Origin of the sequence: Actinoallomurus oryzae (assembly GCF_039541955.1) — a bacterium.
In the GTDB taxonomy this organism is placed as follows: Bacteria; Actinomycetota; Actinomycetes; order Streptosporangiales; family Streptosporangiaceae; genus Actinoallomurus; species Actinoallomurus oryzae.
Window position 1 is genome coordinate 630,636 of the sequence record NZ_BAABHF010000019.1, and the last position, 227,104, is coordinate 857,739.

The following is a 227,104-nucleotide window of genomic DNA, read 5'->3' on the forward strand; positions in this document are numbered from 1 at the left end:
CGCTCCCGTCTCGGTGAGAACCTCGGCCCGCACGTGGAAGGTCCAGGTGTCGACGGCGGCGGCGAGGTGCCCGAGACGGCGGTGCCCGAGGCCGGCGAGGTGCCGGGTGATCGCCCGCATGCCGCCGGCGACGTCGAAGTTGACCGAGGGCGCCGGGTCGGCCGGGTCGTTGTCCAGGACGACGATCGGCACGTCGCCGAAGCCCGCGACGCCCCCGCCGAGCGAGGAGGCGAGCACGCCGTCGATGGCCTCGATGTCGACCGGGCTGCGCGCCGGGGTCGCGTCGTCGTCCCACGGGTGGACGACGATGCCGAACCCGCGGTCCCTGGCGACCCGGGCGGCGCCCGTGTAGACGGCGCCGAAGATCGGGCTGACCAGCGTGGGGACCACGAACAGCACCGTACGCGTGCGGCCGAGCCGCAGGTTGCGCGCGGCGAGGTTGGGCCGGTAGCCCAGCCGGCGCGCCGCCTCGCGCACCGCCTGTCCGGTCTCCGGTTTGACCCGGCCCTCGGCCTTGCCGGCGAGCACGAGTGACACGGTCGACTGCGACACGCCCGCGACACGTGCCACGTCGCGGCTGGTCGGTCTCTTGGACACCTGTCAACAGTAGAGCCAAGGCGCCCGCCGTGATACGTATGACGTCAACGCCTTCGTAATACGTATGACGGGAACCCATGCGCGCCTATCTCGACTTCCTGCGGCGGCCGTACGCCGCCCGCCTGCTCGGCGGCACGCTCCTCGGCCGGCTGCCCAACGGCATGGGCGCGCTGGCGATCGTGCTGTTCGCCCGCGCGCACGGCGGCGACTACACGCTCGCAGGCGCCCTGTCGGCGCTGTACGGGCTGGCGATGGCGGCGGGCCAGCCGGTGATCGGCCGGGCGATGGACCGGTTCGGCCAGCCGCTCATCCTGACGGCGAGCGCGGTGGCGGCCGCCGCCGGGTTCGCGTCGCTCGCCGTGGCCGGGCTGCGCCCGCTGCCGGTCGCGATCGCCGGGGTGCTGGTGGCCGGATTCTTCACGCCACCGCTGGAGGCCGGGCTGCGCGCGCTGTGGCCGTCGGTGCTGCCCGGAGAGACGGAGGTCCAGGCGGCGTACGCGCTGGACGCCGCCTCGCAGGAACTGCTGTTCACCTGCGGGCCGCTCATCGTCATCGCCGCCGCCACGCTCTCCGAGGAGGCGGCGGTGCTGCTCACCGGCCTGCTGGGCGTGGCCGGCACGCTCGTCGTGACCTCCTCCCGGCCCTCCCGCGCCTGGCGCGGCGAGGGCGGCGGCGGACACTGGGCGGGGCCGCTGCGCTCCCCCGGCATCCGGGTGCTCATCGCCGCGCTGACCTTCGTCGGCGTCGCCCTCGGCGTGATCAGCGTCGCCGTCGTGACGTACGCGGACGCGCGCCACGTCTCGTACGCCTCGGGACTGCTGCTCGCGCTGATGGCGGGCGGCGCGTTCGCCGGCGGGGTGACGTACGGGGTGCGGCCCCGGTCCGGCCCGGCGTACCGGCGGCTCGTCCTGCTGATGACGGGCCTGGCGGCCGGCTATCTGCCGCTGATGTGGGCGCCGCCGCTGCCGCTCATGGTGGTGCTGACCCCGCTCAGCGGCGTCTTCCTCGCCCCCGTGCTGGCGTGCACGTTCACGCTGGTGGACGGGCTCGCGCCGCGCGGCACGGTGACCGAGGCGTTCGCGTGGCTGGTGACGGCGTTCGGGGTGGGCAGCGCGGCGGGCTCGGCTCTCGCGGGCCTGGCGGGCGACGCGGCGGGGGTGCACGGGGCGTTCGCGGTCGCGGGCGCGGGCGGCGTCCTGGGTCTGCTGACCCTGATCACCGGCGGCCCGATCCGCCCGGACCCGTACCCGGCCGGCTCGACGGAATCCGCCCCCTGACGCGCCGGCGAATCCGGGTTATGTTGGACGGCGACAGCGGGAGCCCGGGCGGACCGGGCTGAGAGTGCGGCTGTTCGCCCGATGCGGGCGACGCGCCGCAGACCGAAGAACCTGACCCGGGTAATGCCGGCGTAGGGAGTGGTCCTTCATCGTGGACGGTTCTGTTTCGCACGCCCGCAAGACGTACCTGACCTCGGACAGCGGGCTCAAGGTGCCGATGCGGGCGATCTCACTGACCAATGGCGGATCGGTGCGGCTGTACGACACCTCCGGCCCGTACACCGACCCCTCGTACGAGGTCGACGTCGAGCGCGGGCTGCCCGCGCTGCGTTCCGCCTGGATCGCCCGGCGCGGCGACACGGCGGCCTACGAGGGACGGGCCGTACGCCCCGAGGACGACGGCCGCGCCGCCGGCCCGGCCCGTATGCCGTCCCGTGCTCCGGCACGGTCACCGCGGCGGGCCACCGGCGGTGCGGTCACCCAGCGGGCGTACGCACGACGGGGGGAGATCACCGCCGAGATGGAGTTCGTCGCGCTGCGCGAGGGGGTGGAGGCGTCCTTCGTCCGGGACGAGATCGCCGCCGGGCGGGCCGTGCTGCCCGCCAACGTCAACCACCCCGAGACGGAGCCGATGATCATCGGCCGGAACTTCCTGGTCAAGGTCAACGCCAACATCGGCAACTCCGCCGTCGGCTCTTCTTCCCGGCCGGCCGGCCCCGACCGGCCCGACCTCCCCGCCTCCATCGCCGATGAGGTCGAGAAGATGACCTGGGCGACCCGGTGGGGCGCGGACACGATCATGGACCTGTCGACCGGACCGGACATCCACACCACCCGGGAGTGGATCCTACGCAACTCCCCCGTCCCGGTCGGTACCGTCCCGATCTACCAGGCGTTGGAGAAGGTCGGGGGCGACCCGGCCGAGCTCACCTACGAGCTGTTCCGCGACACGGTCATCGAGCAGGCCGAACAGGGCGTCGACTACATGACGGTCCACGCGGCGGTGCTGCTGTCGTACGTGCCGCTGACCACGCGGCGCAGGACCGGAATCGTCTCCCGTGGGGGCTCCATCATGGCCGCGTGGTGTCTGGCCCACCATCGGGAGAACTTCCTCTACACCAACTTCCGCGAGCTCTGCGAGATCTTCGCCGCGTACGACATCACCTGGTCGCTCGGCGACGGATTGCGACCGGGCTCCATCTCCGACGCCAATGACGAAGCCCAGTTCGCCGAGCTGAGGACCCAGGGAGAGCTCACGAAGATCGCCGCCTCGTACGACAACCAGGTGATGAACGAGGGGCCGGGGCATGTGCCGATGCACAAGATCAAGGCGAACGTCGACCTGCAACGGGAGCTCTGCGACGACGCGCCCTTCTACACTCTGGGCCCCCTGACCACCGACATCGCCCCCGGCTACGACCACATCACCTCGGCCGTCGGCGCCGCGATGATCGGCTGGTACGGCACGGCGATGCTCTGCTACGTCACGCCCAAGGAGCACCTCGGCCTGCCGGACCGGGACGACGTCAAGGCCGGGCTGATCGCCTACAAGATCGCCGCGCACGCGGCCGACCTGGCCAAGGGACACCCGGGCGCGCAGGCATGGGACGACGCCCTGTCCGACGCGCGCTTCGAGTTCCGCTGGGAGGACCAGTTCAACCTGGCTCTGGACCCGGACACGGCGCGGGCCTTCCACGACGAGACCCTTCCCGCGGCTCCCGCCAAGACCGCCCACTTCTGCTCGATGTGCGGCCCCAAGTTCTGCGCCATGAAGATCAGCCAGGACGTGCGGCGCTACGCCGAGGAGCGCGGGCTCACCCAGGACGAGGCCCTGACCGCGGGGATGAGGGAGAAGTCGGACGAGTTCCACGCCGCCGGAGGCCGCATCTACCTGCCCATCCATCCCGACTAGACCGCTCCGGGAGGGGTCCCCGGTTTCGGGGTTACGGTGCCTGCCACGGCGCGGCCGTACGACCGGGCCGCGCCGCCCTACCCGGCCCGAGGAGGCGCCCCGGTGAGCGAGACCGCTCGGATCCCTGACGGCAGGCCGCAGCGCATGCCCGCGAAGGTCAAGTTGGCGGCTGCGGGCCTGTGGTTCGAAACGGCTCTCTTCGTGGTCGCGGTGGCCGGCATGTTCATGGCCGCCCATGACCGGAGTTCCCACGGCCAGAGCGGCGCCGGGCAGATGGTCCTGGCCGGGCTGTTCCTCGTGCCGATCGCCGGATTCTGGGGCGGGTGTGCCCTCGCCTCGGTGCTCCGCGCGTACTGGGTGCGGGTGGTGACGGTCTGCCTTCAGGCCTGCTTCGTATTCGGCGGGCTCGTCGTGCTGGCCGTCGCCCTCGCGGTTCAGGACGCCGCCGGGATCGTGGTCGCGTTCGTCTTCCTCGCCGTACCGGCCGCCGTCATCGGACTGTCGTTCACATCGGACGCACGGGAGTGGTTCCGCCGCTGACACCAGCCGCGGTCGGCGGCGTCGGCGGCCCTCGTCCCGGCCGCGGGAAGCCTGACGCGGCGAAACCCCCCCCGGTCCGGCTCTGCGGTTCGGCGGCTACGTCAACGGGGCGGTTCGATCTCGGCCGGGACCGGTCAGCCTCATCGCCAGGAGATCAACCGGGATGGTAGGACGACAACGTTGTCATGATCTCCTGACTCCGGCGGTGAGCGATGAGAGCCTCCATCCCCTTCACACGCAGAGCGTTCCTCGGCACCCTGACGGCGGCCGGTGGCCTGGCGGTCGCGGGTCTCCCGGCCGGTCCGGCGAGGGCGGCCGGGCACCACAACTGGCACAAGGTCGCCGACGACGTACGGGCCGAGCTGCGGCACGCCTGGACCTCCTACCGGCGGTACGCGTGGGGCCACGACCAGTTGCTTCCGGTGAGCGGCGGGCACAGCGAGTTCTTCGACGCCGGGCATCCGGTCGGGCTGAGCATCGTCGAGGCGCTCGGCACGCTCTACTTCATGGGCCTGGACGACGAGCTCGCCGACGGGGTGCGATGGGTGGGCGACCACCTGGACTTCGCCGGGGTCAACGCCGACGTCCAGGTCTTCGAGACCAACATCCGCATGGTCGGCGGGCTGCTGTCGGGCTACCTGTGCACGGGAGAGCGGGTCCTGCTCGAGCAGGCGCGGACGATCGCCGACATCCTCCTGCCCTGTTTCACCGAGTCGCCCACCGGCCTGCCGTACCGCCGGGTCAACCCGTCGACGGGGCACATCACCGGGAACGTCAACGTGCTCGCCGAGGTGGGCACGATCATCGCCGAGTTCGGCACGCTGTCGCGGCTGGTGCACGACTCCCGCTACTTCGACGCGGCGAAGAAGGCGCTGCGCGCGGTGTACGACCGGCGCTCCCCGCTCGACCTGGTCGGCACGGAGATCAACATCGAGACGGGGGCGTGGACGGACTCCAGCGCCCGCGTCGACCCGCCGGTGGACTCGTTCTTCGAGTACCTCTGGGACGGCTGGGACCTGTTCCGCGATCGCGACATCAAGCACTGGTACGACACGCTGACCAGGGCCGTACTGCGGCACGAGGAGGAGCGCCTCGGCGGTGAGCTGTGGTTCCACCGGGCCGACATGACGACCGGCGCGGCCCTCGGGCGCGAGACGTCGGAGCTGACGAGCTTCTACGCCGGCCTCCTGGGCCAGAGCGGCCACCTGCGCGAGGGCGAGGCGTACCACTCGGCGTGGGCGTCGGTGCTGTCGTCGTACACGCTGCTGCCCGAGGGGTACGACTACGGCACGGGCAAGGCGACCGACCCGGGCAACCAGCTCCGGCCGGAGTACGTGGACGCGGCGTTCAACCTGTGGCTGCTGACCGGCAAGGAGCTCTACCGGGAGCGGGCGTACGACTACTACCTCCGGCAGAAGCGCGCCTCGCGGGTGGCGAACGGCTGGACGATCGCCACGGACGTCACCGCCTCACCGGTCAAGCTCGGCGATCTGACTCCCGGGTACTGGTGGGCGGAGCAGATGAAGTACTGGTATCTGATGTTCGCCGACAGCCGGCGGTTCGACTACGAGGACAACTACCTGTCGACGGAGGGCGCGGTGCTACGCGGCGTCATCCGGCACTGAACGGCCGGAGACCCGTGACCGAACCGCTCGAGCCACCGAGGCTGGTCCGGCCGACGCCGGCCGTACGCGAGTCGTTCCTGGCCGGTGAACGCGCCGACTGCCTGCTGGAAGGAAGATCCACCGAGTGGCTCGACGCGGCCGGCGACGACTTCGACGCCTTCGTCGCGGAGCGGCGCGGAGTCCAGATCCGCTGGGCCGTACCGTGCACGACCTTCTGGTACGTCTCAGGAGAGCAGTACCTCGGCACGCTCATCGTCCGACATCGCCTGACGCCGGAACTGGCCGAGGTAGGCGGCCACGTCGGCTATCGCGTCGTCGCGCCGTGGCGGCGACGAGGTCACGCGACGAGGATGCTCGCGGCCGGGCTGGTGGAGTGTGCGCGCCTCGGCATCAGCCGGGCCCTCCTCACCTGTGCCCGTCACAATGAGGCGTCACGCCGGGTGATCCTCGCCAACGGCGGGGTGCCCGACCGTCCGGCCCGCGGCGAGGATCGCTTCTGGATCGCCCTCGACGGCCGTTCCGGCGCCGGTGAAGCGGAAGACGGGCGAGGCGGCGCGCCCGAACGATGATCGGAACAGGCTTCCACCCAACCCGGGCCGTACCGCGGCGCGGATGGTGGAGCGTGCACGGCTCACGGTCCTGATCTCGCGGCAGGGCCGTGGGCCGGGTACGGCCCGAGCGTCCGACAGGGCCCCCGGCCGCCGGGAGGTCGCTCCCGGCGGAGGCTCGGGCCGATTCCTCGCACTGCTGAGCGGGCACCTCGGGTCATGTTGTGCCCGCCATGCGCCGGCGGGTGCGGGCGGGTGCGGAGGAGGGTAGCGCGGCGAGGATGTCGGCGAGCGAGGTCGCGGCGAGGCTGCGCCGCCAGGCTTCATGGGCCTCGCCCATCTTCTCGGCGAGGATGCAGGTGTTCCGGCAGTCCTCGGGGGGTAGCGCCCCTCGCCCCTGCTGGCGGATCTCGCGGCACTCGTAGGGCGAGGACGCGCCGTCGACCGCCTCGACCATCTGCAGGAGCGTGATCTCGGCGGCAGGACGGGCCAGCCGGAACCCGCCCCGGGGGCCCGTCGTCGCCGTCAGCACGCCACTCCTGACGAGCGCCTGGAGTTGCTTGGCCAGGTAGGCCGCCGGCAGGTCGAAGTACTGCGCGAGCTGGGCTGCCGACGCGGTGGCGCCCGGGTCGAGCTGTGCCAGCGTCGTGGCGCAGTGCAGGAGCCATTCGGTGCTCACGGGCAGCTTCATGATCCCGATCCTATCGCAGATATTGCGGATCCTTTTAGTCCGAGATAGCGTCGGACCTCCTACGAGAGACGAGGAGATTCATCATGCGGATCGCCGTCGCCGGCGCGACCGGGAACATCGGAACCCTCACCATCGCCGCCCTCCAGCGGGACGGCCACGACGTCGTACGCATCAGCCGCTCGCTCGGCGTCGACCTGGTGACCGGCGACGGCCTCGACGCGGCCCTGGCCGGCGTCGAGGCCGTCATCGACGTCACGAGCTCCAACGCGACCGACCCCGCCGAGACGGTGGCCTTCTTCGGCGGCGCCACGCGGAACCTGCTCGCCGCCGAGGAGCGCGCCGGGGTGAGTCACCACGTCCTGCTGTCGATCGCCGGGCTCCACCGCGTCAAGGGAAACGCGCACTACTTCGGCAAGCGCGAGCAGGAACGCCTGGTCGCCGCGGGGCCGGTGCCGTGGACGATCGTTCCGGCCACGCAGTTCCACGACTTCGCCGCGATGGTGGCGAGCTGGACCGAGCAGGACGGCGTGACCACGATCCCGCCGCTGCTCATCCAGCCGATCGCGCCCGCGGACGTCGCCGACATCCTCGCCGAGGTCGCCACGGGCACTCCGCAGGGGAGTCATCGCGACGTCGCCGGGCCCGAGCCCCAGGACCTGGTGGACATGGCCCGGCGCACCTACCAGGCGCGCGGCCGTACGGTGAAGGTCGTGCCGACCTGGTCCGGGCTGTTCGGCCCGGACATGGCGGGCGACGCTCTCCTGGCCGGAGAGGACGCCCGCATCGCGCCGACCACCTTCGACGAGTGGCTCGCGACACTCTGACCAGGACAGACGCCGGGGGTACGACCGCAGGCCGTGCGCTGGCGCGCCTACATCCTCGCTCTTGGTGAGTCCGCGATGCGTCCCGGTTCGGCCAGAACGTATCGCTCGCCATGACGTTCGGACATGCTCAGGAAGTGGCCGAACACAGACCGAAGGCGGTCGGGGTCATGTGCGTCGCACTGCTCACGGCCGCTGCCGGCTGCGGCGGCGGTGCGAAGGACCATCCGGGCCAGGTGCGCGCGGTCTGCGGGAAATATGTGAAGGATCGGGTGAAGCCACCGGTGACTTTCTCGTACGAGAAGGTGGCGATCGGGGCTGTGCGCTCGCGAGCCACGTTGCACGGCATCGCCGAAATGGCGATCGCATCGCCGGCGCCGGGCGGACTTGGACCAACGCGGATTCGCCGGTCGTTCACGTGCTCGGTGCGGCGGAACCATGGCCGGTGGCGGCTGGTGGCGTTGACCGGTCTGAACAGCTGACAGAACTACGGCGTCGGCCTCGGTCGGCGGAACGCGGGCCGGGCCCACTCGATCGCCGCAGCGAGCCGGCGGTCAGCCGAACGCGGGCAGGGTCACACGCGCTCCGCCCGACGACGCGGTGGCGTGGACCTCGATGGCCGCCGACGCCACGCGTTTCGGTACGTCGAACACCAGGATGAGCGACCCGGTGGCACCCGTCCTCCCCGGCAGGGAGAGCGCCGCCGTGTCGCCGGCGTTGACGGTGGCGTCGTGGTCGACCGCGTACCTCTTGCCGCCGGCGCGGAGGAACTGATCGGCCGGGTCCACGTGCCGTGGCCGGCCGGCGCGGTTGGTGACGCTCACGCGAACGTTCACGAACTTGCCGGTCGGGACCGTCTCCCCCGCCACGCCCTGGGAGTTGGCGGTGGTGTCGACGTAGGCCACGCGGAACGCCAGGTCGCCGTCGGTCACGGTCGTCCCGGCCGGCCGTGTCGGCGGGGCCGCGGTCCACCGGTGGATCGCCGTCCAGCCGACGCCGACGAGGACGGCGGCCATTGCCAGCCCCAGCAGGATGAGGAACGCGACCAACAGCGGATTCGCCCGCCGCGTCGGCGTGTCGAAGGCCTGGGAAATCATTGGCGTCTCCAGAGTGGGGCGGGCGCCCGGGGGGACGACCCGACGCGCGGCCATGCGAGCGCCAGCATAGAAGGCGACAGGTGGCCGCAGACGGAACTCCGCCTCACCGACGAAACGGCAACCGGGAATGTGGTTCCGGGAGAAGTCCCGGGCCGATCCCAGGTATCCGCGCTTTTGAAGAAGCCCCGCGCCCTAAGATGCAGCATCCTCGTGGGGGTCCGCCGAACCGCCAGGTGTGAGCAACCCGTTCTCCGCGAACGCCTCCCGTGCTCCCGGAACATCCAGGACTCCTGCGCCTTCGAACAGCCTGAGGCTGTGACGACAAGCACGCCGCATCCTGATCAGTACTTCCTCCGCTGGATAAGACGCCTCGATCACACGCTCCACCACCGGGGCGGAAAGGCCGGCAAGACGAAGAGACGTGCGTACGGGTGCTGTCTGTGGCCAGAGGCACGCCCTTATCAACTCCGGCAGGCACCGCCCGACCCGCGCCTTGAGGCCGCTGTCGAGCTGGTACCAGAGTTGATCGAACAGGGCCGCGAAGAAGGCGTGGTGGCGACCCTCGTCACGCGCATGGTCGCGGATGGTGTCGCGGACCAGGGGCACGAACGCTGCGGTCGCCTGGAACCTCACTCAGAATCGCTGTTATCAGAGTCTCGAAGACGACCACCTGCAGCGTCCGCGCGAGCACCGGAAGATCAGCCAGTGCCCGATCGCCGATCTCGTCCAGATGATCGATGAACGGCTGAATGTTGAAATTATGGAAGGGAACTCCGGTCGCACTTTCCACTTGTTTTATGACATCAAAGCCATAAAGTGCATGATAGCCCTCATCACAGTAGATCTGATAGGCCTCTAATCTCTGCTCCGCAGAAACGGCGAAGCCGACTGGCTTTCGCCGATGATCGCGTCTGGAGCTCTGTCGTGCCGTTGGGCAGCGGTCTACTCCTTTGCGGTCGGCGCCGATCCAGCAATGAATAAGGAGATCGTCATGCACATCAACGTTGTCGAATCGTTGGCTCAGCCGGTCGGCGAGCTTTGGCGCGACCTGCAGGCGAAAGAAACGAAGGACGGCTTCTTCTCGGTCGCCGCGCCCCTCTCCAGCACTCCCCGTCCCATCTACCGCTGGATAGTCGACAATGCTTCCATGTTCGAGAGATGGAAAGCCGTCCGGTTCGTTCTCATGGACGAGCAGATCGAGGGTTCGAGCGTTCCGTTTCGCTATATATCACCGGAAGACCCCGCAAGCTACGAGAGGTTCGCCATGCAGAACCTGTTGATTCCACTTGAGGGCAAGACCGGCACGGCAGTGCGGCTGGAAAAGCCGGATCTGGATCGGTTGGAAACATTTTCTCCGAAAATAAATCTGTTGATGGTCGCGCTCGGGGTTCGCGGCAACTACGCCAACGTGATGCCAGGAACAGACATCAATACCGGCTGGCATGTGACACGACTCATTGAAGAGTTTCGTCAGGTGCACACCCAGGCGTCGAGCGATTCGTATGCCGGCGCGGCATTCCGGGAATTCGGCATGTCTCTCGGGCCGCAGCAAGTCCTGGAGGCCGACAACGTCGTCGTCATCATCAGCGGTAGCAAGAAGCGGGCGCTCGCCGAAGAGCTCCTCTCCTACAAAGCCTTCACGCCCGAATTTCCGCTCTCGATCATCCACGAGCCCTCCGTGCGTCAGCGGGTGCAGATCTTCGCCACTCCGGATACCGGAATTCGACTCTGACCTGCGCGTAAAAGGCGCGCGAGCCTATAGCTCGCGTGGGCGTGCCGCCGGCCGCGAATACGCGGCCAGACACCGGCGGGTGACGGATGGCCGGTGACGAGCGACGAGCGACGAGCGACGAGCGACGAGCGACGAGCGACGAGCGACGAGCGACGAGCGACGGTAGCACCCTCGCCGCCGACCGGATCCAGCCGGTACGAACGGAGCCGAGCTACGGCCAGCCGCGCGCTGGAGGTGGCGCGCTGCCGACTCGGTGATCCCCCGGCGGTGCGCTACCGCGCGACGTCATCCGGCACTGAGCCTCCCGGATCGGCCTGCCCACGGAACACCACCGCACGACGCCACCCGACACTGAACCTCCCAGGTCGGCCTGCCCACGGAACGGCGGTTGGGGCCGTGGCCCGGTCAGGTCGTGACGGTCAGGGTGGAGCCGGTGCGGGTCTTGGCGACGCGGAGCTGGGCCGGGATGCGGGTGCGGAGTTCGGCGACGTGGCTGACGATGCCGACCACACGGCCGTCGTCGTCGCGGAGGCCGTCGAGGACCCCCATGACCTCGTCCAGGGTGTCCTCGTCCAGGGTGCCGAAGCCCTCGTCGACGAACAGGGTGCCGATCTCGGTGCCGCCCGCCTCGGCGGTGACCACGTCCGCCAGGCCCAGGGCCAGGGACAGGGACGTGATGAACGTCTCGCCGCCCGACAGGGTGCCCGGCTCGCGGTGGCGGCCGGTCCAGCCGTCGATGACGCGCAGGCCCAGGCCGCCGGTGCCGTGGCCCCGGGAGCCGGCGGCCTTGTCGACCGTGTGCTCCAGGGAGTAGCGCGCGCCCGACATGCGGGCGAGGCGTTCGTTCGCGGCGGCGACGACCTGTTCGAGCCTGGCGGCCAGGACGTAGGCCGACAGTCGCATGCGGGTGCGGTTCGCGGTCGGGTCGCCGGACGTCAGGGCGGCGACGCGTGCGGCCAGGGCGTGGTGTTCGGCGGCCGGGCGCCATTCGGCGGCGCGAGCGTGCAGCTCGCCGGCCAGCGTCACCAGCCGGGATCGGCGGTCCGCGAAACGGTCGCGGGCCGAGGCGACGGACTGGTGGTGCTCCTCCGCCGTGCGAAGCGCGGCCTCCAGGGCGGCCAGGTCGGGCGGTGGCTCCGCCGCGGCGGCGCGCAGCGACGGGTCGTCGAGCAGCGCGGCGACCCGTGCCTCCTCGTCGTCGTAGGCCTTCACCCGACGTGCCAGCTCCTGGCGGGCGGGGTCGTCCAGGGCGGCGGCGCGGGCGGACTCGGCGGAGTCGAAGCCCTCGACCGCCGCGGCCGCCGACGCCTCGTCGGACGCCGTCTCGGCCTCCTCGGCGGCGGCGCGGAGCTGTTCGGTGGCGGCGGCCGTGTCACGCAGCAGGGCGGCCTCGTGGTCGAGCCGCCGGATGCGCGCCTCCAGCGTCGGGTCGTCGCCGCGCGCCGCGTCGATGCGGGCGCGCAGGCGGCCGGCCTCCGCGGTGAGCGTGGTGCGCTGCGTCTGGAGTGCGGCCAGCGCGGTCTGGACCTCGCCGTGCCGGTCGCGGGCCTCGTCGAACTCGGCGTCGACGTGCCGCAGCTCATCTTCGATGCGGGCGATGTCGGCCTCGGCGCCCGCCAGCCCGGTCAGGTCGTCCTCGGCCGCCGCCAGCGCGCTCGCCAGCTCCGGCTCGGGCGAGGAGCCGGCCCTGTCGCGGGCGGCGTCCAGCTCGGCGGCCAGCCGTGTCACCGTGTTGCCGGTCTCCTCGCGCCGGGCCAGCGCCGCGTCGTACGCGGCGGCGGCCTCCGCCTCGGCCTTCTCGCCGGGCCCGTCGGCCTCGGCGTGGGCCGGTGACGGGTGCGACGCGGATCCGCAGACCCGGCACGGCTCGCCCTCCGCCAGCTCCTTGGCCAGGGACGCCGCCATGCCCTCCAGCCGGGCCTGCCGGATCTCCTGGACGACGTCGCGGGCGGTCTGGGCCTCGTCGACGGCCGCGCGGTGGGCGGCCTCGGCCTCGGCGAGCGAGGCCGCGAGGGCGTCGCGCCGCCGCGCGGCCTCGAGCCGCGCGGTGGCCTCGGCGACCGCCGCGTCGGCCGCGGGCAGGGCGGCGGCGCGGGTGCGGGCCTGGTCGAGCTGGGCGCGCAGGAGGTCACGGTGGGCCGGCGAGTCGGTCAGGAACAGCGCCAGCTCCGCCTCGCGGGTCTCCAGGTCGTCGGCCTCGTCGGCGAGCGTGCGCAGCTCGGCGCCGATCGCGGTCAGCCGGGTCTCGTCCTCGCGCCGCTGGGCCAGCTCGACCAGCTCGTCGCGGCGGGCGCGTTCTTCCTTGCGCATGAGGTCGGCGTCGGCGTCGTCGGGCAGCAGTCCGCCGAGCGCGGCGCGGCGGCGGTTGACGACGGCCGCGACCTCGTCGCGCCGGGCGGCGCGCGCGGCGGCGGTCTGGAGCCGCGGCAGCACCCGTCCGGCACGCTCGGCCGCCCGCATGCGGCCGGTCAGTCCGGTGCGCTCGTCCGCCCGCGCGGCCAGCTCGGCCGAGCGCCGGAGCGCGTCGGCGTGCCGCTCCTGCCGGTCGGCGACGGCGCGGGCGTCGTCCAGGAGCGTACGGGCGGCGTCGCGCGCGGCACCGGCCTCGGCGGCCCCGGCCGCCGTCGCCGAGGCGAAGTCGGCGGCGTGGCCCGACAGCTCGATCACCCAGGCCGCCAGGGCGGGCGGCGTCAGCTCGGGGCGTGCGGCACCGGCCGCCTCGGCGGCCCGGTCGGCGACCGACTCGGCCGCCAGGCGCAGCTCGTCGGCCGCGCGCCCGCTCTCGCGGCGGCGCTCGGTCAGCCACGTCTCGACCTGGGCGAACACCTCGGTGGCGAACAGCTTTTCCAGCACGGCCCGGCGGTCTTCGGCCCCGGCGCGAAGGAACGCCGCGAAGTCGCCCTGGGGCAGCAGCACCACCTGGCAGAACTGCTCCGCCGACATGCCCAGCAGGTCGGTGACGAGCTGGCCGGCCTCGTCGAACCGGGTCGACCAGGTCTCCCAGGCGCCGCCACGCCACTCCTGGAGCAGGACCTTGGCCTTCTCCTCGGTGGTGCCCTGGCCGCGGCGTTTCGGGCGTTCCCACTTGGGCGACCGGGTGACCTTGAAGCGCCGCCCGCGGATGGTCACGTCGAGGACGACCTCGGGCGCCCGGTCGGGCGGGGCGTGCTGGCTGCGCAGGTCCTTGGCGTCGTTGCGGACGCTCGGCACCCGGCCGTACAGGGCGAAGCAGACCGCGTCGAGCACGCTCGTCTTGCCCGCGCCGGTCGGGCCGTTGATCAGGAACAGCCCGGCGTCCGACAGCGCTTCGAAGTCGACCGTCTCGGTGCCCGCGTACGGGCCGAAGGCGGTGATGGTCAGCGCGTGCAGTCTCATCGCGCCGCCTCCGCCCGCCGGCAGCACTCGAACGCCTCGCCGAGCAGGTCGCGCTCGGCGTCGTCGGCGGGCGCGCCGCGCACCTCGCGGACGAAGTCGTAGGCGATGTCGAGGTCGGAACGGTCGCGGATGCGCTCGGCCCACGGGCGGCCGTCGTCGGCCGGGCCGCCCTCGGGCTCGAAGGCCAGCGCCAGCGTGTGCGGGAACCGCCGCCGCAGCCGCTCCATCGCCCCGGCGGGCCGGCCGGGGTCGGTCAGGGTGATCTGGAGCCAGTGGTCTTCGTACGGCGCCCAACGCTCGCCCGACAGCAGGTCGTCGATCCGCCCGCTGATGCGCGCGGCCCGGCGCGGCACGGGCGCCTCCACGAACTCGGCGGTCACCGTGGAGCCGAGATCGACCAGCCAGGCGCCCTTGACGTGGTGCTCCTCGGAGAAGGAGTAGGCCAGCGGCGAGCCGGAGTAGCGCACGGTGTCGGACATGCGCTGGCGTCCGTGCAGGTGGCCGAGGGCGACGTAGTCGACGCCCTCGAACACGCTCAGCGGCACGCTCGCGACGCCGCCGACGGAGATGTCGCGCTCGCTGTCGCTGGCCTCTCCCCCGGTGACGAACGCGTGCGCGAGCACCACGGAGCGGCCGTCGCGTGTCGCGAGGTCGGCGCGGACGCGCCGCATCGCCTCGGTCAGCGCGGCGGTGTGGCCGCGCTCGGGCAGGTCCCACGCGCTGCGGACGACCTCGGGCTCGAGGTAGGGGATGCCGTAGACGGCCGTGCCGTCGGCGAGCAGCACCGGCTCGCCGACCCGCCGCGGATCGGCGAGCACGTGGACGCCGGAAGCGGACATCAGCCCGGCGCCGAACCCGAGCCGCTGGGCGGAGTCGTGGTTGCCGCTGATGACGATGACCCGCACCTTCTCGGCCGCCAGCCGCTTCAGCGCCTCGTCGCACAGGGCGACGGCGTCGACGGGCGGCAGCGCGCGGTCGTACAGGTCGCCCGACATCAGGACGGCGTCGACGCCCTCCGCGCGCACGGTCTCGACCAGGTGGTCGACGAACCGCGCCTGGGCGCCCAGCATGTCCTCCCGGTGGAAGGACCGGCCCAGGTGCCAGTCGGAGGTGTGCAGCAACCGCATGAGGCCGGAAGCTAACAGGCCCCACCGACAACATCGCTCTCACACGCCGCCTGATACCGCTTTGACATCTTTCGCGGTCGCCGAGGACGCCGCCCGCGCGCGGCGCGCCGTACGGCCGGTGGCCACGAGGGCGACGGCCACGGCCAGCGCGAGCGTGCCGGACACGGCGATCTGCACCCGGTAGTCGAGGACGGCCACCATCGCGGTGCCCAGGAGGAGCGCGAGGCCGGTCGGCGCGTACATGAGCGTGTTCGCACCGGCCGCGACCCGGCCGAGCAGCGCGCCCGGCACCTCCCGCTGCACCGCGGTCAGCGCCGCGATCAGCGGGCAGGGCAGGCCCAGGCCGATCAGCAGGCTGCCGCCGAGCACGACCGGAAGGTACGGAACCACGCGGGCGAGCACGCCGGCCGCGAAGAGCGCGAGCCCCGCCGCCGCGAAGGCGCGCTCGGAGGAGCGGCGCATCAGCGCCCCGGCCGACAGCCCGCCGATGACCGAACCCGCCCCCTGCACCGACGTGAGCACGCCCGCGACGGCCGGGGGGCGGTGGAGCCCCACGTCGAGCAGTGCGTACGTGGCCGTGCTGCTCAGCCCCGACAGCACGAGGGCGGCACCGCCCGCGAGCGGCAGCGCGCGCAGGGTCGGATGCCGCCACAGGTGACAGACGCCCTCCACGGTCTCGGCGACCCACGACCCCCGCGGGCCGGGCGCGCTCTCGCGCACCCGGAGCAGCCGGAACGCCACGGCGGCCAGTACGAAGGTGACCGCGTCGACCAGCGCCACCACGGGCCCGCCGAACGCGGCGAACAGGCCCGCCCCGGCCAGCGGCGCGACCAGCTTCATGCTCTCGATCGCCGTCCTCACCAGGCCGTTGAAGTCGCCGCGCAACTCGGCCGGCAGCGCCGCCGCCATCAGCGCCGTCTCGGCCGCGTCGATGAGCACGGCGCCCACGCCGACCACGGTCAGCACGGCGAACAGCAGCCAGATCCGCCCGGCCGAACGCACGGCGAGCGGCGCGGTCATGACGACGGCCAGGGTCAGGTTCACGGCGACCAGCAGCGTGCGGCGGCGCACCCGGTCCGCCAGCGTGCCGATCGCGGGTCCGGCGAAGGCGGGCAGCCACATACAGAACCCGACGAGCGCGGCGAGAGCGTTCGAGCCGGTGAGCGTCCTCACCCAGATGCCGGCGGCCAGCGACATGGCCGAGTCGCCGAACCCCGAGACGATCACGCCGCCCAGGTACAGGCCCGCGTTGCGGTCCCGCAGCACCCGTGCCGTGCCCCAGCCCATGCCTCTCCCCTGTGTCCGCCCGACAACCTACCCCCAATCATTCGATTGGCGGTAGTGTCACGCTTTACTGGCCGGTGTGACCGAAGTCGATCCGGTACTCCGCGCGCTCGCCCACCCGCTGCGGCTGCGGATGCTGTCGCTGATGTGGCCCGGGCCGATGTCCGCCGCCGAACTCGCCCGTGAGCTGGACGTCTCCCACGCTCTCGCCAGCCAGCACCTGCGCCGCCTCGACGCGGCCGGCCTGGTGGAACTGGCCGAGGAGCGCATGCGTCGCGGCGGCCGGGAGCGCCGCTACCGTACGGTCCGCGGCGCGCCGCTGTCCGAGCACGGCCCGCTGCTCGCCGAGACGCTGGCGCACACGTTGCGCGAACGCATCGGCCGCCGGGCCGACGACGGCGAGAAGGTGATCGTCGACGCCGAGCTGTGGGTCGACCCGCGGACGTGGCAGGACTTCCTCGCGCGGCTCGCCGAGCTCACCGCCGGGCTGCACGACGCCGCCCGGCCGCCGCACTCGCCGGGCACGACGCCGGTCGGCGTCAGCGTGATGGCCTTCGCCCTGCAGGAGACGGCGCCGGACCGTACGGACGACGAGGACCGCTCCCGACCGGAGGCCGGGGACGGCGGCGCTACATCGGGTGGAGGCGCAGCGCCGCGGTCAGCGTCCTGAGCTCGGTGATGCGCAGTGCGCGGGCGATGAGGGCGTAGAGCCCCCCGCCGGCGGCGGCCGCGGCGACGACGGTGAGGAGCGAGGCCGTCCAGGCGGTACCGGTCGCCGAGCCGATGGCCCATGCCGTACCGGCGGCGACGGGAGCGGCGAGGGCCGCTGCGACGAGCATCCGGACGTGGGCGTTCAGCAGGCGGTGCCCGTCGAGGCGGCCGATCCTGCGGCGGAGCAGGTACGCGGTGAGGAGCAGCCCGGCCGTGTACGCGACCGCGGAGCACGCCGCGAGCGCGACGACCAGGTGCGGACCGTGGTCGAGCCGGGCGGCGGCCAGGCAGGTGCCGGCCGTGACGGCGGAGACCACCACGCTGAGCAGCGCCGGGGTCCGCGTGTCGCCAAGGGCGTAGAAGACGCGCAGCATGATCTGGTACGCGGCGAACGGGACCAGCGCGAGCCCGTACGCGGCCAGGACCAGGCCGGTGAGGTGGGCCGCGGCGGGCGACGCGTTGCCGTGCGCGAACAGCACGGTGGTCAGGCGCGGGCCGAGCGTGATGAGGGCGGCCGCGACGGGCACCAGGACGACGCCGGTCAGCCGCAGGCTCTGGGACAGATCGGCGATGACGCGGCCGAGGTCGCGGTCGGCGGCGGCCCGGCTGAGCCGGGGCAGCACCCCGGTGATGACGGTGACCGCGATGACGGCGTAGGGCAGCTGGAACAGGGTGCCCGCGTTCGAGTAGACGGCGACCGCGCCCTGCCCGGCGTGGGAGGCGAGCCCGGTGATCACGATGAACACCGCCTGCGCGGCGGTCACCGACGCGATCGTCCAGCCGGACATGGCGGCGATCCTGCGGACTCCGATGCCGCGGGGGTCGGCGTGCAGCCTCAGCCGGAAACCGGCCCGGCGGCCGGACAGCAGGAGCACGGCCATCTGGGCGGCGACCCCGGCGCTCGTACCGATCGACAGCAGCAGCGTCTGGCCCTGGGTGAGGGACTCCAGCTTCCCGGTGCCGCCGATCAGCAGGAACGCCACGGCGGTGATGATCACGACGACGTTGTTGGCCACCGGCGCCCACATCGGCGCGGCGAAACGGCCCCGCGCGTTGAGCACCGCGGACAGGGTGGCGCTCACCCCGTAGAAGAGGATCTGGGGCATGAAGTACCGGGTGAACACCACGGCGAGATGGCGCTGCGCGGGCGAGAACCCGGGCACGTAGAGGCCCACGATGAACGGCGCCGCGACGATCGTCACGATCACCACGATCGAGAGGCCGTAGACCACCAGGGACAGCAGCCGCTGGGCGAACAGGTCGCCGTCGACGCTCTCGTCGGCGGCCGTACGGACCAGGAGCGGCACCAGCACGCTGGCCAGGGCCCCGCCCATCACCAGCTCATAGATCGTGTTGGGGGTGACGTTCGCCGCCGTGTAGGCGTCCAGCAGCCGGGTGCCCAGGCCCAGCGCGGCCACCAGCGCCAAGGTGCGCAGGAACCCGGTGAGTCGCGAGACGGCGGTGGCCACGGCCATCGCCCGGCCGGCCTGCACCAGCCGCGGTTGCTCTGGCACGCGCTTCCTCTCCTTCGGCCGGGAAGGGCCCTTTTCAGGCACGTGGAACCCAGCGTACGAGCCGGGCGGACCGGGCCCGGCTGTTTCGGCGAGGCCCGCCCGGTCGCACGGCCCGGTTCCGGCGGGCGGTGGACAAGACACGGGACGGCGGCGAAGATGCCAAGCAAGCACTCGGTTACATTCCTCCCGCCTCCGGAGGTACGTATGCGGCAGCACGATCGGCTCTACATCGGCGGCGAGTGGGTCGCTCCCGCCGGCACCGGCACCATCGACGTCGTCTCGCCGCACACCGAGGAGGTCATCGGGCGCGTCCCCGAGGCGACACCCGCCGACATCGACCGGGCGGTGGCCGCCGCGCGGGAGGCGTTCGACAACGGACCATGGCCGCGCATGGAGCCGGCCGAGCGCCGCGCCGTCGTCGGGCGGCTCGCCGCGCTGTTCGGTGAGCGGATCCAGGACATGGCCGAGCTGATCACCGAGGAGATGGGCTCGCCGATCTCCTTCTCCCAGCTCGGCCAGACCGGGCAGGCGCACGCCGTGTACGGCTACTTCGGCGAGCTGGACGTGCCCTGGGAGGAGGAGCGCGCGGGCATGCTGGGGCCGGTCACCGTACGCCGCGAGCCGGTCGGCGTCGTGGCCGCGATCGTGCCGTGGAACGTCCCGCAGTTCATCATCGCGCTCAAGCTCGCCCCGGCCCTCGTCGCCGGCTGCACCATCGTGATCAAGCCGGCTCCGGAGACGCCCCTCGACGCGTACCCGCTCGCGGAGATGCTCACCGAGGCGGGCGTGCCCAAGGGCGTGGTCAGCATCGTCGCGGCCGGCCGCGAGACCGGCGAGTACCTCGTACGGCACCCGGGCGTGGACAAGGTGGCGTTCACCGGCTCGACGGCGGCGGGCCGCCGGATCGGCGCCATCTGCGGCGAACAGCTCAAGCGCTGCACCCTCGAGCTGGGCGGCAAGTCGGCGGCGATCATCTGCGACGACGCCGACCTGGACGCGACGATGGGCTGGCTCAAGCTCGCGTCGCTGATGAACAACGGGCAGGCCTGCATCGCGCAGACCCGCATCCTGGCCTCGCGCGGCCGGTACGACGAGGTCGTGGGCGCGCTGACCGAGACCGTACGCGGCATGCGGGTGGGCGACCCGGCCGACCCGGCGACCGAGATCGGCCCGCTCGTGGCCGCCCGCCAGCGCGAACGCGTGGAGAACTACATCCGCATCGGCCAGGACGAGGGAGCGAAGGTCGCGCTCGGCGGGGCGGGGCGCCCCTTCGACCGCGGCTGGTACGTCACGCCGACCGTCTTCGCGGGCGTCTCGAACGACATGCGGATCGCCCGCGAGGAGATCTTCGGCCCGGTGCTCGCGGTCATCCCGTACGAGGACGAGGACGACGCCGTACGCATCGCCAACGACAGCGACTACGGCCTGGCCGGCACCGTCTGGACCGCCGACGCCGAGCACGGCCTCGACATCGCCCGCCGCGTACGCACCGGGACGTACGGCGTCAACACGTACATGATCGAGTCCTCGTCGCCGTTCGGCGGCTACAAGTCCAGCGGCGTCGGCCGCGAACTCGGCCCCGAGGGTCTTTCCGCCTACCTGGAGTACAAGTCCATCGCCCGGCTCGCCTGAACCCTCCTCCGGCGGCCAGGTTCATCCGCGGGCGTCCTCGACGGTGACGGCGACCTCGGTGACGGCCGGCATGTGCAGCAACTCGTCGCGGAGCCGGTCGACCTGGCCGACCAGTTCGTGTGCCGGTGCGGCGCACGCCGCGGGCACCGGTGCTACACGCACGATGACCAAGAGTTGTCCCGGCCCTACGAAGATGACCTCCAGGGCCGGCACATGGGCGATCCAGCCGTGCCGGACGATGGCCTCCCGGATCGGCCGCACCACGTCCTCGGGCGCCGCCTCGTCGATGAGCAAGGACTTCGACCGGCGCGCGAGCCGGAGTGCCACCGTGATCAACAGCAGCCCGATGCAGACGCTCGCCAGGCCGTCCGACGCTCGCCAGCCGGTGAGCAGTTGCAGGACCAGCGCGGCGAGCGCGAGCGCGATGCCGACGAGCGCGGCGGAGTCCTCCAGATAGACCGTGGACGTGGCGGGGTCGGACCCCCTGGCCAGATGCTCGAGGATCGTCCGGTCCAGTTCGCGCGCACGGGTGAGCACCTGTCTGCGCGCCACGCGCCACGAATATCCCTCGAAACACGCCGCCGCGACGAGGACGACGACGCCGATCCACGGCGAGACGAGCGGCTCCGGCCGCAAGAGGCTACGCACTCCCTCGCCGATCGACAGCACCCCGCCGAGCACGAAGATCCCCAGCGCGGCCAGGAGCGCCCAGAAATAGCGCTCTTGACCGTAGCCGAACGGATGCCGGGGATCCTCTTTCTTCTTCGACCTGTGCACGCCGATGAAGAGCAGGACCTCGTTGCCGGTGTCGGCGATCGAGTGCAGCGTCTCCGCCCACAGGGCGGCGGATCCGGTGATGAGCGCGGCCACGCCCTTGGCCAGCGCGACGAGAAGGTTGGCCACGACGGCCGTCACCACCGTACGGAGCGTCGCGCCTGCCTGATCGTCGCGCCCGTTCTGCGGCTGCCTCATGAGCTTTCCCCGACCCGCCGGTGATCGGTGGGGCGGCGCTGTCGCCGCCCTTCCCGGGCCTCTCCGGCTGTGAACTCGGCGCCGGCTCGGGCCTGCCCGCCGACGCCCGGCGGCACATGGTTTCGATCACAGAGGGTAGCTGCAAGGTTGAGCGAGCGTATCCGGCCGACAGGGAGATCAGATGCCTTGGTCCGAGCACAGCGGATCCCTGCCTCGTCTCGGCGCGGACCTGCTGCGGACGGCGCTGGCGGGCATCGTGGTGGCGGCGGTCTCGTCCTGCGGGCAGGGAGGTGCCGGAAAATGGTTCCCCAACCGCGCCGCGAACGGACACGTCGGAAAGATGTTGCTGCGCAACGTCTTCATCCTCGTGCCCTCCGCGAGCCCGGCGCCCCGCACGACGGGTGGTGCCAGTGCCGCCGGCTCGGCACCGCTGTACTTCAGCCTGGTCAACGAGGCGCGGAGTGCCGATCGACTGGTCTCGGTGAGCGCCTCCGGAGTCGCGACGTCCGTCCGGATCGTCGGCGGGCCGATCGTGGTGCCCCCGAGAAAGGCGGTCTTCGGCTCCGAGTTCCCGCAGGCGACGCTCGAGGGCCTCAGCTCGCCACTACGGCCACCGCACCGGGTCCAGGTCCGGTTCGTCTTCGAACACGCCGGCACGGCGACGATGAACGTGCCGATCAAACTGCACGCCAACACGCCCTGGTCCACCTTCTCGCTGACCCCGTCCCCGGCGCCGCCTGGCCGCCCGACCCCGTCCGTCACTTCGCCGCGCTGATCGGGATGGCGATCGGCACCGTCCGCAGGATTACGCGTAGTGACGGCCTACTTGCAGTTCCGAATCCGTCGCCCGGCTCGCCTGGACCGTGACGACCTCCACGCACTGACCACCCGTGTTACCGCTTCTGCTGCTCTTACGCCACTGGTCACTCATAGGTTCTCCAACGTCGTACGGAGCAATTTCAGGGTCTGGTCGGCGGACAGCGCCGCTCCCCTGATCAAGTCGTGGCGTAGCGCGTACTCGCGAACGATCGGTGCGTCGGTTATGAGCTGACCACCTATGTGCTCGATGTATACGAGGTCGGGGCCGTCACAGAAACCCAGAATCGTGAACGCTCCTATTAGCCCGGCATAGGAGCCCACACCTTTTGGAACGACCTGAAGCGTGATGTTGTGGCGTTCCGCCAGGTCGATGAGGTGCTCGATCTGCGCCTGCATCACGCTGCGGCCACCGAGCACCCGCCGAAGAGCCGTCTCTTCGAAGATCGCGGCGATGCGTGGTGGCTGCTTCCGGCCGAGAATCTGCTGCCGTTCCACACGCTTGCCGACGAGCTGCTCGGCCTTCTCACGATCGCGACCGGACTTCATCACCTCGTAGGCGCTACTTTGGACATTCCGGTTTGCATGCGCCAGGCCACTAATTCGCCGGCGAAGGCGAGAATCGCGGGGAACTCGTACGGCTCTTTCTGCGCGACCATGACGGACCTCGAGGGGAGTCGGATCGGGGGCTACCTGCAACGATCGCCACCAAGAATAGCCACACTCACGCACCGGGAGTGAAATGAACGAGAAAAGCGATGCGCAGATCCGCGCAAATTGGAATTTCCCGCTACCGGGTCATTCCCCTCTCTTAGTCCCTCGGGTCGTGGTACTGGTACCGGCACACGGCGTTCGTGTCGAGATCGGTGTCTTCGCCGTTCGACGTGCGGCAGTGCCAGCTGTCAACGTTATCGGCGGCGAGCACGAGATCACCTTGGCCCACGTGCCGGCACCAGGCCGTAAGGTCCAGGCCCGCGAGGCGGCTGACCGGTCGGCCGGGTCCTTGGCCCAAGGGCGGTTGTGCGGGCGAACCGCGAGTGGGTACTACCAGAGCTCACAACGCCGCGCGATCCCCAACAGCCACAGCCGCGCCCGCGGTCACAGCCCGGGCGGGGACATGCGCCTAATGGCGAATCCTCGTGCACGAATCGGCGAGCCGGGATCGGTTAAGCCGCTTACGCTTTTTCAACCTTCGACGCTCCAGGCGAGAACCAGCCCGCGAGAACGCCCGAGCGCCCCAGCCCAAGGCCTGATCCGTCAGGCGACACCTAAGGTTGAGGGTAAATGGCACCGAACTCGTACGACGACTCCTACACTCGACCCAGCACCTGGCCCTGGGGAGACTCCAAAGATGGAGAGATCGAATTCCACCCGGGCCCGGTACAGACCGTCATCAACGCCCTGAAGGCCGACCGAGCACGCCACGACAAAGGAGCCGGGAATATCGGAGACCTTCAAGGCAGGGGTGACATCAGCGACCCCAACACGGTCGGTGGCGGCCTCGACAACAAGACCGGATACCCGGCAGGCAGGATACTCCTGGGGTACTTCCAAAACGCCCAAGCGAATATTGCCCCAAAAGGCGGATCCGGGTATTACGCGAATTTTCTGCAGTCCTACGATGCAGTGATCAAAACCCTCAGCGATTCCCTCGCCAACTACAACGAGGCCGAGGACGCCAGCCTGATAAGCGTGAGCACCGGCGACGGCACCACGGGTCAGACGATGAACCTTGGATCCGGCGTGACGCCGACCGATGCTTCGTTTTACGTCGCCAACGACGTACCCGTGCATCCCACGAAGAAGTGGGACGGAGATCTGAAGGACTTCAGGGATCTCGCGAAGAGCGTTGATCCAAAAGCCGTGCTGGAGGCGAGTAAGGCCTGGCTCGGCACGCAATCGAAGCTCATGGACTCGTGGGAGGTCCTCTACGACCAGGGGTACGCGCTCGCCGACGCGTGGAAGGGCAAAGCCGGCAACGCGATGCAGCAGAGCCTGAAGAACCTCTACTTCAGCAGTTGCGCACTGGCCGACGCTACAGGTCAGGTGGGGAATGCGGTCGAGGTTCATGCCGGAGATCTCGACAATCTCGTCAAGCAGGCTCACGCGATAAAGCAGGTAGGCCGGGACACGTGGCAGCATTGGCTGGATGACGCGGACTTGGGCGGCGCCGGTGACAGTTGGTACGGCTTCGCAGATCGCACTACCGACTATGATAAACATTACAACAGCGCGAGCAAAAGGGCTCGCGACTATATGAACGCCAGCGGTCATTACGCGAATAACGGGTTGGCGCGCTCAACGATGCAGAACGTCATTCCCGAACTGCCGACGACGGTCAAGTTCACGCTGCCTTACCCTTCGGCCGGCTCCACGGATTCCCCCTACGGCGACGGCCCCGCGGGGCTGGACGGTCAGGGCCTCGACGGCAGTGCGCTCGACAGCGGTCTGCAGTACCCGGACGTGGGGGATCCCGTCGACGGTTCCGGCACCGACCTGTCGGGCGTGAACGGTGACAGTCCCCCGGGCTGGACCGGCGACGGGACCGGTGGCGGGACCGGCACGGACCTGGCGGGGACCGGCAATCCGCTGGATGGTCTCGGCGGCACTCACACCGGCTTTCCCGGCAGCGGCACGCCGTACGGCGCCGGGAGTTCACCCGCCGGGGTGAGTCCGTTCGCCATGCGCAGCGGCCGGTCCGACGGTCTTCCCACCGCCGCGGAGGCCACCGCCCTGCGCGACGCCGCCGCCCGGGGACCGTCGGCCATGCCGTTCCCCGCCGGCACCGGCGGGAAGGATTCGGAGAAGAAGGAGCGCGAGCGCACGATCTGGGTGTACGAGGAGGACAAGATCTGGGGCGCGGACGACGACGACGCCGCACCCCCGCTCATCGGGTGACGCGACACCTCGGATCGGCCGGCGTCATGGAGGTGCGGGCCCGGCCCCGGCTTCCGCCGGGTCTGCGCCATGCCGTGATCGACCGGCGGACGAGGCGCAGAGACCCGGTACCGGGGGTCATTCCTCGATCGTGATGCCCAGGGCCGCCGCCAGAGTGTGCACGAGACCTTGTGCGTCGGCGGCCCGTACGGTCGCGCCGCGCAGGCTTTCGACGCCGCTGAGTCCCCACAGGTCGCAGCCGGAGAACACCGCGCCGCCCGTCATCACGGCCTGGCTGAACCGCACGCCTTCCATACGGCAGTTCTCGAACCGGCAGGCGGTGAACTCCGCGCCCTGGAAGTCGACCTCGGTGAGGTTGCAGTCGCGGAAGACGACATGCCGAAACCGGCTCATCCGGAACCGCGCCAGGTCGGCCCGGCACCCCTCGAACACCACGTCGCGGAACGAGCAGCCGCCCCAGCTCGCGCCGGTCAGGCGGCAGCGTTCGAGGCGTGCGGTGACGACGACGCCGTTGGAGACGTCGAGGTTCGCCAGGTCGCAGCCGACGAACTCCACGTCGGACAGGCTCGCGCGGGGCAGGACCGCGCCGGCGAGCCCCACGGCGTCGAACCGGCAGCCTTCGACGTCGAGGCCGTCCGCCCGGCTCCCCGGCGGAACGCTCCCGCCGAACTCGGCGGACAGGCAGACACCGTCATCGGCGAGGAACATCTCCGAGAGCCGGGCGGAGGTGAGCTGGGCGGGAAGCTTCGGCGGCGCGGGATGGCGCAGCGTACGTCGGGTGGGCACCGGTCGAACCTACCGGCCTCCGAGCGCCCGGTCAGCGACGCGACGGTACGGCGTCCGCGAGCGGCTCGGGCAGTGGCTCGGTGTGCACGACGCGAAGGGCGCTGACGGCGCGGGTGAGGACGACGTACAGCCGGTGCAGGCCACGGGGTTCGGCGCGGACGATGTGGGCGGGCTCGGCCACGACCACCGTCTCGAATTCCAGGCCTTTGGCCAGGAACGCCGGGACGCAGATCAGCCGCTCGGCGTCCATCGCGACGCCGTCGCCGCCCAGGACGGCCGAGCGGAGCCCGGCGTCGGTGACCGCGCGGTGCAGCGCGCGGAGGTCGGCGTCGGCGGCGATGAGCCCGACGGACCCCTCCCCCGCCAGCGCCTCCCGGCACGCCGGCACGGTCGAGGCCGCGAGCCGGCCGGGGGCGCCCTCGGTGACGCGCAGCGCACCGGTGGAGCGGCGGGCCGACGTGGGAACACGAACGCCCGGGGCGATCCGCGAGAGCAGGCGGGCCGCGTAGTCGATGCGGCCGCGACGGCCTGTACCGCCGCGTGCTGACCGCCCTCGCCGACCGGGACGCCTTCGAGCCGGGATCGGCGGAGGAGGAATCGGCCCGCTGGATCACCCTTGCCGGCGGTGACCCGCAGGCGCTCCTCCAGGTCCTCGACACGCTCGTCGCGACGCCCCACGCCGCCCTGCGCCGGATCGCGACTCCCACGTTCGTGGCCGTCGGCGAACAGGACCACGATCACGCCTCCGCCGACGCGCTGGCCGCCGCCCTGCCCAACGCGCGGTTCGCCCGGGTGCCGGGGCACCACTTCACCGCGCTCACCAGCCCGGAACTCACCGGCGCGATCCTGGCCTTCCTCGGCGACCGGCCCCACGAGGCGGACGGGCCTACCGGCCTCCGAGGGCGCCGATCAGCACCATGACGAGGAGAAGCCCGCCGATCAGCCAGGTGACGGGCCGGGCCAGGTTGAGCGTCCAGCCGAACCCGAAGCGCTTGGGCACGAACACGGCCGGGTCGTCGGGGTTGTAGTAGAAGATCCCCAGCCGGTAGAGGCGGTCGTCGTCGCGGTTGACCGTACCCGCGCGGCCGGCCGCCGGGCCGCCGAGCCGCAGGCGGCTGCCGCCCTGCCCGACGCGGATCACGACGACGAGGATCGCGGCGGCGCCGAGGACCGCCGGGACGACGTTCAGCGCGGCGATGACGGGGCCGGGCGCGCTGATCAGGTGCCAGTTCGCCAGCGAGCCGAAGAGGAACGTCACGCTCGTGCAGCCCGCGAGTACGAGCAGCGCCCGCGCGGACGCCGCGACGAAGCGACGGTGCCGCGTGGCCGCCTGCGGGTCCTCCGCGTCGAGTTGGGCGCGGCTGCGCAGCGCGACGCCCGCGATCGCCAGGAGCAGGATCGTCGAGGCGACCTGCGCGAGCACCGGCCCGAACGCCGAGGCGAACGACTTGGCGGCGTAGTGGTCCGGCCGCCCGGCCGGGCCGAAGTGGATCGCCAGGCGCGCGGGCATGCCCGGGTACGCGACGGCGCCGATGATCACGGTGGCCAGCGTGAGCACGGCCGCGGGCGCGGCCCAGAGCCAGGGGTAGCGCTCCGGATCGGTGCGCAGCGAGGTGTCGGCGACCGCCACCTGCCGCCGCCCGCCGAACCAGTCCTCCGCCACCTTGACCTCGGTGATCCGGCGACGGGCGTGCAGGTAGCAGGCCATGCCGGCGAGGAGCTCGACGCCGACGGCGGCCGGGGCGGCCCACGGACGGCCCACGTACAGGGCGCCCACCACGACGACGACCGCCACGACGCCGGTCACCGCGCGGTAGCGGCGCCGCTGCGCGGCCACGACCGGCGCGCCGGCGCGGTCACGCGGCACGCGGACGCCGAACGGGGTGGTCGGCGGCACGAGAGACGGCATCAGCCAGTGCATGACGCCGACGAGCAGGACGGGTACGGCGGTGACCACGGCCAGAGTCATGATCGGCTCCCCACATCCGATCCGGTACGGAAACCATCGAGGATCGCCCGGCAGCGGCGCTCGATCTCGGCCCCGGGCAGCCCCTGGGCGACGGCCTCGGCGAGCAGCGTGCGCGCCCGCGTCTCCCACTCGGTGGCGACGCCGTCGCCGGGCGGCCCCGAGGCCGGGTCACGGACGACGACCGCCCCCGTACGCCGGGCGAGCCGGAGGAGCCCTTCGCGGCGCAGCTGGTCGTAGGCCTTGTTGACCGTGTGCATGTTGATCCCGAGGTCGGCGGCGAGCTGCCGGGTCGGGGGCAGCGAGTCGCCGGCGCGCAGTTCGCCGCCGGCGATCGCCTCGACGACGCGGTCGCGAAGCTGCTGGTACAGCGGGACGTCGCTGTCCGCCTCGACGAGCAGGATCATGCCCTCACCCTTCGATGTGTTGCTCTATAACAACTAGAACATTAGAACACGCGGAAAGGGACGAGAACACCCTCCTCCGACACCGACTCTTCCCGGCATTCACCACGAATCGCCTATGCGGGGACGATTCCCCGTACGATGTCCGATCGTGACGATTCGATGGGGGATCCTGGGCACCGGCGGGATCGCGCGCACGTTCACCGAGGACCTGCTCCACGTGGGGCACGAAGTGGTGGCGGTCGGTTCACGCGCCGCGCACACGGCCGAGGCGTTCGCGGACCGTTACGGCATCGCGCGGGCGTACGGGTCGTACGCCGAGCTGGCCGCCGACGACAAGGTGGACGTCGTCTACGTCGCGACCACGCACAACGTGCACCACTCCGCCGCCCGTACGTGCCTGGAGGCGGGCCGCGCGGTGCTCGTGGAGAAGCCGTTCACCACGACGGCGGCCGACGCGCAGGACCTCGTCGCCCTCGCGCGCGAGCGGAACCTGTTCGCGATGGAGGCGATGTGGACGCGGTTCAACCCGCTGGTCGCCCGGGTGCGCGCGCTGGTCACCGACGGCGCGATCGGCGACGTGAAGGCGGTGTACGCCGACTTCTCCGAGAACTTCCCCTTCGACGCCGCCCATCGGCTGTGGGCGCCGGACCTGGCGGGCGGGGCCCTGCTCGACCTGGGCGTGTACCCGGTGTCGTTCGCGTGGATGCTGCTCGGCGAGCCGGCCACCGTGCAGGCGGTGACGACGCCCGCGCCGACCGGCGTGGACTCCAACACCGGCATCCTGTTCGGCTACGAGTCGGGCGCGGTGGCGCTGCTGCACTGCGGGTTCCTGGCCAAGTCGCCGCAGTCCGCGACGGTCACCGGCACGGCGGGCTGGATCGAGGTGGCCGGGCCGTTCTGGCACCCGTCCGCGATGACCCTGCACCGCGACGGCGCGGAACCGGAGACGTTCCGCCTGGACGTCAACGGCCACGGCTACACCTACCAGGCGGAGGAGGTCGCCCGCTGCCTCGACGCCGGCCTCACCGAGTCGCCGGTGATGCCGCTGGACGAGACCGTCGCCATCCTCCGCGCCCTCGACACGATCACCGCCCGGCTGACCGCCGGGTCCTGACGCCGGGTGCGGGCGCCGTGCGCGCCCGGTCCCGGCGCAGGATGTAGACCGCGACGGCGAGACCTGCCGATGTGAGGACGGCGCCCACGAGGGAGATCGATCGCAGTCCCGGGCCGTCGTCGATGATCGTTCCGCCCAGCCAGCCGGCGAGCGCGGCGGCCAGCTGGAAGCCGGAGGCGTTGACCGCCACGGCCAGTGTGGGAGCCGCCTCGGCCGTGGTCAGGACGCGCGTCTGCATGCCCGGGACGATGGCGAACGCGAGCACGCCGAGGACGAAGGTGAGGACCGCCGCGAGCGGCCGGGCACCGCCGAGCAGCCAGAAAAGCGCCAGGGCCACGGTCAACGCGCCGAGCAGGCCGGCCAGGGACGGCATCAGCGCCCGGTCCGCCAGCCGGCCGCCGAGGAGGTTCCCGGCGACCGCGCCGGCGCCGTAGACGACCAGCAGCAGGGGGACGCTGGCGGCGGAGAACCCGCCGACGTCGGTGAGCAGGGGCGCGATGTAGGTGAAGACGGTTACCACTCCGACGTTGCCCACCGCGGTGAGGGCGAGCGCGAGCTGGACGTCCCGCCCCGCGAACACGCGCAACTCTCCCAGAACCGGCCCGGCCGCGGCCCGAGGCCGCGCGGGCACGAACCGCAGCACCAGCAGCAGGGCGGCGACGCTGACCGCAGCGACGGCGGCGAACGTCGCCCGCCAGCCCGCGTGCTGCCCGATGAAGGTGCCGATGGGCGTGCCGAGGACGATGCCCAGGTTCATCCCCACCGCCACCTTCGCCACGGTCGAGGCCTGCCGGCCGGCCGGCGCCATCCCGACCGCGGTGGCGATGGCGACGGCGAAGAAGGTCGCCACGACCGAGCCGGCGAGGAACCGAGCCGGCAGGAGAACGGCGTAGTTCGGGGCGAGCGCCGATCCCAGGTTCCCGACGACGGACACGGTGACGAGGGCGGCGATGAGCGGCTTGCGGGCCAGCCGCGCGGTCAGCACGGTGACCACCGGTCCCCCGACGATCATGCCGAGTGCGTAGGCGGTCACCAACAGCCCGGCCGCGGGAATCGACACCCCCAGGCCGGCGGCCACGTCCGGCTGGATGCCGGAGATGACGAATTCGCCGGTCGTGAGGCTGAAGACCACCAGCATGAGCGCGAAGACGGGAAGCGGCACCGGACACCCCAATCGATTCGAGTCTTTATGATAATGACTAGAACTATCATGACTCGAAGCAGCCGGTATACTCCCTTCCATGGCGAGGCAACCGGACGAGCCCGCGGCCGCAGAGATCGACCGCGATGTGTGCAAGCTGGTCCACCGGTTCGCGCAACGACTCGACGTTCACGTACGGCACGTCGCCGACGAGCTGGGCATCACCGCGACCCAGGTCGTCGCTCTCCGCGAGCTGTCCGACCCGATCACCGCGCGTGAGCTGGCCACCAGGATGGTCTGCGAGCCTTCGAACGTGACGTATGTCCTCGACCGGCTCGAAGGGCAGGGCATGATCGAGCGCAGGCCCCATCCCACGGACCGCCGCGCCAAACAGCTCGTGCTGACACCGGCCGGCCGTGGTTACCGGGCCGACGTGCTCGCGCGCCTGAACGCCCACTCCCCGCTCGCCCCGCTCAGCCCCGCCCAGCAGGAGTCCCTGCGCGAGCTGCTCCAGGCGCTCATCGCGTAACGCGCCGAGAACCGGCACGAGCCCCGCTCTCACCGGAGAACGGGGCTCGTACCGAGAGCGGGGGGCTCAGTCGGCGAGTGCGGGTTCGGCGTCCACCTCGTCGTGGGGCAGTTCGGCGATGATCTCGCGTACACGCCGGCCGGGCAGGCGTACCTTGACCGCGATGACGTAGATCACCACACTCCAGACGGCGTTCACGACGAAGCCCATCACCAGGCCCTTGATGACGCCACGGCCACCGTCGTAGTCGCCCAGATAGCTGATCAGCGCGATGCCGGCCAGCCACGGGATGACCCAGGACGCGCCGGCCTTCCATTCCATCTTGGGCGTGAGCTGGCCGGTCGCCGCGAAGATCGCCATCAGGACGTACCCGAAGAGGACGATGACGAAGAACTTCCAGTTGGTGTTCCAACCGGTCCAGTAGATGATCAGGTTCGCCGAGAAGAAGGCCAGCAGCGGGATCGTGTCGCCGCCCCAGAGCCGGAACGGACGATGCTGGTCGGGCAGCTGACGGCGCAGCGCCGCGTGCGCCAGCGGTCCGGAGCCGAAGGACATGACCGTCGCGGAGGTGACCAGGCCGACGAGCTGCTGCCAACTCGGGAACGGCAGCAGCATGATCGCCGAGACGACGAACGTGATGATCAATGACACCCACGGCACGCCGCGTCTGCTCAGCTTGCCGATGCCCGCGGGCGCACCGCCGTTGCGCGCCATCGTGTAGCCCAGCCGGGACGTGACGGCGGAGTAGACAAGGCCCGTGTCGCCCGGGGAGACCACGGCGTCGATGTACAGGACGGTGGCCAGCCAGCCCAGGCCGATCGCCGTGGAGACCGCGGCGAGCGGGCCGAAGTCGTTCGTGAACGACAGCTTGGACCAGCCGTGTGCCAGGTCACCTCCGGACAGCGCGCCGATGAAGGCGATCTGCAGGAGCACGTAGATGGCCATACAGAGGATGACCGAGCCGATCACCGCGAATGGAACGTTCCGCCGGGGGTTGTCGCTCTCCCCGGCCAGCTCGATGGCCTGACGGAAACCCAGATACGAGAACGTGATGCCCGACGTGGAGATCGCGGTCAGCATGGCCTTGCCGCCGGCCGGGGCGAACCCGTGATCGGAGAAGTTGGCGGCGTGGAACGCGGTGACGAGGAACGCCACCACGACCACCATGATCACGACGAGCTTCCACCAGACCAGCACGTTGTTGATCTGGGCGAAGAACCTCACTCCGATCGCGTTGATCACGCAGAAGGCCGCGAGCAGCAGGAGAGCCACCAGGATGCCGACCGGCGTCAGCGTGTGCACCGGCTCGCCGTCGACCAGGTGCTTGTCGGTGAAGTGGTACCACTTGGTGGCGTACTGCAGCACGCCGGTCGTCTCGATCGCCGGTACGACCGCCGCGGCGACCCAGGTTATCCATCCCATCGAATAGCTGGCGAAGCCGCCGAAGGCGTACATCGGGAAGCGGACGACGCCCCCGGTGACCGGGAACATGGTGCCGAGTTCGGCGAACGACAGGCCGATGAACACGATCATCACGCCGGCGATGGCCCAGGAGAAGATCGCGGCGGGGCCGGCGATGATGCTGGCGTTCATCGCCCCGAACAGCCAGCCCGAACCGATGATCGACCCGACCCCGGTGAAGAGCAGGCCGATACGCCCGATGTCGCGGCGGAGATGCCTGCTCTCCTCGCCTCCGGGTGCTCGTGAAGTATCTGTGGCCGCTGTCATGCAGCTCCTCTCTTGCCAGACCGCGGCTCCGAGGCAGGCCCGTAGCGTTACGGCCTCGCGTGAAAACCCTTGTGCTGCCCAGGGAAATGGGCAGCACATTTACCACGTTGCGGCACGTTACTCCCCATAACCGTCGGAGTTAAGCGCGTCATCGCATTCTCGAGCGCTCTCGAAGCGTCCGCAGCCGCCCCGATGCCGTCGGCCGGTTCGCCGGCCTTCCACCGCATCGCGGCCGAGCACGAGCGGCATGATGGGCGCATGCCAGAGCTTGTGGAGCCCGCGGTGCCGGCCGGGCGGATGGGCGGGCGGCCGCAACCGTGCCTGTCCGTGGACGAACTCACGATCCGTCCCTGGGCGCCGCCGGACGTGCCGGTTCTCGTCGCGGCGTACGCGAACGAGGACATCCGCAGGTGGCACGCCCGCTCCCTGACCGAGGACGAGGCCGTGGAATGGGTGTCCCAGCGGACGGACCGCTGGAGGCGCGAGGCCGGCGCCGACTGGGCGGTCGCCGAGGGCGACACCGTGCTCGGGCGCGTCGGGCTCCGCCGGCTCTCCCTGGCCGAAGGGCTCGGCGAGGCGGCGTACTGGGTGCTGCCGGCGGCACGCGGTCGCGCCGTCGCCGCCCGTGCGCTGACGGCGGTGACCGACTGGATGTTCGCCCTCGGCCTGAACCGCATGGAACTCGCGCACTCCACCCTCAACCGCGCCTCGTGCCGGGCCGCGGAGAAGGCCGGCTACGCGTACGAGGGGACGATGCGCGGCCACAGCCGGCACACCGACGGCTACCACGACATGCACCTGCACGCCCGCCTCGGGGCGGACAAGCCGGGCGCGAAGGGAGCGGCGGTTCGTCGCGCGTGAAAGCGGGCGGGCGCATCGGGTGAGACATGGGTGACCGCCGACGCCATGGAGAGCCCCAGATGAAACGAAGCCCGACGTGACCGCCGCCACCGGGGATCAGGCGACACGCGCGGCATGCGACGCCGCCGTGATCCGGGAGTCACGAGACGTCCCCGAACGCTTCGGCGCGATCTTCGACGCCTACTTCGCCGAGATTCACGCATACGTGGCCCGGCGTATCGGCCCGGAGAACGCCTCCGACGTCACCGCCGAGACGTTCCTCGCCGCGTTCGGCAAGCGGGACCGCTACGACGCCGAGCGCGCCAGCGTACGGACCTGGCTCTACGGGTTCGCCACCAAACTGGTCGGGAAGCATCGGCGCAGCGAGATGCGGGCGCTGTACGCCATGGACCGGATGCCGCCGGAGGCCGAGTCCGAGGAGCTGGAGGAACGCCTCACCGGCCGGATCGCCGCCGAAGGCCTGCGAGGCCGGCTCTCGAGCGCGCTCGCCGAACTGCCCGCCGGGGACCGGGACGTGGTGCTGCTCGTCGCGCTCGCCGGGCTGACCCACGAGCAGGTGGCCACGGCGCTGGACATCCCGTACGGCACGGTCGGATCGCGGCTGAACCGGGCCAGGCGAAAACTACGCGCGGCGCTGGGCGGGACCAATCCACTTCTCGGCCTGGAGGACAACGATGGATGAGCTCCGGATGGTCCGCGACCTCTACGTACCGCCCGAGCCGGCTCCGCCGCAGGAGGTCGCGGCGGCCCGCGCCCGCCTCGACGCGGTGATGCGGACCCGGCGCTCGCGGCCGCGCTGGGCTCTGCGCGGGGCCGCTCTCGGCGCCGCCGCGGCGGGGGTCGCACTCGCCGTGGCGATCTCCGTGACGTCACCGCGTCCCCAGATGACCAGGCCGGCGGGTCCGTCGGCCCGTACGGTCCTGCTCGACGCCGCGCTGAGCGCCGACCGGCAGCCGGTGACGAAAGGCAAGTACTGGTATGTGGACTCGCGTATCCGCTGGCTCCAGAAGGTCAAGGCCGGCGGATACCTGATCCGCAGCACGGCCCAGAGTGAGACCTGGCGGGCGGCCGGCTCGTCGAGTCCCGCGAGCGCCGTGGGCACCACGCACTTCCTCGGAGCGCGTCCGGCGACACCCGCCGACGAGGTCGCCTGGCGGGAGGCGGGTTCGCCCCGCACCTTCCTGACCGTCGAGGGGAAACGGGTCAGCGGCAAGGCCGGGAGCGTGACGGCCGACATGAGGGGTTCGGACCTCGACATGAGCAGCTTCGCGGCGCAGGCGGACCTGGACGAACTCCGCGAGATCCCGGAAACCCCGGACCGGCTCCGGGCCTGGCTGCTCGCGCTGCCGCAGAGCCCGGCCGGGCCGCACCCCGGTCCGACGACGCTGCCCGCACCGGGCAGGCCGAGCCCCTCGCCTCCCGGGCCTCCGACCCGGGCCCAGCTCGACTACTGGCTGTTCGTCCAGGGCGTGAGTCTTCTCCTCTACTCGCCGATAACGCCGAAGGTCCGTGCCGCGGCCTTCCAGATGCTGGCCGAGCTGCCCGGGGTGAAGCTCATCGGCACGGTGCGCGACCCGGACGGGCGTCAGGGCACCGCGGTCGCGATGGACCGGATCGGTCCAGGCGATCGGCCGCTGCGGATCCAGCGCCGTCTGGTCGTCGACACGAAGACGGGACGAGCCCTCGCCGACGAAGAAGTGGTCCTAGGGCCGAACACCGACTACCCGGGGCTGCCTTTCGGAGTCGTCGCGAGCACGACGACCGTCCGGTCGGCCGGATGGACGAACAAGGCCGGCTGGACGCGCGACCACTGATCGGACCGTACGGCCCTGGGACCGGTCCCAGGGCCGTGCGCCGATGTCCTCCCACGCACGACGGCCGCGGCGCCGTCGCCGCGAGCGGTCAGGACTCGTCGGGGTCGTAGGCGAGGTTGGGGCGCAGCCAGCGCTCGACCTCGGCGACGTCCAGGCCGCGACGGCGGGCGTAGTCCTCGATCTGGTCGCGGCCGAGGCGGCCCACGGTGAAGTACCGCGACGACGGGTGAGCGAAGATCAGGCCGCTGACGGCCGCCGCCGGGGTCATCGCGTACGACTCCGTGAGGTCCAGGCCGGCCTTGGTGGCCTCCAGGAGCTCGAACAGGTCGCGCTTCTCGCTGTGGTCCGGGCTCGCCGGGTAGCCGAGGGCCGGGCGGATGCCGCGGAAACGCTCGGCGTGCAGGTCCTCCAGCGACGGCTCGGCGTCCGGCTCGAACCACTCGCGGCGCGCCTTCAGGTGGACCCATTCGGCGAACGCCTCGGCGAGACGGTCGGCGAGCGCCTTGACCATGATCGACCGGTAGTCGTCCTGTTCGGCCTCGTACTCGGCGGCGAGGTCGTCGGCGCCGTGCACGGCCACCGCGAAGCCGCCGAGGTGGTCCCCGGACGGGGCCACGTAGTCGGCCAGGGAACGGTTCGGCCGGCCCTCCGGCTTGGCGGTCTGCTGGCGCAGCATCGGCAGGCGCACCGTGTCGCCGGCGCCGGCCTCGATCACGATGTCGTCGTCGTCGGAGTGTGCGGGCCAGAACCCGTACACGCCCTCCGCGCGCAGCGAACCGGCCGCGATGATCTCATCGAGCAGGGCGTTCCCGTCGTCGTACAGCTCCCGCGCGACCGGCTGGTCCAGGATCGCCGGGTACTTGCCCTTCAGCTCCCAGGCCAGGAAGAAGAACTGCCAGTCGATCATCTCGCGCAGCTCGTTCAGGTCCGGGCGTACGGTGCGCAGGCCGGTGAAGGCGGGCGTCGGCAGGTCGTCGAAGGAGACCTTCTCGCGGTTGGCGCGGGCCTCCTCCACGGTGAGCAGCGGGCGCTGCTTGCGGGCGGCGTGCTGCTCGCGCAGGCGTTCCTGCTCTTCGCGGTTGGCGACGGCGAGCGCCTCGGAGCGCTCCGGGTCGAGCAGGTCCGACAGCACACCGACGACGCGCGAGGCGTCCAGCACGTGCACGGTGGTGGCCTCGTACGCCGGGGCGATCCGCACCGCGGTGTGCTGCCGCGAGGTCGTCGCGCCGCCGATCATCAGCGGCAGCTTCAGGCCGCGGCGCTGCATCTCGTTCGCGACGCCGACCATCTCGTCCAGCGACGGGGTGATCAGCCCGGACAGGCCGACCGCGTCGGCGCCCTCGGCGACCGCCGTGTCGAGGATCTTGGCGGCCGGGACCATGACGCCCAGGTCGACGACCTCGTAGTTGTTGCAGCCGAGGACGACGCCGACGATGTTCTTGCCGATGTCGTGCACGTCGCCCTTGACCGTGGCCAGGACGACCTTGCCGTTGCCGCGGCTGGTGTCGAGACGGCCCTCCCGGCGGGCCTGTTCCTTCTCCTCCTCCATGAACGGCTCGAGGTAGGCGACCGACCGCTTCATCACCCGGGCGCTCTTGACCACCTGCGGCAGGAACATCTTCCCCGAGCCGAACAGGTCGCCGACGACCTTCATGCCGTCCATGAGCGGGCCCTCGATCACGTCGAGGGGACGCGCGGCCTTCCGCCGGGCCTCCTCGGTGTCCTCCACGATGTAGTCGACGATGCCGTGCACGAGCGCGTGCTCCAGCCGCTGCTCGACCGGGCCCTCGCGCCAGGACAGGTCGACGGTGCGCTGCGTGCCCTTGCCGCTGACCGTCCCGGCGAAGGCGACCAGCCGGTCCGTCGCGTCCTCACGCCGGTCGAAGATCACGTCCTCGACGAGTTCGAGCAGGTCGGCCGGGATGTCCTGGTAGACCGCGAGCTGCCCGGCGTTGACGATGCCCATGTCCAGCCCGGCGCGTACGGCGTGGAACAGGAACGCCGAGTGCATCGCCTCGCGCACCACGTCGTTGCCGCGGAAGGAGAACGACAGGTTGGAGATGCCGCCGCTGGTGCGGACGCCGGGGCAGCGCTCCTTGATGAGCGGCAGCGCGTCGATGAACGCCTTGGCGTACCCGTTGTGCTCGGCGATGCCGGTGGCGACGGCGAGGACGTTCGGGTCGAAGATGATGTCCTCGGGCGCGAAGCCCGCCTGCTGCGTGAGCAGGTCGTACGCGCGGCCGCAGATCTCCACCTTGCGCTCGGTGGTGTCGGCCTGCCCCTGCTCGTCGAAGGCCATGACGACGACGCCGGCGCCGTAGTCGCGGATGCGGCGCGCCTGCTGCAGGAAGGCCTCCTCGCCCTCCTTGAGGCTGATGGAGTTGACCACGCCCTTGCCCTGCACACAGCGCAGCCCGGCCTCCAGCACGCTCCAGCGCGAGCTGTCGATCATAATCGGGATGCGGGCGACCTCGGGTTCGGTCGCGATCAGGTTGAGGAACGTGGTCATGGCCTGCTCGCTCTCGAGCAGGTCGGCGTCCATGTTCACGTCGAGGAGGTTCGCGCCGCCGCGCACCTGCTCCAGCGCCACGTCGACGGCGGCCTGGTAGTCGTCGGCCTCGATCAGCCGCCGGAAGCGGGCCGAGCCGGTGACGTTGGTGCGCTCGCCGATCATGACGAAGCCCGTGTCCGGGCCGATCGCGAACGGCTCCAGGCCGCTGAATCGCGTACCCGGCGTGACCTGCGGAACCCGGCGGGGCTCCATGCCCTTCACCGCGTCGGAGATCAGCCCGATGTGCGCCGGGCTCGTGCCGCAGCAGCCGCCGACGATGTTGACCTGCCCGGCGGAGGCGAACTCGCCGACCAGCCGCGCGGTCTCCTCCGGGGTCTGGTCGTACTCGCCGAAGGCGTTGGGCAGGCCGGCGTTCGGGTGGCAGGCGGTGTAGGTGCCGGCCAGCTGGGCCAGCTCCGCGACGTACGGGCGCATCTCCGCGGCGCCCAGGGAGCAGTTCACGCCGACGACGAGCGGCTCGGCGTGCTCGATCGAGCTCCAGAACGCCTCGACGGTCTGGCCGGACAGCGTGCGCCCGCTCTGGTCGACGATCGTCACCGAGATCCACAGCGGCAGGTCCGGCGCGACCTCGCGGGCGGCGGTGATCGCCGCCTTCGCGTTGAGCGTGTCGAAGATCGTCTCGATGAGGAGCAGGTCGACGCCGCCCTCGGCGAGCGCCGCGATCTGCTCGGCGTACGCGGCGCGGACGTCCTCGAAGGAGACCGCGCGGTACGCCGGGTCGTCGACGCGGGGCGACAGCGACAGGGTGACGTTCAGCGGGCCGACCGAGCCGGCCACGAAGCGCCCGCCGGCCTCGTCGGCGGCCTGGCGGGCGAGGTGGGCGGCCGCGAGGTTCATCTCGCGGACGTACTCCTGGAGGCCGTAGTCGGCCTGGCCGATGCTCGTGGCGGTGAAGGTGTTGGTCGTCGTGATGTCCGCGCCGGCGTCGAGGTACTGCCGGTGCACGTCGAGGACGACGTCCGGACGGGTGAGGTTGAGCAGGTCGGGGTCGCCGGTGACGTCGCGCGGATGATCGGTGAAACGATCTCCGCGGTAGTCCTCCGGGGTCAGCTTGGCACCCTGGAGCATGGTGCCCCACGCACCGTCGAGCACCACGACGCGCTCGGCGAGCAACTCCCTCAGCGCACTCGTGGTCTGGCGTTCGTTCTTGTCCACTGGTCCACCCCCCGTTGCGTTGGGAGGCGCCCTTGCGGATCTTCTGCAGGCCGAGCGTGGCGGGCCTTTGCCCGTTGCAGCGCCTCTCGGTCTGATCTCCAACGGTACCCAAGACACGCACGGAGTCCAACGCGACCAACGGAGAGTGGCGCCTGCGCCCATCGGTACAAGGGTTTTGGCCCGATCGGAGAATAAGATCACGGGCGTGCCGACAGTCCCCCGACGACGCAGCGCCATGCGCGGTCACCTCGTCGTCTGCGGCGACACGCCGCTGGCCTTCCGGCTCGCCGACGAGCTGACCAAGCGTTACCTGCAGGATGTCGCCGTCATCCTGCCGTCGAAGAAACGCAACCACGGACCGCAGATCGCCCGGCTCCCCCGCGTGAAGGTGCACGAGGCGCTCGAACTGAACGACGAGGCGTTCCGCGACGTCAACGCCGAGGCGGCGCGGGCGGTCGCGCTCGTCGGCAACAGCGAGGTCGGCAACATCCACGCGGCGTTGCGCGTGCAGGAGCTCAACCCCGGGGCCCGCCTCGTCATCCGGATGTCGAACACCTCGCTGGGCGCGCGGATCCGCACGCTGTTCAACGACTGCGCGGTGCTGTCGGACGGCGCGATGGCGGCGCCGTCGTTCGTGGCCGCCGCGCTCGGCGACCCGGCGCCCAGCCACGTACGCGTCGCCGGCCGCACGCTCTACGTCGCCCGCCGCAGCGACCGGCCGAAGACCATCATCTGCGGGCTGGCCGACACGCGCCGGTCCGAGGGCAATCCGCGCCTGCTGCCGGACCCGCACGAGACCGCCAACCTCGTGCTCGCGGTCGCCGACAAGACCCCGCGCGACCCGCTCAGCGCGCACCGTCCGCGCCACCGGCCGTTCGCCTTCCTGGCGCGTAACCTGCGGCTCGTCCTCAACCGCCGGCTGATGCAGGTCGTGCTGGTGCTGCTGGCCGTCATCGTGATCGGCACGGTGGCGCTGAGCCTGTCCGGCGAGTCCGGCTTCAGCGAGTCGCTCTATCTCGTCCTGCTCGACCTGGCCGGGGCCGCGAACCCCGACCCGTCACTCGGCGGGGCGGCCAAGGCGACCCAGGTGATCGTCACGCTCGCGAGCCTGGCCCTGGTGCCCGCGATCACGGCCGCGGTCGTCGACGCGCTCGTACGCGCCCGGCTCGCCGGTCCGCTCTCGCTGAGCGAGCCGATCAGCGGTCACGTCGTGGTCGTCGGGCTGGGCGGCGTCGGCGTACGCGTCGTCGGGCAGCTCAACGACCTCGGCGTACCGGTCGTCTGCGTGGAGATGAACGAGGACGCCGTCGGGGTGCCGCTGGCACGCCGCGAGGGGCTGCCGATCGTGTTCGGCGACGCGACGCGCAAGGAGACGCTGCGCAGCGCGTGGGTCAGCACGTGCCGCGCGGTCGTGACGGTCACCAGCGACGACATCACCAACCTGGAGGCGGGCCTGAACTCGCGCGACCTGAAGGACAACGTGCGGGTCGTGCTGCGGCTGTTCGACGACGACCTGGCCGCGCGGGTTCACCGCAACTTCCACATCCCGGTGTCGCGCAGCGTGTCCTTCCTGGCCGCGCCCGCCTTCGCGGCGGCCATGATGGAACGCCAGATCATCGGCACGATCCCGGTCGGGCGCGGCGTGATGCTCATCGCCGACGTGCCGATCGCCCAGGGCTCCGAGCTGGAGGGCCGTCCGCTGAGCGACGCCAACCAGCGCGGGGAGTCACGGGTGCTCGCGGTCGGGCGCCGCGGCGGGCAGCACTTCGACTGGGAGCCGCAGGACGGGTACCTGCTCGTCCGCGGGGACCGGCTGATCGTCCTGGCGACGCGGGCGGGCATCGGGCACGTACGCGCGCGGAGCATCGCGCCCGCGCCGGAGGCGCCCTGGCAGCCGAGATAGCCTTTCGGCCGTCCCGCCCCGGCGGGTCACTGGACGATGAGGCCCTCGCGGCCGTTCAGCTTCTGCGCCTTCACGTGGAACGTGCCGGTCAGCGGCCCGGTGTCGAGCTTCAGGCGGTTGTCCGACAGCTTCGACGTCTTGTGCTCCGGGTCGAGCGGGACGATCACGTACTGGTGGCCGTCGATCGCACCCGTCAGCACGGACGCGTCCTTGGCCGTCAGCTGCCCGGAGGTGAACCGGAACGTCCCGTTCAGCCGGGCGAGCATCGCGTACGGCACGTTCTTGGTCGTGTAGTAGCCGCCCGTCTCCAGGTCGCCGGTCGCGGTCTCCAGCGGCACGAGCAGCAGGGCGTCGCTGCTGTTCTTGTACGCCCTGACCAGCGGGTTGAAGCGCGGAATCAGGTCGCTGTTCTGCTTGGCGAGCTCGTCTTGAATCGCCTGGCGCAGGTCGTCCGACGGCTGCTCGGCGACGGGCGTGACACCGTACAGCAGCAGTGCCAGCGGCGTCTGGCCGTTCTGGGTGACCTTCTTCTGCCAGGTCACCGGGTGTGCCTTCTTGTCCTTGTCCTTGTCCTTCTTGCTCTTGTCGGCCTCGTCCAGGAGCAGGCCGGCCAGGGCGCCCAGCGGCGCGGCCTCGCCGTCGACGGTCAGGCGCCGGGGATCCAGGTTCTGGCCGAGCGGCTCGAAAGCGACGCGGTCGCGTATCTCGTCCGGTTTCGTGCGGTCGGCGCCGTCGGCCACGGCGGAGGCGACGGCGTCGAAGTAGCCCGCGGCGCCCTCGGAGGCGTCGGTCGCGGCGGCGTGCTTCGCCTCGTCGGCGTACTCCTTCTGCCACTTCTGGTACCAGTACGCGGCGTTCGCGAGCCGCTGCCGCCGTTGCTTCGGCTCGTGATAGGCGGCGACCACGTCGTTGTACAGCATCGCGCGGTAGAGCCGTGGCGTGACGGCGAGCGGGTACTCGGTGCCGCGCATCGGCCGCTGGTCCGAGGCTTTGCCGCGCTGTTGCCACGAGTGGAACAGCTCGTCGGTCGCCGCGCCGAACAGGATCGCCGACAGGCTGACGTGCTCCTCCTTGGCCTCGTCGGTGTAGGAGGAGTCGGCGCTGTTGATGACGACGGTCGGATGCCCGTCCCAGATGGTGTAGAGCGAGCCGGTCGACGGAATCTCGACCTTGTGCTTGGCGAGGTCGGAGGCGCTGAGGTTCTTGACGTCGTCGACGCTGATGAGCCGCGCCGTGTGACCGTCGCCGATGACGATCCGCCGGTCCTTCAGCACGACGCCGGGCCAGATGTCCCCCGCGTGCGGCCAGACCTTCGCGGCGTAGGCCTGCATCTCGGTGGCGACGGGCGCGACGGCCGTCGCCTTGGACACCGTGGCGGTCTTGTGAGTGTGCTCCGCGCATCCGCCGGCGGCGAGCACCGCGGCCAGCCCACCGACCATCGCCGCCGCACCGCGGCGTCCGGTCCCGATCAACACTGCCTACCCCCCGCTACCGACGACCTGGGCTTCGGGGGGTGCTGCCCAACGCTTGCCCCGGCGATCATTCCCCGTGCTCGCGCGCCATAACGCCAAGGACCGCGAACCCTTCGTCAGCCGGGAGGGACGGGCCGGCCAGCGCACAGACGAACGTCACCACGATCACGACCGCGAACCGGCGGCCAAGCCGGCTCCTGCAGGGACTTTGGACCCTGGCCCTGGCCGGAGGGGACTTGCATCATGACCCGTAAGGGTGCGAGCCGCCCGGTCACCGGCCGGGCCGAACATCGGGGGACCTTATGACAATCGCACGCGACATCATGCATCCCGGAGCCGAGTGCATCGGGGAACACGAGACGCTGGCGTTCGCGGCACAGCGGATGCGCGATCTTGACGTCGGCGCACTACCGGTCTGCGGAGATGACGACCGTTTGCACGGCATCATCACCGATCGTGACATCGTCACCAAGTGCATCGCGGAAGGCGGCGACCCGGCGGCGACCACCGCGGGCTCACTCGCACAGGGCGCTCCCGTCACGATCGGCGCCGACGATGACGCCCGCCAGGTGCTGCGCATGATGGAGGAACACCGGATCCGCCGGCTGCCGGTGATCGACGAACATCGACTCGTCGGCATGATCAGCGAGGCCGACCTGGCCCGGCACCTTCCCGAGGAAGCCGTCGGTCACTTCGTCGAGACCGTCTGCGCCGGCAGCTGATCCACCGCGACGACGCCCGTCCACCGGCCGGCGGCTATGCCAGGTGGTCAACAGGGCGAACGTTGCTTGATGCGGCGCTAGGAGCAGTTTCCCCACTGACAGTTGTGGCGCGAGACCGGAATCCCATGAGCCAGGGCCTCTTTGCACCAAGCACACCTTGACTTACCCGCATCAGTGCATGCACACGCCATCGTGGCCTCCTGTCGTGATTCGTCATCGCTTGCGATGATCGGCGTCTTTCTCTGTCAAAAAAGACTGCCACAGGGGACCCGGGGAGAGAAGATGAAAAATAGATGACAAGTGCCCACAGGCACCGCCGAAAACAAGAGGTGTCTTCCCCGGGTTCGGTGGAACCGCGTTATTGGATCTCATGCCGATCGAATGGCGTCGGCGAGTTCGCCGGAGTCGCCGATCGAGCAGTTCCGCCTGCATCCGTGCCCGCCGGTTTCACCGTCTCGCCGTAACGCGGGCCTCGCCGCCGTCAGCTCGTGCGGCCCTCCCGAGGCGGCCGGGACAACGCGTCCGCCAGAGCGTTGTCGACGCGATGTGCCTCGCGCAGGGTCTTCTTCGCCCGCGAATCCCCCAGGTCCTCGTACACCTCGGCGAGGCTCGCCAAGGCATCGAGCAGCGTCGTGGACGGTCCGGGCAGGTTCTCCCGGCAGTGGCGCACGACGGCCTCAAGGTGGTCGCGGGCGGACTCGAGGTCGCCCGCCGCGCGGCACGCTCTCGCCGTGTTCAGCTCGATCTGGGTCCAGCCGTAGCCGCCGGGACCGACCAGGCGTGACGCCTCGTCGAGCAGGGCGCGGCCCGAACGCAGCCGATCGTCCCTGCCGCGAGCGTCACCGGGCCGGGACGTCAGGAGCATGGCCGCGTGGTCGTTGAGCGCCTTGACGAGGATCCCGCGTACGTAGCTCTCCGGCTCGTCCGCGTAGGCGTTTCGCAGGATCTCCACCGCTCGGGCGTGCGCTTGTTCCGCCGCGTCCAACCGGCCCGCCGAGCCGAGGAACGTGCCGTGGATGTTGAGACTCTCGGCATAGGTCACACTGTTGGTCCCGAGCGTTCCCGCCAGATGGTCCAAAGACCGCTCGGACGCGGCCAGCGCATCCTCGACACGGTTCGCGGCGTGGTGCGCCAGCGCGAGGTTGCCGAGGCAGTCGCCGTGCAGTTCCGCATCGGCGGCACCGAGGTCCGTACTGGTCGCGACCGCGCGTTCGGCCAGGGCGGTGGCCAGATCGGGGTCCTCCATGCCCTCCCGCGCGTAGACCGAGGCGCGGTCGAGAAGGTACGCGACGTCGCCCAGCCGGACCTGCGCCCGCTCGGCGGCCTCGCACACCGCCAGGACGTGCGGGTAGCCGAGCCGCCACTCGTCCCACGAGGCGCTGTGGTGCGTGTCGGGCCGCAGCGCGTGCGTGAGGAACTGCAGGACGGTCGCCGTCCAGTGCGCGTCACGTTCGGGCGTGACCTGGTCGGCGACGTGTCCGCGCACGCTCTCCTGCATGACGACGGAGTCACCGTCGAGGACGAGCAGACCACGGTCGCGCAGCGCCGCACAGGTGGCGCGCAGGGCGGCGGGCTCGGCGCACACGCCGTCCACCGGAGGCGGCAGGCAGTCCCCGCCCTCCCGCAACGCCGCCTGGGGGAAGGGCCGGTCGGCGGCCAGCCGGGCGATCACCTGCAGGAGCCCGCGCCCGGCGGGCATGCGCGTGCCGAGGCGTTCCCACTCGTACGCGAACGTGGTCGCGTCCATGCGCGATCCGTCAGGTAGGTCGGTCGACAGGGCCGTCCGAAGCTCGGCCGCCAGCGTCAGCACACCCGCCAGGGAGTCCTTGTCGCCGCGCGCCCCTCCGGCCCACATCAGGCTCTGGACCCGGCCGCGCCGGGCCAACGGCGTCCTGGCGGGGGTGTCGCTGGGGAGCAGGTCGGGATGCGCGTCGTACAGCTCTGCCGGGGAGAGTCCCTCGTCCACGTACCTCGCCCAGCAGCGGATGGCGCGCCGGGCCGGAGTCCTCGCCTCGCCGGAATCCGTCTCCTCCGTCTCGAGTTCCAGCAGCCGACGGCGGACACGCGCCACCATCCACCGCCCACGGTCGTGCGCCGGGAGATCCGCCGGCCCCAGGCCGGTGAACGCGGGGTGCCCGGCGACCTTCTCCAGCGCCACGCGTTCCTCGGCGCGCGTGCAGCCCCTGCGCTGCTTCCGCACGACGTCGCGTACCGTGACCAGCCCGCTGGCGAGAGTCCGCCACGTCTCCGGGGCGGTGTCACCGACCATGGATCCTCCCGGTCTTCATTCGATCGCCGTTGTTTTCATTCGTTCTCGTTGTTCGAGTGCCGGTCATGGACGACCGCCTCACCTCCGCGCCGGGCGCGACCCGCCGCTCCCACCTCTTCGTCTGCGACGAGTGGTCCGCGACCAAGGGGGGCATCTCCGTGCTCAACCGGAAGCTCGCCGTCACCGTCGCGAGGCAGGGCCACGAGTCGATGTGCCTGGTCCGGTCGGCGACGAACGCCGAACACGAGGACGCCGCGCGCCACGGCGTCCGGCTGTTCACGGCGGAACGGACTCCCGCCGGCCCGGACCTCCACCTGCCGGTGGCGGAGGTACTCGACCGCTCGCCCGACATCGTGATCGGGCACGACCGCGTCTCCGGGCACATCGCCTGGCTGTACGCGCGGAAGTACGGACACGCGCGCCTCGTGCACATCGTGCACACGGCACCGGCCGAGATCGAGCCTTACAAGGGCAGGCTCGACGCCGCCCAGCGCGTCGAGGACCGCGAGGCGTTCACCACGGACATCGCCCGGCACACCGACGTGATCGCCGCGGTCGGTCCCCGCCTGACGCGGTACGTCACGGGCCTGCTGGAGGACGGCTACGGCGACGTGTCGGTCTTCCGGCTCGACCCGTGCCTCGATCTGGACGAGGACGCGGCCGGGCGCCGCCGCCGGATCCCGTCCAGGCCGAACGTCATGGTCCTCGGCCGGACCGGCGACATCGAACTCAAGGGCCTGGACATCGCGAGCGGGGCGGTCGCCGCGCTCACCCCGCGTGCCGGGCAGCCGCCACCCGTCCTCTTCGTACGCGGGGCGCCCGCTCCGGCGTGCGAACAGGTCCGCACGACCCTGGTGGCGGCGAGCGGCCTCGCCCGTGGACGCGTGGACGTGCGGCCCTTCACCGAGAACGCCGCCGCGGTCCGGCGTGACCTGAGGCACGCGGCGCTGTGCGTGATGCCGTCGCGCGCGGAGGGGTTCGGCCTGGTCGCGTGGGAGGCCATCGCGGTGGGCACCCCGGTTCTGGTCAGCTCGCAGAGCGGAGCCGCGGAACTCCTGCGGGAGCGGCTGGGCGCCACGGCGGAGAGGATGGTGGTGGACGTGACCGACACCCTGTCCCAGGACGTACGCGCATGGCATCGGGCGATCAGCCTGGTCCTCGATGACCTCCCCTCCGCCTTCGCGTTCGCGCACGAGGTACGGACGGAGCTGGCCGGGCCCCCGTGGTCCTCCGTGATCGACTCGCTGCACGCCCGTCTGTACGGCGCCCGGCACGCCGAGCCGCGACGCGCGGAGGGTCACGGCGCGGAGCCGAGCTCGGTGAGCAAGGACTCCGCCTCGTTGGCCTCGGCGGCGCCGATCCTGCGATAGATCGCCAAAGCCTCGCGGGTTCGGTCCCGCGCGGTCCGGAGATCGCCCCGAGCCCTGGCCGCCACGCCGATCCCGGCGAGCGCCGCCGCCTCCTCCAGCGGGCTGCCGAACTCGCGAACCAGGCCGAGCGCCCGCTCGTGCGCGACGGCGGACGCCGGAGCGTCGCCGGCGGCGGCCTCCAGCCGACCCAGCGAGTTGTCCGTGGCGACCAGGCCGAGCCGTTCGCCGAGCCGTTCGTACCGGTCCCGCGCCCCGGCCAGGCGCCGCCGGGCCTCCTCGAGCCGCCCCGCCGCCACGAGGAGGTCGGCGAGCTCCTTCAGCGCGCACGCGGTCCCCAGCTCCTCACCGATCTCCTCGTACCGGGCGAGCGACTCGCCGAACGCCCGTTCCGCCTCCTCGTGCTCGCCCAGACGGGTCAGCGCCGCGCCCATGTCGATCAGTATTTCCGCTTCGAGCGACCGGTCGGCGAGCCGCCGCGCCTTCGTCCGCGCGTCGGTCAGGGTCGCGACCGCCTCGCGGTAGCGGCCCATCAGCCGGAGCACGCTGCCGAGCACCGTCTGACACTGGACCTCGGTCAGGTCGATCCCCAGGTCACGTGAGAGCACCATGGCCTCGTGGAGCGCCTGCTGCGCCTTGTCGTACTCGTCCGTGAAGTACCAGGTACAGCCGAGGTTCTTCAGCGCCATCGAGGCGCCGAAGCCGTTGCCCAGCTCACGGTGGATCCGCAGCGCCTCGGTCAGCACCCGCTCCGCGTCGCCGTACTCGTCGAGCAGGTAGTGCAGCGTGCCGATCTCGACGAGCGCGTAGGCCGTCCGCTCCCGGTCACCGATCGTCTCGGCCCGGTCCAGCGCCGCGTGCAGCGCGGTACGGGCGCCGTCGTACCGACCGGTGAGGAAGAGGGCGCTGCCCTGCTCCAGGAGGACCGCGACCTGTCCCTGCTCGTCGCCGGACGCCGTGTAGAGCACCGACGCGGACGCCAGGGTGCGCTCCGCGCGGTCGTACCGGCCGTGCTGGGCCAGGGCGCCACCGAGTTCGAGGAGGGCCGCCGCCTCACGCGCCGGATCCCCGAGCGTACGCGCCGCCGCCACCGCGCGTTCCTGGACGTTCGCGGCGACGTCCCACGGTCCGCTCAGGCGCAGGTAACGGGAGATCGCCCCGGTCAGCGTCACGGTCCGCGACGGTTCGTCGTCCACGGTGTCGAGGCAGGCGAGCAGGTTCGCCCGTTCGGCCGTCATCCATGCCAGGGCGGCGGCACGATCTCCGAGGCTCGGCAACGGTCCGTCGTAGGTCGGCGTGGCGGTGGCGGGGGACGGGATCGGCCGCAGCCGGTCGTCGGAGATCGCGGCGGTGTCCTGGTAGTAGTCGAGCAGACGCCCCAGTGACCTGCGCCGATCGTCGGGGTCGGCGGCCAGGCCGCGCAGGAACTCGGCGATCAGGTCGTGGAGTTCGAACCGCCCGAAGGTGTGCTCGTCGAGCAGGTTCTCGTCGAACAGCGCCTCCAGATGCCGGGCGCTGACGCGGTACGGCGTACCGGCCAGCGCGGCACCCGCGTAGGCGTCGATGTCGGTGCCCGGATGCAGGCTGAGCGCGTGGAAGAAGGACCGGCGGGCCGGGGACAGCGCCTCGTAGGACAGTTCGAACGCGGCCGCCACCCGGTGATGACGGACCCGCATCGCCGCTAATCGGCTGACACCGTCGCGCATCTCCCCGACGAGGTGCTCCACGGTCATCGCCTTCCGGGTACGCAGGCGGCCACCGAGCATGGCGATGGCGAGTGGCAGGTACCCGCAGAGCTCCACGAGTTCGCCGACCGGGCTGCCCGGCGGCAGCGGGCGTCCGGCCACCCGGCGGAACATCAGCGCGGCGTCCTCGGGCGACAACACGTCGAGCGCGATCGTCACCGCGTCCAGGCGCGCCAGCCGACGTCGGCTGGTGATCAGGACGAGGCTCGACGGGGCGTTGGGCAGGAGCGGCCGGACCTGGGACTCCTCCGCCACGTTGTCGAGTACCAGCAGGAAGCGCTGGTCCGCCATGCGGCTTCGCCAGAGCGCCGCGCGGTCGTCCAGCGAGGCGGGCAGCCGCCGTCCGGGGACGCCGACGGCGGACAGCAGCGAAGCCAACGCCTCCAGCGGCGTCAGGGGGCGCCGCCCCGGAGTGTGCCCGTGCAGGTCGATGAAGAGCCGCCCGTCGGGGAACCGCGCCGCGAGGGTGTGGGCGACATGCGTGACGAAGGCGGACTTGCCGACGCCCGGCTTGCCGTCGACGGCGTGCACGGCGATGACGCCGCCCGTACGCGCCTCCGCGACGGCGCGGCGCACCGCGTCGATCTCGGCGGTACGGCCGGTGAAGGACGGGGTGTCCGGCCGTAGTTGGTTGGCCACGGGAACCTGGGCGGCCGGGTCCACGTCCGCGAGGGTGTCGATCGCGGCGTGCAGGGCGAGGACGTCCGCGCGCCGCCGCTCCGCCACCCGCGCCGACGTCGCCGACCGGGACAGGCAGTGGTCGATCCAGAGCTGGACCAACGACCGGTCGGGGGTCTTCTTCCAGTCGCCGCGCTCGATCTCCGAAACCCGGCTGACCGACCTGCCGATCACCCGGGCGACGGCGCCCTGGGTGAGCCTTGCGTCCCTGCGCAGGCGGGCGAGTTCGCGGCCCAGTGCCGCCGTGCCCGAATCCACCATGCCGTGCCTTCCATCGGAAGGAATTCTGGTGCGGGACGGCATACGATACCGGCCTCACCTGGACTCATCCGTGCCGTTTCACCGACATTCCGGAATTCGGGCTGGTGCGTGTGTCAGCGCCGAGGCTGTCGTGCATGAATCGGAGCAGGCGGAGGCCCCCGCGTTTCCTGGCCATCGTCGACGAATGGTCGCCGGCGAAGGGTGGCGTGTCGGCGTTCAACCGGGCGCTGACGACCGCGCTCGTCCGGTGCGGGCATCCCACGGCGTGCCTGGTGGAGCGTGCGACCCCGAGTGAGTTCGCGGACGCCTCGGCACGGGGCGTGACGCTGCTGACCGCCGAAGAACTCCCGGGCGGTCCGTCGTTGCTCGTACCGTCCGCCGGCGCCCTGGAGTTCGGGGCCGACGTCGTCCTCGGACACGACCGGTTCAGCGGCCCGGCGGCATGGGCGTACGCGCACCGCTATCTCGGCGTACGGCTCGCGCACATCATCCACACGGCGCCGGTGGAGATCGAGCGGTACAAGAGCACCGGAGAGGCGACCCGCCGCACCGAGGAGAAGGAGGCCGTGAACCTGCGCGTCGCCGCCGACGCGTACGTCACCGCCGCGGTAGGGCCGCGTCTGGCGCGCTACGCGATGGACCTGCTGGAGGACGGACGCGGGCGACCTCGGGTCGTCCAGCTCGACCCGGGCATCGAGGTGGGGACGGCGGACGTCCGGTGTCCTCCGGTGAAGCCGCGGGTGCTCGTCCTCGGCCGCACCGGCGACGTCGTGCTCAAGGGACTGGACCTGGCGGCCCACGCCGTGAACGGTGTCGGCGCCCCCGGCGGGCCACCCCTGGAACTGCTGGTCCGAGGCGCCCCGGCGGCGGAGTGCGACGCGTTGCACGGCGAGCTCGTCGCCCTGTCCGGGCTCGCCCGCGAGCGGATCGACGTCCGCCCCTACACCACCGACCCGGCAGAGCTCCGGCGGGACATGGCGCGGTCGGCGCTCTGCCTCCTGCCCTCGCGCGTGGAGGGCTTCGGGCTCGTGGCCTTCGAGGCGATCGCGGCGGGGACGCCCGTGCTGGTCAGCGCCAAGAGCGGCGCGGCCGAACTGCTCCGCGCGACGCTCGGGCGCAGCGCCGAGCCGATGGTCGTCGACATCACCGACGACCTCGGGACCGACGTGGCGCGCTGGCGCATGGCCGTCGGCGCGGTGATGGCCGACCCGGCGGCCGCCTTCGCCTACGCGCACGAGATGCGGCACCGCCTCGCGGGCCGGCTCAGCTGGGACGCCACGGCCGCCAGTCTGGTCCGCGCGGTCACCGGGGACACGGCTTCGGCGACTTTCACCAAGCCGATCCCGGACCTGTCCGGTGACGCTGTGCTCCAGTAGGTCAACCGTGTTGTCCGGAAGGGGCACGGGCTTCCTGGACGGCGAGTACGCGGCGGTGGCGGGGACGGTGCGTTCGGCGGACCGGTTCCGCGTCATCGTGCGCGTCCGGTTCATCGCCGCCTACGGCAACCAGGTCGCCGTCCCCGAACGGGCGTTCGCGGACGCGCTGCCGCCGATCGCGTGCCGGGGGCGGATCCGCCGGCCGCGCGCGCTCGGGCGCCGAGAACTCAGCGCGCGGCCCGCGCCGCCTCGGCCACAGGAAGCCGCAGGCGCTCGAACGCCTCGGCGGCTTCTGCGCGGCTGACCCGCGAGCGGCCGGTCTCCCCGACGAGTTCGTACGCGTCGGCGAGGTCGGCCAGGACGTGCGCCTCCCAGAAGCGGTCGTCGAGCCGCTGATTCAGCTCGCGTGCGCGCAGGAGACATCCGATCGCGTCCCGGGGGCGGCCAAGCCGGAGCTCGACCCGGCCGAGCGTGCGCAGCGCGTCCGCCTCCCCCTCGGTGAAGGCGAGACGTTCGTACAGGGCCAGCGCGCGCTTGGCGTGGACGCGCGACCGTTCGTCCAGGCCGAGCAGAAGCTGCTGTCGGGCCAGCGCGTTGAGTCCGTCGGCCCGCGCCAGGAGGTCACCCATGCCCGCGGTCAGCGCCAGCGCCGCCTCGGCGTGCCGCAATGCCTCGTGCCGACCGCCGCGCGCCTCCCACAGGCGGACGAGCGACAGGTGCGCCTGGAAGACGCCACGGGCGTCGCCCAGGGCCCGGCACTCCTCCAACGAGGTCTCCAGCAACTCGTGCGCTTCCTCCACCTCGCCCAGTCGCGTGAGGCCATCGGCCAGGAGGCGTTTACCGACGGCACGGACCAGCGGCGTCCCGGCCCGCTCGGCGGCGGCCAGGCCGATCCGGTGCAGCCGCACCCGCTCGCCGCGTCGGCCGGTCCGGCGGAGGAAGACGGTGACCGCCCACGTGAGCTGCCAGGCGTGAGCGTCGTACCCGTGCGCGGCGGCCTGGGCGATCATCGCCCGCAGCGTGGGCAACTCGGCTGTGAACCAGCTCATCGCGCCGTCGACGGTGGAGGTCGCGGCCATCGGCCACGGGCGTCCCGGGGACGGCAGTTCGTCGGCCCGGTACGGCCGGAGGCGCTGACTGGCGCGGACGGCTCCGTACACGTAGTAATCGAGGACGCGTCGCAGGGCGGCACGTCGCTCCCCGGATGACGCCTCCTCGGCCCGTTGCCGGGCGAACGCCCGCAGCAGGTCGTGCGACCTGAATCGCCCGTCGGCCCGCTCCTCCAGCAGGTTCACGCGGACGAGAACGGCCAGGATCCGCGCGGCCGTCTCCGCAGACACGCCGCCCAGCAGCGCCGCACAGGCATACTCGTCCGTGTCGGGGCCCGGATGCGTGCCGAGCAGCCGGAACAGGCGAGCGGCCGGGTCGGGAAGAAGGGAGTACGACGTCTGGAACACCGTCCGCAGGTCGAGGTCTGGTTCGTCGGAGCCGAGAGCGTCCAGCCGGTGCTGTACGTCGCGCAGCCGATCGACGAGGCAGGTCAGCGGCCTGCGGCCGACGCGGGCGGATGCCACGCTGAGCGCCAGCGGCAGGCGCGAGCAGAGCTCGACCAGCTCGTCCGTCGCCGCCGGCTCCGCACCGACCCGGTGGGCGCCGAGACGGTTCTCCAGCAGTCCTCGCGCATCCCCGGCGGGCAGCACGCCGAGGCTCACGCAGTGCGCGCCCTCCCGGACGGCCAGGCTCTCGAGGCGGTTCCGGCTGGTGATGATCACCAGGCAGGAGGGGCTGCCGGGCAGCAGCGGGCGTACCTGAGCGGCGGTCCGGGCGTTGTCCAGGAAGACCAGCGCGCGGCGACCCGCCATCAGGCTCCGGTAGAGCGCGATCTTGCCGTCCAGGCCGGTGGGGATGGCCTCGGGCGCGGCGCCGAGCGCCTGGAGAAATCCGTGCAGCGCCTGCTCCGGCGGGACCGGCAGTTCCGGGTCGAAGCCGTGCAGGTTCACGTGGAACTGACCGTCCGGATAGCCGCTCGCGAGGCGGTGCGCCCAGTGGAGTCCGAGAGTCGTCTTGCCCACGCCCGCCGTACCGTCGATGGCGGCGATGACGACCGTGTCCGCACCGGCCTCGGCGCGGACGGCGTCCAGCCGGGCGAGCTCCGGGCGGCGGCCGACGAACCCGGCGATCGCGGGGGGAAGCTGGCGCGGCAGGGGAGTCACCACCCGGCCGTGTGGCGCTCCGGGTCCGAAGTCGCGCGCGGTGCGCCGCCCTACCTCGATCTCGTCGCGGACGGTACTCAGCCGGCGTAACTCGAGGTCGGTGGCGCCGAGGGTGTGCAGCAGCCGGTCGAAGACCTCACCGCGCGGCAGCGTCGTGCCGTTGAGGTAGGCGTACAAGCTGCTCCGTGAGACGTTCAGCCGCCGGGCGAGCAGGCCACGGTCGATGGCGTGTCCGCGCCGTCTCTCCGCGCGGAGGATCAGCAGGGAGAGTTCGGCGGCCAACCGTCTCCTGGGATCGGCGGTCTCCTCGGCGGCCCCGCGACTGGTCTCATCGGACATGATCCCCTCCGCGTTGCCGGCGCGTTCGGCCGGACGCGGCGTCCAGGATAGTCGAGGCGGTTCTCGCGGGAGTCCAGCGTTTTCCAGCTTCGAAGGTGGAGGGGGACGGTGCCGTGTTTCGGTGTCCGTGACGACGACGGCGGCGGGCCGGGCACGGGCACGGGGAGCGAGGTGCGCACCGCCGATGAGACGCGAGACGAGGCGGCACCGGCGCCGCTCTCCCCCAGGTCCGGCGCCGGTGCGGTCGTGGTCACCGGACGGTGTGCCCCTGTCGGCGGCGACCGGTGACCCGGACGCGCTCGCCGTCCCACATCCAGCTCACGGGAGGGGAACGTGGACCCGGACAACCGTAGGTAAGGCGGCCCACCGCTGCTCGGCCTCGTAGCGGACACTAAGACGACGATCGTCTATCGGACCGTGTCGAGTGCCCGCCTCCCAGGGTGTGGCGGCAGGCCGAGGGGCCGGCCGGCACGATCACCCCTGACGCGATGACCACCGAGGCTCCTCCCACCACCGGGCGCCGTAGGCCAGGCCGAGTTGGAGCCGTGAGAAGTGGAGGCTGACTTCACCGGCGTCCGCGAGTTCGAGTAGTTCGCGCTCGTCGGTGAAGTCGTCGACCAGACCCCTCGGCAGCGCCGGAACGCGCCACACGGCGGCCGGTGGATGGTCCGGGTCGAACCACACCGTCAGGTCGAAGGAGTGGCACGGCCTGACCGGTTGGTAGGTGTAGTGGGGCGCCATCCGCTCGCCTGCGGGAAAGGTGAAGCGAACGGTGAGCCGGTGCGGGTCGCCCCGCCGAAGAGGGGCGGGCAGGGCGATCCGGTAGCGAAAATAGGTGGGGCCGGGCCGCTCAGCGTCGACGAGCCGCCCGCCGTCGATCAGCTCGAATCCCAGGTCGGAGACCACCGGGTCGTCCGGACGGCGCGGCACGGTCGTCGAGACGATGATCTCCTTGAGCCCATCGGTCGCGGACACGACCTCGCGCTCTTCGGTGATCTGGGGGGCGGGTCCGCGAAGCCGGACCACCGACCGCAGCGCGTTCACGGACCAGCCAAGGGGGGCGTACGGGCTGTCGTCGATGGCTCCGGCCATGGCAGCGATCCGGTTCACCGAACTCGCGACCGCACGCTGCGCGGTGCGGAAGGTACGGTCGATCCTCGCGGCGAGCCAGAGGGTGCGCTCCCGCAGGAACCTGTCCCGGGCCTCCTCGTGCAGTCCGGCGGCGACGAGGAACGCGATCCGAAGGTCACCCGGCAGATCGGTCGCCAGACTCCGGAGCCGGAGTCCGACCTTGTTGATTTTGATCTCTGGCGAGTCGGAATCGCTGATCGCGCAAAGTCGGCCGAGGGCCGAGTCGCTTTCAACCGTCACCGCGTGATCGAGTACGCCACGCCCTCTGATCGCGAGACGTATCTCCTGAGCCAGCGCATCGCTCACAACACCCAGAATAGTGATGATCCGCCTTATTGGTGGCGGCTAGCGAGGTCGTGTCATCTTTTTTTCATCTTCATCTCTCGCGTCCCTTATGGCAGTTTGATTCGTGGCTCGATCGGTCTCGCCCGGTCGGACGGGGGTCATCTTCTTAGCCGATTGAAGGTGTGTCGTGGGAATCTTCATCTTCATCCTCATCGTGGTCTGCGGTCTCGCCGGCGTGACGTTCATGCAGGTCGCCGCCCGGGGAGTGCTCGTCGTCACCGTGCCCTACCCGGCGGAGGTCGCCCGGTCGGTCGTCCGCGAGAGCTTCGGACTGGTGTGGGACAAATTCGCCGAGGGCGACGGCACGGACAACTTCCAGGCCCGGCTCCGGCGACACCCGCCGACCCTGTCGGCCGAGTACGAACCGGCCGAGGACGGCGGCTGTGTCGTCAAGCTGTGGGCGTCACGGTTCGTGAGCTACTACGGGGTCATGGGGCACGCGCAGCTCATCTGGCGCAAGCGCCGGTACGTGGCGCGCAAACTGCAGGGAGCCGTTCCGGCGGACCTGGCCGAGCGGTGAAGGGGAATGGCAATGGGAAACGACCTTTCGGCCTTTAGCAGCCGGGTGAACCGCGCGCTCGCGAGCCACCTGACGGTGCTCGGCGAGCTGCTCACGGGCGGGGAGCGGGTCATCGACGTGGTGGAGACCGGCGTGGCCGCCAACCGGATAGTGCCGAAGCTGGACAGCGTCCTCGCGCTGACGAACCGGAAGCTCGTCATCGTCCACGGCAACATGTTCCTGCGGCCGAAGGGACACACCGCGATCAACCTCGGCGAGATCCTGGACGTCGGATTCGACAAGGGCAGCATGCGCGCGAAGCCCGGACTGCAGAACGTGCTCACGATCAACTCACGGGTGGGCACCTTTCACCTCAACGTGTACGACAAGTCCGGGCCGGCGTGGCCACGGATGATCGCCGATCAGATGCACGGGAGCCAGGCGCCGGCGCCTGGTGACATCGCCGCTCAGCTCAAGCACCTCTCCGAGCTCCGGGAGGCCGGGCACCTCTCCGCCGGTGAGTTCGCCGCCGCCAAGGCCCGGCTGCTGGGCGGCTGACCCCCCGCACGTTCACCCGAGGACCGACCCCGGCGCAGCGAGGAGAGGACGTACGTGTCAGCAGACATCGTCCGAGAGTTCGTCACGGTGGAGAACCCGAAGGAGCTTTCCCTGCTCCGCACGACCGCCGCAGATTTCGGGCTGACCGTGGAGGAGGTTCGTACCCGCGAGATCGGGGTGGTGACCGCGGTCTTCCTCGTCGGGACCATGGTGTTGGTACGCGACGCCCTGCAGTCCTTCGCCGACCGCCGTCAGGGCGGCCAGGTCATCGACCTCCGCCCCGGCCGTACGCTGACGCGCCGCGACCCGAACCTGCTGTACGGCCTCGTGCTCATCGTCGCCGAGGACGGCGAGATCCAGATCCGGGTCTGGGAGCCGAAGGACAACTTCCAGACGGCCGTGACGGAGATCCTCGCCGCGATCACCTCGGCGGGAGCGACGGCGGTGGCCGACGTCTCGAAGGCGACCGCTGAGATCGTCGCGAGCCGTGGCCATACGGTCGACCGGCACGGCGAGGACGGGCGGCCGTGAGGTATCCGTGGCTGGAACCCGTCACCGGCGACACCGCCTCGCCCGGGTGGCGGCTGGCCGGTGCCGACCTGCCGCGGGCGCTCCGGCTCCTCGACGAGGAGGACCTCGCCGAGGGCACCGTACCGAGCGCGGTGCGCGTCGCCGAGGCGCTGCGCCGGGCCGGACGGTGCGAACAGGCCCTCGCGCGGCTGGAGATCGCCGGTGTTCGCGCCACGTCGGCGGCGGACCGGGCACTGCTCGACTTCTGCGTCGGCATGGTGCGGTGGAGTCTGGCCGCACCCGGGCGTGGTGCCGAACTCGCGTTCAGACGTTCTCTGGAGTCGGCCGCCGGTCACGAACCGGCGATGATCGCCGCCCGGCTCGGGATCCTCCGCAGCCGCCGGGTCAACGCGCCGAAAGGGGGCTGGGGCGAAGCCTGCGCCCTCCTCGCCGCGGCGGCCGATGTGGAGGACCCCCACCTTCTGGCCGACGCGCGCCGCGAGACCGCCGCGTGGGCACTCCTGCGCGGTGAACACGACCGCGCGCTGACCCTGGCGGCGGAGGCCCGTCGCACGCACGAGAGCGCCGGTGACCGGTACCTCGCCGGGCTGGCCGACGTCCTGACGGCGCGGGCGCTCAGCGCGAAGGGCCGGAAGGACGCGGCCGTCGGGTCGCTGCGTACGTGCGTCCGCGTCGCCGAGACGATCGGCGCCGTCGACCTGTACCTGGTCGTCGTCGTCTTCCTTGGCCAGTTCCTCCAGCGGGGTGTGGCGCCCGACAGCCCGGACTGGGCCGAGGCCGAGGCCATGCTCCGCCATGCCCTCACCATCTCCTCCGACATGTGGACTGAGGCGGAGGTCCTGCTTCCCCTGGCGCACCTCTGGACAAGCGCCGGGATGGTCACCGAGGCCGAGCGGGCGCTGGAGCGGTACGGCCTGCTCTACCGAGCGCTGGGCGGAAACGTCATCGCGGCCGCGAATCTGGAGAAGGCGAGGGCCCGGCTCCAGCTCGTGAAGGCCGGGCGGCTGCCCTACGGCGGCTTCGACGCCGCGGCCGATCGGACCGGGGTCTTCCGGCTCGCCACCGTACGGCGGACCCTGCGCCGGGCCGAACGCCTGTACCGGCGCGGCGCGCTCCGTACCGGCGCCGACGGGGTGCGCTGGCACCGGGACCTGCTCGACGCGCTGTCCGCGCGAGGCTCAGGCACCGGAGGAGACGGCACGGACGCCGGATCCGAGCCGCTCGACGCCGCACGCGCCGCCCTGCTCAACGGCGAGAAGCTTCGGTCTCGCGGCCGGCTGGCGGCATCCGCGCGGGAGTTCCGCAACGCGCTCGACGGGGCGGTGCGCGCGGGCTCCACCCCGCTGGCCGTCGCCGCCGCGGCTCGCCGGGCCGAAGTCCTGTACGCGTCCGGTGACCTTCCCGGGGCGGCGTCGGCGACCCGTGACGCGATCCACCACGCCGAGTCCATCCGTGGCGCGGTCGACAACGGCCCCGCCCGCGCACATATGGCGCGTTTCCTGCGCGGACACTACGAACGCGCCGCCCTGCTGGCGGCCCGTACGGGCGACGCCGACCTGGCACTGGAGGTCGTCGAGCGGCTGCGCACGGAACGCCTCGCGGGCCTGCTCGGACAGCGCGAACGGATCGTGCTGCCGGATGACGTCGGCGTCCTGCTCGGCGAGTTGGACGGTCTGAACGAGGAGGTGGCCCGGCGGGAGAACGCTGGGGGCACGATCGGCCTCCGCGCCGCCCTCGACCTCGCCGGGCTGGACGCCGGTGAACTCGCCCGGCGCATCGAAGACGTGCGAACACGTCTGACCGAGGTGACCGGCGAGGCGTTCGTGGAGATCTACGACGATCCCCCCGCCGGGATCGGTGAGCTGTGCGCCGACATCGACCACGACGTGCTGGCGGTCGTCCCCGTCAGCGACGCCGACGGCGACCACGTCCTGTCGGTGTGGCGCAGCGCGGACGGACGAACGGCGGTCCGCGTGGTGCCGATGGACGACGAGCTGCGCACCCTCCGCGCGAAACTGACCGACACCGCCGAGAGCAATCGCGTGCCGCTGACGTCGGGCGACCTCGGCGGGGCGAGCGGGACGCTCCCTACCGAGCTGGTGGCCCACCTCCGCGCGGCGCCGGAGCCACGGTCGCTCACCGTCATCCCCGGCGGTTGGCTGTGGGGCCTGCCGTTCTGCGCCCTGCCCCTGGGAACGGGCCTGCTCGTGGACCACGCGGACGTTACCCTGCTTCCCTCCCTGCGCGCCGGGGCGATCCTGCGCCGACGCGGCCCCGGTACCCGGCTCGACGCCGCGGCGTTCTACGCCGACGCGACGATGACGGGGACGGCCGACCTGCGCGCGCTGGCCGGCTTCCCCGGCGGGTGCACGGAGCTCCGCGACCAGTCGGCGGCCCGTGCGGCGGTGACCCGAGGGGCCGACACGTACCGGCTGACCGTGCTCGCCGCGCACGGCGACCGGCAGCCGGGGCTGGCCCAGTCCGTCGTGTCCTCGACGGGAAACGCGATCGTCTCCGCCGCCCACTTCCTGGCCGCCGGAACGCGGCCGCCCCGGCAGCTCTCCTTCGCGACGTGTCACGGTCTGTACCCGGAGAACGACAACCCGCACGAGCCGCTCGGACTGGCGCTCTGCGCCCTCACGGCGGGCACCGAGTCGATGATCTCCGCCCATTTCGAGGTGGACTTCGGCCCGAGCCTGGCCGGCGACATCCTCAGCGCCGTCTACCTCGCGATGGCCGAGGGGGAGCGTCCGTCCTCGGCGCTGGCGCGCGCCCAGCGCGGCGTTCCCGACCGGGCACGGCAGCCGCTCTCGCGGTGGGCGGTGCTGGCGGTGCTGGGCACGCCCTGAGCGACGGCCCGGCCGACCGGATCTGTCGCGCGCGGGTCAGAGCTGATTGTCGTGGAGGAACGCGCGGACGAGTTCGTCGTAGCGGGACGGATCCTCCAGGAACGCCGCGTGGCCCCGGCTTTCCAGGACCGTGGGGGCGCCGCGCCACAGCGCGGCGTACGGAAGGGAGGCGATGTAGTCGTGGTCGATGAACGGATCGTCGCGCCCATCGATGATCGCGAGTGGGACCGGTGACCGCGCGACGAGCGCCTTCTGGTCGGAGTCATGGCCGCCGCTGAAGGAGGCGAACATGATGCGCCGCGCCCGCCCGTCCGTTCGCCGTACGTCCTCCACCACCCATCCCGGGGGCGGGGAGACCGTGATCTGCTCGGCGAACTCCGCCGCCTGGCCGGCCGTGATGTCCTCGGCACCCGCGTATCCGACGGTCGGCTGGAAGCCCTCCATCAGCGTGTCCTTGTTGACCGGTGGCGTACCCGTCACGACGAGCCCCGTGAGGCCGGGGAACCGCGGAATGAGTTCCAGGCCGATGTGCCCGCCGAGCGACCAGCCGACGACGACGGCCCGCTCGACGCCCAGCAGAGCAAGGAACTCGGCGATCGTCGCCGCGTATCCGCGTTGGGTGTAGGCGCGTTCGGGATCCGTGGCGTCGTCGGATTCGCCGTGGCCCAGCAGGTCCAGGGCCAGCAGCCGCCTCGGCCCGAAGTCATCGGCGAGCTGCGCGTGGAAGACCTTGCGCGACGCCGAGTTTCCGTGCACGAACAGCAGCGGCGGCGCGGAGAATGAACCGCCCGGATCGGTGTCCGTATAGGCGACCCGGCCGTATCTGGTTTCGGCGTATCGAGCAGGGCCCGGCAGCGACGATGATTCAAGACCATTTCCCATGCTCGGCATGCTAGTCGCGGAGTTGACGGCATCGACGATTACGAGTTCGTCTCCCCCGACGAGATCACCGGCGAGTGATTTCGCATTAATCACGGGCCGCCCCGTCAGGATCCGGTGCGCAGGAAGCTGACGCGTTCGGCGGTTTCGATCATCTGGACGGCGAAGGCCGCGGAGTCGACGGCGGTTCCGAGGGCCGCGGCCATCTCGGCGGCGAGCGCGGAGATCGGGACGGTGCCGTGGAGGTTCAGCGGCAGCGCCCCGACGGTCGTTCCGTTGCGCAGGGTCTTGCCCACCCCGCCGGTGGCCGGTTCGACGGCGAAGTGCAGCGCTTCGGGCCGCTGGTGCAGGTCGAGGCGGGCGAGCTCCCCCTCGAAGAGGCAGAGCAGCACCGTGTCGGACAGGCGCTGGGCCGGCATCGCCACGAGCTGCGTGGTCCCGGCCGCGTCCGCGTAGCCGTCGACGAGCAGGTCAGGGTAGCCGGCGACCAGGTCGGAACGGATCAGCGCGCCGGTGATCTGGACCAGGTTCACCGACGGCGGGTCGTGCAGGTCCTCGTCGGCGTCGGCACGGGTGATCCGGCCGATGCTGTACGCGCCGTCGATGAGGGCGGCGACCCAGGCGGGGTCGAGCTGCAGGAATCGCACGGTCTCGACCGGCAGCAGCCGGTCGTCGGGCACCAGGTAGCGCAGCGGGACGCCGCGCAGCCGGGCCAGGTCGTCGAAGAGGGCCTGGACGCTCGGCGGAACGTCGGTGTCGATGTGCGGCACCGCGAGCGGCAGCCCCGTCGGGTCGGCGCGTTTGAGGTCCTGCGCACGGCGGCGTTTCCAGCCGTACAGCGCGGTGGCGGCGGCGGTGTGCTGCAGTGTGATGAGCCGTCCGAGCTGCCAGGCCGCGGCGTAGCCGGTGTCGAACATCCCCGCGTCGGTGTAGAAGCGCAGGAGCTGGTCGGGGGTGCGCAGCACGGCCGGCGCGGGCGCGGGCGCCGGTCCCGTGACGAACGGCCCTCGGTACCAGGAGACGGTACGGCCGCCCTGCCGCAGGGCGTGCCGGACCGGAACGTAGCCCTGCCGCAGGAACGCGTCGGCGGCCGGCTCCCCGCTGTCGGGCAGCCGGAACGGACGGCCTTGGTCGGCGAGGGCCTTCGCGAGGTGAGCGAAGGTCTGGTCCTCCGTCACGCAGGCGAACCGCCAGCTCGCGAGGGTGACGAGGCGGACCTTCGCGTCCGGTGTGTCGGGGCCCAGGTCGAAGCCGCCGGGACCGTACCGGCCCTCGACCGAGACGAGGTGGACGGTGCTGGAGGTCCCGGCCGGCGGCAGCCGGGTTCCGATCACCACGGCGGTGTCGGTGCCGGCCCGCCGCACGTGCGCGAGGTAGGCGAGGTCGGCGAGGCCTGGCATCAGGCCGGCGAGCAGCGCGCGCGGCACGTCGATGACGTTGACCTGGTCGCCCGCGGCGTCGTGCGTCTCCAGGACCGGCGCCGGGATGTACGCCGATCCGGTGGCCAGCTCGCCGATCGCGACGGTCGTCCGCTCGGGAATCTCCTCGTCGCTGAACAGCAGCAGCACGAGCCAGGGCCGGGCGACGTCGTCCGGGCCGCCGGGCCGCCGCTCCCAGGGCAGGGACGACCGTTCCAGGATGACGTGCGGCAGCACGCTGGTGTGGTCGCCAAGGCTGCCGTCGGGCGGGAACACCGCGCGGATCTCCGCGGGCGGCAGCGCGAACCGCTCGCCGGCGACGGTGAAGGTACGGTTCGCCGTGAACGCCTCGGTGTCGAGCGACACCTTCTGTTTCGCGCTGATCGAGTAGTCGCCGCTCGGCAGGACCGGCCGCTGGTGGGCGACGAACGTCAGCAGGCCGGGCGCGGTCAGGTCAGACATGGGCGGCCACCTGAGGAGTCAGCAGGAAGTCGGCGGGGGTCAGGCCGTTCAGGTCGACGGCGGCGTCCGGCAGGAGCTTCCCGGCGATGGCGGCGCGCGCGGCGGCGCCCGCGGCCAGATCGAGCGGCTGCTCGCCGGCCTGGTACGGCGCGAGCGGCTGCCAGTCGAACGCGTCCTGCTCGGTGAACAGCGGGGCGCCGGCCCGCAGGTCCGCCAGCGGCACCGACGGCGGGTCGACGGGCTCGTCCGGCGGTACGGGCCGGATGACGTACCCGGTGAGCAGGCCGTCGACGAGCGCCGGATTCTTCAGCGTGGGCACCAGCTCGTCGCCCCACTGCGCCGCGGGCAGGCTCTTGGTCACCGGTTCGAACGTGAAGTACGACTCGGCGGCCACGCCGTCGCGGGTGATGGTCAGCTCATGGCTGGAGGTGAACCCGCCCTGGAGCCCGACCGGCGCGATGCCGAAGTCCGCACCCGCCCCCAGGTCCGTGGTCCCCGCCCGGCCTCCGGTGCTGGGGATGGCCGAGTCGGTGACGATCTCCAGCCGGAGCGGATCGACCTGGCCGAGGTCGGTGCCGTCACCGGAGTGCAGGCCGCCGCCCTGGAGCGCCACCGCGACGACCTTGCCGGCCGGCGGGAGCTGGGCGTCGCGGAACTCGTCCCACTCGACCGGCTTGGCCTTGTCGCCCTCCTTCGCGCCGAAGTCGATCGTGAAGGAGATCACGTCGAGGTCGATGAACGCCGTGCCGCCGAAGTCCGGCCCCCAAAACCGCACGTCCGTGCCGACCTGCACCGTGATCGTGTGCGTGCCGAAGAAGGAGAACGTGTACGAGGCGCCGACACTGAGGTGGAACGCGGCCTGGTAGTGGAACGGCTGCCAGGCGATGAGGAAGTCCAGCGTCGTGTCGAACCAGGCGCGCAGCGACCCGTCCTCGTACGTCGCGCTGAGCGAGCCGCCGGCCATCAGCGCGCCGGGCGTGAGGGCGAAGTAGCCGGTGCCCTTCAGCGCGAGCCGATCGGAGATCTTCCAGTTGAAACCGAGCCGTGGCACGGCGGGGTAGTGCGACGGCACCACGAACTGCGGGTGGTACCCGCCGGCCGTGAGCACGAAGTCGCCCTTGTGCTCGGGGCCGAACCAGATGACGAAGGCGAACCCGCCGGTGAGCTTGCACGCCCGGTCGAGCAGGAAGGAATTCGAGGTGAGCTGGGCGAGCAGCGCGAAGTAGCCGTCGTCCGGCGCGAACGTGGCCTTGAGCGCGAGCTGGATCTCCGCGATCGGGGTGACGCCGGCCTGCTGCGCGCCGGGCGCGGGCAGTACCACGGTGGACAGGCCCAGCACGTTCAGCTCGACCCGGTGCCCGAACCCGATCGTGAGCAGCAGGAACGAGTCGATCATCTCGAACGACGTGAAGTGCACGCCGATCGCCAGGAAGTAGTCGCCGGGAGAGGGCGGGATGGCGTCCTGCAGCCGTGAGAGCTCGCCGGGCAGGTCGCTCGGCTGGACGGTGCCGACGGCCTCGGCGACCAGCGGGAAGTCGGCGATCGCGTCGACCGCGGGTGCGATCAGCCGCCGGTTGTAGCCGAACCCGGCGGCCAGCCCGCGCACGAAGAAGAACGCCGGGCCACCGATCGGGTAGTCGAGGAAGGCGTAAACGAACATCGACGGGCCCGAGTCGAGCTGCACGTAGGAGCCGATCGCGCCGACGGAGAACGCCTTGGTCCGGATGACGGCCTTCCCGCTGTAGGAGGCGTAGTCGCGGCCCTGGAACGTGATCGTGCTCTTCAGGAACGCCCCGCTGATCTCCACCGGGCCTTCGGAGTAGGACAGCCCGAGCCCGGCCAGGTCGAACGTGGGCCCGGCGGCGAGGTCGGACAGCGAGATCCCCGCCGACAGCCCGTCGCACGACAGGGTCAGCCCGCCGACGGAGATCGCGGCGTCGAGTAGCACGGCGAGCGTCGCGGGCTGCCCGGCCGCGTGCCGGTAGGCGACCCCGACCCGGTTGACCTGCACCGGCCCGTACGCGGTCTGCACCTTGTACCAGAGCACGTTGTCGTTGGTCTGCGCCTGCTTCGGCGTGGTGGGCGCGCTCTGCCCGGGAGTGACGGGCAGCGAGACCGGGGCCTCCAGCGGGCCGAGCCGGAGCCGCCCGCCGACCGTGAAGCCCGCCGCGAGGTCCTGCTCGGGCAGCGCGGCGACTCCGTCGGGCAGCAGCCCGTTGACGGCCGTCACTTCGGCGGCGGCGAGCGCGGCACTCGCGGCGATGACCCGCAGCGGGTCGAAGCCCACCACCTGGTCGCCGGTCAGGCGCGGCCCGACCACGGGAAGCTTCGCCAGGTCGAGCGTGGCGGTCAGGTCCACCCCGAAGACGTACGTGCCGCCGTCCACGGCCAGCACCGCATCCTTGAGGCTGACCGTGATGCCGTCCGGGATGTAGGCGGCGGCCGTCGGGGACAGCGCCGCGACCAGGTCTTTGACCGGCGGTATCGGGTCGGCCGTGCCATGGGTGTACGTCACCGCGTACCGCGTGGCCTCGGCCGTCTTGGCGAGGTGCACGTCGAAGTGCAGCTCGACGCCGCCGGCGGTCATCACCACGATCCGCCCGCCGAACGTCTTGGCGCCCGTGTCGATGGCGACGGTGAGGTCGACCTCGGTCGTGTCGATCGGGAACCGCGCCTCGCCGGCCAGCTTGACCTGCGCCTCCTTGGTCTCCAGGGAGGCGGCCAGGTTCTCGATGGTCAACTGCGAGATAGGCGCCGGCAGTGCGAAGTCCCCGTAAGTCTGGGCCAGCTCATCAACGAACGCGCCGATGGGGATTCGCTGTCCGGGCCCGGTCTCGCCGCTGAACATCCAGCCCTTGACCGAGTCGTAGCCGGCCGCGATCGCGATCAGCACGCCGCCGGCGAGGAGAGCGGCCCGTGCGGTGAAGACCGAGTCCGTCCCGTACTCGAGGTCGAAGCCGACGCCGATCAGGGTCACCTGGTCGGAGATGACCCAGTTGCCCGTCAGCGTCAGGGTCGACTGGAAGGTGAACGGGCCCCCACTGGGCATCGCGCCGAAGATCTCGAACTGCTCCACGACCAGGTCGGGGAAGTGACCGGGATCTCGGCCGGTGAGGTCCGTGAACACCTCGCGGATGTTCAGCGGCCCATCGCCCTCGCGCAGCGCTCCGCCGAGCGACCGTGTGCCGAAGTCCGCACTGATCTCCAGGGTGCCGTTCGCCCCCCAGCCGAGCAGCCCGGAGACGACCCCGTTGAGGCGGCGGCCGCTCCCGAACGGATCATCTAGCCGGAAGGTGAGGTCGACGGCGTCCAGGACGAATCCGCCGCCGAGGTCCCACTGCTTGGTGGTCTCCAGGAGCAGCGTCATGCTGCGGACGCCGAGCGGCTGGGCGAGCCGCACGCTCACCGTGGACAGCCGGACCGGACTGTTGCCGACGTCGATGGCGAATGGATTGGCCAGGCCGGCGTCCTGCTGCCGGGCGAACGCGATGACCTCCTCGAAGGCCAGGTCACCGAGCGAGCTCAGGTCGGCCTCCAGGACGATGTCGTCGGTCCAGGTCCCGAGCTCCGCCATCAGACCGACGACCGTCGTGGAGCCGCCGATCGTGACCGGGACGCCGGCGAGTATCGCTAGTCGCCCGGCGACGCCGTAGTCACCCGTCGAGTAGTCGAAACGCGGGATCGCGTACAGCTCGTAGCGCCGTCCGGTGATGCTGAGCAGGCCGAGGTCCAAGGCCGGTGCTTCTGGGCCCTGGAGCAGGATCGATGGCACCCGCGCGAAGGCGAGGGCGGAATCCGGAGGTGGGGGCAGGACGGTGACCCGGCCGCTCAGCTCATGGGTGACGCCGAAGAACAGCAGGTCGAGCGGGGCGAGCAGGGTACTGATGGTCAGCGTCCCGGTGAACGTCATCGGAATCTGGGCGAGCGGGTCGCCGGGGTCCGGCGGGGTCGTGGAGCTCAGCACCAGCCGGGGCGTGTCGTACGTCAGGTCGTTCCACAGCGTGGGTTCAAGCGCGGGAAACGCGGTGACGAAGGTCCAGGTCGAGTCGCCGGTCGCGGTGACGGTCAAGGTGGTGTCGGTGGCGGTCACCGCGAAGTCGGCCACGACGGTCATCCCGGTGAACGGGCCGGCGTCCCCGGTCCCGGTGACCTGGACGCCGGCGGTCGTCTCGTGGCGGTCGGTCACATCGCGGAGCACGAACGTGCCCTCGGGAAGGAAGGGGCCGAAGGCCGCGGTGATCGCGGTGGAGTCCAGGGCTGTCAGCGGCAGGTCGAGCCGCGCGCCGGTGACCCGCACAGCGGTCCTGAGCTGGTCGAGGGTGAGCGTCATGGGATCGTGATGGTCTGTGTGCCGGAGCTTCCGGTCGAGTAGACCGGCTGGTCGGCGGCCAACTCGATGGGGGCGGTCGTCGACTGGGTCAGGTCCCATGTGGAGATCGGGTGGGAGGCCGGGTCGGCGGGCCGCCCGTTGGTCACGAATCGCTGCAGGTAACGCCTGATCACCGGCGCGCGCGGCAGGCTGTAGCCCGACGGACCGACCTTCGTGGTACTGACAATGACACGTTCGACCGGTCTCAGCTGGTTCACCCAATTCTGCGAGGACGAGGTGAGGTCGCTCCCGTGGTGTCCGACCTGGACGACGTCGACGTTCGCGATCCGGGCCGCGCGGGTGGGCCTGCGGAGAAGGAACGCCTCGGTCGCCTTGGTGGCGTCGCCGCTGATGAGGAATTTCTTTCCCGAGACCTCGATGAGCGTCACGATGCTTCCCCGGTTCTTCAGATCCTGAGCGTCGTCGTCCTGCACGTACGCGTGACTCACGCTTGCGGCGAGCAACGTGACTCGAAAGTTCGTCTCCGCCTCCGCCACGACGACGAGTCCAACGTCGGCGTCGAGCCGTTCGTCCATGCTGACGCCTTCCTGCACCGGAAGGATGGGCTGGCCGGCGAGGGTGTTTTCGCCGATGTCGCCGTCCTTGCTGAGGATGACGCTCTTGACGCTGTCCGCGTTGCGCTGGAGCCACCGGTTCGCGCCGCCGTAGTCGCCGATATAGCCGCTGTGGTAGACGGTCGGCAGTGCGAAGCCCTTGAGTATCGTGCTGAGCTGGCCCCAGTGATCCTTGTCGCCGTGGGTAAGGATCACGATGTCGATCGTCGTGGTGTTGCGGAGGTAGGCGGTTGACTGCAACACGCCCTTCACACGGGCGGTGAAGGCGGCCTGGTCCTCCTCGCGGTCGGAGCTGCCGCAGTCGATCATGATGACCTTGCCGCCCGGCGTGCACATGATGGTGCAGTCGCCCTTGCCCATCTGGATGAAGGAGATGCGGAAGACCCCGTCGCCGCGCTCGCCGGGGACCACGCTGGCGGGCGCGGCGTTACGCAGATCTGGGGCCTTCTCCTCGGCTCGGCGCAGCGCCGCCGCGACCTCCTCCTGTTCCAGCAGCCGGCTCTCATCGAGCGAGGACTTGCCCAGCGGCTTCCTGATGCCGTCCGCCTTGTTGAGGGCGTACCCGGCCGATCCCGTCTTCGTCAGCGCCGGCGGCTTTCTCTCGCGGGTTTCCTTTTTCTTCGGCATGCTTCCTCCCTGCCGGTCGAGGGCGATCTGGCGTCAGGCCGGGAAGTCGAGCCGCCAGCGGCCGAAGCCGACGCGGCCCTTCTGCAGGTTGGTGAAGACGTAGCCGCGGGACCCGTCGTAGTTGATGGAGGCGCCGTAGGCGTACACGTCGTGCGCGACGTTGTAGAGGTCGAACTGCAGCTGCCCGGCCGCCAGCTTCCGCAGGATCTGCAGTTCGGCCTCGCCGATGACGGTGTTGCCGATCTTCAGAGCGGTCACCACGGCGGTGTTCGCGTACAGGTCGACCAGCGCGTCGCTGGCCAGGTCGCCGGTCTTGAGCAGGAAGCCCTCCGGCCGGGCTTCGATGCGTTGCCAGAACTTCTGGCTGTGGTGGAACCGGATGCTGGGGAAGGTGAAGTCGGGGCCGGCCGTGGCGTCCTGGTACAGCTCCAGGTACAGGGTCCTGTCACCGGGACCGGCCCCCGCCTCGCGGCGCAGCTGTAGGTGCGGGACGGTCGGGCCGCTCGTGGACGTGCCGAGGGACGCCGTCGTCGCGCCGGTGCCGCCGATCGTGACCGCGGCCAGCGCGGTCGTCGTCGTGTTGACGCCGACGGGGTTGCCGATGGAGTTGATCAACAGCGGCTTGCCGCCGTGCGACTGGATCCACGAGTAGTCCTGGTGGTAGCCGAACCGCAGGTTCGACTGAGACGTGGGTCCGAGGACGAGCGCGCCGCCGGTGGCGTCCTGGTCGGTGTGAATCACCTGGAGCCGTGCCTCGGGCGTCACGGTGTTCACTCCGACGTTCGCGGCCGTGTACAGCAGCGGTGTGCGTTCCGCGGCGACGGTCAGAGTGCCGTCCGCGTATCCCGGGATGTTCTCGTAGTCGACGACGATCGGCGCCTGGCCGGGCGTCGCCAGCGCGTGGATCTCCTCCAGCACGATCTCGAGGTACTCGTCGGCCTTGATCGCCGTGTCGGCGGTCGGGGTGAGCGTCCACTGCACCCGCTGCCCGAGCGCCTCCTCCTGGACCTTCCAGCCGTGCTGGGTGACCTTGAGGGAGACGGCAGGTGCCGCGGCCGCGTCGGTCAGCGCCCACGGGCGGTCCTCGCCCTCGTCCTGCACGTCGAACGACACGACGAACGCCGAGGACGGGGGGCCGGCGGACAGGGTGATGCCGGGGCCGTCGCGGAGCACGTTGGTGAGATGCATGCGCAGCGTGGAGGCCGTCTGCCCGTCGCTGAGCACGCGGTCGCCGCCGACCAGCCGCAGGTCGAGCGGGATGGCCCGGCGGCCGCGGTGGTTGACCACGTCGAGGAACTCCATGCGGGTGCCGGTCAGCTCGGTGTTCTCGTCGGCGTACTGGAGCCTTTGGTAGTCCAGCTCGACCCGGGTGCCATGGGTACCGGCCGCGCCGTCGGCGTTGAAGCCGTCGATCCGCAGTTGGACCGACGCGCCCGGTGCGATCGTGTCCGGCTTCTTCCACAGCAGGTACAGCGCGGTGCCGTCGGCCTCGGCGAGCACGGCCCAGTCGGGGTCGGCGACCTGGAGCGTGAGCCCGGTGGGGAGCGTGCCGGGCCGGAACCGCAGCGTGAAGTGGTGGTCGGTCGCCGACAGGTCGGTCAGCGGCTGCGCCGTGATCGCCGTCCGCGAGGTGTTGGTGAGCCGCAGCGTCATCGGCTGGCCGCCCGGGCCGTCGTCGATGTACAGCACCGGCTGGTCGTCGCCGTTGACGAAGTCGAAGCCGAGCGGGTGCGTGCGGACGAAGGAGTCGAGGGCGGCCTGGTCGTCGGCCATGTCCCGGGCGATCTCCACGGCGGACAGCGCGTCGTCGTAGATCCGCAGGTGCGCCATGCGGCCGGCGAACACGCCGGGGCCGGACGCCGCGACGACCAGTGACGACCGGTCGGCGGCGCGCCCACCGGCGAAGGCGTGCTCGGCGGCCTGCACACCGTCCAGGTGGATCCGGGCGGTCTGGCCGTCGTTGGTGATCGCGACGTGCCGCCAGGTGCCCGCGGGCAGCGCGTTCGCGCCGGTCCGGTGCGAATCGGACCCGGACGCGGTCGCGAAGGAGTGGGTGAGCGAGCCGTCCGCGGCCAGCACAAGGCCGACGTTCGTGCCCTTGCCGAGCAGGCCGACCGGCCGCGGCACGGGCGCCGCATTCACCCAGACCTCCACCGTGTACGCGGTGACCCGCAATTGCGGGGCGTCGGGCAGGTCCACCTGGTCGGTCGCGGTGGCGAACTGCAGGCAGCTGCCGAACTTCGGGTCCGGCTCGTTCGACGGATCGCCCTTCACATCGCCGTTCAGGCGGTTCGGCGAGGTGTCCAGCGCCCGGCTCTCGGCGGTGAGCGCGTCGAGCGGCCAGTGCAGGACCAGCGCGGCGCTCATGCCGACGCCTCGGCCCGCACCGCGCCCAGGCCGACCTGTGGCTGCGCCTGCTGCTGCAGGCCGCCGATCAGCTCGTACACCTCTGCGTAGGGCAACCGGCCGAGGGCGTCGAGGATCTGGTTGACCTCGGGGATCGTCAGCTCGAGCTTGATCTTGGGCGGCGTCACGGCGTACGACCTCTCTCGGGAGTGGGACGCAGGATCAGGTAGCCCTCCCGGAGGGTGGGCGTGTTCGGGAGCCCGGCGTCGGGCCGGGGGTCCTCGATGGGCGTCTCGGTCCAGCCCGCCGGGTCCGGCTCGCGCGCCCGCCAGCTCCACTCCTGGCCCGGCTCGTCCGGCACCGGCACCGCCAAGTGGTCACCGTCGGTGAGGACGGGCGCGACGAAGTAGGCGGGCCGGATGGCGGCCAGGGTGTCGCGGTACTGCTCGGGCGGGATCCCGATCGCCTTGGCCGGCAGGATCCCGGATGTCAGGTGCACCGGGGCGCGCGGGTCGACCAGCATCGTCAGCCGCCGGGCCGGCAGGCCGACGGCGACCTCGAGCACCGGGTGGTCGGTCGTCCAGTGCGGGGCCCCGCCCTCGTCCCAGTACACGACCAGGCCGTCGTCGAGCTGCGCGGCGGTGCCGACGCGGGCCGGGAAGCGCACCAGCGCGGCGTCGTCGGTGTCGCGGCTGGAGCGCCGCATGTCCTGGCGGAAGACGTTCCAGTCCTGGTGGACCGCTGGCAGCCCCATGAGGCGCAGGTCGACTTCGGCGCGGACGACGGCGAGCGGGCGCACGGTCAGCGCACCGTCCGCGTAGTCGGCCGGTTCGATCGTGGCCAGGTCGCTGTCGAGGCGCGCGACGAACTCACCGAGCGCGTCCGGCCCCAGGTCGCGCAGCCGGCCGGCGAGGTCCCGTAGGTAGGGATTGGCGATGCCGGTCACGGCGTCGACCTCGCCGCCGGGCGCGGCACGCCATCGGGCCTTTCCGGGCTCCCGCGGGTCCGGCAGGGCCAGGAGCTGCCCCAGCGATACGCCCGTCTCGTCGTAGAGGGCGAGCCCGTCGTCGAGGTCATCCGCGGCGATCCAGCCGCAGACCGGGGAGGTGGTCGGCACGTCGTTCGTCCGCCGGATGTCGTGGTCGGAGTCGAGCCAGCGGAAGGACAGCTGGGCGGGTTGTGCGAGCCGGGGCGGCATCGCCACCCAGCCGGGACGGCCGGGAATCGCCAGCTGCGCCGTTGTCTCCGGGTGCGCGACGTCGATCGAGAACGGGATGCCGAAGTTGTCGACGACGCGGAGCCGGTGCAGCCGAAGGGCGCCCGCCCGGATCGGGTTGAAGTCGCTGAGCGGGTGCGGCGCGTGCCGCGTCTCCTGCCCGACGGCCGCCGCGACCCGGGCGGCGAACCGCTGGTAGCCAGGAAAGCCGAGCGGGTCGGCGATCGGGAGCTGGCGGGTGAGCCGGCGCATCAGCAGTGCGTCGTTGAAGCCGCCGAGCACCTGGGAGAGGCTGCCGCCCTCGTCACCCGCCAGGTGGCGGTAGAGGGTGATCAGCTTTTTCAGGCGATCATCGGACCCGTTCGCCGCGTACCAGTCCAGCACCGCGTCCGGCGCCTTCTGAAACTCCTCCGGGGCGACCCGCACGGCGGTGGCGGTGTTGTACGGGGTGACGATCCAGCTCGCCAGGTACCGCAGGACGCGGGCGGACAGCACCGGCCGGGCACTGGAGGAGAGCACGACGGTGCCGGTGTAGACGTTCGCGCCCTTGTCCGGGATGTCGCGTCCGGGCCTGGGCCGCAGCTCCACGTCACCGGGGGCCAGGTCGTAGTTGTCCGTGACGTACGCGCCGTCGTACCCGTGGGAACCCGGGTCGAGGTTGTTGCCCCCCGCCGCCGGGAAGAACTCCACCTCCCACTGCATCAGCACCGGATGCCAGGGGTTGTGCTGCCAGCTCACGACGCCCAGGCCGAGCGGCCGGACGCCGCCGAGAAGCCGCTCCGGGTCGTCCGGGTCGTCGACCACGAGCACCTGGCAGGCGAGTCTGCCGCCGGGCTCGCCCGCGCCGTCGTGCCCGTACCGGTCCGACGGGGTGGCGAGATCACCGGTGATCAGCACGACGGGCTCGGACGGCAGGTAGAAGCCCGGGCCCGCCACCCGGTCGAGGACGTACGTCGCCCCGGCCGGCCCGGCGGTGGCGGTGTTGAACGCCGCGAGGGCGGTGTCGAGGGCGCTCTTGGCGGCGGCCAGCTCGGCGGCGATGCCGGTCGCCGGGTCCTCCGTACGGGCCGTCAGGTCCGCGAGCCCGGCCATCCGCCGTTCGAGGTAGTGCCGGACCTCGTCAGGGTCCGGATAGGTGTCCCGGCGCGTGTCGTACGGGTAGGCGCAAAGGAGGTATTTGTACCAGTCGGCGAACAGCTGCTCGCGCAGGCTGAGCAGCTCCCGTTCCGCCTGGTCGTACCGCTCCTGCGCGGTGTTGAGCAGGTCCAGCAGGTCGGCGAGCTCGTGGGTCGGCGAGAGCGCCGAGCGGGCCTGCTGCTGCTCGGGCGTGGCGTCCGCCGCGTCGTCGCGCCGCAGCGTCCACAGCTGCCCCGCCGGGAGTGGCCGGAACGTGGCGGCCTCTCGGGCCTCGGCGAGCTTCGCGCCGACGTCCAGCGGGCCGGCCTCCAGCTCGTCGGCGAACGCGATCGCCTCCAGCAGGTCCTCCACCGTACCGTCGTGCAGCACGGCGCCCAGGTGCGCGGCCAGCGCCTCGGTGGGAGTGCTGCCGACGTACACGCCCGCGTCGCTCTTCCCGCCGGCGGCGGCGAGCAGCACCGGATTGGCCGTCTGCGCGACGGGGACGAACTCCAGCCGGGCGCAGCAGACGGTCCGCGTCGGCCGGGCGGCCCCCTCCGGCGCCGACCAGCCGAGCGCGTCGAGCCGGGCCCGCCAGTCGTCGCCGGTGATCTGGGCCAGGACGTCCTTCGCGGGATCGGAGTACCAGCCGACCAGGTCGTACGCCACGCCGCTGGGCGGCGCGGCCGTAAACTCCCCGTCGTGGAAGCCGAAGACGCTGTGGCAGTTGGGGTAGAACGCGGCGAACGACGGCTCGCCGTGGCCGACCGCCGTGAGCTCTGGTAATCGCTCGCCACCGGCGTCCGGGCGCCAGGCCGCCAGCGGCAGCGTCCGGCCGAGGAGGCGGTACGGAACGGCCTCCGGCACCGGGACGGTGACCCCGCCCCCGGCGTCGCCCGGAGGGGCGAGGTAGTCGCTCTCCACCACCCATTGGCCGTCGACCGTGCCGTTCGCGGTGCGAGTCACCAGCCAGCGGTCGGGCACCGCCGGAATCCGCGTGCCGGAATCGTCGTTCGTCATCCGGGTGAGCGCGTCGGGAAGCGCCCAGTGCAGGTGCACGCCCGCCTTGAGCCGGAAATTCTGATCTTGGAACGGCTCCGAAATAACGGCTTCGCTGAGATAAGGGGTATCCGGCCGAATATCACGGCCGGTGGCGGGATCCACATAGGGTAATTGGCCAAAGTCGGCCAATGGCCCTACCGCATCCGTGTCCGTTCCGAGGTAAAGCGCGTCCAGTCTGACCGGGACCACCAGGAGGTCCGCCATACACACCTCCGGGATCCGTCGGCAATAAAGAAATAACACGCGGCGAGGCCGCTGACCATCCCGGAAGACCACCATTTTCCCAAACCGTTCTCAGGCTGCACCGGAATTCTTCGATGCGTGCGCGGCGGTCGCTTTTCGAACTCGACTCGACACGCGCCGGAGTCGCCGCGGCTCTCCCGGTCTCAGTGGCTGAGTACGCGGCCGAGGAAGGATCGGGTCCGTTCGTGCTTCGGGTCGTCGAACACCTCGGCCGTGATGCCCTCTTCGATGATCTCGCCGTCGGCCATGAAGACCACGCGGTCGGCGACCTCGCGGGCGAAGCCGAGTTCGTGTGTGACGACCACCATCGTCATGCCGCTGAGCGCCAGGTCCTTCATGACCGCCAGGACCTCGCCGACGAGTTCGGGGTCCAGCGCCGACGTCGGCTCGTCGAACAGCACCAGCTTGGGGTCCATCGCCAGCGTACGGGCGATGGCGACGCGTTGCTGCTGGCCGCCGGACAGTTTCGACGGGTACCGGTCGCCGTAGCCGTCCAGGCCGACGCGGTCCAGCAGTTCGTCGGCGCGGGCGGTGGCGGTGGCCCGGTCCGCCCTCCGGACGCGGATCGGGCCGACCGTGATGTTCTCCCGTACGGTCATGTGCGGAAAGAGGTGGAAGTGCTGGAACACCATCCCGATGTCGCGACGCTGCCGCGCGATGTCCCGATCCGGCAGCTCGTACAGCTTCCCGCCCTTGTCCTCGTATCCCATGAGCCGGCCGTCGACCCAGATCAGCCCCGAATCGACGCGTTCCAGGTGGTTGACGCACTGGATGAGGGTCGACTTCCCGGCGCCGGACGGGCCGATGACGCACGTGACCGAACCGGCTTCGACGTCGAGGCTGACCGAACGCAGCACCGTGTGCTCGGCGAAGGACTTCGTGATGTTCTCGATGCGCAGCATCGGCATTCCGGCCGTTGTCGCTGTCATGCCTTCCTCACCGCCGTCCGAACTTCTTCTCCAACCGGCTCTGCAGAACGGTCAGCAGGGTGACCACGACGAGGTACCAGATCGTCGCGACGATCAGCAGCGGGATCGTCTGGTAGTTGCGGGAGTAGATGAGCTGCGCGCTGTACAGCAGGTCCGACAGGGCGAGGACGCTGACCATCGCGGTGTTCTTCACCATGCTGATCACCTCGTTGCCCAGCGCCGGGATGATGATGCGCAGCGCCTGGGGGAACACGACGACGCGGAACACCTGCCACCGGGTCATCCCGATCGCGAGGGCGGCACGGGTCTGACCGGGCTCCACACCGCGGATGCCGGCCCGGATGATCTCCCCGGTGTACGCGCCCTGGCTGAGCATCAGGCCGAAGACCGCGGCGCTGAACGGCGACACCAGGCTGTTGGTGTCGAAGGAGAGCAGCTCCGGGCCGAACGGCACGCCGAGCGCGACGTGCTTGTACAGGGCGCCGAAGTTGAACCAGAACAGCAACTGCACGAGCACCGGCACGGTCCGGAAGAACCACGTGTAGGCCAGCGACGCGCCCGACAGCAGGCGGCTGTCCGCGTCGCGCATCACCGCGAGGACCGTGCCGATCAGCAGCCCGCCGGCCATCGCGATGACCGTCAGCAGCAGCGTCATCCCGAGACCGGCCATGATGGGCCGGGTGAACAGGTAGAGGAAGACGGTGCGCCAGCCGAACGCCTGGTTGGTGATCAGTCCGTGCAGTGCCATGGCGGCGATGAGCAGCACGAACGCCACGCCGACCCACCGCCACGGCCGCCGCCTGGGCACCACGACCTTGCCGGAGGGATCCTGTGCCGCGTGCGAGGCCCGGGTCGTCATCTCGGCCATGTCACATGCTCTTCGTCTTGTTGATCTCGGCGGTACGGATCATGAGCGCCGACTGCCCCCACTTGTCCATGATCTTCGCGTACGTGCCGTCGTCGATCAGCTTCTGCACGGCCTGCCGCCACACGCCGATCAGCGTCGATCCCTTCGGGAAGGCGGTGCCCCAGGGGATCTCGGCCGACGTGTTGTGCCCGGCGACCTTCGCCGCGCCGTGGCTGTTCTGCGCGAAGTAGTTGCCGGCCGTGGCGCCGATCCAGTAGACGTCCACCCGCCCGCTCGTCAGCGCCAGCCCCGCCTGGCTCGACTGGTCGAACGTGCGCAGCTCGATCGGCTTCTTGCCGGCCTTGCGGCATTGGGGATTCTGCGCGTTGGCCAGGTCGACCTCGATGGCACCGCGTACGGTCGAGACCGTCTTCCCGCACAGGTCCGCGACGGTGTGGTAGGCATCGCCGTCCGTGCTCCTGGACACGAAGCTCTGCCCGCCGTTGATGGTCTGCAGCATGTCGATGACCTGCACCCGCGCCGGGGTGATGCCCATCTGGCCGATGGCGAGGTCGTACCGCTTGGCCTGCAGGCCCGGGATCAGTGCGTCGAACGACGTCGCGTGGTAGTCCGGCCGCAGGTCGAGCACCTGGGCGGCGGCGTTCACCAGGTCGACCTCCCAGCCGACCAGCTTGCCGTTCGAGTCACGGAACTCGTCCGGCGCCGACCCTTCGTTCGCGCCCACCCGGACGGCCGACCCCTTCGGGTACTGGGCGGGCAGCTTGGCGATCAGCGCGGCGTCGGGCTTCTCGCTGATCGTCTGGGCCTTCTGTCCGCTCTGCTGCGGTTTGGCGCCGCCGGCCGAGTCGTCCGGTACGGCGCACGCCGCCATCATCGTTCCCGTGCACAGCGCCGCGAGCAGGACGCGGGCCGCTCTACCTCCGTACATAACCCCTCGCTTGCTCTTATTGCTGGCCCGCGTACTGGGCGCGGGGCAGATCCGGGAACGCGGCGGTGGTGGTGTCGAGTAGCCGGTCGGGTTCGAAGCCGGACAGCAGGGGGGAACGCCGGTCCCGCAGGACCTCTTCGGCGACGATCCGGCCGAGCAGTACGGACAGGGTGATGCCGCTGTGGGTGCACACCGCGTACGTGCGGTCGTCGAGGAAGCCGGCGGCGGTGCGGCCGTCGGCCGGCATCGCGCGCTGTCCCACCGCGATGTGGCTGAGCGCCGCGCCGTCGGTGCCCGCCAGGACCCGGTGCAGCCGGTGCAGCATCTCCTGGCCGACGGGGCCGGAACGTTCCACCGCGTACAGCGGATCGGCCCGGTGGTCGAGGTCGAGTGTCTGCAGTACCAGCCGGCCGCCGCCGTCCGGGCGTACGTTGATGCGCGGCGTGGTGAGCACGGCGTTCAGCCGCGTCGGGACCGGTTCGGTGTAGCCGAGGAAGCCGCAGACGACGTCGCCCGGCTCGTTCGGGTCCCGGACCGCCATCGGCCGGCCGGCGAGACCGGTGAGCTCGCCGGTCCAGCGCCCGCCCGCCAGAACGACCCGGTCGCCGGTCCAGGTCTCGCCGGCCGCCGTGCGTACGGTGGCGGTGCTCCCGGCCGTGTCGATGCCGGCCACCTCGTCCGGGCAGCGCAGCCGCGCGCCGTGGTCCCGCGCCTCGCCCCACAGCCGGGCGAGCAGCAGTCCGGGCAGCACGTACCCCTCTTCGGGGTAGCAGACGATCTCGTCGATCCCCGGCGGCACGAGGAGGTCCGGCAGCCGTCGTCGTGCCTGGTCGGCGGTCAGCCGGGTGACCGCGTACCCGCGCTCGGACAGTTCCCTCGTCGACGCGGCGAGCCGCTCGCGGCCCGCGTCGTCGTCGGCCCACTCGTGGTTCCCCGTCGGGAAGAACCAGCGAGCGCCGCCGTCGGGGACCGCCAACTCGCGGTGGGCGGCCATCCCGGCGACGTTCAGGTCGTGGTAGGGGCGTGGATTCTTGTGGTGGGAGTTGACCCAGGCGAACGTACGGCCGCTGGTACCCGTGCCGATCCCGGTCCGGTCGAAGACGGTCACGTCGGCGCCGGCCATGGCGAGGCCGCGGGCGATCGACACCCCGACCACGCCGGCCCCCACGACCGCCACGGTTGCGTTGGACACTGCCCCTCCTATCGCGCGGCTGCCGCGGTCGTCGCCCGGGACGCGGTGAACCGCGACGGATCCAGATACGAGATGTCGAAGCGGGGGTTCGCACCGTCCAGCACCAGCTCGGCGGCGAGCTCTCCGAAGACCGGCGCGAGCTTGTACCCGTGTCCGGAGAACCCGGTGAGCACGAGCGCGTCGTCCTGCCCGGGAATCGGCCCGAGCGCGGCGTTGTGGTCGGGCGTGAAGCCGTCGCTGTAGGTGCCGATCCGGATCGGGTGCGGCACCAGCGCGGGCAGCAGCCGGCGGACCGCTTCCGCCGCCGCCCGGGTGAACTCGGCGTCGCGCGAGCGCGGCAACGCGTCCGGTGTGTCGACCTCAGGGCGCTCCAGATGGTGTGGGATCACCTTCACCGAGACCCCGTCCACGCAGGGGAAGAAGGAGAACCCGGCCTCGACGTGACGCCGGATCCCCACCGGGAACGCCCGCGGCGCCACCGTCTCCGGCTCGCGCGCCGCGAACCAGCAGGCGGTGATGAGCTCGGCGTGTACCGGGATGTCGGCGAGCAGCGGGGTACGGCCCGCCCAGGGGCCGGGCGCGAGCACCAGCCAGTCGGCGTCGAACCACCGCTCGCCCGCGCGCACCCGCCAGCCGCCGGGGTGGCGCTCGACCTCCCGCACCCGGTGGTACGGCAGGATCTCCGCGCCGGCCTCGGCCGCCCGTGCCAGGGCCGCCTGCACGCCGACCTCCGGCCGCAGGACCCCGCCCTGCGGGTCGAGCACGCCGATCTCGTCGTCGTCCACCGCGTGCTGCGGGTAGCGGTCGCGCATCTCTCGCGCGTCGAAGGTCTCGTGCGGCAGCTCGTACTCGGCGGCGCAGTCCAGCACGGCGCGGACATCGGGGTCGTCGGGGCGGCCGACGGTCAGGCAGCCGGTGCCGGTCAGGACGCGCCGGCCCGAGGTGCGTTCCAGCTCGTCCCACAGCTCACGGGCCCGCCGCAGCAGCGGGACGTACTGGCCGCCCTCCTTGTAGATGGTGCGGAAGATGCGGGTCTCGCCGGCGGAGGCGCCGCGGTCGTGGCCCGGTGCGTACATGTCGAAGGCCAGGACGCGGGCGCCGCGCAGGGCCAGCCGCCAGGCGGTCATCGCTCCGATGACGCCGGTCCCCACCACCGCGACCGTGGGTGCCTTCGCCGCCGCGGGTGCTTTCGCTGCCGCGGGTGCTTTCGCTGTCGGATCGGACACTGGGCTTGCTCACCTCATCCGGTGTCGGGGCCTCCTCCGAGACCTTCGACGGTCTGCTCGATGTAGAACTCGTGCAGTCCGGGCTTCATGACGTGCCACATGGCTTCGGCGACCGTGCCGTCGGCGAGCCGCGTCACCCGGCTCAGCCGGAGCACGGCCGCACCGCGCTCCGCCTCCAGCAGGTCGGCGTCGGCGGCGGTCAGATTCACCGCGGAGATGTACATCCGGGACGTCGCGAGCGGGACGCCGCGTCCGCCCAGGTAGTCGAGGACGGTCGTGTGGACGAGATCCTTCTCCAGCAGGTCCGGGGCGTACCGCAGCGGTACGGCACTCTGCTCGATCGCGATGACCGTGTCGGTCAGATCGAACTTCAGCCGCCGCAGCTCCACCACCGGCTCGTCCGCCGGTACGTCCGGCAGGTCCACGCCGCATTCGCGTGCCGTGCTGACGCGTGCCCGCTCGACCTCGTGACGGCCCGGGATCTCCGGTCCCTTGATCTGGGGGTCGACGAGCCGCAGCAGATTGTCGTGTGTCGGCCCGGCCACGAAGCTTCCGATACGTCGATGTCTCACCACCAATCCGACTTGCGCCAGTTCCCGCAGCGCTCGCTGGGCGGTGGCCCTGGACACGCCGTACGCGGCCTGCAGCTCGGCTTCGGTCGGGACCTTGTCGCCCGGCCGAAGGTCACCGCCGCGGATCTGCGCAGCTAGGTGGTTCCGGATACGTATGTACGGTGCGTCCGCCACTAGAGGGAAACCTTCCACTCATTTAATTGGCTAGTCAATAGCTCTGATCATGTTTTTCACCCGACGAGGGGCCACGGCCTGGGCGAGCTGCGGCCCGCCGGCGTACACGATGGGCCGGCCAGGCGTACGAAGGAGGTCGACCAGGCGATACGGCCAGGCGGCGTTCACACGGACGGCGCCGAGCCCCGCACCGCGTGCGCGGTGCGGCTAGGCCGTGCGTCTCTTGCGGACCAGCGCCCAGGCGGCCCTCTGGACCAGCAGCGTCGCCGTGCCGGCGACGACCATCCCGGCCAGGTTGACGCCGAGTTGAACGACCGAGCCCCAGATCTCGCCGTTGTGATCGAGCGCGAGGGCGACCGCGACGTTACCCGCGGCGGGCACCGTGGTCACCGAGATGAAGACGCCGACCAGCGCCGAGGACTTTCCGGCCGTGAGCGACAGCACCCCGGCCGCGCCGGCGAGCACCGCCACGATGAACGACCACCGATCGGGCCGGTAGACGAACCCGGTCTGCGGCCGGTGGGCCGGTAGCTGGTCCACCGCGATGACGCCGGTCCACCGGCCGACCAGCGCGCAGACGAACGTCACCACGATCGCGACCGCGAACCCGGCGGCCAGGACGCCCAGGGCACGCCCGATCCGCCGCAGGTCACCACGGATCAGGCCGTAGGAGATGGCCGCCACCGCACCGAACTCCGGCCCGAGCACCATGGCACCGACGACGAGGATCGAGCTGTCGATGATCGCGGCGATCCCGGCGAGCATCGTCGCCAGCACCAGAAACGCGGCGAACGACCACGTGAACCGGGCCTCCTCCTCCGTCCGCTGGTCGATCTCCTCCCACACGACCGCGTCGTCCCCGTGTCCCGGGGCGTTCTCCTCGGCCGCCTCGGCGACGTGGGAGATCGAGACGTCGATCCGCTCCAGCGCGATCGACCCCTCATCCTCCAGCCCGAGACGCCGCAGCCCATCGATGACCTCGTTGACCGCCTCGCGGGCGACGTCGCACATGACCAGGTCGCCGACCGGTTGCCGAGCCGCGCCGGGCAGCACCACCACGTTCGTCACGCCCAGGCTCTCGCCGAGCAGCCCGCACACGTCGTCCGTCCGGTCCTTGGGCGTGATCGCCCGCAGATGCAACATCGCCGCCCCCGACCGCCTCGCCCGCAACCTGACGGAGAACATCGTGCCCCATCACGGCCGACGATCCGCCCGGTCCCGCGGGTGCATAGGCACGCCGGGTCGCCGGGTTCCCAGACCGGGCGAAAGCGGACGGCCTCACGAGCGGCGCGGCGCCGCCCAGATCGTCCCGAAGACTCAGTGGTGCAGGGCGCTGATCAGGGACCTCAAAACACGACTGGACGCTCCCGACAGCGTCGATGATTCCCGGCTCAGCCCGGGTGTGCTGCCACGGACTTGAACTCCGAGCCCGCGGATTAAGAGTCCGCTGCACACGTGTTAGATCAACACTTTCGGCGTCAGATCATGCCAGTTCGTCCGCGACTTCGGCCGTTTGACTGCCGAACCGTACCGTCGCGTGACGACGTGTACCGCGACATACGAGCACCCACCGAGCACCCACGATTCACGGCATGGTGATCACCGAACGCAGACCGCAGCGTACGGTCCCATGGCCGAAACCTCGGGGGCCTTCATCGCCTGGCCCCGCCGTATGTTCAGCCTGGATTTTCCCTGGCCAGGCGCGGACCGTACGCCGGATCTGGGTGAGAGGCGGTGGCCGTGCGCCACCGCGGTGTTCCCCTTCAGAGCTGGTTCTCGCCGCCGTCGACGTAGATGTTGGTGCCGAGAACGTAGCTGCTCTGGTCCGAAGCGAGGAAGGCCACGACGGCGGCGAACTCTTCCGCGCTTCTCCATATTCGCGCGGCAACAGCCCTCTTCACCGCTCCGCTTGGACCACCTCGTCGCCCATCCGTTCGGGCCCTCGGCCATGTCCCGACCCTATACAGCCAGGATTATCCGACACTGCCACACGCTAAAAATCAACAAGTCGCCGGAGCAACTTAATCTTCTCCCAAAGGATGCTTCCGAAGCCACGCCTCACCCTCGGCGCGTTCTCGATCTGGAGTGCGGGGATTGACATTACGCCGCTTAACATAGTCACGAATGATTTGGATCATATGCGGATTTGGAACCGCCAAGACTCCGATCGAATCTTTCCACGTAGTGCCCCGCAGGATAATATTTCCGTCGACCGAAAGCATGACGAACTCAGGCACCCCGGCCGCTGAGCCCAGGACTCCGGACGCGGCGCCGACGCCCATGACGTCCCAATCGCCCGATAGTCGAACTCTCGCCCAGCGCAGGATCGGCGCCGACTCCTCATCGGCGCAATCGACCCCTACGAGGAATTCTCGATCCTCTCCCATGAATCCGGAGTCGATCGCAAGTCGAAGCCACACAGCGTTGGCCTTCTCGATCAGCTGCGGATCGCCCCTGTTTACCGTTTCGTCCCGTCGCCCATCCTCCCGGCGGCAACTGACGGCGAGCCAAGCAGCAGATACCGGCAATTCTTCGTCAGACACTTCCGCTTGGCACCACAGCAATCCTGCTCTGATGAGCGACGCCGCGATCCTCTCTTCGTTCACGGAGTAGCCCTTTCTCCAAATCTCAAGACGATACGGCAGGCATTACGGCGACACCACTAGCGAGGCGTATACGGATAGATCTTGTTATAGTTATGCTCGTTTATCCAGCCAATATCCCCGTACTTGTTAATCAGCACCCGATAGTTGTTACCGCCACCTGGGATGTCATAGATTGCGGCCCCTCCCCACTTCCGAGCGATACTCGGTGGAGTATTCTTCCGTGCCGTGAAAAAGTCAGGATCACCCTCCGGGGTCAACCGCCGAGGACGCCCGTTGTTCAGGATATCATCAACTCCATCATGGACGACATTTGGAATCTTGGGATTGCCGGCTGGGTTCGACGCCTTCCGCGGACAGTTGTGTACGAGGACGGGTGTGGTGCCTGCTTCTACATAGAAGGTGTGAAGCTTGGCGACCGTCAGGTCCCGCACAGCCGGGTGGCCCGGGTATCGGGCAACGCCGATGATATGGACTGACTTACCGGTTGGCATGCGGAGCATGGTTTTGCGGGCTAGGTGATCGGCCCGGATCCAGGCATGGGTCGCGGCGTCCCAGAATTTGTGGTGTTCAGTGGCGGCAATGACGCCGGTCTTGTGACCGCTTTTGCCGTCGGTGTTGACGGTGATCTTCACGAGATGGTCGTAGTCGGTACCGGCAAAGGAAGCAATAACTCTTTCGAGCTTTGTAGCGCCACTCTGGGGATCGGTCGCTACTACCTTATCGCCCACCTTGATATCTTCGATAGCCTTATGCTTTCCGCCGGCAAGCAGGACTTGAGTGTCTGGAGTGAAGCTATTACCGCAATTTTTCGTTGGTACGATCGGAGCGGAGTCGCCAGTAACCTTGCGCAGTGGACGCCCGTCGAAGCCGACGCCCCCTTCGCGGCCGCCGAATAGCATGCCGCCGGAATGCTGCATCGCATACTGGAATCCGCCCGTATCCGATCCGCTGCATGAAATCCCTGCCTGCGCACAGACGGCGTTGCCGAATTTAACGGTTTCCATAGCGATGAGTCCACCACAATGCGCAGTGTCAACCGAGGTATCTACACAGTCCCAGATTCGGTCCATGATGTCGTGATACTGCGGCAACCGTGAAACTATTTGAATGGCGAGACCGATGATGTCCCAGTTGCGCGCAGTCGCGGTACGGATTCCGAGCGGCATCCGCGGGGGGCGAGGATGATAGGTTCCCCCGCAGGTGTCGAATGCTGAGCAGTTTTTTCCGTATGGAGAGTAGTTCGGGTCATCTTTTCCGTTACTTCCTCCACCCATATTGCCGGTACTCCCACAGCCGCCTGCGCCGTTCGGGCAATCGAGTTGGAGACCGTTCGGATCACTTTCGGTTGTGGGATTGTTGTCGCTATAGGCGTAGCCGTTCCATGATTGCGGGTCCGTGAGGTCAAACAGTGGATCGACAGAGATGAATCGACCGATGTCGGGGTCGTATTGGCGGGCTCCGAGGTTAGTCAGGCCAGATGGGTCGATAGTGCCACCGACAAAGCCTTTATCGGTTGGCCAAATACCGGTGGGTGCGCCGCGAAACTGACCGAAGGGTGTGAACCGGCGTTGGGCGAGTGCCTGGCTCGATCCGTCGATGGATAGTTCGGCGCTGCCGTGCGGATCAGACGACTGGAACTGAATGCCGCTCGCCGTACCGACGGCGACCAAGGTTCCGCCGTGGGAGTAGTAGCGGGTGCCGGAGACTTGGCCTGTTGTCTTGTCCAGGCGAAGTTCCATGTTCGGTAGGTAGACGGTGGTGCTGGTGGGGTCGCGGCGTAGGAGTCGGTTTCCGTCGGCGTCGTAGGCGTAGCTTGTGCTGCCGGTGCTGTCGGTGGTGGTGGCGAGATGGTCTTCGGTGTCCCAGGTCAGTGTTTGGTCGGCGTTGCCGATGTCGCGGGTGGTGGTGTTTCCTGCGGCGTCGTAGTCGTAGTTGTCGGTCCGGTCTCCTGCGGCGCCGGTCTGGGTGACCGAGGACAGGCGGTGCTGGCCCTGTCCCGGGTCCGGGTAGTGGTAGGTGCGGGTCGTGTCGGCTGCCACGGCGCCGACGCCGTGTTGGGTCTCGGTGGTGCGGTTGCCGGTGGAGTCGTAGCCGTAGCTGCTCCAATACGGTGCGGGTCCGCCGAGGAGGGTCTTGTCTGGTCCGTCGCTGCACGCGCCGGTCGGGGTCCAGGCTTCGGTGAGGCGTTGGAGGTAGTCGTAGCGGAAGCACTGGTTGTCGGTGCCGACGCGGGACACGTCGGTGATGTTGGTAACGTCACCGGCATCGTCGTAGGCGTAGGTGGCGTCGCGGTCGACGCCGGCGATGTCTTCGCGTTCGGTGCGTGATTCATGCAGTCGCTGGGTGCCGTACTCATACGAGTAGCTCTGCCAGGTCCGCTTGCCGCCCGAGGACAACTCGAGCTGTTGGAGCTGCCCGATCGCCGAGTACGTGGTGTCGGTGACAAGTTTCGTGTTGCCGGTCGTGGTGATCGGCCGGTTGAGATCGTCGTAGGTTTGGGAGACGGTCTCAACGCCCATGCCGGTGGCTTGGGACACCGCCGGGAAGCTGGTGGACTTGACGCTCTCGTCGAGGTTGTAGCGGGTGACGTACTGATAGCTACCCGCGAGTGCTTCTTCTCCGGCGACCGAGGGGATGGTGTAGGTGGTGCGGAGCGGCTGATTGAGGTTGTCGTAAAGGTTGACCGTGGCGACGTAGGCGGCTCCCTCGATGTAGCGAGTTGTGCTGGCCAACTGGCCCCGGCGGGCGGTGTCGTAGGTCCATTTGGTCAGCAGCGGGCCGGTGAGCGAGTCGGCGTGTTCTTCAGTCTTGCGGCCGATCGGATCATAGACGTAGAAGAGCTTCTTGCCGCGGGCGTCCTCGGTCGAGGTGACCTGGTCCAGATCGTTGAAGGTGGTCTTGCTGGTGCCCTTGTCCGGGTCGTCGGTCTGATATTCGCGGCCGCGCAGGTCATAGGTGTGAGTCCACGTGTTGCCGGCGGCGTCGGTCAGCGTCTTGAGTTTGCCCGCCGGGGTGTAGGTGTATTTGGTCGCGGCGTAGTCACCGGTCGGGGTGTCGGCCTTGTACTCGCGTACTTCGGTGGTCTGCCCGCGGGCGTCGGTGATCGTCGTGGTCGGAGTGCCGCCGGCCGGGGGGTCGACGGTGACACGGTCGCCGGAGTAGCTGGTCGTGGTGTGCCACTTCTCCTGACCGAGTCCGCCGCCGGTCAGGAGGGTCTCGGTGGTGACGCGTCCGAGACCGTCATATTCGTAGGCGGTCTGTGTCTCGACGTTGCCTTGCTTGTCGATGCCGAACAGCGTCGCGGAGGGGTCCCCATCAGCCTGGTAGGTCGCGTACGTGCGGGCGGTCTTGCCTTGGGAGTCGTAGAAGGTGTCGCTGACCAACCGGGTGCCGTCCGGGCCGAGGGCCTGGGTCTGGCGTGGGCGCAGGAACCCGTCGTAGTGCTACCCCACCAAAACCGACACCACCTGCTGGAACCGCTGGAGCGACGCCGTCGTAAAAAACCACGCCTCAACCGGCGACGCCCCCATGTACCTCCTCCACTCCCAAGGCGACTTCGTCCCCTCAACCCACTCCAGTGATCTGTGCACCGCACTGAAGGCCAAAAACGTCTCCTGCACCCTCACCGTCGTCACCGGCAGCGGCCACGCCAGCGCCATCCTCAAAATCGACGGCATCCACACCAAAATCCTCAACTGGCTCCAAACCCACGACTAACCAACCTGGCCACCAGCGCTTTCTTACTTAAGCCGCTACCGCTGACGCGAAGAACGCCTGTGGATTGATAGCCAAGCCGGACGTCACCTTCGCGGAGAAAAGCGGCACAGTCGGGCGCGTCGAGGCCGACCAACGCGCCACCCGGCGTGGGACTTGTCGGCGTACAGGTCCGGTCCAGGGGCTGGGAGGAGTCAGCGATGTTCGCTTGGCCCGCGGTAGCCGATGGCCAGGATATGTGCGCTCGCGGCGATGATTGCTGGGTCGGTTTCCGTGAGACGGGCAGCTGTGGATGCGGAACTGAACAACGGGGAGTCGGTGAGTGAATCTCCGGTGTGGGTCTCGATTCCCTTGAGGACGGGCCAGAGCGGGCCTTCAATGCCGTAGAGGCGGACGTTGGCGAAGCCGGCCTCGGTCATCTCGGAAATGAGCTCTCCGGCCGTGTGGAAGTAGGCGGTGGTGAAACCAAGCGCCGGGTCGTGGTGTCCGCTTTCCAGGATGGCCTGCATCGCTGCGTCCGAGCCGAGTCGGTTGGTGGCAGCGAGATCGAGTAGCGCGGAGTGCCTGCTGATCACGGCAGCAGCCGTCAGGCCGCCAGCGCGAAGGACTCGGCGTGCTTCATGGAGGGCCTGAAGACGGTCGGTCCGGTCAGGCAGGTGGTAGAGCGGGCCGAGCAGGAGAGTTGCGTCGTAGGTCTGATCTGATGCGGTGAGCATGCGGGCGTCACCCACTTCTGTCGTGCATGAGCAGCGTGAGCGCGCCTGCTGAAGGTGACGCTCGACGGGGTCGATCAGGTGGACGGAGTAGCCGTCGGCCATCAGCCATCGGGCGTGGGTGGCGGGGCCGCCTCCGATGTCGAGCACCGAGGCTGGCGCGTCGGGCAGGTGCCGCCGCAGAAGTTCCTGTGTACGGGCGAACTCCAAGACTCCGGAGGCCGCGGAGGACAGGCGGGCGTCCTCGTCATAGCGTGACGTGTAGAACTCGATGATCTCTTTCTTCACCCGAGGTGCTTCCATCGCGAGATCATCACAGCTCAGACCGATCACCGCATCAGCTTTTCAACCCGGATGGCACTCAGCTCTCCATCACAGCGACAAGGGCTGTCAATACACCGCCGCTTAACCCAGCGCCTCACCGACGCCGGCCTCGGCGGGTGGCGTGACTGACGCGGCATGAATTACGGGCTGACTTTACGTCCGTGGCCGATGGCGCGGCAGCTGGAGGTGGGGTTGAGGATGGCGGCGACGTCTTCGGCGGCTTGGCGGGCCAGGTCGGGCAGGACGGAGGTGTAGGTGTCGGCGGCGATGGTGATGGAGGACAGGCCGAGGGTTTCTTGGATCATTTTCCACCTGACTCACCACCACCGGCGTTGCGGACCTGACGGTCAGCTTCGCCCAAGCGGAGACGCTAAGGCTCTTGGCGCTGTCAACGACGGCCCTGAGGTCGCCAGATATCCCGTCGAGCCGTTCAGCCGGACCACCTTGCCGGCCTTGCCCGTGGCGCCGAACATCACCCCGCCGTGCGCCCCCGCCGGATACCCGCCCATCGCGTCCTCAGCCCGAGCCGCGCCCGCCGCCTCATCCAACTTGCAGTACGCCGTCACTCGCGCGACTCGTCACCGAGGTTAGGCGAGGGGACCACTCACCCTGCTCAGGCCGGGTGAGCGGTCCCCTCACACGATGGCCGGCACCGGGCGCGGCGCCGGCCGCCTTCATCTCAGTGGCGCAGGGCGCTGGTCAGGGACTTGGTGTCCGGGGTGCCCATGCGGACGAACAGCGGCAGGGTGCCCAGGTCCGCCGGGTAGGCCTTCAGGTCGCCGTGGACGACCTTGCCGTGGGCCACGTCGTACCAGGCGCCCGGCGGGAGGTGGACGTCGCGGCTCGTGCCCGCCGACAGCAGCGGTGCGGCCAGCAGCGAGTCGCCCAGGAGCCACTCGTCGCCCACCGTGTACGACGCCTGGTCCGACGGGAAGTCGAAGAACAGCGGCTGCATGATCGGGTCACCCGTTCTCAGCGTGCGCTTCACCTGCCGCTGGATGTACGGCGCGAGGCGCTTGTGCACGTCCAGGGCCTTCGTGTACAGCTTCGCCGTGTCCGCGTCGTAGTCGATCCACTTCTTGTTCACGTAGTCGTAGACACGGATCGGTGACGTGGAGGAGTAGACGAGTGGCATCGCGGCGGCCGCCTGCGCCCAGCGGATGAGCACCTCCTTCGACGGCGGAGGCTCACTCTCCGAGCCGCCGACCATGTCCGTCTCCACGAACGGGTAGCCGATGGTGGAGATGGCCAGGTCCTGGTGGACGGCGGCCTGGAGCGACTTCCAGTCGGTGCCCTTGTCGATCTCCCGGGTCACGAAGCCGTACTTCTGCGACCCGGTCCAGTGGATCCGCACGCCGACGCCCTGCTGGTCGAACTCGTCGGTGAGCTGGGCGCCCAGCTTGACGTAGTCGTTCGCGGTGTAGCCGGAGGCGGGGGCGCACGTCTCGTCGTAGAAACGGGTGTCGAACTTGAAGCCGTCCACGCCGTACGTCTGCTGGAGCGCCTTCAGCTGCCCCTCGTACCAGGCGCGGGCGTCGGGATTGCCCAGGTCGACGATGCCCGCCTTGCCGTTCCACCACTGGACCGTGCACGGCTTGGACGGGTCGTCCTTGGACTTCAGCAGGTATCCCTTGTCCGCGGCGACCTTGTAGTTGTCGGCGTCGAGGTTGATCCACAGGGTCACCCAGAGGCCGAACTTGTAGCCCAGCTTGTGCACCTCGTCGGACATGGCCTTCGGGTCGGGGAACTTGCCGTTGAAGGTGAAGTCGCCGTAGTGGCTCATCCAGCCGTCGTCGAGCGACATCGTGTGGCCGGGCACGCCGGCGTCGTGCAGGCGGTGGACGTAGTCCAGGAAGCTCGCCTGGTCCACGTTCGTGTAGAACTGCGCCCAGGAGTTCCACAGCGGGGTCTCGTACTGGTACGGCTCCGCGTCGCTCTTGGCCGGCTTGCCGGTGACGCCGATGTAGTCGTCGTAGACCGCCTTGGGCGTCTTCTCCACGAAGAAGGTGGCGGCGAGGCTCGGCGTCCCGGTCACCTCCATGCCGGCGACGCCGGGCGTGTCCTTGCCGAGGGAGACCTTCATCAGGTCCTGCGTGTCGAACCAGATGCCGGCCGCCGACTGGGTGAACCAGAACGGGTCCACCATCTGGTACGACGCGGGTCCGAACGCGTCGTCGGCGACCTTGCCCGAGTCGAGCGGCCAGGGCTGGTCGGTGTACGGGCCGCCGGCGTCGGTGCTCGCCTCACCGTGCCCGTACCAGTGCCCGGCGGAGCCCATGGCGAAGCGCATGCCGGTGGACTCCGGTGTCACGCCCCGGACCGTGCTGTCCAGCCGGTACCGGTCGGCGGACGGGGTGATCTTCACCGCCAGCGTCGCGGCGGCGTCGGTCGTGCCCACCTGGAGGGTCAGCGCGCCGTGGGACCAGCGCGCCCCGCGCACGTCGGTGGCGGTGACCCGGCCGTCCGGGCCGGAGAAGCCGAGGGCGTCGGTGTTCGTGGTGGCCAGCACCGTACGGCCGGCGCGGCGGGTCGTGATCTGGAACTTCCGCTTGGCCACGACCACCTGGTAGGCGGGCGTGGTCAGCGTGATGGTGCTCGCGCCGTCGCGGTACTTCACGGCGGGCTCGGCGGAGGCCGCACCCGCGGTGAGAGAGGTCGCGACGAGCACGAGGGCGGCGAGAGGAGGGAACAGTCGGCGGGATCTCAGCGCGATCACCTCGCGTGGTCAGGGGAGCCGAATGGAAGCCGGGTCGGCGAGCGGTCCAGCGTGCTCCCCGCCGGACTGCTCATTCTTGCGCACTACTGCGGGATACTGCGCATGAACGAGCGCTACGTCAAGATCTTCCCCATGATGACCCGCCGGCGACCGGCCGGGCCCTGACGTACGGTGGCGCGCCCCTCACCGATCCGTCATGCTGATGGCGGGATCCTCGTGAAGGAGCCGCGATGGCGCACGGGCAGGGTTCCGGGCCGCGACCGGAGCACGAGACATCCACGAACGCGGCCTTACCGGGCGGGACGAACAAGCGCCGCCGATGGCAGCCGGACAAGGCGCAGACGCTGCTCGTCGCGGTGATCGGGGCGATCGCGACGATCGTGGCGGCGCTGATCGGGATCGTGCCCCACGGCGATGACTCCGGGCCGTCCGCACCCGGCGAGACGCCCCGGCCGGCGACCTCCGCCGCGCCCGTACTCGCCATCACGTCCTGGACCGAGGACGAGCTTCCTCCGCACGGAAGGTCGTTCACGTTCGCCGGGACCGTACGCGGCGTCGGGTCCGGCGATTTCGCCGTGTACGTCGTCGCCCAGACCGCGCCGGTGCGCGCCACCGAGCCGGTGCCGGTGCTCTCCTCACCGACGGGTCGCCATCCGTCGCCGCCGGTGGTGTACCAGGAGCACTGGCTCGTGTCACCGCCCGCCCGGCTCGAGTCCGACGGCTCGTGGCGGGTCGAGCGCTGGGACGTGCCCGACCCGCCACGGCACGCCCACTGGCTCGCGGTCGTCCAGCTGACCGGCCGGGTACCGGACAACCGCGACCCGTCCCTGGAGTCGAATGGCCCGGACGCCGGCGGGGTGGTGGCGACCGCCACGCCGCGGCCACACTGACGTGCCGCCCGGCGCTCACCGGCGGGTGTAGTGCGCGATGATCACGCCCTTGGTGGTCGTGACGCTGCCGGTCAGCGCGAACTCGGCCGGCGGGGCGGAGCCGTCGAACAGCCGCTTGCCACCTCCCAGGGTCAGCGGGTGGATCAGCAGCGTGTAGCGATCGATCAGGCCGGCGGCGTGCAGGCTCCGGACCAGCGAGGCGCTGCCGTTGATCGACAGGTCGCCGCCCGGCCGGGCCTTCAGCTCGGCCACCGTCTCGACGGCCTCGCCGCGCAGCAGGATCGAGTTCTGCCAGGCGTCGGCGTTCTCGAGCGTTCTCGACACGACGTACTTCGTGGCCGCGTTCATGTGCGCGGTGAACGGGTTGCCGTCGGTCGCGCGTCCCCACGCGGTGGTGAAGTCCTGCCAGGTCGAGCGCCCGAACAGCATGTCGCCGGGCTTGGCCATGCCCTTGGCCAGCTCGCGGCCCATCACGTCGTCGTTGTACCGCGGGCCCCAGCCCCCGTGGGCGAAGCCGCCGCTGGTGTCCTCATCCGGGCGGCCGAGTCCCTGCACCACTCCGTCGAGGGTGACGAACATCGTGGCGGTGATCGAACGCATCGCACCTGGCCCCTTCGTGCCGCGGGCCGCCCTGCGCGGCCCCATCACCCTGTACACGAACGACCGCCGGCGAATTCGACACCGCCACGAGATCTCGCCGTCGACGGTGCGGTCGCCGCCCTGTCCGGTACGTGACGCGCACCGGCCGGTCACTGGGGGCCGGAGAGCCCGGACGCCCGCGGCGTGGTCGCGACCGCCACGGCGCGGGCACACGGGCTCACGCGTGCCGGTGGGCGCTCCAGCGGCCGACGACGAGGCCGGCCAGGCCGGCGAGCACGGCGGTGACGGCGGGGACCGCGGCGCGGCGCAGCACGGGGACGACCACCGTCGCGGCGAGGTCGAGGCTCTCCCCCGGCCCGTCGGCGACCGGCGCGGGCGCGGCCGTCGTCCCCTCCCGTGCCATCGCCTCAAGCCGGCTCGCGAACTGGGCCATCAGCGCGGCGCTGACCTCGCTGAACAGGCTGCGGCCGAACTGGGCGGCCCGGCCGCTGATCGAGAGTTCGGTGGCGACCTCGACGCGGGTACCGTCGCCGTCCGGATGCAGCGTCGCGGTCACCGTGGCGGCGGCGGTGCCGGCGCCGCGCTCCTCGCGGCCCCGCGCCTCGATGACGCCGCGGTGGCCGACGTCGTCGCGCTCGACGAAGCGGGCGGTCCCCCGGTAGCGGGCCGTGATCGGGCCGATCTTGGTGGACAGGCCACCCCGGTACTCGCCGTCGACGACGTCGTCCAGGTGCGCACCCGGCAGGCAGGGCGCGATCCGGGGCAGGTCGGTCAGCAGCTCCCAGGTCCGCTCGACCGGCAGCGGTACGCGGAAGGTGTTCTCGAGTCTCATCGCCCGCCCTCCGAGCTCACGGTCTCGTGCGGCCAGTACGGCGCGCGGTCCAGCGTGCGGCTGTGCATCTCCGCGACGATCTTTCCGTCCGCCTCGCTCTCCGCCTTCACCCGCTGCCAGTCGGGGTCGGCCTGGAACGCGGCCCACGCCGCGCGCTGGGCGTCGGCGTCCGGGAAGGCCAGCAGGTAGACGACGCGGTCGCGGTCCGCACGGTCGGTCCAGAATCCGGCGACCCGCATCCCGTGCCGGGCGAACAGGCCGAGCGTGTGGTCCGCGAAGCGCGCGTGCAGCGCGTCGGCGCGGCCGGGCACGGCCACGTACTCACGTAGTTCGTAGATCAATTCAGTTCTCCTCGGGTACGGCACGGCGGCAGGCGGCGCTGATGGCGCGGGTCAGCAGGGTGCCGGCCACGTCCCTTCGGTAACCGGCGGTCGCGTGCAGGTCGTCGCTCGGCGTGACGGTGTCGCGGACCGCGTCGGCGGCGCGGGCCAGCTCGGCGGGCTCCGGCGGGCGCCCGCGGAGCAGCTCCTCCGCTTCGGTGGCGCGGTACGGCGTCGGCGCCACGCCGGTCAGGCAGACCCGTACGTCGGCGAGCAGGCCATCGTCCAGGGTGACCTGCGCGGCCACGCCGACCAGCGCGAAGTCGCCGCGCCTGCGCCCCACCTCCTCGAATGCGGCGCCGGTGCGCGGGGCGGCACGTGGGAAGCGGACCGCCACGAGCAGCTCGTCCGCCTCCAGGTCGGTGGTGAGGTGGGTGCGGAAGAAGTCCCGGGCCGCGATCTCGCGTCGCCCGCGCGGCCCGGCGGCGACGAACACCGCGTCGAGCGCCCGGGCGACGGCCGGCAGCTCGGCGGCCGGGTCCGCGTGCGCGAGGCTGCCGCCGACGGTGCCCCGGTTGCGGATCGGCGGATGGGCGATGTTGGGGAACGCCGCGGCGAGCAGCGGGGCGTGCGCCGCGACGGCCGGGGACGCCTCGGCCCGCGCCTGGACGACCATGGCGCCGACCACCAGTTCGTCGCGCGTACGCCGCAGCTCGGCCAGTGCCGCGATCCGCCCGAGGTCGACCAGGTGCTCCGGGCGGGCGAGCCGGAAGTTCAGCAACGGCAGCAGGCTCTGGCCGCCCGCCAGCACCTTGACGTCCGCGGAGTGCTCGGCGAGCAGCGCGACCGCCTCGTCCGTCGTGGCCGGGCGGTGCAGCGTGAAGTCGACCGGCTTCATGACGACAGGAGCCGCGCGACGGCGCCGCCCAGGATCTCGGACCGATCGCCGTCCTTCAGCTCCGCCCGGTCGACCACCTGGCGCGGCGTGAGGTCGCCGATCGGGAAGGGGTAGTCCGAGCCGAGCAGGACGCGCTCGGCACCGACCTTGCCGACGAGGAACTCCAGCGCGGCCGGGTCGAACACGACGCTGTCGAAGTACAGCCGGCCGAACGACTCCAGCGGGTCGGCGGTGCCTTCCGGGTTGATGAGGTGGTTGCGGACCAGCCGGCCGAGAACGTACGGCAGGGCGGCGCCGCCGTGCGCGACGACGATCCGCGCACCCGGGTGCCGCGCCGGGACGCCCGCGTACAGCAGCCGCGCGAGCGTCACGGTGCTGTCCTCCAGGCGGGCCAGCCCGTTGACCAGCCCGAAGTCCTGGTACCGCGCGCTGGCGCCGCCGAAGCCCGGATGCAGCAGGACGACCGCGCCGGTCGCGTCGGCGGCCTCCCAGAACGGGGTGAAGGCCGGGTCGTCGAGTTCACGCCCGCCCGCCCGGGTGGCGATCATGACGCCGGGCAGGCCGGCGGCGCGGCAGGCCGCGAGCGCCTCGGCCGCGCGTCCGGGGTCCTGCAGCGGCACCGTGCCGAGCCCGACGAGCCGGTCGTCGGCGCCGGCCACCTCGCCGATCGCCTCGGTCAGGCAGGTGGACCAGTCGGCGCCCTCGTCGGCGGGCAGGTCGTAGCCGAAGATGTCGAGCCAGCCGCCGACGACCTGGCGGCCGACACCCTGCTCGGTGAGCCAGTTCCGGCGCCGCTCCAGGTCGACGAGGCCGGGTGCGATCGGACGGGTGGGCGTTCCGCCGGCGAAGCTGACGACGTGCGTGGCCTCGTGCGGGCGCACCTCGACATGCGGGAACCGCACGCGGCCCGCGGCCAGATCCTCCAGCAGCCTGCGGGGCACGAGGTGTGCGTGGATATCGGTCACCGGCATATCGGTCATTTCTCTCCTTGTTCTTCGGTCGCCCGCAGCGCCGACCAGACGTCGCTCGGCTTGATGGGCAGTGCGTGGATCGGTGGTGCGCCGCGCGCGGCGAGCGCGTCGTTGACAGCGCCGGCCACGGCGGCGGGAGCGCCCATGTAGCCGGCCTCCCCGGCGCCCTTCTGCCCCAGGCTGGTGAACGGCGACGGGGTGCAGTGCTCGGCGTCGGCGATGTCGGGGACCTCGTGGGCGCTGGGCAGCAGGTAGTCCATGAAGGACGTGGTGAGCGGCTGTCCGTCCGGGCTGAAGGCGAACTGCTCGTACAGCGCGACCCCGATTCCGTGCGCGGTGCCGCCGTACACCATCCCGCGTACGACGTCCGGGTTGATCACGGTGCCGCAGTCGTGCGCGATGAAGTAGCGGTCGAGTTCGACCCGGCCGGTGCCCGGGTCGATCACCGCGAGCACCAGGTGGGCCTCGAACGAGTAGCAGGGGTAGAGCTGCACGGTGCCGTCCGGAGCGGCGAGGGTGCCGGACCGCGGCGTGTGCGCCACGTGGACGACCTCCAGGCCGGGCTGGATCCCCGGCGGCATCCGGTGCTGTTTCCGGTGGGCGATCACGGCGATCTCCCGCCAGCCGAGCCGCCGGTCCGGGTCCGTACGGACGAACACCTCGCCGCCGTCGTACCCGACCTCATCGGGCGACACGCCGAGGTTGTGCGCGCCGATCGCGGCGACCTTGGCCTTCAGCTCGTCGGCGGCGCCGCGGATCGCCTGCCCGAGGACGATCGTCATCCGGCTGCCCACCGGACTCTGGGAGGGCATCCCGGTGAGCGAGTCGGCCCGGATCACCGCGATCGTCCGCGGGTCGCGGCCCAGCTCCTCCCCCACGAGGGTGGAGACCATCGTGTCGTGGCTCTGGCCGGCGGAGGAAATACCGATGACCGCGGTGACCTGGCCGTCGGCGTCGACGCGGAGCCGGCAGCCCTCCGGGAAGGTCGTCTTGTCATTGGACGGGTTCATGACGTTCTCGAAGATGGCGTTGCCGCCGCCGGGCTCCAGGCACGTCGCGACGCCGATGCCGGCCAGGCGCCCGGAGGCGCGGATCTCGTCGCGGCGGGCCTCCAGCGCGGCCAGGTCGGCGAGCGCCTCCGCCTTGTCGAGCACGGCCGGATAGTCCCCGGAGTCGTACTCGGTGCCGCTGGGAATCCGGTACGGGAACTCCTCCGGCTGGATGAAGTTGCGGCGCCGCAGCTCCAGGCGGTCGACGCCCAGGTCACGCGCTGCCGCGTCCACCGCGGCCTCGATCGCGTAGTTCGTCGGCGACTGGCCGAACCCGCGCACCGCCACCTGCCCGGTCTTGTTCGTCACGACGGCGGTGGCGTTGTAGGCGACGCCGCCGATCCGGTACGGGCCGACGATGGCGCCGATCGGCTTGGCGAGCTGGAGCGGCGACCGGCCGGGGTAGGCGCCCTCGTCGTCGATCACGTCGATGCGGATGCCGGTGAAGACGCCGTCGGCGGTGTAGGCGAGCTCGACGTCGAAGATCCGGTCGGGACCGTGGAAGTCGCCGCCGTGCATGTTCTCGGTGCGGTCCTCGATGAGCTTCACCGGCACGCCGAGCATCCGCGACAGGTAGCCGGTGAGCACGCCGTGCTTGATGCCGCGCTTGACGCCGTAGCTGCCGCCGACGTCGACGTCGAAGTGCACGCGCACCTGGTTCGTGGGGATGCGCAGGGCGTGCGCGAGCTGGTCGGGGAACTGCGGCATCTGGATGGAGGCCCAGACGTCGAGCAGGTCGCGCGTCCGGTCCCAGGAGGCGACCACGCCGAAGGTCTCGATCGGCACCGTGGAGTTGCGGTTCCAGCGGCACCGGACGCGGGACGTGCCAGCGGCCTGTTCGAACGCCGCGTCCACCTCGCCCCACCGGAACTCCCGGTGCGCCATGACGTTCGTGCCGTGGGCCGGGTGGACGAGCGGCGCGTCGGGGGCCGCCGCGACCTCGGGGTCGAGCACCGCCTCCAGCGGCTCGTAGTCGACGGAGACGAGCTCGGCCCCGTCCTCGGCGACCGCCCGGGACTCGGCGACCACGGCGGCCACCCACTCCCCGGCGTACCGGGTCTCCTCGACGGCGAGCGGCCGCCACTGGACCTCCGGAACCGCGAGGTACTGGCGCAGTGGATCGGTGTCCTTGGCCAGCTCGGCGCCGGTCAGCACGGCGACTACGCCGTCCAGCGCGAGGGCCTCCGACGCGTCGACGCCGGTGATGCGGGCGTGCGCGTACGGGCTGGTGACCAGGCCGACGTGAAGGGTGCCCGGCGGCGTGATGTCGGCGACGTAGCGTCCCCGGCCCGTGACGAAACGCCGGTCCTCACGGATGTTCCCCGGCCGGGACACCCAACGGTAGGACTCACTCATGCGGCACGGCCTCCTCCGCGAGCGTCCGCGCGGCGCGTTCGACCGCCGCGCGGATCTGTACGTAGCCGGTGCAGCGGCAGATGTTGCCGCCGAGCGCCTCGTCGATCGCCTCGCGGGAGGGGTCGGGGTCGGCGTCCAGCAGCGCCTGCGCGGCCAGCACCATGCCGGAGGTGCAGTAGCCGCACTGCAGGGCGTGGGTCTCGCAGAACGCCTCCTGCACCGGGCTCAGGGCGTCCGGCCCGCCGACGCCCTCGATCGTGGTGACCTCGCGCTCCTCGGCCTGGACCGCCAGCACGATGCAGGAGCGGACCGGCGCGCCGTCGAGCAGCACCGTGCAGGCGCCGCAGACGCCCTGCTCACAGCCCAGATGTGTGCCGGTCAGGCCCAGGGTGTCGCGCAGGAAGTCGGCGAGGCTCGTCCGCGCGGGCGCCGTGCCGCGGCGCTCCTCGCCGTTGACGACCAGGGAGATCTCATGTCGGCTGCCCACGTCAGCTCCTTCCGTCGGCGAAGCAGGCCACCAGGCGCGTGAACTCCGCGGGGTTCTCCAGGTTGGACAGGTGGCCCGCGCCGGGCACCTCGGCGAGCTCGGCGCCCTCGATGCCGGCGGCGATCCGCTCGGACAGCGCGCGCGGCGTCTTGCGGTCCCGGTCGCCCCACAGCACCAGCGTGGGTGCCCGGACCGCGCCGAGCCGGTCCTCCACCCGGGCGCCGAAGCAGGCGCGTGCGGTCGCCGCGTACGCCTCGGCGTCCATGCCGGCGATGGCGGACCGCACCACCTCGGCTCCCGGCGGCAGCGGCGAGACCGTGAAGGTGTCCGCGACGTAGGTGTCGGCGAGCGCGGCGGTGCCCTCCGACAGCGCCTGCCCGGCCAGCCCCTCGGCCTTGGCCGTGGCGACCTCCGGGTCGAGGGCGGCGAAGCTGTCGGCGACGACGAGCGCGGACACCCGGCCGGGGTGCGCGGCGGCGTACGCGATGGCCTGGATGCCGCCGAGGGAGAGCCCGACGAGCACGGCCCGCCGTACGCCGGCGGCGTCCAGAACGCCGTCCAGGTCGGCCACCCAGTCGCCGACGGCCGGCGGGCCGGTCCAGGCGGAGCCGCCGTGCCCGCGGCTGTCCGGCAGGACCACCCGGTGCCGGGTCCCCAGCGCCTCGGCCTGGTCGCGCCACATCCGGTGGTCGGTGCCGAGGCTGTGCAGGAACACCACGGCCGTGTCGCCGTCGGGCCCGGCGCTCACGTGGTTCAGCACCGTCACTCCGCGCCGCCTTCGGGGGTCATGCCGGCCAGCACCCGCGCGCGCAGCGCCTCCAGCGCGGCCGGGTCCGGGTCGGAGGGCACGGCGATGTCGTCGGCGAGGTGTCCGGGTGGGCGCAGCACGAGGATGCGGCTGCCGAGCGTCAGCGCCTCGGCGAGCGAGTGCGTGATGACGACGCCGGTCTTGCCGCCTTCGCGTACCAGGTCGACGAACTCCCGCCGCAGCCCCTGTGCGGTGATCTCGTCGAGCGCGGAGAACGACTCGTCGCACAGGATGATCTCGGGGTCGACGGAGAAGGCGCGCGCCAGCGAGACGCGTTGCCGCTGCCCGCCGGAGAGCTGGTGCGGATAGGCGTTCTCCCGCCCGGCGAGGCCGAGGCGCGCCAGCCAGTCGCGTGCGCGGTCCTGCCACTGGTCCTTGGGGATCCCGGCGAACCGCATCCCGATACAGACGTTCTGCAGGGCGGTACGCCACGGCAGCAGGCGCGCGTCCTGGAACACCACCGCCACACGGCGGCGGAACCAGTCGAACTCCGCGTACGGGTCGTGCCCCGCGACGCGTACCGTGCCCTCGCTGGGCGGGAACAGGCCGAGGATCAGGTTGAACGTGGTCGACTTGCCGCAGCCGGTGACACCGACGACGCTGACCAGCTCGCCCTCTTCGATGCCGAAGGTCAGGTCGTGCACCGCGCGGTGGTCGACGAAGGCCTTCTCGACGCCGGTGAACTCGATGACGGGCATGGCGATCAGCCCTTCTGTGACGGGGTGGTGACGGACGCACGGGTGTGGCCGGCGGCGGACGGCCGGTAGCGCAGCGCCCACGTCTCGACGAGTTCGACGACTCCCTGGACGATCAGCATGCAGACGGCGAGCAACAGGGTCCACGAGACCACCGACGCCATGTCGAACAGCTGCTGCGCGGTCAGGAGCTGCGCGCCCACCCCGACGGTCGCGCCGACCAGCTCGGCGACCAGCACCATCCGGATGCCGAGCCCGAGGTTGACCTTCCACGCGGTGAAGATCCCCGGCGTGATGGCCGGCAGGGTGAGCTCGCGGAACAGCGCCCACCGGCCCGGCCGGAAGGACCGCGCCATGTCGCGCAGCTCGGCGGGCACCGCCCGATAGGAGTCGTACGTCTGCAGCACGAACCCCGGCAGCGTGACGACGAACATCACGAACCAGATCCGGAACTCCACGTTGGCGAACCAGATCACCGCGATGATCACCCAGGACAGGGACGGGATGCCCTGGACGAAGCGGACCGGCGGCAGCAGGTAGCGGGCGGCGAACCGACGGCCGCCCATGAGAAGGCCGAGTGCCAGCCCGACGACGAAGGACGCGGCCAGCCCGGCGAACACGCGCAGCAGCGTCGTGAAGAGGCTGCGCAGCGAGTCGCCGGAGGTGAGGATGTCGCCGAGCTCGCGGGCGACGCTGGAGATGCTCGGCACGTCGTACTCGGGCGTGAAGCGCGACACGATCGCCCACACCGCGAGCAGAACGACGATCAGGATCGGCATGCTCGGGTCGCGGAACCGGCGCCGGGCGGGTCGGGAGTCGGTGGTGGAGGCCGCCTGGGGCGGCGGCGTGACGGTTGAGGTGGCCATCAGAGCCCCCGGTAGACGATTCCGGCAGGTGGATTCTTGGTCAGGTAACCGGTCTGGCGTCCGGCGTCGAACACGGCGCCGATGCCGGCGGTGAGCTGGGCGGCGGGCCGTACGTTGAGGCGCAGGCGTGCGTTGTCCTCGATGAGCGCCTGGATCGTGGCGGGCTTGCCCTTGGGGATCGCGGCGGCGATGGCCTTGGCGGCCTTCGCCGGCTCGCGCCGGGTGAAGGTGGCGGCGTCGGAGTAGATCTTGTAGAGGGTGGCGACGGCGTCCGGGTGGGACCGCGCCCACGCCGAGTGGGCGGCCAGGCCGAGGTAGGGCATCTGGTCGGTGCCGAACGCCCGCTGCCAGTTGGGCAGGCCCAGGTCCAGGGTGCGGATGCCGGGTTTGGCGTGCCGCAGCGAGGAGTAGGCGGGCTCCCAGATCTCGGTGGCGTCGGCCCGTCCCATGAGTGCCATGGTCGACAGGCCGGCGGTGGTCTGGTTGAGCAGCTCGACCTTGTACAGGTCGAGCCCGGCCTGGCGGGCGAACCACTCGAACATCGCGTGGTTCGTCGTGCCGGTCGCCGCGGCGAGGCTGTGGCCGCGCAGGTCCCCCAGGCCGCGGATGGCGGGGTCGGAGGTGACGACCGCGGTGAAGTAGTCGAACAGGTTGAACAGGTAGCTCACGGCGACGCCGCGTTCGGTGCGCAGCGCCTCCGACAGCAGCGCGGCGCTGGCGCCGACCTCGTAGTGCCCGGAGGCGAACTCGGTGTTGTAGTTGTCCGGGGTGGCGTAGGCGTAGGAGACACGCAGGTTGTGCGCGACGTCGATGCCCTGGCTCTTGATCACGGCCGGGAGGAAGGCGCCGAGCGAGGGAGCACGGAACGCCAGGATCCGGATCGAGGCCCGGCCGTCCGAGGCGACGGTCAGGCCCTCGGCCGAGCCGCAGCCGGCCGCGGCGAGCGCCATCGCCGACAGGCCGCCGCCGAGCAGGGTCCGGCGGGTCACGGACGGGTTCCGCGGGGGGATCATCACGGCTCCTCGGGGGTCTCAGGCGTCATGCCGGGCGGCGGTGACCAGCGACGCCGGGCCGCCCAGCGCCCGTGAGACGGCGACGGCCGTGGCGACCGTACGGTCGCGGAGCTCGGGGAAGCGGTCGGAGCCGAAGCGCTGCTCGGGCAGGCAGATGCCGACCGAGGCCACGACCCTCCCGGTGTGGTCGCGGATCGGCGCGGCGACACCGCCGACCCCTTCGCGGTAGCTGCCGTGGTTGACCGCGTGTCCCTCGTCGCGGACGGCCGCCAGGAGATCGGCGAGCGCGGCCGGATCGGTCACCGAGTCGGCGGTGTAGGCCGGCAGGGGGCCGGTCAGGACGCGTTCGATCTCCTCGGCGGGCTCGAAGGCGAGCAGCGCCCGGCCGGTGGCCACGCACGTGGCCGGGCAGCGGCGGCCCACGTAGGACTTGGCCACGACCGGCTGGCGGCTCTCCAGCTTCTCGATGTAGACCACGTCACCGTGGTCGTAGACCGCGAGGTGGATCGTCTCCCCGGTCTCCTCGTTCAGCTGCGCGAGGAGGGGAGCGGCGACGGCGCGCATGTCGAGGTTCTGCACCCACATGCTGCCGAGCTCGAAGCAGCGGACGCCGGCCGAGTAGAGGGACGTCCGCGGCTCCTGGGTGACGTAGCCCCGCGCCTGGAGCGTGGACAGCAGACGGTGGATCGTGGCCTTCGGCCCGCCGACCTCGTCGACGATCTCGGCGAGCCGCCGCGGACCTCCGGAGCGTACGAGCAGCTCAAGGATGTCGAGCGAGCGTTCGAGCTGAGCGCTGCCCATGGAGTTGAACCCTTGTTCCATAAGTAACTTGTAGTTGGAACGCAGGTCCAATGTCAATGGGTGTAACAACACAAAACCGCCCTGCCCGGCACGAACCGGACAGGGCGGGTGGATGGATCGGTCAGTCGGACAAGCCGAGGTCGCGGGCGTCCTCGCGCAGCTCTGGTGCGCCCTCGACGCCCGCGCTCTCCAGCTCGTGCGCGAGCTCCTCCAGCTCCGCGCCGCCCGCCATCTCCGCGGTCAGCTCGGCGAGGGTGATGTCCTCTTTGGTGTGGTATCCGAGGGTACGACCACGCTTGAGCAGCAAAAACCGGTCTCCCACCGGATACGCGTGGTGGGGGTTGTGAGAGATGAAGATGACGCCGAGACCGCGTTCGCGCGCCTGGGCGATGTAGCGGAGCACGACGCCCGCCTGCTTGACGCCGAGCGCGGCGGTCGGCTCGTCCAGGATCAGCACCTTCGCGCCGAAGTACACCGCGCGGGCGATCGCGACGCACTGGCGCTCGCCGCCCGACAGCGTGCCGATCGGCTGGTCGACGTCGCGCAGGTCGATCCCCATGTCGAGGAGTTCCCGCTTGGCCGTCGACCGCATGAACGAGATGTCGAGCCGCTTGAACGGACCGACGCCGGTGCGCTTCTCCGAGCCGAGGAAGAAGTTGCGCCACACCGGCATGAGCGGCACGACGGCCAGGTCCTGGTAGACCGTCGCGATGCCGCGTTCGAGCGCCTCGCGGGGCGAGCCGAACGAAACCCGCTCGCCCTCGACCCGGAACACGCCCTCGTCGTGCCGGTGCAGGCCGGCGACGATCTTGATCAGCGTGGACTTGCCCGCGCCGTTGTCGCCGAGCACGCAGGTGATCTCGCTCGCGCTCACCTCCAGGTCGATGTCGCGCAGCGCGATGATGTTGCCGTACCGCTTACCGACGGCCTCCAGCTCGACCAGCGGCGTACCCGCGCCCACCGCGACGTCCTCGCTCGCTGCGGCGTCCTCGCTCGTGCTCATGATTCGCTCACCCACCTCACTCGCTCCACGGACGGCCTCGTACCTCGACCGGCCGCTCCGCTCGCTGCGGTGTGCTCGCTCATTTCCCTGCCTCCGCCCGGCGACGTACGACCAGGTTGACCACGGTGGCGGCGAGCAGCATCGCGCCGAGGAAGAACTTGAACCAGTCCGGGTTCCACTCGGCGTACACGATGCCGTTGCTCGTCATGCCCCAGATGAAGGCCCCGATGGCCGCGCCGATCGCCGAGCCGTACCCGCCGGTCAGCAGGCAGCCGCCGACCACCGCGCAGATGATGTAGAAGAACTCGTTGCCGACGCCCTCGCCGGACTGCACGGACTTGAAGTTGAACAGGATGTGCATCCCGTAGAACCACGCCGTGAAGGACACGCCCATGAACAGGGCGATCTTCGTCCGGGTGACCGGCACGCCGACCGCGCGGGCGCTGGCGGCCGACCCGCCGACCGCGAAGATCCAGTTGCCCGAGCGGGTGCGCAGCAGCAGCCACGTCGCGATGGCCACGAACACGATCCACCACAGCACGCTGATGTTCACGTGGACGCCGCCGATCGTGAAGTCGCGGGCGAACACGTCGCGGGCCTGAGTGAACCCGTCCATGTCCTCGATCGACGGCGTCGCGACGTTGTGCGTGATCAGCTTGGTGAAGCCCAGGTTGAGGCCGGCCAGCATGAAGAAGGTGCCGAGCGTCACGATGAAGCTCGGCAACCCGGTCTTGACGTACAGCAGGCCGTTGAGGAAGCCGAGCGCCAGGGTCACCACGAGGGAGACCGCCACGCCCACCCAGACGTTCAGCGTGAGCTCGTAGCTGAACATCGACGCGATCAGCGCGGAGGAGGTGACCATCACCCCCGCGGACAGGTCGAACTCCCCGCCGATCATCAGCAGCGACACCGACACGGCCATGATGCCCATCGACGCGCTGGAGTACAGCACGGTCGAGAACGACGAGGCGCGCAGGAACGCGTCGGCGACCAGGGAGAAGAAGACGAACAAGACGATGGCGCCGATGAGGGAGCCGATCTCCGGCCGCCCCAGCAGCTTGCGGAACGACGAGCGTGCCGCGAGGCGCTCGTCCACGGCGGGCGCGGGCGGTGCGATGGTCATGAATCCTCCTTCGTCGGAGGGAGTGACCACAGGGGCGCGCCTTCGATTCCCTCGCTTCGCTCGGTCATGATTCCTCCTTCGTCGGAGGATGTGACCACAGGGCCGCGCCTTCGATTCCCTCGCTTCGCTCGGTCATGTGTACGCGGTCTCCTTATCGGGTGCCTCGGTCCGCGTACGGTGCGACGGCGTCCGCGTTGGACTTGTCGACGATCGCCGGCCCGGTGAGCACCGGCTGGCCGCCGCCGAGGATGTCGCCGTTGCGCTTGTACAGCCACAGCTCGTCGACGGCCTCGTAGCCCTGCAGGTACGGCTGCTGGTCGACGGCGAACTGGATGCGGCCGTCCTTGATCGCCGACACCAGGTCCTTGTTCATGTCGAACGTGGCGACCTTGGCCTTGCTCCCGGCGCCCTTGGCGGCGTCGACGGCGGTCAGCGCGATCTGGGCGTTCAGGGCCAGGATGCCGTCGATGCCCTTGTCGGCCTGGAGCTTGGCGGTCACCGCCGACTTCACCTGCGGCATGTTCGCGCCCTGCACGAAGAGGTTCTGCATCTGGCCGGAGAAGGTCTTCTTCGCGCCGGCGCAGCGGGCCTCGAGGCCGACGTTGCCCTGCTCGTGGATCAGGCAGACGGCCTTCTTGATCCCGGCCTTGTTGAGCTGCTCACCGGCCGCCTGACCGGCGATGCTCTCGTCCTGGCCGAAGTGGGCCAGCGCGCCGAACTTGGCGGACTCCTCCGCGCCGGAGTTGATCGTCACGACCGGGATCTTGGCCGCGACGGCCTTGGCGACGACGTCCTTGAGCGCGTCCGGCTTGGCCAGCGTGACGATGATGCCGTCGACGTGCTGGTCGATGTAGGACTGCACGAGCTGCGCCTGCTTGCCGCCGTCCGGGTCCGCGGCGTACAGGAACTGCACGTTGTCCTTGGCGGACGCCGACTGCGCCCCCTTCTGCACGATGTCCCAGAACGCGTCGCCCTGAGCCGAGTGCGTGACCATGGCGATCTTGAGCCGGGGACCGCCGCTGCCGCTCAGTGCCTTGGTCGCCTGTTCGTCGGCCTTCTTCCCACCCGAACTGCTGCACGCGCTCAGCGCCAGCAGCCCGGCCAGGGCCGCGGCGATCAACGTCCGCTTCATGACTCTCGGTCTCCTCTCGGGGGCACGCATCGACCGCGGCACCGACCGCGTGGGGCGTGCGCCGAGGGTGCGACGCCCCGGGGGGTACGGTCCAGCCGCGGCTGGCGTGAGGGTACCGGCTCCGCCGGGCGCCGGACCAGCGCAGACCGTCTCTGTTCGGTTACGAGGGACTGATCGGATCTAACGAGATAATTCCGCTGGAGGCGATGGGCCATGGAGGATGACGCGAGGCGTCACGACCTGCGCGCCGGTTTCGACCGCGCGGCAGAGGACTACCAGCGCACGAGGCCGGTATGCCCGCCCCGGCTGTTCGACGACCTGATCGACCGCGCCGGGCTCGAGGCGGGCGACCGGGTGGTCGAGATCGGCTGCGGTACGGGGCAGGCGACCGTGCCGCTCGCCCGGCGCGGCCTGGCCGTCACCGCCGTCGAGCCGGGCGGTGAGCTGGCCGTCGTCGCCCGCCGTCGGCTGGCCGGATTCCCCACCGCCGAGGTGGTGACCTGCTTGTTCGAGGACTGGCGGCCGCCGGACGACGCGCCGATCGAGGCGGTGGTGGCCGTGAACTCCCTGCACTGGATCGACCCGGCGCTCCGTTACGCCAAGCCGCACGCGCTGCTGCGCCCCGGGGGCGCCATGGCCGTGGCCGAATGCCGGTGGGCCCGGCCGGCAGACGCCGAACCCTTCTGGACGGAGGTGCAGGAGGACTACCGGGCCGTGGAGTTCGAGGGCAGCCCTCCGCCGCCGCCGGAACGGATCGGTCCGTGGCACTTCCCGCCCGAGGCGCGGGGTCTCTTCGAGGAGACGGCGAGCCTGCGCTACCCCTTCCAGGTCCGCTACAGCGCCGATGACCACCTCACCAACCTGGCGACCCAGTCCGGCGTCCAGGCGCTCGGCGAGGCGCGGCGCGCCGAGTTCCTCGCCCGCGTACGGCACCGGCTGGAGTCGCTCGGCCGGCCGACGCTCACCGCCACGTTCGTCGGCCGCCTGACCGTCGGACGGCGGGCGTGACGCCGGACCCGGAACGCCTCAGCCGTGGGGCAGCGACGCGAAGAGCGCCGACCTCGCGGCGCCTGAGGCGAAGTAGCCCCGCAGGGTTCCGTTGCCGAGGGTTCCGCAGCCGTCGCTGATCGAGGCCACCAGGTCGGGAGCGTCGGTGTATCCGGCGATCAGCGAGGTGTGCCGCATGGTCGCCAGCAGGGGGCACCCGTGATCGCCGGGTTTCAACGGGACTCTCACCCCCTGCACCACACGAGCGATGCCGCGGTGATCGACCGAGAGGCCCGACCGCAGCCTCAGGTTCCATCCGGTGCTCTCCGAGCCCCTGTAGCGACAGATGACGAGGCTCCGCGGGGTTCCGGGAATGAGCTGCTTCGCGTCGGCCGCGCGATATCGGCTCTGCTCTCTCACCCGTCCCTCCGGCAGCGGGGTCCGGGGACAGCCCGCGGCGCCGGAGTGTCCGAGCACGCCGATCGTGACGACGAACCCGGCCGCCACGGTCAGGCACAGCGCGATGACGAGCGTCCGGTTCCGCGGTAAGCGGGGCCGCCTGCGGCGGACGGCGCGCGCCGGGGCGGCGTCCACGCCCCGGTGGACGCCGTCCCGACGGGACTGTTCAGGATCCATGTCCGGAGACTAGAGATAAGGACGCTGTTCCTGCTTGTCCTTCTCATAACGGGCGCGGGCCTCGCGTACGGTGTCCAGGCTCGAGACCTCGGCGACCGGGACGTCCCACCAGGCCTCGCCGTCCGGGGCCGGGCGCAGCGGGTCGGTCTCGACGTGTACGACCGTCGTGCCGGACTCCTCGCGGGCCCGGGCGAGGGCGTCGCGCAGCTCCGGGGCGGTGCGCGCGGTGAACACCCGCGCGCCGAGGCTCGCGGCGTTGGCGGCGAGGTCGACGGGGAGCACCTCGCCGTTCAGGCCCGAGGGGGTGCGGTAGCGGTAACGGGTGCCGAACCGCTGCGCGCCGACCGACTCCGACAGGTTGCCGATCGAGGCGAAGCCGTGGTTCTGCACGAGGACGACGATGAGCTTGACGCCCTCCTGCACGGCCGTGACCAGCTCGCTGGACATCATCAGGTACGACCCGTCACCGATCATGACGAACACCTCGCGGCCGGTGCCGCCGCCCTCGTCGAGGGCCATCTTCACGCCCAGGCCGCCGGCGATCTCGTACCCCATGCACGAGTAGCCGTACTCGACGTGGTATCCCTTCGGGTCCCGAGGCCGCCACAGTTTGTGCAGGTCACCGGGCATCGAACCCGCGGCGCACACCACGACGTCGCGATCCCGCGCCGCCTCGCCCACGAGGCCGAGCACCTCCGACTGGGCGGGCAGGCCGTTCTCCGACGGGCGGAAGGCCTCGTCCACGACGGCGTTCCAGCGGGCGACGCGCTCGCGGGTCTCCTCCCGGTACGCCTCGGGCACCGACCAGCCCTCCAGCGCGCCGCGCAGCGCCGCCAGGCCGGCCGCCGCGTCGGCGACCAGTGAGGTGCCGGCGTGCTTGGCCGCGTCGAACGCGGCCACGTTGAGGTTGACGAACCGGGCCCGCCCGAAGAGGCTGCGCGAGGCCGTCGTGAAGTCGCTGTAGCGGGTGCCGACGCCGATGACCACGTCGGCCTCGCGGGCCAGGGCGTTCGCCGCGGTGGTGCCGGTGGCGCCGATCGCGCCGGCCGCCTGCGGGTGGTCCCACCGCAGCGAGCCCTTGCCGGCCTGGGTCTCCCCCACCGGGACGCCGGTCGCCTCGGCGAAGGCGCGCAGCTCCTCCGTGGCGCGGGAGTAGATCACTCCGCCGCCCGCCACGATCAGCGGCCGCTCGGCGCCGCGGATCAGCTCGGCCGCCCGCGCGAGCGCGGCGGGCTCGGGCACGGGCCGGGCCACGTGCCAGACCCGCTCGGCGAACAGCTCCTCGGGCCAGTCGTACGCCTCGGCCTGCACGTCCTGCGGCAGCGCCAGGGTCACCGCGCCCGTCTCGGCCGGGTCGGTCAGCACGCGCATCGCGGCCAGCAGCGCCGACGGGAGCTGCTCGGGCCGGTTGATCCGGTCCCAGAACCGTGACACCGGCTTGAACGCGTCGTTGACCGACACGTCGTACGAGCGCGGGTCCTCCAGCTCCTGGAGCACGGGATTGGCGACGCGGGTGGCGAAGACGTCGCCGGGCAGGAGCAGTACCGGGATCCGGTTGATCGTCGCCAGCGCGGCGCCGGTCACCATGTTGGTCGCGCCCGGCCCGATCGAGCTGGTGCACGCGAACGCGCGCAGCCGGTCGTGCGCCCGCGCGAAGCCGACGGCCGTGTGCACCATCGCCTGCTCGTTGCGCGCCTGGTAGTAGGGCAGGTCCTTGCCGTACTCCAGCAGCGCCTCGCCGATGCCCGCGACGTTGCCGTGGCCGAAGATGCCGAAGCAGCCGGCGAAGAACCGCTGCCGTACGCCGTCGCGCTCGGTCCACTGGTTCGCCAGGAAACGGACGATCGCCTGTCCGGTGGTGAGCCTCATCGTCACTCGCCCTTCGCCGGGGCCGCCGAGGTCAGGGGAAGGCGGGGGTCGGGTTCCTGCCCCGCCCAGGTCTCACGGATCCACGCGTGCGCGGGATCGTCGCAGATCAGCCACTGCCGCTCCGCTCCCGGACCGGCCATGACGTTCAGGTAGTACAGGTCGTACCCCGGTGTGGCCATCGACGGGCCGTGCCAGCCGTGCGGGATGACCACGACGTCTCCGGTGCGCACCTCGGCCAGCACGTCGATCGGCCGGTCCTCGGTGCCGTACACCCGCTGGTAGGCCATGCCGCCGCCGGCCACCTCGAAGTAGTAGATCTCCTCCAGCTCGCACTCGCCCTCGCGCGCCTCGTCGTGCTTGTGCGGCGGGTAGGAGGACCAGCAGCCGCCCGGCGTGATCACCTCGCAGGCGATCAGCTTGTCCGCGTACGGGAAGGCCTCCGGGGTGCAGAAGTTGTTCACCTGGCGGCTGGCGACGCCCGCGCCCCGCAGCTCCACCGGGACGTCCTCGGCCGGGACGTACCGGGCGGTCAGGCGCCGTTCGCACCGCGCCGACGGCAGCGCGAACCGCCCGCTCCCCCGTACGCGCACGGTGGCCTCGCGCGGCACGTACACGAAGTCGGTGACGCGGGAGAAGACGTCCTCGCGCCCGGCGACCTCGAACGTCACGCCGTCGCACTCGACCGTGCAGCCGCCGTTCAGCGGCAGCACGAGCATCTCCTCCTCCCCCGTCTCGAACACGTGCTCGCCGTCGATCTCCAGCGTCCGCAGCCCGGAAAAGGTCCAGCCCGCCGTCTCCGGCGTGACGACCAGACCGTACGGCGCGGACGCCGTGCTTCCCTGGGGCAGGTAGTACTTCGTCACGGCATGACCTCCACCGCCGCGTCCACTGCGGCCGCGACGTCGTCTCCGGGCGGATACAGCAGAGTGCGGCCGGCCACGATGCCCATCACACCGGGCAGCGCCAGGGCCTTGCGCCAGGTCGCCAGGGCGGCGTCCCGGTCGTCGGTGACCTCACCGCCGAGCAGCAGCGCCGGCAGCGTCGAGGCCGCCATCACGCGCTCCATCTCGTCCACGACCGGCACCTTCAGCCAGGTGTGGGCCGAGGTCGCGCCCAGCCCCGAGGCGATCGCGACGGCCCGCGTCATGGCCTCCGGGGTGAGCACGTTGCGCACCCGGCCGCCCTCGCGCCGGGAGATGAACGGTTCGACCATCGCCATGAGCCCGTGCCGGGCCAGACCGGTCACCGCGTGCGCGCACGACTCCAGCGTGCGGGCGGTCGCCGGATCGTCGTCGTCGATCCGCAGCAGCATCTTGCCGCCGTCCAGTCCCCGTTCGGCGATGGCCGGCACGTCGTAGGCGGTGAACCGGTCGTCGATCTCGAACGACGCCCCGGCCAGCCCGCCGCGGTTCATCGAGCCGATGACGACCTTGTCGTCCAGGACGCCGAGGAGCAGCAGGTCCTCGATCACGTCGGGCGTGCCCAGCACGCCGTCGACGCCGGGCCGCCCCAGCGCCACGCACAGCCGGCGCAGCAGCTCGGCGCGGTCGGCCATGGCCAGCGGCCGGTCGCCGGCGGCGAAGGCGCCACGCGCCGGATGGTCCGCCGCGACGATCATGAGCCTGCCGGCCGGGCCGAGCAGCGACGGCCGTCGTTTCCGGGTGGCCGCCGCCTCGGCGACGGCCTGCGGACGGTGCGCGCGGATCTCGGTCAGCGCGCCGATCCGTTCCGCGAACTCGCCGCAGTGCATGTCGGTTCCCTCGTTCACGGGCCCTCCTTCGTCGGGAGAGTGACCGGGCACACGTGTTGTCCGGTCCGCTGGCTGCGCTCGCTCACGGGGCCTCCGTTCGCTGGGAGAGCAGTTCTTCGACCTCGGCGGTGGTGGGCATCGCCTCCGAGCAGGCGATCCGCGAGGCGACGATCGCGCCGGCCGCGTTCGCGAACCGGATGATCCGGCCGGCGTCCCAGCCGGCCAGCAGGCCGTGGCAGAGAGCGCCGCCGAACGCGTCGCCCGCGCCGAGCCCGTTGACGACGTCGACCGCGACGGGCGGCGCCTCGACCACGCCGTCGTCGTCGGCGGCCAGGACGCCCTTGGGGCCCTGCTTGACGATCGCCAGCCGCACGCCGCGCTCCCGCAGCGCGGCGGCGGCGCGGCGCGGGTCGCTCTCGCCCACCGCCACGGCGCACTCCTCCTGGTTGCCGACCACGACGGTGACGTGGTCGAGGGCCTTGTCCACCCAGTGCCGCGCCTCCTCCGGCGACGGCCAGAGCATCGGCCGGTAGTCCAGGTCGAGCACCGTGGTCCCCGCGTGCGCCTCCAGACCGGTGAGCGTCGCCGTACGGCTCGGCTCGTCGGACAGACCCGTCACCGTCGCCCAGAAGATCGTCGCCGCGCGGATGGCGTCGAGGTCGAGCTCGTCCGCGCGGATCTCCATGTCGGGCGCCTTGGGATAGCGGTAGAAGTACAGCGGGAAGTCATCGGGGGGGAAGATTTCACAGAACACCACCGGCGTGGGCAGTTCGCGCACCGGCGTCACGAAGCGGTCGTCCACGCCGTACCCGCGCAGCGCCCGGTGGATGAAGCGCCCGAACGGGTCGTCGCCGGTCCGTGTGATCACCGCGGTCTTCCGCCCGTGACGGGCTGCGGCGACCGCCACATTGGTCGAGCTGCCGCCGAGGTATTTGCCGAAGGTCTCGACGTCCTCCAGCCGTACGCCGACCTGGAGCGGGTAGACGTCGACGCTCACCCGCCCCATGGTGATCAGGTCAAAGCCCATGGCTGCTCCTCCGCCGGAGTCGGCGACCACCGGGACCGTGCCCGCCGACTCGCTTCGATTCGCTCCGCTCCGTCATGTGGTCTCCATGAACGCCACGCTCGTCCGTACGTCGTCGACCGGGCCCGTGCCGGGAGGCGGCTCGGCGGTCAGGATCGTGTCCTGTTCCATGACATACCAACCGCCATAGCCCGCGGCGGTGAGGGCGTCGACGATTCCGGGGATGTCGATGTCCCCCTTGCCGAGGGGCCGGTAGATCCCCTGCCGTACGGCGTCGGTGTAGAGGAGCTCTCCGGCGCGCACCCGTGCGGCCAGCCGGGCGTCCACGTCCTTCAGGTGAACGTGGGCGATCCGGCCGGACGCGGCGCGGGCCAGCGCGAGCGGGTCGGTGCCGCCGATGAGCAGGTGGCCGGTGTCGAGGCAGAGCGCGATCCGCGACCCGGCCAGTACGCGGTCGACCTCGGCGGGGCCCTCGACGACCGTGCCGACGTGCGGGTGCAGTGTAGCCAGCAGGCCGCGGCCCGCGGCGTGGTCGGCGACCCGGTCGAGGTTGGTCAGGAGGATCCGCCAGTCGTCGTCGGTCAGGGCGGGCCGTTCGTCGTAGCCGTCCAGGCCGGTCGCGGCGGCCAGCACGAGCGTGCGGGCGTCGCCGAAACCGGCGAGCGCGCGCTCGACGTCCGGAAGCGGGTCGTGGCCGGCGTCGTGGAGCACGACCGGGACGAAGCCGCCGACCGCGCCGAGCCCGTACTCCGCCAGCAGCGCGGACCGCTCGCCCGGCTCGGCCGGCAGGAACCCGTCCGGGCCGAACTCCGTCGCGGCCAGCCCGGCGTCCCGCATCTCGGCCAGCACGCGGCCGGGCGCCATCTGGTGACCCCAGCCCGGCACCTCGCACACGCCCCAGGAGATCGGCGCACCGGCGATCCTCATGCGCGGACCTCCTCGACCGGCACGGCGCGCGCCTCCCGCCGGGACCGCTCGCACGCCTCGGCGACGTAGAACGCCTCCAGCGCCTCGTCCGGCGGGCAGGGGCTCTCGGCCTCGCCGGCGACGACCCGCAGGAACGCCCGCATCTCGGCGGTGTACGCCGGGCCGAACCGGTCGAGGAATCCGGTGCAGGGCGCGCCGGCGTGCAGGAGGTCCCCGTCGGCGGTCGCGAGCGGCGTGTGCTCGTTCAGGCCGGCGACCAGGCTGTCCTTGGCTCCCAGCGCCTCCAGCCGCACGTCGTAGCCGGCCGCGTTGTAGCGGGTCTCGCTGATGATCGCGATGGTGCCGTCGTCCAGGGTGAGCAGGGCGGCGCCGGTGTCCACGTCGCCGCTCTCGGCGAAGTAGTCCTCGCCCTTGTTCGCGCCGACCGCCACGACCTGGACGACCTCGCGGCCGGTGACGAAGCGGACGCCGTCGATGTCGTGGACCGCGCAGTCGCGGAAGATGCCGCCGGAGACCGGGATGTAGCCGGGGGGCGGCGGCGCCGGGTCGAGCGTGCAGGACCGTACGGTGTGCAGCCAGCCGAGCCGTCCGGCCGCCACCGCGTCGCGCACGGCGACGTGGCCGGCGTCGAAACGACGCTGGAACCCCATCTGGACCTGGCAGCCGGACCGCCGGACGGCCTCCATGACTTGGAGCGTTCCAACGATGTCCGGCGCGACGGGCTTTTCGCAGAAAACCGGGATGCCGGCATCGGCCGCGCGCGTCACGAGGTCCGCGTGGGCGTCGGTCGCGGCCGCCACGACGATCGCGTCGAGGCCGGAGGAGAACAGGTCGCCGACCGAGTCCGCCGCCCGCGCCCCGTGCTTGCGGGCGAGCGCCCTCGCCCTGTCGGCATCGACATCAGCGATCAGGACCGACTCGACTTCTGGCAGACCGCCCAGGGTTTCGGCGTGCCGGGCCCCGATGCGCCCGGCTCCGGCGAGCCCGATTCTCATAGGGTCCTCCGTGGTAGAACGTGTGCGAGCCGCGTTACGAGCGGGTTAACTCGGTGTTCCCGAGTCTGCTGCCGGATCTCCGGCCATGTCAACGATTTGTCATGACATTAAGAGGTAATACCTAAGTTGGGGAGAGCGGCGCTAAGATCTCGACATTCCGACCCTGAGGATCCGAGGTGCAGCGACCACCACTGACCGTCGACCGGAACAGCCCGGTCCCGCTCTACTTCCAGCTGGCGGAGCAGTTGGAGGCCGCGATCGTGGCGGGGACGCTCGCTCCCGGATCACGCCTGGAGAACGAGATCGAGCTCGCCGACCGGTGCGGCCTCTCCCGGCCGACGGTCCGCCAGGCGATCCAGCACCTGGTCGACAAGGGCCTGCTGGTGCGCAAGCGCGGCGTCGGCACCCAGGTCGTCCAGGCGCAGGTCAAACGCCCCATCGAGCTCACCAGCCTGTACGACGACCTGGCCGCCGCCCAGCGCTCCCCGCGCACGAAGGTGCTCGAACTGGCCACCGTGCCGGCCGGCGACGAGGTCGCCAAGGACCTCGGCGTGTCCCTCGGCACGCCCGTCGTCCGCCTGCGGCGGCTGCGGCTGACCGACAGCGAGCCGCTGGCCCTGCTGACCAACCACCTGCCCCTCGACATCGTCGAGCTGACCGCCGAGCGGCTCGAACGCCACGGGCTGTATGAGATCCTGCGCGCGGCCGGGGTCAACCTGCGGATCGCGAACCAGACCATCGGCGCGCGGGCCGCGACCACGGCGGAGGCCATGCTGCTGGACGAGCGCCGCGGCGTGCCGCTGCTCACCATGACCCGCACGGCCTTCGACGACAAGGGCCGCGCCATCGAGTACGCCACGCACGTGTACCGCGCGAGCCGCTACTCCTTCACCCTCACCCTCGTCGAACGCTGACGCCCGCGCCGGGGGCGGCGTTCGTGGCGAGCGGCCGCGCGGGGAGGGCGTCGGGCCGCTACGGTCGGGCTCGGTGCTGGCCGCCGCTCGCCCGCGGCGCGTGGTCGATGAAGGCCGGCGGCGTCGGCGGGCGCTCGAACAGCCGGCTCCGGATCTCGACGTCCTCGGCGGTGGGACCGGTGATGACGGCCAGCAGCAGGACCGTCAAGACGATGAACGCGACGACGACGACCGGAACCATGAAGCGCACCGGATCGATGCCGTGCACGACGGTCGGGCTCGGGTCCAGGCGCACGCGCAGCGCCGCCATGGCCGTGTAGTGCATGCCGGCGATGCCGAGCCCGGTGAAGATCCCGCCCGCGGCCATCTTCGGCGCGGACGGTTCGCCGTACCCCACGATGAACAGACCACAGGCGACCACGACCATTGCCAGAATGGCACTGGCGAGCGTAAAACCGATCCCGTACCGCACGGTGGAGCCGGTGACGCCGAAGCCGAGCATCGCGGAAAAGTGCATGAGCCAGATTCCCGTGCCGCCGATCGCGACCGCGGCGATCAACAGCCAGCGGACATGCCGCCCCGAACGGCGAAACTGCTGTGCCCGTACGGTGCACAACAGGCCGAGCAGTGACCCGGTGACCGACACGACATAGGCCAGAACAGGCGTGAACCAACCCAGCGCGAAATGATTCAAATGAGCCACGACCATTTTCCCCCAGCGCGAGCTCTCCCGTAGTGCGTGCCAGAATGGCCTCACGGATTAACTAATTCAAGGGTTCTAAACAATAAATTCGCGCGTCCATAATGGATCACTCTCCGTGATCGAAGGTTGACTCAGAAGGTTTCCCGCCGTGAAGTCATCGCGTCCTGGCGGCGGCCTGCGGACGGGGAATAGTCTCGGCGCCTGGCCGGCACCCGCCGGCCCGATTCTTCGCGGTGGTGACCACGTGCTCGAGCCCGGCGACGACCCGGTGAGACGCTCTCCCGAATTCTCCGGTGACGATCCGGGCGAACACTTCCCGGAAACGCCCGGCGACGATCCGGCCGGGCATTCGCCGGGCGTGCCCGGTGAGCGACGGCCGTGGCTCGTCGCCTGCCTCGTCGCCGTCTTCGTCGCGGCGGGCCTCATCATGATCCTCACGTCCGGACAGGACCACCACGGCGAGGCGAGACTCGTCTGCGAACGCTTCGTCAAGGGCCACGTGCCCGGCACGGACGTGCGCTTCTCCGGGGAGAAGGTCCGCGACCTGTCATCGGTCCGGCACACCGTCACCGGGACGGCACTCGTCGCCGGCCGTCCGCCGGCGCCGTACACCTGCACCGTCGACCACGGCGGAACGTCGTGGCGTCTGGTCTCCCTGACCGGAGTCTGACGCCGGGCGAACGCGTACGGGCGGTGCTCGTGTGCTCGATAGGGTGACGGCGTGGCAGGGGGCATCCAGACACCAGAGCCGTACGACGTCGTCATCGTCGGCGCGGGGCCGGCCGGCAGCAGCGCGGCGCTCGCGGCCGCCGAAGCCGGTGCGAACACCCTGGTTCTCGACCGCTCGTCGTTCCCCCGCTACAAGACCTGCGGCGGAGGGCTCATCGGCGTCACGCTCGACTCGCTGCCCGCCGGTCTGGACGTCCCGGTGCGGCAGGAGATCGTGGCGGCGACCTTCAGCGACCGCGGGAAGGACGTCCGGCACCGCAGCTCGCCCACGCGCATCCTGTCGCTCACCGACCGCGCCGACTTCGACCACGCCCTCCTCACCAGAGCCGTCGCCGGGGGCGCGGCGGTACGGCACGGGGTGACGGTCTCCTCGATCACCGAGGCGGACGGCGTGGTGGAGCTGGCCACGAGCGAGGGGCCGGTGCGCGCGCGTTACGTCGTCGGCGCGGACGGCAGCGCCAGCCGTACGGCCCGGCACGTCGGCGTGGAGCTCGGCCAGGTCGACCTCGGCCTGGAGGTCGAGCTCGACGCGGCGGGCGTGAGCGACGCGTGGCGGGGGCGGATCCACATCGACTGGGGGCCGATTCCCGGATCGTACGCGTGGGTGTTCCCCAAGGGCGAGCGCCTCACGGTCGGGGTCATCGCCCGCAAGGGCACGCCCGACCAGACGCGCGCCTACCTCAAGGCGTTCCTGCGCGAGCAGGGGCTGCGGGAGCAGAAGGTCCTCCGCGAGTCCGGCCACCTGACACGCTGCCGCACCCACGGATCGCCGCTGGGCCGCGGACGGGTCCTGCTCTGCGGCGACGCCGCCGGCCTGCTCGAACCCTGGACCCGTGAGGGCATCTCCTTCGCCGTCAGGTCGGGGGCCATGGCGGGCGGCACCGCGGCGCGGGCGGCGCGCGGAGAGCTCACCGACGCGCAGGAGGCGTACGCGGCGCGGATCGACTCGTCGCTGGCGCGCGAGATGCGGGCCGGGGTCCTGTTCCTGACGGCCTTCGAACGCCGCCCGCGGGTGATGCACCGGCTGCTGACCCGCACCCCGTGGGGTTGGCGCCTGTTCTGCCGCATCACCCTCGGCGAGACGACGCTCGCCAGGATCGCACGCCACCGGTCGGCACGGCTGGCACTGCGTCTCCTGGCCGGCGGCCAGGTTCCGGCGCGGTAAACCCCCACCCGTGGCCGACGACACCGCGCGGCAGGCCCCTGGGAATGAGAGACCGCCGGGAGCCTGTCGGTGTCCCGGCGGTCTTCGCGGCGCTCCCTCGCGGGAACCGGCCGCTGGTCGAATCAGTGCTGGTCGAGGACGGCGTGCAGGAAGTCCTGCGTGCGCTGGTTCTCCGGCTCGCTGAAGATCTTCTCCGGCGAGCCCTCCTCGACGATCTGTCCCTTGTCGAACATCAGCACGCGGTCGGAGACATCACGTGCGAAGCCCATCTCGTGGGTCACGCAGAGCATCGTGATGTCGGTTTCGTTCGCGATGTTGCGCAGCACGTCGAGCACGCCCGCCACGAGTTCGGGGTCGAGCGCCGAGGTGACCTCGTCCAGCAGCAGGATCTTCGGCTGCATCGCGAGGGCCCGGGCGATCGCGACGCGCTGCTGCTGGCCACCCGACAGCTGGGCGGGATGAGCGTCGGCCTTGTCGGCCAGGCCGACCAGGTCCAGCAGCTCACGGGCCCGCTCGTTCGCCTCGTCGCGGGACAGCTTCAGGACGTGCACCGGCGCCTCGGTGACGTTGCGCAGCACCGACATGTTCGGGAACAGGTTGAACTGCTGGAACACCATCCCGATGTCGTTGCGCACCCGGTGCAGGTACTTCTCGTCCGCGGGCACGAGGCGCAGTCCCCGCTTCATGTGCGACAGCGGGCGGCCGTTCACCCAGATGACGCCGTCGTCCACCTTCTCCAGCGTCATGAGCAGCCGCAGGATCGTGGTCTTGCCCGAACCGCTCGGCCCGATGAGGGTGACGCGCTCGCCGGGGGCGACGGAGAAGTCCAGCTCGCGCAGGACCACGTTGTCGCCGAAGCGCTTCACGACGCCCTCGAACCGGATGCCGTCGGCGCTGTCCTCCGACGGTGGCAGGGCCTCGGCTGCGGGGTCAGTTGTTGCCATAGCGGAACTCCAGGCGTCGCAGGAGGAGGGAGGACAGGACGCTGACGATGACGAACAGCACGCCGACGATCGTCATCGGCTCCAGGAAGCGCAGCGACTTGGCGCCCACTTCGTACGCGCTGTGCAGCATCTCGGGCACGGTGATCGCCAGCAGCAGCGGCGAGTCCTTGAACATCGCGATGAGGTAGTTGCCCAGGGTCGGGATGACCTTGCGCACGGCCTGCGGGAGGACGACGCCGAACCAGACCCGCCGGCGCGGCAGGTTGAGGGCGGTCGTGGCCTCCCACTGGCCGACGGGCACGTCCGCGATGCCGGCCCGGTACACCTCCGAGGTGTAGGAGGAGTAGTGCACGCCGAGGCCGATCACGCCCGTGACCAATGCGCTGAACGTCAGGCCGATCGAGGGCAGCGCGAAGAACAGGAAGAACAGCTGCACCAGCAGCGGCGTGCTGCGGATGAACTCCACCACCCAGCGGACCACCTGGTTGAGAATCCGGCTGGGCGAGCGGCGCAGCACGGCCCACAGCAGGCCGAGGACCAGCGCGACGGCGTAGCCGAGCAGCGTCGCCTCGATCGTGACGACCAGCCCGCGCAGCAGGTCCGGAAGGATCTTCCCGGCGAAGTGCCAGTCCCAGATCACTTGGCCGCCTCCAGGGTCTCGAGGGCCGAGCGCGTCGCGCGTCCCGGCCGCCGCCCGAGCATGATGTCGGCGCGGCGCTCGAGGTAACGCACGAGCAGCTGGAGCACCTGGGCGATCACGAAGTACATCACCAGGATCACCAGGAAGGCCGAGGTGGTCTGGCCGGTGGACTGGCGCAGCTGCTGTGCCCGGAGCATCAGGTCGGCGATGGAGATCAGCGACACGACGGCGCTGCCCTTCATCAGCTCGATCAGCAGGTTGCCGAACGGCGGCAGCATCAGCGCGATCGCCTGCGGCAGCAGGACCCGCCGCAGGCGTTGCCACGGCCGCATGTTGAGTGCGACCGTGGCCTCGTACTGCGCCTTCGGCACCGCCTTCACCGCGCCGCGCACGACCTCGGCGCCGTACGCGCCGACGTTGAGGCCGAGCGCGAGCACGGCCGCGAACATCGGTGCGAACCTGAAGCCGACCAGCGGCAGCGCGTAGAACAGCCAGTACATGAGCACCAGCGTCGCGGTGCCGCGGAAGAACTCCACGTAGACCCGGCCGACCGCCCGCACCCACACCGACCTGGCGCCGCCCATGAGCCCGAAGACGAAGGCGAGCACGAGCGCGAGCGCGCTGCCGTACACGGTGAGCTGAATGGTGACCCACGCGCCCCGGAGCAGCAGCGGGTAGCTGCTGAGGACGTCCGACACCCCGGATCAGCCCTTGCAGAGCTCGGCGGCGGTGTGGCTGCCGGGCAGCTCGGCCTGGGTGAAGCCGAACGGCTTGATGATCGGCAGAAGCCGGTTGTTCTGCTTGAGCTCCGCGAGCTTGCCGTTGAAGGCGTTGACCAGATCCGTGTCCGCCTTGCGGAACGCGAAGCCGCCGCCGCCGATCTGCTCCTTGCCGTCGATCACCGGCACGAACGCCTCGGTGATCTCGTACGGTGCGCCCGGGTGCTTGGACAGCGTGTCGGCGAGCGAGATGCGGGTCAGGGCGATCGCCTCGATGCGCCCGGCCTTGAGAGCCTCGTACGCGCTGGGCTGGTCGGCGAAGGTCTTGATGTTGCCCTTCTTCACGCCGAGCTTGGACGCGTAGCCCTCCTCGACCGCGCCGGTGAGCACGCCGAGCTTGATGTTCTGCTTGGCGACGTCCTCGAACTTCTTGATGCCCTTCGGGTTCCCCTTGTGCACCATGAACGCGGTCGTCCCGACGAAGTCCGGGTCGGCGAAGGCGACCTGGGCGCAGCGCTCCGGGGTGATGGACATGCCGGCGGCGATGGTGTCGAACCGGCGCGCCTGCAGACCGCCGATGAGCCCACCGAAGTCGACCTGGACGCCCCGCACCTCATTGACGCCGAGTTCCTTGAAGATCACCCGAGCCAGCTCCGGCGCCTCACCGGTCAGCTTGCCGCTCTTGTCCATGTAGTCATACGGCGACTCGTTGGCGAAGCCCACCTGGATATAGCCCTGCTGCTTGATGCGATCCAGGGTGCCACCGCCGGACCGCTCCTTGGCCGGGTCGGTGGTCGAGCACGCCGCCGCGAGAGGCACGGCGCCGGCCAGCACGGCCGCGGTACGGAGGAAGTCACGTCGTGATGAGGTCATGGGGTCTCCAAGGTCCGAGAGCCCGGCGGTGGCCACCCCGGAGATATCCGGGGTGGCCACCGCCGAAGGCTCGGGGGGGTTATCTGCCGCCTACCGGGGTGAAGTCTCGGGAGGCGATGAACTCGGGTCGTCGGGACGGTGCGGCGAAAGGCTCCTCACAGGTGTTCTCGACGCTGTTGAAGACGATGAAGACGTTCGACCGCGGGAACGGTGTGATGTTGCCGTTCGAACCGTGCATGCAATTGCAGTCGAACATCGTCGCCGAGCCCGCGGGCCCGGTGAACAGATCGATGCCGTGCTTGTTGGCCAGGATGGACAGGCTGTCGGGGTCGGGGGTACCGATCTCCTGACCGCGCAGCGACTCTTTGTAGTGATCGTCGGGGGTTTCGCCCACACACGAGACGAATGTCCGATGCGATCCCGGCATGATCATCAAGCCACCATTGTGGACGAAATTCTCGGTGAGCGCGATGGAAATGCTTACAGCGCGCATACGCGGCATTCCGTCTTCGGCGTGCCAGGTCTCGAAGTCCGAGTGCCAGTAGAAGTCCTTGCCCTTGAACCCCGGCTTGTAGTTGACGCGGCTCTGGTGCACGTACACGTCGGAGCCCAGGATCTGGCGGGCCCGGCCGACCACGCGCGGGTCGGTCACCAGCTCGGCGAACACCTCGCTGACCTTGTGCACCTCGAAGACGGACCGGATCTCGTCGGAGCCGCGCTCGGTGACCGTCCGCTCGTCGCGCAGCACGGCCTGGTCCTCGGCCAGCCGGCGCAGCTCGGCGCGGTAGCGTTCGATCTCTTCGGGGACGAGCAGCTCGTCGACCGTCAGGAAACCCTTCTCGTCGAACGAGGCCAGGGTCTCCGGGTCGATGGGCCCGTCGTCCGGGCCGCCGTACACCACGGGGTCGGTGCGGTAGAGCAGGGCGGGCTCGCCGGCCTTACGGGTGGGGTAGAGGTCGTTGGGTCCGGGGTTCGGGTGCTCGATCATGTCAGGCCTCCTCGGTGATCAGTGGATAGACGCCGTTCTCGTCGTGCACCTCCCGTCCGGTGCACGGTGGATTGAAGACGCAGACGGTCCGCAGGTCGGTCTGGGGGCGCACGGTGTGGTGCTCGTGGCCGTCGAGGAGATAGAGCGTGCCGGGCTCGAGGCGGTGCTTCTCGCCGGTGTCATCGTTGACGAGCTCGCCCTCGCCCTCGATGACGTAGACCGCTTCGATGTGGTTGGCGTACCACATGTGCGTCTCGGTGCCGGCGTACATGACGGTCTCGTGCATCGAGAAGCCGACCTTCTCGCTCGCCAGCACGAAGCGGCGGCTCCGCCAGGTGGGTGCCTCCACGTCGCGCTCGGTGCCGCTGATCTCCTTCAGCGAGCGTACGATCAAGATGTCTCCCTTCGTTGTGCCTTGTCTTTCCTGGTCAGGCGAGCACCGCGTCCACGGAGGCCGCGATGATGTCGAGCCCTTCGTCGAGCTCGTCGGGGGTGGTGGTGAGGGGCGGCAGGAGCTTGACGACCTCGCTCTCCGGCCCGGAGGTCTCCATCAGCAGGCGGCGGTCGAACGCCTGGGCGCAGACCTTCGTCGCCGCCGCGGGGTCGGTGAAGGCCAGTCCCTGGGCGAGGCCGCGCCCGCGGACCCCGCTGATCGCCTCGGGGTGGGTCGCGGCGATCCGGCCGAGGCCCTGCTCGACCTGCTCGCTCTTGGCGAGGGTCTCCTTCTCCATCCCCTCGCCGTTCCAGAACTCCAGCGCGGCCGTGGCGGTCACGAACGCCGGGTTCGGCCCGCGGAACGTTCCATTGTGCTCACCTGGCTCCCAGACGTCGAGTTCCGGCTTGAGCAGCGTCACGGCGAACGGCAGGCCGTACCCGCTCAGCGACTTGGACAGGCAGACGATGTCGGGCACGATGCCGGCCTGCTCGAAGCTGAAGAACGGTCCCGTGCGCCCGCAGCCCATCTGGACGTCGTCGACGATGAGCAGCATCTCGTGGCGCCGGCACACGTCGGCCAGGCCGCGGAGCCATTCGGGGGTGGCGGCGTTCAGGCCGCCCTCGCCCTGGACCGTCTCCACGATGACCGCGGCCGGGGCGTCCAGGCCGCTGCCGCTGTCGTCCAGGAGCCGCTCGAACAGCAGGAAGTCCGGCGTCCGCCCGTCGAGGTAGTTGTCGAACGGCATGGGCACGGCGTGGCCCAGCGGGATCCCGGCGCCGCCGCGCTTCATGCCGTTGCCGGTGACGGCGAGCGCACCGAGCGACATGCCGTGGAAGGCGTTGGTGAAGCTGACGATCGTCTCCCGGCCGGTGTACTTGCGGGCGAGCTTCAACGCCGCCTCGACCGCGGTCGTACCCGCCGGGCCGGGGAACTGGACCCGGTAGTCGAGACCGCGCGGCGCCAGCACGACCTCGTGGAAGGTCTCGAGGAAGCGCCGCTTCGCGACGGTGTACATGTCGAGGCTGTGCACAATGTTGTCGTCCGCCAGGTAAGCGAGGAGCTTCTCCTTCAGCAGCGGATGATTGTGGCCGTAGTTGAGGGTGCCCGCTCCGGCGAAGAAGTCGAGAAAGGCGTTGTCCTCCTCGTCGTACAGGCGGCTGCCGGAGGCCTTCTGGAAGACCGCGGGCCATCCCCGGCAGTAGCTGCGGACCTCGGACTCGTGCGACTCGAACACGTCCATGCGTCTCACCTGTCTCCTGACGTGGCTGGTACGTCCAGTGGGCCGATGCGGTAGAGCTCCTCCGGCTCGTGGTCGCCGGGGAACAGGTCCTCGGAGAGGAGCGGAGTGCGGCGCAGTTCGGTGCCGCGATCACGGGCGAAGGCGGTGAAGAGGCGATCCGAGGCGACGTTGTCCGGGGTCACGGTCGCCTCGACGTACCGGTGGCCCCGGTCCGCGAGGTGGCCGAGCATCCGGCCCGCGAGCGAGCGGCCGCGCCAGTCCTCCTCGACCGCGACCTGCCACACGAAGAGCGTCCCGGGCTCCTCGGGGCGGTCGAAGCCGGTCACGAAGCCGCGGATCTCGCCGTCGACCCGGGCGACCACGGAGGTCGCCGCGAAGTCACGGCACCAGAGCACGTAGCTGTAGGGAGAATTGAGGTCGAGGGTCTTTGAATCACGGGCGATGCGCCACAATTGGCGGCCGTCTTCGATTCTGGGAGGCTCCAAGATCTCGGTAGCGGTGGCGGTCGGGGAATGCTGTGCGCTCGGATGTCCTGGCGACATGGGTTACGAATTTAGCGAACCCGAAACCGCGCCTCGGGCCGCTTTTCGATCACGGTGTTTGAGCCCCGTAATTCGGGGGTAGAGAGGCAGGTTTTCCGCTTTTCGGGGCCCGGGACGGTGGTCGCGTGAAAACGATCACGAGGACACATATCCCCCCTGACCAGGGAAAACGCGGACAGATCACCGCCGCGAGGCCCGCCGCCCGTCTCAACATGCGGACACATCCCCCCCGGACCACAGCGCCCGCGCCGCCCGAGATGCGGAGTTCAATATTGAGATCTAGATCACACGTTTTGTTGCAAACCGGTAACGGATATGAGGCGTCTTGGCCCCCGTGCATGACGGCGGATGATCATCGAGTACTACGTTGAAGGTCATGCGGGTACTCGTCACCGGTGCTTCGGGATACGTCGGATCGCACGCGGTGAAGTCGGTCCTCGCCTCCGGCCACCGTCCCCGGCTGCTCGTCCGCGACCCCGGCCGGACGGGCCGCGTCCTCGCCGAGATCGGGGTGGACGCCGGCGACGCCGAGATGTGCCACGGCGACATGCTGGACGAGGAGGCCGTCGGCCGCGCGCTGGACGGCTGCGACGCGGTGATCCACGCCGCGGCCGCGCTCGGCGTCACGGGCCGCCGTACGGACCTGGTCACGGTCAACGTCACCGGCACCCGCAACGTGGTCGGCGGCGCGGTGGCCCGCGGCCTGGACCCGGTGATCCACACGTCGACGATCGCGGTGTTCGTCCCGCCCGCGGGCCCGGTGATCACCTCCGACGCTCCCCTGGCGCGGCCGCGCACGGGGTACGGACGATCCAAGCTGGAGGCCGAGCGGTACGCACGGAGCCTGCAGGACGACGGCGCGCCGGTCACGATCGTCTATCCCGGCGGGGTGCTCGGGCCGTCCCAGCCCCACCTGGACGCGATGCCGGCGGGCCTGGCCGCCGGGCTGGGCATCGCGTGGCCGGTGTCGCCCGGCGGGGTGTCGCTGCTGGACGTGCGCGACCTGGGGGACGCGCTCGCGCGCTGCGTCGAGCCCGGCCGGGGCGGCCGGCGGCTCATCCTGGGCGGGCACTACGTGCGATGGCCGGAGTTCGCCGACCTGTGCGACGCGCTGACCGGCGTCCGCTGCCGCCGGATCCCGTTGCCCGGCGGTCTCATGATCGCGCTCGGCACTCTTCTGGACGCCGCCAAGAAGGTGCACGGGTTCCGGTATCCGCTGACGCGGGACGCGGCCGAGCTGATGGTGACGCTCGTCCCCTCCGACGACACGGTCGCGCTCGACGCTCTCGGCCTGACACTCCGCCCGCTGGAGGAGAGCGTCACCGACACGCTGCGCTGGCTCGTCGCCGCGGGACACCTGCGCCCGGCCCGTGCCGGCCGCCTGGGGCCGGTCTCGAAGTCCCCCTCCGCGGCGCGCCGCGAGGCGGAGCAGGGAGCCGGCCCGGGTCCGGCCGTCGACCGGCGACGCGGGGCGGCGCCGCCCGGGCGCCGTGCAGGAGGACAGCGGGGCCTTGAGACGGGCCCCGGCAGCCACAAGGAGTTCGTGATGCCCGTACGCGCTTTGCAGGGAGTGCTCACGCCGGTCGCCCAGAAGCTGGCGAGCGCACCGTGGTTCGCCCGGATCGGCCCCAAGGTCGTACCGCCGCTCGACCGGGTGCTGCACCGGCTGTCCGGCGGGCGCGTCCTGCTGCCGGCGATCGTGCTGCCGAGCATCGTGCTCACGACGACCGGCCGCAAGACCGGCCTGCCGCGGGAGACGCCGCTGATCTGCCTGCCCGAGGAGGACGGGTCGTTCGTCGTCGTCGGCAGCAACTTCGGCCGTGACCACCACCCGGCGTGGACGGCGAACCTCCTGGCCGACCCGCAGGCCGAGGTCCGCTACCAGGGCCGCCGCATCCCGGTCACGGCCCAGGCGCTGGAGGGCGCCGAACGCGCCGAGGTCTGGCCGCGGCTCGTACGGATCTGGTCGGTCTATGACACCTACGTCGAGCGCGCCGACCAGCGTGAGCTGCGCGTCTTTCGCCTCACTCCGTCCTGACCGGGGTCAGCCGCTCGACTTCGGGGAAGGCACCGGGGCCGGCGTGGCCGGCTGACCCGGCTGCGGCACGCGGCGGTTCGGTCCCCAGCCGTTCGGCGGCGCCCAGTCACGCGGGACGTGGCCGTAGCCGCGGCCCATTATTCCCCCCGGACCGAAACGGACCTGGACCGACCGATCGTGGCCGTGGTCGTCGTCGAACGCGGCCACGATGCCGCCGCCGACCAGTCCGCCGACCAGGCCGGCCACCAGGGTCAGCGCGCCGGCCCGCACCGACCCGTTGGAGGACCACCGGCGCCAGCGGCCCGGCCCGGGCGGCGGCGCGGCGCCGTCCACGTACGGCGGGGTTGTGCGGCCGGACTCCAGGAAGTCCGTCTGCGCGCCGCCCTGAGGCGGCGGCGCGCCCGGGCCGGGCGGCGCCGGCGCGACCGGCCGGTCCGGCGGAGGCGGTGCCTGCCCGCCGCCGGCCGGCGCGGCCGGGGTCTCACCGCCGTCGGCCGGCGCAGCGGATGGGCCGGGTCGTGCGGCCGGCGGCTCCCCGGCCGGTGTGGCGCCCTCGCGGGGATCGTGCTCGTCCTGTTCCGCCATTTTCACTTTTCCTCACGATTCCGTAGGCCTAGCGAATCCGATTGTCGCGCAGAAACCCCTAAGCATGGCGTAAACGGAAAAGGCGGCCCCGCCTCCGCGAGACCGCCCTTCCGGCAGCCATCGGCCGTCAGGCCATTCAGGAAATTGTCAGGCGGCCACCGTCTGCCCGGTCGTCGCCGGCTCCAGCGCCCAGTCGAGCACCTCGCGGACGTCCGAGGCCAGGTGGACGGTCAGCTGCTCCAGCACCTCCGCCGGCACGTCGTCCAGATCGGGCTCGTTGCGCTTGGGGATGAGGACCGTGGTGATCCCCGCCCGGTGCGCGGCGAGCAGCTTCTGCTTGACCCCGCCGATCGGCAGGACGCGCCCGGTCAGCGAGACCTCGCCGGTCATCGCCACGTCGGAGCGTACGAGCCGGCCGGACAGCAGCGACGCGAGCGCGGTCGTCATCGTGACGCCGGCGCTCGGCCCGTCCTTGGGCACGGCCCCGGCCGGCACGTGGACGTGCACGCCGCGGTTCTTCAGGTCGCCGACCGGCAGTTCCATCTCCGCGCCGCGCGAGCGCAGGTACGACAGGGCGATGCGGGCCGACTCCTTCATGACGTCGCCGAGCTGGCCGGTCAGCGTCACGCCGGTCTCGCCGGTCTCCTCGTCGGCCAGCGACGCCTCGATGTAGAGCACGTCGCCGCCCGCGCCGGTGACCGCAAGGCCGGTGGCCACGCCCGGCACCGCCGTACGGCGCTCCTCCTCCTTGAGCGAGGTCTCCGGGGTGAACCGGGGCCGCCCGAGGTAGTCGCGCAGGTCACCCGCGCCGACCGACACCGGCAGGGTCACGGTCTCCAGCGCGACGTTCGCCGCGACCTTGCGGAGCACCCGCGCGATCGACCGCTCCAGGCTCCGTACGCCCGCCTCACGGGTGTACTCCCCCGCCAGCAGCCGCAGGGCGTCCTCGCCGACCGTGACCTCCTCGGCCGTCAGGCCGGCCATGTCGAGCTGACGGGGCAGCAGGTGGTCGCGGGCGATGGTGACCTTCTCGTCCTCGGTGTAGCCGTCGAGCGAGACCAGCTCCATGCGGTCCAGCAGCGGGCCCGGGATCGTCTCCAGGGCGTTGGCCGTCGCCAGGAAGACCACGTCGGACAGGTCGAGCTCCACCTCGAGGTAGTGGTCGCGGAACGTGTGGTTCTGCGCCGGGTCCAGCACCTCCAGCAGGGCGGCCGTCGGGTCGCCGCGGTAGTCGGCGCCGACCTTGTCGATCTCGTCGAGGAGCACGACCGGGTTCATCGATCCCGCCTCGCGGATCGCGCGCACGATCCGGCCGGGCAGCGCCCCGACGTACGTGCGGCGGTGGCCGCGGATCTCCGCCTCGTCCCGTACGCCGCCGAGCGCGACGCGGACGAACTTGCGCCCCATCGCCCGCGCGACCGACTCCCCCAGCGAGGTCTTGCCGACACCGGGCGGGCCGACCAGGGCCAGTACGGCGCCGGAACGCCGTCCGCCGATCACGCCGAGCCCGCGCTCCTCACGCCGCTTGCGCACGGCGAGGTACTCGACGATGCGCTCCTTGACGTCGTCGAGCCCGGTGTGGTCCTCGTCGAGGACCTTCCTGGCACCGACGATGTCGTACGCGTCCTCGGTCCGTTCGTTCCACGGGATGTCGAGGACCGTGTCGAGCCAGGTGCGGATCCAGCCGACCTCGGGCGACTGCTCGGCGGTCCGCTCGAGCTTGTCGACCTCCTTCAGCGCGGCCTCGCGCACCTTCTCCGGCAGGTCGGCGGCCTCCACCCGGGCGCGGTAGTCCTCCTCCTCGCTGGAGGGGTCGCCGCTGAGCTCGCCCAGCTCCTTGCGGATGGCGGCGAGCTGCTGGCGGAGCAGGAACTCCTTCTGCTGCTTCTCCACTCCCTCCTCGACGTCCTTGCGGATCGTCTCGGCGACGTCCAGCTCGGCCAGGTGCTCGCGGGTCCAGCCGATCGCCAGCTCCAGCCGCTCGGTCACGTCGGTGGTCTCGAGGATCCGCACCTTCTGCTCAGCGTCGAGGTAGGACGCGTAGCCGGAGCGGTCGGCCATCACCGACGGGTCCTCGATCTGGCGGATCATGTCGATGACCTGCCAGGCACCGCGCTTCTCCAGCACGCCGACGACCAGGGCCCGGTACTCCTTGGCCAGTTCGCCGGCCCGCGCGCCGAGGCCGGTGTCCTCGGCCACGGTGCCCTCGACCCACAGCGCCTTGCCCGGGCCGGAGGTACCGGTGCCGATGCGCACCCGCGCCACACCGCGTACGACGGCCCCGGGGTCGCCGCCCGGCAGCCGGCCGATCTGCTCGATGACCGCCAGGGTGCCGACGGCCGCATATTTCCCGTTCAGCCGAGGCACGATGAGCACCTGCGGCTTGTCATCCTCGTTGTCCGACGGCGTCCCCGGCGCCGTGGTGCGCGCCGTCTCGATGGCGCCTCGTACCTCATCGTCCGTAAGAGACAACGGCACGACCATCGCGGGCAGCACGACCTCGTCGTCGAGGGGCAGCACCGGCAGGGTGACGGTCTTGCTCATCAGGCCTCCAAAGATTGAGTCACTCACACTCAAGAAAGGAGAGCCGTGATCTATTTCCCGGAGGTCGTTCGCTCTGAGCGAGCACCACCACGCACCCCTACATGGCCCCAACGCCCTTCCCCCGCATGCCGCCCGAAGAACACCGGAGCTCAGGCTCCTCGCCGGCGCGGCTCCGTGCGCAGGCCGTCGCAGATGACGGTCATCATCCGTAGCGCCATCCGCCGGTCACCCTGTTCCCGTTCCGCGGCGGCATGAATGCTGTTCAGCAGGGCACGGACGTCGGCGATGCCGATGTCGGCGCGGACCTGACCGCTGTCCTGGGCTCGCTTCACCAGGCGTTCCAGCGCTCGATCCAGCTGCTCCGTCTCGGCCGCGATCCTGGCCTTCGCGTCGATGCCGACTCCGGCCAGGATCTCGGCCAGCCCCCGGTTCTTCATCCCGCGTTCGACCATGCCGAGGCAGAACCCGAAGAACGCCTCGCCCGGATCCTCGGCCTCGGCCAGGCCGCGCGCCTCATCCGCCGGCTGGGCGATGTGGCTGAGCACGATGGCCTCGAACAGCGACTCCTTGGTCGGAAAATGCCGGTGCATCGTGCCCGCGCCCAGCCCGGCCCGCCGGGCGATCTCATCGACCGGTACGCCCGAACACTTTCGATCAGGAGATCACGCATGTCATCTTCGGCTACTCCCACTCCCCCGCGAGGTTCTCGCGCGAATGCACGAGCTGACCGTCACCGACGAGGCGGCAGCCGTCGACCTCTATGCGGGGAACGCGGTGCACGAGATCCCGTTCGCCCCGGCCGGCGCCCCGGCCCGCGTCGAGGGGCGAGAAGCCCTCCGCCGGCTGATGGACGCTCAAGGCCGATCCCCGGTGAAGTACCAGAGCTTCGAGAACGTGCAGGTGTGGGAGACCACCGACCCTGAAGTGATCATCGGCGCCGTTGCGCTGTTGCTCGCCGTACGGCTGCTGCCACGCGATCCAGACCGTGAAGTCGACGATCGCATCGACGTCACGGGGCCGGCCCTGCTGCCCCCGGGGCTTGCCGCGCTTGTCTACGGCTTGTCCCAGGCCGGCAACGACGACCCGCGGCTGATCGCGGGTACCGCCGCGGGGCTGGCCTTGCTCGCGGCGTTCACGAGCCGCGCGATCCGAATGGCCGGCGGGAACACGCGTCCGTCACGGCTCCTCCCGGGCGCGTGCGTCGCGCAGCCTGAGGATGGAGATCGCGGTAAGCGCGACGGCACGGTCTTCGTCATGTGACAGCTCCGCGAGGGCACGTGACGGCGTGATCCCCGGGATGTCCGCGAGCGCCTCCGTCAGCCGTCGGCGCACAGACGGTGCGTCGGCGCCGCGGGCGAGGCAGTCGACGAGCCTGGTGGCGATCTGATCCGCCAGCGCGGGGTCGGTCGCCAACGCGCTCAGCGCATCGGCCGCATCGGCGTCGTTCGCCTCGTCGACGATCATGTCGATCAGCGTCGGGACCGCGTCGGCCACTCCCCGTGCGCCGAGCGCCAGAGCCGCGCACCTGCGGACCACGATGTCGGAGTCGGTGAGGGCGTCCCGCAGCAGTGCGGTCGCCTCCCCGTCCGGGATCTCGGCGATGGACTGGACGGCGCGTTTCCGTACCTCGGCCGCCGGTGAGCCGAGGCCCTCCGCCAGCCGCGCCAGTCCGCCCCCGCCCGACTGCGCCAGAGCCCATCGGAGGGCTCCGGCGACGTTGGGGTCCGTCTCGCTCAAGGCCGCCTCGGCCAGAGCCTCCGCCGGCAACGGAACCCCTTCGACCGAGGACAGGGCCGCACGCTGGCGCCTCCCCGCGCTCTCCGAACCCAAGCCCTGGAGGAGCGCGACGATCTGGAGGACGCCCTCCCAGCCGGCGGGTTCGGCGGCATCGATCCGATGGAGTCGCGTGAGGAGCTCCGTCTCAGCCGCGATGCGTTCCCGCGTCTGGCGGATGAGGTCGTCGACGAGCTCCGAGGGCGTGAAACCGGGATCATCCAGCGCGCGCCCGACTTCACGCAGCGACAGCCCCAATGACCGCAGGCTCTCGACGTGGAAGATCCGCCGGATGTCCTCGCGGGAGTACTCCCGGTAGCCGGCCGTGGTACGACCCGTCGGCCGCACCAGGCCGAGCGACTCGTAGTGCCTGAGCATGCGGGCGCTGACCCCGGACCGTCGTGCCACCTCACCGATCAACACTGCCCCTCACTCCTCCTGCCCGGTCGTGCCGAGGGCCACGAGGCGCTTCGCCTCCTCGATCGCGAACTCGAATCCGGCATCCGGGTCGCGCCACAGCCGCTCCGTGGCGATCGCGTGCCGACGCACGCGGGGGTCGGGATCCGTCATCGCGGCGCGCAGGGTCGGCATGATCACCTCACCGAGCGCGATCAGCGCCCGGCTGAGGCTCAACTGCGTCTCACGCTCGCCTCGCCCGAGTCGTGTCGCCAGCACGCCGGCCAACTCGGATTCTTCATTCTCGGGCACGAGGACGACGGCTGCTCGCCACGCGGCCCGCGCCACCTCGTCGTCGGCGTCGGTCAGCAGCGCTCGTGTGATCGCCGGCCACGCTCGCCGATCCCCGATCTTGGACAGCGTGTGCAACGCCTGGCTCCGTCCCTGCGCACGCTCGGAGTGGAGTTCGTCGATGAGCCTGGGGACCGTCATCGCTGGTGAGTGGCGGGTGAGTGCCCAGGTCAGCATGTCGCGCACAAAGAATTCAGGCTCGATCGCGCAGCGTTCGACGAGCCGGTCGATGAACCCCGGGTCCGGGGTCGTGCCGGCCGCCATCGCCACCTGCAGCCGCACCGACGAGTCGCCGTTGTCCAGCCCCTGGAGCGCTCGCATCGTGTTCGTGTCCTCTTTCGGCATGGTCGTCGGACCACCTCCCAGGCCGCAGTGAAGGCCTTGTCACCGTGTCAAGGTCAAGCGGGAGGGGCCGTCCGTATCCGGGCGGGCCGGCCGCGTCGGGCGGCTCGCCCCGATAACGGCTGGTGCACCGGAGCCAGAGCTTGCGATCATCACGGCATGACCGCCCCCGACACCGCGATGCTGGACCGCCTCGCCGCCGAGTGCGCTCGGCTGGTCGCCGCCGACCACGGCCGCCGCCTCGACGGTTCGCTCGCCTCCCTCGTCGAACTGGACGAGGTGTGCCTGGCCCTGCTGGCCGACGGGCCGCTCGCCGAGGACCGGCTCCGGCTGTGGTGGCGACTCGTCGGCGCCTATACCGGCCGGGTCCTGGTCCAGGCGTACGGCGGCACGTGGATCGATCACGAAGGAAGCCTCGCCGTCGAGGTCTCCGGGGTGAAGGCGTTCCCCTTCTCCACCGCCCACCGGGTGCTGAGCGGCGAGGAGGGCAAGAGCCTGGCCTCCTTCGGACGGGCTCTGCCCGTCATCATCGATCGGCAGAGTCGCGTCCCAGGGACTCCCGACTAGCGTCCGTACGCAGGCCGCCGCGGTCGGAGGCCTCGCACCCCGGCTCACTCCCGTGCGGTCACCAGGGTGACGGGTCGCCGCCGCGTGGCCGACAGCGTGCTCCACACACTGGCCGCGCCGGTCACCAGGAAGGCCCCGGGGACCAGCAGGAGCAGCGGTGTCCACGGCACCGCGACGAGCGGCACGCCGACCGCGCGGACGCCGGCCGCGGCGATGCCGGCCAGCGCGCCCGCCGCGACGAGGCCGCCGAGCGCCAGCCCGATCGCGGTCACCGCCGACGCCTCGATCAGCGCCATGCGCACGACCTGTGGCCGGCTCAGGCCGGTGACGCGGGCGACCGCGAACTCCGCCGTACGCTCGGCGCCGGCGATGATCACGGCGTTGACGACGGCGACGGCCGCGTACAGGCCGCCGAGCCCCATGAGGACGGCGAAGATCGCCATGTTCCCGCGCTCCTCCGCCGCGGCCCGGTCCCCGGCCCAGCGCGCCACGGTGCGCACCGTGCCGATGCCGGCGGCGCGAAGCCGCCCGGCGACCGCCGCAGGGTCGGTACCGGGGGCGACCTGGACCACGGTCTGTGCCGGTGCCCGGGCCGCGATCGCGTCCGGAACCAGCTCGCGCGGCACCAGGAAGTTGTCGGCGCCGTTCTCCAGGGTCGGCGGCAGCAGGGCGACGATCCGCAGTCGCATCCGCCGCCCGCCGACGCGCGCGGTGACCACGTCGCCGAGACGCCACCCCTCCTCGCTCTGCCCCGGAGCCACGGCGATGGTCCGGCCGTGGAGCCGGTCCAGTGAGCCGGCACGGGCGACCGGCCGGTGCGTTCGCCCGTAGGCCGGCGGGTCCACCGCGACGACTCCCGAGTAGACGGTCCGCCGGTACGCACGGCCGGCCCTCCGGTGCCGGCCCGTCACGGAGACGGGCACCGTGGACTGGACCGACGCGACCGCGACCCCGGGCACCTCCGCGATCCGCGCGGCGGCCGCACCGGTCGAGTCCACGACCAGGTCTCCCGCGACGATGCGCCTCTGCTCTTCGCCGACCATCGTCGCCAGCGAGTCCAGCGTTCCGGTCAGACCGAGGACCAGGGCGACGAGCACGATCAGCGGAGCGGCCGTGGAGGCGCTGCGGCGCACGGCGTCCCGCAGGTTCGCCTGGGCGAGCTCGCCGAGGGTGCTCGGCCGCAGCGCCAGCCCGAACAGCCTGCCGGCGAGCGGCACGACCAGCGGGCTCAACAGGCTCAGCGCCACCGCGCCGAGAACTGAGACGCCCAGCGCGATCACGATCGCCCCCAGGACCTCGGACGCCTGCCCGACCCAGATCATCCAGATCGTGAGGGCCAGGAGGGACGTGCCGAAGAACCAGCGGGACACGGTCATCACCCGCGCGGCGCGTCCGGCGTCGCGCAGGGCCTCCAGCGGGCGTACCGCCGCCGCCCGCCGGGCGGCCGCGAGCACCCCGAGCAGCGCCACCCCGAGCCCGGTGCACGCCGACGCGAGCATGATCCCGCCGTCCAGACGCGGGGAGAACCCGGCCGGCAGGAAGCCGAACGCGACGAGCGACCAGGATTGCGCCCAGGTGGCGGGCACGCCGATCAGCACTCCCGCCGCCGTCCCGGCCGTGCCGAGCAGCGACGCCTCGCACAGCAGCAGGCCGAGGAGTTGCGGGCGGCTTCCCCCGGCCAGGCGCAGCAGCGCGAGTTCCTTACGGCGCTGGGCGACGGTGAAGGCGAAGGTCGAGCTCACGATGAACAACGTCAGGAACGCCGCCAGCAGAACCGTCATCCCGAGCAGCGTCGCGGCGCCCGCGTAGGCGTCCCGCAACCGCTCCCTGGCCTGGCCGGACGGGCTCGAAGGTATCTCCGCGTCGGAGATGGCCGCCATCACCAGCAGCGACGACTGCAGGAGCGCGACGCCCAGGGCCACGGCCACGATGGCGCCGGCGAACAGCCGGCGATGCTCCCGGAAGGTCGTGAGCGACAACCGCAGCACGTTCATCCCTCCAGCCGCGCGAGGCGGTCGGCGACCGCGCCCACGGAGGGCCGGACCAGGCGGTCCACGACCCGGCCGTCGGACAGGAACACCACGGCGTCCGCGCTCGCGGCCGCCGCCGGATCGTGGGTGACCATGACGATCGTCTGGCCTCCCGCGTCGACCAGTCCGCGCATCAGCCCGAGCACCGTACGGGCGGACGCGGAGTCCAGGGCGCCGGTCGGCTCGTCGGCGAACAGGACCTCGGGCCGGGTCACCATCGCACGAGCGATGGCCACCCGCTGCTGCTGGCCGCCCGACAGCTCGCGTGGCCGGTGCCCCAGCCGGTCCCCCAGCCCGACGGCCGCCAGCACGTCCCGAACGTCCTTGCGGGACACCCCGCTCCGGGCCAGTCTCAGCGGCAGGGCGACGTTCTGCTCCGCGGACAGAGACCCGATCAGGTTGAAGCTCTGGAAGACGAAACCGACGGTACGGCGCCGCAACGCGGTGAGGACCCCGTCCGGCGCGGAGGTGATGTCCCGGCCGAGCAGGAAGACCCGCCCGTCGCTCACCTTCTCCAGGCCGGCCGCGCAGTGCATCAGCGTGGACTTTCCCGAGCCCGACGGCCCCATCACCGCCGTCCACGACCCGGCGGGAAACCCGATGTGCACGCCGTCGAGCGCACGGATCCGTGCCTGTCCCGCCCCGTACTCCCTGGTCACGCCGCGCAGTTCCACGACGATCCGGCTCACTCCCGCGGGCCGTTCCGGCCCGGTCCGTCCCACCATCATGAAGTCGATCCCATCGGCGGGCCGGGCCTCCATACATCGGGCCGGGCCACCGAGACACCGAGGCCGCCGTTCGACAGCGGCTCCGCGACGGACGCCACCGGCCGGCCGGCGAACAGGCGGGGCCGCAGGTGGCTGGTCCAGCCGAACTCCTCGCCCCAGTAGAAGGGCGTGAGAGGGATGACCGCCGCCATCAGCAGCAGAGGCGACGCCCATTCCGGCAGGCCGGAGACGCCCAGTGGCGCCAGGTCGGGCTGCCACAGGCCCAGCGCCGCCGCCACCGTGACGGCGGCGGCGACGGCGACGAGCCGTACCAGCGGGTTGACGAGCGAGAGCCCGACCGCCGGCCGGGCGGTGAACAGGTAACCCCAGGACAGGCCGCAGGAGATGAGGAGGTACGCGAGTACCCCTGTGCGCGTTTTCAAAGCCCCGAACGCACCTTTCCGTGTCAGTCGGACGCGTCCGTTCACGGAATCACCGAGCCGGTGGCGCGGCCATCACGGCGGACCACCGGATCCGAGGTAGTGCTGGGCCTACCAGGTCGATGGCTGCGGCCTCATGAGCGGTTCGAACCTAGGCAGTGCTGGGCCTACCAGGTCGAACGCGGCGCCGTCGTGAGCGGCGGGAACCGAGGCCGCCGGTAGCGTGGCGCGTGTGCCCTCCCCCGTGCCGAACACCGCGCTGGAGGCGGTCGCCCGGCGCCGCTTCCTTCTCAGCCGCTGGCCGTGGCGGTCTCTGGGCTACCTGCTGACCGCCGCCGTGCCCGTGTTCGTGGCCGTCCTGCCCCTGGCGCTGCTCACCTCGCCGTGGGCCGTCGCGCTACGCCTGGCGACCCGGGACGGGCGGCCGCCGTACGGCGTGATCACGTCGCTCGTCGCGCTCGGGCTGCTGCTGGTGGTCGGCATCGGCCCGCTGGTGGCCCTGCCCCTGGCGGAGTTGGAGCGGGGACGGCTGCGCCTGGTGGACTCGCGGCCGGTGGCGTCCGCGCACCGCCGCCCGCCGGCCGGCGGGCCGTGGCCGTGGCTGCGCAGCCGCTACACGGAGGCGGCCACCTGGCGGGCCCTCGGCTACACCGCCCTGCTCGTCACCGTGACCGTCGCGCTCTGGCCCGCCGTCCTGCTGCTCCTGCTGCTGATCGGCGGATTGGTCGCGAGTCCGCTCCTGGCGCGGGACGGCCATCCCGTGTCGCTCATCGTCGGCCACGCCGGTACGCCGACGGCGGCCCTGCCGTACGCGATCGCCGGTCTGGTGCTGCTACCGGTCACCGCGTACCTGCTGGCATTGCTCGCCGGTGCGCACGGCGCGATGGCGCGGGCCCTGCTCGCGCGCGGGACCGGCGAGCGGCTGCGCGCGGAGCTGGTCGAGGTGTCGCGCTCGCGCGCCCGGCTCGTCGGCGCCTTCGAGGCCGAACGCCGCCGGATCGAGCGTGACCTGCACGACGGCGCCCAGCAGCGGCTCCTCAGCCTCACCCTGCAACTCGGCCTCGCCCGGCTCGACCTCCCGCCCGAGTCGCCCGCGAGCAGGAGTGTCGCCGACGCGCACGAACAGGCGAAACAGCTCATGGTCGAGTTGCGGGAACTCGTCCGCGGCATTCATCCCCGGGTGCTCACCGACCGGGGACTCCCGGCGGCGATCGGCGAGCTGGCCGACCGGTTCCATCTCCCGGTGACGGTGACCGCCGACCTGCCCGCCCGGCCGCCCCGCCACGTCGAGGGCACGGCCTACTTCGTCGTCGCCGAGGCCCTCACGAACATCACCAAGCACAGCGGGGCGACCGCGGCGAGCGTCACCGTTGGGCACGACGGAGACGTGCTCACCGTGGAGATCCACGACGACGGCGACGGCGGCGCGGACCCACGGCGCGGCACCGGCCTGACCGGCCTGGCCGACCGGGTGGCCGTGACGGACGGGAGAATGCTGCTGTCGAGCCCGGACGGTGGGCCGACGGTCCTACGAGTGGAGCTTCCGTGCAGCCTGAGCGAACCGCGGTCCGAGTAGTCCTCGCCGAGGACGGCGTGCTCCTCCGGGAAGGGCTCGCGGGACTGCTCCACAGGTTCGGGTTCGAGGTCGCCGCCACGGCCGGCGACGCCGCCACGCTCAAGAAGGCCGTCACCGAGCACGCCCCCGACCTGGTGATCACCGACATCCGGATGCCTCCGGAGTACACGGACGAGGGGCTGCGCGCCGCCGTCGAACTCCGCCGCTCCGACCCGAGCCTGGCCGTCGTCGCGCTCAGCCAGTACGTCGAACTGAGTTACGCCTCCGATCTGCTCGACTCCGGCGACGGCAAAGGCGTCGGCTACCTCCTCAAGGACCGGGTGGTCGACGTCGAGGAGTTCGTCGCCACGCTGCGCCAGGTGGCCGGCGGCGGAACCGTGGTCGATCCCCAGGTCGTACGCCAGTTGCTGCGCCGGCAGCGCGACCCGCTGAGCCGCCTGTCCGCACGGGAGCGTGAGGTTCTCGGCCTCATCGCCGAAGGGCACTCGAACACCGCGATCGCCCGGCTGCTCGTCGTCTCCGAGGCCACGGTCGGCAAGCACGTCGGTGGCATCCTCACCAAACTCGACCTCCCTCCGGACGACGACACGAGCCGCCGGGTCCTCGCGGTACTGACCTACCTGCGGAGCGGCTCCGCCCGATGACGCGCACGGCCCGCGCCCGGCTCATCGCCTTCGGCCCGGACGTGACCGCGACCAGCACCGCCGGCCGGGTTCGGCGTTTTCGGCGCGAGACTCCCGAGCGGACGACGGTCAGCGACTGATCACGCGCTGGGCGACGAACACGAACTCCCGCCCCGGGCGGTCCGGGGCCTGCCGTACGTCCAGCACGCGATAGCCGCCGTCGGCCATGCTCCGCTCCAGCTCGTCGCGGTCGCGGAACCTCAGCGTCGAGTCCGAGGTGAGGACCGCGCCGTCCGTCAGGAACCGGTAGATGCAGCGGAAGGAGACCAGGGGGAGGCTGACATCGGTGACCTCGAGACGCCGCTCCACCGGACCGATCCCCGGAACGTCGAGGGTGAGCGGAGCCGTGTCGGCGGCCCACTCCTCCCAGGCGCGGCGCTCGGGACGCCGGGTCTCGAACACGAGGTGACCACCGGGACGAAGCGCGGCGTGAACGCCTCGGAGCGTCCGTGCCCAGTCGTCGTCGGTGAGGAAGACCTGCGCGACGTTCCCGGTCATCACCGCGAGGTCGAAGCCGGACGCCGTGGCGGCGAGCCGAGTAGCGGGTGGGAAGGCGGGCTCGGCCATCAGACGCGCGTCGCCGTGCACCCAGGTGATCCTTCCGGCCGGGTCCTTGGATCGCGCGACGTCGAGCGACGCCTTCGCCGGGTCGACGCCCACGACCGTACGGCCGCTCTCGGCGAGCAGGACCGCCAGGCAGCCCGTCCCACAGCCGACGTCGAGCACCCGGTCCGCGCCCAGCTCGCCGGCGATGGCGACGTAGGCCGCGAGGTCGTCCCGGTCGCCGTCGAAGGCGTCGTAGAGGGGTGCGAGCCGGGGATGGGCGAAGAGCGCGTCGGGCACCAGGCGACCGTACTCGCGGCGGGGCGCTCCGGCGACGGGTTTTCCCGCTGCGCTACGCCTCCGGTGAAACCACGTGTCGCCCGTCCGTCCGGATCGCCAGGATGGCCGACATGAGACTGCTCGTACTGGGAGGAACACACCACGTCGGACGCGCCGTCGTCGAGGCGGCGCTGGCGCGGGGCGATGAGGTCACCACCGTCAACCGGGGACTGAGCCGGGCGCCCGCACCCGGGGTGGAGGCGCTCATCGCCGACCGGACCGACCGTGACGCCCTGCGCCGGGCGGTCGCGGACCGGGAGTGGGACGCGGTGATCGACACCTGGAGCGGACCGCCGCGGATGGTGCGCGACGCGTGCGAGTCGCTCGCCGGCCGGACCGGTCACTACGGGTACGTCTCCAGCCGGTCGGTCTACCGGTGGCCGATCCCGCGCGGCGCCGACGAGAACGCCCCGGTGGTCGACGCCGACCCCGGCGCGGAAAACGACGAGGACTACGCCGCCGCCAAGCGCGGCGGCGAGCTCGCCGCGCTGGAGACGTTCGGCGACCGGGCGCTGCTCGCCCGCGCCGGACTCATCCTGGGCCCGTACGAGAACGTCGGCCGCATGCCGTGGTGGCTGCGCCGGATCGAGCGCGGCGGGCCCGTCCTGGCGCCCGAGCCCGAACGCCCCCTCCAGTACATCGACGCACGCGACCTGGCCCGCTGGATGCTGTCGGCCGCGGACCGCCGGATCTCCGGCGCCTTCAACGCCGTCAGCCCGACCGGGTACTGCACGATGCGCGAACTGCTGGAGACCGCCGTACGGGTGACCGGCGCGGACGCGGAACTCGTCTGGGTCTCCCCCGAGGCGATCGAGGAGGCGGGCATCAGCCCCTGGATCGAACTGCCGATCTGGCTGCCGCAGGACGAGGAGTACGGGGGCATGCACGACTCGGACGTGTCCGCCGCCGTCGGCACCGGCCTCACCTTCCGGCCGATGCCGGAGACGGTCGCCGACACGTGGACCTGGCTCCAGACGGAGGGAGACCCGGAGCCGCAGCACCGGCTCGGACTCGACCCGGACAAGGAGCGGCGCGTCCTGGCGAAGATCAGCACCCGGTGAGCCGGCGACGCGAGCCTTCAGGACGGGGGAAGGTCTTTGAGGTAGCGGACGCCGCGGTCGCCTGAGTCCTCGTAACCGAGGTGCCGGTAGAAGGGGTGGGACCCATCGCGGTGCCGCCCGCCGGTGACCTCCATCCGTACGCAGCCGAGGTCGCCGGCCGGGCGTTCGGCCGCCGCGGCGTCGCCGGGCCGCGCACTCCGGATGACGAGATCCGCGCTCATGAGCCCTCCTTCGTCGGGGGAGTGACCAGGCGCACTGTGCTCGCGTCTCCTTCCCGTCGTGTACGCCGGTCAGCGCAGGCGCGAGGACGAGAGGATCGACGCGACGTGAGCGACGACCATCGCCCAGGTGACGCCCGCGATGGCCATGACGGCCAGCCGGGTCGGTCCCAGACCTCCGGCCGCCGCATCGGCGACCGCGGCGCACAGGAGGACGAGGGACGCCTCGATGCCGTTGGTGATGCGGTGGAGCTTCACCGCCGAGGCCAGCCGCCGGACCGAGGCGAGACCCGCCGCCCGAGGCCGTGCCGCTTCGTCGCCGGCCGGCGCCAGGCCCCGGCGGGCACGCGCGACGTCGACAAGGTCGGTCGAGGCCTTCAGCAGCACGATGCCGAGCGCCGCAGCCAGCCCGACGGACACCCATGCCGCCGACGCGCCGCGGGCCGCCCGGAAGCCCGCTCCCACCATGAGCGCGGCGTCGGCCAGGTACGCGCCGAGCCGGTCGAGGTAGATACCCGTCGCGCTGTTCTGCCCCCGCCACCGGGCGACCTCGCCGTCCACGCAGTCGAACAGCAGGAAGAGCTGGAACAGCAGCGCCGCCGCTACGGCCCCCGCCGGTCCGGGAACGAGCAGGGCCGGGCCCGAGGCCACGCCGCACACCACCATCGACCACGTCAGGGCGTCCGGCGTCACCCGGGTGCGGACGAGGCGGCGGGTGAGGCGCAACGAGATCCGCCGCATGTACAGGCGGCCCGCCCAGTGTTCGCCGTTGCGGCTCCGCAGCTTCGCGCCCGGCTGGCAGACCTCGCGCAGTTCGGCGAGTGTTGGAACGGTGGCCGCGCGGGGCGTTTCGAGCATCCGGTCAGGATAGGGGCTTCGCGGCCGCCGCCACCCGTGGTGCGCCACGACCGAGATCACTGCGCGGGAGGGCATGTGGCGGTCGGATGGACGGGGTTCACCGCCGGGTGAAGGCGCGGATGAGTTCGGCGAGTCTCTCCGGGCGGTCCAGGGGGATGAGCGTGTCGCTGTCGCCGACCTCGGCCAGGTGGGCCTGCGGCAGGAGGGCGGCCAGGCGGCGGCCGTGGTCCAGGGGCATCACGCGGTCCTCGGTCGCCCACACCACCAGGGCCGGGCGGTCGAACCTCGGCAGGCGTTCCGCGGCGGCCAGCAGGATGTCCGGGTCGGCCGCGGCGGCGCGCAGGACGCGTACGGTGTCGCGGCGGATCTCCGGCCGGGTCAACACCGGGCGCATCCATCGCGCGGTGGCCGCGTCGCCTCGCCTCGTCAGGTGGCCGAACGCCAGTGGCAGGCGCCGTACGGGACGGAGCCGCATCTGCTGCATGAACAGGCCGAACAGCCACGGCGACAGCCGGCCCGAACGCACCAGCGTGCGGCCGGTGAGTCCCGGCGGGAAGTTGTCGAAGGCGTCACACGAGACCAGCACCGCCCCGGCCACGCGCGCCCGGTCCTCGCCGATGAGGAGCTGGACGAGCGCGCCGCCCGTGTCGTTGCCGACCAGGGTGACATCGCGCAGGTCGAGGCGGTCGAGGAACTCCGCCACCAGCTTCGCCACGCCCGGGAGCGACAGGTCGGCCCCGGGGTCCATCGCCCGGCGATGGGCGCCCAGGGGCAGCGTCGGCACCACGCACCGATGGTCGGCGGACAGGTCGGCGACCGGGCCGTCCCACAGCGAGGCGTCCATCATCAGGCCGTGCAACAGGACGAGCACCGGGCCGTCACCGGTGTCCTCGTACTCGATGACGCCGCCGGACAGCGTGACCTCTCTCGCGCCGCGGCTCTCTTTCGCTCCGTGTCCCGGCATGGCGGACCTCCGCTCAGGAAATGAACCGTGCGGTTCACATTTCCAAGTGAACCATGTGGTTCGCACATGCTCCACGGTGGGTACGGCTAGACGGCGGCCTCCTCGCGTTCCAGCGTCCGGACCAGGGCCTCGAAGCCCGCGGCGACCCCCGCGTCGTCCTCGCCGATCAGTCGTTCGAGCAGGAAGCCCCGCAGGGTCGCGAGGATCATCTGGGCGACCTGGGCTCTGCGCTCCTCGGTCCAGCCGTCCGGGCACAGGGACCGCAGCACCGGCAGATACTGCCCCGAGGCCTCCCGGCCCAGCTCGGCGTACCGCGCCGGGTCGTACATCGCCAGGCCCATCGCCTGGTCGAGCACCCGCCGCAGCCCCGACTCCTCCTCCATCAGGATCGGCCAGATGGCGCGTACGCCCTCCGCCAGCGTGCCGCCCCGCGCGGCGATCGCGGGCAGCGCGTTGCCGATGCGGCGTTCGCGCAGCTTGAAGACCGCCTGCCGGAGCAGGTCCTCGGCCCCGTCGAAGTGGTAGAGCAGCACCTTGTGCGTGGTGCCGGCCGCACGCGCGGCACGCCGGAGCGAGAAGTCCACGAGCCCGTTCGCCGCCAGATCGTCGGTGACCCGGTCGAGCAGTTCCCGCCGCCTCGCCTCGCCGCGCGGCGACCCCGCCGACCGCCGGTACCCCGCACGTGAGCCGTCATGCGCAGAGGTGTTCATGCCCCCAGCTTCCCAAGCTGGTAGTGCGGGTTCGACTCCCGTCACCCGCTCGCATCACAAAGGCCCAGGTCGGAAGGTTGTCCCGACCCGGGCCTTGATCGTTTCTAGGCACCATGGCGCCCCGTCGTGCAGCCAACGTGCAACGAGGCCACCGGCACCAGCACTTCCGCCGGCCCCTCAACGCCGTCGTCTCGCTGCGCTTTGAGAAGTACGTCGAGGCCCTGGGCGCCCATCCTCCGCATCAGGTCATTGGTCGTCCAAGGTCATTCCGACGCGATCGCCGGGTGACGGTCAACTGGTGCGTTGTCCGGTCACGGTCACGGCATCGCCTGGTCGCTGCTCTCGGCGAAATGGCGATACCACTCTTGGGCCTCCTCTGGCCGGCCCGACTCATCGAGGAGGACGGCCAAGTCGAAGGTCGCCGCCGTATGGCCCGCCTCAACGGCGCGGCGAAGCCACGACTCGGCCTCCGGCCCGCGGTCCCACTGCGCCAGCAGTGCGCCGAGGACGGCCATGGCCTCGACATCGCCGTCCTCGGCCTCGCGGCGGAGACGTTCCTCGGCCTGCGCGGCATGACCCGACTCATGCAACTCGTGTGCGAGGGCGGGGATGAGGTCAGGGTCGTCGGTCCGGGCGGCACGGCGAAACCACTGCTCGGCCTCCTTGCCTCGGTCCAGTGCGAGGAGAACGACACCGAGGGTGCTGATCGAGAAGGTTTCGCCGCTCTCGGCCGCGCGCCGAAGCCAGGGCTCGGCCTCCTCGGCCCGCGCCTCCTTGGCGAGCCGAAACCCGAGCCCGTACATCGCGGTGGTGTTCCCGGCCTGGGCGGACAGCCGGAGCCAATGTTCCGCCTCCTGACCCTCTCCTTGCTCATCGAGCAGACCACCGAGATAGACCATCGCCGTGATGTCCCCGAGCTCGGCGGCACGGCGAAGCCACGGCTCAGCCTTGTCCAACCGATCCGCAATGAGGAGATCGAAACCCAGGGCACGCATCGCGTCGACGTCCCCGCGAGCCGCGGCCAGACGCCGACCCGGCCGCTTGAACGAACTACCGGCGACGAACCGGAAGACGGGCCCCAGCGGGACGATCACGAAGATCACCGTGAGGATCATCATCGCCGCTATCCAGAAACCGGCCATCACCAACGGCCCCCGACGATCGCCACCGTGAGCAATGACCAGAGAACGACCCGTCGTCTCATGAGAACCCCTCCAAACGGGCTCTCGCGCCGCATCGCCGGCGCTCGCAAGTGAGGACGCCCCAACACGGCTCCAGGTTGGCACTGGGCGGGTGCTCCGCTGTCATCGATCACCTTCCGCTCTCGCGTATCAGTGACGGGCCCTGAACGATTCACCGCCGATCCCCTCACGGGCAGAGGGCGGGCGGGTTCGATTCCCGCCACCCGCTCAGACGCCAAGAAGCCCAGGTCGGGACATTGAGCTCGAACGCTGGGGGATTCTCTCGTCACCGGCTCTTACCGTTGGGACCGTGGAACACGACCTCGACCATCAAGACCAGGTCTTCATCAACTTCCGGGACTTCTTCCGGTGTTCGCCGGGGCACGCGTTCCGCTGGGTCGATCTCAAGCGATTCCGCCTGCCCCGGCCGGCGCGAAGCGATTCGCACATCCTGGATGCCCTGATCAGACACGATCACTTCCGGGACGACTACGCAGGGGGCGGGGTCGACCCGGTGGGGACTCGGCACGGCCCTTACTGGCTGGACCGCATCTCCGCCGACGCGTACGAGCCGGTCGATGAGACGACCGCGGCGTACACCTTGGACCTGTGGGCCGGCCAGTACGGCGAGTTGCCCCGGGCGTTGAAGGTGGCCTTGGAGCGGGACGTCCACGCGCTGGTGCGGGGCGCCACAAGCCGATACCGCCTCAAGGACCTGGGCGAAGGCGCGCTGCACGACTGGGGCGGCGTGCACGGTGAGTTCTACGAGCTGGTCGTGATCGACCGCACTACCGGCAGCTTGGCTCTGATCGTCGCCGCCGACGACTGAGACCGCCGCGGAGCGTCTGCGGCGCGCGTACGGGCGATGGCGACGAGGACCTCCCGGCGGCGTTGACCACCGTCGCAATGCCGTGGTAGGTCATACGTCGTGTCGCGTGTCGGGGCGCCAGGTGGACGGCGTCGGCATGGAGGCACCGTGATCAAGGAGACCGCCATGCGTCCACCTCTTCTTTCCTGCTGAGTGACGCCGGGCCGCACCGGCCCGCGCCCAGACGCCTCATCACCGCTCGCCCGGCTGTTCCGGCCGGCGCCGTCTGTTCTCCTTGATCGAAAGTTGATTCATGCCTGCTTCACCTGCCGAATCCGGCCTGCCCTCGTCCGAGCCGTACGTGCACCCGATCGACCAGCCGATCGTCGCGGAGTTCACGCGATGACCGGCGATGAGCAGGGCCCGGTCTCCCCCGACCGGGCACGGGCCCTGGGCCGGCAGCTGATCGAGATGCACCAGTGGCTCCGCGCCGAACTGGCGCGGCTCCGCGAGGAGATCGCCGCCTACGCCGGACGCGGCACCCCGCAGCCCCCGGTCCCGCTTCGGGCGCACTGCACGGCCTTCTGCGAGACCCTGACCCGCCATCACACGAGCGAGGACACCACCGGGTTCCCGGCCCTCGCCGAGCAGTTCCCCGAGCTCAACCCGGTGCTGGAAGAACTGCGGCAGGATCATGTGCTGGTCGCCGACATCCTCCGCAGGCTGCAACGGCTCCTCACGACCCTGTCACCGGACAACGCCGAACCGGCGCGACGGGAGCTCGACGGGCTGACCGCCATTCTCGAATCCCACTTCCGGTGGGAGGAGAGAAGACTCGTGGACGCCTTCGACGCACTCAGGCCGGCGAGAGCGGGTGAGGAGCTGTTCGGAGAAGTGCCGGAGGCCGTCCGAGGAGACGCTCAGCGGTGAGCGGTCAGCGTCCGGAGGTCGTCGGCGATGCCGGGCAGCGGAGAGACGTTGCCGATCAAGGCGAACCAGTCCCACAGTTCGAGAGCGTGGTAGAGGCGATAGAGGCGCACACGGTCGACCCAGTCGTCGGGCAATGGCCCGTACCCGTCCAGCAGGCCGGACAGTTTCGCCTCGTCGTCGTGGACCGAGTAGTACTGCGTCTTGGCCAGGTCCAGCAGTGGATCCGCGGCAACGGCGTTCTCCACGTCGATGAACCCGGTCAGCGCCCAGTCGTCCGCCTCGGGGGCGACCAGGACGTTTCCCTCGTAGAAGTCGTTGTGACACAGCCTCGGTCCCACGGACGCCGCGAACAACTCGGCCTGGTGCGCGACGTGTTCCTCGATCCTGTCGTGGAGCGCGGGATCGCCGCCGTGTTCGGCGAACTCCCGTAGCTTCTTGGCGAACTGGCGGTTCATGTACGCGGTGTTGTCCGGCTCGGGGTGCCGCAGGCGGGTGGTGAGGTAGCCGTAGGCGTCCTGTTCGACGCGGTGAATCGCCGACAGCACCGCGCCCATCTGGCGGTAGACGCCGCGGACCTGGTCGGTGTCGAACTCGTCGATGGCCTCCGACAACGGCCGGCCGCTGAGCCTCGTCATGACGGCGAAGGGCGAGCCGACGAGATCCGTACCGTACTCGGCGTGCAAAATCGTCGGCGCCGGCCGGACGCCCTGGTCGGCGAGGACGCCGTAGACATGCACTTCTTTGGCGAGCTTCCAGCGCCACTGCTCTGCGTAGATCTTCACGATCACCGCGTCCGGCGGCCCCGCGCACCGGATCTCGTACACCGTGCTCAGCTCGCCACCCGTACGAGCGATCACCTCGGTGACGGCGGCTCCGGGCGAGACCAGGCTCAGGATCTCGCGGGCCTGGTGCAGGGTGAGCGCTCCGTCGGACACGCGGAACACTGTAGGAGCGGTCCTGGCGCCGATCGACTGGATTTTCCTCACGCCGGCGAAGACCCATGTCGGCGTATCGCGACGGCACCCGCCCGGCGGCGCGACGTTCAGAGCGAGCGGGGCACTCCCTCGGCGACCCACTGGCGGATCCGCTCGGCCGCCTGGTCGGCGACGGAATGCCCGGGAGGGCGGGTGACGAGGTCGCTGAGCGCGAACATGTCCAGCACGCGCCCCAGGTAGCCCCAGTCCTCCTGCAGTGGCAGGCCGGCGGGGCGGTGGCCGGCGAATCCGGCGCGGAAGCCGTCGAGGAAGGCCGCCGGGTAGTCGTGCCCGAAGCGCGCCATGTTGGCGGCGTCGCCGTACGGGCAGCCGGAGTAGGCGAACTCCCAGTCCAGGACTGCCTCGACACGCCAGCCCGCGCGGGTACGGGCGACCAGGATGTTCTTGGGGTTGACGTCGGCGTGCACGAGCCGCGCGTGGTCGTCGACGGCGGCGAGTGCCGGGGCGTGGGCCTCGCACAGGGCCGCCCAGGCACGCCGCGTGGCCTCGTCCAGCCGGCTCTCGGAGGTGCCGGCCATGCACTTGCCCGCGAACGCGGGAAGCTGCTCGGACCACGGGCGCTCCGGGCCGGCGGTCAGCGACGCGTCGGTGAAGAAGCCCCGGCGTTCGAAGCGCACCGCGGCGATGCCGGCGACGACCCGCCCGACCTCCGCGCCGAGTTCGCGCGTCCGCGCGCCGTCGCCCGTGGCGAGCACCCGGGCGAGCAGCTCGCCCGGCACGTACTCCACGAGCATGACGGGCCGGGTGCGCTCCGTCGCGGGAAGGACGGCCAGGACCTCCGGGACGGGCACGTGGCGGCGTGCGGTCGCCATCACCGCCGCCTCCACGCCCGGGTCGGGGCCGCCGAGCCGGGCCACGACCCGGCCCCCGGCGTACGTGACCAGGCACGTCTCGTGAGAGAAGCCTCCCGCCAGGGTGGATGTGGCCGACACGGCGCCGCCGAGCGCCTCGGCGATCGCCTCCGTCTCCTCCGATCGCATCGGCCCAGTCAACCACTCGTGTGAGAGTGTGGAGGCGTGGAGTTGCGCGAGACGTTCGACCGGGCGGCATCGCTGTACCAGCGGGCCCGCCCGGACTATCCGGACGCGCTGTACGACGACCTGCTCGCCCTGACGGGCGTCGTGCCGCCCGCGCGCCTGCTCGAAGTGGGATGCGGGCCGGGCAAGGCGACGCTGCCGCTCGCCCGCCGGGGGTTCCGCATCACCGCCGTCGAGCTCGGCACGGCCCTCGCGGCGGAGGCCCGGCGCCGTCTCGCCGGGTTCCCGCACGTCGAGGTGGTCAGGTCGTCGTTCGAGGAGTGGGAGCCCCCGGACACACCGTACGACCTCGTGTACGCGGCCACGGCGTGGAAGTGGGTCGATCCGCGCGTCCGGTACGCGAAGGCGGCGGCGCTGCTGCGACCGGGCGGGCGGCTGGCCGTGTGGGACGCCGGGCACGCGTTCCCCGAGGGTTTCGACCCCTTCTTCGCCGAGATCCAGAAGGTGTACGACGCGCTCGGCGAGGGCGGCGACGACGTGTGGCCGCCGCCGCGGCCCGAGGACCTGCCGGACCCGCACGCCGCGGACCTCGCGGCGTCCGGACGGTTCGAGGTCGTGGGCACGCGGCGGCACGTCTGGGCCCGGCGTTACACGGCCGAGGAGTACCTCGCCTTGCTCGACACGTTCTCCGGTCACATCGCGATGGCACCGGAGCGGCGCGACCACCTCTACGCCGAGGTCCGCCGCCGCCTCGCCGCCCGCCCGGACGGGCGGCTCACCCGGCACTGGTCGACCGTGCTCACCGTCGGCCGTCGCGTGTGACCCCAGTGCGGTGACCGCCCGCCGTTCGCCGGGCCGATGACCCGCCGGGGCTGCCCGCTCCGGTCCGCGAACGCCGGCATGCTCTGAGTCGGGCCTACGCGCCGGCGAAGGCGCGCCGGTAGGCCGACGGTGAGGTGCGCATCGCCCGGGTGAAGTGGGACCGGTACGTCACCGGGCTGGTGAAGCCGACCGTACGGGCGATCTCCTCGATCGGCGCCGAGGTCCGTTCGAGGAGCGGCAGGCTCGCCTGGATCCGCTGGTGGATCAGCCAGCGGATCGGGCTGGTCCCCGTACAGCGGGCGAAGTGGCGCAGGTACGTGCGCGGGGACATGTGCGCGCGGCGTGCCAGGGTCTCCACCGTGATCTCCCGCCGGAGGTCCGTCAGGGCCCAGGCCATGGTGCCGGTGATCCGGTCGTCGTCGAGGTCGTGCGGCACGGGCGCCTCGATGAACTGGGCCTGCCCGCCCTCCCGGTGCGGCGGGACGACCAGCCGCCGCGCCACGGCGTTGGCGATGCTCGGGCCGTGGTCCAGGCGCACCAGGTGCAGGCACAGGTCCAGGCCGGCCGCACTGCCGGCGCTGGTCAGCACGTCGCCGCCGTCGATGTAGAGGACGTCGGGATCGACCCGTACGCGGGGGAAGCGGCGGCGCAGCAGGTCCGCGTACTGCCAGTGGGTGGTCGCCCGCCGGCCGTCCAGCAGGCCCGCGGCGGCCAGCGCGAACGCCCCGGAGCAGATCGAGACGACGCGGGCGCCTCGTGCGTGCGCCCGGCGCAGCGCCGCGACCAGCGCGGGTGAGGACCCGGCGCGTACGTCGCTGACGCCGGGCACGATCACCGTCTCGGCGGAGGCGAGCACGTCCAGGCCGTGCCGGGTGTCCAGGGTCGCTCCCCCGATGACGCGCAGCGGGCCGGGCCGCTCCGCGCACACCGTCAGGTCGTACCAGGGGACGTCCAGCTCGGGTCTCGGCAGGCCGAACACCTCGGTCACGATGCCGGTCTCGAACGGCGACATGCCGTCGTAGGCGAGCACCGCGACGGTGCGCCGGCGACGTGGCGGACTGAGCATGGCGGGATCTTAGCGGTGAACGGCGTCAGCGCCACTGGCGGCGGGAGGCCGGGACCGCGAGCATCGTCGGCATGTCCACTGTTCTGTCCACCGCACCCGCGGATCCCGCCGAGGCCGCCGCCCACTTCGCCGCTCGCCTGGCGTTCGAGACCGACGTCTCCGACGTGCACGCCGACCTGGAGGCCGGGGTGCCCGGCCTGGTCGTGGTCGACTCCCGCAGCACCGAGTCCTGGGAGCAGGGCCACCTGCCCGGCGCCGTGCACCTGCCCTCCGGCGAGGTCGCCGAACGGGCGTCCGCCGTCGTGCCGCGTGACGCCACGGTCGTCACCTACTGCTGGGGCCCGGGCTGCAACGGCGCGACCCGTGCCGCGCTGGCGTTCGCGCGCCTCGGCTACCGGGTCAAGGAGATGACCGGCGGTTATGAGTACTGGGTACGCGAGGGCTTCGCGGTACGGACTCCGGCCGGCCGGGTCGTCGAGCCCGCCGACCCGCTCACCGCACCCGTCTCGGCGGCGGCCTGCGGCTGCTGACACCGCCGATGATCCCCTACCGGCCGTTGACCGTGCCAGATGATCTTTTACTCGGAGGAAGGCCCGATCGCATTTCTTGCTTGACCTGGGTTTACGCCCTCATCGACCACGGGTACTCACAGTAACGAGATCGCAACACCATGTGATGAGTCCTGGGCGGGTCCGCCCGAGTCATCGTGTGCGATTCAAGGAGGGCCGATGAGGGTCGTGACGGCGAAACGACGCCGGCGGATGATTCCCCCCATCCGTTTTCCGGCGGCACCCCGCGCCATCCGCCCTTTCCTGTCCTCTCGGCGCCGGCGCCGTACGCCCCCACGGCACCGGGCCGCCACGGCCGGGTCGGCGGTCCCCGATGCCGCCGGCCCGGCGCCCCCCCCGACCGGCGACACCGATCCCCCGGCGACCCGCCGCCGACCCGGGGACCGGACGCCCGCCGGGGGTCCGGACACTCGCCGACGTGGGAGTCAGACGCCCGCTGACTCGATGGCCGGACGCCCGCCGACACGGGGGCCGGACGCCCGGCGACCGCGGGTAACCGGACACCCGCCGACTCGGGCGCCGAACGCTCACCGACCGGGGGTAACGGACGCCCGCCGAGGGCCGGACGCCCGCTGATCGCCGGCGATCGGACGCCCGCCGGCTCGGGGGCCGGGCGTTCACCGACCGGAGGCACCCGGGCGCCCGCTGACCGGGGTGGAAGAGACCGCGCCGGCCCGCGACGGACCATACGCCGCCGCGGGTCGGCGCCCTCGGTCAGGGAGGCTTTATCCTAGTACTAGGATAAAGCCGTGGATGCCGACCTGACGTCCGCCGAGCTGACCTTGCTCGGCCTGCTCGTCGAGAAGCCGCGGCACGGCTACGAGCTCGACGAGGTCATCAGCGCCCGCGGCATGCGGGAGTGGACCGAGATCGGCTTCAGCTCGATCTACTACCTTCTGACCCGGCTCCGCGACCGTGGGCTGATCACCGAGATCGACACGACGCGAGGCGCCCGGGGAAAGGCCCGACGGATCTACGGGCCGACGGCCGAGGGGCGCCGGGCGTGCGCGCGGGCGGCCGAGGCCGCGGTGGCCGAGCTTCGGCCCGTGTTCCCGCCCCTCCTGGTCGGTCTGGCCAACCAGCCGGTCATTCCGCCCGAGCGCCTGCGGGCCGCGCTCGACCGGCGGGCGGCGGCCCTGGCGGAGAGGATCGCCGCCATCGGCGCGGCCCGCGATGCCCAACCCGGCATGCCCGATTTCGTCCGCGCCATCTTCGACTTTTCGCTGAGCCGGCTGGCCGCCGAACAGCAGTGGCTGGCCGCCTACCGTGCGGCCGAACCCGGCGACCGGCCTCCCACCGAGCCCCCCTCCAGGAGTGCGGATGACCACGGCCCGCTATGACGTCAAACGAGAGCTCAAGCAGTGCTACGCGCCGAGGAACACCGACTGGGCGCTGGTCGAGGTGCCCGCGCAGCGGTTCCTCGCCATCGACGGTCACGGCGACCCCAACACCAGCGCCGACTACGCCCGCGCGGTCGAGGCGCTCTACGCCGTCGCCTACACGATCAAGTTCGCCAGCAAGAACGTCCTCGGCCGGGACTTCGTCGTCGGGCCGCTCGAAGGGCTGTGGTGGTCAGACCGCCCGGAGGTGTTCATCACCCGCGATAAGGACGCCTGGCACTGGCGCATGCTCATCAGCCAGCCCGGCTGGATCACCGACGACCTCATCGACGAGTCCAAAGACGCCGCGCTGACCAAGAAGAACCTTCCCGCGATCGCCGAGGTCCGCCGCGAGAGGCTGGAGGAGGGCACGAGCGCCCAGCTCCTGCACGTCGGCCCCTACGACGACGAAGGTCCCGCACTCGCCAGGCTCCACCATGAGTACCTCGCCGCGAACGGCCTGCGCATGTCCGGGCACCACCACGAGATCTACCTCGGTGACCACCGCCGGACCGAGCCCGCCAGGTTCAAGACCGTCCTCCGGCAACCCGTGCGCACGGCGAACTGACGCGGCGGCACCGCCGGGCTCCGTGCGGCGCGAAGGCGTCAGGCGGCGCCGACGTTCGTGGCCGGCTCCGGGCGGGTGCGCAGTTCGTTCACGACCCGGCGTTCGACGTAGAAGGCCAGAAACGGGATCACGCCCGCGAGCACGATCAGCACGACCCTCCCCAGCGGCCAGCGCGCCCGGCGGTAGAGGTCGAAGGTGGCCAGCAGGTACAGCGGGTAGCAGATCACGCCGTGGGGCACACCGACCGCGTTGGACAGGACACCGTTGTGCGCGAAGATCTTCAGCGGGACCGCCACGAAGCACAGCACGATCAGCAGCGTGCCGGTCACGTACGCCATGATGCGGTAACGGGTCACCGCTCCTTGCACGGGATGTCCTTCCGTGAGGCCCGCGCCGTCAGTGGCGCGCGCTCTCGTCGTTCAGCCGGGCGAGACGGCGGTTGTAGGCCGCCAGCTCCTCGTCGTCCTCGTCGTCGATCTCCACTCGCGGCGCGGCGCGCTCGGGCACCACGGTGCCCGGGCCGTCGGTCTTGCCGCGCAACTCGTCGCGCACCATCCGGACCCACATCGCGATCACGAAGATCGCGAACATCGGCCACTCGATGACGTAGGCCCAGCTCTGCAGGTTGCCGTCCTGGGCACGCGTCAGCTGCCACCAGCCGGCCAGCATGAAGATCCCGATCAGCACAATGGCGATCAGGTGGAGCCCCAGCCAGCCGGGAGTGAAGAACCGTCGCACATACGTGAGCGTACCCGCGTCGTCGCGGAACCGTGCCGGACCCCCGCCGCAAGCGACAAGACCGTGGCCGCGGGTCCCGCCCGGGGGGCGGGGCGCGGTGGAAGTGCGGGCCGGAGACGGATCTGACGGGGACTACCGAGACAAGGCCTAACCGACGAGTGACTGGGTGCCCAGGACGGTGAGCAGTTCAAGGCGCTCGGCATCCTCGGTGCCGGGTTCCGCGGTGTAGACCATGATTCGCAGATCGCTGCCCGCCACGCTGAGCACGTCACAGTCGAGTGTCACCGCGCCGACACGAGGGTGGTCGATCGTCTTGCGGGCCGCCTCGTGGTGACCGGTGACACCGGTCTCCCACAGCTCCGTGAACCTGTCGCTGTGCGCACGCAGATCCGCGACCAGCCGCTTGAGCCGCTGGTCGGCCGGGTAGCGCGCGGTGACCGCACGAAGGTCGGCGACCAGCGCGGCCTGCAGGGCGTGCCGTGACTCCGGGGTGAGCCGCGCCCGGTCGTTCAGGCCGAGGAAGTTGCGCCACACCCCGTTGCGCTCGTGGCCGTTCCAGCCCGCCGGATCACCCATGAGGGCGGCGTAGGGCGGGTTGGCCACGAGCAGTGTCCAAGCCGCGTCGAACACCGCGACAGGAGTGCCGGTCAGCCGGTCCAGCAGGCGCTGCACGCTGGGGGTGAGATGGGAGGGCACGCACTCTGGGCGGGGCGGCTGGAGTCCGCCCAGCCGGAACAGGTGTGCGCGCTCGGCGGCCGACAGGCGCAGGGCCCTGGCCAGCGCTTCGATGACCTGCGCCGACGGGTTGGTCGCGCGGCCCTGTTCGAGGCGGGTGACGTAGTCGGCCGAAATGCCCGCCAGCTGGGCGAGCTCCTCGCGGCGCAGCCCCGGGACGCGTCGTTGGCCGCCGGCGGACAGTCCCGCGGCCTCCGGCGAGACCCGGTCGCGCCACCGGTGCACGGCCTGCCCGAATTCCGTCGTCCCCATGACTTCCAGTATGTCCGCACGGTTTCCGCACCGCCTGGTACCGGCATTCCTAGGAAGACCAGGCGTCTGGCTGGTCGCCCCGAGCCGTCACAGCCTTGAGGCATGAACATCGGTCGCGAACGGCCGCCCGTCGGTTTCATCGGCCTGGGCGACCAGGGCCTGCCCATGGCGACGGCCATCGCCGAGGCGGGATTCCCCCTGCACGCCTGGGCGAGGCGGCCCACCTCTCTGGACGGCCTGCGCGGCGTGTCACACGTCCGCCACGACGGCATCCGGGATCTGGCCGCGTCGTGCGACATCGTCGGGTTGTGCGTCAGCACCGACGAAGACGTTCTGCAGTTGGTCACGGGCGGGCTGTTGGACGCCCTGCGTCCCGGTGCGGTCGTGGTGAACCACGGCACCGGCCTTCCCGCCAACGCGGTGCGGCTGACCGAGATCTGCGCGCCGGCCGGGGTCGAGGTCCTGGACGCACCGGTCAGCGGAGGACGGCCGGCCGCAGAGGAACGGCGGCTGACCACCATGGTCGGGGGACCGCGGACGGCCGCGGAGCGCTGCGAGCCCGTGTTCTCGTCGTTCTCCCGCCACGTCGTCCATCTCGGCGGCGCGGGTGCCGGGCAGACCGCGAAGCTGTTCAACAACGCACTGCTGATGATGAACCAGGCCAACATCGCCGAGATCGTCGATCTGGCCATCGAACGGGGCATGGACCCGGCGCGGCTGGTCGGCGTGCTGAAGCTGGGCAGCGCCTCCAGCGCCGCCCTGACCCTGCTGAACACGATGGTCACCCTCGACAACGTCGCGCACCTGTCCAGTGTCGAGGCGCTGGACATGGAACTGTTCGACACCGCGATGCGCGAGGCCGATGTCGACCCCCGCGCGGTGACCGAACGCGGCATGGCGGGCGCACACGGGCTGTCCCGGCTGCTGCACTCGCTGAACCCAGGAGACCCGGCCGCGACGGCCGGCAACGGAAAGGAACAACAATGAGCAGGCTCGCACTCGTCACCGGTGCCACCTCCGGCATCGGCAGGGCTTTCGCCGGACGCCTGGCCGCGGACGGCTACGACCTGGTGCTGGTGGGCCGGCGGAAGGAGCGACTGGACGAGTTCGCCGGCGCGCACCCGGAGGTCAGGGTACGAACCGTCTCCGCCGATCTGTCCACGAGCGACGGAATCGACGAGGTGGCCCGGATCTGCGCGACCGAGCCGCTGACCATGCTGGTGAACAACGCCGGCGTCGCCCACTACATGCCGCTCGCCGAGCTCCCCGCCGACAAGGCCGGCGAACTCGTCGGCGTCAAGGTCCTCGCGCCCACGATGCTCACCCGCGCCGCCGTCGCGGGTATGCGGGAGCGCGGGGAGGGCACGATCATCAACGTCGCCGGCATGATCGCCTTCAGCGGCCCCGCGCCGCACTCGCAGATGCCCCGTCGTGCCGTCTACGGCGGAAGCCTGGCCTACCTCGTCGCGCTGTCCCAGCTCCTGAGCGCGGAACTCGAGGGCACGGGAGTCCGGGTCCAGGTCGTGTGCCCTGGTGTGGTGGCCACCGAGTTCCACGAGCGCCAGGGCATCGACATGAGCGTGGTGCCCCGCATGGCGGCCGACGATGTCGTGACCGCCAGCCTGCGCGGCCTGGAGCTGGGCGAGACCGTCTGCGCCCCGGGTGTCGAGGATGCCGGCCTGCTGGACGCGGTCTTCCAGGCCGACCTCGCCGCCTTCGGCGCACAGAGCCCGGAACTCGCCACGCGCTACCGCGCCGTCTGAACCGAACCGACGTGGCCGCCGCCGGGCCACCGTTCTCCGTCCGGCTGTCAGCGGGTGCCGAGCGCCTCGGCGAGGAAGCCGATCGTCGCGACGGAGGAAGTACCCCTCCGCGGCCGGCGGAAGGTCCCCGCAGGCGAGACGCCCTAACGGGAGCCTGGCCGCTCCGGCGGCGGGCCGGAGTAGACGGCGCGCGGACGCAGTGGCGCGTCATGGGCGTACTCCTCCAGCGCGTGGGCCAGCCAGCCGGCCGTTCGGGCGACGGCGAACACCGCCTCGCCCGCGCCCTGGATCATCCCGGTGACGTACGCGAGGGCGGCGAGCGCGACGTCGAGTGCCGGATCGGGCAGCCGCCGGGCGCGTGCCTCGGCGAGGACCGCCTCGACCACCCGCAGGCGGTCGCGGTCCGGGGCGGTGGCCCGGACGATGTCGAGCAGGCACGTCGCGCGGGCGTCGCCGCCCGCGTACAGCCGGCCGCCGAAGCCCGGGACACGGTCGCCGCGCCGGAGGCGTTCGCCGATGACACGGCCCGCGCGGTCGGGCCTGCCAATCTCGGCGAACAGCGCCTCCGCGCCGAGCGACGCGCCGCCGTGGAGCGTCCCGCCGAGCACGCCGAGGCCCGCGCCGACGGCGGCGTACGGGTCGGCGCGCACCGACGCGGCGACCCGCACGGCCACGGTCGATGCGGCCAGTTCGTGATCGGCCAGCAGCACGAGCGCCGACCGCAGGGCGCCGACCGCCTCCGGGCGCGGCTCCACGGCGGTGAGGCGGGCCCACAGGCGTTCGGGGATCGCGGTCGCGGCCGGGTCGTTCTCGCCCGGGAGCGCGTCGACCATGCCCGCGATGAGGTTGCGGCCGGCGGCGGTCACGGCCGCCGGGTCGAGGTTGAGACGCAGCGGGTCGGCGGTCGCGAGTGCCACGGTGATCACCTGGAGGCGCTCGAGCGGCAGCGTGCCGGCCGCCAGCCCCGACTGGGCCGCGCGGGCGGCGGTCACCGCGTCCGGGTGCGCCCGCCACGGCGTCGTCGCGGCCGGCTCCTCGCCGGTCCACAGCCAGTGCGCGACGTCCTCGAACCGGTGCGTCGCGGCCAGGCGGAGGGCGTCGCGTCCGCGGTAGTAGGGCCGGTCGTCGCCCAGGACGGTCAGCCGCGACTCGATGACCAGCTCATGTCCGCCGCGCCGGGGACGGCCCCGCCGGGCGAGCTCCTCGACCTCGGCCGGGTCGAACAGGCTCCGCCGGCCGTCCGGCGTGCGGGCGCGGCGCAGGATCCCGCGGCTCACGTAGGCGTACAGCGTGGCGGGCTTGACGCCGAGCCGGTCCGCCGCGCTCGCCGCGTCGATCCACCCGCCCGTCTCCGCCACCCGGCCTCCGTTGATTTCCGTCAATGTTGACGCGCATTCTCCGCTCCCTGCGAAGGGCGTCGCAACTCCGCGCTCCGGCCGGACGGTGATGTCGGAAATCCGCGAGCCGCGGACGCGCCCGTGTTGGTAGGAAAGAGGGATGGACGTCGCGATCGAAGCCCTCGACACCCCGCTGGGCACGCTGGCGTACGCCTGCACCCCGATCGGGCTGTCCGGCCTGTCCTTCCGCGACACGCCGCGCGAGCGGGCGCGGCTGCGCGGCGGCCTGCCGCTCGTGACGGCCCCCGAGCGCACCGAGACCGTACGCCGCCGGCTGGCCGCCTACTTCGCCGGCCGGGAGGCCGACTTCGACCTGCCCATCGACTGGCGCCACACGTCGGGCGCGCAGCGCGAGGTGCTGGAGAAGCTCTACGCCGGTGTGCCGTACGGCCGCACCGTGACCTACGGAGAGCTGGCCGGCCTCAGCGGCACCGGCGTCCCGGCACGGGCCATCGGCACGATCATGGGCTCCAACCCGATCCCGATCGTGGTCCCCTGCCACCGCGTGGTCGCCTCGGACGGCCTCGGCGGCTACAGCGGGGGCACCGGCGTCGAGGTGAAGCGCTGGCTGCTCACCCTGGAGGGCGCCATTCCCGCGACTCTCGACTGGGACCCCGCGACCGGGCCGTGACGGGGCGTCACGCCCGCAGCGCGTCGTAGGACACGCCGGTGCGCTCCTCGGAGAGGTGCCACAGGCGGCGGCCCAGCTCCGGATCGGCGGCGCGTGGCAGGGTCGGGACACGACGCGGGGCGCCGCGGCTCTGTCCCGGACCACGCGGGCCGTAGCACCGGCCGCCCTCGACGCCCGGGGCGGTCGCCGCGTACAGCGAGGGCCACGCCCCAGCGACGTCGGACTGGCCGAACAGGGCGTTCAGCAGGCCGTACAGCGCGGCCTTTCTCCGATGGCCGCCCATGAGCGGGCCGGCCTGCTGGAGGTTGGTCGAGGCGTATCCGGGGTGCGCGGCGACGCTGACGAAGGGCGCCCGGCGGTCGAGCTCCTTGGCGAAGACGAGGTTGGCCAGCTTCGACCGGCAGTACGCGGGCCACTTGTGGTAGCCGCGCTCGCCGTCGTCGTCGAAGTCGGCGCGGCCCACCCAGTGCATCATGCTCGTGACGGTGACGACGCGGGCGCCGGGGCGCTCGAGCAGGGCGGGCAGGAGCAGCCCGGTGAGCGCGAAGTGGCCCAGGTGGTTGGTGCCGAACTGCATCTCGAAGCCGTCGGCCGTCGTGCGGTACGGCAGCGCCATCACGCCGGCGTTGTTGACGAGGACGTCGAGCGGCTCGGGATGCGCCTCGGCGAAGGCGCGTACGGACGCCAGGTCGGCCAGGTCGAGCGAGCCGAGGACGATGTCGGCGTCCGGCACTGCTCCGCGGATGGTGGCGACGGCCCGCTCTCCGCGCTCCGCGCTGCGGCAGGCGAGAACGACGGTGGCGCCGTGGCGGGCGAGTTCGAGGGAGGTCCACAGCCCGAGCCCGCTGTTGGCCCCCGTGACGATCACCCGCTTTCCGGCGAGATCGGGTATGTCGTCCGTCGTCCACTTGGGCATCGCTCGCCACCTTTCCCTGGTGGTCATGGTAGAGATTCGACCGAACGGACACCGCGTGGTCGGCGAGTTCCCCGGGTTCCGGCCGGGCCTGCCGAATAATGAGATCATGGTGTCGCAGGTCATCGTCCCGCACCGGCCCGGTCCGCTCGTCGACGTCCCGCAGGACGGCGGTTCGGTCGCCGACGAGCCGCCCTCCCGTCTCATCGGGGCGCCGGAGGCCGTGCTGGCGGCCGGCGGCGGCATCCTGCTCGGCGCGGTGCTCCTCACGGGCCTGCCCGGCTGGCTGACCGTGATCGCCGTCGCCTGCCTCGCCCTCGGGCTGGCGCTGCCCGCCCACGCCGCGCTGCTGACGGCGATGCGCCGCCGCGCCGACCGCCGGCGCCGCGAGGCGCTCGGCCACGGCACCCTGCTCGACGTCTCGGACTCCTCGGTGCGCCGCCTCGTCGCGGCGTACGGGCGGCTGGAGCGTACGGCCGGCGCCGGCATGGGACGGGACGCCGCGCATCTGGCGCTCGCCGAGGTCGCGGGCATGCTGGAGGGCCGGTCGCCCCGCGACGCGGAGCGCGAGTACGTGATCGCCCGCGCGGAGGCGGTGTCGGCGCTGGCCGACCGCCTCGCCGAGGGCCCGGTGATGCCGGTCGAGCTGGCCGGCGCCGACTCGCTGGCCCGCATCAAGGCGTTGCTCGCGGAGAACTGACGCGGTGCCGGGGAACCTCCGCCACGTCGGCGAGGCCCGCGTTTTCGTGTGAGGGTGCCCCTCATCCGGGCCTGGCGTGGTGAGGGGCACCCTCACCACGCCAGGTCCGCCGACGCCGCCCCGGGCCGCGCCCGGGGCGGCGCGGCATCGGATCGCCATCAGGCCGGCTGAGCCGGGGCATCGCGGCAAATCGGCGCGCCACGTCGGTTTGATCGATAACGTGCCGGGATGAGTGAGGCGTTTCCGCGGCATGTGCTGTGTGTGCTCGGTTCCGGGCTGGACCTTTCGGAGATGGAACGGATCGCCGCCGGCTTCGGCGGTTTCGTTCTCGACCGCGAGTACTCCGAGGCCGCACCCGACCCTCGGATGCCGGAGGCGTTCGAGGCCTGCATGGCGGCGGCCTCGTTCGACGAGGCGGACCGGGCCGCGGTCGAATCCCACGACACCGTCGGCTACCTGCTGTCCGCGCCGATGATGCGTGAGCCGGCGGCCGACACCTCGCGGCGGCTGCTGGCGGCGACGGCCGCTCTGCTGCGGTCCGGTGCCACGGCGGTGAAGAACGAGAGCAGTGGGCTCACGCACGGCCGAAACCGCTGGGCGTCGCTGGCCGACCGGGCGGCCGACGCCGAGGGCGAGGAACTCGCCATCGCGCTCGTCGACGCCTGGGTGAAGCGGCCGATCTACGACGGTGACGTGCTCTACAGCTGCGGCATGCATCTGCTCGGCGCCCCCGAGGTGGAGATCGAGGCCGCCGAGGATCAGCTGACCGAGGACGAGCTGCCCCGGCTGCTCATGCACCTCGACACGCTGGCGATCTACCTGCTGACCGACCCGCGCGCGGACGAGATCGAGGACGGCGCCGGCTTCCGGATGACCGAGGACTCCCCCCGCTGGTCGCTGCGCACCGGTACCTGCGACCGCTACGACGAGGACGACCTGTTCTTCAACCCCTACGGATACGTCCGTCTCACTCGGTCCGAGTGACCACCGGGGGAAACACGCCGGGCGCGGAACGGCCGCGCGGACGTTCCGCGAGTGGGCCGCCGACCACGCTTGCGTTCCGCCGGCGTCGAAGGCGTGAAGTGATCGACGGTCACGAGGGCCACAGGCCGGTGAGGGCGACGGCCTCCTCCGGAGAGGCGGCCTCCACCGGGCCCCGCACCGGTTCGCCGTCGGTGTCGTACAGGCGCCAGCCGCCGAGCTGCACGACCGGCACCGTGCCCCGGCGCAGGGCGTGGGCCACCTCGGACAGGGTGCCCCAGGAGCCGCCGACCGCGATGACCGCGTCGGCGGAGCCCACGATCAGCGCGTTGCGCGCCTGGCCCATGCCGGTCGCGACGGCCGCGCTGAGGTCCGGGTGGGCCTCGGCGCGGTCGGCGCCGGAGAGCACGCCCACGACCAGCCCGCCGGCCGAACGGGCGCCCTCGGTCACCGCGCCCATCACGCCTCCGTACCCACCGCAGAGCACGACGGCGCCGCGGGCGGCCAGCAGCCGGCCGACCTCATGCGCCGCACGCCGTTCCGCCTCGGTGCAGTCGGCCGGGCCGCAGACCGCGACCTGGATCAGGGCAGCGCCTTCTCGATGGCCTGGACGACCTCGTCGGTGTCGGGCTCGGCCTGCGGCGCGAAGCGTGCCACGACCGTGCCGTCGGGAGCGATGAGGAACTTCTCGAAGTTCCACCGGATGTCGCCGGTGTGCCCCGAGGCGTCCGGGGTGGTGACGAGCCCGGCGTACAGCGGATGCCGGCCGGGCCCGTTGACCTCGACCTTCTCCGTCATCGGGAAGGTGACGCCGTAGGTCGCCGAGCAGAACTCCGCGATCTCGTCGGCGGTGCCCGGCTCCTGCTGCATGAACTGGTTGCACGGCACGCCGAGCACGGTGAAGCCGCGTTCGCCGTAGGTGTCCTGGAGCCGCTGCAGCCCCTCGTACTGGGGCGTGAGGCCGCACCGGGAGGCGACGTTCACCACGAGCACCGCCGTGCCGCGGTACTGCCCGAGATCCGCCGGTCCGCCCTGCAGGCGTTCGATGTCCACGTCATAGATCGACACGAGGTCGATCCTAACCTTGTGTCATGGGCGACATCCTGGTCGGCACGGCCTCCTGGACCGACAAGACGCTGCTCGCGACGGACTGGTATCCGCCCGAGGTCAAGACGGCCGAGCAGCGCCTGGGCTACTACGCGTCGCGGTTCCCGCTCGTCGAGGTGGACTCCACCTACTACTCGCCACCCGCCGAACGCACGGTCGGCTACTGGCGGGACCGTACGCCGGAGGGGTTCACGTTCAACGTGAAGGCGTTCTCGCTGCTCACCCAGCACCCCACCCGACCGGGCGCGCTGTACAAGGACCTGCGGGAGAAGGTGCCGGACAAGAAGAACCTCTACCCGCGCGACCTGCCGGACGAGGTGACCGACGAGGTCTGGCAGCGGTTCCTGGACGCGCTGTGGCCGCTGCACGAGGCCCGCAAGCTGACCGCGCTGCTGTTCCAGTTCCCCCAGTGGTTCGTCATCGGCAGGCGGAACAAGGAGTACATCCTGGAGGCGAAGCGTCGCTGCGACCCGATGCGGATCTGCGTGGAGTTCCGCAACAGGACCTGGATGAGCGAGGAGAACCGCGAGGAGACGCTGGACTTCCTGACCAGGTACGCCGTCCCGTACGTCAGCGTGGACATGCCGCAGGGTCACACGAGCTCGATCCCGCCGGTCTTCGCCGCGACGTCGGACCTGGCCGTGGTCCGGCTGCACGGTCACTCCGACAAGTGGACGAGCAAGAACATCTACGACCGGTTCGGCTACCTCTATCGGCCCGGCGAACTCAGGGAACTCGCGCCGAAGATCCGCGGCCTGGCGGAGAACGCCGAGACGACGCACGTGCTGTTCAACAACTGCTATCAGGACTATGCGCAGCGGAACGCGACGGACCTGATGAGTTTGCTGGACGGCGACGGGGGTTCCGCCTGAGGAGGGGATCCGCGCACGGCCGGAGCCTCACGGCGGCGGCTCCGCCGGGAGGCGGCGGAGCCGGGCCGGTTCCGGCGGCGACGGTCAGGGTAGATCGCTGACGAAACTCGACAGGGACGTGGCGGCGCCGGTGAGCCCGCCGAGGGCGCCATGCACGACGTTCGCCGCCCTGTGAGGCTGGCTGACCAGGTAGAACGCCAGGAAGGCCAAGCTTCCCCATTTGGCGACCTTCTTCATATTTGGTCACTCCTCGTATCGACCTAGATACGGAGAGTAACTACCCGTTCTGGTGCTGCGACAGTACCGACGCCCCGCAAATCCGCGCTCGCGAACGGCAAAGGATTCGAAAGCGCCCCAGGGCGGGCGCCGCTCAGCCGGCCGGCCGCAGGCTCTTCGGCACCGGCTGGTCCTCGCGGAGGGCGCGGAACAGCTCACCGGCCTTCGTCGTGTCCCAGGTGATGTACGCCCCTGCGCTCGGCGAGTAGCCGTTCCCGCCGAGCGGAACCGTCGTGGTGAGGCCGTCGCCCTTGGTCAGGCCGCGCATCGCCCAGGCGAACCCGGCCAGGTTGTACAGATGGTCGTCCTGGTCCACCGAGAAGTCACTCGTGGAGCGGAGCACGAACGGCACGATGCGGAACGGGTTGAGCAGCGTGCCGGGGCTCGTCGCCTTGTGGGTCAGCGCGGCCAGGAACTTGCGCTGGTTCTGCACCCGCTGCAGGTCCTGGCTGGCGAACGCGTGGCGGGTCCGGACGAAGCCCAGGGCCTCCGGGCCGTTGAGCGTCTGGCAGCCCTTCTTCAGGTTGATGCCCGCGGCCGTGTCCTTGATCGGCTGGGGGATGCACATGTCGACGCCGCCGACCGCGTCGACCATGCCGACGAACCCGCCGAAGCCGATCTCCGCGTAGTGGTCGATGTGGATCTTCGTGGCCTGCTCGACCGTACGGACCAGCAGCTTGGGCCCGCCGAACGCGTACGCGGCGTTGAGCTTGTTGGGGTCGTGCCCCGGAATCGGGACATAGGAGTCGCGCGGGAGGCTGACCAGGGTGTTGCCGTGGTCACCGATGTGCAGCAGCATCATCGAGTCGGTGCGCTTCCCCTCGGCCTTGCCGGTGTGGAGCTTCTTGCGCTGCTCGGCCGACAGGCCCTGCCGGCTGTCGGAGCCGACGATCAGCCAGTTGGTGCCCGGAGTGTCCGCGGGCCGCCCCGTGTAGTCGGTGAAGACGTCGATGCGGTTCAACCGCGAGTCGAGGTAGAAGTACGCACCGATCAGCAGGAGGAGCAGCACCAATATGACGATCAACGTGGTCCGGCCCCAGCGACGCCGCCGTCTGCCGCGCAGGGGCTGCCCGTCACGGTCGTATGCCCGCCCGTCCGCTGCGTACGACGCCGCGCCGCTTTGCCCGTGATCCACCCAATCGCTCATGGCAGACACCGTAGAGGGTCACGTCAAGCCGAGGCGTCAGCTTGGCGAGTGATTCCGGGCCGGGTGGCGTCATTCCCCCGTAGGGCACGGGCCTAGATCGCCGCCGTACCGATGAGGCCCCGGCGGGTGACGCGGGACGCCAGCTCCCCCTCCGGCAGGTCGCCCTCGGGGCGCCGGGGGACCACGAGGTAGCGTGTCTCGGCGCTGGAGTCCCACACGACGATCTCCACGTCGTCCGGCAGCGTCAGCCCGAACTCCTCCAGGACGGCGCGCGGCTCCCGTACGACGCGGGAACGGTAGGCGAAGCTGCGGTACCAGCCCGGCGACGGGCCGAGGAGCGAGATCGGGTAGCAGGAGCACAGCGTGCACACGATCACGTTGTGCACCGCCGGGGTGTTCTCGACCGCGCGCAGGCGGTAGCCGGACGTGCTGAAGCCGAGCTCGGCGGCCGCGGCGTTCGCGTCGGAGCGCAGGGTCTCGCGATAGCCCGGGTCGGTCCACGCCCGGGCGACCATCCGGGCCCCGTTCACCGGTGAGGCGTTCACCAGGAGATCGTCCAGGATCGCGTCCAGCTCGCCGTCGGTGGTCAGACCGGCGGCGATCACCCGCTCCTCCAGCCGGCGTACGCGCGCGGCGACCGGCAGGTCGTCATGGCCCATCGGTGGTGACCTCCTCCAGATAGGACTCCCACAGGTCCACCGTCACCGAGTGCGCGCCGGCGCCCCACAGGTCACGGGCCGGGAACCGCACCGCGTACACCGTCTCGACGCGCGGCGGGGTGATGCCGCGCGCCCGGTCGTCGGGCAGCGGCCACTCGCCCTCGCACTCGACGATCTCCCCCACGTGGCCGCGGACGTAGACCGGCACCCGCGTGTGGTGCGCGGGATCGCCCGGCCGTGCGCGCACGCGCGTGCCCGGGGAGTACGGACTCATGCCAGGCCCTTCTCGTCGAGGATCGTCTCGATCGCGGCCAGCCAGCGCTCGTAGTAGGAGGCGGACAGGTACTCCCGCGGCGGGATGCGCTCGATCGCGTCGCGCATCTCATCCAGGTTGAACACCCCGCCCCGCCTCAGCGCACGGGTCAGGGCGTAGACCCGGGCCTCCCAGTCGGCGTGGAACGGCTCGGCGTCGTCGTCTCCCACCGGCACCGGCCCGAACCCGCTCTGGCCTCCCATGTCGTGCACTCTGCTCACCCTTCCGACGCTAACCGTCCCCGCCCGGCGCGGGAAGCCCCCGGACGTCTGGTTGGCTGGAGGCATGGCGGAAGATCTGGAGAACCTGACGTCGAAAGAGCTGCACGACCGCGCGATCGACCGGGCCGTTCACCACCTCGACGTGGGCTTCCTGTGGCGGCTGACCAGGGCGATCCCGGCGGCCCAGGCGGCGGCCGGGCACACGGACCAGGCCGAGGCCGACGTGTCGCACCTGTCGGCGATCCTCAACGAGCTGGTGCACTCCGGCGGCGGCGCGGTCGCCGACGAGCTCCGGCCGCTCTACATCGAGTACCTGCGCGGCTGAGAGCGCGGGGGGCGCTGAATCACAGGTACTGGCCGAGGTTGTCGTCGGTGCTCGTCGTGCCCTCGGTCTCCGGCAGGTCCTCGACCCGCAGGGTGCCGACGTCGGCCCGTGCCGGGTCGTCCTCGCGGGTGATGCGGCGTGCCTGCAGGGCGATGGCGCGGTCCAGGTGGTTGCGCATGAGCCGGGCGTTGCCGAACGACTCGCCGCGGGCGGCGGTGCGCAGGTGGCGGCGTACGGCGTCGAGCACGCCCCCGCCCAGGCTGAAGCCCGCGTCCGCGGCCATCACCTCGAAGATCGCCACCAGCTCGTCGTCGGTGTAGTCGGGGAAGCGCAGCACCAGGGGGAAGCGCGAGGCGAGGCCGGGGTTGAAGTCGAGGAACCGCAGCATCGGGCCCTCGTAGCCGGCCACGATGACGACGATGTCCGCGCGGTGCTCCTCCATGAGCTTGAGCAGCTCGGCGATGGCCTCGTGCCCGTAGTCGCGGCCGGAGTCGGCGGGGGTCAGGGCGTACGCCTCGTCGATGAACAGCACACCGCCGAGCGCGCGCTCGACCGCGGCGCGCACCTTGGGCGCGGTCTGCCCGATGTACTCCCCCACCAGGTCGGCGCGGGAGACCTCGACCAGGTGCCCGGACGACAGCAGGCCCAGCTTGGCGTAGACGGCCGCGAGCAGGCGGGCCATGGTCGTCTTGGCGGTGCCGGGGTTGCCGGTGAAGACCATGTGGCGGGTGGGCGGGGCGATCGGGATGCCCGCGTCGCGGCGCAGCTGCTCGGCCCGCGCCTCGGCGACGAGCAGGTGCACCTCGTGCTTGACGGTGTCGAGGCCGATGAGCTTCTCGATCTCGGCGAGCGGGTCGCCGGGCAGGTCGACGTGGCCGCTCGCGACGAGCGTGCCCGGGATGTCGTCCGCGAAGATCTCGTCCAGGGACTCGTCGTCGGTGAGCACCCCGTCGTCGAGGACCCGCCGCGACTGCATCGCGATGGCGCGGTCCAGCAGGTTGATCATGGCGCGGGCGTTGCCGACGTTGCTGTCGCGGGTGCTGCCGTGGACCAGTTCGCGTACCTTGTCCAGCACGCCCTCGCGCAGCGCGAAGCCGGCGTCAACGGCCTTGGCCTTGAAGATCTCGATGAGCTCGTCCTCGGTCAGGCCGGGGAAGCGCAGCCGCTTGGGGAAGTAGGCGGACAGCTCCGAGTCGCTCTTCAGCAGGCTGTTGATCGGCCCCTCGGGTCCGCACAGCACGACGACGAGGTCCTCGGTCTGCGCCTGGACGCAGGCGAGGAGCACGTCGACGGCCTCGCGGTTGCGCGGCGACTCGCCGGGCATCAGGTTGTGGGCGTCGTTGACGGCCAGGATGCCGCCCTGCGCCCGCTCGACCGCGCGGCGCACCCGCGGCCCGCTCTCGCTGACGTACTCCCCCACGAGGTCGGAGCGGTCGACCTCGACGAGGTGGCCCGAGGAGAGCACGCCCAGGTCGGCGTAGATGCGTCCGAGGATGCGGGCGACCTTGGACTTGCCCGTGCCCGCGCCGCCGCTGAAGACGATGTGCTTGGGCCGCATCGCCACCGGCATGCCGGCCTCGCGGCGCATCCGCGCCGCCTCCGCCTCGGCGACGAGCAGGCGGACCTCGTTCTTGACCGACTCCAGGCCGACGCAGGACTCCAGCTCGGCCATCGGGTCGGAGTGCTCGGCGCCGCCGGCGATGACCCGCTGCGGCAGATCGGCCGGCGCGACCTCGGTCTCACCGCGCGCCACCGCCGCCGTGACGCACTGCTCGGCGAGGTACTCCACGAGGCGCGCGCCGCGGAGGTTCAGCAGTGGCGGGGTGCGGGTGAGCAGCACGCCGGCGGTGGCCGCCGCCTCACGCGCGACGGTCAGGTCGCGCCGGGCGACGGCGCGGCGGAACAGCTCGGCGTAGGCGTCCTCGCCGAACTCCTGCGTGCGCGCGACGCGGAAGTGCTGGTGCAGCGCCGGGTTGACGTCGAAGACCCGCCGGTCGCCGCCCACCCGGCACAGGACCACGACGTTCAGCTTCTGGTGGCGTTCGAGCGCGCGGCGCAGCTCCTCGGCGAACGCGATGCCGCAGTTGTCGAACGCGAGGATGCGGTCCAGCCCATCGATGACCAGGAGGCGGCCCTCCAGGCACTCGCGCACCCGGGCGAGGAAGTACAGGATCGTGTCGCTGACGTGGAGGTTGGCGAAGACCTGGTCCGACACCCACACCGTCTCTCGGACGTCGCCGCGTGCCATCAGGGCGCTCTCCAGCGCGCGTACGGCGGTGCCCTTGCCGGTGGCGTCCGGGCCGCTGACGAGCAGCCGCACCGGGCGGGACGCGTCGGCGCGCAGCACGTCGGTGACGGCGGTGACCAGATCGGGCTGGCCGACGATGTCGTCCGCGACCTCGTCGGCCGCCGCCGAGGCGCGCGACTCCTCGGCCGGCGCGGGACCGGCGAACGCGGCGGCGAGGGGGTTGACGACCGTCGGCGCCTGGAAGAGCCGGCGCAGGTCCATCTGGAAGCCGCGTACGGGCACGCGGCACTTGGGGCTGACGGCGGTGTCGGGCAGCCCCTGCACGCAGCCGGTGATGCGCAGGGCCATGTCGAGCCAGGCGCGGCAGACGTCCGCCTCACCGGCGACGAGCCCGCGCGCCAGCCAGGACCGCACCTCGGCCTGCCAGGAGTCGACGCGGAAGCCCTCCCGGAGCCGCTGGACGTGCTCCTGGACGTTCTCGTAGCGCTCGACGCCGACGGCGAAGGCCATCTCCGCGGGCACCGCCTTGACCTCGGCCTGCAACAGCAGCCGGGCGAGCGCGACGTCGAGCGGGTCGTGGCCGGGCACCGCCGACGTCAGGCGCTCGTGCGCGGCGACCCAGCCCGAGCACGCCCAGCCGAGGTAGCCGACCGGCCCGGCGAGCTCGGGCAGCACGGCCAGGGTCTCCTCGGGCAGACCGGCCGCCCAGAGGCGTTCGAGCTCGCCCTGCGGGACGCTCAGGTCGGCGGCGTGCGTCTCCGGGTCCGCGGCGCGCCGGTCGTACAGCGCGATCATCGCCTGCCGGCGCTTCTCGATCGGCTCGATGCCCGTGAGCACGTCGAGGGCCTCCCGGGCGAGCGTGTACATCGTCGCGCGCCGGTCGGGGTCGTCGCCGACGTTCTCCACGAGCCACAGGCCGGGCGGGCGCAGCCGGCCGCCCTGGCTGAACCAGGCGTACGGGTCGCGCACCGGGGCCTCGGGCTTGGCGAGGAAGCCGGCGAACAGCTCGTAGTCGATGTCGCCGCGCGAGCCCGCGCGGATCGCCGAGGCGCCGAGCAGGAAGGTGAGCAGCGACCACAGCTCGGCGCCCGCCGCCGAGGTCTCAGGGCCGTAGAAGTCGCTGAGCCCGCTGGTCAGCTCCTTCGCCCGATCGTCGCGGTCGAACTTCACCGCGCGCTCGCGCACCTCGTCGTACAGCCCGTCGGGAACTCTCCACGGACCGTGGGAGTAGAGGTCGAGCACGGGCTCGTCGGTCAGGAGCAGGCCGAGGTGTTCGGGTAGGCGTGGGGCGCTCACGGGTAGACCTTACGACCCACGCACGGTGGGCCGCAGCCGCGCGCGCATCGGCCCTGGTGACGGTAACGCGCTCAGCGCGGGCGCCTCCGGTCGCGGTGCTCGGCGGCGATGCGCAGCGGCCCGGACGGGCGCTCGGGGCGCTCGCGCGGCTCGGGCTTGGACTCGGGCTCGGGCTGCGGGGCGAAGGTGAACCCGATCTCGGCCGGTGGGCGTTCGAGCGCCTCCAGGTCGTCGACGGGGACGAGCGCGGCGAGGGCCTTGCCGTGGCGGGTCAGCAGGATCCGCTCTCCGCTGTAGCCGACGCGGCTGACGAGTTCCGCCAGCTCGGCGCGGGCCTGGGTCACGGGCACCTCTCGTGTCATGAATCGATTCTAGCATTCTGTACAGTTTTGCTATTCTGTACAGAACTCAAGGAGGTGCAGTCCATGGACATTCCGACGTACCAGCCACGCGCGCGGGTGACCGAGTTGCCGGAGGCGAACGTCACCGACCAGGTGTTCCAGCGTCTGCTCGGGCAGCGCATCGTCTTCATCGGCTCGGAGATCGACGACGACCTGGCCAACCGGGTCTGCTCGCAGCTCCTGCTCCTCGCGGCGCAGGACGGCCAGCGCGACATCAAGCTCTTCATCAACTCGCCGGGCGGATCGATGGACGCGATGTTCGCCATGTACGACGTGATGAAGTACCTGCCGAACGACGTGTCGACCGTCGCGCTCGGCATGGCGGCCTCGGCGGGGCAGTTCCTGCTCACCGCGGGGACACCGGGCAAGCGCTACGCGCTGCGGAACACGCGGATCATGATGCACCAGCCCCTGGGCGGCATCCGCGGCACCGCATCCGACATCCGCATCCAGGCCGAGCAGTCGCTGCACCTGAAGCAGCGCTTCCTGGAGCTGATCGCCGAGCACACGGGACGGCCGTTCGAGCAGGTCGAGCACGACGCCGACCGCGACCGCTACTTCACCCCCGTGGAGGCCCGCGAGTACGGCCTGATCGACCACGTCGTGACGAGCGCGCTGGAGGCGGGAGGCGTCGCACCGTGAGGATCCACGAGCCGATGGGCATCGAGGCCCGGTACATCCTGCCGTCCTACGTCGAGCGCACCTCGTACGGGATGAAGGAGAGCAACCCGTACAACAAGCTGTTCGAGGAGCGGATCGTCTTCGTCGGTGCGCCGATCGACGACACGCTCGCCAACGACGTGATCGCCCAGCTCATCGCGCTGGAGGGGATGGACACCGACCGGACGATCAGCCTGTACATCAACTCCCCCGGCGGCTCGCTCACCGCGATGACGGCGATCTACGACACGATGCAGTTCGTCAAGCCGGACATCGAGACGACCTGCGTCGGGCAGGCCGCCTCGGCGGCGGCGACGCTCCTGGCGGCCGGCTCACCGGGCAAGCGCGCCGCGCTGCCGCACGCGCGCATCCTCATCCACCAGCCGCACACCGAGGGCGGGTACGGCCAGACCAGCGACCTGGAGATCCAGGCGAAGGAGATCATCCGCCAGCGCGAGGAGCTGGAGGAGATGCTGTCCCGGCACTCCGGCCGCCCGGTCGAACAGGTACGCGCCGACATCGAGCGCGACCGCTTCCTCACTGCGCAGGAGGCACGCGAGTACGGCCTCATCGACGAGATCATCACCAGCCGCAAGGTCCGTTGAGAGACGTCCGGGGGTGGCCTACGGGGTCGGGCCACCCCCGGCTCCGGCGTCAGCAGCTCTGCTTGTACAGGTACTTGGCCACGTCGGGGCTGTCGAGGTTGTCCTTGGTGACCGCCACGAGCCTCGTCTGGATGTGCTTGGTCACGGGCTTGCCGCCGAGGGCGTTCATCGCCTGGTCGACGCCCTGGCGCCCGATCTCCAGGGGCTCCTGGCTGATGAGGCCCTGGATCGTGCCCGCACGCAGGTCCTCGACCTGCTTGGGGCTCGCGTCGAACTCGATGAGCTTCACCTTGCCGACCTTCTTGGCCTGCTTGAGCGACGCCGCCGATCCCTCGCCGGTGACCAGGTTGGAGGCGAAGATGCCCGCCAGGTCCGGGCTCTTGGACAGCTCGCCGTTCACGATCTCGGTGGCCTTGCCCGCGTCGTCGCCCGGGTACTGCTCCGAGACCAGCGTGATGCCCGGATGCTTGGCGATCTCCTCCTTGAAGCCGGCCACCCGGTCGTCGGTGGTGGCGATGCCCCGCGTGGGCGCGAGCACCATCACCTTGCCCTTGTCACCGATCTGCTTCGCCAGCGTCTGCGCCGCGAGCCGCCCGCCGAGCCGGTTGTCGGAGGAGACGCGGGACAGGCCGACCGACTGGTCGGAAAGCTCGGTGTCGACGAAGATCACCTTGCTGCCGTTACCGGTGAGCTGGCGGACCGGGCCGGCCATGGCGTCCTTGTCGACCGGGGCGATCAGCACCGCGTCCGGCCGCGAGGCGGCGACCGAGGTCACCACCTGGGTCTGCTGCGCCACGTCCCACTGGGCCGGCGCCTGCACGCTGAGCCGGGCGCCGAGTCGCGCCGCCTCGTCCTTGGCTCCGCAGTACATCGAGATGTAGAAGGGCTCATTCGCGATTCCCTGGATGAGGGTGAGCTTCTTGCCCCCGCCTCCGGATGAGGACGAGGAGTTCCCGCACCCGCCGGCCAGGGCCAGTGACAGCGCGGCGGCCACGACGACGTACCTGTTCACCGATGTGCCTCCTTTATCGACGTTCTCGCGCCCGCCGCCGCAGCTGGTCGAAGAACACCGCGACGACCAGCACGGCCCCGACCGCGACATCGAGCCAGAACCGCTGTGCCCCGAGGATGATCAGACCGTTGCGCAGGACGCCGGGGATCAGCACGCCGATCACCGTTCCCGCGACGGTGCCGACGCCGCCGAACAGGCTCGCGCCGCCGATGACGACGGCGGCGATCGCGCTCAGGTTGTCGGACGTGTGGCTGGCGATCGTGGTGGTCGTGTAGTGCGCCAGGGACAGCACGCCGGCCACTCCGGACAGGAGGCCGGACAGCGCGTACACCTTGATGAGGTGCCGGTCGACCTTGATGCCGACCCGGCGTGCCGCCTCGGCGTTGGACCCGATCGCGTACGTGTGGCGGCCGAACCGGGTGAGCGCGAGCAGCAGCCCGAAGACGACCGCGATGAGCACCGCGATGATGACGAGCCAGGGCACCCCGGCGACCAGGCCGTACCCGATGGCGTTGGCCAGCTTGGCGGGGATCCGGTTCACGTCGCTGCCGCCCGTGATGACCTGGGCGAGGCCGAGCGCCACGCCGAGACTGCCGAGGGTGGCGATGAGAGACGGGATCTTCGCCTTCGCCACGAGCAGGCCGTTCACCAGGCCCCAGCCGAGACCGCAGCCCATCCCGGCGAGCGCGCCGAGCGCGATGCCGCCCCAGCCCGCGGTCGTGCCGCCCAGCGCGACCATCGTCTTGGCGGCGACGACGCCGGAGAAGACCAGCACCGAGCCGACCGACAGGTCGATGCCGGCGGTGACGATGACGAAGGTCATGCCGACCGCGAGGACGAGCAGGATGGCCGAGTCGGTCGCGACGTTGCGGACGTTGAAGGTCGTGGCGAACTCGGCCGGCTTGAGCACGGCGAACAACGCGAACAGGGCGACGAGGACGGCGAGCGTCCACACCGTGTTCGAGCGCAGCAGGGCCGGAATCCGTCCCGGCTCCGTCGTCTCCTCGGACTCGACGATCGTCGTGCTCATGCCGTGTTCTTTTCGTCGAGTCCTCTTCGCTCACTTCGTTCGCTCATGCGGTGTCCTTCACGTCGAGTCCGCTACTCCGCTCACTCATGCGGCACCCTCCTGGTCCAGTCCTCCGGTCATCGCCGAGACGAGCTGCTCCACCGACGTGTCCGCGGCGGTGAACCGGGCCACCCGGCGGCCCAGGCGCAGCACCTCCACCCGGTCGGCGACGGCGAGCACCTCGGGCATGTTGTGGCTGATCAGGACGACCGTCACGCCGCGGTCGCGGACGCGGCGGATGAGGTCGAGCACCTGTTTTCGCTGGACGACGCCGAGCGCGGCGGTCGGCTCGTCCATGAACACCACGCGCGACGCCCACGCCACCGCGCGCGCCACGGCGACGCACTGACGCTGCCCGCCCGACAGCTGCCGTACCGGCACGGACATGTCGGGCAGCCGGATGCCGAGCTCGTCGAAGGCCTCCGTCGCCCGCCGCCGCATCGCGCCCCGGTCGAGCACGTTGAGGAAGGAGAAGCGGGTCGGCTCACGGCCGAGGAAGAGGTTGGCGGCGGCGTCGAGGTCGTGGGCGAGCGCGAGGTCCTGGTAGACGGTCTCGATGCCGAGCCGCTGCGCGGCGACCGGGTCGGTCAGGTGCACCGGGCGGCCGTCGAGGAGGATCTCGCCGCCGTCGGGCCGCAGCGCGCCGGCCAGCGTCTTGACCAGAGTGCTCTTGCCGGCGCCGTTGTCGCCGATGAGCGCGACGACCTCGCCCGCGTACGCGGTGAAGGCGGCCCCTCGCAGGGCCTGGACATGACCGAAACGCCTCGTGACGCCTCGTGCTTCGAGCAGCGGTTCCGTCATGTGCACCTTCCTCGCTAGGGCGGCGGCAGCTCCCCGGAGCCGCGCACGATGAGGTGGGTCGGCAGCACCACGCGTTGCGGGGGCAGTTCCTCGCCCGCCATGCGGCGGCACAGCAGCTCCGCCGCGCGCCGGCCCATCTCCACGGGCTGGTGCGCCACGACGGTCACCGGCGTCGCGAGCATGTCGGCGAGCTCCAGGTCGTCGAAGCCGACCAGTGCCGTGCCCGCACCGGCGGCCTGGATGGCCCGCAGCGCGCCGACCGTCAGCCGGTTGTTGCCGGTGAAGACGGCCGTCGGCGGGTCGTCGAGGGCCAGCAGCTCCGCCATGGCCGACTCCGCGCCTGCTACGTCGTGCCGGCCCGGGCGTACGAGGGCCTCGTCCACGGGCACGCCGTGCTCGCCCAGCGCCTCGCGGTAGCCCCGCAGACGCTCGCTCGCGGTGAAGATGCCGGGCAGGTCGGACAGGCAGGCGATGCGGCGGTGGCCGTGCCGCAGGAGGTGGTCGACGGCCGCGCGGGCCCCGCCGACGCTGTCGATGAGGACGACGTCGGCCTCGAGGGCCTCCTCGGGCGGGCGGTCGATGAAGACCGCGGGAGTGCCCATGCTGATCTCGGAGATCAGGTAGCGGTGGTCGTTGCCGGAGGGCACGACGAGCAGGCCGTCCACCCGGCGCTCGCACAGCGACCGGATGAGGTGGCGCTCCCGCGCCGGGTCCTCGTCCGAGCAGCCGGAGATGACCAGGAGGTCGTTGGCCCGCGCGACCTCCTCCACCCCGCGTGCGATCTGGGAGTAGAAGGGGTTGGCGACGTCCTTGATGACGAGCCCGAGGCTGCGGGTGCGCTTTCCGCCGCGCAGCGCGCGGGCGATGTCGTTGCGGCGGAAGCCCAGCGCGGAGATCGCGGCGTTGACCTTCGCGGTCGTGTCCGGCCGTACGCCGCCCTCGCCGTTGACGACGCGGGAGACCGTCTTGAGGCTCACGCCGGCACGCCGGGCGACATCACGCATGGTCGGCCGCATGGGCTCCCTCAAGACTCGGCTGAACGGGCGTCGAGACCGCCGGCCGTGAGAGACCGCCCGGAACCCCGCGACGCGAACGGTACGGGCCCTGGGCGATCTCTCAGGACGACAACGTTGTCATCTCATCTCCGCGCACCCGGCGTCAAGCCCGCGGCCCGACCACGGCACGAACCGGCCGCGTGGGGCTTGGAGTCCGCGCGGTCAGGGGCGCGCAGGCTCTCAGAGTGGATGGAGGTCCGGGCGTTTGGCGGTGAGGCCGTCGCCGGACGAACGCCCCTGCAGGCGCCGCTGGATCCACGGCAGGAAATAGGTCCGCGCCCACTCCAGGTCGCTGCGCCGCGAGGTCAGCCAGTCGACCGGCGGCGCCGCCGGCCAGGGCTCGCGCCAGTCGCCGGTGGCCTCGACGCCGAGCGCCTCGCAGGCGGCCAGCGCCACGCGCCGGTGCCCGTCCGGTGACAGGTGAAGCCGGTCCGGCGCCCAGGCGCGCGGGTCCAGCAGCGTCCGCATCGACCACAGGTCCACCAGCCGGCAGCCGTGCCGGTCGGCGATGGAGCGGACGTGCAGGTTGTACATCGCCGCCTTGCCGCGGATCCGGCGCAGCACGGGCACGCCACGCGTGTCGAAGCCGGTGAAGAGCAGCACCTCGGCACCGGTCGCCCGCAGCCGCCGGACCGCGTCCTCGATGACGATGGCCAGCCGGTCGGGATCCGAACGCGGGCGCAGCAGGTCGTTGCCGCCCGCGGCGAGCGTGATCAGGTCCGGCCGCAGCTCGATGGCGCGCGGGACCTGCTCGGTCACCACCTGGCCCAGCAGCCGCCCGCGTACGGCGAGGTTGGCGTAGCGCAGGCCAGTGCTGGAGGTTGAGGTGGTGGCCGCGATGTGCTCGGCGAGCCGGTCGGCCCAGCCGCGGTAGCCGCCGGCGGGATCCGGGTCGTCGAGGCCCTCGGTGAAACTGTCACCGAGGGCCACGTATGAGGAGTACGTCGAAACGGAGTCGGTCACGTCCATCAATGATGCATGACGCCGTCCATCGGCGATCACGGCCCCTCAGTGGTTGATCGGCACTCCCCGGCCGCGCATCGACAGGGCGTGCTCGACCAGCGTGATGAGCGTCGCCTTGGTGGACTCGCGGTTGCGCGCGTCACAGGTGACGATCGGCACGTGCGCGCCGATCGTGAGCGCCTCGCGGATGTCCTCGGTCGTGTGGGTGTAGACACCGTCGAAGCCGTTGATGCCCACGACGAAGGGCACTCCCGACTCCTCGAAGTAGTCGACCGCGGCGAAGGAGTCGGCGAGCCGGCGCGTGTCCACGAGGACCACGGCACCGATCGCGCCCTTGACCAGGTCGTCCCACATGAACCAGAACCGGTGCTGTCCGGGCGTGCCGAACAGGTAGAGGATCAACTCCCGGTCGAGGCTGACGCGGCCGAAGTCCATCGCGACGGTGGTGGTCGTCTTGTCCGGGGTGGACGACAGGTCGTCGACCTCCGCGCTGGCCGAGGTCATGACGGCCTCGGTGGTCAGCGGCATGATCTCCGATACCGAGCCGACGAAGGTCGTCTTCCCCACACCGAAGCCTCCCCCGACAATGATTTTGACGGAGGTCATCCCGGGGGAGGCACCCGGATTAGAGCTTGCGAAGTCCACTGAGAACCCTTTCCAGCAGCTGGAGGTCAGGCTGCCCCTCAGTGAAGGGAGACTGATGCAGGCGTAGCAGGCCTTCGTGCGCCATGTCCGCGATCAGCACACGGGCCACGCCGAGCGGCAGTCTGAGCAGGGCCGACACTTCCGCCACCGAACGCCAGTTACGGCACAGATCGATGATGGCTTTGTACTCGGGGGTGAGAGTCGTGATGTCTTGCCGCGGATACGGAGCGACCGAGATCAGTGCCTCGATCGGCAGGTCGTACCGTGGTTTGGTGCGCCCGCCCGTGACCGCGTACGGTCGGACCAGCGAACTCGAGTCTCCCGCTTCCGAGGGCGGCGACGAAGGCGGCCCCGGCGGCGGGTCTCGGTGCGGCCCTGGATTCGACCCGTGCTGAGGCCCGAACCCGTAATTCCCGTACCTCCCGCCGTCCACCACTAACCGATCCCGGGTTCGGCGCGCAGCGCGGGCGTCAGCACGCGACCCACACGTTCGACGAGCAGTGCCATCTCGTAGGCCACCAATCCCATGTCGCAGTCGGGTGCGGCGAGAACGCCGAGCACGGAACCGTCACTGATGGCCATCACGAAGAGCAGCCCTCGCTCCATCTCGACGAGCGTCTGCGTGACCGCACCGCCCTCAAAGATACGGGCCGCGCCCTGGGTGAGGCTGGTCAGTCCCGACGCGATCGCGGCGAGTTGATCGACACGGTCGGCCGGGAAGCCTTCCGAGTACGCCATCGGCAGACCGTCGGAGGAGACCACCACGGCGTGCGCGACGCGCGGGACGCGTTCGACGAAGTTCGTCACCAGCCAACTGAGGTCCTGGCGGCTGTTCACTGGTTCTCCCGTTCATCATCTTCGGGCTGGATCGCGGCGCGACCCTTCCGTACGCCCTGCTGGAAGCTCGCGAAACGGTTCCGTACGGTTTCCGCCTGCGGCGGGCGGGACTCCATTCTGGGTGCGGGCTGCGCGGGCTGCGCCGACGGCCCCGGCTGTGTCGGCATCGGCGCCGGCCGGACCGATCCGGGGATCCGGTTGCTTCCGGGAACCCGTTTCGGCAGGCCTGCACTGGTCTGCCCGCCGGTGGCGGGGGCGCGGATCGTCTCCGCGGCTCGCCAACCCTCGTCGCCGGGTGAGGACCACTCCCTCGGTGGGGAGGACTCAGCACGGTTCATTGATCCCGTCTTACGCCGCTGAAACCATTCCGATTGCATTGCCTCGAAGATAGGGGAGCGTCCGTTGTTCTCCGTAGCCGAGCGAGGCTCACCGAACGCCGGACCCGCCGACTGGGGTTGCGCCTGGGGCACCGGCCTGGGCGGCGGAGGCTCCTGTGGCGGGCCCGGCGGCGGGCCTGACCTGGAGGGCGGCGTTCCCTGCGGGCGCGACGAGCGCGACGGAGCGGTCGAACCCGGGCCACGGCCCGGCGGTGACGTCGGCGCCGGCTTGCGCTTGGGCAACGGCGTCCCGTGCGACCGCAACGGCTCGCGCGGCGTGTCCGGTACGGGCGGCCGTCCGCTCTCGCCGGGCCGTCCCCTCTCCCCCGGGCGCCCGCTCTCGCCCGGCCGGTCGATCTCACCGCGGACGACCGGCGACTGCAGGGGCTGTACCGGCTGTACCGGCTGCAGGGGCTGCACCGGCGAGGCCTGGCCGCGGTCCAGCGACGGACCGCCGAACGTGTCGAGCCGCTGCGGGCGCACCTTCTGGGGGTCCTGCATGATCGTGTTCGGGGCGAGGATGACGAACGCGGTCAGGCCGCCGGACAGCGCGGCGCGCAGCTCGACCCGGATACCGTGCCGCTGGGCGAGACGGCCGACCACGAACAGGCCCATGCGCCGGGAGACCGACACGTCGATCGTCGGCGGGTTGGCCAGCCGCCAGTTGGCCTCCTCGAGCTCCTCCGGCGACATGCCGACCCCGCTGTCGGAGATCTGGAGCATGGCCCCGCCTCCGCTGAGCAGGTGTCCCGACACCGCCACCTTCGTGTGCTCGGGCGAGAAGGAGGTGGCGTTCTCCACCAGCTCCGCCACGAGGTGGACCAGGTCGTTGACGACCCGGCCGTTCACCGAGACCTCGTCCTGGATCCGCAGCGTGATCCGCTCGTACTGCTCGACCTCGGACAGGGACGCGCGGACGATGTCCACCAGGGCGACCGGCTTGTTCCACCGCCGCGCCTGCTCCTGGCCGCCGAGGACCAGGAGGTTCTCACAGTTGCGGCGCATGCGGGTCGCCAGGTGGTCGAGCTTGAAGAGGCTGTCCAGCCGGCCGGAGTCCTGCTCACTCTGTTCGAGGTCCTCGATGAGGCGCAGCTGGCGTTCGATCAGCGACTGGCTCCGCCGGGAGAGGTTGACGAACATCGCGTTGACGTTGCCTCGCAGCATGGCCTCGTTGGAGGCCAGGCGTACCGCCTCGCGGTGGACCTCGTCGAAGGCCCGCGCGACCTCACCGATCTCGTCGGTCGAGTCGACCTCGATCGGTTCGACGTCGAAGCCCACCTGCTCGACGTCCGGCTCGCGCAGCCGGCGGACGAAGTCGGGCAGCCGGGAGCCGGCCACGTCGAGCGCGCCTCCCCGCAGCCGGCGCAGCGGCCGGACCAGCGACTGGGCGACGATGACGACCGCGAGGATCACGAGCAGCAGGACGACGAGCAGGAGGCCGCCGATCAGCAGTGCCGACCGCTGTGCCTGGCTCTTGAAGCTGTGGCTCTTGTCCAGCAGGCTGCGGACGGCCCGGTCCTCGACCGCGCGCATCTTGTCGGCGCGCACGGTCATGTCGTTGAACCACTTGCGCGGGTCGTCGTTGACGCCCATGCCGGCGAGCGACAGCTCGGACGCCTTGCCCGCCTGCGTCACCGCCTGCTGGCGGATCAGCTCCGCCTGGTCGACCTCCGGCCCGGCGACCGTGTCGGAGTAGAACTGGGCCAACGCCGGCGTCGCGGACGCCTGGAAGGCCGCGACGTCGGTGTCTCGCTGGCTGCGCGCCGCCTGGAACTCGTTGAAGGCGTCGGGCTGGAACCCGTGTCTCGCCAGCGCCACCGCGAGGAAGCCCCGCTCCCTGGTGGAGTCCTCCTTCGCCGCGGCCAGCGTGTCGAGCGCGCGGGCGGCCTCGGCGAGGTCGGAGTCCGAGCTGCCCTGGGCGATCTGGTCGTTGAAGTTCAGCAGGTCCGTGACGAACTCGCTGTACTTGTCGATCGTCGCGTCGGGCGGAAGCTTGGTCTGTGTCGCCACCGTCCGCAGGCCGCTCAACTGGTTCAGCCGGGTCAGGATGTCGCGAACCTGGGTCCGGGTCTGACTCGAATAGGAGTCGTCGATGCCCGCGGTCTGGGAGCGCACGCCCTGGACGGCCGTGTCCACCTGACTCTCGACCCGCTGCAGGTCGCTCTTGCTCGCGCTCTTCCCGGACGAGGCCACATAAAGGGCCGTCATGTCACGCTCGGCTTCGAGCGCGTGCGTCAGCACGCTCAGCTTGTCACCCAGTGCGGCCAGTCGCTCGATACGGCCGAACGTCGACGCGTTCGCCAGGGCGCTGTTGACGCGCAGGCCCGCGAGCACACCGGCCACGATGGTCGGGATGACGATGAGCGCGACGAGCCGAGCGGACACCTTCCAGTTACGCAGGGCGAAACGCCCGACAAGTCGCCGCTTGGGGCGGCTCGCCGCTTCGTCCAGGGGCTGGGACGTGTCCGCGGCACTCTGCCGCGTCCGATCTCCGTCGCTGTCCACACTACCTTCCGCTGCGTCTCACGGATCGAACCGTGTCGGGCCTGCCGGACGATGCGATCGATCGACGGGAGGCAGGTCCGCCGGCCGAGCACGGTTTCGCCTACACAGAGTGGGCTCGCTACCCAAAACGAACCGTCTGCATATATCCGAGGCGATCCTATGTCCCACCTATCTAAATTTCTCTGCTTTCTGCATCATCCTGCCCCGAAGGTGGGCACCGACTGATTTGCGGCCAACATCATTGCCTCCGCTCGTGCTCTACGGCAAGTAGTGGACGAGCACTCCCCCCGGAAGAGATCGAACTGAGAGCAATGGTCACAGAGAGTTTCTCGGCGACGACTCACCGGTCATCAATAGGGGATCTCATTCGCCGTTCCGGGGCGGCGGACGGACCGGAACGCGGGGCTGACACCGCACCACTACCCAAAGTAACCACCGCGGCCACCGCAATCGGCGCCGGAAGTCCGGTATCGCGTCATTACGATAGGTTCTCCCCACCGTCAGGCCCGAGGCGGCTCCGAACGGAACGCCGGAGGGACGGCGCCGTTCCACGGCGCGTTGCCACATTCCGCGCACGTCAGGCCGGTATCCACGGCCGTCCAGGGAGTGAGCATTGGCTGACCACAGTGTCAGGACATCGGTCCCGGCGACGGATTCGATTGCAGGTAGTCGCATCCCCGCCGGCGCCTCGCGAAATGCGAAAAAGCAGCCACGAGCAGGAAGGATCGTCCGCGGCGTCATCGGCGTCGTGATCTTCCTTCTGATCGGCGAGGTGGTCGGCCGCATCGGCCTCGTCGATCGTTCCTATCTGCCGCCGTCATCCACCGTGCTGGCGCGCGCCGTCCGCCTCATCGTGGACGGCGGTTTCCTCCAGGACATCGGCTGGACGCTCGGCGCGTGGGGCGTGGGACTGCTCATCGCCGCCGTGATCGCGGTGCCCGTCGGCCTCGTGCTCGGCAGCCTGCCCTTCGTCAACTCCGCCGTCCGGATGCTGATCGAGTTCCTGCGGCCGATCCCGGCGGTGGCGCTGATCCCGCTCGTCATCTTGATGATCCCCGAGCAGGCGCAGATCGAGCAGACGGTGGCGGCGTACGCGGCGATGTGGCCGATCCTGATCAACACGATCTACGCCGTGGGCGACGTCGACCCGGTCCCCCGCGAGATGGCACGGTCGTTCGGCCTGGGCCGGCTCGTCATCCTCACCCGTATCGCGCTGCCGAGCGTCGCTCCGTTCGTCGCGACCGGCATCCGCGTGGCGTCCTCGATCGCCCTCATCGTGACCATCAGCACCGAGCTGATCGCGGGTGGCGGGGAGCACGGCATCGGCATGTTCATCCTCAACGCGAGCGCCAACGCGGGCCAGGCCGACGTCGTCTTCGCGGCGGCGGGGATCGCGGGCCTGCTCGGGTTCCTCATCGACCTCGCCATGCGCACCCTCGAACGACGTCTGTTCCGCTGGCACTTCGAGCGTCTCGGGAGGTCTTCATGACCGAGCGGAACCCGGAAGCCGAAGGCACGCGCCGACGGTCACTCGCTCCGGCGAAGGAGGCCTCATGACCGCCCCGACCACGACAGCACCCGTCGCGGCCGCGCCGCGCAGGACCCGGCCGTTCGGCCGGTCCGGGCCGACGGGCCTGCTCCTGCGGTGGATCGTCTTCGCCGTGGCGGTCGCGCTCTGGCAGCTCGCGACGTACGTCGCGGTGCCCGAGGACGACAAGATCTTCTTCCCCGCCCCGACGGTGATCGCCAAGAAGATGTACGAGCTGTGGCTGACCGGCCCGGCGAGCCATCTCTTCCTCACGCCGGCGGCCACCTCGAACATCCTGCCCAGCATCGGGCGGATGCTCGCCGGCTGGGGCATCGCGGTGGTCGTCGGGGTCGGGCTGGGCGTGCTGCTCGGGCGGTCACGGCGGCTGGCCGACTACGTCGACCCGCTGATCCAGTTCTTCCGCGCCATCCCGTCGCCGGCGCTGATCCCGGTGTTCATCGTCTTGTTCAAGCTCGGCCTGACGATGCGGCTCGCGGTGATCGTCTTCGGTGTGCTCTGGCCGATCCTGCTGAACTCGATCGACGGGGCGCGCTCGATCGAGCCGCTGCAGCTGGACCTCGCCCGGGTGTTCGCGCTGACGCGGTTCGAGCGCTTCCGGTTGATCGTCATGCCCTCCGCCGCACCGAAGATCTTCGCGGGCCTGCGGGTCAGCCTGTCGATGTCGATCATCCTGATGGTGATCTCGGAGATGGTCGGCGGCACGAACGGCATCGGCTACACCCTCTACGCCGCCAAGGACTCCTTCATGCTGCCGGACATGTGGGCGGCGATCGTGTTGCTCGGCATCCTCGGCTACACGCTCAACGCGCTGTTGCTCTGGGCGGAGCGGCGCCTCCTGTCCTGGCACCGCGGCGCCCGCCGCACGGATCCGTAGGGTCACGGACGAACGGGAGCGGCCCGCCGGTCTCCGGCGGGCCGCTCCCTTTTCGTTCCGGCGATCGCGCTCCGGCGATCAGGGACCGAGATAGTCGGGATCCGTCATGATCTCGATCAGCGACGGGCCCGGGTGCGCGCGGGCCTTGGCCATCGCCTCGCCGAGTTCGGCGGCCTTGTGGATCCGCTGGCCGAACACGCCGTACCCGCGGGCGATCGCGGCCACGTCGGCGCCGGACAGGTCCTTGCCCGGGAACTCACCGCGCTCGACGGCGGTCCCGCCGTACCGCCGCAGCGCCGCCGCCACGGCCGCGTACGACTCGTTGTTGATCACGACGTACGTCACGGGGATCTGGTAGCGGGCGGCGGCCCAGAGGCCCTGGGGCCCGAACTGGAACGCTCCGTCGCCCAGGACGGCCACCACATCGCGCTCCGGCAGCCCGAGCTTGACGCCGAGCGCGGCGCCCATCGCCCAGCCGAGCGACCCGGAGGACGTCGTGTAGTACTGGTGCGGCGGGTCCTGCGGGAGCCGCCGAAGGAGGATCGCCCCGGTGGTCGTCGCGTCGCCGACGACGGTCGTGTTCTCCCCGACCTGCTCGGCGAGCGCGTCGGCCACCGCGGCGACGTTCTCGACGTCCTCGCGCTCCGGCGGCAGCGGGCCGGTGCCGGCGAGGTACTCCGCGCGCACCTCGTCCAGCCGGCCCGCCCGCACGGCCAGGCCGTCCTGCGGGAGCGCCGCGAGCAGCGCGGACAGCGCCAGCCCCTCGTCGGCGACGATGCCGGTGTCGACGCCGTAGATGTGGCCGATCTCGGCGGCGTCGGAGTGGATGTGGACCACGCGGGCGCCCTCGGGCACGTCGGGCCCGACCGGCATCTCGAACTCGGTGAAGCAGTGGCACCCGGCGAAGACGATCACGTCGCTGTCGCGCACGGTCGCGCGCCTGGCGTCGTACAGGCCGGCGAAGTTCGGGTGGGACGTGGGGAAGCCCGGCCGCTCGTAGGTCCGCCGGTCCTCGTTGACCACCGGCACGCCGAGCCGCTCGGCGAGCGCGATCAGCTCGCCGACGGCGCCGTGCCGGGCGACCTCCGCCCCGGCCACCAGCAGCGGGCTGGCGGCGGAGGCCAGCAGCGCGGCCGCCTCGCGGATCAGCTCCGGGTCCGGGGCCGTACGCGCGCGCGGGCGGTACCGCTGCGGGTCGGGCACCGGCGCGGTGCACGTGTCGTTCATCAGGTCCTGCGACAGGCCCACCCACGTCGGCCCGGCCGGCTCGGTGAGCGCGAGGCGGAAGGCGCGGTTCAGGTCCGCGGGGATGTCCTCGGTCCGCAGCGACTGCCACTGCGCGCGCACGTAGGGCTCGGCCAGGCGGCCGGTGTCCGGGACGCACGTGAAGCCGCGGTGCGACTGGAGGAGCGCGGGCTTGAGGCCGGTGAGCACGACCACCGGTGAGTGGGCGAGCCGCGCGGCGTTCAGGTGGCCGAGGCTGTTGGCCAGCCCGAGGTGCGTGTGCAGGTAGGCGACGGCGGGCTCGCCGGTGGCCCGCGCGTAGCCGTCGGCCGCCGAGACGGCGATGGACTCGTGCGGGGTGAGCACGACCTCGAAGTCCGGATGATCCAGCGTCGCGTCGAGGAAGGCCGCCTCCGTGCTTCCCGGGCAGGTGAAGACGCGGCGTACGCCCCAGGCGCGCAGGGTCTCCAGCACGGCGCGCCCGCCGCTGCGGCCCGCGCCGGTCACGCCGTCCTCCCGGCGGCCGGGACGGACCGGCGGTCCGCCCGGGCTTCGTGACGGCGCGTCGCCGGGCGGACCGGCGTCGGGACATGGATCGATGGGACTGGGAACATGACCCTCTTTTCCTTGGGTGCCGACGGCCGTACCGGTCCGGCGCACGCCGTGGCCGAGCGTCCGCCCCGCGCGCGGGCCGGGCCGCGGAACTGTGGGGGTTCGCCAACGGCCCTTCAGTGCGCCTCGGATGCTATAGCACCCGATTCATCACGAATAAGGGTGACTTGTCCCGTGACTCCTCCCTGACAGAGCCGGACTCGACAGCCGTGACAAGAACGTGATCAATGCCACACTCAGCGCAGGCTTTGCGCACTCTCTGTGACGAACGTCCTGAACGTCCGCATCTGTTACTGATTTTGCAGATGGTGCCCAGACATACCGATGTTGCAGGCCTATACTCTGGCCCGGCTGTTAACTCTGCGACCTGAAGCCGGTGGCCGGCGCCTGCCCCCTCCCCTGCGCACGCCGACTAAGGGTCTAGCGCGCATCCCTCTCGAGGAGCTCCATGAAAATACGTCGCTGGACATATGCGACAGCCCTTGTCACGCTCGCGGTGTCGGCGCTCACCGCCTGCGGCGGATCGGACTCGTCCAAGAACACGAGCGGACCGGAGAAGACCAACATCAAGGTGGGTGTTCTGCCGATCCCGGACGCGGCGACCGTTTACCTGGCGCGCCAGAAGGGCTACTTCAAGGCCGAGGGCCTCAACGTCACCCCCACCATTCTGGCCAATGGCTCGGAGACGATTTCCCGGACCATGTCGGGCGGAGTGGACTTCTCGTACAGCGCCTACATCCCGATCGTCCAGGCGGCGACTCAGGGCGTGAAGATCAAGGTGGTGACCGACGGCTACCAGGGCCGCAGCAATCTGTACCCCCTGATCACCTTGCCGAACTCCCCCATTCACAACGCCAAGCAACTCGTCGGCAAGAAGATCGGCCTGATCAACACCAAGGGCTTCCCGTCCCTGCTGACCAACGCGGCGTTGAAAAACCAGGGAGTCGCTCCCGACCAGGTCCACCTCGTCGAAATCCAGTATCCGAACATGCCGGCGGCGCTCCAGAACCACTCGATCGACGCCGCCTTCATGACCGAGCCCTTCCTGAGCCAGTCACAGCAGAAGTTCGGGGCCCGGGTAATCCTGGACACGATGAGCGGCCCGACGGCCGACCTTCCGGTCGGCGGTTACCTCACGTCCCAGAAGTTCGCGAAGCAGAATCCGAAGACCGTCGCGGCCTTCCAGCGGGCCATGGCAAAGGCGCAGCAGGCCGCGACCGACCGGAACCTGGTCAGCCAGATCCTGCCGACTTACGTCAAGAACCTGTCGCCGCAGGTGGCGCAGACGATCACCCTCGGCACTTACCCGGCGTCACTGAGCAAGACGCGGTTGCAGCGGGTCGCCGACCTCATGACCGAGCTCGGCGTCATCAAGCAGCACTACGACGTCTCCGGCGTCCTGCAGTAATCCTGCCGGGCGTTCGCACCCGACCTCGCCGGCCGTCCCACACCACCCCTGGCGGGACGGCCGGCCCCCGCCGTCAGGCGGAACTTGACGACATTCGTAAGGTGATCTGTCGTGGCCCGGACGGTCACGCGAGACTTGCATCGCAGGATGCGTCTCCTATGTCGCACTTGCCGGGGCTACGTTATTATTGGCGCTTCCGTTACTCGGAGCTGTGGGGTTCATAATCGTGCTTGAAGTGCTGAAACTCACTCACACGTACGGCGAACAGACGGCTCTGGACGACGTCTCGTTCGAAGTCGGCGAAAAAGAGCTCGTCAGCATCGTGGGCAAGTCCGGCTGCGGGAAGTCCACCCTGCTGCGTGCCGTCGCCGGCCTGATCACCCCGACCACCGGGGAGATCCGGCTCTCCGGCCGGACCGTGAACGGCGTGCCCGACGACCTCGCCGTCGTGTTCCAGGACTACTCCCGCTCCCTGCTGCCCTGGCTGTCGGTACGGGACAACGTGACCTTCCCGCTCCGGCGCCGCGGCCTGAAAAAGGGCGCTCGCCGCTCCGCCGCCATGGAGGCGCTGGAGGAGGTCGGCCTGTCCGACGCGGCCGGGAAGTTCCCCTGGCAGCTCTCCGGCGGCATGCAGCAGCGCGTCGCCATCGCGCGGGCGCTGGCCTACCGCCCGACGCTGCTGCTGATGGACGAGCCGTTCGGCTCGGTGGACGCGCAGACGCGCGAGGACCTGGAGGACCTGCTGCTGCGCGCCCACGCGTCGAGCGACATGATGATCCTCCTCGTCACCCACGACATCGACGAGAGCGTCTACGTCAGCGACCGCGTCCTCGTGATGGGCCGCTCCCCCGGCCGGGTCATGGCCGACCTCGACGTCGGGCTGCCCGCCGAGCGCGACCGCATCGAGACGCGTGAGCTGCCGGAGTTCGTCCACCTGCGCTCCGAGGTCGGGCGTCTCGTGCGCGACAACGCCGTACCCGCCTGACCGTTGAAGGTACTCATCGTCGGTGCCGGCATCAGCGGTCTGACGTCGGCGCTGAGCCTGCACGCCGCGGGTGCCGAGGTGCTCGTGGTCGACGCGGTACGCGCCCTGCTGCCGCTCGGCGTCGGCATCAACCTCCAGCCGCACGCCGTGCGCGAGCTGACCGAGCTGGGGCTCGGTGACGCCCTGGAGGCGACCGGGATCCCGACCCGCGAGATGCTCCGCATGGACCGGCACGCGAACGAGATCATCGCCCACCCGCGCGGCCGGCACGCCGGCTATCGCTGGCCGCAGTACTCCATTCACCGCGGCGAGCTGCAGATGCTGCTGCACGACGCGGTGGTGGAGCGGATCGGGCCCGCCGCCGTACGGACCGGGCTCGTGTTCGAGTCGTTCACCGAGGACACCGACGGCGTGGAGGTGCGCCTGCACGCCCGTACGGGCGGCACGCCGGTGATGCTGCGTGCGGACGTCCTGGTCGGCGCCGACGGGCTCTCCTCGGCGGTACGCCGGCGGCTGCACCCCGATGAGGGCGCCCCGCTGTGGAACGGCATCCGCATGTGGCGCGGCATCGCCGAGGCCGACCCGTACCTCACCGGACGCACGATGATCGTCGCCGGCGCGCACCGCTTCGGCCGGCTCGTGTGCTACCCGATCTCCAAGCCCGCCGAGGACCGCGGCCGGGCGCTGGTGAACTGGGTGGCGGAGGTCCGGGTGTCGCCCGAGACCCGCGTCGAGACCGACACCGCCGACTGGACGCGCGAGGGCCGCGTCGAGGACGTGCTGCCGTACTTCGCCGACTGGCGGCTGGGCTGGCTGGACGTGCCCCGGCTGATCGCGGAGTCACCGCAGATCCTGGAGTACCCGATGGTCGACCGGGACCCGCTGCCGTGGTGGAGCCGCGGCCGGGTGACGCTGGTGGGCGACGCCGCCCACCCGATGTACCCGATCGGCGCGAACGGCGGGTCGCTGGCCGTCATCGACGCGCGGGTGCTCGCGCTGGAGCTGTCCCGCCACGACGACCCGGTCGAGGGGCTGAAGGCGTACGAGACGGCGCGCCTGGACGACGCCAACGCGGTGGTGCGGGCGTGCCGCGACATGGCCGCCGACCGCATCCTGGACCTCGTCGCCGAGCGCGCGCCGGACGGCTTCACCGACATCGCGGACGTGCTGACCGCCGAGGAGCTGGCCGCGCTGCGGGAGGGCTGGCGGCGTACGACGGACATGGACGTCGAGGCGCTGAACTCCCGGCCGTCGTGGAACCCGCTCCGCACGCGCTGACCTGAGCCGTCGGCGCCCGGCGACGGCCTAGGGCGGGAGCCTACTTGGCGTCGGCGTAGCAGGAGACCGCGACGGCCTCCATGGGGAAGCGGACCGGGGTGTCGCCGAACACCAGCCGGCGCGCCTCGGCGGCGGAGTCGCGGATGGCGGCGACCACCGCCTCGCCCTGGTGCTCCGGCGCGTGCACGATCACCTCGTCGTGCTGGAAGAACACCAGGCGCGGCGCCTGCTCCGGCGCGGCCTCCAGTGCGGCCAGACGGCGGCGCAGCGCCGCCAGGAGCACGGTCGCCCAGTCGGCGGCGCTGGCCTGGACGACGAAGTTGCGGGTGAACCGGCCCCGGCTGCGCACGGCCGCGCCGCCGTCGTCCTGCACGGCGAGGTCGCGCCACGCGTGCGAGGGCGGCGGGCAGGTGCGGCCCAGGCGTGAGCGCACCAGCCGCCCGGCCTCGCCCGTGCGTGCCGCGGCCTCGACGTAGCCGTACGCGTCGGGGAAACGGCGGCGCATCACGGCGAGCAGCTGCGGCGCCTCGCCGCTGGTGCCGCCGTACATCGCCGACAGCAGCGCGATCTTGGCCTTGTCACGCGCTCCGCCGAACACGCCGGCCAGCGCGGCGTACAGGTCGTTCTCGCCCGCGGCGGCGGCGAAGGCGCGGTCGCCGGCGAGGGCGGCGAGCACTCGGGGCTCGAGCTGGGCGGCGTCGGCGACGACGAGCGTCCAGCCGGGGTCGGCGACGACCGCGCGCCGGAGCACCTTGGGGATCTGCAGCGCGCCCCCGCCGTTGGTGGCCCACCGGCCGGAGACCACGCCGCCGACGACGTACTCCGGGCGGAACCGGCCGTCGCGCACCCAGGAGTCGAGCCACGACCAGCCGTGCGCGACGTGGAGCCGGGCGAGCTCCTTGTAGGCGAGCAGCAGCCCGGCCGCCGGGTGCTCGACCCGCTTGAGCACGTGCGACCGCGTGGAGGAGATGCTGACGCCCGCCGCCGCGAACGCCTTGACCACCTGGGCCGGCGAGTCGGGGTTGATCCGCTGCCCGAACGCGTCACCGATCCGGTCGGCCAGCTCCTGGAGCCGGCGTGGCCGCAGGCCGGGCGCGGGGCGCGGGCCCATGAGCTCGGTCAGCAGGGCGTCGTGGACGTCGGGCCGCCAGGGCAGCCCGTCGTGGCCCATCTCGGCCGCCGCGAGCCCGGCCGCGGACTCGGCCGCGACCAGGAGGCGCATGCCGGTCTCGGCGACGCGGCGCTGCTGCTCCGCGTGGACCGCGACGACGGCGTCGACGTCGTCGGCGGGCCGCTCGTCGAACAGCGTCGGCGGCCCGTCGCCCGGGGCGACGTCGTCCGGCACCGCCAGCCCCTTGAGCCGGGCGAACGCGGCCGGCAGCGAGCGCGGCTCGCCGTACCGGCCGGCGTGATTGAGCAGCAGCGTCTCGGCCAGCTCCAGGTCGTGGCACCGCGCCAGGCGCACGCCCGCCCGCAGGAAGCGCGGGTAGATCCGTGCGGTCGCGGGCCAGACCCAGCGCACGCCGGCGGGGTCGTCGTGCGTCTTGGCCCGGGCCTCCCGGGCCGCGACGGCGGCGACGAGGTCGGCGACCGGCTCGGCGGGCCCCAGCGGCGCGCCGTCCTCGGCGACGGGGCACAGCACGCCTCCGTCGTCCGGCCCCTCGGCGACCGCGATCCGCATGCCTCGATTCTGCCCGTCACGTCCGACAGTCCCGGCGGCGGCCCGGAACGGCCTCCTACGCCGGCGTAGACAGTGTCTACCCGTCGATGGTAGACACTGTCTATGCATTCGGAGGACTCTCTGCGGGACCGGCTCGTCGACGTCGGTGTGGAGCTCGTGCTGACCGAGGGCGTCTCGTCGCTGGGGCTGCGGGAGATCGCCCGCCGGGCGGGGGTCTCGCACGGGGCGCCTCGCCGCTACTTCCCAACGCATCAGGCGCTGCTGTCGGCGATCGCCCGGCGCGGTTTCGCCGACCTGGCCGCGCGGTTCGCCGAGGCGGCCGACGGTGCGGCACCGCCACGGGAACGGTTGCTGGCGCTGGCCGGAGCGTACGTGCGGTACGCCCAGGAACGTCCCGGCATGTTCGCGCTGATGTTCCGGCACGATCTGCTGCGCGGGGAGGCGCGGGCGGCGGGCGGGCCGCCGCTGCGGGAGGCGAGCCTGCCTTTGTTCGGCCTGCTCGTCGAGCTCATCACCCGGTGCGATGCGCGGCGGAAGGTCCCGGCGGAGGTGACCGCGGTCGCGCTGTGGGCCAACGTGCACGGCATCGCCGAGCTCTGGGGCTGGGGCGGCATCGGCCTGGCGCTGGGCGAGGAGGACCCGGCGCCCGGCGGCGACCGGCTCGACCGGCTCATCGCCACGGTCGTCGACGCCCACCTGGGCGAGGCGGACGCGTGAGCGGTGTGGCGCGGCGGCGGCCGGCGCTCGTGGTCAGCACGGCGGGGGCGATGCTGGTCGCGCTGGACGGCACGGTGCTGATGGTGGCCCAGCCCAGCGTGCGGCGCGACCTCGGCGCGAGCGTGGCGCAGACGCAGTGGACGAGCACCGGCTACCTGGTCGCCGTGGCCGGGCTCCTGGTCATCGCCGGACGCCTCGGCGACCGGTACGGCCATCGGCGGCTACTGCTGTGCGGCCTGCTCGGGTTCGCGGGGGCCTCGGCCGGGATCGCGTTCGCGCCGGGCATCGGCTGGGTGATCGGGCTGCGCGTCGTCCAGGGCGTGTTCGGCGCCCTCCTGCAACCGGCGACGCTCGCGCTGCTGCGCCTGGCCTATCCGGCCGACCGGCTCGGCACACCCGTCGCCGTCCGTACGAGCGCCATCGGGGTGGCCGGCGCGGCCGGCCCGGTGCTCGGTGGCGTGCTGGTGGCGCACCTGGGCTGGCGCAACGTGTTCGCGGTCAACGTGCCCGTCGCCCTGGCGATCGCGACGGTCGGCCTCGCCGTCCGGACGCCCGCGCGGCACCAGGACGCGACGGCACGGATCGACGTTGCGGGCGCGGCGCTGGTCGCGGGCGTCCTCGCCGTCGGGGTGCACACCCTCACCGGGGTGCCGGCCCACGGCTGGACGGGCGCGCCGACACTGGCCGGGCTGGCCGGCACGGCGGTCGGCGCGGCCCTCCTGGTCGCGCACGAGCGCCGGACCGCCCGGCCGATCGTCCCTCCCGCCGTGGCGCGATCGGCTCCGGTGACGGCCGCCATGGCGATCCTGCTCGCCACCACCGGCGGCATGTTCGGCGCCCTGTTCGTCGCCACCTTCCTGCTCCAGGACGCGCTGGGACTCGGCCCGCTCGCGGCCAGCCTGCGGGTGCTGCCCCTGACCGTGCTCATGGTCCTCGGCGCGCCGGTGGCCGGCGCGGCGCTCCGCCGCTACGGGCCGCGCCGCACCGCCGCCGCCGGTTCGGTGCTGGTCGTGCTCGGCATCCTCGGCCTGTCCCTCCTCGCCAGGACCGGCGCCGGGGCCGTGACCGTCGCGGCCTTCGCCCTGCTGGGCGCGGGCTTCGCCGCCGTGATGGTCACCGCCACCGGCACCGTCGTCGGGGACGCGCCGCCCGAGTACGCCGGGGTCGTCGGCGGGCTCAAGCAGACCGCCATGAACATCGGCCCCACGCTCGGCATCGCCGTCGCCGCCGGCCTGATGCGGACGGCGGTGTTCCCGGCCGCCGCGCCGGCCCCGTCGGTCGAACCCGCGCTCCTGGCGCCGGCCGCGATCGCCGCCCTCGGCCTGCCGCCCGCGCTCCTGCTTCCCGGGCGCCGGATCGCTCCCGCGCGGGAGCCCGAGCGGACGGCGGCGAGGTGAGCGACGGCGGAGGCCCGCCGCTCGTCCTCAGGCGAGGGGGATCGTTATCTCGTCCTCGACGGGCGGCGCCACCTCGTGCTCGCGGCAGCCGGACGCGCCGAAGCAGCGGATGCGCAGGCGCTCCGGCGTCACGTCGACCCGCAGGAAGCTCTTGAACAGCGGCGGCTCGTACGAGGCGGAGGCCGGCGACAGGAACCGCTGGTACGCCTTGCGCACCGGCAGCCGGAACCGCCTGTGCCGGTGCGGGCGGCCCGGCACGCCCAGGAGGGTCGCCACCAGCCGCGTGCGCCACGTCACCGATGCGGTCGTCTCCCGGCCCGGCCGGATACCGAGCCGTTCGGCGATGACCGCCGCGGCCTCGTCTCCGGTGAGCTCGAACAGCCACCGCATCCGCAGCCGCCGGCCGTACATCCGGCCGTAGAAGGCCAGGCAGTCGCCGCGCAGCGGATAGCAGCGGAAGTCGTCCTCGCCGACGCCGCCGACGTTCACCCTGGGGATCGTGTGCGTGGCGTGCATGAACGCGCCGCCGCCCCCGGAGACGACGTACTCGATCGTGCGGTCGCCGACCTTGACCGGATAGTGCTGGTAGTTGTGGATGTCGCCGCCGATCGCCGCCACGTAGTTGCACGCGGGGTCCTGGACGATCTCGTCGACCGTGCCGCCGCCCTCGATGGGGCCGGGGTGGTGGGCTCCGTCGACGTACAGCGGCTTGCCGGTGATGAGGATCTTCGGCCGGGGACCCTGGGAGACCCGCCGCAGCCACGCGCCCTGCTCGCGGTCGATCCCGCCGAGGATGCCCGTGTCGATGCCGACGATGCGGATCGGGCCGGCGTCCATCATCCAGTACGGGCCGGGCTGCCCGGCCCGCTGCGAGGGCCGCGAGCGCAGGCTCTCGGCCTCGGCCAAGCGCGTCTCGTCGGGCCTGTCCGGGTTCTTCCAGAACAGCCGCCGCCACCAGGCGCGCGACAGCAGCCTCGGCCGGCCCTCGGGAGGCAGTTCGGGCGCGCCGCAGAAGACCCGCATGAACCCGCCGAGCCCGTCGTACCAGTCGTGGTTGCCCGGGACGGCGTAGATGGGCGCGTCGTAGTCCTTGTACGGGCGGAAGAACTTGGTGCCGTACTCGTTGACGCTACCGGTCGGGTAGATCACGTCGCTGGCGATGACGGCGAACCGCGTGCCCTCGCTCATCCTCAGGAACCCGGGCACCACGGCGTACTGCGGGGCGTCCCCCTCTCCCGTGTCGCCCAGCACCATGAACGAGAACGACGACGGGTCGTCGCGCGGGATGGCGAAGTCGGGCGGCGCTCCGGCGCGGAGCTGACGCGCCACCCAGCGGCGCCGTTCGTCGTTGGTCGGGTCGCCGAACCGGCGGGCCAGCACGTCGTTGCGCGACCGCCACAGGACGGCGGGGTTGAGCCAGGAAAGGTTCCGGACTCTGGCCGGCATGAGGTCGGTGTAGGTCCCCGGCTCGTCGCACGACCAGCCGGCGCCGGCCGTGGATTGACGCGAGGACAGAGACGCAGAGGGGGGCACGGCGGCACCGTAACAGCCGTAATAGCGGCGACGCGCCGTGTTCGCCCCATTCCAGGCAAAGCATCGCCCGTGCGAGAACGGCGCGAGCCACGGCGTGCGGCGCGCTCAGGCGATGCGGGGGTGCGTGTCGTACTCGCCGGTGCGGAAGAGCTCGGGCGCCGTCTCCGCGGCGGTGCCCGGGGGCGGGCCGTGCACCAGCGTCTCCGCGAACATGCCGACCTGGTCGGCCGGCAGCTGGAACGTTCCCTGGCACACGCCGCCGTTCCAGATGCTCAGCACGACCACTCCGGCGTCCGGGTGGCGGCTGATGCGCAACGAGCGGTCCGGCCTGCGGCAGTCGAAGAACACGTCGCCCTGCTTGGGCAACGGAGAGGCCCCTGGCATGGGGGCCAGTGTGGACCCGGACACCCTCCGCTGTCGAGACCCGCCCGCGGACGAGGCCGGGCTCAGGCCGCGACGAGGACGCGGCGGTCGTCGGCGTCGACGATGTCGGCGCCGAGCGGCATCAGCGACACCGGGATCAGCTTGAAGTTGGCCAGCCCGAGCGGGATGCCGATGATCGTGATGCACAGCGCGATGCCGCTGAGCAGGTGCCCGATGGCCAGCCACAGACCGGCGACGAGGAACCAGATGACGTTGCCGATGGCGCTCATCGCACCGGCGCTCGGCTTGCGCACGACGGTCCTGCCGAACGGCCAGAGCGCGAAGGCTCCGATGCGGAACGCCGCGATGCCGAACGGGATCGTCACGATGAGGACGCAGCACACGATCCCCGCGAGGAAGTAACCGAGTGCCATCCAGAGCCCGGAGAGCACCAGCCAGATGAGGTTGAGCAGCGTTCGCATGCTCCCTGCCTTCCCGTGTCGCGGTCGTCACAGGTGAGACGAAGCACGGGTGGCCGGTGGTTCCGGTGGATCAGCGGACTCTGGTCTTCACGCGGGAGGCGCTCGTGCCGGTCCTGCGGACCCGGGCGCCGCCGATCGAGGCGATGCGGGTGCGGGCGACCAGCTCGCCGTGGGTCTTCGGCCGGACCCGTACGACGAACCGCGCGGTGGCGGACCGGCCCGGAGCGAGCCGGGGCAGGACGAGCGTGGTGTCGCGCCCGCCCGCGTAGCCTCCGGCGCCGCCCGGCAGCGACGTGCTCGTCCGTACGACGCCCGCCGGGAGCGTGTTGCGCACGGTGATCTCGCCCGGCGTCGCGTGCCCGCGGTTGGCGAGCCGGATCCGGTACGCGTAGGTGCCGCCGGGCCGGACCGAGCGCGGGGCATCGATGGAGACGCGCAGGCCCTCGGCGGGTTCGACACGCTCGGCGGGCCTGGCGTGGCGGACGACCCGCCCACCGGGCGCGGGCGACGGCGTGCGGGCGGGCGAGGTCGAGATGAGGACGCGGGCCCGGCGACGGGTCCGCAGGTGGGAGGGACGGACCGGTGTCCTGATCGCGGCGTACCCGCGCAGGTGGTGCGCCCACGGCACGTAGCGGTCCGGCAGGGCGCCCGCGGTGTGCCCGCCCGCCGACGCGAGTGCCGCCATCACCGGCAGCCCCACGGCGATGCCGGCCAGGACGGCGAGCGCGTGTTTCACAGTGCCCCCCGAATCACCGAACGCACTCGGCAACGTACCCGGTGGCCGGTCGGACCGCGGCAAAGCGCCGGGCAAGCTTCACCAGGCCGCCAGGACAGTGTGTCCCGGCGGACGGTCAGGGTGTGATCACCCGGAGCGCGCCGGGCAGCACGCGGATCGTCGCGGGCAGGGTGCCGAGCAGCTCGCCGTCGCCGCCGAACGGGATCTCCCGGTCGGCCTCCACGCGCACCTCGCGTCCGCGGAGCACCTCGATCTCCGGACGGCGTACGTGCGTGCCGTGCGGCAGCTCGCGCATCACCGCGAAGAACAGGCGCCGGGGCGCGTGCTTGATGATGACGACGTCGAGGAGCCCGTCGGAGACGGAGGCGTCCGGCGCGACGTGCAGGCCGTAGCCGTAGTACCCGGAGTTGGCGGCGACGACGGTGTACCCGCGCTCCTCGCGCGTCTCACCGTCGACCGTGATGCGGTACGCGACCGGCCGCCACGTCGCGATCGCGCGCAGCGGGCCGAGGTAGTAGGCCAGGGAGCCCGGCAGCCGGGTCAGCCGGTTGATGTGCGCGTTGGCCACCGAGTCGACCCCGCCGTACACGCTGCCGGCCACGACGGTGGTCGTGCCGTCGTCCGCGGTCACCTCGATCGCGTCGACCGCCGTGGGCTCGGCGGACAGCAGCAGGTCGGCCAGGCGCTCGGGGTCGTCGGGGAGCCCGAGCTGGCGGGCGAAGTCGTTGCCGCGCCCGGCGGGCAGGATGCCCAGCGTCGCGTCGCCGCCCGCGAGCGCCCCGGCCAGTCCGCCCACCATGCCGTCGCCGCCCGCCGCGATCACGACGTGACCCTTCTTCGCGGCCTCACGCGCCAGGTCGCCCGCGTGCTCGAGGCTGCGGCTGTACTCCACCGCCACCTCGGCGCCGGCCTCGCGCAGCCGCCGCGCGACCGGGATGAGGCGTGCGGCCGGGTCACTGCCCGCGGCCGGGTTCACCACGGCGGTGAACGATCGCATGTCGGTCTCCTGTCCGGGGCCCGCGCCGTGCGAGCGGGCTCTGCGCGGGATCGTACGGGGTCGGCGCCCTCAGCGGATCACTCCGCCGGGATGAGCACGCCCGGGTTCATGATCCCTTCGGGGTCGAGCCGGTCCTTCACCGCCCGCAGCGCGGCGACGCCGAGCGGGCCGGCCTCGCGGGCGTACCAGTCGCGGTGGTCGACACCGACGCCGTGGTGGTGGCTGATCGTGCCGCCCGCCTCGATGATCGCGTCGCTGACCGCCGCCTTGGCGTCCCGCCAGCGCTCCAGGGGCCGCTCGCCCTGGGCGGTGACGACCGTGAAGTACAGCGAGGCGCCGGCCGCGTAGACGTGCGACACGTGGCACATCACCACCGACGAGGGCAGCTCGCGGGAGAGCGTCAGGCGCACGGCGTCGTACAGGCGCGGCAGGTTCGACCAGAAGCCGGCGGTCTCCAGCGTCTCGGCGAGCACGCCGACGTCGAGCAGGGCGTCGCGCAGGTACGGCGCGGAGAACCGGCCGCGCGCCCAGCTCTCCCCCGGCTCCTCCCCCTGGTACACGCCACCGAGCGACGTGAGCACCGCGCGGGCCTTCTCCCTGCGGCCGGGCACCTCGGCGGCCGTGCCCTCGTACCCGCAGACGGCCAGGCAGCCGCCGGCGGCGTTCCCCTCGCCCAGCTCGTCCGGCCGGGCCAGCCCGATCATGGTCTCGGTCTCGTCGGAGAGCCGCAGCACGGTCGGCAGCGGGCCGTCCTGGGCCAGCGCGCGGACCGCGGTGACGCCCTCGGAGAACGACGGGAACAGCCAGCCCTCGTACACGCGCGTCTCGGGCAGCGGCCGGATCCGTACGGTCACGTCCGTGATGACGCCGAACGCGCCCTCCGAGCCCAGCACGAGCTGGCGCAGGTCGGGCCCTGCCGCGGACTTCGGCGCGCGGCCGGTCTCGAGCGTGCCGCTGGGCGTGGCGAGCGTCAGGCCGGTGACCATCTCGTCGAACCGCCCGTATCCGGCCGAGGCCTGGCCGGAGGACCGCGCCGCGGCGAACCCGCCGATGCTCGCCCACTCGAACGACTGCGGGAAGTGGCCGAGGGTGTAGCCCTGCTCGTTCAGCAGCCGTTCGGCGTGCGGCGCGCGCAGCCCCGGCTGGAGCGTGGCCGTACGGGAGACCGAGTCGAGGCCGACGAGCCGGTCGAGGCGCCGCAGGTCGAGCGCGACCACGGCCGCGAAGCCGCCCGCCTCCGGGGCGAGCCCGCCGACGACGGAGGTGCCGCCGCCGAACGGCACGACGGCGACCCGGTGCTCGGCGCAGCGGGCCAGCACCGCGGCGACCTCGTCGTGGGAGCCCGGCAGCACGACCGCGTCGGGCGCGCCGCCGGCGTCGCCCGCGCGGATGCGCAGCAGGTCCGGCGTCGACTTGCCACGCGTGTGACGGATGCGCGTCTCGGCGTCCGCTCGCACGTGCTCCGCGCCGACGACCTCCTCCAGGGCGCCGGGCACGGGCCGCGCCGGCGGCGGCTCGATCTCGGCGAGCTTGACCGGCTGCGCGAGTTGCTCGGTGTGGACACCGAGCAACTCGCGCAGCAGGCCGGTGACGGAGTCCGGCAGGCGCTCGGCCCGCTCCGGATCACCCCAGCCGCTCCATAGCATGTCCACGTTCGCCATGGCTACCGTTCCTCAACACTGACCAGGAATAGATCCCGCGCAGCGGCACGCCCCGAACGATCTTGGACGCACTGGTCACCCGCTTCCTTCCCTCGGGCGGCGACGCACATCCCGTATGCGGTCCGTTCCGAAGAGGCGGTTTCCCTCACGACCTGGCCAGACTGGTGCGACCAACGACGCCCGAGGAGGCCACGTCCCATCTCTCTGGTGGAGCGCGGGCCCCGAGGCCGGTGCCTCACCGATCGTGCCGGATCAGCTACATAATGTACATGAAATCTAAAGGGTCCCGCTCCGACAATCGAGCGCCGAACCCACTCAAGCGTGCTCCTGTATGCCAAAACAACCTCCCCACGAACAGTTCCGGACCCCATCGCACACAGTTACACTGTGACATATGGCGTCGATTCGTCACAAGAAGGATGCCGTGCTGGACGCGACACGTGACTGTGTGCTGGCGGTGGGCGTGCGCCGTACGACGCTCACCGACGTGGCGCGCCGCGCCGGGGTGTCGCGCATGACGATCTACCGGCGCTGGCCGGACGTGCGGACGCTGGTCGGCGACCTGATGACCCGCGAGTGGGCCACCGTCGTCGCGCGGGTGGCTCCGCCCGAGGACGGCGCACCGGTACGGACCCAGGCCGTCGAGGCGCTGGTCGCCGGGGTCGCCGCCCTCCGCGCGCACCCGCTCTTCCACAAGATCATGGAGGTCGATCCCGAGGTCCTGCTCCCGTACATCCTCGAGCGGCGCGGCACGAGCCAGGACGCGATGCTGCGCGCGATCGAGTCGACGCTGCGGGCCGGCCACCGCGACGGCAGCGTGCGCGCCGGCGACCCGGTCCGGCAGGCGCGCTCCCTGCTGCTCGTCCTCCAATCGTTCGCCATGTCGGGCCACATCATGACCGGGGACGACCCGGCACTGACGGCCGCCGCATTCGACGAGGAGCTCCGTCGGATTCTCGAAAGGTACCTCGCGCCATGACCGAGCGGAGCGAGGGAGTCGAAAACACGCACCCGTGGTCACTCCCCCCGACGAAGGAGGCTCCATGACACGTCTTCACCGGCCCGTCGAGGCGGCACCGCCGCCCGCGTCCCCCGCCTCATCACTGAACGCCGCGCGGCGCGCCCGCGAACTGGCCGAGGTCTCCGGCGGCACGGGCGTCGACGTTCTGGTCGTCGGGCTCGGCGCGACCGGCGCCGGCGTCGCGCTGGACGCCGCGTCGCGCGGCCTGTCCGTGGCCGCGATCGACGCGCACGACATCGCCTTCGGCACGTCGCGGTGGAGTTCCAAGCTGATCCACGGCGGCCTGCGGTACCTCGCCTCCGGGCAGCTCGGCATCGCGTACGAGAGCGCGGTCGAGCGCGGCGTCCTGATGGAGCGCACCGCGCCGCACCTCGTGCGCGCGCTGCCGTTCGTGCTGCCGCTGACCCCACAGGTCCCGGCGTCCGCCGTGGGCCTCGCCCGGGCCGGGATCTGGGCCGGCGACGTGCTGCGGATGTCGGCCCGCACGCACCGCGCGGCGCTGCCGAGGCCGCGCCGCCTGACCGCGGTGGAGACGCTGCGGCTCGCGCCCGCGCTGCGCTCGTACGGGCTGCGCGGCGGGCTGCTGTCGTGGGACGGGCAGCTCGCCGACGACGCGCGCCTGGTCACCGCCATCGCCCGTACGGCGGCGGCGTACGGCGCGCGGGTCCTCACGCGCTGCCGGGCGCTCACGCTGTCCGGCGAGGGCGCGCAGGTGCGTGACGAGCTGACCGGGACGGAGTTCTTCCTGCGCGCCCGCGCGGTCGTGAACGCCACGGGCGTGTGGGCGGGCGGTCTGGCCGAGGGCGTGCGCCTGCGGCCCTCGCGCGGCACCCACCTCGTGCTGCGCGCCAAGAGCCTGGGCGGCCTCGCCATCGGGCTGCACCTTCCCGTGCCGGGCTCATCGGGCCGCTTCGCGCTCGTGCTGCCGCAGGAGGACGGGCGGATCTACGTCGGGCTCACCGACGAGCCCGTCGAGGGGCCGGTGCCGGACGTGCCGGAGCCGTCGGAGGCCGAGATCGGGTTCCTGCTGGACCTGCTGGACTCGGCACTCGACGTGCCCGTCCACCGCACGGACGTGGCCGGGGCGTACGCCGGGCTGCGGCCGCTGCTGTACGGCGCCGAGGGCAGCACCGCCGACCTGTCCCGCCGGCACGCCGTGCTGACCGCGGAGAACGGCGTCGTGACGATCGTCGGCGGCAAGCTCACGACGTACCGCCGGATGGCCGAGGACGCGGTCGACGCGGCACTGGCGAGCCGCGGCGTCGAGGCCGGCCCGTGCCGTACGGCCCGGCTGCCGCTCGTGGGCGCGGGCCCGGCGGCGGACCTGGCCCGGCTGGCCGCGCCCGCGAACCTGGTCCACCGGTACGGCACGGAGGCCCGCGACGTCATGGCCCTGGCCGCCGAGGACCCGTCGCTGCTGGAGCCGGTGGCACCGGGCTCGGCGACGACCGGGGCGGAGCTGGCCTGGGCGGTCCGCCACGAGGGCGCGCTGGACGAGGGCGACCTGCTCGACCGCCGCACCCGCGTCGGCCTGGTCGCGGCCGACCGCGAGGCGGCCCTCCCCGCCGCCCGCCGCGCCCTCGGCCGCGCGGAGCTGCGCCTCTGACCCGGCGACCCCGGCCGGTCCGACCCGGCCGGCCCGACTCACGATGGAGGACGCGTGACCCCCGACCTGCCCCGCCAGCACGCCCGCACCCGCCGGTTCAGCCTGGGCGTCCCCCGGTCCTTCACCGTCTCCCCGGACGGCCGGCGGGTCGTCTTCCTGCGGTCGCGGCACGGAAGCGATCCGATCACCGGCCTGTGGGAGTTCGACGTCACCGCGGGCGCGGAGCGGCTCATCACCGATCCCGGAGACGCCGCCGAGGACCTGTCTCCGGAGGAGGCGACACGGCGCGAGCGAGCCCGCGAGCAGAGCACGGGTGTGACCGCGTACGCCACCGACCGAGCGGTGACCAGGGCGGCGTACGCCCTGTCCGGACGGCTGTGGCTGGCCGACCTCGCCGCCCCGCGGGTGACGGAGCTGCCGGCGACCGGGCCGGTCGCCGCCCCCCGCCCCGACCCGCTCGGCTCCACGGTCGCCTACGTGTCCGGCGGAGCCCTGCGCGTGATCGGCGCGGACGGCTCCGGCGACCGCGCGCTCGCCACGCCGGAGGGTCCGGAGGTGACCTACGGCCTCCCCGAGCACGTGGCGGCCGAGTCGATGGGCCGCGACCGCGGGTTCTGGTGGGCACCGGACGGCTCGCGCCTCCTGGTCGCCCGGGTCGACACCGCACCGGTACGGCGCTGGTACATCGCCAACCCGGCCGACCCGGCCGAGCCGCCTGCCGAGATCGCCTATCCGGCCGCGGGCACCCGCAACGCCGACGTGTCCCTGTGGATCGTCGGCCTGGACGGCGGACGGGTGGCCGTCGACTGGGATCGCGCCGCCTTCGAGTACGTCACGGCCGTCTGCTGGAGCGGGCCCGAGCCGCTCATCGCCGTGCAGAGCCGCGATCAGAAGACGATGCGGGTGCTGGCGGTCGACCCGCTGACCGGCACGACACGCCCGCGGCGTGAGGACACCGACCCGTACTGGGTGCAGATCGTGCCGGGCGTGCCGGCGCTCACCGGGGACGGCCGTCTCGTGTGGACCGCGGATCTGGACGACAGCCGGCGGCTGCTCGTCGACGACGTGCCCGTCACCCCACCCGGCCTGCAGGTCCGGGAGGTCCTCGGGGTCGACGGCGAGACCGTGCTGTTCACCGCGTCCGCCGAGCCGACGGAGATCGGCCTGTGGACGTACGCGCCGGGTGCCGGGGCGGTCCCGTTCGCCGACGCGCCCGGCGTCCACCACGGGCACCGGGCGGGCGGCACGACCGTCGTGGTCGCGCAGTCGCTGCACCACGACGGCGTCCGGGTGACCGTGCACCGCGACGGGCGCCCGGCCTCGTCGATCACCTCACGTGCCGAGAGGCCCGTCCTGACCCCCAAGGTCGAGCTGCTGCGCGCCGGAGAGAGGGAACTGCGGACCGCGGTGCTCTTCCCGACCGGGCACATCCCCGGGTCGCGACGGCTGCCGGTGCTGATGGACCCCTACGGCGGGCCCGCCGGGCAGCGCGTTCTCGCGGCGCGGAACCAGTATCCGGTCTCGCAGTGGTTCGCCGACCGCGGCTTCGCCGTCGTCGTCGCGGACGGCCGCGGCACCCCCGGGCGCGGCCCCGCCTGGGAACGGGAGATCTACGGCGACCGCGCGGCGCTGGCGCTCACCGACCAGGTGGACGCGCTGCGCGCGGCGGCAGCGCGCCATCCCGACCTCGACCTGAGCCGGGTCGGCATCCGCGGCTGGTCCTTCGGCGGCTTCCTCGCGGCGCTCGCCGTGCTGCGCGAGCCCGACGTCTTCCACGCCGCCGTGGCCGGCGCGCCGGTGACCGACCAGCGGCTGTACGACACCCACTGGAACGAGCGCTTCCTCGGCCACCCCGACGAGAATCCCGGGGCGTACGACCGGTCGAGCCTGCTGGCCGACGCGGAACACCTCCGGCGCCCGCTGATGCTGATCCACGGGCTCGCGGACGACAACGTGTTCGCCGCGCACACGCTGCGCCTCTCGTCGGCGCTGACGGCCGCCGGACGGCCGCACACCGTGCTGCCGCTGCCGAACGCCACGCACATGACGCCGCAGGAGGAGATCGCCGAGAACGTTCTCCTCCTGCAGGCGGAGTTCCTGGAACGCGCGCTCGGCACGGACGCCCGTCACCCGGACTGACGCGCCGGCGGCCCCGGTCGCCACCTCGGCCGCTCCGGGGAATCGCACGACAGGACCTGGGCGGTGAAGGCGTCGATGGCGTTGACCACGGCTTCGAAGCGCAGCGAGTGGAACAGGTCGAAGGCGTGCTGCCCGCCGGGCAGCTCGGCGTAGACGACCGGTCGAGTCGACCGGCCGCGCAGGCGTTCGGCGAACGACCGTGCCGTCTCGACCGGCGCCAGGGTGTCGTGGTCACCGTGGGCGAGGAAGAACGGCGGCGCGTCCGGCCGGACATGGGCGAACGGCGAGGTCCGCGGATCTCCGTCGTAGTAGGGGCCGTAGTAGCCGCCCAGGCCGACCACCGCCGCGACGGAGGTGTCCACGTGTTCGAAGCCGGGCTGGAAGGCGGGGTCGTCCGCGGTGAGACCGGCCAGGGCCGCCAGGTGGGCGCCGGCCGAGCTGCCCGCCAGCACGATCCGATCGGGATCGGCGCCGTAGGAGGGGCCGTGTTCCCGGACCCAGGCGATCACCTTCTTGGCGTCCGCCAGATGGTCGTGGAAGGTCGCCTGCGGGCGCAGGCGGTAGTTCGCGCTGACGCACACCCAGCCCTGCCCGGCCAGCCGGTGCAGGAGGGGCAGGGACTGGGTGTTCTTCCGGCCTCCCGTGTACCCGCCGCCGTGCAGGTGGATCAGCACCGGCGCTCCGCTGGGCCGGGAGCGGTGGCGGTAGAGGTCCAGGAGGTTGCGCCGGCCGGCCGGGCCGTACGTCAGGCCGGGGATCCGCTCCACGGCACGGCGACGGCGGAAGAAGGGCCGGCACAGGATGCGCCCGTACGGCAGGCGCCGCGAGACGGGCACCGCCCCCATGGCACGTCGCACGGCGGGCAGCGCCTGACGGCCGCGCCACGCCACCAGGCCCAGGCCCGCACCCAGCCCCAAAACGGCCGCCGCCGCGACCCCGGCGGCGGCCGGTGAGCTCAGGTCGCCTTCGGCGAGGGCCAGGACGGTGGCGGCCAGGAGCGAGGCGAAGGCCACGAAGGGCAGTTCGTTGACGACCACGCCGAGCCAGAAGCTCAGCATGGCCAGGGGCCGGGGCCGGACCGGCGCGGCCAGCGTGAACAGGGTGCCGGCCGCGAGAAGGGCCACGGTGGTCAGGTATCCGTAGGGCAGGCTCATCGGCGCACCAGCCCCGCGACGAGCACGGCGGCGACGGTCAGGTGCAGCAGCACCAGCACCAGCGTGGTGGCGGCTCCGGCCTCGCCGCCGAGCGGGCCGGTCAGGGAGAGGGCGAGCACGGCCAGGGCGGTGATCGTCCAGGTACGGCCGGGACGGGTCGCCGAACGCTCCAGGACGGCCAGGAGCGCCCAGGCCGCGAGCCCGGCCAGCAGGCTCGCCACCACGACCGACACCGGCCCGACCGTTCGTTCGCCACCGCCCGTCCGCACGGTCAGCGTCGTTCCGGCCAGAGGCACGGCCAGGGCCCACACGGCCAGGGCGGCGGCGGGCGCGCCGATCACGGTGAGGAAGAGTCGTCTCACAGAGGTGTTCACGCCGGTCAGCCTCGCCCGGCTCGCCAGGGCGCCGCATCGGGCGCCCGGTCGCGCCGTGTCCTTCCCGGGTGGGGACCGGCTCCGACTTTGGTAGGTGACGGCTCCGGCCGGCCGCGGGCTAGCTTGAGGCGCGTGAACGAATGGCGATCCCCGCGCCTGGTCGCGGTGGCGAGTGTGGTCCTCGGGATGGGCGCGCTGACCGCCGTGTCCCTGTGGGGACAGGCGGGCGGGTCCCTGTTCTGGCTGGACGCCGCGGTCGCCGTCGTGAGCCTGCTCATGGCGCTCGCCCAGCTGCGGTGGCCGGTCTCCGGCGCGCTCGCCGCCACGCTCCTCGCCGCCGCCTCCCCGGTGGGCACGCCGGCGGCGACGATGGGGGCGTTGCAGGTGGCCCAGCGCAGGCGGTTCCCGGTCGCGGTGGCCGTGACGGCGGCGGGCATGGCGGCCCACGTGGTGCAGGGGCTGTGGCGGCCCAACTCCGGCATCTCCCTCGGCTGGTGGCTGCTGCTGATCTTCGCCGCGTACGGCGCGCTGCTCGGCTGGGGCGCGCTGGCCCGCTCACGCCGCGCGCTGCTCAGGTCCCTGTACGAGCGCGCCCGGCGCGCCGAGGCCGAGCAGGGCAGGCGGATCGCCGAGGCCCGCATGGCCGAGCGGCGCACGCTCGCCCGGGAGATGCACGACGTGCTGGCCCACCGGCTGTCGCTGGTGGCCACCCACGCCGGGGCGCTGGAATACCGCCCGGACTCCTCCCCCGACCAGCTCGCCCAGGCCGCCGGGGTGGTCCGCGCCGGGGTGCACCAGGCGCTGGAGGAGCTACGCCAGGTGATCGGTCTCCTGCGCGAGGAGGACGACGGGCACGACGACCTGGAGCCCCAGCCCACGCTGGCCGACCTGCCCCGCCTGGTCGCCGAGGCGCGTGAGGCGGGCCAGCCGGTGCGCCTGCGCGAGGAGGTCACCGACGCCGCGGCCCTCCCCGCGGCCGCCGCCCGTACCGTCTACCGCGTCGCGCAGGAGGGGCTGACCAACGCGCGCAAGCACGCTCCCGGCCGGCCGGTCGACGTGCTGCTGCACGGTGGCCCCGGCGCGCGCCTGCTGATCGACATCCGCAACCCGCTCGCGGCGGCGGAGTCGGCCCCGGCCGTGCCGGGCGCCGGCCTGGGCCTGGTCGGGCTCACCGAGCGGGTACGGCTGGCCGGCGGGCAGCTGGATCACCAGATCACCGACCGGCAGTTCCGGCTCCAGGCCTGGCTACCATGGCCGGCGTGATCCGCGTGCTGCTGGTCGACGATGACGCAATGGTCCGTGCCGGGCTGTCCATGATGCTCGACGGCGCCGCCGGGATCACCGTCGTCGGCGAGGCCGCCGACGGCCAGGAGGCCATCACCGCCACCGACGCCCACGCCCCCGACGTCGTCCTCATGGACCTGCGGATGCCGCGCGTGGACGGCATCACCGCCACCCGCCGGCTGCGCACCCGCGCCCGTCCCCCGGAGGTGATCGTGCTGACCACCTTCGACACCGACGAGAACATCCTGTACGCGCTGCGCGCCGGCGCCAGCGGGTTCCTGCTCAAGGACACCTCGCCCGCACGGATCGTGGAGGCGGTCACCCGGGTCGCGGCGGGAGACCCGATCCTGTCGCCCCGCATCACCCGGCGGCTCATGGACCGCACGGTCGCCCAGACCGGCACCTACGAGCAGGCCCGCGCCGCGCTGGCCGCCCTCACCCCCCGCGAGCACGAGGTGACCCTCGCGATCGCCCGCGGCCGGACGAACGCCGACATCGCCACGGAGCTCGCCATGGGCGTCACGACGGTCAAGGCCCACGTCTCCAGCATTCTCACCAAGCTCGGGCTGGACAACCGCACCCAGATCGCGCTCCTCGCCCACGACGCGGGCCTGGCCTGACCGGGGCGGCCGGGCGCCGCGGGTCCGCGGGTCCGCGGGTCCGCGGAACGCGACGGCCCCCGCCCGGTGGGCGGAGGCCGTCAGGTGGTGTCAGGTCACCCGGAGGCCGGGGCTCCGGTCTTCGGGTCGAGGATCAGCCGGTCCGCCCTCGCGTGGCGGAAGTCCAGCAGGCCGCCGACACCGCCGGCGCGTACGTCCATCGACGCGTCCCCGATGCGGCCCACCCGCCAGTTGTCCTCGATGAACCGCAGGATCGAGGTCTGCTCGGCGTACGAGTGGTCGACGTGGTTGACCCTGGAGTACGGCGAGATGGCGAGGAAGGGCAGACGCTGGCTCGGCCCGCAGCGGTCCTGGTAGCCCTTTGCGGCACGCACGTTCGAGCACAGCGGCGTGTCCTGTGAGGCGTCGGACGAGCCGTTCGTGACCTTCGGCGGGACGTGGTCGTACCAGCCGTCGGAGTCGTCGTAGGCGATGAAGATCGCGGTGGACTTCCACTGCGGCGACTGCTGGATCTTGTTGATCGTGCTGACGAGGAACTGCTGCTCGTCCAGCGGATCGGAGTAGCCCGCGTGGCCGTCCTGGTACGACGGCGCCTTCAGGAAGCTCACCGCCGGCAGGTTGCTCGCCTTGAGGGCCGCGTCGAAGTCGGTCAGGTCGTAGTTGTGGTTGGCCTGGTCCGTACGGCCGATCGCGGCGACCGAGGACGGCGGCAGGTGCTTGGGGTTGGCGGTCGACTTGTAGTACGCGAACGGGTTGTGGTGCGGGCTGTAGTCCACCACCGGGATACCGCCGACGTTCGGGTGGGTGGCGCCGCAGACCGCGTAGCCGTTGGCCGAGCCGGTCGGCCGGAAGCCGCCCTGGAACCAGCCCCAGGTGACCTTCCGCTGGTTGAGCAGGTCGCCGATGTTGCGGCCGGTCATCACGCCGAGGTTGTTCTTGGACGTGTGGTTGTTGTCCGAGCAGTCGTCGAACGCCGGGTCCGGGTCGTTGATCATCGTGCCGACGCCGTTCTTGTCCGGCGACTGGACGACGTAGGAGTCGCTGACCTTCTCGTGCGTCACCGGGTCGACGGCGTAGATGCCGTGCGTGTTGCCGGAGATGAGGTCGATCGCGCCCGGCGTCGAGGGGCCGAACACCGTGTCCCAGTTGTTGTCGCTCATCGCGTAGTTCTGGGCGTAGTTCCACATGCCGGTGACGGTGTTGCCGTCGAAGTAGTCCATCACCAGGCCCGGCTCACCGAACAGGACCGGCTGGCCGGTGCACTTGTCCTTCTCGGTGTTCTCGACGAACTTGTCCATCTTGCCGCCGTTGACGGCCAGTTGCTCCTTGCCGTACGTGTGGTCCTGGTCGCAGGTCAGGGCCTGTTCGTGCGTGAGCCGCTCGGGGTTGTACTGGTTGGGGTTCTCGGTGAGCAGCTTCCTGCTCAGCCCGTTCACCTTCGGCGTGTGCTTCTTGGCGGTGAACTTCGTCCCGTCCGTGTTGGCCGCCTTCGGGTACGTCCCGAAGTAGTGGTCGAACGAGATGTTCTCGTCGAACAGCACGACCACGTGCTGGATGGGCGTCGAGGTATGGACCGGTGACCACTCGGCGGCGGTCAGCGCGCTTGAGGCGTTCTCGCCGCTTCCGCAGCTCGCCAGGGTCAGCGAACCGGCGGCGACCAGGGCCGCGGCGATCGCCGCCGGTCTGCGCCTCTTCCACTTGCGGGGAGCCATTTACCCTCCAGGATGACGACGGGGCGACGATCATGTTGCCGGAACCCGACGGGCAGGTAAACAGCAGGTGATGACGAAAAGGCGCCCCCGCCCGGCCGAAGCCGGACGAAGGCGCCTCCCGGGGAGCGCGCTCAGCCGAACCGGCGAGCGCCCGTCTTGGGGTCGAGGAAGAGCTCGCCCGCCCTCGGCCGGTGGAAGTCGAACATGTGGCTCAGGTCTCCCGCGCGAGCGTCGAACGAGCCGTCGCCGATCCGGCCGACGCCCCAGTTCTGCTCGATGAACTTCGTGATCGAGGCCTGCTCGGTGTAGTGGTGGTCGACGTAGTTGACCTTGGAGTACGGCGAGATCACCAGCAGCGGCAGGCGCTGGCTCGGCCCGCAGCGGTCCTGGTGGCCGCCGGCCGCCTTGGCCTTGCCGCACAGAGCCGGGTCGTCGTTGGCGGCGTCGGAGGAGCCGTTGGTGATCTTCGGTGCGACGTGGTCGTACCAGCCGTCGGAGTCGTCATAGGCGATGACGACCGCGGTGGACTTCCACTCGGGGGACTTCTGCAGCTTGTTGATCGTGTTCACGAGGAACTGCTGCTCGTCCAGCGGGTCGGAGTAGCCCGCGTGGCCGTCCTGGTACTCGGCCGCCTTGAGGAAGCTCACCGCCGGCAGGTTGCCCGCCTTGAGCGCGGCGTCGAAGTCGGTCAGGTCGTAGTTGTGGTTGGCCTGGTCCGTACGGCCGATCGCGGCGACCGAGGACGGCGGCAGGTGCTTGGGGTTGGAGGTCGACTTGTAGTACTGGAACGGCGAGTGGTGCGGGCTGTAGTCGACCGCGGAGACGCCGCCGACGTTCGCGTGGGAGGCGCCGCAGACCGCGTAGCCGTTGGCCGAGCCGGTCGGCCGGAAGCCGCCCTGGAACCAGCCCCAGGTGACCTTCCGCTGGTTGAGCAGGTCCCCGATGTTCTTGCCGGTCATCGCGGCCAGGTTGTTCTTGGACGTGTGGTTGTTGCCGGAGCAGTCGTCGAACGCCGGGTCCGGGTCGTTGATGACCGTGCCCACGCCGTTCTTGTCCGGCGAGGCGACCACGTACGAGTCGCTGACCTTCTCGTGCGTCACCGGATCGACGGCGTAGGCGCCGTGGGTCTGACCGGCGATCAGGTTCAGCGCGCCGGGGGTGGACGGCCCGAAGACCGAGTCCCAGGAGTTGTCGCTCATCGCGTAGTTCTGGGCATAGTTCCACAGGCCGGTGACGGTGTTGCCGTCGTAGTAGTCCATCACCAGGCCCGGCTCACCGAACAGGGGCGCGGCGCAGGTGTCCTTCTCGGTGTTCTCGACGAACTTGTCGACCTTGCCCCCATTGACGGCCTTCTGCTCGTGGCCGTACGTGTGGTCCTGGTCGCAGGTGAGGGCCTGCTGGGGACTGAGGCGCTTGGGGTTGTACTGGTTCGGGTTGTTTGTGAGCAGCTTCTTGCTCAGCACGTTCGCCCGAGGGGTGTTCCTCTTGGCGACGAACTTCGTGCCGTCGGTGTTCGCCGCCTTCGGGTAGGTGCCGAAGTAGTGGTCGAACGAGACGTTCTCGTCGAACAGCACCACGAGGTGCTTGATCGGGGTCGTGGTACGGACGGGCGACTCGGCAGCCGTGAGCGAGGTCGCCCCGCCACCGGTCGTTCCGCAGGCCGCGAGGGCCAGCGAGCCGGCGGCCGCCAGGGAAGCGGCGATCACCACCGGCCGCCGTCTCTTCCACTTGCCGGGACCCATCTTGCCTCCTGGGGAAATATCAAGCTCCGGGCCCTGAAACGGAATCCCGGGGGCCGTGTCGGTCCAGCGGGGATCCCATCGGACCGGGACGAAGATCGCGGTGATGGAAGGTGTCCCGCAGGTGAACAAGGCCCCATAAGGGATTGAAGGATCTTTACCTGGCCTTCACGGGCCTTCACAGCGGCGGTCGTTCACCCGCCGTACATCTACGCGAGGAGCGTCCGCCCGAGGAAGTCCTTGGAGTCGCGTACGCCCGGCAGCGCGAAGAAGTAGCCGCCGCCGAACGGGGTGATGTAGTCCACGAGCGGCTCGTCGATCAGGCGTTCCTGTACGGCCTCGAACTGGCGCTTCGGGTCCTGCTGGTAGCAGGTGAACACCAGGCCCATGTCGAGGTCGCCGACGGCGTCCACGCCTCGGTCGTAGTTGTAGCTGCGGCGCAGGATCCGGCTGTCGGCGGTCTGCGGGGTACGGGGGTTGGCCATCCGGATGTGGCTGGTCAGCGGGATGACCTTCCCGATCGGGTCCTGGGCGAACTTCGGCTCGTCCAGCTCGTGCGTGCCGTCGAGGGGCGCGCCGGTCGCGCGGGCACGGCCGAACATCTGCTCCTGCTCGGTGATCCCGACCCGGTCCCAGAACTCCACGAGCATGCGGATCAGCCGGATGACGACGTACGAACCGCCGGCCGTCCAGGCGGGCTCGCGCGCGCGGTCCGCCCAGACGAGGCGGTCCATCTCGCCCCCGCTCGCGGTGTCGGGGTTGGCGATGCCGTCCTTGAAGCCCATGAGGTTGCGGGGCGTGCCGCTCGGGCGCGGCGGGCTGGTGAAGCCGCTCATCCGCCAGCGGATCTGCGCCGCGCCGCGCGTGTGCCGCGCGATGTCGCGCAGCGCGTGCACGACGGTGTCGTCGTCCTCGGCCGACAGTTGCAGGCTGACGTCGCCGTGGCACCAGTCCGGGTCGAGGTCGTCGTTGGGGAACATCCGCATCGGCTTCAGCCCGGCGGGCTTGCGGCTCGCCAGGCCGTACCGGTCGTCGAACAACGAGGCGCCGACGCCCACCGTGACCGTCAGCCCGCCGGCGGGCACGTCGGGCCCGAGCACTCCGGAGTCGGGCGGCGGCGCGCTGATGCCGCTGTCGTCCGGCGCGCCCCCGGCGGTGAGCGTGCGGGCCCGGTCGGTGAGGGTGCGGAAGAACTCGGTCAGCTCGCCCCGCCCGGACGCGATGACGTCGAGGGAGACCACGATCGTCCGGGGCCGCGGATGGTCGAGGATGCCGGCCTGGTGCGCGCCGTGGAACGGCCGCGCGGGAGGCGGGGTGGCACGGCCGGGCGGCGCGGCGGCGGCGCTCGCGGACGCTCCGGCGAGCGAGCCGGCCACACCGGCGGCGAGGGCGCCGCGCAGGAAGGACCGGCGGTCGCCCCGCGGCGCGCCCTCGCGCCGTGACGCGCCGTCCCTCCGTGGCGCATCCGCGCCCCGCGACGCGCCGTCGCCGTGTGGACTCCGCTCGGTCATGAGTCCTCCTTCGTCGGAGGGAGTGACCACGGGGGCGCGCCTTCGATTCCCTCGCTCCGCTCGGTCATGAGCCCTCCTTCGCCGGAGGGAGTGACCACAGGGGCGCGCCTTCGATTCCCTCGCTCCGCTCGGTCATGAGACGCGCCTCGGCTCGGCGATCGTGGCGATCGGCGCGAGCAGCTCCAGCAGCCGGCCCGCGGTTCCGTTCAGGCGCTCGCGCTCCGTGGTGGACAGGCGGTCGACCGAGGACCTGCCCTTGAGCTGCGCGTCGAACCGGTCGAGCCAGGTGTCGACCTGCGGCAGGGCCGGATAGCGGTCGCGCAGGAGCGGCCGGAGGACGCCGAGTACCTCACGGGTGCCCTCGACGTTGGCCGCCGCGGTCTTGAGCGTGGTGCCGCTCCCCTGGTCGGCCTTGCCGGTGAGCTGGAACTGCAGGGTGTTCTCCAGGATCTCGTGCGCCCTGAGCGGCAGGTCGGCGGGGTCCATGCGCTGGTGTGGGAAGTCGGACTTCAGGGCGCGGGTGTCGTGGGCGAGCCGGTCGGCCACCTTGCGCAGCGACGCGGCGGACTCCCCGTGCCACAGGCCGTACTCCAGCCGGTGGAAGCCGGTGAAGCCCGGGTCGTGCACGCCTTCCGGCAGGCCGGCGGGGCTCCCGTTGATCGCGCCGTCGAAGTCGCCGAACGTGCCGTACGCCGCGCCGAGGCGTTCGTACGCGAGGTGGGCCGGTGTCCAGGCGGAGCGGGCGGCGTCGAGGTCTCCGTCGTCCACGGCCGCGCGCAGCCTGCCGGTCGCGGCGATGAGGCGGTCGAGCCCGGCGTCGACGTACTTGGAGTACGCGCGTGCCGGAGCGTACAGGTCGTTGTTGGTCACGGGCAGGACGCCGGCGCTGCTCCCACGGCCGCCCGCGATGCGTATCGACGGGCCGGTGACCGGGTCGCCGCCGGCGTCGTCCTCGCAGCGGAAGGCGTAGGTGCCGCCGCCGAGAGACAGGTGCAGCCGCCGCGTCACCCCGGGCCCCAGGCCCTCGATCTCGGCGTAGACCGCCCCGGAGGCCGGATCTATGAGCGCCACGCCCGCGGCGGTGGCGCCGTCGTTACGTACCGTGAGCACCTGACCGCCCGCGTGAGGCCGCTCCCAGCCGGTGCCGCACCTGCTGGTCGACGCCTCGATGGCCGCCGGGCGGGCGACGCCGCGGGTCGGGCGGGCGTCACCGGCACTGGCCAGCAACAACGCCACACTCACGACCAGGAGGGGCGTGCGCATGGGGCTCCCATGGTCGGTCTCGGGGGGACGGGAACACTGTAGAGCGTGCACGGTGCCGCACGTCGATACCTTCGGGGATTTCCGAGGCGTGTGTTCACTCTGTGTTCATTCGCGACTCCAGTCACCTCGCGTGACAGCAGCTAGTTAGGTTAGTCTTACCTAATAAGCCTGTGAAGGGGGTTCGTTGCGGGACGACCGATGCACGCACTGCGCCGGGTGCCACACCGGCCGGCGTTCGTGCCTGGCCAGCGCGACCGTGGGCTCGCGCGCCTGGTTGCTCATCGAACACCCCGGTCCGTGGGGCGAGGACGTCGACACCATGGCGCTCCCTCCACCGCTCGTCGAGGCCATCGCCCGCGCCCGGCGCCACGGCGTACGCCCGCAGCTCATCCGCACCCCCCGCCGGCGGCGCGCCACACCGCCGCTCCAGGTGTACGCCGGGTTCTCCGGCCCCGGCGGCGGCGTCTGGCTGGAGGGGCGCGAGCTGGAGGACCCCGAGGAGCTGGCCGATCTCGACCTGGCCGCCGTCGGCGCCGGGCTGGCCCCCGGGTTCGGCGTGCCGGTCGCGGGCCCGGTGTTCCTGGTGTGCACCCACGGGAGGCACAACGCGTGCTGCGCCCGCGTCGGCGCGCCCCTCGCCCGGTTCCTGCACGAGCGCTTCGGCGAGGTGTGGGAGACGACACATGTGGGCGGTGACCGGTACGCCGCGAACCTCGTCTGCCTGCCCCACGGCCTGTACTACGGCGACCTGGACCAGCGGCGCGCGCTGACCGCGGCGGAGGAATATCGGCGCGGCCGGGTGGTCCTCGAAGGCTTTCGCGGCCGGGGCGGCCAGCCCGAGTCCTCGCAGGCGGCGGAGCATTTCGTCCGCGCTCGTACGGGGGTCCTCGGGGTCGAGGACGTCACCGTGGAGTCGGTGGCCGGCGACGTCGCCGTGGTGCGAGCGGGCACCGCACGCTATAGGCTCCGGGTGGAGCAGAGGCCGATGGGCGCGTGCGGTCCCGGATGCGGCGAAGACATCCGAACATATGTTGAACGGGACCTGACTCTTCTCAACGCGACGGCCCTCGTGTAACCTCTCCGAGGCCCTGTACGCCGTTCCTGAGAGGACACGGCGCTCTCCGGGGAACATCACGGCGCTTCTCGACGTTGCAAGTTTTTGGCACGTACTCACCGTTTGGCGCCCGTGACCGAAATTTATGCTCACCCGCAAGCTACGAGGTGGTAGTTCTATGGCTCAGGTACGTCGGCAGGCAAACCTCCCCCGCCCTAGCTGGGGCTGGCAGGACGCTGCCGAGTGCCGGGGGGAGGACCTCATCCTGTTCTTCGGCCCGGACGGTGAACGTCAGCCGGAGCGGGAGATCCGCGAGCGCAAGGCCAAGGCGGTCTGCATGCGCTGCCCCGTGCGAGGAGAATGCCTTGACTATGCCGTGTCCCGGCCGGAGAAGTACGGCACGTGGGGCGGCCTGAACGAGGACGAGCGCGCGTCGGAGCGCCGCCGCCGCATGCGCCGCGCCAACGCCGCCTGAGCGAGAGCGCAGCCTGCGGCCCCGCCCCCGCGGGGCCGTTTCCATAGAGCCGGTACCGCCGAGGGCGGATCCGGCTCTTGTCCTCTCTGAGAGCGTCTCCCCCGCACTCGACGAGCGTCTCCCCCACACCGGTCAGGTGTGGGGGGCGTGCAGCAGGGACAGCACGTCTCCGTCGGTCAGCTGGTCGAAGTGCTGGTACCACTGACCGACCGCGCGGAAGGACGACGGGGCGGCCAGGACCACCAGGTCGTCCGCGGCGGAAGAGAGTTCCCACACCGTCTGGGCCGCGCCCACCGGTACCGCCAGCACCAGGCGCCTCGCGCCCTCCGCGCGTACGGCGGCCAGGGCCGCCCGGGCCGTGCCGCCCGTCGCCAGGCCGTCGTCGACGACGACCACGTCGCGGCCCTTGAGCGGGGGCAGCGCACGGTCGCCGCGGTAGGCGGTGATCCGGCGGGCGAGTTCGGCGCGTTCGCGGCCGGTGGTGGGATCCAGGTCGCGTTCGGTCAGGCCCAGGCGGCGGAGCAGGTCGGCGTCGAAGACCGGCTCGCCGCCCTCGGCGATCGCCCCGACGCCCAGCTCCGGCTGGCCCGGACAGCCGATCTTGCGCGTGACCAGGACGTCGAAGGGAACGCCGAGTCGCTCGGCGATCTCGTGCGCGACCGGGACACCGCCGCGGGGCAACGCCAGCACGACCGGATCCGTGAGGCCCAGTGCCGCCACACGCTCGGCGAGCACCCGCCCGGCCTCGGTCCGGTCGGTGAACGGCAGCCGTACGCCATGTCCGCTCGAACCCACGGTGAACCACCTCGAAAAGCCGGTTGTCCGTGGCTCTACCCACCCGCGGGGTCCCTCAACGGGCGTCGCCGGGAGCCGTCCAGGGGCGCTGGTGCGACGGGTTCCGGTCCCTGGACGGACTCTCGATCAGGCGACGAAAAGACCTACGGGGCGATTTCCCTGCGCCGGTATTACCCGGATCAGGTGGTGGAGGTCGCCGATACCGGCGATGCCGGTTCGGCCTCTCAGCCCTTCCATGGAATCTCGTCGGAGCTCCTTTAACTCCTTCTCGATTCTGTGGTCGGGCTCCCTCGCTCGTCCCGCAGGCCTGTTTTCAGCCTCCGCAAGGGCCGAACGGCCTTCCAGGGCCGAAGGTCCCACCGCCACGGGACCTTCGTCGCCTGTCCGTCCCGCGGCCCCCCGGGGCGCCGGGAGCACCCTCCTCCTCCGCGTGCCGCCCGCGGCCGGCGGGCCCGCCTGCGACCTTCGCCCGCTCACCGGGGACCAATGGACGTACCCCGGCCGGCCGTACGAGCCGAGAGTGGATGCTGGGTCACCATGTCGAGGAGGCGGCGATGAAGCAGAATCTCCGGCTGGGCCACGTCGCGGGCATCCCGGTGGGGGTCAACTGGTCGGTCGTGGTGATCCTCGTGCTGATCGCCGACATCGTCGCCGGGAACGTCCTGCCGCGCGCGGACGCGGGCCGGCCCGCGAGCGTGTACTGGGCCATCGCGATCCCCACGGCGCTGCTCTTCCTCGCCTCGCTGCTGGCCCACGAGGGCGCCCACGCCGCCGTCGCGCGCAGGCGGGGCCTCGGGGTGCGTTCGATCACCCTGTGGATGCTCGGCGGGGTCGCCCAGCTCGACGGTGAGCCCAAGACCGCCCGTACGGACCTCGCCGTCGCCGCCGCGGGCCCGCTGACGAGCCTCGCCATCGGAGGGGTGCTGTTCGGCGCCGCGGAGGGGGCCTCGACGGCAGGCGCGCCGGGCGTGATCGTCGCGGCGCTCGCCTGGACCGGGGCGACCAACGCGTTCCTGGCCGTGTTCAACCTGCTGCCGGGCGCGCCGCTGGACGGCGGCCGCATCCTGCGGGCGCTGGTGTGGATGCGGTCCGGCGAGCGGTCGCGCGGCGACCGCGTCGCGACCATCGCCGGGCAGGTCATGGGCGCCGCGCTCGTCGGCGCCGGCGTCGCCCAGCTGATCTTCCTCAGCCAGACGGGCGGCCTGTGGCTGATGCTCATCGGCTGGTTCCTCATCTGGACGGCCGGGGCGGAGGCCCGGTCGCGGGTGGCGCAGGAGGCCGCCGAGGGCGTCCGGGTACGCGACCTGATGGTCCCCGAGCCCGAATGCGCGCCCTCCTGGCGGCCGATCGGGGAGTTCATCGCGAGCGTCGCGGCGCGGTCGCGCCAGTCGGCCTTCCCCGTCACCGGGTTCGGCGGCGAACCCTGCGGCGTGGTCACCCTGGCGCGCCTCACGCGCGTGCCCCCGGCCCGCACCGGCGACCGGATCGACACGGTCGCGGTCGCGCTGCCCCACGACTACCTGGCCGCACCGGAGGACCCCGCCGCTCCGCTGGCCGGGCGGCTGCCGCTCGCCGGCACCGTGCTCGCCGTCGTCGTCGCCGACCACCGCGTCGTCGGCATGGTCACCGCCGACGACCTCGGCCGGCTGGTCCAGCAGAGCAGGCTGCGCTCCAAGTACGCGCCCCGCCGGCCCGCCGAGCCCGCGTCCGGTCCACCCGTACGGCGGCCCGAGGACGGCTCTTAGGGAGGGAACGCGCTCAGGAGCGGTGGTGGTGCTGGGCCCGGGCCGGCTTGGCGATCCGCTCGCCGGGTACGGACGCGGCGGCGACCAGCTTCGGCGGCGTGACGCGGCTGATCAGTCTCCAGACCTGCTCGCCGAACTCACGGGGGCGTTCGAGCACCAGCAGGTGGCCCGAGTCGGGGACCACGACCAGCTCCCCGCCGGACATCGCGGCGACGAGCGCCTCGGCGTGCGCGAGCGGGGTGATCACGTCGCGTTCGCCGACGAGGACGAGCACCGGGATGCGGCCGAGCGCCGGCAGGACCGAGTGCAGGTCGTACCGGACGAGCTCGGTGTAGAACTCGGCGATCACCTGGATCGGCACCGACGCCATGAGCCGCGTCGTGAGCCGGGCCACCGGGCGGGGCACCCGCGAGCCGTACAGGTAGGGCCAGGTGATCAGGTACGTCGCGCCGCCCGCGGACCGCCGCGCGCCGTCCACGAGGCGTGCGTGCCGCCGCAGCCGGCTGAGCGTGGCGGGCACCAGGCGGCGCACGACGAACGGTGCCGTGATCGACGGCAGGCCCGCGGTGATCGTGGACAGGCCTCCGGCGGAGGTCGAGGAGAGGAGGACGCCCACCACCCGTCCGCCGAACATGCCGGGGTGGGACTTGGCGAGGGCGAGGATGGCCATCCCGCCCATGGAGTGGCCGACCAGCACCAGCCGTCCGCGCGGGGCCGCGGCCCGGATCACCGCGAACAGATCGCGCCCGACCTGGTCGATGGTGGCGTTGGGCGGCGTGCCCCAGCCGGACCGGCCGTGGCCGCGATGGTCCCACAGGACCACCCGAGCCTTGCCGGCCAGCATCGTGCGCTGGACGTCCCAGCTCGTGCAGTTCAGCAGGTAGCCGTGGCAGAAGACGACGGTCAGCGGGGCACCGGGGGCGTCCTGGATCTCCACGTGCAGCTCGACACCGTCATCGGCGGTGACGGTCATCGACCGGGTCGGCGGCGGATGATCGGGTTCGGCCCCGGCGACGGAATGTCCGGGTATCGGAAGCAACGAGCGTCCCTGTTCCGCCAGCGCGCTGGCGATGTCCGTGAACGACATGACCACCTCCGCCGGGCGGCGCCGCCCTGCCTCGGCAGGCCGCCACCGTCACTCGCCATTGAGCCTGCGGCCGAGGCGGCTGGAGATCCTCGGCCCGTCTCCCCAACGTGCGGCCGAACCCCCCTTCCCCCACAGGTTCTCCCTTACACGTTGCGTCACACCGTGAAGCCGGGCCAGGGGCGAAAGTCCTGAATATCGCGCCCGGCGACCTCGGGCGCCTCTCACGCCTCACCGGCCACGATGCGTATGAACCGGTCATTCGCGGGGTAGGGCGCATGTGCGTTGATACACCCGCATTGGGTACGAAAATCCGTGACGCCCCCAGGACCATCCCCCAGCCGACGGGCGGCCCGCCGCCCGTGAGCCGTACGGCCGACAGAGAGGGATGGACCTTGGCCACACCGAGAAGGCCGGTGATGAACGACGACGGCCGGGGGGCGGCCCCCCTGGCCACCGCGGAGAGCGGCGAGCGGCTGTCCCCGGGGCTGGCGGACGGCCTGATGCATCGCCTGTTCGCGGTCGGCCTGGACCTGCACGCCGCGCTGACCTACATCGAGGCGAACCTCGGCGCCGACGTCACGGTCGCCAAGGTCCACAAGGCCATCGACGGCCTGGACGGTGCGATCAAGGACTTTCGCGGCGTGGTGTTCGACCTGCGTCCCGAGGGCTCGGCCGAAGGATCGGGCCTGCGGGCGCTGATCGTCGAGGCGGTGGAGCGGGCCTGCGGCCCGGGCCGGACGTGCCCGGCGCTGACGCTCGGGCACGGCATCGAGGCGATGATCGACCCGTCGGCCTGGCAGCGGGTCGCCCGGCTGGTCCACCGGGCCCTCGCCCTCGTCCCCGGCGAGCGCCTGCCGGACGTCCACGTGATGATCAGCGCCGACCCGCGGCCGCCCACCTGGCTCGTCATGCACCTTGACGCGCCCGCGGGCGTCCTCACCGAGGTGGCCGGGCGGATCCGCGTGCTCGGCGGGCACGGCACGGACGTCTCCCGCCAGGACCCGCCGCCATCCCCCGAACGTTCGCGAATCCGCCTCGAATGGCCCATGCCGGCGCACTGATCCCCAAGCCCGCCCGGATCTCCCCGGCCGGATACCCGACAGTCGCTCACGCCGCGTGGCGTTACCGCCACGGACGGCGCGCCGGGCCTACCGTGGGGTGTGATCATGAACGAGGTGATTCACGCATGGTGCCTGGTCAACGGCTCGTGGGTGGAGCGCGAGGACCCGGTGATGGCGATCTGCGAGCCGTACGGCGGTGACGTGCGCGCGGCGGTGGCGAACCTGGGCTACGAGGCGTGGTGCCAGGTCGGCGAGCTGCCGTCGGTGCCGGTCTCGCTGACGCTGTACTCACGGGAGACGCCGCCGTTGCAGTTCCTGCTGCAGCTCGAGGGCAACGCGGGCAACGTCGTCGAGCACGTCTTCGCCGAGACGCTCCCGGACGCGATGGAGCTGCTCGCGCGGTGGACGCCGATCGCCCGCCCCTGGTACGGCAAGGGACGCGGCGGGGACCTCCGGGGGCATGCGGAGGACGGCTCCGCACGCCCCCAGGAGGGTCCGGGACGTCCGGAGACGCCCCCGGCACGCACGAGAACCCGGCGCCGGTCCCCGGCGCCCCGCCCGGTGCCCTCCCCCGCACCGTCCGCGGTCGACCGCCTGGCCTCGCCCGGCGCCTGACCCCGGACGCCCAGAACCCCGCCCGTCGTACAGCAGGGCGTGGGGTTCCGTGCGGTCTCTCAGGCGCTGCGGGACTCCGGCCGGGCCTGCTCGCTCTCCCCCGGCTCCCGCGACTCCCTTGTCTCCCTCGTCTCCCTCGTCTCCCGGGGCGCGGCTTCCTCCTCCGGTGCGGGGTCCTCGTCCGCCTCGTCGGCCGCCGCGACCTCGACGCGCCGCTCGGCGGCCCGCAGCTGCTTCTTCGCCACCCGGGCGCGCGCCTCGGCGGCCTCGGCGCGGGCCCGCGCGGTGTGCTCACCGGGCCACAGCTTGTCGATCTCGGCGTTGAGCGCGGCGCCGATCAGCACGGCCAGGGCGGTGACGTACAGCCAGGCGAGCACGGCGATCGCCGCGCCCAGCGAGCCGTACACCGTCACGCCCGACGCGGAGCCGTCCAGGTAGAGGCGCAGGATGAGGCTGCCCAGCGCCCAGATCGCCAGGGCCACGGCGCCGCCCGGCAGCCCCCGCCACCAGGCCGTGCGCACCGGGACGCTGAGGTGGTACAGCGAGGCGAGGAACACGATGGAGACGACGATCAGCACCGGCCAGTACAGAACGTGCACCACCCGCGCGCCCTCGGGCAGCCAGCGCAGGACGAGCGTCGGGCCCGCGACCAGCACCGGGATGATCACCAGGCCGACGCCGATCCCGGCGATGTAGAGGAAGAACGCGCGCAGCCGCGTGCGGATGACGCCGCGCACGCCGGACAGGCCGTACGCGATCGTGATCGTGTCGACGTAGACGTTCAGCGCGCGTGAGCCGGCCCACAGCGAGACGAGGAAGCTCAGCGAGACGAGCTCGACCCGGCCGCCCCGGAGGACGTCGTCGAGGAGCGGCCGCACGACGGTGTCCACCGACTGCTCGGTCAGGACCGTCTGCGCCTTCTCGATCACCCACGTGCGGATGTCGGCCACCGTGTCGTCGCCGAGCATCGACCGGAAGTGCCCGAGCGTGCCGATCAGCCCCAGCACGAGCGGCGGCAGCGACAGCAGGGTGAAGAACGCCGCCTCGGCGGCCAGGCCGGTGACCCGGTAGCGGAACGCGGAGACGCTCGTACCGCGGACGATCCGCCACACGGCGGACCGGATCCGGGCGCGTACCGAAACCTCGGCAACGCCCGCCGAAGCATCGGAGAGGGTGGTCACGAACGTCTACCGTAGCCGTGACGCGTCCGGTACGTGCTGCGACGACCACTTCGCGGGATGTCGCGCCACCTGTCGCAGAGCCGGTCCGGCGCACGGAGGGACCCGTCGTCGCCGGGCGCCCGGCGGGAGGTACGCCTCGCGGAGGTGCCGGCCATCCACCGCCCTTCCCTCGTCACCGCCGGGTCGGGAACTCAGGCGAACCGTCCCGGGCGGCGTCCGGTGCCCGGCGGCCCCGCGAACGCCTGGGCGATACCGATCCATTCTTTCGCGACGGCGCCCGAGACCGCCAGATCCACATCGGCCGGATGCCGCCGCTGCGTGACGACGAGGCAGAAGTCCAGCGCCGTTCCGCGTACGACGTCGGCAGCGCCCTCGGGCCCGGCGGTCCACGGGCCGCCGCCCGGCAGGGTGAGCTCGATCCGCACCGGCACGCGCGGGACCGGGCGCCGGCGCACCACAAAGCTCCAGGGCAGGGCGCGTACGCCGATCTCGGCCACGTGACGCAGCCGGTCGGTGGGTTCGCGGACCGCGTCGCGGCCGGCCTCCCGCAGGCCGTCGACGACGTCCTGCCCGTGCGCCCAGGTCTCCATCAGCCGCGCCGTCGCGAACGACGCCAGGCCCATGTCCGGGCCGTACCAGGGGATCCGCGTCTTCGGGTCGGCCGCGGCGAGCGTCTCGGTCAGGCCGGCGCGGGCGGAGCGGAACCAGGCGAGCAGGTCCTCCCCCGGCATCGACCGCCGCTCCGCGACGAGCGCGTCGGCGTCCAGGCCGGCGTCCGCGGCCGCCCGCGCCTCGGCGCGGAACTCCTCCGGCGTGGTGACCGCGCGCACCGCCGCGTCGTCGAACCAGGCCAGATGGGCGATCTGGTCGCGTACCGCCCAGCCCTCGGCCGGGGTCGGGACGTCCCAGACGCCCGGGCCGAGGAGCCGGTTGAGGTCGGCCGTCTCGGCGCTCAGGTCACGGATCAGCACCTCTGTCGCCACACCCATCGCATCAGCGTACAGAACCGCGTTCGGTGCGGCCTGTGCTGCGAGAATGGGACACATGATCTGTGAAGCGTGCCGCGACCGGCGACACGACGAGTGCCGTGGCGGCACATGGTGCGACTGTCAGCACCAGCCCCCGGCCGGAGGCGACGAGCCGGACACCGAACCGGACGCGCCCGAGCCGCCGGTCAACTGGCTCCGTCAGGGCTGAGAGCCGGGAAGGCTCAGAGGCCCGAGAAACGCCTGGTACCTGTGACAGGGCCGAGGCCAGAGATAGGGACGCCGTTCCGCATATCGGACAAGGTTGGACACCCATCGAACGGCATGTCATCATCGGTGTATGGCTGCTGCGAACCCGTTGCTGGTGATGCGCCGGCACGTTGACTTTCTTCGCGTGGGCAGCGCCATCTGTCGTTGACACTGATCAACCGCCACTGCCTCATGGGCGCGCGGTATGCCGGTGTCGGATTTCCTCCAAGCTCAGCGTAGAGCCAGCAGCGAGCCTGCCGGTGTGCTCCGCGTCCACCATCCACCACGGAGGACGCGCACGATGCCACCCCGTCAGCGGAGGCGAGGCGAGGGTCAGTGGGCCCTCGGTTATCGCGAACCGCTCAACAAGAACGAAGAGGGCAAGAAGAACGACGACGGTCTGAACGTCCGCCGTCGGATCCTCGACATCTACTCAAAGTCCGGCTTCGACTCGATCGACCCGGCCGACCTGCGCGGCCGATTCCGCTGGTACGGGATCTACACGCAGCGGCGTCCGGGGATCGACGGCGGCAAGACCGCCGTCCTCGAGGACGAGGAGCTCGACGACCGCTACTTCATGCTGCGCGTCCGCATCGACGGCGGCCGGCTGAACGCCGCCCAGCTCCGGGCGATCGCCGACGTGTCGAGCAAGTACGCGCGCGGCACCGCCGACGTGACCGACCGGCAGAACATCCAGCTGCACTGGATCGAGATCGAGTCGGTGCCGGCGATCTGGGAGACGCTGGAGGCCGTCGGCCTGACCACGACCGAGGCCTGCGGCGACACGCCGCGCGTGATCATCGGCTGCCCGCTCGCCGGGATCGCCGCCGACGAGGTGATCGACGCCACGCCGCAGCTCCAGGAGATCCACGACCGTTACATCGGCAGCCCCGAGTTCTCCAACCTGCCGCGCAAGTTCAAGACGGCGCTGTCCGGCTGCACGGCGCAGTGCACCGTCCACGAGATCAACGACATCGCGTTCGTCGGGGTGGTGAACGACGAGGGCGAGGCCGGCTACGACCTGTGGGTCGGCGGCGGGCTGTCCACCAACCCGATGTTCGCCAAGCGCCTCGGCGCGTTCGTCCGGCCCGAGCAGGCGCCCGAGGTCTGGGCCGGGGTCACCGGGATCTTCCGTGACTACGGCTACCGGCGGCTGCGGAGCCGCGCCCGGCTCAAGTTCCTGATGAACGACTGGGGCCCCGAGCGCTTCCGCGAGGTGCTGGAGAAGGAGTACCTGGGCTACAGGCTGCCCGACGGGCCGGCGCCGGGCGGGCCCCGTGACGCCCGCCGCGACCACGTCGGCATCCACCGGCAGCGCGACGGCGCCTACTACGTCGGGTTCGCGCCGAGGGTCGGCCGGGTCAACGGCGACCTGCTGCACGTGATCGCCGACCTGGCCGAGGAGTACGGCTCGGGCCGGGTGTGCACGACGACCGAGCAGAAGATGGTCATCCTCGACGTGCCCGAGGAGCGCACCGAGGCTCTCGCCGCCGAGCTGGAGGCCCACGACCTCCAGGTACGGCCCTCGGTCTTCCGGCGGCAGACGATGGCCTGCACCGGCATCGAGTACTGCAAGCTGGCGATCGTCGAGACCAAGCAGCGCGGCATGGACCTCATCGAAGAGCTGGAGAAGCGCCTCCCGGACTTCGACGAGCCGCTGAGCATCAACCTCAACGGCTGCCCGAACTCCTGCGCGCGCGTCCAGGTCGCCGACATCGGGCTGAAGGGCCAGCTGGTCACCGACGCCGACGGCAACCAGGTGGAGGGCTACCAGATCCACCTCGGCGGGACGGTCGGCGGTGCCTTCGGCAAGAAGATCCGCGGGCTCAAGACCACCGCGGACGAGCTGCCCGACTACGTCGAGCGGGTCCTGCGCCGCTACCAGGACCAGCGGAACGACGGTGAGTCCTTCGCCGACTGGGTGCAGCGGGCGGAACAGGAGGACCTCACGTGAACGAACGGAGTGAGCGAACCGAAGGCACGCGCCAGTGGTCACACCCTCCGACGAAGGAGGACTCATGACCGAACGAGCGGTCCCCTTCTACTGCCCCTACTGCGGCGACGAGGACCTCGAGCCGTACGAGAGCGACGGCGGCTGGCACTGCCGCGCCTGCACCCGTGCGTTCAAGCTGCGGTTCATCGGCACCGGCGCGCTCAGCGCCGCCGTCCCCGCCGACCCGAGGGGGCGGGCGAGATGACCCTCACCTTCGAACGCCCGACCGCCGCGCTCGACCTGACCGACATCGTCGAGTCGGCCGCCGACGCCCTCGAAGAGGCCCCGGCCGAGGAGATCGTCCGCTGGGCGATCGCGACGTTCGGCGACCGGATCTGCGTGACGTCCTCGATGAAGGACGCCGTGCTGGTGGACATCGCCGCCAAGATCCGGCCGGGCATCGACGTGCTCTTCGTCGACACGGGCTACCACTTCGCCGAGACGATCGGCACCCGTGACGCCGTCGAGGCGGTTTACCCGGTCAACGTGGTGAACGTCACGTCCTCGCGTACGGTCGCCGAGCAGGAGCGCGACCTGGGGCCCCGGCTCTACGGCCGGAACCCGGACCTGTGCTGCCACCTGCGCAAGGTCGAGCCGCTGAACCGCGCCCTGGAGCCGTACCTCGCGTGGATCACCGGGATCCGCCGCGAGGAGACCGCGCACCGCCGCGGGGCCAGGGTCGTGGAGTGGAACGCCTCGCGCGGGAAGGTCAAGGTCAACCCGCTCGCCCGGTGGACGCACGAGCAGCTCGGCGCGTACATCGAGGAGAACGGCATCCTCGTCAACCCGCTGCAGTACGACGGCTACCCCTCCATCGGCTGCGAGCCGTGCACCCAGCGGGTCGCGCCCGGCGACGATCCGCGCAGCGGCCGGTGGGCCGGCACCGGTAAGTCCGAATGCGGCATCAACCTCTGATCACCTGTGCACTCCCGCCGCCTCTGGTGGCGGTGGCGCACGGCAGCCGGGACCCGCGTGCGGCGGCGACGGTCGAGGATCTGCTCGACCTCGTACGCCGCCGGTCCGGGCTGCGGGTGGTCACGTCCTACCTCGACCACGCGCCGCCGACGCCCGGCCAGGCGCTCGGGGCGCTCGCCGGTGACGGCGCCGGCGAGGCCGCCGTCCTCCCCCTCCTGCTGACCGCCGCGTACCACAGCAAGACCGACATCCCCGGCGCGCTGACCGAGGTGCGCCGGGACCACCCGCGGATGCGCCTGTGGTACGGCGCGACGCTCGGGCCGCACCCGCTGATGATCTCCGCCCTGGAGCGGAGGCTGGCCGAGGCCGGTGTGACGCCCGATCCGGACACGGCCCTCGTGCTGGCCGCCGCGGGGTCGAGCGACCCGTCGGCCAACGCGACGATCGGCCGGATGGCCCGTGGCTGGCTCGGATGGCGGCGTGTCGTCCCCGCCTACGCCTCCGCCGCGCGCCCCACGCCGGCCGAGGCCGTACGCGGGCTGCTGGACGCCGGGGCTCCGCGGGTCGCGGTCGCCTCCTACTTCCTCGCCCCCGGCCATTTCGCCGACAAGGTCCGTGACGAGTCGCTCGCGGCCGGGGCGACGGCCGTCTCGGCGGCGCTCGGCGCCGCGCCCGAGCTGGCCGAGATCATCGAGCAGCGCTACACCGAGATCATCACGCTCGGTGATCAAGCAGCTGTCGGCTGAAAACCCTTATTTCATCGGGGTTTCGGGCTTGACAGACCCGGCCACGTGATCTTCTCGCAGGTCAGAGGCGGCGGATGTCCATATTCACCCTTTACGGCCCGAAATATGTTTGCTATGTTCGGTTGACCGGCGGCGCCCCCCATGCGCCGTCCGTAATATCTCCGCCGGCCAGGGCCTGCCCACCAGCACCACCGCGTGCGGCACGCGACGACGCGTGAGAGGGGCCCCCCTTCCGGGCCGCGACGGTTCATAACCAAGAGCGCCGCTCCGCGCATCCCCTTGCGATCCCCCCTCATGGATCCACCTCCGATGCCGGTTCGGCAACGCGCCGCATCCGCCGCGAAGCGACGGAGCCGGACCCCGTGTCTCTGACAGGGCGTGTGGCACGCCTCCAGTGTGCCCGCAGGGCGACTTCCCGCCCGAGCCCGTGGGGTGATCGGCAGGCGCCGGGAAGTCAGGAGTGCACCGGACGAATGGACGACAAGATCCCCTAGACCTGAGAGAAGTGGCCGTACACACGGCCCGCCATCCCCCTGTTCTTCGAGCCGTCCCCTCAGACGGCTCCCGCTGAATCCGCATTTCGCGGAACCGGGGACCCACCGCACCACTGGGGTGAATCGGCGCATCCCCTTTGCGCCGTAGGGCAGCTTCCACGCCCGAACCCGTCAGCTAACCCGGTAAGCGGCATGGAAGCAAAGGAGTGCTCGAACGTGTCAGGTCGACACAAGAAGTCATGCCGTCTGCTGCGTAACACCAGACTCGGCGGTTCCCTCGCCGCCGTCACCGCCGTCGGCGCGACCGCGATCAGCCTGATCGCGGCGGCCCCGGCCGGATCCTCCCAGAAGGTCGACGCGGTCTCGGCCGGAGCAGTGGCGACCGTGCCCCACGACGCCGCGTCCCCCAAGAAGCCGGACACGCTGGCCCTGGCCGACAAGAAGGCCGGCAACGTCAACACCGAGAAGCGCCAGGTGCTGCCCAGCGCGAGCGACGCGCTGAAACTCGCCGAGTCCCAGGTGGGCGTCACCGAGGACTCCTCCGGTGGCGGCACCAAGTTCCAACAGTGGTTCGTCTCCTCTCCGTGGGCCGAGCGCGGCGTCCAGCGCGACGGCGGCAAGGTCTCCGACTACGCCAACGCGAACTGGTGCGACATGTTCGTGTCCTGGATCGGCGCCAAGCTGGGCGTGAAGGGAATGGGCGCGGACGCCTTCACCCGCACCCACGCCCAGTGGTTCAAGGACCAGGGCCGCTGGGGTGAGAACGCGACGCCCGGCGCCGTGGTCTTCTTCTCCTGGAGCGGAAGCAAGTCGATCGACGACATCGACCACGTCGGCATGGTCATCAAGGACAACCACGACGGGACTATCCAGACCATCGAGGGCAACACCGACAACGCCGTGAAGATCCGCACGCGCGACAAGTCGTCGGTCGTCGGCTACGGCTACCCCGAGTACGGCTCCAGCGACGCCTGAGCCCTCTCCCCGCCCCGGCCGCGCGCCGGCCGGGGCGGCCCGCCCTGCACGTCGACTCCCCTGTGCTGAGAGGCCATCCCCCCATGTTCGAATTCGCCAAGCATTCCCTGGATCGATTCTCCACTAAGACGATCGCCTCGGTGGCGACCGGTGTCGTCGTTGCCGGCGCCGGCCTGTCCGTCGCGCTCACCCACTCCACCGACTCGTCCCCGGCCGCCCGTACGAGCAGCGTGCAGGTGACGCAGGAGGACTCGGGCCTGCTGGGCCCCGGCTCGGAGGGCCACGCGGTCAAGCTGCCCCGCCAGGCCCCCACTGAGAAGGCCGACAAGAAGGCCGCCCTGCCGGGCGGCGTCTCCACCGGCACGTCGTTCTGGGACGCGGAGACCGCGTCCGGCAAGCCGATGTCGTTCCACACGGTCGCCAGCCCGTACTGGCCGCTCGGCACCAAGGTGAAGATCACCGTCGGCAAGAAGAGCGCCGTCGGCGTGGTCGAGGACTTCGGCCCGGCCGAATGGGCGGTCGCCCAGCACAACCCGCCGGCCATCATCGACCTGTCCGAGGAGATGATGCAGTACTTCACCGGCACCCGGTCCAACTCGATCCCCATCAAGTTCCAGGTGCTGCAGCTGGGCGACGGCCCCGTCTACCGCCACTCGGGCACCGGTTACGACATGGCGACCGGAATCTCCGAGAAGTAGCCCTCTCCCGCCCCCATCCCCCCTGGGGGCGTTCGGGGCCCCTCCGCCCGAGGGGCCCCGGACCTTTTTCCGAGGCCCCGGATCGTTCTCCGAGAGGCCCGGACCGTTTCTGAAGTGCTGGGACCGTTTCCGAGGGGCCCGGACCGTACTCCCGCAGAGCCACGGACCGTTTTTCCGTGGTTGCGTCGAAGAAGTGAACTGCGGTTCAATTCTTGTGTGCCGTACCGCCGCACGCCCCGCGTCGAGGCGCGCCTGAGCGCCTCGCGGGAGCGCATCCTGTCCGCCGCGCTCGCGATCGTCGCCGAGCACGGTTACGCGGGATGCTCGGTGGCCGCCGTGGCGCGCCGGGCCGGTGTCGCCACCGGCAGCGTCTACCGCCACTTCCCGGCAAAGGCCGACCTGGTCGCGGAGGTGTTCCGCACGGCGTCCCGGCGCGAGGTGGACGCCGTCGCGCGAGCGGCGGCCCTGGAGGGCACCGCCGCCGAGGCGGTCGCCGCGGTGATCGAGACCTTCGCGGGCCGCGCGCTGCGGGCCCCGCGGATGGCGTACGCGCTGCTCGCCGAGCCGGCCGACCCGGCCGTCGACGCCGAGCGGCTGGTGTTCCGGCGCGCGTACGCCGACGCGATCGCGACGCTCATCACCCGGGGCATCGCCGCGGGCGAGCTGCCCGACCAGGACGTCCAGGTCAGCGCCGCGGCGCTCGTCGGGGCGATCGGCGAGGCCCTCGTCGCCCCGCTGGCGGCGGGTGCCGCCGCCGGCACCGCGCGGGTCCCCGAGGTCACCGGCGACACGGCTCACCTCATCACCTTCGCCCAGCGCAGCATCGGAGCGGTCCCATGACGACGCATGACGTGTTCAACCAGGTCCCCCCGCTGACCGGCTACGACGTGGCCGACGACCCGGCGCTGCTGGACGGGCTGTTCCGCGAGGGCGGCGGCTGGGCGACCGAGGAGATCCACGAGCTCGGCCGGCTGGCCGGCTCGGAGGAGGCGCAGGAGTGGGGGCGGCTCGCCAATGAGTACCGCCCGGTGCTGCGCACCCACGACCGGTACGGCCACCGCGTCGACGAGGTGGAGTTCCACCCCGCCTGGCACGAGCTGATGAAGGTCGCGGTCGGGCACGGGCTGCACGCCCGCGCGTGGACCGAGCGCGCCGGCGCGCACGTGGCCCGCGCCGCCAAGTTCTACGTGTGGCGCGTCGACGCCGGGCACGGCTGCCCGATCTCGATGACGTACGCCGCGGTGCCCGCGCTGCGCCAGGAGCCCGAGCTCGCCCGCGCGTACGAACCGCTGCTGACCTCCGGCACGTACGACTTCGGCCTCCGCCCGCCGCTGACCAAGGCCGGCATCCTCGCCGGAATGTCGATGACGGAGAAGCAGGGCGGCTCGGACGTCCGCGCCAACACGACCCGCGCGGTCCCGCAGGCCGACGGGACGTACCTGCTGACCGGGCACAAGTGGTTCACCAGCGCGCCGATGTGCGACGTCTTCCTCGTGCTGGCCCAGGCCCCGGAGGGCCTGACCTGCTTCCTGCTGCCGCGCGTGCTGCCCGACGGCACGCTCAACCCGATGCGCCTGCAGCGCCTGAAGGACAAGCTCGGCAACCACTCGAACGCCTCGGCCGAGGTGGAGTACGAACGCGCCGTCGCCTGGCGCGTCGGCGAGGAGGGCCGGGGCGTCCGCACCATCATCGAGATGGTGAACATGACGCGGCTCGACTGCGTCATCGGCGCCGCCGCCGGCATGCGCCAGGGCCTGGTCCAGGCGGCGCACCACGTCGCGCACCGGCAGGCGTTCGGCGCCACCCTGATCGACCAGCCCCTGATGCGCAACGTCGTGGCCGACCTGGCCGTCGAGTCGGAGGCCGCGACGGTGCTGATGCTGCGCCTGGC

General features: G+C 71.4%; 212 protein-coding genes, 2 pseudogenes and 2 riboswitches (2 of these 216 only partly in view). Of the genes and pseudogenes, 79 read left to right on the forward strand and 135 right to left on the reverse strand.

The window, feature by feature from the left end; all coding sequences use genetic code 11:
- Positions 1-597: the 5' portion of a LacI family DNA-binding transcriptional regulator gene (locus ABEA10_RS17060; RefSeq protein ID WP_345464699.1), read on the reverse strand. The gene continues 369 nt to the left of window position 1, outside the view; 597 of the gene's 966 nt are visible here — the first part of the coding sequence; it begins with the start codon at positions 595-597; its stop codon lies off the left edge, out of view.
- A gap of 77 nt (positions 598-674) precedes the next feature.
- Here ABEA10_RS17060 and ABEA10_RS17065 point away from each other — a divergent pair, with 77 nt between their 5' ends.
- From ABEA10_RS17065 to ABEA10_RS17085, 5 genes are all read left to right on the forward strand, one after another.
- Positions 675-1,874, forward strand: coding sequence for an MFS transporter (locus ABEA10_RS17065; RefSeq protein WP_345464702.1), 1,200 nt, complete (start codon positions 675-677; stop codon positions 1,872-1,874).
- Between the two features lie 148 nt (positions 1,875-2,022).
- The gene (gene thiC / locus ABEA10_RS17070; protein ID WP_345465159.1) at positions 2,023-3,786 is read left to right on the forward strand and encodes a phosphomethylpyrimidine synthase ThiC; all 1,764 of its coding nucleotides are present in this window, start codon (positions 2,023-2,025) and stop codon (positions 3,784-3,786) included.
- Between the two features lie 102 nt (positions 3,787-3,888).
- Complete coding sequence (locus tag ABEA10_RS17075; protein WP_345464705.1) at positions 3,889-4,326, forward strand: hypothetical protein; 438 nt, start codon at positions 3,889-3,891, stop codon at positions 4,324-4,326.
- 212 nt (positions 4,327-4,538) lie between these two features.
- Entirely contained in the window at positions 4,539-5,951 is a 1,413-nt protein-coding gene (locus ABEA10_RS17080) for a glycoside hydrolase family 47 protein (RefSeq protein WP_345464708.1), read from the forward strand.
- Between the two features lie 14 nt (positions 5,952-5,965).
- A complete protein-coding gene (locus ABEA10_RS17085; RefSeq protein ID WP_345464711.1) occupies positions 5,966-6,520 on the forward strand; it encodes a GNAT family N-acetyltransferase in 555 nt (184 codons plus the stop codon).
- Between the two features lie 196 nt (positions 6,521-6,716).
- Here the strand turns inward: ABEA10_RS17085 and ABEA10_RS17090 are convergent, their stop codons facing one another.
- Positions 6,717-7,190, reverse strand: a complete 474-nt coding sequence (locus tag ABEA10_RS17090; protein ID WP_345464714.1) for an RrF2 family transcriptional regulator — start codon at positions 7,188-7,190, stop codon at positions 6,717-6,719.
- 83 nt (positions 7,191-7,273) lie between these two features.
- Between ABEA10_RS17090 and ABEA10_RS17095 the strand changes: the two genes are divergently transcribed.
- Both ABEA10_RS17095 and ABEA10_RS17100 read left to right on the forward strand, forming a co-directional pair.
- Positions 7,274-8,014, forward strand: coding sequence for an SDR family oxidoreductase (locus tag ABEA10_RS17095; RefSeq protein WP_345464717.1), 741 nt, complete (start codon positions 7,274-7,276; stop codon positions 8,012-8,014).
- A 110-nt stretch (positions 8,015-8,124) separates the two neighbouring features.
- Positions 8,125-8,493 carry a hypothetical protein gene (locus ABEA10_RS17100; protein WP_345464719.1) on the forward strand — a complete coding sequence of 123 codons (369 nt, stop codon included), beginning with the start codon at positions 8,125-8,127 and terminating at the stop codon, positions 8,491-8,493.
- 72 nt (positions 8,494-8,565) lie between these two features.
- On the opposite strand, the gene ABEA10_RS17105 is transcribed toward ABEA10_RS17100, so the two are convergent.
- Together ABEA10_RS17105 and ABEA10_RS17110 are read right to left on the reverse strand one after the other, a co-directional pair.
- The gene (locus tag ABEA10_RS17105) at positions 8,566-9,108 is read right to left on the reverse strand and encodes a DUF4352 domain-containing protein (protein ID WP_345464721.1); all 543 of its coding nucleotides are present in this window, start codon (positions 9,106-9,108) and stop codon (positions 8,566-8,568) included.
- Positions 9,109-9,673: 565 nt separating this feature from the next.
- Positions 9,674-10,105, reverse strand: a complete 432-nt coding sequence (locus tag ABEA10_RS17110) for a hypothetical protein (protein WP_345464723.1) — start codon at positions 10,103-10,105, stop codon at positions 9,674-9,676.
- Here ABEA10_RS17110 and ABEA10_RS17115 point away from each other — a divergent pair.
- Positions 10,100-10,840 carry a 6-phosphogluconolactonase gene (locus tag ABEA10_RS17115; RefSeq protein ID WP_345464725.1) on the forward strand — a complete coding sequence of 247 codons (741 nt, stop codon included), beginning with the start codon at positions 10,100-10,102 and terminating at the stop codon, positions 10,838-10,840. The two genes, ABEA10_RS17110 and ABEA10_RS17115, sit on opposite strands and share 6 nt — an antisense overlap.
- A gap of 405 nt (positions 10,841-11,245) precedes the next feature.
- On the opposite strand, the gene ABEA10_RS17120 is transcribed toward ABEA10_RS17115, so the two are convergent.
- From ABEA10_RS17120 to ABEA10_RS17130, 3 genes are read right to left on the reverse strand one after another with little or no spacing between them, the layout of a single operon-like run.
- Positions 11,246-14,215: an AAA family ATPase gene (locus ABEA10_RS17120; protein WP_345464727.1), complete on the reverse strand. Its 2,970-nt coding sequence runs from the start codon at positions 14,213-14,215 to the stop codon at positions 11,246-11,248.
- Positions 14,212-15,342 carry an exonuclease SbcCD subunit D gene (locus ABEA10_RS17125; protein WP_329239037.1) on the reverse strand — a complete coding sequence of 377 codons (1,131 nt, stop codon included), beginning with the start codon at positions 15,340-15,342 and terminating at the stop codon, positions 14,212-14,214. Before ABEA10_RS17125 ends, ABEA10_RS17120 begins: the two co-directional genes overlap by 4 nt.
- A gap of 39 nt (positions 15,343-15,381) precedes the next feature.
- Positions 15,382-16,629, reverse strand: a complete 1,248-nt coding sequence (locus tag ABEA10_RS17130; protein WP_345464730.1) for an MFS transporter — start codon at positions 16,627-16,629, stop codon at positions 15,382-15,384.
- A 76-nt stretch (positions 16,630-16,705) separates the two neighbouring features.
- Here ABEA10_RS17130 and ABEA10_RS17135 point away from each other — a divergent pair, with 76 nt between their 5' ends.
- Positions 16,706-17,296, forward strand: coding sequence for an ArsR/SmtB family transcription factor (locus ABEA10_RS17135; RefSeq protein ID WP_345464732.1), 591 nt, complete (start codon positions 16,706-16,708; stop codon positions 17,294-17,296).
- On the opposite strand, the gene murJ is transcribed toward ABEA10_RS17135, so the two are convergent.
- On the reverse strand, positions 17,256-18,851 hold the full coding sequence (gene murJ, locus ABEA10_RS17140; RefSeq protein ID WP_345464734.1) for a murein biosynthesis integral membrane protein MurJ: 1,596 nt from the start codon (positions 18,849-18,851) through the stop codon (positions 17,256-17,258). The two genes, ABEA10_RS17135 and murJ, sit on opposite strands and share 41 nt — an antisense overlap.
- 204 nt (positions 18,852-19,055) lie before the next feature.
- Here murJ and ABEA10_RS17145 point away from each other — a divergent pair, with 204 nt between their 5' ends.
- A complete protein-coding gene (locus tag ABEA10_RS17145; protein WP_345464736.1) occupies positions 19,056-20,483 on the forward strand; it encodes an aldehyde dehydrogenase in 1,428 nt (475 codons plus the stop codon).
- 21 nt (positions 20,484-20,504) lie between these two features.
- On the opposite strand, the gene ABEA10_RS17150 is transcribed toward ABEA10_RS17145, so the two are convergent.
- Positions 20,505-21,455, reverse strand: a complete 951-nt coding sequence (locus ABEA10_RS17150; RefSeq protein WP_345464738.1) for a cation diffusion facilitator family transporter — start codon at positions 21,453-21,455, stop codon at positions 20,505-20,507.
- A gap of 181 nt (positions 21,456-21,636) precedes the next feature.
- Here ABEA10_RS17150 and ABEA10_RS17155 point away from each other — a divergent pair, with 181 nt between their 5' ends.
- Positions 21,637-22,230 carry a copper chaperone PCu(A)C domain-containing protein gene (locus ABEA10_RS17155; RefSeq protein ID WP_345464739.1) on the forward strand — a complete coding sequence of 198 codons (594 nt, stop codon included), beginning with the start codon at positions 21,637-21,639 and terminating at the stop codon, positions 22,228-22,230.
- 30 nt (positions 22,231-22,260) lie between these two features.
- Here ABEA10_RS17155 and ABEA10_RS51140 read toward each other — a convergent pair whose 3' ends face one another.
- Together ABEA10_RS51140 and ABEA10_RS17160 are read right to left on the reverse strand one after the other, a co-directional pair.
- Complete coding sequence (locus ABEA10_RS51140; RefSeq protein WP_425550913.1) at positions 22,261-22,386, reverse strand: DUF397 domain-containing protein; 126 nt, start codon at positions 22,384-22,386, stop codon at positions 22,261-22,263.
- Positions 22,383-22,820: a DUF5753 domain-containing protein gene (locus ABEA10_RS17160; RefSeq protein ID WP_345465161.1), complete on the reverse strand. Its 438-nt coding sequence runs from the start codon at positions 22,818-22,820 to the stop codon at positions 22,383-22,385. The genes ABEA10_RS51140 and ABEA10_RS17160 overlap by 4 nt, the downstream gene beginning before the upstream one ends.
- A gap of 735 nt (positions 22,821-23,555) precedes the next feature.
- Between ABEA10_RS17160 and ABEA10_RS17165 the strand changes: the two genes are divergently transcribed.
- A complete protein-coding gene (locus ABEA10_RS17165) occupies positions 23,556-25,169 on the forward strand; it encodes a hypothetical protein (protein WP_345464741.1) in 1,614 nt (537 codons plus the stop codon).
- 117 nt (positions 25,170-25,286) lie between these two features.
- On the opposite strand, the gene ABEA10_RS17170 is transcribed toward ABEA10_RS17165, so the two are convergent.
- Both ABEA10_RS17170 and ABEA10_RS17175 read right to left on the reverse strand, forming a co-directional pair.
- Positions 25,287-25,955: a pentapeptide repeat-containing protein gene (locus ABEA10_RS17170; protein ID WP_345464743.1), complete on the reverse strand. Its 669-nt coding sequence runs from the start codon at positions 25,953-25,955 to the stop codon at positions 25,287-25,289.
- Positions 25,956-25,986: 31 nt separating this feature from the next.
- Positions 25,987-26,343, reverse strand: a complete 357-nt coding sequence (locus tag ABEA10_RS17175; protein WP_345464745.1) for a hypothetical protein — start codon at positions 26,341-26,343, stop codon at positions 25,987-25,989.
- Between the two features lie 152 nt (positions 26,344-26,495).
- On the opposite strand from ABEA10_RS17175, the gene ABEA10_RS17180 reads away from it, so the two are divergent.
- The gene (locus tag ABEA10_RS17180) at positions 26,496-26,876 is read left to right on the forward strand and encodes a hypothetical protein (RefSeq protein WP_345464747.1); all 381 of its coding nucleotides are present in this window, start codon (positions 26,496-26,498) and stop codon (positions 26,874-26,876) included.
- On the opposite strand, the gene ABEA10_RS17185 is transcribed toward ABEA10_RS17180, so the two are convergent.
- Together ABEA10_RS17185 and ABEA10_RS17190 are read right to left on the reverse strand one after the other, a co-directional pair.
- Positions 26,842-27,924, reverse strand: coding sequence for a DUF1648 domain-containing protein (locus ABEA10_RS17185; RefSeq protein WP_345464749.1), 1,083 nt, complete (start codon positions 27,922-27,924; stop codon positions 26,842-26,844). The two genes, ABEA10_RS17180 and ABEA10_RS17185, sit on opposite strands and share 35 nt — an antisense overlap.
- The gene (locus ABEA10_RS17190; RefSeq protein WP_329239097.1) at positions 27,921-28,328 is read right to left on the reverse strand and encodes a GntR family transcriptional regulator; all 408 of its coding nucleotides are present in this window, start codon (positions 28,326-28,328) and stop codon (positions 27,921-27,923) included. Before ABEA10_RS17190 ends, ABEA10_RS17185 begins: the two co-directional genes overlap by 4 nt.
- Positions 28,329-28,476: 148 nt before the next feature.
- Between ABEA10_RS17190 and ABEA10_RS17195 the strand changes: the two genes are divergently transcribed.
- Positions 28,477-29,442, forward strand: coding sequence for a Gfo/Idh/MocA family protein (locus tag ABEA10_RS17195; protein WP_345464752.1), 966 nt, complete (start codon positions 28,477-28,479; stop codon positions 29,440-29,442).
- Here the strand turns inward: ABEA10_RS17195 and ABEA10_RS17200 are convergent.
- Positions 29,414-30,604, reverse strand: a complete 1,191-nt coding sequence (locus tag ABEA10_RS17200; protein WP_345464754.1) for an MFS transporter — start codon at positions 30,602-30,604, stop codon at positions 29,414-29,416. The two genes, ABEA10_RS17195 and ABEA10_RS17200, sit on opposite strands and share 29 nt — an antisense overlap.
- A gap of 79 nt (positions 30,605-30,683) precedes the next feature.
- On the opposite strand from ABEA10_RS17200, the gene ABEA10_RS17205 reads away from it, so the two are divergent.
- Entirely contained in the window at positions 30,684-31,112 is a 429-nt protein-coding gene (locus ABEA10_RS17205) for a MarR family winged helix-turn-helix transcriptional regulator (protein WP_345464756.1), read from the forward strand.
- 66 nt (positions 31,113-31,178) lie between these two features.
- Here the strand turns inward: ABEA10_RS17205 and ABEA10_RS17210 are convergent, their stop codons facing one another.
- Positions 31,179-32,840 carry an APC family permease gene (locus tag ABEA10_RS17210; RefSeq protein ID WP_345464758.1) on the reverse strand — a complete coding sequence of 554 codons (1,662 nt, stop codon included), beginning with the start codon at positions 32,838-32,840 and terminating at the stop codon, positions 31,179-31,181.
- A gap of 258 nt (positions 32,841-33,098) precedes the next feature.
- Between ABEA10_RS17210 and ABEA10_RS17215 the strand changes: the two genes are divergently transcribed.
- From ABEA10_RS17215 to ABEA10_RS17225, 3 genes are all read left to right on the forward strand, one after another.
- On the forward strand, positions 33,099-33,701 hold the full coding sequence (locus tag ABEA10_RS17215) for a GNAT family N-acetyltransferase (RefSeq protein WP_345464760.1): 603 nt from the start codon (positions 33,099-33,101) through the stop codon (positions 33,699-33,701).
- 76 nt (positions 33,702-33,777) lie between these two features.
- Positions 33,778-34,383 carry an RNA polymerase sigma factor gene (locus ABEA10_RS17220; protein WP_345464762.1) on the forward strand — a complete coding sequence of 202 codons (606 nt, stop codon included), beginning with the start codon at positions 33,778-33,780 and terminating at the stop codon, positions 34,381-34,383.
- Positions 34,376-35,515, forward strand: a complete 1,140-nt coding sequence (locus ABEA10_RS17225; protein ID WP_345464764.1) for a CU044_5270 family protein — start codon at positions 34,376-34,378, stop codon at positions 35,513-35,515. The genes ABEA10_RS17220 and ABEA10_RS17225 overlap by 8 nt, the downstream gene beginning before the upstream one ends.
- 88 nt (positions 35,516-35,603) lie before the next feature.
- On the opposite strand, the gene metH is transcribed toward ABEA10_RS17225, so the two are convergent.
- Positions 35,604-39,242 carry a methionine synthase gene (gene metH / locus ABEA10_RS17230; RefSeq protein WP_345464766.1) on the reverse strand — a complete coding sequence of 1,213 codons (3,639 nt, stop codon included), beginning with the start codon at positions 39,240-39,242 and terminating at the stop codon, positions 35,604-35,606.
- Positions 39,243-39,259: 17 nt separating this feature from the next.
- A riboswitch (S-adenosyl-L-homocysteine riboswitch) is annotated at positions 39,260-39,336 on the reverse strand.
- 111 nt (positions 39,337-39,447) lie between these two features.
- On the opposite strand from metH, the gene ABEA10_RS17235 reads away from it, so the two are divergent.
- Complete coding sequence (locus ABEA10_RS17235) at positions 39,448-41,145, forward strand: NAD-binding protein (RefSeq protein ID WP_345464768.1); 1,698 nt, start codon at positions 39,448-39,450, stop codon at positions 41,143-41,145.
- A 26-nt stretch (positions 41,146-41,171) separates the two neighbouring features.
- Here the strand turns inward: ABEA10_RS17235 and ABEA10_RS17240 are convergent, their stop codons facing one another.
- On the reverse strand, positions 41,172-42,620 hold the full coding sequence (locus tag ABEA10_RS17240) for a hypothetical protein (RefSeq protein WP_345464770.1): 1,449 nt from the start codon (positions 42,618-42,620) through the stop codon (positions 41,172-41,174).
- A gap of 299 nt (positions 42,621-42,919) precedes the next feature.
- Here ABEA10_RS17240 and ABEA10_RS17245 point away from each other — a divergent pair, with 299 nt between their 5' ends.
- Positions 42,920-43,339 carry a CBS domain-containing protein gene (locus tag ABEA10_RS17245; RefSeq protein ID WP_345464772.1) on the forward strand — a complete coding sequence of 140 codons (420 nt, stop codon included), beginning with the start codon at positions 42,920-42,922 and terminating at the stop codon, positions 43,337-43,339.
- Between the two features lie 481 nt (positions 43,340-43,820).
- On the opposite strand, the gene ABEA10_RS17250 is transcribed toward ABEA10_RS17245, so the two are convergent.
- Positions 43,821-45,608, reverse strand: a complete 1,788-nt coding sequence (locus ABEA10_RS17250) for a tetratricopeptide repeat protein (protein ID WP_345464774.1) — start codon at positions 45,606-45,608, stop codon at positions 43,821-43,823.
- A gap of 65 nt (positions 45,609-45,673) precedes the next feature.
- On the opposite strand from ABEA10_RS17250, the gene ABEA10_RS17255 reads away from it, so the two are divergent.
- Positions 45,674-46,978: a glycosyltransferase family 4 protein gene (locus ABEA10_RS17255; protein WP_345464776.1), complete on the forward strand. Its 1,305-nt coding sequence runs from the start codon at positions 45,674-45,676 to the stop codon at positions 46,976-46,978.
- Here ABEA10_RS17255 and ABEA10_RS17260 read toward each other — a convergent pair.
- Entirely contained in the window at positions 46,906-49,659 is a 2,754-nt protein-coding gene (locus ABEA10_RS17260) for an ATP-binding protein (protein ID WP_345464777.1), read from the reverse strand. The two genes, ABEA10_RS17255 and ABEA10_RS17260, sit on opposite strands and share 73 nt — an antisense overlap.
- A 134-nt stretch (positions 49,660-49,793) precedes the next feature.
- Here ABEA10_RS17260 and ABEA10_RS17265 point away from each other — a divergent pair, with 134 nt between their 5' ends.
- Positions 49,794-51,035, forward strand: a complete 1,242-nt coding sequence (locus ABEA10_RS17265) for a glycosyltransferase family 4 protein (protein ID WP_345464778.1) — start codon at positions 49,794-49,796, stop codon at positions 51,033-51,035.
- A gap of 227 nt (positions 51,036-51,262) precedes the next feature.
- Here the strand turns inward: ABEA10_RS17265 and ABEA10_RS17270 are convergent, their stop codons facing one another.
- Entirely contained in the window at positions 51,263-53,587 is a 2,325-nt protein-coding gene (locus ABEA10_RS17270; protein ID WP_345464779.1) for an ATP-binding protein, read from the reverse strand.
- Positions 53,588-53,695: 108 nt separating this feature from the next.
- On the opposite strand from ABEA10_RS17270, the gene ABEA10_RS17275 reads away from it, so the two are divergent.
- Positions 53,696-53,875: a hypothetical protein gene (locus ABEA10_RS17275; protein WP_345464780.1), complete on the forward strand. Its 180-nt coding sequence runs from the start codon at positions 53,696-53,698 to the stop codon at positions 53,873-53,875.
- Positions 53,876-54,061: 186 nt separating this feature from the next.
- Here the strand turns inward: ABEA10_RS17275 and ABEA10_RS17280 are convergent, their stop codons facing one another.
- A complete protein-coding gene (locus ABEA10_RS17280; RefSeq protein ID WP_345464781.1) occupies positions 54,062-55,024 on the reverse strand; it encodes a hypothetical protein in 963 nt (320 codons plus the stop codon).
- A gap of 166 nt (positions 55,025-55,190) precedes the next feature.
- On the opposite strand from ABEA10_RS17280, the gene ABEA10_RS17285 reads away from it, so the two are divergent.
- The 4 genes from ABEA10_RS17285 to ABEA10_RS17300 are packed head-to-tail and all read left to right on the forward strand — an operon-like array spanning position 55,191 to position 59,500.
- Positions 55,191-55,583, forward strand: coding sequence for a hypothetical protein (locus ABEA10_RS17285; RefSeq protein WP_345464782.1), 393 nt, complete (start codon positions 55,191-55,193; stop codon positions 55,581-55,583).
- Positions 55,584-55,595: 12 nt separating this feature from the next.
- The gene (locus tag ABEA10_RS17290) at positions 55,596-56,120 is read left to right on the forward strand and encodes an SHOCT domain-containing protein (protein WP_345464783.1); all 525 of its coding nucleotides are present in this window, start codon (positions 55,596-55,598) and stop codon (positions 56,118-56,120) included.
- 54 nt (positions 56,121-56,174) lie between these two features.
- Positions 56,175-56,651, forward strand: a complete 477-nt coding sequence (locus tag ABEA10_RS17295; RefSeq protein WP_345464784.1) for a hypothetical protein — start codon at positions 56,175-56,177, stop codon at positions 56,649-56,651.
- On the forward strand, positions 56,648-59,500 hold the full coding sequence (locus tag ABEA10_RS17300) for a CHAT domain-containing protein (protein ID WP_345464785.1): 2,853 nt from the start codon (positions 56,648-56,650) through the stop codon (positions 59,498-59,500). Before ABEA10_RS17295 ends, ABEA10_RS17300 begins: the two co-directional genes overlap by 4 nt.
- A 36-nt stretch (positions 59,501-59,536) precedes the next feature.
- Here ABEA10_RS17300 and ABEA10_RS17305 read toward each other — a convergent pair whose 3' ends face one another.
- From ABEA10_RS17305 to ABEA10_RS17410, 22 genes and pseudogenes are all read right to left on the reverse strand, one after another.
- Entirely contained in the window at positions 59,537-60,382 is an 846-nt protein-coding gene (locus tag ABEA10_RS17305) for an alpha/beta fold hydrolase (RefSeq protein ID WP_345464786.1), read from the reverse strand.
- 104 nt (positions 60,383-60,486) lie between these two features.
- Positions 60,487-62,259 carry a hypothetical protein gene (locus tag ABEA10_RS17310; protein WP_345464787.1) on the reverse strand — a complete coding sequence of 591 codons (1,773 nt, stop codon included), beginning with the start codon at positions 62,257-62,259 and terminating at the stop codon, positions 60,487-60,489.
- Entirely contained in the window at positions 62,252-66,589 is a 4,338-nt protein-coding gene (locus tag ABEA10_RS17315) for a DUF6603 domain-containing protein (RefSeq protein WP_345464788.1), read from the reverse strand. The genes ABEA10_RS17310 and ABEA10_RS17315 overlap by 8 nt, the downstream gene beginning before the upstream one ends.
- On the reverse strand, positions 66,586-67,830 hold the full coding sequence (locus tag ABEA10_RS17320) for a ComEC/Rec2 family competence protein (protein WP_345464789.1): 1,245 nt from the start codon (positions 67,828-67,830) through the stop codon (positions 66,586-66,588). Before ABEA10_RS17320 ends, ABEA10_RS17315 begins: the two co-directional genes overlap by 4 nt.
- A gap of 33 nt (positions 67,831-67,863) precedes the next feature.
- Entirely contained in the window at positions 67,864-70,197 is a 2,334-nt protein-coding gene (locus tag ABEA10_RS17325; RefSeq protein WP_345464790.1) for a LamG-like jellyroll fold domain-containing protein, read from the reverse strand.
- Complete coding sequence (locus tag ABEA10_RS17330; protein WP_345464791.1) at positions 70,194-70,364, reverse strand: hypothetical protein; 171 nt, start codon at positions 70,362-70,364, stop codon at positions 70,194-70,196. Before ABEA10_RS17330 ends, ABEA10_RS17325 begins: the two co-directional genes overlap by 4 nt.
- The gene (locus tag ABEA10_RS17335) at positions 70,361-73,567 is read right to left on the reverse strand and encodes a hypothetical protein (RefSeq protein WP_345464792.1); all 3,207 of its coding nucleotides are present in this window, start codon (positions 73,565-73,567) and stop codon (positions 70,361-70,363) included. The genes ABEA10_RS17330 and ABEA10_RS17335 overlap by 4 nt, the downstream gene beginning before the upstream one ends.
- A gap of 389 nt (positions 73,568-73,956) precedes the next feature.
- A complete protein-coding gene (locus ABEA10_RS17340) occupies positions 73,957-74,742 on the reverse strand; it encodes an amino acid ABC transporter ATP-binding protein (RefSeq protein WP_345464793.1) in 786 nt (261 codons plus the stop codon).
- Positions 74,743-74,749: 7 nt separating this feature from the next.
- The gene (locus tag ABEA10_RS17345; protein WP_345464794.1) at positions 74,750-75,610 is read right to left on the reverse strand and encodes an amino acid ABC transporter permease; all 861 of its coding nucleotides are present in this window, start codon (positions 75,608-75,610) and stop codon (positions 74,750-74,752) included.
- 1 nt (position 75,611) lies between these two features.
- Positions 75,612-76,538, reverse strand: coding sequence for an ABC transporter substrate-binding protein (locus tag ABEA10_RS17350; RefSeq protein ID WP_345464795.1), 927 nt, complete (start codon positions 76,536-76,538; stop codon positions 75,612-75,614).
- A 16-nt stretch (positions 76,539-76,554) separates the two neighbouring features.
- Complete coding sequence (locus tag ABEA10_RS17355) at positions 76,555-77,730, reverse strand: NAD(P)/FAD-dependent oxidoreductase (protein ID WP_345464796.1); 1,176 nt, start codon at positions 77,728-77,730, stop codon at positions 76,555-76,557.
- Positions 77,731-77,738: 8 nt separating this feature from the next.
- Positions 77,739-78,881, reverse strand: a complete 1,143-nt coding sequence (solA, locus tag ABEA10_RS17360; protein WP_345464797.1) for an N-methyl-L-tryptophan oxidase — start codon at positions 78,879-78,881, stop codon at positions 77,739-77,741.
- An 89-nt stretch (positions 78,882-78,970) separates the two neighbouring features.
- Positions 78,971-79,501 (reverse strand): UTRA domain-containing protein, encoded by a 531-nt coding sequence (locus ABEA10_RS17365; RefSeq protein WP_345464798.1) that lies wholly within the window; start codon positions 79,499-79,501, stop codon positions 78,971-78,973.
- A 57-nt stretch (positions 79,502-79,558) separates the two neighbouring features.
- Positions 79,559-79,720: pseudogene (locus tag ABEA10_RS51145) on the reverse strand (GntR family transcriptional regulator); the annotation flags it as partial.
- 189 nt (positions 79,721-79,909) lie between these two features.
- Positions 79,910-80,845: a DUF389 domain-containing protein gene (locus ABEA10_RS17375; RefSeq protein WP_345464801.1), complete on the reverse strand. Its 936-nt coding sequence runs from the start codon at positions 80,843-80,845 to the stop codon at positions 79,910-79,912.
- 620 nt (positions 80,846-81,465) lie between these two features.
- The gene (locus tag ABEA10_RS17380; RefSeq protein ID WP_345464802.1) at positions 81,466-81,603 is read right to left on the reverse strand and encodes an SDR family oxidoreductase; all 138 of its coding nucleotides are present in this window, start codon (positions 81,601-81,603) and stop codon (positions 81,466-81,468) included.
- Between the two features lie 120 nt (positions 81,604-81,723).
- A complete protein-coding gene (locus ABEA10_RS17385; protein WP_345464803.1) occupies positions 81,724-82,308 on the reverse strand; it encodes a hypothetical protein in 585 nt (194 codons plus the stop codon).
- Positions 82,309-82,364: 56 nt separating this feature from the next.
- Positions 82,365-85,691 (reverse strand): RHS repeat-associated core domain-containing protein, encoded by a 3,327-nt coding sequence (locus ABEA10_RS17390; protein WP_345464805.1) that lies wholly within the window; start codon positions 85,689-85,691, stop codon positions 82,365-82,367.
- Positions 85,692-85,751: 60 nt separating this feature from the next.
- A complete protein-coding gene (locus ABEA10_RS17395) occupies positions 85,752-85,985 on the reverse strand; it encodes a hypothetical protein (protein WP_345464807.1) in 234 nt (77 codons plus the stop codon).
- Positions 85,986-86,216: 231 nt separating this feature from the next.
- Positions 86,217-87,068 carry a class I SAM-dependent methyltransferase gene (locus ABEA10_RS17400; RefSeq protein WP_345464809.1) on the reverse strand — a complete coding sequence of 284 codons (852 nt, stop codon included), beginning with the start codon at positions 87,066-87,068 and terminating at the stop codon, positions 86,217-86,219.
- A gap of 131 nt (positions 87,069-87,199) precedes the next feature.
- Positions 87,200-87,364: a hypothetical protein gene (locus ABEA10_RS17405; RefSeq protein ID WP_345464811.1), complete on the reverse strand. Its 165-nt coding sequence runs from the start codon at positions 87,362-87,364 to the stop codon at positions 87,200-87,202.
- Between the two features lie 374 nt (positions 87,365-87,738).
- Positions 87,739-89,775, reverse strand: a complete 2,037-nt coding sequence (locus ABEA10_RS17410; protein WP_345464813.1) for a glycoside hydrolase family 31 protein — start codon at positions 89,773-89,775, stop codon at positions 87,739-87,741.
- A 230-nt stretch (positions 89,776-90,005) separates the two neighbouring features.
- Between ABEA10_RS17410 and ABEA10_RS17415 the strand changes: the two genes are divergently transcribed.
- Positions 90,006-90,665 (forward strand): hypothetical protein, encoded by a 660-nt coding sequence (locus ABEA10_RS17415; protein WP_345464815.1) that lies wholly within the window; start codon positions 90,006-90,008, stop codon positions 90,663-90,665.
- 15 nt (positions 90,666-90,680) lie between these two features.
- Here the strand turns inward: ABEA10_RS17415 and ABEA10_RS17420 are convergent, their stop codons facing one another.
- From ABEA10_RS17420 to ABEA10_RS17490, 15 genes are all read right to left on the reverse strand, one after another.
- Positions 90,681-91,265, reverse strand: coding sequence for a dihydrofolate reductase family protein (locus ABEA10_RS17420; protein WP_345464817.1), 585 nt, complete (start codon positions 91,263-91,265; stop codon positions 90,681-90,683).
- Positions 91,266-91,482: 217 nt separating this feature from the next.
- Entirely contained in the window at positions 91,483-92,097 is a 615-nt protein-coding gene (locus ABEA10_RS17425) for an SRPBCC family protein (protein ID WP_345464819.1), read from the reverse strand.
- Complete coding sequence (locus tag ABEA10_RS17430; RefSeq protein ID WP_329239211.1) at positions 92,094-92,438, reverse strand: NIPSNAP family protein; 345 nt, start codon at positions 92,436-92,438, stop codon at positions 92,094-92,096. The genes ABEA10_RS17425 and ABEA10_RS17430 overlap by 4 nt, the downstream gene beginning before the upstream one ends.
- Before the next feature lies 1 nt (position 92,439).
- On the reverse strand, positions 92,440-93,315 hold the full coding sequence (locus ABEA10_RS17435) for an FAD binding domain-containing protein (protein ID WP_345464825.1): 876 nt from the start codon (positions 93,313-93,315) through the stop codon (positions 92,440-92,442).
- Complete coding sequence (locus ABEA10_RS17440; RefSeq protein WP_345464827.1) at positions 93,312-94,295, reverse strand: amidohydrolase family protein; 984 nt, start codon at positions 94,293-94,295, stop codon at positions 93,312-93,314. The genes ABEA10_RS17435 and ABEA10_RS17440 overlap by 4 nt, the downstream gene beginning before the upstream one ends.
- Entirely contained in the window at positions 94,292-96,691 is a 2,400-nt protein-coding gene (locus ABEA10_RS17445) for a xanthine dehydrogenase family protein molybdopterin-binding subunit (protein WP_345464829.1), read from the reverse strand. The genes ABEA10_RS17440 and ABEA10_RS17445 overlap by 4 nt, the downstream gene beginning before the upstream one ends.
- Positions 96,684-97,178, reverse strand: coding sequence for a (2Fe-2S)-binding protein (locus ABEA10_RS17450; RefSeq protein WP_345464831.1), 495 nt, complete (start codon positions 97,176-97,178; stop codon positions 96,684-96,686). Before ABEA10_RS17450 ends, ABEA10_RS17445 begins: the two co-directional genes overlap by 8 nt.
- Before the next feature lies 1 nt (position 97,179).
- Positions 97,180-97,938, reverse strand: coding sequence for an alpha/beta fold hydrolase (locus ABEA10_RS17455; protein WP_345464833.1), 759 nt, complete (start codon positions 97,936-97,938; stop codon positions 97,180-97,182).
- 2 nt (positions 97,939-97,940) lie between these two features.
- Positions 97,941-98,684 (reverse strand): ABC transporter ATP-binding protein, encoded by a 744-nt coding sequence (locus ABEA10_RS17460; RefSeq protein WP_345464835.1) that lies wholly within the window; start codon positions 98,682-98,684, stop codon positions 97,941-97,943.
- A 5-nt stretch (positions 98,685-98,689) separates the two neighbouring features.
- Entirely contained in the window at positions 98,690-99,547 is an 858-nt protein-coding gene (locus tag ABEA10_RS17465) for an ABC transporter permease (protein WP_345464837.1), read from the reverse strand.
- Positions 99,547-100,560, reverse strand: coding sequence for an ABC transporter substrate-binding protein (locus tag ABEA10_RS17470; RefSeq protein ID WP_345464839.1), 1,014 nt, complete (start codon positions 100,558-100,560; stop codon positions 99,547-99,549). Before ABEA10_RS17470 ends, ABEA10_RS17465 begins: the two co-directional genes overlap by 1 nt.
- An 18-nt stretch (positions 100,561-100,578) precedes the next feature.
- The gene (locus ABEA10_RS17475; RefSeq protein WP_345464841.1) at positions 100,579-101,382 is read right to left on the reverse strand and encodes an IclR family transcriptional regulator; all 804 of its coding nucleotides are present in this window, start codon (positions 101,380-101,382) and stop codon (positions 100,579-100,581) included.
- A gap of 100 nt (positions 101,383-101,482) precedes the next feature.
- Complete coding sequence (locus ABEA10_RS17480; RefSeq protein ID WP_345464843.1) at positions 101,483-102,364, reverse strand: ATP-binding cassette domain-containing protein; 882 nt, start codon at positions 102,362-102,364, stop codon at positions 101,483-101,485.
- Between the two features lie 79 nt (positions 102,365-102,443).
- Positions 102,444-103,487: an ABC transporter permease gene (locus tag ABEA10_RS17485; RefSeq protein WP_345464845.1), complete on the reverse strand. Its 1,044-nt coding sequence runs from the start codon at positions 103,485-103,487 to the stop codon at positions 102,444-102,446.
- Between the two features lie 151 nt (positions 103,488-103,638).
- Entirely contained in the window at positions 103,639-104,619 is a 981-nt protein-coding gene (locus tag ABEA10_RS17490; RefSeq protein WP_345464847.1) for a sugar ABC transporter substrate-binding protein, read from the reverse strand.
- A gap of 213 nt (positions 104,620-104,832) precedes the next feature.
- On the opposite strand from ABEA10_RS17490, the gene ABEA10_RS17495 reads away from it, so the two are divergent.
- On the forward strand, positions 104,833-105,627 hold the full coding sequence (locus tag ABEA10_RS17495) for a class I SAM-dependent methyltransferase (RefSeq protein WP_345464849.1): 795 nt from the start codon (positions 104,833-104,835) through the stop codon (positions 105,625-105,627).
- A gap of 18 nt (positions 105,628-105,645) precedes the next feature.
- Here the strand turns inward: ABEA10_RS17495 and ABEA10_RS17500 are convergent, their stop codons facing one another.
- The 7 genes from ABEA10_RS17500 to ABEA10_RS17530 form a co-directional block, all read right to left on the reverse strand.
- Positions 105,646-106,242 (reverse strand): hypothetical protein, encoded by a 597-nt coding sequence (locus tag ABEA10_RS17500; RefSeq protein WP_345464851.1) that lies wholly within the window; start codon positions 106,240-106,242, stop codon positions 105,646-105,648.
- 9 nt (positions 106,243-106,251) lie between these two features.
- Positions 106,252-108,111 (reverse strand): 3D-(3,5/4)-trihydroxycyclohexane-1,2-dione acylhydrolase (decyclizing), encoded by a 1,860-nt coding sequence (iolD, locus tag ABEA10_RS17505; protein ID WP_345464853.1) that lies wholly within the window; start codon positions 108,109-108,111, stop codon positions 106,252-106,254.
- Positions 108,112-108,113: 2 nt separating this feature from the next.
- Positions 108,114-108,974, reverse strand: a complete 861-nt coding sequence (iolB, locus tag ABEA10_RS17510) for a 5-deoxy-glucuronate isomerase (protein WP_345464855.1) — start codon at positions 108,972-108,974, stop codon at positions 108,114-108,116.
- Positions 108,971-109,861, reverse strand: coding sequence for a Cgl0159 family (beta/alpha)8-fold protein (locus tag ABEA10_RS17515; protein WP_345465163.1), 891 nt, complete (start codon positions 109,859-109,861; stop codon positions 108,971-108,973). Before ABEA10_RS17515 ends, iolB begins: the two co-directional genes overlap by 4 nt.
- Positions 109,862-109,943: 82 nt before the next feature.
- Entirely contained in the window at positions 109,944-110,888 is a 945-nt protein-coding gene (gene iolC / locus ABEA10_RS17520) for a 5-dehydro-2-deoxygluconokinase (RefSeq protein ID WP_345464857.1), read from the reverse strand.
- 72 nt (positions 110,889-110,960) lie between these two features.
- Positions 110,961-111,812 carry a TIM barrel protein gene (locus tag ABEA10_RS17525; RefSeq protein WP_345464859.1) on the reverse strand — a complete coding sequence of 284 codons (852 nt, stop codon included), beginning with the start codon at positions 111,810-111,812 and terminating at the stop codon, positions 110,961-110,963.
- Positions 111,809-112,807 carry a Gfo/Idh/MocA family protein gene (locus ABEA10_RS17530; RefSeq protein WP_345464861.1) on the reverse strand — a complete coding sequence of 333 codons (999 nt, stop codon included), beginning with the start codon at positions 112,805-112,807 and terminating at the stop codon, positions 111,809-111,811. The genes ABEA10_RS17525 and ABEA10_RS17530 overlap by 4 nt, the downstream gene beginning before the upstream one ends.
- A 176-nt stretch (positions 112,808-112,983) precedes the next feature.
- Between ABEA10_RS17530 and ABEA10_RS17535 the strand changes: the two genes are divergently transcribed.
- On the forward strand, positions 112,984-113,721 hold the full coding sequence (locus tag ABEA10_RS17535) for a GntR family transcriptional regulator (protein WP_345464863.1): 738 nt from the start codon (positions 112,984-112,986) through the stop codon (positions 113,719-113,721).
- 58 nt (positions 113,722-113,779) lie between these two features.
- Here the strand turns inward: ABEA10_RS17535 and ABEA10_RS17540 are convergent, their stop codons facing one another.
- Positions 113,780-114,424, reverse strand: coding sequence for an MHYT domain-containing protein (locus ABEA10_RS17540; RefSeq protein WP_345464865.1), 645 nt, complete (start codon positions 114,422-114,424; stop codon positions 113,780-113,782).
- A gap of 244 nt (positions 114,425-114,668) precedes the next feature.
- On the opposite strand from ABEA10_RS17540, the gene ABEA10_RS17545 reads away from it, so the two are divergent.
- Both ABEA10_RS17545 and ABEA10_RS17550 read left to right on the forward strand, forming a co-directional pair.
- Positions 114,669-115,094, forward strand: a complete 426-nt coding sequence (locus tag ABEA10_RS17545) for a hypothetical protein (RefSeq protein ID WP_345464867.1) — start codon at positions 114,669-114,671, stop codon at positions 115,092-115,094.
- A gap of 51 nt (positions 115,095-115,145) precedes the next feature.
- Complete coding sequence (locus ABEA10_RS17550) at positions 115,146-116,318, forward strand: geranylgeranyl reductase family protein (protein ID WP_345464869.1); 1,173 nt, start codon at positions 115,146-115,148, stop codon at positions 116,316-116,318.
- A 122-nt stretch (positions 116,319-116,440) separates the two neighbouring features.
- On the opposite strand, the gene ehuA is transcribed toward ABEA10_RS17550, so the two are convergent.
- The 8 genes from ehuA to ectA all read right to left on the reverse strand — a co-directional run bounded on the left by ehuA (position 116,441) and on the right by ectA (position 122,643).
- Complete coding sequence (ehuA, locus tag ABEA10_RS17555; protein WP_345464871.1) at positions 116,441-117,262, reverse strand: ectoine/hydroxyectoine ABC transporter ATP-binding protein EhuA; 822 nt, start codon at positions 117,260-117,262, stop codon at positions 116,441-116,443.
- Positions 117,249-117,902, reverse strand: coding sequence for an ectoine/hydroxyectoine ABC transporter permease subunit EhuD (gene ehuD / locus ABEA10_RS17560; protein WP_345464873.1), 654 nt, complete (start codon positions 117,900-117,902; stop codon positions 117,249-117,251). Before ehuD ends, ehuA begins: the two co-directional genes overlap by 14 nt.
- On the reverse strand, positions 117,899-118,600 hold the full coding sequence (gene ehuC, locus ABEA10_RS17565) for an ectoine/hydroxyectoine ABC transporter permease subunit EhuC (protein WP_345464875.1): 702 nt from the start codon (positions 118,598-118,600) through the stop codon (positions 117,899-117,901). Before ehuC ends, ehuD begins: the two co-directional genes overlap by 4 nt.
- Before the next feature lie 6 nt (positions 118,601-118,606).
- Complete coding sequence (gene ehuB / locus ABEA10_RS17570; RefSeq protein ID WP_345464877.1) at positions 118,607-119,494, reverse strand: ectoine/hydroxyectoine ABC transporter substrate-binding protein EhuB; 888 nt, start codon at positions 119,492-119,494, stop codon at positions 118,607-118,609.
- A 79-nt stretch (positions 119,495-119,573) separates the two neighbouring features.
- Positions 119,574-120,482, reverse strand: coding sequence for an ectoine hydroxylase (thpD, locus tag ABEA10_RS17575; protein ID WP_329239299.1), 909 nt, complete (start codon positions 120,480-120,482; stop codon positions 119,574-119,576).
- 1 nt (position 120,483) lies between these two features.
- The gene (locus tag ABEA10_RS17580; protein ID WP_329239301.1) at positions 120,484-120,876 is read right to left on the reverse strand and encodes an ectoine synthase; all 393 of its coding nucleotides are present in this window, start codon (positions 120,874-120,876) and stop codon (positions 120,484-120,486) included.
- A gap of 34 nt (positions 120,877-120,910) precedes the next feature.
- The gene (ectB, locus tag ABEA10_RS17585; RefSeq protein WP_345464882.1) at positions 120,911-122,158 is read right to left on the reverse strand and encodes a diaminobutyrate--2-oxoglutarate transaminase; all 1,248 of its coding nucleotides are present in this window, start codon (positions 122,156-122,158) and stop codon (positions 120,911-120,913) included.
- 5 nt (positions 122,159-122,163) lie between these two features.
- Complete coding sequence (ectA, locus tag ABEA10_RS17590) at positions 122,164-122,643, reverse strand: diaminobutyrate acetyltransferase (protein ID WP_345464884.1); 480 nt, start codon at positions 122,641-122,643, stop codon at positions 122,164-122,166.
- Positions 122,644-123,076: 433 nt separating this feature from the next.
- Here ectA and ABEA10_RS17595 point away from each other — a divergent pair, with 433 nt between their 5' ends.
- Complete coding sequence (locus ABEA10_RS17595) at positions 123,077-124,738, forward strand: nitroreductase/quinone reductase family protein (protein WP_345464886.1); 1,662 nt, start codon at positions 123,077-123,079, stop codon at positions 124,736-124,738.
- Between the two features lie 6 nt (positions 124,739-124,744).
- Here the strand turns inward: ABEA10_RS17595 and ABEA10_RS17600 are convergent, their stop codons facing one another.
- From ABEA10_RS17600 to ABEA10_RS17615, 4 genes and pseudogenes are all read right to left on the reverse strand, one after another.
- Positions 124,745-125,323, reverse strand: a complete 579-nt coding sequence (locus ABEA10_RS17600; RefSeq protein WP_345464888.1) for a hypothetical protein — start codon at positions 125,321-125,323, stop codon at positions 124,745-124,747.
- Positions 125,324-125,470: 147 nt separating this feature from the next.
- A complete protein-coding gene (gene lon, locus ABEA10_RS17605; RefSeq protein WP_345464890.1) occupies positions 125,471-127,867 on the reverse strand; it encodes an endopeptidase La in 2,397 nt (798 codons plus the stop codon).
- Between the two features lie 149 nt (positions 127,868-128,016).
- Positions 128,017-128,412, reverse strand: coding sequence for an SbtR family transcriptional regulator (locus ABEA10_RS17610; RefSeq protein ID WP_345465165.1), 396 nt, complete (start codon positions 128,410-128,412; stop codon positions 128,017-128,019).
- A 12-nt stretch (positions 128,413-128,424) separates the two neighbouring features.
- Positions 128,425-128,496, reverse strand: a pseudogene (locus tag ABEA10_RS17615) (TetR family transcriptional regulator); the annotation flags it as partial.
- Positions 128,497-128,581: 85 nt separating this feature from the next.
- Here ABEA10_RS17615 and ABEA10_RS17620 point away from each other — a divergent pair.
- Positions 128,582-129,127 carry a hypothetical protein gene (locus ABEA10_RS17620; RefSeq protein WP_345464892.1) on the forward strand — a complete coding sequence of 182 codons (546 nt, stop codon included), beginning with the start codon at positions 128,582-128,584 and terminating at the stop codon, positions 129,125-129,127.
- On the opposite strand, the gene ABEA10_RS17625 is transcribed toward ABEA10_RS17620, so the two are convergent.
- A complete protein-coding gene (locus ABEA10_RS17625; protein ID WP_345464894.1) occupies positions 129,044-130,063 on the reverse strand; it encodes a MerR family transcriptional regulator in 1,020 nt (339 codons plus the stop codon). The genes ABEA10_RS17620 and ABEA10_RS17625 overlap by 84 nt on opposite strands.
- A 6-nt stretch (positions 130,064-130,069) precedes the next feature.
- Positions 130,070-130,732 carry a HEAT repeat domain-containing protein gene (locus tag ABEA10_RS17630; RefSeq protein WP_345464896.1) on the reverse strand — a complete coding sequence of 221 codons (663 nt, stop codon included), beginning with the start codon at positions 130,730-130,732 and terminating at the stop codon, positions 130,070-130,072.
- 156 nt (positions 130,733-130,888) lie between these two features.
- Between ABEA10_RS17630 and ABEA10_RS17635 the strand changes: the two genes are divergently transcribed.
- Positions 130,889-131,296 (forward strand): hypothetical protein, encoded by a 408-nt coding sequence (locus ABEA10_RS17635; RefSeq protein WP_345464898.1) that lies wholly within the window; start codon positions 130,889-130,891, stop codon positions 131,294-131,296.
- Between the two features lie 44 nt (positions 131,297-131,340).
- Here the strand turns inward: ABEA10_RS17635 and ABEA10_RS17640 are convergent, their stop codons facing one another.
- Genes ABEA10_RS17640 through ABEA10_RS17650 form a run of 3 tightly spaced genes read right to left on the reverse strand, consistent with a single transcriptional unit; the run spans position 131,341 to position 134,476 of the window.
- Entirely contained in the window at positions 131,341-133,290 is a 1,950-nt protein-coding gene (locus ABEA10_RS17640; protein WP_345464900.1) for an FtsX-like permease family protein, read from the reverse strand.
- Positions 133,287-134,054 carry an ABC transporter ATP-binding protein gene (locus ABEA10_RS17645; RefSeq protein ID WP_345464902.1) on the reverse strand — a complete coding sequence of 256 codons (768 nt, stop codon included), beginning with the start codon at positions 134,052-134,054 and terminating at the stop codon, positions 133,287-133,289. The genes ABEA10_RS17640 and ABEA10_RS17645 overlap by 4 nt, the downstream gene beginning before the upstream one ends.
- A complete protein-coding gene (locus tag ABEA10_RS17650; protein WP_345464904.1) occupies positions 134,051-134,476 on the reverse strand; it encodes a hypothetical protein in 426 nt (141 codons plus the stop codon). Before ABEA10_RS17650 ends, ABEA10_RS17645 begins: the two co-directional genes overlap by 4 nt.
- A gap of 229 nt (positions 134,477-134,705) precedes the next feature.
- Between ABEA10_RS17650 and ABEA10_RS17655 the strand changes: the two genes are divergently transcribed.
- The 3 genes from ABEA10_RS17655 to ABEA10_RS17665 are packed head-to-tail and all read left to right on the forward strand — an operon-like array spanning position 134,706 to position 136,812.
- Complete coding sequence (locus tag ABEA10_RS17655) at positions 134,706-136,049, forward strand: sensor histidine kinase (protein ID WP_345464906.1); 1,344 nt, start codon at positions 134,706-134,708, stop codon at positions 136,047-136,049.
- Positions 136,019-136,693 (forward strand): response regulator transcription factor, encoded by a 675-nt coding sequence (locus ABEA10_RS17660; protein WP_345464908.1) that lies wholly within the window; start codon positions 136,019-136,021, stop codon positions 136,691-136,693. Before ABEA10_RS17655 ends, ABEA10_RS17660 begins: the two co-directional genes overlap by 31 nt.
- On the forward strand, positions 136,690-136,812 hold the full coding sequence (locus tag ABEA10_RS17665; RefSeq protein WP_345464910.1) for a hypothetical protein: 123 nt from the start codon (positions 136,690-136,692) through the stop codon (positions 136,810-136,812). The genes ABEA10_RS17660 and ABEA10_RS17665 overlap by 4 nt, the downstream gene beginning before the upstream one ends.
- Here the strand turns inward: ABEA10_RS17665 and ABEA10_RS17670 are convergent.
- A complete protein-coding gene (locus ABEA10_RS17670) occupies positions 136,802-137,575 on the reverse strand; it encodes a class I SAM-dependent methyltransferase (protein ID WP_345464912.1) in 774 nt (257 codons plus the stop codon). The two genes, ABEA10_RS17665 and ABEA10_RS17670, sit on opposite strands and share 11 nt — an antisense overlap.
- A gap of 110 nt (positions 137,576-137,685) precedes the next feature.
- On the opposite strand from ABEA10_RS17670, the gene ABEA10_RS17675 reads away from it, so the two are divergent.
- Positions 137,686-138,675 carry an NAD-dependent epimerase/dehydratase family protein gene (locus ABEA10_RS17675; protein ID WP_345464914.1) on the forward strand — a complete coding sequence of 330 codons (990 nt, stop codon included), beginning with the start codon at positions 137,686-137,688 and terminating at the stop codon, positions 138,673-138,675.
- 17 nt (positions 138,676-138,692) lie between these two features.
- On the opposite strand, the gene ABEA10_RS17680 is transcribed toward ABEA10_RS17675, so the two are convergent.
- The 5 genes from ABEA10_RS17680 to ABEA10_RS17700 form a co-directional block, all read right to left on the reverse strand.
- Positions 138,693-138,896: a hypothetical protein gene (locus ABEA10_RS17680; protein ID WP_345464916.1), complete on the reverse strand. Its 204-nt coding sequence runs from the start codon at positions 138,894-138,896 to the stop codon at positions 138,693-138,695.
- A gap of 69 nt (positions 138,897-138,965) precedes the next feature.
- The gene (locus tag ABEA10_RS17685) at positions 138,966-139,751 is read right to left on the reverse strand and encodes a CDP-alcohol phosphatidyltransferase family protein (RefSeq protein WP_345464918.1); all 786 of its coding nucleotides are present in this window, start codon (positions 139,749-139,751) and stop codon (positions 138,966-138,968) included.
- Between the two features lie 97 nt (positions 139,752-139,848).
- Positions 139,849-140,715, reverse strand: coding sequence for an alpha/beta fold hydrolase (locus ABEA10_RS17690; protein ID WP_345464920.1), 867 nt, complete (start codon positions 140,713-140,715; stop codon positions 139,849-139,851).
- 86 nt (positions 140,716-140,801) lie between these two features.
- Positions 140,802-141,425, reverse strand: a complete 624-nt coding sequence (locus ABEA10_RS17695) for a TetR/AcrR family transcriptional regulator (protein WP_345464921.1) — start codon at positions 141,423-141,425, stop codon at positions 140,802-140,804.
- A gap of 317 nt (positions 141,426-141,742) precedes the next feature.
- Complete coding sequence (locus tag ABEA10_RS17700; protein WP_345464923.1) at positions 141,743-142,567, reverse strand: SEL1-like repeat protein; 825 nt, start codon at positions 142,565-142,567, stop codon at positions 141,743-141,745.
- 349 nt (positions 142,568-142,916) lie between these two features.
- Here ABEA10_RS17700 and ABEA10_RS17705 point away from each other — a divergent pair, with 349 nt between their 5' ends.
- Both ABEA10_RS17705 and ABEA10_RS17710 read left to right on the forward strand, forming a co-directional pair.
- Positions 142,917-143,435: a hypothetical protein gene (locus tag ABEA10_RS17705; RefSeq protein ID WP_345464925.1), complete on the forward strand. Its 519-nt coding sequence runs from the start codon at positions 142,917-142,919 to the stop codon at positions 143,433-143,435.
- A gap of 381 nt (positions 143,436-143,816) precedes the next feature.
- Positions 143,817-144,344 carry a hemerythrin domain-containing protein gene (locus tag ABEA10_RS17710; RefSeq protein ID WP_345464927.1) on the forward strand — a complete coding sequence of 176 codons (528 nt, stop codon included), beginning with the start codon at positions 143,817-143,819 and terminating at the stop codon, positions 144,342-144,344.
- Here the strand turns inward: ABEA10_RS17710 and ABEA10_RS17715 are convergent.
- Complete coding sequence (locus ABEA10_RS17715) at positions 144,335-145,279, reverse strand: phosphotransferase family protein (RefSeq protein WP_345464929.1); 945 nt, start codon at positions 145,277-145,279, stop codon at positions 144,335-144,337. The genes ABEA10_RS17710 and ABEA10_RS17715 overlap by 10 nt on opposite strands.
- 107 nt (positions 145,280-145,386) lie before the next feature.
- Complete coding sequence (locus ABEA10_RS17720; RefSeq protein WP_345464931.1) at positions 145,387-146,319, reverse strand: phosphotransferase family protein; 933 nt, start codon at positions 146,317-146,319, stop codon at positions 145,387-145,389.
- Between the two features lie 36 nt (positions 146,320-146,355).
- Between ABEA10_RS17720 and ABEA10_RS17725 the strand changes: the two genes are divergently transcribed.
- Positions 146,356-147,138 carry a class I SAM-dependent methyltransferase gene (locus ABEA10_RS17725; protein WP_345464933.1) on the forward strand — a complete coding sequence of 261 codons (783 nt, stop codon included), beginning with the start codon at positions 146,356-146,358 and terminating at the stop codon, positions 147,136-147,138.
- Between the two features lie 94 nt (positions 147,139-147,232).
- On the opposite strand, the gene ftrA is transcribed toward ABEA10_RS17725, so the two are convergent.
- Complete coding sequence (gene ftrA, locus ABEA10_RS17730; protein WP_345464935.1) at positions 147,233-148,204, reverse strand: transcriptional regulator FtrA; 972 nt, start codon at positions 148,202-148,204, stop codon at positions 147,233-147,235.
- Between the two features lie 71 nt (positions 148,205-148,275).
- Here ftrA and ABEA10_RS17735 point away from each other — a divergent pair, with 71 nt between their 5' ends.
- From ABEA10_RS17735 to ABEA10_RS17745, 3 genes are all read left to right on the forward strand, one after another.
- Positions 148,276-148,734 (forward strand): rhodanese-like domain-containing protein, encoded by a 459-nt coding sequence (locus ABEA10_RS17735; protein WP_345464937.1) that lies wholly within the window; start codon positions 148,276-148,278, stop codon positions 148,732-148,734.
- 788 nt (positions 148,735-149,522) lie between these two features.
- Positions 149,523-150,113, forward strand: a complete 591-nt coding sequence (locus ABEA10_RS17740; RefSeq protein WP_345464939.1) for a PadR family transcriptional regulator — start codon at positions 149,523-149,525, stop codon at positions 150,111-150,113.
- Positions 150,094-150,720, forward strand: a complete 627-nt coding sequence (locus tag ABEA10_RS17745; protein ID WP_345464941.1) for a GyrI-like domain-containing protein — start codon at positions 150,094-150,096, stop codon at positions 150,718-150,720. The genes ABEA10_RS17740 and ABEA10_RS17745 overlap by 20 nt, the downstream gene beginning before the upstream one ends.
- 38 nt (positions 150,721-150,758) lie before the next feature.
- On the opposite strand, the gene ABEA10_RS17750 is transcribed toward ABEA10_RS17745, so the two are convergent.
- The 3 genes from ABEA10_RS17750 to ABEA10_RS17760 form a co-directional block, all read right to left on the reverse strand.
- A complete protein-coding gene (locus ABEA10_RS17750; protein WP_329239379.1) occupies positions 150,759-151,076 on the reverse strand; it encodes a DUF3817 domain-containing protein in 318 nt (105 codons plus the stop codon).
- Between the two features lie 40 nt (positions 151,077-151,116).
- Positions 151,117-151,458 (reverse strand): hypothetical protein, encoded by a 342-nt coding sequence (locus ABEA10_RS17755; protein ID WP_345464945.1) that lies wholly within the window; start codon positions 151,456-151,458, stop codon positions 151,117-151,119.
- 147 nt (positions 151,459-151,605) lie between these two features.
- Positions 151,606-152,445, reverse strand: coding sequence for a helix-turn-helix domain-containing protein (locus ABEA10_RS17760; protein ID WP_345464947.1), 840 nt, complete (start codon positions 152,443-152,445; stop codon positions 151,606-151,608).
- Between the two features lie 102 nt (positions 152,446-152,547).
- Between ABEA10_RS17760 and ABEA10_RS17765 the strand changes: the two genes are divergently transcribed.
- Entirely contained in the window at positions 152,548-153,432 is an 885-nt protein-coding gene (locus ABEA10_RS17765) for an NAD(P)-dependent oxidoreductase (RefSeq protein WP_345464949.1), read from the forward strand.
- Positions 153,429-154,208 (forward strand): SDR family NAD(P)-dependent oxidoreductase, encoded by a 780-nt coding sequence (locus ABEA10_RS17770; protein ID WP_345464951.1) that lies wholly within the window; start codon positions 153,429-153,431, stop codon positions 154,206-154,208. Before ABEA10_RS17765 ends, ABEA10_RS17770 begins: the two co-directional genes overlap by 4 nt.
- 143 nt (positions 154,209-154,351) lie before the next feature.
- Here ABEA10_RS17770 and ABEA10_RS17775 read toward each other — a convergent pair whose 3' ends face one another.
- A complete protein-coding gene (locus ABEA10_RS17775) occupies positions 154,352-155,566 on the reverse strand; it encodes a citrate/2-methylcitrate synthase (RefSeq protein WP_345464953.1) in 1,215 nt (404 codons plus the stop codon).
- 139 nt (positions 155,567-155,705) lie between these two features.
- Between ABEA10_RS17775 and ABEA10_RS17780 the strand changes: the two genes are divergently transcribed.
- A complete protein-coding gene (locus tag ABEA10_RS17780; RefSeq protein ID WP_329239390.1) occupies positions 155,706-156,236 on the forward strand; it encodes a methylated-DNA--[protein]-cysteine S-methyltransferase in 531 nt (176 codons plus the stop codon).
- A 7-nt stretch (positions 156,237-156,243) separates the two neighbouring features.
- On the opposite strand, the gene ABEA10_RS17785 is transcribed toward ABEA10_RS17780, so the two are convergent.
- Positions 156,244-157,152, reverse strand: coding sequence for an oxidoreductase (locus tag ABEA10_RS17785; RefSeq protein ID WP_345464956.1), 909 nt, complete (start codon positions 157,150-157,152; stop codon positions 156,244-156,246).
- A 25-nt stretch (positions 157,153-157,177) separates the two neighbouring features.
- Here ABEA10_RS17785 and ABEA10_RS17790 point away from each other — a divergent pair, with 25 nt between their 5' ends.
- Positions 157,178-157,849, forward strand: coding sequence for a hypothetical protein (locus tag ABEA10_RS17790; protein ID WP_345464958.1), 672 nt, complete (start codon positions 157,178-157,180; stop codon positions 157,847-157,849).
- A gap of 228 nt (positions 157,850-158,077) precedes the next feature.
- Entirely contained in the window at positions 158,078-158,833 is a 756-nt protein-coding gene (locus ABEA10_RS17795; protein ID WP_345464960.1) for a hypothetical protein, read from the forward strand.
- A 109-nt stretch (positions 158,834-158,942) separates the two neighbouring features.
- Here the strand turns inward: ABEA10_RS17795 and ABEA10_RS17800 are convergent, their stop codons facing one another.
- Positions 158,943-159,530: a TIGR00725 family protein gene (locus tag ABEA10_RS17800; protein ID WP_345464962.1), complete on the reverse strand. Its 588-nt coding sequence runs from the start codon at positions 159,528-159,530 to the stop codon at positions 158,943-158,945.
- The gene (locus ABEA10_RS17805; protein ID WP_329239404.1) at positions 159,413-159,898 is read right to left on the reverse strand and encodes a glutathione peroxidase; all 486 of its coding nucleotides are present in this window, start codon (positions 159,896-159,898) and stop codon (positions 159,413-159,415) included. The genes ABEA10_RS17800 and ABEA10_RS17805 overlap by 118 nt, the downstream gene beginning before the upstream one ends.
- 23 nt (positions 159,899-159,921) lie before the next feature.
- On the opposite strand from ABEA10_RS17805, the gene ABEA10_RS17810 reads away from it, so the two are divergent.
- Positions 159,922-160,809 carry a DUF72 domain-containing protein gene (locus tag ABEA10_RS17810; RefSeq protein ID WP_345464967.1) on the forward strand — a complete coding sequence of 296 codons (888 nt, stop codon included), beginning with the start codon at positions 159,922-159,924 and terminating at the stop codon, positions 160,807-160,809.
- A gap of 84 nt (positions 160,810-160,893) precedes the next feature.
- Here ABEA10_RS17810 and ABEA10_RS17815 read toward each other — a convergent pair whose 3' ends face one another.
- From ABEA10_RS17815 to ABEA10_RS17835, 5 genes are all read right to left on the reverse strand, one after another.
- Entirely contained in the window at positions 160,894-161,046 is a 153-nt protein-coding gene (locus tag ABEA10_RS17815; RefSeq protein ID WP_345464969.1) for a hypothetical protein, read from the reverse strand.
- A gap of 133 nt (positions 161,047-161,179) precedes the next feature.
- Entirely contained in the window at positions 161,180-162,232 is a 1,053-nt protein-coding gene (locus ABEA10_RS17820; protein WP_345464971.1) for an LCP family protein, read from the reverse strand.
- A gap of 92 nt (positions 162,233-162,324) precedes the next feature.
- Complete coding sequence (locus ABEA10_RS17825; RefSeq protein WP_345464973.1) at positions 162,325-162,891, reverse strand: nitrile hydratase subunit alpha; 567 nt, start codon at positions 162,889-162,891, stop codon at positions 162,325-162,327.
- Positions 162,881-163,165 (reverse strand): SH3-like domain-containing protein, encoded by a 285-nt coding sequence (locus ABEA10_RS17830; RefSeq protein WP_329239411.1) that lies wholly within the window; start codon positions 163,163-163,165, stop codon positions 162,881-162,883. The genes ABEA10_RS17825 and ABEA10_RS17830 overlap by 11 nt, the downstream gene beginning before the upstream one ends.
- Positions 163,162-163,425: a hypothetical protein gene (locus ABEA10_RS17835; RefSeq protein ID WP_345464975.1), complete on the reverse strand. Its 264-nt coding sequence runs from the start codon at positions 163,423-163,425 to the stop codon at positions 163,162-163,164. The genes ABEA10_RS17830 and ABEA10_RS17835 overlap by 4 nt, the downstream gene beginning before the upstream one ends.
- A 64-nt stretch (positions 163,426-163,489) precedes the next feature.
- Between ABEA10_RS17835 and ABEA10_RS17840 the strand changes: the two genes are divergently transcribed.
- Positions 163,490-163,750 carry a hypothetical protein gene (locus ABEA10_RS17840; RefSeq protein ID WP_329239418.1) on the forward strand — a complete coding sequence of 87 codons (261 nt, stop codon included), beginning with the start codon at positions 163,490-163,492 and terminating at the stop codon, positions 163,748-163,750.
- Positions 163,751-163,769: 19 nt separating this feature from the next.
- Here the strand turns inward: ABEA10_RS17840 and ABEA10_RS17845 are convergent, their stop codons facing one another.
- Positions 163,770-167,294, reverse strand: a complete 3,525-nt coding sequence (locus ABEA10_RS17845) for an AAA family ATPase (RefSeq protein ID WP_345464978.1) — start codon at positions 167,292-167,294, stop codon at positions 163,770-163,772.
- Positions 167,295-167,365: 71 nt separating this feature from the next.
- Complete coding sequence (locus ABEA10_RS17850) at positions 167,366-167,656, reverse strand: type II toxin-antitoxin system Phd/YefM family antitoxin (protein ID WP_345464980.1); 291 nt, start codon at positions 167,654-167,656, stop codon at positions 167,366-167,368.
- 63 nt (positions 167,657-167,719) lie between these two features.
- Here ABEA10_RS17850 and ABEA10_RS17855 point away from each other — a divergent pair, with 63 nt between their 5' ends.
- Both ABEA10_RS17855 and ABEA10_RS17860 read left to right on the forward strand, forming a co-directional pair.
- The gene (locus ABEA10_RS17855; protein WP_345464982.1) at positions 167,720-168,337 is read left to right on the forward strand and encodes a ClpP family protease; all 618 of its coding nucleotides are present in this window, start codon (positions 167,720-167,722) and stop codon (positions 168,335-168,337) included.
- 14 nt (positions 168,338-168,351) lie between these two features.
- Positions 168,352-168,960 (forward strand): ATP-dependent Clp protease proteolytic subunit, encoded by a 609-nt coding sequence (locus ABEA10_RS17860; protein ID WP_345465167.1) that lies wholly within the window; start codon positions 168,352-168,354, stop codon positions 168,958-168,960.
- A gap of 49 nt (positions 168,961-169,009) precedes the next feature.
- On the opposite strand, the gene ABEA10_RS17865 is transcribed toward ABEA10_RS17860, so the two are convergent.
- The 9 genes from ABEA10_RS17865 to ABEA10_RS17905 all read right to left on the reverse strand — a co-directional run bounded on the left by ABEA10_RS17865 (position 169,010) and on the right by ABEA10_RS17905 (position 178,224).
- The gene (locus ABEA10_RS17865) at positions 169,010-169,972 is read right to left on the reverse strand and encodes an ABC transporter substrate-binding protein (protein ID WP_345464984.1); all 963 of its coding nucleotides are present in this window, start codon (positions 169,970-169,972) and stop codon (positions 169,010-169,012) included.
- Between the two features lie 13 nt (positions 169,973-169,985).
- Positions 169,986-171,002 (reverse strand): ABC transporter permease, encoded by a 1,017-nt coding sequence (locus ABEA10_RS17870; protein ID WP_345464986.1) that lies wholly within the window; start codon positions 171,000-171,002, stop codon positions 169,986-169,988.
- Positions 171,003-171,086: 84 nt separating this feature from the next.
- Positions 171,087-171,842, reverse strand: coding sequence for an ATP-binding cassette domain-containing protein (locus ABEA10_RS17875; RefSeq protein WP_345464988.1), 756 nt, complete (start codon positions 171,840-171,842; stop codon positions 171,087-171,089).
- Positions 171,843-171,856: 14 nt separating this feature from the next.
- A complete protein-coding gene (locus ABEA10_RS17880) occupies positions 171,857-172,858 on the reverse strand; it encodes a LacI family DNA-binding transcriptional regulator (RefSeq protein WP_345464990.1) in 1,002 nt (333 codons plus the stop codon).
- Between the two features lie 219 nt (positions 172,859-173,077).
- The gene (locus tag ABEA10_RS17885) at positions 173,078-173,866 is read right to left on the reverse strand and encodes an SGNH/GDSL hydrolase family protein (RefSeq protein ID WP_425550914.1); all 789 of its coding nucleotides are present in this window, start codon (positions 173,864-173,866) and stop codon (positions 173,078-173,080) included.
- A gap of 39 nt (positions 173,867-173,905) precedes the next feature.
- A complete protein-coding gene (locus ABEA10_RS17890) occupies positions 173,906-174,466 on the reverse strand; it encodes a GTP-binding protein (RefSeq protein WP_329239443.1) in 561 nt (186 codons plus the stop codon).
- Between the two features lie 19 nt (positions 174,467-174,485).
- On the reverse strand, positions 174,486-174,938 hold the full coding sequence (locus tag ABEA10_RS17895; protein WP_378201960.1) for a DUF742 domain-containing protein: 453 nt from the start codon (positions 174,936-174,938) through the stop codon (positions 174,486-174,488).
- A gap of 2 nt (positions 174,939-174,940) precedes the next feature.
- Entirely contained in the window at positions 174,941-175,342 is a 402-nt protein-coding gene (locus ABEA10_RS17900; protein WP_285576345.1) for a roadblock/LC7 domain-containing protein, read from the reverse strand.
- Complete coding sequence (locus ABEA10_RS17905) at positions 175,339-178,224, reverse strand: sensor histidine kinase (protein ID WP_345465001.1); 2,886 nt, start codon at positions 178,222-178,224, stop codon at positions 175,339-175,341. The genes ABEA10_RS17900 and ABEA10_RS17905 overlap by 4 nt, the downstream gene beginning before the upstream one ends.
- Before the next feature lie 748 nt (positions 178,225-178,972).
- Between ABEA10_RS17905 and ABEA10_RS17910 the strand changes: the two genes are divergently transcribed.
- Together ABEA10_RS17910 and ABEA10_RS17915 are read left to right on the forward strand one after the other, a co-directional pair.
- Positions 178,973-179,713 (forward strand): ABC transporter permease, encoded by a 741-nt coding sequence (locus ABEA10_RS17910; RefSeq protein ID WP_345465003.1) that lies wholly within the window; start codon positions 178,973-178,975, stop codon positions 179,711-179,713.
- Between the two features lie 64 nt (positions 179,714-179,777).
- A complete protein-coding gene (locus ABEA10_RS17915) occupies positions 179,778-180,647 on the forward strand; it encodes an ABC transporter permease (RefSeq protein WP_329239451.1) in 870 nt (289 codons plus the stop codon).
- A gap of 78 nt (positions 180,648-180,725) precedes the next feature.
- On the opposite strand, the gene ABEA10_RS17920 is transcribed toward ABEA10_RS17915, so the two are convergent.
- Positions 180,726-182,378 carry a thiamine pyrophosphate-binding protein gene (locus ABEA10_RS17920; protein WP_345465006.1) on the reverse strand — a complete coding sequence of 551 codons (1,653 nt, stop codon included), beginning with the start codon at positions 182,376-182,378 and terminating at the stop codon, positions 180,726-180,728.
- Between the two features lie 553 nt (positions 182,379-182,931).
- Here ABEA10_RS17920 and ABEA10_RS17925 point away from each other — a divergent pair.
- From ABEA10_RS17925 to ABEA10_RS17935, 3 genes are all read left to right on the forward strand, one after another.
- Positions 182,932-183,891 (forward strand): ABC transporter substrate-binding protein, encoded by a 960-nt coding sequence (locus tag ABEA10_RS17925; protein WP_345465008.1) that lies wholly within the window; start codon positions 182,932-182,934, stop codon positions 183,889-183,891.
- A 235-nt stretch (positions 183,892-184,126) separates the two neighbouring features.
- Positions 184,127-184,876 (forward strand): ABC transporter ATP-binding protein, encoded by a 750-nt coding sequence (locus ABEA10_RS17930; protein ID WP_345465010.1) that lies wholly within the window; start codon positions 184,127-184,129, stop codon positions 184,874-184,876.
- 3 nt (positions 184,877-184,879) lie between these two features.
- Positions 184,880-186,154, forward strand: a complete 1,275-nt coding sequence (locus ABEA10_RS17935) for a flavin-dependent oxidoreductase (RefSeq protein ID WP_345465012.1) — start codon at positions 184,880-184,882, stop codon at positions 186,152-186,154.
- A 40-nt stretch (positions 186,155-186,194) separates the two neighbouring features.
- Here ABEA10_RS17935 and ABEA10_RS17940 read toward each other — a convergent pair whose 3' ends face one another.
- Positions 186,195-187,835, reverse strand: coding sequence for a bifunctional 3'-5' exonuclease/DNA polymerase (locus ABEA10_RS17940; protein ID WP_345465014.1), 1,641 nt, complete (start codon positions 187,833-187,835; stop codon positions 186,195-186,197).
- A 102-nt stretch (positions 187,836-187,937) separates the two neighbouring features.
- Between ABEA10_RS17940 and ABEA10_RS17945 the strand changes: the two genes are divergently transcribed.
- Positions 187,938-188,552 (forward strand): TetR/AcrR family transcriptional regulator, encoded by a 615-nt coding sequence (locus ABEA10_RS17945; protein WP_345465016.1) that lies wholly within the window; start codon positions 187,938-187,940, stop codon positions 188,550-188,552.
- Positions 188,549-189,949, forward strand: a complete 1,401-nt coding sequence (locus tag ABEA10_RS17950; protein ID WP_345465018.1) for an MFS transporter — start codon at positions 188,549-188,551, stop codon at positions 189,947-189,949. Before ABEA10_RS17945 ends, ABEA10_RS17950 begins: the two co-directional genes overlap by 4 nt.
- Positions 189,950-189,976: 27 nt before the next feature.
- Here ABEA10_RS17950 and ABEA10_RS17955 read toward each other — a convergent pair whose 3' ends face one another.
- From ABEA10_RS17955 to ABEA10_RS17980, 6 genes are all read right to left on the reverse strand, one after another.
- Complete coding sequence (locus ABEA10_RS17955) at positions 189,977-191,395, reverse strand: metallophosphoesterase family protein (RefSeq protein WP_345465020.1); 1,419 nt, start codon at positions 191,393-191,395, stop codon at positions 189,977-189,979.
- 192 nt (positions 191,396-191,587) lie between these two features.
- Complete coding sequence (locus tag ABEA10_RS17960; RefSeq protein WP_329239479.1) at positions 191,588-191,866, reverse strand: hypothetical protein; 279 nt, start codon at positions 191,864-191,866, stop codon at positions 191,588-191,590.
- A gap of 62 nt (positions 191,867-191,928) precedes the next feature.
- The gene (locus ABEA10_RS17965; protein ID WP_345465023.1) at positions 191,929-192,327 is read right to left on the reverse strand and encodes a YccF domain-containing protein; all 399 of its coding nucleotides are present in this window, start codon (positions 192,325-192,327) and stop codon (positions 191,929-191,931) included.
- 70 nt (positions 192,328-192,397) lie between these two features.
- On the reverse strand, positions 192,398-193,063 hold the full coding sequence (locus ABEA10_RS17970; RefSeq protein WP_345465025.1) for a hypothetical protein: 666 nt from the start codon (positions 193,061-193,063) through the stop codon (positions 192,398-192,400).
- Between the two features lie 115 nt (positions 193,064-193,178).
- A complete protein-coding gene (locus ABEA10_RS17975; protein WP_345465027.1) occupies positions 193,179-194,060 on the reverse strand; it encodes a diacylglycerol/lipid kinase family protein in 882 nt (293 codons plus the stop codon).
- 77 nt (positions 194,061-194,137) lie between these two features.
- Positions 194,138-195,721, reverse strand: coding sequence for an FAD-binding oxidoreductase (locus ABEA10_RS17980; protein ID WP_345465029.1), 1,584 nt, complete (start codon positions 195,719-195,721; stop codon positions 194,138-194,140).
- Between the two features lie 394 nt (positions 195,722-196,115).
- Between ABEA10_RS17980 and ABEA10_RS17985 the strand changes: the two genes are divergently transcribed.
- The 3 genes from ABEA10_RS17985 (at position 196,116) to ABEA10_RS17995 (ending at position 200,487) form a co-directional block, all read left to right on the forward strand.
- Positions 196,116-196,700 (forward strand): TetR/AcrR family transcriptional regulator, encoded by a 585-nt coding sequence (locus ABEA10_RS17985; RefSeq protein WP_345465031.1) that lies wholly within the window; start codon positions 196,116-196,118, stop codon positions 196,698-196,700.
- A 64-nt stretch (positions 196,701-196,764) separates the two neighbouring features.
- Positions 196,765-198,348: a glycerol-3-phosphate dehydrogenase/oxidase gene (locus tag ABEA10_RS17990; protein WP_345465033.1), complete on the forward strand. Its 1,584-nt coding sequence runs from the start codon at positions 196,765-196,767 to the stop codon at positions 198,346-198,348.
- 54 nt (positions 198,349-198,402) lie between these two features.
- On the forward strand, positions 198,403-200,487 hold the full coding sequence (locus ABEA10_RS17995; RefSeq protein WP_345465035.1) for a S9 family peptidase: 2,085 nt from the start codon (positions 198,403-198,405) through the stop codon (positions 200,485-200,487).
- Here the strand turns inward: ABEA10_RS17995 and ABEA10_RS18000 are convergent.
- Both ABEA10_RS18000 and ABEA10_RS18005 read right to left on the reverse strand, forming a co-directional pair.
- Positions 200,475-201,641 carry an alpha/beta hydrolase gene (locus ABEA10_RS18000; protein ID WP_345465038.1) on the reverse strand — a complete coding sequence of 389 codons (1,167 nt, stop codon included), beginning with the start codon at positions 201,639-201,641 and terminating at the stop codon, positions 200,475-200,477. The genes ABEA10_RS17995 and ABEA10_RS18000 overlap by 13 nt on opposite strands.
- Positions 201,638-202,015, reverse strand: coding sequence for a DUF6069 family protein (locus ABEA10_RS18005; RefSeq protein ID WP_345465040.1), 378 nt, complete (start codon positions 202,013-202,015; stop codon positions 201,638-201,640). Before ABEA10_RS18005 ends, ABEA10_RS18000 begins: the two co-directional genes overlap by 4 nt.
- A gap of 132 nt (positions 202,016-202,147) precedes the next feature.
- Between ABEA10_RS18005 and ABEA10_RS18010 the strand changes: the two genes are divergently transcribed.
- Together ABEA10_RS18010 and ABEA10_RS18015 are read left to right on the forward strand one after the other, a co-directional pair.
- Entirely contained in the window at positions 202,148-203,278 is a 1,131-nt protein-coding gene (locus ABEA10_RS18010; protein ID WP_345465042.1) for a sensor histidine kinase, read from the forward strand.
- Positions 203,266-203,919, forward strand: coding sequence for a response regulator transcription factor (locus ABEA10_RS18015; protein ID WP_329239509.1), 654 nt, complete (start codon positions 203,266-203,268; stop codon positions 203,917-203,919). The genes ABEA10_RS18010 and ABEA10_RS18015 overlap by 13 nt, the downstream gene beginning before the upstream one ends.
- 95 nt (positions 203,920-204,014) lie before the next feature.
- On the opposite strand, the gene ABEA10_RS18020 is transcribed toward ABEA10_RS18015, so the two are convergent.
- The 4 genes from ABEA10_RS18020 to ABEA10_RS18035 form a co-directional block, all read right to left on the reverse strand.
- Positions 204,015-205,631, reverse strand: a complete 1,617-nt coding sequence (locus ABEA10_RS18020; protein ID WP_345465045.1) for a phospholipase C — start codon at positions 205,629-205,631, stop codon at positions 204,015-204,017.
- Between the two features lie 131 nt (positions 205,632-205,762).
- Positions 205,763-207,373, reverse strand: a complete 1,611-nt coding sequence (locus ABEA10_RS18025) for a phospholipase C (protein ID WP_345465047.1) — start codon at positions 207,371-207,373, stop codon at positions 205,763-205,765.
- A gap of 206 nt (positions 207,374-207,579) precedes the next feature.
- Positions 207,580-208,881: an iron uptake transporter deferrochelatase/peroxidase subunit gene (gene efeB, locus ABEA10_RS18030; protein WP_345465049.1), complete on the reverse strand. Its 1,302-nt coding sequence runs from the start codon at positions 208,879-208,881 to the stop codon at positions 207,580-207,582.
- Between the two features lie 132 nt (positions 208,882-209,013).
- Positions 209,014-210,144, reverse strand: coding sequence for an EfeM/EfeO family lipoprotein (locus ABEA10_RS18035; RefSeq protein ID WP_345465051.1), 1,131 nt, complete (start codon positions 210,142-210,144; stop codon positions 209,014-209,016).
- 184 nt (positions 210,145-210,328) lie between these two features.
- Between ABEA10_RS18035 and ABEA10_RS18040 the strand changes: the two genes are divergently transcribed.
- Both ABEA10_RS18040 and ABEA10_RS18045 read left to right on the forward strand, forming a co-directional pair.
- Complete coding sequence (locus ABEA10_RS18040) at positions 210,329-211,219, forward strand: sucrase ferredoxin (RefSeq protein ID WP_345465053.1); 891 nt, start codon at positions 210,329-210,331, stop codon at positions 211,217-211,219.
- Between the two features lie 157 nt (positions 211,220-211,376).
- Complete coding sequence (locus ABEA10_RS18045) at positions 211,377-211,673, forward strand: WhiB family transcriptional regulator (RefSeq protein ID WP_285576288.1); 297 nt, start codon at positions 211,377-211,379, stop codon at positions 211,671-211,673.
- A gap of 132 nt (positions 211,674-211,805) precedes the next feature.
- Here the strand turns inward: ABEA10_RS18045 and ABEA10_RS18050 are convergent, their stop codons facing one another.
- Positions 211,806-212,468 carry a phosphoribosyltransferase gene (locus tag ABEA10_RS18050; RefSeq protein ID WP_329239525.1) on the reverse strand — a complete coding sequence of 221 codons (663 nt, stop codon included), beginning with the start codon at positions 212,466-212,468 and terminating at the stop codon, positions 211,806-211,808.
- A gap of 554 nt (positions 212,469-213,022) precedes the next feature.
- Between ABEA10_RS18050 and ABEA10_RS18055 the strand changes: the two genes are divergently transcribed.
- Entirely contained in the window at positions 213,023-214,213 is a 1,191-nt protein-coding gene (locus tag ABEA10_RS18055) for a site-2 protease family protein (RefSeq protein ID WP_345465057.1), read from the forward strand.
- A gap of 13 nt (positions 214,214-214,226) precedes the next feature.
- On the opposite strand, the gene ABEA10_RS18060 is transcribed toward ABEA10_RS18055, so the two are convergent.
- Positions 214,227-215,300 carry an alpha/beta fold hydrolase gene (locus ABEA10_RS18060; protein WP_345465059.1) on the reverse strand — a complete coding sequence of 358 codons (1,074 nt, stop codon included), beginning with the start codon at positions 215,298-215,300 and terminating at the stop codon, positions 214,227-214,229.
- A 416-nt stretch (positions 215,301-215,716) separates the two neighbouring features.
- On the opposite strand from ABEA10_RS18060, the gene ABEA10_RS18065 reads away from it, so the two are divergent.
- Together ABEA10_RS18065 and ABEA10_RS18070 are read left to right on the forward strand one after the other, a co-directional pair.
- Positions 215,717-216,361 (forward strand): sensor histidine kinase, encoded by a 645-nt coding sequence (locus ABEA10_RS18065; protein ID WP_345465061.1) that lies wholly within the window; start codon positions 215,717-215,719, stop codon positions 216,359-216,361.
- 105 nt (positions 216,362-216,466) lie between these two features.
- Positions 216,467-216,976: a hypothetical protein gene (locus tag ABEA10_RS18070; protein WP_345465063.1), complete on the forward strand. Its 510-nt coding sequence runs from the start codon at positions 216,467-216,469 to the stop codon at positions 216,974-216,976.
- Positions 216,977-217,035: 59 nt separating this feature from the next.
- On the opposite strand, the gene ABEA10_RS18075 is transcribed toward ABEA10_RS18070, so the two are convergent.
- Together ABEA10_RS18075 and ABEA10_RS18080 are read right to left on the reverse strand one after the other, a co-directional pair.
- On the reverse strand, positions 217,036-218,157 hold the full coding sequence (locus tag ABEA10_RS18075; RefSeq protein ID WP_345465065.1) for a YihY/virulence factor BrkB family protein: 1,122 nt from the start codon (positions 218,155-218,157) through the stop codon (positions 217,036-217,038).
- A 191-nt stretch (positions 218,158-218,348) separates the two neighbouring features.
- Positions 218,349-219,146: a TIGR03084 family metal-binding protein gene (locus ABEA10_RS18080; RefSeq protein ID WP_345465067.1), complete on the reverse strand. Its 798-nt coding sequence runs from the start codon at positions 219,144-219,146 to the stop codon at positions 218,349-218,351.
- A 547-nt stretch (positions 219,147-219,693) separates the two neighbouring features.
- Between ABEA10_RS18080 and ABEA10_RS18085 the strand changes: the two genes are divergently transcribed.
- From ABEA10_RS18085 to ABEA10_RS18120, 8 genes are all read left to right on the forward strand, one after another.
- Complete coding sequence (locus ABEA10_RS18085) at positions 219,694-221,346, forward strand: nitrite/sulfite reductase (protein ID WP_345465069.1); 1,653 nt, start codon at positions 219,694-219,696, stop codon at positions 221,344-221,346.
- 64 nt (positions 221,347-221,410) lie between these two features.
- Positions 221,411-221,590: an Insertion element protein gene (locus ABEA10_RS18090; RefSeq protein WP_329239548.1), complete on the forward strand. Its 180-nt coding sequence runs from the start codon at positions 221,411-221,413 to the stop codon at positions 221,588-221,590.
- On the forward strand, positions 221,587-222,300 hold the full coding sequence (locus ABEA10_RS18095; RefSeq protein WP_329239551.1) for a phosphoadenylyl-sulfate reductase: 714 nt from the start codon (positions 221,587-221,589) through the stop codon (positions 222,298-222,300). The genes ABEA10_RS18090 and ABEA10_RS18095 overlap by 4 nt, the downstream gene beginning before the upstream one ends.
- On the forward strand, positions 222,282-223,046 hold the full coding sequence (locus tag ABEA10_RS18100) for a sirohydrochlorin chelatase (RefSeq protein WP_345465072.1): 765 nt from the start codon (positions 222,282-222,284) through the stop codon (positions 223,044-223,046). Before ABEA10_RS18095 ends, ABEA10_RS18100 begins: the two co-directional genes overlap by 19 nt.
- Before the next feature lie 555 nt (positions 223,047-223,601).
- Positions 223,602-223,745: riboswitch (cyclic di-AMP (ydaO/yuaA leader) on the forward strand.
- Positions 223,746-223,756: 11 nt separating this feature from the next.
- On the forward strand, positions 223,757-224,515 hold the full coding sequence (locus ABEA10_RS18105) for a CHAP domain-containing protein (RefSeq protein WP_345465074.1): 759 nt from the start codon (positions 223,757-223,759) through the stop codon (positions 224,513-224,515).
- 140 nt (positions 224,516-224,655) lie between these two features.
- Entirely contained in the window at positions 224,656-225,213 is a 558-nt protein-coding gene (locus ABEA10_RS18110; protein WP_345465076.1) for an RlpA-like double-psi beta-barrel domain-containing protein, read from the forward strand.
- Positions 225,214-225,429: 216 nt separating this feature from the next.
- Positions 225,430-226,053, forward strand: a complete 624-nt coding sequence (locus ABEA10_RS18115; protein WP_345465077.1) for a TetR family transcriptional regulator — start codon at positions 225,430-225,432, stop codon at positions 226,051-226,053.
- Positions 226,050-227,104 carry the 5' portion of an acyl-CoA dehydrogenase family protein gene (locus ABEA10_RS18120; RefSeq protein ID WP_345465078.1) on the forward strand. Its footprint extends 553 nt past the window's final position, so the window shows 1,055 of its 1,608 coding nt (coding positions 1-1,055); the start codon lies at positions 226,050-226,052; its stop codon lies off the right edge, out of view. The genes ABEA10_RS18115 and ABEA10_RS18120 overlap by 4 nt, the downstream gene beginning before the upstream one ends.

Bases quoted from the DNA above. Each gene is read 5' to 3' on its own strand.
- ABEA10_RS17065 (WP_345464702.1), top strand. From the start codon at position 675: ATGCGCGCCTATCTCGACTTCCTGCGGCGGCCGTACGCCGCCCGCCTG.
- ABEA10_RS17080 (WP_345464708.1), top strand. From the start codon at position 4,539: ATGAGAGCCTCCATCCCCTTCACACGCAGAGCGTTCCTCGGCACCCTG.
- ABEA10_RS17090 (WP_345464714.1), bottom strand. From the start codon at position 7,190: ATGAAGCTGCCCGTGAGCACCGAATGGCTCCTGCACTGCGCCACGACG.
- ABEA10_RS17095 (WP_345464717.1), top strand. From the start codon at position 7,274: ATGCGGATCGCCGTCGCCGGCGCGACCGGGAACATCGGAACCCTCACC.
- ABEA10_RS17100 (WP_345464719.1), top strand. From the start codon at position 8,125: ATGACGTTCGGACATGCTCAGGAAGTGGCCGAACACAGACCGAAGGCG.
- ABEA10_RS17105 (WP_345464721.1), bottom strand. From the start codon at position 9,108: ATGATTTCCCAGGCCTTCGACACGCCGACGCGGCGGGCGAATCCGCTG.
- ABEA10_RS17115 (WP_345464725.1), top strand. From the start codon at position 10,100: ATGCACATCAACGTTGTCGAATCGTTGGCTCAGCCGGTCGGCGAGCTT.
- ABEA10_RS17120 (WP_345464727.1), bottom strand. From the start codon at position 14,215: ATGAGACTGCACGCGCTGACCATCACCGCCTTCGGCCCGTACGCGGGC.
- ABEA10_RS17125 (WP_329239037.1), bottom strand. From the start codon at position 15,342: ATGCGGTTGCTGCACACCTCCGACTGGCACCTGGGCCGGTCCTTCCAC.
- ABEA10_RS17130 (WP_345464730.1), bottom strand. From the start codon at position 16,629: ATGGGCTGGGGCACGGCACGGGTGCTGCGGGACCGCAACGCGGGCCTG.
- ABEA10_RS17145 (WP_345464736.1), top strand. From the start codon at position 19,056: ATGCGGCAGCACGATCGGCTCTACATCGGCGGCGAGTGGGTCGCTCCC.
- ABEA10_RS17150 (WP_345464738.1), bottom strand. From the start codon at position 21,455: ATGAGGCAGCCGCAGAACGGGCGCGACGATCAGGCAGGCGCGACGCTC.
- ABEA10_RS17155 (WP_345464739.1), top strand. From the start codon at position 21,637: ATGCCTTGGTCCGAGCACAGCGGATCCCTGCCTCGTCTCGGCGCGGAC.
- ABEA10_RS51140 (WP_425550913.1), bottom strand. From the start codon at position 22,386: ATGAGTGACCAGTGGCGTAAGAGCAGCAGAAGCGGTAACACGGGTGGT.
- ABEA10_RS17160 (WP_345465161.1), bottom strand. From the start codon at position 22,820: ATGAAGTCCGGTCGCGATCGTGAGAAGGCCGAGCAGCTCGTCGGCAAG.
- ABEA10_RS17165 (WP_345464741.1), top strand. From the start codon at position 23,556: ATGGCACCGAACTCGTACGACGACTCCTACACTCGACCCAGCACCTGG.
- ABEA10_RS17185 (WP_345464749.1), bottom strand. From the start codon at position 27,924: ATGACTCTGGCCGTGGTCACCGCCGTACCCGTCCTGCTCGTCGGCGTC.
- ABEA10_RS17190 (WP_329239097.1), bottom strand. From the start codon at position 28,328: ATGATCCTGCTCGTCGAGGCGGACAGCGACGTCCCGCTGTACCAGCAG.
- ABEA10_RS17205 (WP_345464756.1), top strand. From the start codon at position 30,684: ATGGCGAGGCAACCGGACGAGCCCGCGGCCGCAGAGATCGACCGCGAT.
- ABEA10_RS17210 (WP_345464758.1), bottom strand. From the start codon at position 32,840: ATGACAGCGGCCACAGATACTTCACGAGCACCCGGAGGCGAGGAGAGC.
- ABEA10_RS17215 (WP_345464760.1), top strand. From the start codon at position 33,099: ATGCCAGAGCTTGTGGAGCCCGCGGTGCCGGCCGGGCGGATGGGCGGG.
- ABEA10_RS17225 (WP_345464764.1), top strand. From the start codon at position 34,376: ATGGATGAGCTCCGGATGGTCCGCGACCTCTACGTACCGCCCGAGCCG.
- ABEA10_RS17245 (WP_345464772.1), top strand. From the start codon at position 42,920: ATGACAATCGCACGCGACATCATGCATCCCGGAGCCGAGTGCATCGGG.
- ABEA10_RS17250 (WP_345464774.1), bottom strand. From the start codon at position 45,608: ATGGTCGGTGACACCGCCCCGGAGACGTGGCGGACTCTCGCCAGCGGG.
- ABEA10_RS17255 (WP_345464776.1), top strand. From the start codon at position 45,674: ATGGACGACCGCCTCACCTCCGCGCCGGGCGCGACCCGCCGCTCCCAC.
- ABEA10_RS17260 (WP_345464777.1), bottom strand. From the start codon at position 49,659: ATGGTGGATTCGGGCACGGCGGCACTGGGCCGCGAACTCGCCCGCCTG.
- ABEA10_RS17265 (WP_345464778.1), top strand. From the start codon at position 49,794: ATGAATCGGAGCAGGCGGAGGCCCCCGCGTTTCCTGGCCATCGTCGAC.
- ABEA10_RS17270 (WP_345464779.1), bottom strand. From the start codon at position 53,587: ATGTCCGATGAGACCAGTCGCGGGGCCGCCGAGGAGACCGCCGATCCC.
- ABEA10_RS17290 (WP_345464783.1), top strand. From the start codon at position 55,596: ATGGGAAACGACCTTTCGGCCTTTAGCAGCCGGGTGAACCGCGCGCTC.
- ABEA10_RS17305 (WP_345464786.1), bottom strand. From the start codon at position 60,382: ATGGGAAATGGTCTTGAATCATCGTCGCTGCCGGGCCCTGCTCGATAC.
- ABEA10_RS17310 (WP_345464787.1), bottom strand. From the start codon at position 62,259: ATGTCTGACCTGACCGCGCCCGGCCTGCTGACGTTCGTCGCCCACCAG.
- ABEA10_RS17315 (WP_345464788.1), bottom strand. From the start codon at position 66,589: ATGACGCTCACCCTCGACCAGCTCAGGACCGCTGTGCGGGTCACCGGC.
- ABEA10_RS17320 (WP_345464789.1), bottom strand. From the start codon at position 67,830: ATGCCGAAGAAAAAGGAAACCCGCGAGAGAAAGCCGCCGGCGCTGACG.
- ABEA10_RS17325 (WP_345464790.1), bottom strand. From the start codon at position 70,197: ATGAGCGCCGCGCTGGTCCTGCACTGGCCGCTCGACGCGCTCACCGCC.
- ABEA10_RS17340 (WP_345464793.1), bottom strand. From the start codon at position 74,742: ATGACAGCGACAACGGCCGGAATGCCGATGCTGCGCATCGAGAACATC.
- ABEA10_RS17345 (WP_345464794.1), bottom strand. From the start codon at position 75,610: ATGGCCGAGATGACGACCCGGGCCTCGCACGCGGCACAGGATCCCTCC.
- ABEA10_RS17350 (WP_345464795.1), bottom strand. From the start codon at position 76,538: ATGTACGGAGGTAGAGCGGCCCGCGTCCTGCTCGCGGCGCTGTGCACG.
- ABEA10_RS17375 (WP_345464801.1), bottom strand. From the start codon at position 80,845: ATGTTGCATCTGCGGGCGATCACGCCCAAGGACCGGACGGACGACGTG.
- ABEA10_RS17395 (WP_345464807.1), bottom strand. From the start codon at position 85,985: ATGCCGTCGATTTTGAGGATGGCGCTGGCGTGGCCGCTGCCGGTGACG.
- ABEA10_RS17405 (WP_345464811.1), bottom strand. From the start codon at position 87,364: ATGATCCAAGAAACCCTCGGCCTGTCCTCCATCACCATCGCCGCCGAC.
- ABEA10_RS17415 (WP_345464815.1), top strand. From the start codon at position 90,006: ATGGCGCACGGGCAGGGTTCCGGGCCGCGACCGGAGCACGAGACATCC.
- ABEA10_RS17420 (WP_345464817.1), bottom strand. From the start codon at position 91,265: ATGCGTTCGATCACCGCCACGATGTTCGTCACCCTCGACGGAGTGGTG.
- ABEA10_RS17425 (WP_345464819.1), bottom strand. From the start codon at position 92,097: ATGAGACTCGAGAACACCTTCCGCGTACCGCTGCCGGTCGAGCGGACC.
- ABEA10_RS17435 (WP_345464825.1), bottom strand. From the start codon at position 93,315: ATGAAGCCGGTCGACTTCACGCTGCACCGCCCGGCCACGACGGACGAG.
- ABEA10_RS17440 (WP_345464827.1), bottom strand. From the start codon at position 94,295: ATGACCGATATGCCGGTGACCGATATCCACGCACACCTCGTGCCCCGC.
- ABEA10_RS17445 (WP_345464829.1), bottom strand. From the start codon at position 96,691: ATGAGTGAGTCCTACCGTTGGGTGTCCCGGCCGGGGAACATCCGTGAG.
- ABEA10_RS17460 (WP_345464835.1), bottom strand. From the start codon at position 98,684: ATGCCCGTCATCGAGTTCACCGGCGTCGAGAAGGCCTTCGTCGACCAC.
- ABEA10_RS17465 (WP_345464837.1), bottom strand. From the start codon at position 99,547: ATGGCCACCTCAACCGTCACGCCGCCGCCCCAGGCGGCCTCCACCACC.
- ABEA10_RS17470 (WP_345464839.1), bottom strand. From the start codon at position 100,560: ATGATCCCCCCGCGGAACCCGTCCGTGACCCGCCGGACCCTGCTCGGC.
- ABEA10_RS17475 (WP_345464841.1), bottom strand. From the start codon at position 101,382: ATGGAACAAGGGTTCAACTCCATGGGCAGCGCTCAGCTCGAACGCTCG.
- ABEA10_RS17480 (WP_345464843.1), bottom strand. From the start codon at position 102,364: ATGAGCACGAGCGAGGACGCCGCAGCGAGCGAGGACGTCGCGGTGGGC.
- ABEA10_RS17485 (WP_345464845.1), bottom strand. From the start codon at position 103,487: ATGACCATCGCACCGCCCGCGCCCGCCGTGGACGAGCGCCTCGCGGCA.
- ABEA10_RS17490 (WP_345464847.1), bottom strand. From the start codon at position 104,619: ATGAAGCGGACGTTGATCGCCGCGGCCCTGGCCGGGCTGCTGGCGCTG.
- ABEA10_RS17495 (WP_345464849.1), top strand. From the start codon at position 104,833: ATGGAGGATGACGCGAGGCGTCACGACCTGCGCGCCGGTTTCGACCGC.
- ABEA10_RS17500 (WP_345464851.1), bottom strand. From the start codon at position 106,242: ATGGATCCTGAACAGTCCCGTCGGGACGGCGTCCACCGGGGCGTGGAC.
- iolD (WP_345464853.1), bottom strand. From the start codon at position 108,111: ATGAGGCTCACCACCGGACAGGCGATCGTCCGTTTCCTGGCGAACCAG.
- ABEA10_RS17515 (WP_345465163.1), bottom strand. From the start codon at position 109,861: ATGCACTGCGGCGAGTTCGCGGAACGGATCGGCGCGCTGACCGAGATC.
- iolC (WP_345464857.1), bottom strand. From the start codon at position 110,888: ATGGGCTTTGACCTGATCACCATGGGGCGGGTGAGCGTCGACGTCTAC.
- ABEA10_RS17525 (WP_345464859.1), bottom strand. From the start codon at position 111,812: ATGAGGATCGCCGGTGCGCCGATCTCCTGGGGCGTGTGCGAGGTGCCG.
- ABEA10_RS17530 (WP_345464861.1), bottom strand. From the start codon at position 112,807: ATGAGAATCGGGCTCGCCGGAGCCGGGCGCATCGGGGCCCGGCACGCC.
- ehuA (WP_345464871.1), bottom strand. From the start codon at position 117,262: ATGGCAACAACTGACCCCGCAGCCGAGGCCCTGCCACCGTCGGAGGAC.
- ehuB (WP_345464877.1), bottom strand. From the start codon at position 119,494: ATGACCTCATCACGACGTGACTTCCTCCGTACCGCGGCCGTGCTGGCC.
- thpD (WP_329239299.1), bottom strand. From the start codon at position 120,482: ATGATCGAGCACCCGAACCCCGGACCCAACGACCTCTACCCCACCCGT.
- ectB (WP_345464882.1), bottom strand. From the start codon at position 122,158: ATGGACGTGTTCGAGTCGCACGAGTCCGAGGTCCGCAGCTACTGCCGG.
- ABEA10_RS17595 (WP_345464886.1), top strand. From the start codon at position 123,077: ATGCGGGTACTCGTCACCGGTGCTTCGGGATACGTCGGATCGCACGCG.
- ABEA10_RS17600 (WP_345464888.1), bottom strand. From the start codon at position 125,323: ATGGCGGAACAGGACGAGCACGATCCCCGCGAGGGCGCCACACCGGCC.
- lon (WP_345464890.1), bottom strand. From the start codon at position 127,867: ATGAGCAAGACCGTCACCCTGCCGGTGCTGCCCCTCGACGACGAGGTC.
- ABEA10_RS17620 (WP_345464892.1), top strand. From the start codon at position 128,582: ATGCACGAGCTGACCGTCACCGACGAGGCGGCAGCCGTCGACCTCTAT.
- ABEA10_RS17630 (WP_345464896.1), bottom strand. From the start codon at position 130,732: ATGCCGAAAGAGGACACGAACACGATGCGAGCGCTCCAGGGGCTGGAC.
- ABEA10_RS17635 (WP_345464898.1), top strand. From the start codon at position 130,889: ATGACCGCCCCCGACACCGCGATGCTGGACCGCCTCGCCGCCGAGTGC.
- ABEA10_RS17640 (WP_345464900.1), bottom strand. From the start codon at position 133,290: ATGAACGTGCTGCGGTTGTCGCTCACGACCTTCCGGGAGCATCGCCGG.
- ABEA10_RS17645 (WP_345464902.1), bottom strand. From the start codon at position 134,054: ATGATGGTGGGACGGACCGGGCCGGAACGGCCCGCGGGAGTGAGCCGG.
- ABEA10_RS17665 (WP_345464910.1), top strand. From the start codon at position 136,690: ATGACGCGCACGGCCCGCGCCCGGCTCATCGCCTTCGGCCCGGACGTG.
- ABEA10_RS17675 (WP_345464914.1), top strand. From the start codon at position 137,686: ATGAGACTGCTCGTACTGGGAGGAACACACCACGTCGGACGCGCCGTC.
- ABEA10_RS17680 (WP_345464916.1), bottom strand. From the start codon at position 138,896: ATGAGCGCGGATCTCGTCATCCGGAGTGCGCGGCCCGGCGACGCCGCG.
- ABEA10_RS17685 (WP_345464918.1), bottom strand. From the start codon at position 139,751: ATGCTCGAAACGCCCCGCGCGGCCACCGTTCCAACACTCGCCGAACTG.
- ABEA10_RS17690 (WP_345464920.1), bottom strand. From the start codon at position 140,715: ATGCCGGGACACGGAGCGAAAGAGAGCCGCGGCGCGAGAGAGGTCACG.
- ABEA10_RS17695 (WP_345464921.1), bottom strand. From the start codon at position 141,425: ATGAACACCTCTGCGCATGACGGCTCACGTGCGGGGTACCGGCGGTCG.
- ABEA10_RS17700 (WP_345464923.1), bottom strand. From the start codon at position 142,567: ATGGCCGGTTTCTGGATAGCGGCGATGATGATCCTCACGGTGATCTTC.
- ABEA10_RS17710 (WP_345464927.1), top strand. From the start codon at position 143,817: ATGACCGGCGATGAGCAGGGCCCGGTCTCCCCCGACCGGGCACGGGCC.
- ABEA10_RS17720 (WP_345464931.1), bottom strand. From the start codon at position 146,319: ATGCGATCGGAGGAGACGGAGGCGATCGCCGAGGCGCTCGGCGGCGCC.
- ftrA (WP_345464935.1), bottom strand. From the start codon at position 148,204: ATGCTCAGTCCGCCACGTCGCCGGCGCACCGTCGCGGTGCTCGCCTAC.
- ABEA10_RS17735 (WP_345464937.1), top strand. From the start codon at position 148,276: ATGTCCACTGTTCTGTCCACCGCACCCGCGGATCCCGCCGAGGCCGCC.
- ABEA10_RS17745 (WP_345464941.1), top strand. From the start codon at position 150,094: ATGACCACGGCCCGCTATGACGTCAAACGAGAGCTCAAGCAGTGCTAC.
- ABEA10_RS17760 (WP_345464947.1), bottom strand. From the start codon at position 152,445: ATGGGGACGACGGAATTCGGGCAGGCCGTGCACCGGTGGCGCGACCGG.
- ABEA10_RS17765 (WP_345464949.1), top strand. From the start codon at position 152,548: ATGAACATCGGTCGCGAACGGCCGCCCGTCGGTTTCATCGGCCTGGGC.
- ABEA10_RS17770 (WP_345464951.1), top strand. From the start codon at position 153,429: ATGAGCAGGCTCGCACTCGTCACCGGTGCCACCTCCGGCATCGGCAGG.
- ABEA10_RS17780 (WP_329239390.1), top strand. From the start codon at position 155,706: ATGGACGTCGCGATCGAAGCCCTCGACACCCCGCTGGGCACGCTGGCG.
- ABEA10_RS17785 (WP_345464956.1), bottom strand. From the start codon at position 157,152: ATGCCCAAGTGGACGACGGACGACATACCCGATCTCGCCGGAAAGCGG.
- ABEA10_RS17790 (WP_345464958.1), top strand. From the start codon at position 157,178: ATGGTAGAGATTCGACCGAACGGACACCGCGTGGTCGGCGAGTTCCCC.
- ABEA10_RS17795 (WP_345464960.1), top strand. From the start codon at position 158,078: ATGAGTGAGGCGTTTCCGCGGCATGTGCTGTGTGTGCTCGGTTCCGGG.
- ABEA10_RS17810 (WP_345464967.1), top strand. From the start codon at position 159,922: ATGGGCGACATCCTGGTCGGCACGGCCTCCTGGACCGACAAGACGCTG.
- ABEA10_RS17815 (WP_345464969.1), bottom strand. From the start codon at position 161,046: ATGAAGAAGGTCGCCAAATGGGGAAGCTTGGCCTTCCTGGCGTTCTAC.
- ABEA10_RS17820 (WP_345464971.1), bottom strand. From the start codon at position 162,232: ATGAGCGATTGGGTGGATCACGGGCAAAGCGGCGCGGCGTCGTACGCA.
- ABEA10_RS17825 (WP_345464973.1), bottom strand. From the start codon at position 162,891: ATGGGCCATGACGACCTGCCGGTCGCCGCGCGCGTACGCCGGCTGGAG.
- ABEA10_RS17830 (WP_329239411.1), bottom strand. From the start codon at position 163,165: ATGAGTCCGTACTCCCCGGGCACGCGCGTGCGCGCACGGCCGGGCGAT.
- ABEA10_RS17840 (WP_329239418.1), top strand. From the start codon at position 163,490: ATGGCGGAAGATCTGGAGAACCTGACGTCGAAAGAGCTGCACGACCGC.
- ABEA10_RS17850 (WP_345464980.1), bottom strand. From the start codon at position 167,656: ATGACACGAGAGGTGCCCGTGACCCAGGCCCGCGCCGAGCTGGCGGAA.
- ABEA10_RS17855 (WP_345464982.1), top strand. From the start codon at position 167,720: ATGGACATTCCGACGTACCAGCCACGCGCGCGGGTGACCGAGTTGCCG.
- ABEA10_RS17860 (WP_345465167.1), top strand. From the start codon at position 168,352: ATGGGCATCGAGGCCCGGTACATCCTGCCGTCCTACGTCGAGCGCACC.
- ABEA10_RS17870 (WP_345464986.1), bottom strand. From the start codon at position 171,002: ATGAGCACGACGATCGTCGAGTCCGAGGAGACGACGGAGCCGGGACGG.
- ABEA10_RS17875 (WP_345464988.1), bottom strand. From the start codon at position 171,842: ATGACGGAACCGCTGCTCGAAGCACGAGGCGTCACGAGGCGTTTCGGT.
- ABEA10_RS17880 (WP_345464990.1), bottom strand. From the start codon at position 172,858: ATGCGGCCGACCATGCGTGATGTCGCCCGGCGTGCCGGCGTGAGCCTC.
- ABEA10_RS17885 (WP_425550914.1), bottom strand. From the start codon at position 173,866: ATGGACGTGACCGACTCCGTTTCGACGTACTCCTCATACGTGGCCCTC.
- ABEA10_RS17890 (WP_329239443.1), bottom strand. From the start codon at position 174,466: ATGACCTCCGTCAAAATCATTGTCGGGGGAGGCTTCGGTGTGGGGAAG.
- ABEA10_RS17915 (WP_329239451.1), top strand. From the start codon at position 179,778: ATGACCGCCCCGACCACGACAGCACCCGTCGCGGCCGCGCCGCGCAGG.
- ABEA10_RS17925 (WP_345465008.1), top strand. From the start codon at position 182,932: ATGAAAATACGTCGCTGGACATATGCGACAGCCCTTGTCACGCTCGCG.
- ABEA10_RS17940 (WP_345465014.1), bottom strand. From the start codon at position 187,835: ATGCGGATCGCGGTCGCCGAGGGGCCGGACGACGGAGGCGTGCTGTGC.
- ABEA10_RS17945 (WP_345465016.1), top strand. From the start codon at position 187,938: ATGCATTCGGAGGACTCTCTGCGGGACCGGCTCGTCGACGTCGGTGTG.
- ABEA10_RS17955 (WP_345465020.1), bottom strand. From the start codon at position 191,395: ATGCCGGCCAGAGTCCGGAACCTTTCCTGGCTCAACCCCGCCGTCCTG.
- ABEA10_RS17960 (WP_329239479.1), bottom strand. From the start codon at position 191,866: ATGCCAGGGGCCTCTCCGTTGCCCAAGCAGGGCGACGTGTTCTTCGAC.
- ABEA10_RS17965 (WP_345465023.1), bottom strand. From the start codon at position 192,327: ATGCGAACGCTGCTCAACCTCATCTGGCTGGTGCTCTCCGGGCTCTGG.
- ABEA10_RS17975 (WP_345465027.1), bottom strand. From the start codon at position 194,060: ATGCGATCGTTCACCGCCGTGGTGAACCCGGCCGCGGGCAGTGACCCG.
- ABEA10_RS17980 (WP_345465029.1), bottom strand. From the start codon at position 195,721: ATGGCGAACGTGGACATGCTATGGAGCGGCTGGGGTGATCCGGAGCGG.
- ABEA10_RS17985 (WP_345465031.1), top strand. From the start codon at position 196,116: ATGGCGTCGATTCGTCACAAGAAGGATGCCGTGCTGGACGCGACACGT.
- ABEA10_RS17990 (WP_345465033.1), top strand. From the start codon at position 196,765: ATGACACGTCTTCACCGGCCCGTCGAGGCGGCACCGCCGCCCGCGTCC.
- ABEA10_RS18000 (WP_345465038.1), bottom strand. From the start codon at position 201,641: ATGAGCCTGCCCTACGGATACCTGACCACCGTGGCCCTTCTCGCGGCC.
- ABEA10_RS18015 (WP_329239509.1), top strand. From the start codon at position 203,266: ATGGCCGGCGTGATCCGCGTGCTGCTGGTCGACGATGACGCAATGGTC.
- ABEA10_RS18020 (WP_345465045.1), bottom strand. From the start codon at position 205,631: ATGGCTCCCCGCAAGTGGAAGAGGCGCAGACCGGCGGCGATCGCCGCG.
- ABEA10_RS18025 (WP_345465047.1), bottom strand. From the start codon at position 207,373: ATGGGTCCCGGCAAGTGGAAGAGACGGCGGCCGGTGGTGATCGCCGCT.
- efeB (WP_345465049.1), bottom strand. From the start codon at position 208,881: ATGACCGAGCGGAGTCCACACGGCGACGGCGCGTCGCGGGGCGCGGAT.
- ABEA10_RS18035 (WP_345465051.1), bottom strand. From the start codon at position 210,144: ATGCGCACGCCCCTCCTGGTCGTGAGTGTGGCGTTGTTGCTGGCCAGT.
- ABEA10_RS18045 (WP_285576288.1), top strand. From the start codon at position 211,377: ATGGCTCAGGTACGTCGGCAGGCAAACCTCCCCCGCCCTAGCTGGGGC.
- ABEA10_RS18055 (WP_345465057.1), top strand. From the start codon at position 213,023: ATGAAGCAGAATCTCCGGCTGGGCCACGTCGCGGGCATCCCGGTGGGG.
- ABEA10_RS18060 (WP_345465059.1), bottom strand. From the start codon at position 215,300: ATGTCGTTCACGGACATCGCCAGCGCGCTGGCGGAACAGGGACGCTCG.
- ABEA10_RS18065 (WP_345465061.1), top strand. From the start codon at position 215,717: ATGAACGACGACGGCCGGGGGGCGGCCCCCCTGGCCACCGCGGAGAGC.
- ABEA10_RS18070 (WP_345465063.1), top strand. From the start codon at position 216,467: ATGAACGAGGTGATTCACGCATGGTGCCTGGTCAACGGCTCGTGGGTG.
- ABEA10_RS18080 (WP_345465067.1), bottom strand. From the start codon at position 219,146: ATGGGTGTGGCGACAGAGGTGCTGATCCGTGACCTGAGCGCCGAGACG.
- ABEA10_RS18085 (WP_345465069.1), top strand. From the start codon at position 219,694: ATGCCACCCCGTCAGCGGAGGCGAGGCGAGGGTCAGTGGGCCCTCGGT.
- ABEA10_RS18090 (WP_329239548.1), top strand. From the start codon at position 221,411: ATGACCGAACGAGCGGTCCCCTTCTACTGCCCCTACTGCGGCGACGAG.
- ABEA10_RS18095 (WP_329239551.1), top strand. From the start codon at position 221,587: ATGACCCTCACCTTCGAACGCCCGACCGCCGCGCTCGACCTGACCGAC.
- ABEA10_RS18100 (WP_345465072.1), top strand. From the start codon at position 222,282: ATGCGGCATCAACCTCTGATCACCTGTGCACTCCCGCCGCCTCTGGTG.